216 protein-coding genes, 2 tRNA genes, 3 pseudogenes and 3 riboswitches are annotated in these 229287 nt (G+C 72.6%); of the genes and pseudogenes, 134 read left to right on the forward strand and 87 right to left on the reverse strand.

The window, feature by feature from the left end; all coding sequences use genetic code 11:
- Window positions 1-162: 162 nt before the first annotated feature.
- The 4 genes from QN157_09075 to QN157_09090 all read right to left on the reverse strand — a co-directional run bounded on the left by QN157_09075 (window position 163) and on the right by QN157_09090 (window position 3992).
- Entirely contained in the window at window positions 163-402 is a 240-nt protein-coding gene (locus tag QN157_09075) for a hypothetical protein (protein ID MDR7555747.1), read from the reverse strand.
- A 40-nt stretch (window positions 403-442) separates the two neighbouring features.
- On the reverse strand, window positions 443-1252 hold the full coding sequence (locus QN157_09080) for an ABC transporter permease (GenBank protein ID MDR7555748.1): 810 nt from the start codon (window positions 1250-1252) through the stop codon (window positions 443-445).
- 242 nt (window positions 1253-1494) lie between these two features.
- Window positions 1495-2415 carry an ABC transporter permease gene (locus QN157_09085; protein ID MDR7555749.1) on the reverse strand — a complete coding sequence of 307 codons (921 nt, stop codon included), beginning with the start codon at window positions 2413-2415 and terminating at the stop codon, window positions 1495-1497.
- A 59-nt stretch (window positions 2416-2474) separates the two neighbouring features.
- Complete coding sequence (locus QN157_09090; protein MDR7555750.1) at window positions 2475-3992, reverse strand: ABC transporter substrate-binding protein; 1518 nt, start codon at window positions 3990-3992, stop codon at window positions 2475-2477.
- Between the two features lie 142 nt (window positions 3993-4134).
- On the opposite strand from QN157_09090, the gene QN157_09095 reads away from it, so the two are divergent.
- Together QN157_09095 and QN157_09100 are read left to right on the forward strand one after the other, a co-directional pair.
- Window positions 4135-4377, forward strand: a complete 243-nt coding sequence (locus QN157_09095; protein MDR7555751.1) for a hypothetical protein — start codon at window positions 4135-4137, stop codon at window positions 4375-4377.
- A 16-nt stretch (window positions 4378-4393) separates the two neighbouring features.
- Window positions 4394-5371, forward strand: coding sequence for a GTPase (locus QN157_09100; protein ID MDR7555752.1), 978 nt, complete (start codon window positions 4394-4396; stop codon window positions 5369-5371).
- A gap of 168 nt (window positions 5372-5539) precedes the next feature.
- On the opposite strand, the gene QN157_09105 is transcribed toward QN157_09100, so the two are convergent.
- The 4 genes from QN157_09105 to QN157_09120 form a co-directional block, all read right to left on the reverse strand.
- Window positions 5540-6163 (reverse strand): exopolysaccharide biosynthesis protein, encoded by a 624-nt coding sequence (locus QN157_09105; GenBank protein MDR7555753.1) that lies wholly within the window; start codon window positions 6161-6163, stop codon window positions 5540-5542.
- 24 nt (window positions 6164-6187) lie between these two features.
- A complete protein-coding gene (locus QN157_09110; GenBank protein ID MDR7555754.1) occupies window positions 6188-7081 on the reverse strand; it encodes an ABC transporter permease in 894 nt (297 codons plus the stop codon).
- A complete protein-coding gene (locus QN157_09115) occupies window positions 7053-7973 on the reverse strand; it encodes an ABC transporter permease (GenBank protein ID MDR7555755.1) in 921 nt (306 codons plus the stop codon). The genes QN157_09110 and QN157_09115 overlap by 29 nt, the downstream gene beginning before the upstream one ends.
- A gap of 95 nt (window positions 7974-8068) precedes the next feature.
- Window positions 8069-9664 carry an ABC transporter substrate-binding protein gene (locus tag QN157_09120; protein MDR7555756.1) on the reverse strand — a complete coding sequence of 532 codons (1596 nt, stop codon included), beginning with the start codon at window positions 9662-9664 and terminating at the stop codon, window positions 8069-8071.
- Window positions 9665-9981: 317 nt separating this feature from the next.
- Here QN157_09120 and QN157_09125 point away from each other — a divergent pair, with 317 nt between their 5' ends.
- Window positions 9982-10398, forward strand: a complete 417-nt coding sequence (locus tag QN157_09125; protein ID MDR7555757.1) for a hypothetical protein — start codon at window positions 9982-9984, stop codon at window positions 10396-10398.
- Window positions 10399-10418: 20 nt separating this feature from the next.
- Here the strand turns inward: QN157_09125 and QN157_09130 are convergent, their stop codons facing one another.
- Both QN157_09130 and QN157_09135 read right to left on the reverse strand, forming a co-directional pair.
- Complete coding sequence (locus QN157_09130) at window positions 10419-10850, reverse strand: cupredoxin domain-containing protein (protein ID MDR7555758.1); 432 nt, start codon at window positions 10848-10850, stop codon at window positions 10419-10421.
- 346 nt (window positions 10851-11196) lie between these two features.
- Window positions 11197-12117 carry a fumarylacetoacetate hydrolase family protein gene (locus QN157_09135; protein MDR7555759.1) on the reverse strand — a complete coding sequence of 307 codons (921 nt, stop codon included), beginning with the start codon at window positions 12115-12117 and terminating at the stop codon, window positions 11197-11199.
- A 275-nt stretch (window positions 12118-12392) separates the two neighbouring features.
- On the opposite strand from QN157_09135, the gene QN157_09140 reads away from it, so the two are divergent.
- Window positions 12393-12716 carry a cupin domain-containing protein gene (locus tag QN157_09140; protein MDR7555760.1) on the forward strand — a complete coding sequence of 108 codons (324 nt, stop codon included), beginning with the start codon at window positions 12393-12395 and terminating at the stop codon, window positions 12714-12716.
- A 20-nt stretch (window positions 12717-12736) separates the two neighbouring features.
- Here QN157_09140 and QN157_09145 read toward each other — a convergent pair whose 3' ends face one another.
- A complete protein-coding gene (locus QN157_09145; protein MDR7555761.1) occupies window positions 12737-14251 on the reverse strand; it encodes an FAD-dependent thymidylate synthase in 1515 nt (504 codons plus the stop codon).
- Between the two features lie 164 nt (window positions 14252-14415).
- Between QN157_09145 and QN157_09150 the strand changes: the two genes are divergently transcribed.
- The 17 genes from QN157_09150 (at window position 14416) to QN157_09230 (ending at window position 31689) form a co-directional block, all read left to right on the forward strand.
- Window positions 14416-15021 carry a CoA pyrophosphatase gene (locus tag QN157_09150; GenBank protein MDR7555762.1) on the forward strand — a complete coding sequence of 202 codons (606 nt, stop codon included), beginning with the start codon at window positions 14416-14418 and terminating at the stop codon, window positions 15019-15021.
- A 50-nt stretch (window positions 15022-15071) separates the two neighbouring features.
- Window positions 15072-15587, forward strand: a complete 516-nt coding sequence (locus QN157_09155; GenBank protein MDR7555763.1) for a magnesium-dependent phosphatase-1 — start codon at window positions 15072-15074, stop codon at window positions 15585-15587.
- A 112-nt stretch (window positions 15588-15699) separates the two neighbouring features.
- On the forward strand, window positions 15700-16887 hold the full coding sequence (locus QN157_09160) for an aminotransferase class V-fold PLP-dependent enzyme (protein ID MDR7555764.1): 1188 nt from the start codon (window positions 15700-15702) through the stop codon (window positions 16885-16887).
- 151 nt (window positions 16888-17038) lie between these two features.
- A complete protein-coding gene (gene ndhC, locus QN157_09165; GenBank protein ID MDR7555765.1) occupies window positions 17039-17395 on the forward strand; it encodes an NADH-quinone oxidoreductase subunit A in 357 nt (118 codons plus the stop codon).
- A complete protein-coding gene (locus tag QN157_09170) occupies window positions 17386-17880 on the forward strand; it encodes an NADH-quinone oxidoreductase subunit B family protein (protein ID MDR7555766.1) in 495 nt (164 codons plus the stop codon). The genes ndhC and QN157_09170 overlap by 10 nt, the downstream gene beginning before the upstream one ends.
- A complete protein-coding gene (locus tag QN157_09175) occupies window positions 17880-18401 on the forward strand; it encodes an NADH-quinone oxidoreductase subunit C (protein MDR7555767.1) in 522 nt (173 codons plus the stop codon). Before QN157_09170 ends, QN157_09175 begins: the two co-directional genes overlap by 1 nt.
- A gap of 59 nt (window positions 18402-18460) precedes the next feature.
- Window positions 18461-19639 carry an NADH dehydrogenase (quinone) subunit D gene (gene nuoD, locus QN157_09180; GenBank protein MDR7555768.1) on the forward strand — a complete coding sequence of 393 codons (1179 nt, stop codon included), beginning with the start codon at window positions 18461-18463 and terminating at the stop codon, window positions 19637-19639.
- 67 nt (window positions 19640-19706) lie between these two features.
- A complete protein-coding gene (gene nuoE, locus QN157_09185; protein ID MDR7555769.1) occupies window positions 19707-20213 on the forward strand; it encodes an NADH-quinone oxidoreductase subunit NuoE in 507 nt (168 codons plus the stop codon).
- Window positions 20214-20222: 9 nt separating this feature from the next.
- Window positions 20223-21506, forward strand: coding sequence for an NADH-quinone oxidoreductase subunit NuoF (nuoF, locus tag QN157_09190; GenBank protein MDR7555770.1), 1284 nt, complete (start codon window positions 20223-20225; stop codon window positions 21504-21506).
- A complete protein-coding gene (gene nuoG / locus QN157_09195) occupies window positions 21496-23925 on the forward strand; it encodes an NADH-quinone oxidoreductase subunit NuoG (GenBank protein ID MDR7555771.1) in 2430 nt (809 codons plus the stop codon). The genes nuoF and nuoG overlap by 11 nt, the downstream gene beginning before the upstream one ends.
- Before the next feature lie 43 nt (window positions 23926-23968).
- On the forward strand, window positions 23969-24955 hold the full coding sequence (nuoH, locus tag QN157_09200; protein MDR7555772.1) for an NADH-quinone oxidoreductase subunit NuoH: 987 nt from the start codon (window positions 23969-23971) through the stop codon (window positions 24953-24955).
- 195 nt (window positions 24956-25150) lie between these two features.
- Window positions 25151-25624, forward strand: coding sequence for an NADH-quinone oxidoreductase subunit NuoI (gene nuoI, locus QN157_09205; GenBank protein ID MDR7555773.1), 474 nt, complete (start codon window positions 25151-25153; stop codon window positions 25622-25624).
- Between the two features lies 1 nt (window position 25625).
- Window positions 25626-26138 carry an NADH-quinone oxidoreductase subunit J gene (locus QN157_09210; GenBank protein MDR7555774.1) on the forward strand — a complete coding sequence of 171 codons (513 nt, stop codon included), beginning with the start codon at window positions 25626-25628 and terminating at the stop codon, window positions 26136-26138.
- Between the two features lie 228 nt (window positions 26139-26366).
- Window positions 26367-26669, forward strand: a complete 303-nt coding sequence (gene nuoK / locus QN157_09215; protein MDR7555775.1) for an NADH-quinone oxidoreductase subunit NuoK — start codon at window positions 26367-26369, stop codon at window positions 26667-26669.
- A 4-nt stretch (window positions 26670-26673) separates the two neighbouring features.
- Window positions 26674-28539, forward strand: a complete 1866-nt coding sequence (gene nuoL, locus QN157_09220; protein ID MDR7555776.1) for an NADH-quinone oxidoreductase subunit L — start codon at window positions 26674-26676, stop codon at window positions 28537-28539.
- Between the two features lies 1 nt (window position 28540).
- On the forward strand, window positions 28541-30241 hold the full coding sequence (locus QN157_09225) for an NADH-quinone oxidoreductase subunit M (GenBank protein MDR7555777.1): 1701 nt from the start codon (window positions 28541-28543) through the stop codon (window positions 30239-30241).
- Complete coding sequence (locus tag QN157_09230; GenBank protein ID MDR7555778.1) at window positions 30238-31689, forward strand: NADH-quinone oxidoreductase subunit N; 1452 nt, start codon at window positions 30238-30240, stop codon at window positions 31687-31689. The genes QN157_09225 and QN157_09230 overlap by 4 nt, the downstream gene beginning before the upstream one ends.
- A gap of 187 nt (window positions 31690-31876) precedes the next feature.
- On the opposite strand, the gene QN157_09235 is transcribed toward QN157_09230, so the two are convergent.
- Together QN157_09235 and lgt are read right to left on the reverse strand one after the other, a co-directional pair.
- Window positions 31877-32782, reverse strand: a complete 906-nt coding sequence (locus tag QN157_09235) for a sugar phosphate isomerase/epimerase (protein ID MDR7555779.1) — start codon at window positions 32780-32782, stop codon at window positions 31877-31879.
- Between the two features lie 7 nt (window positions 32783-32789).
- A complete protein-coding gene (gene lgt / locus QN157_09240) occupies window positions 32790-33542 on the reverse strand; it encodes a prolipoprotein diacylglyceryl transferase (protein MDR7555780.1) in 753 nt (250 codons plus the stop codon).
- A 125-nt stretch (window positions 33543-33667) separates the two neighbouring features.
- Between lgt and QN157_09245 the strand changes: the two genes are divergently transcribed.
- The 4 genes from QN157_09245 (at window position 33668) to QN157_09260 (ending at window position 37015) form a co-directional block, all read left to right on the forward strand.
- Window positions 33668-35131: an FAD-linked oxidase C-terminal domain-containing protein gene (locus tag QN157_09245; GenBank protein ID MDR7555781.1), complete on the forward strand. Its 1464-nt coding sequence runs from the start codon at window positions 33668-33670 to the stop codon at window positions 35129-35131.
- 13 nt (window positions 35132-35144) lie between these two features.
- A riboswitch (Fluoride riboswitch) is annotated at window positions 35145-35208 on the forward strand.
- 19 nt (window positions 35209-35227) lie between these two features.
- Complete coding sequence (locus QN157_09250; protein MDR7555782.1) at window positions 35228-35749, forward strand: hypothetical protein; 522 nt, start codon at window positions 35228-35230, stop codon at window positions 35747-35749.
- The gene (locus tag QN157_09255) at window positions 35746-36252 is read left to right on the forward strand and encodes a hypothetical protein (protein MDR7555783.1); all 507 of its coding nucleotides are present in this window, start codon (window positions 35746-35748) and stop codon (window positions 36250-36252) included. The genes QN157_09250 and QN157_09255 overlap by 4 nt, the downstream gene beginning before the upstream one ends.
- The gene (locus QN157_09260) at window positions 36230-37015 is read left to right on the forward strand and encodes a DUF6062 family protein (GenBank protein ID MDR7555784.1); all 786 of its coding nucleotides are present in this window, start codon (window positions 36230-36232) and stop codon (window positions 37013-37015) included. The genes QN157_09255 and QN157_09260 overlap by 23 nt, the downstream gene beginning before the upstream one ends.
- A gap of 167 nt (window positions 37016-37182) precedes the next feature.
- Here the strand turns inward: QN157_09260 and QN157_09265 are convergent, their stop codons facing one another.
- The gene (locus QN157_09265; GenBank protein ID MDR7555785.1) at window positions 37183-38361 is read right to left on the reverse strand and encodes an MFS transporter; all 1179 of its coding nucleotides are present in this window, start codon (window positions 38359-38361) and stop codon (window positions 37183-37185) included.
- A gap of 66 nt (window positions 38362-38427) precedes the next feature.
- Window positions 38428-39630 carry a cation:proton antiporter gene (locus QN157_09270; protein MDR7555786.1) on the reverse strand — a complete coding sequence of 401 codons (1203 nt, stop codon included), beginning with the start codon at window positions 39628-39630 and terminating at the stop codon, window positions 38428-38430.
- Between the two features lie 52 nt (window positions 39631-39682).
- Window positions 39683-39745: riboswitch (Fluoride riboswitch) on the reverse strand.
- A 429-nt stretch (window positions 39746-40174) separates the two neighbouring features.
- Between QN157_09270 and QN157_09275 the strand changes: the two genes are divergently transcribed.
- From QN157_09275 to QN157_09295, 5 genes are read left to right on the forward strand one after another with little or no spacing between them, the layout of a single operon-like run.
- Complete coding sequence (locus tag QN157_09275) at window positions 40175-41482, forward strand: sugar ABC transporter substrate-binding protein (GenBank protein ID MDR7555787.1); 1308 nt, start codon at window positions 40175-40177, stop codon at window positions 41480-41482.
- Entirely contained in the window at window positions 41479-42405 is a 927-nt protein-coding gene (locus QN157_09280) for a sugar ABC transporter permease (protein MDR7555788.1), read from the forward strand. Before QN157_09275 ends, QN157_09280 begins: the two co-directional genes overlap by 4 nt.
- Window positions 42406-42412: 7 nt before the next feature.
- The gene (locus tag QN157_09285; protein ID MDR7555789.1) at window positions 42413-43261 is read left to right on the forward strand and encodes a carbohydrate ABC transporter permease; all 849 of its coding nucleotides are present in this window, start codon (window positions 42413-42415) and stop codon (window positions 43259-43261) included.
- A gap of 10 nt (window positions 43262-43271) precedes the next feature.
- Entirely contained in the window at window positions 43272-44342 is a 1071-nt protein-coding gene (locus QN157_09290) for a zinc-binding dehydrogenase (protein ID MDR7555790.1), read from the forward strand.
- Window positions 44339-45247 carry an IclR family transcriptional regulator gene (locus QN157_09295; protein ID MDR7555791.1) on the forward strand — a complete coding sequence of 303 codons (909 nt, stop codon included), beginning with the start codon at window positions 44339-44341 and terminating at the stop codon, window positions 45245-45247. The genes QN157_09290 and QN157_09295 overlap by 4 nt, the downstream gene beginning before the upstream one ends.
- A gap of 49 nt (window positions 45248-45296) precedes the next feature.
- Here the strand turns inward: QN157_09295 and QN157_09300 are convergent, their stop codons facing one another.
- On the reverse strand, window positions 45297-45623 hold the full coding sequence (locus tag QN157_09300; GenBank protein ID MDR7555792.1) for a helix-turn-helix domain-containing protein: 327 nt from the start codon (window positions 45621-45623) through the stop codon (window positions 45297-45299).
- A 150-nt stretch (window positions 45624-45773) separates the two neighbouring features.
- Window positions 45774-45878, forward strand: a riboswitch (SAM riboswitch).
- Window positions 45879-45944: 66 nt separating this feature from the next.
- Between QN157_09300 and thrB the strand changes: the two genes are divergently transcribed.
- From thrB to QN157_09380, 16 genes are all read left to right on the forward strand, one after another.
- Entirely contained in the window at window positions 45945-46844 is a 900-nt protein-coding gene (gene thrB / locus QN157_09305) for a homoserine kinase (GenBank protein ID MDR7555793.1), read from the forward strand.
- A gap of 280 nt (window positions 46845-47124) precedes the next feature.
- Window positions 47125-48351: a threonine synthase gene (thrC, locus tag QN157_09310; GenBank protein ID MDR7555794.1), complete on the forward strand. Its 1227-nt coding sequence runs from the start codon at window positions 47125-47127 to the stop codon at window positions 48349-48351.
- Between the two features lie 11 nt (window positions 48352-48362).
- The gene (locus QN157_09315; GenBank protein MDR7555795.1) at window positions 48363-48647 is read left to right on the forward strand and encodes a MoaD/ThiS family protein; all 285 of its coding nucleotides are present in this window, start codon (window positions 48363-48365) and stop codon (window positions 48645-48647) included.
- A 66-nt stretch (window positions 48648-48713) separates the two neighbouring features.
- A complete protein-coding gene (ligA, locus tag QN157_09320; GenBank protein ID MDR7555796.1) occupies window positions 48714-50717 on the forward strand; it encodes an NAD-dependent DNA ligase LigA in 2004 nt (667 codons plus the stop codon).
- 50 nt (window positions 50718-50767) lie between these two features.
- Window positions 50768-51277: a GerMN domain-containing protein gene (locus QN157_09325; protein ID MDR7555797.1), complete on the forward strand. Its 510-nt coding sequence runs from the start codon at window positions 50768-50770 to the stop codon at window positions 51275-51277.
- 151 nt (window positions 51278-51428) lie between these two features.
- Window positions 51429-52649 (forward strand): hypothetical protein, encoded by a 1221-nt coding sequence (locus QN157_09330; protein ID MDR7555798.1) that lies wholly within the window; start codon window positions 51429-51431, stop codon window positions 52647-52649.
- Window positions 52650-52725: 76 nt separating this feature from the next.
- Window positions 52726-54219: an acyl-CoA carboxylase subunit beta gene (locus QN157_09335; protein ID MDR7555799.1), complete on the forward strand. Its 1494-nt coding sequence runs from the start codon at window positions 52726-52728 to the stop codon at window positions 54217-54219.
- Window positions 54220-54324: 105 nt separating this feature from the next.
- Window positions 54325-54825, forward strand: coding sequence for a GNAT family N-acetyltransferase (locus QN157_09340; GenBank protein ID MDR7555800.1), 501 nt, complete (start codon window positions 54325-54327; stop codon window positions 54823-54825).
- Between the two features lie 10 nt (window positions 54826-54835).
- Window positions 54836-56305 carry a biotin carboxylase N-terminal domain-containing protein gene (locus QN157_09345; GenBank protein ID MDR7555801.1) on the forward strand — a complete coding sequence of 490 codons (1470 nt, stop codon included), beginning with the start codon at window positions 54836-54838 and terminating at the stop codon, window positions 56303-56305.
- Window positions 56302-56829, forward strand: a complete 528-nt coding sequence (locus QN157_09350) for a biotin/lipoyl-containing protein (protein ID MDR7555802.1) — start codon at window positions 56302-56304, stop codon at window positions 56827-56829. Before QN157_09345 ends, QN157_09350 begins: the two co-directional genes overlap by 4 nt.
- Window positions 56826-58418, forward strand: a complete 1593-nt coding sequence (locus QN157_09355) for a methylmalonyl-CoA mutase family protein (protein ID MDR7555803.1) — start codon at window positions 56826-56828, stop codon at window positions 58416-58418. The genes QN157_09350 and QN157_09355 overlap by 4 nt, the downstream gene beginning before the upstream one ends.
- Window positions 58415-59365, forward strand: a complete 951-nt coding sequence (gene meaB / locus QN157_09360; protein MDR7555804.1) for a methylmalonyl Co-A mutase-associated GTPase MeaB — start codon at window positions 58415-58417, stop codon at window positions 59363-59365. Before QN157_09355 ends, meaB begins: the two co-directional genes overlap by 4 nt.
- 3 nt (window positions 59366-59368) lie before the next feature.
- Window positions 59369-59770: a methylmalonyl-CoA epimerase gene (gene mce, locus QN157_09365; GenBank protein ID MDR7555805.1), complete on the forward strand. Its 402-nt coding sequence runs from the start codon at window positions 59369-59371 to the stop codon at window positions 59768-59770.
- A gap of 253 nt (window positions 59771-60023) precedes the next feature.
- The gene (locus QN157_09370; GenBank protein ID MDR7555806.1) at window positions 60024-61028 is read left to right on the forward strand and encodes a 3D domain-containing protein; all 1005 of its coding nucleotides are present in this window, start codon (window positions 60024-60026) and stop codon (window positions 61026-61028) included.
- Window positions 61025-61900: a 16S rRNA (adenine(1518)-N(6)/adenine(1519)-N(6))-dimethyltransferase RsmA gene (gene rsmA, locus QN157_09375; GenBank protein MDR7555807.1), complete on the forward strand. Its 876-nt coding sequence runs from the start codon at window positions 61025-61027 to the stop codon at window positions 61898-61900. The genes QN157_09370 and rsmA overlap by 4 nt, the downstream gene beginning before the upstream one ends.
- Window positions 61901-62207: 307 nt before the next feature.
- Complete coding sequence (locus QN157_09380; protein MDR7555808.1) at window positions 62208-63455, forward strand: PLP-dependent aminotransferase family protein; 1248 nt, start codon at window positions 62208-62210, stop codon at window positions 63453-63455.
- A 212-nt stretch (window positions 63456-63667) separates the two neighbouring features.
- On the opposite strand, the gene QN157_09385 is transcribed toward QN157_09380, so the two are convergent.
- Window positions 63668-65002 carry an LCP family protein gene (locus tag QN157_09385; protein MDR7555809.1) on the reverse strand — a complete coding sequence of 445 codons (1335 nt, stop codon included), beginning with the start codon at window positions 65000-65002 and terminating at the stop codon, window positions 63668-63670.
- A 111-nt stretch (window positions 65003-65113) separates the two neighbouring features.
- On the opposite strand from QN157_09385, the gene ispE reads away from it, so the two are divergent.
- The 9 genes from ispE to QN157_09430 all read left to right on the forward strand — a co-directional run bounded on the left by ispE (window position 65114) and on the right by QN157_09430 (window position 74416).
- Complete coding sequence (ispE, locus tag QN157_09390; GenBank protein ID MDR7555810.1) at window positions 65114-65980, forward strand: 4-(cytidine 5'-diphospho)-2-C-methyl-D-erythritol kinase; 867 nt, start codon at window positions 65114-65116, stop codon at window positions 65978-65980.
- A gap of 44 nt (window positions 65981-66024) precedes the next feature.
- Window positions 66025-66789: a nucleotidyltransferase family protein gene (locus QN157_09395; protein ID MDR7555811.1), complete on the forward strand. Its 765-nt coding sequence runs from the start codon at window positions 66025-66027 to the stop codon at window positions 66787-66789.
- A gap of 1 nt (window position 66790) precedes the next feature.
- Entirely contained in the window at window positions 66791-67771 is a 981-nt protein-coding gene (gene purR / locus QN157_09400) for a pur operon repressor (GenBank protein MDR7555812.1), read from the forward strand.
- Window positions 67768-68370: an SMI1/KNR4 family protein gene (locus tag QN157_09405; GenBank protein MDR7555813.1), complete on the forward strand. Its 603-nt coding sequence runs from the start codon at window positions 67768-67770 to the stop codon at window positions 68368-68370. The genes purR and QN157_09405 overlap by 4 nt, the downstream gene beginning before the upstream one ends.
- 199 nt (window positions 68371-68569) lie before the next feature.
- A complete protein-coding gene (locus tag QN157_09410) occupies window positions 68570-69940 on the forward strand; it encodes a TolC family protein (protein ID MDR7555814.1) in 1371 nt (456 codons plus the stop codon).
- A gap of 10 nt (window positions 69941-69950) precedes the next feature.
- Window positions 69951-71270: an efflux RND transporter periplasmic adaptor subunit gene (locus QN157_09415; protein MDR7555815.1), complete on the forward strand. Its 1320-nt coding sequence runs from the start codon at window positions 69951-69953 to the stop codon at window positions 71268-71270.
- A gap of 47 nt (window positions 71271-71317) precedes the next feature.
- Complete coding sequence (locus tag QN157_09420) at window positions 71318-72262, forward strand: ABC transporter ATP-binding protein (GenBank protein MDR7555816.1); 945 nt, start codon at window positions 71318-71320, stop codon at window positions 72260-72262.
- Between the two features lie 19 nt (window positions 72263-72281).
- Complete coding sequence (locus tag QN157_09425; GenBank protein MDR7555817.1) at window positions 72282-73301, forward strand: ABC transporter ATP-binding protein; 1020 nt, start codon at window positions 72282-72284, stop codon at window positions 73299-73301.
- Window positions 73298-74416 (forward strand): ABC transporter permease, encoded by a 1119-nt coding sequence (locus tag QN157_09430; GenBank protein ID MDR7555818.1) that lies wholly within the window; start codon window positions 73298-73300, stop codon window positions 74414-74416. The genes QN157_09425 and QN157_09430 overlap by 4 nt, the downstream gene beginning before the upstream one ends.
- 164 nt (window positions 74417-74580) lie before the next feature.
- Here the strand turns inward: QN157_09430 and QN157_09435 are convergent, their stop codons facing one another.
- The 3 genes from QN157_09435 to allB form a co-directional block, all read right to left on the reverse strand.
- Entirely contained in the window at window positions 74581-75033 is a 453-nt protein-coding gene (locus tag QN157_09435) for a hypothetical protein (protein MDR7555819.1), read from the reverse strand.
- Window positions 75034-75057: 24 nt separating this feature from the next.
- Window positions 75058-75921 (reverse strand): DUF72 domain-containing protein, encoded by an 864-nt coding sequence (locus QN157_09440; protein ID MDR7555820.1) that lies wholly within the window; start codon window positions 75919-75921, stop codon window positions 75058-75060.
- Window positions 75922-76033: 112 nt separating this feature from the next.
- The gene (allB, locus tag QN157_09445) at window positions 76034-77416 is read right to left on the reverse strand and encodes an allantoinase AllB (GenBank protein ID MDR7555821.1); all 1383 of its coding nucleotides are present in this window, start codon (window positions 77414-77416) and stop codon (window positions 76034-76036) included.
- Between the two features lie 154 nt (window positions 77417-77570).
- On the opposite strand from allB, the gene QN157_09450 reads away from it, so the two are divergent.
- The 10 genes from QN157_09450 to QN157_09495 all read left to right on the forward strand — a co-directional run bounded on the left by QN157_09450 (window position 77571) and on the right by QN157_09495 (window position 88880).
- A tRNA-Met gene (locus QN157_09450) sits at window positions 77571-77647 on the forward strand.
- A 172-nt stretch (window positions 77648-77819) separates the two neighbouring features.
- Window positions 77820-81122, forward strand: a complete 3303-nt coding sequence (locus QN157_09455; protein ID MDR7555822.1) for a BTAD domain-containing putative transcriptional regulator — start codon at window positions 77820-77822, stop codon at window positions 81120-81122.
- A 32-nt stretch (window positions 81123-81154) separates the two neighbouring features.
- Entirely contained in the window at window positions 81155-81601 is a 447-nt protein-coding gene (locus QN157_09460; protein ID MDR7555823.1) for a cupin domain-containing protein, read from the forward strand.
- Window positions 81602-81631: 30 nt separating this feature from the next.
- Complete coding sequence (locus tag QN157_09465; GenBank protein MDR7555824.1) at window positions 81632-83050, forward strand: FAD-binding oxidoreductase; 1419 nt, start codon at window positions 81632-81634, stop codon at window positions 83048-83050.
- A 249-nt stretch (window positions 83051-83299) separates the two neighbouring features.
- A tRNA-Met gene (locus tag QN157_09470) sits at window positions 83300-83376 on the forward strand.
- Window positions 83377-83650: 274 nt separating this feature from the next.
- Entirely contained in the window at window positions 83651-85267 is a 1617-nt protein-coding gene (locus QN157_09475) for a thiamine pyrophosphate-binding protein (GenBank protein ID MDR7555825.1), read from the forward strand.
- Window positions 85268-85364: 97 nt separating this feature from the next.
- On the forward strand, window positions 85365-86315 hold the full coding sequence (locus QN157_09480; protein MDR7555826.1) for a tripartite tricarboxylate transporter substrate binding protein: 951 nt from the start codon (window positions 85365-85367) through the stop codon (window positions 86313-86315).
- Window positions 86312-86758, forward strand: coding sequence for a tripartite tricarboxylate transporter TctB family protein (locus QN157_09485; protein ID MDR7555827.1), 447 nt, complete (start codon window positions 86312-86314; stop codon window positions 86756-86758). Before QN157_09480 ends, QN157_09485 begins: the two co-directional genes overlap by 4 nt.
- A gap of 35 nt (window positions 86759-86793) precedes the next feature.
- On the forward strand, window positions 86794-88281 hold the full coding sequence (locus QN157_09490; protein ID MDR7555828.1) for a tripartite tricarboxylate transporter permease: 1488 nt from the start codon (window positions 86794-86796) through the stop codon (window positions 88279-88281).
- A gap of 8 nt (window positions 88282-88289) precedes the next feature.
- On the forward strand, window positions 88290-88880 hold the full coding sequence (locus tag QN157_09495) for an HAD hydrolase-like protein (protein MDR7555829.1): 591 nt from the start codon (window positions 88290-88292) through the stop codon (window positions 88878-88880).
- 60 nt (window positions 88881-88940) lie between these two features.
- Here the strand turns inward: QN157_09495 and folK are convergent, their stop codons facing one another.
- Both folK and folP read right to left on the reverse strand, forming a co-directional pair.
- Window positions 88941-89429: a 2-amino-4-hydroxy-6-hydroxymethyldihydropteridine diphosphokinase gene (gene folK, locus QN157_09500; protein MDR7555830.1), complete on the reverse strand. Its 489-nt coding sequence runs from the start codon at window positions 89427-89429 to the stop codon at window positions 88941-88943.
- Window positions 89430-89478: 49 nt separating this feature from the next.
- Window positions 89479-90300, reverse strand: coding sequence for a dihydropteroate synthase (gene folP / locus QN157_09505; GenBank protein MDR7555831.1), 822 nt, complete (start codon window positions 90298-90300; stop codon window positions 89479-89481).
- 373 nt (window positions 90301-90673) lie between these two features.
- On the opposite strand from folP, the gene QN157_09510 reads away from it, so the two are divergent.
- The 11 genes from QN157_09510 to QN157_09560 all read left to right on the forward strand — a co-directional run bounded on the left by QN157_09510 (window position 90674) and on the right by QN157_09560 (window position 102612).
- On the forward strand, window positions 90674-91690 hold the full coding sequence (locus tag QN157_09510) for a TIGR03619 family F420-dependent LLM class oxidoreductase (GenBank protein ID MDR7555832.1): 1017 nt from the start codon (window positions 90674-90676) through the stop codon (window positions 91688-91690).
- Window positions 91687-92889 (forward strand): Xaa-Pro peptidase family protein, encoded by a 1203-nt coding sequence (locus QN157_09515; protein ID MDR7555833.1) that lies wholly within the window; start codon window positions 91687-91689, stop codon window positions 92887-92889. Before QN157_09510 ends, QN157_09515 begins: the two co-directional genes overlap by 4 nt.
- A 2-nt stretch (window positions 92890-92891) precedes the next feature.
- Window positions 92892-94178 carry a pyridoxal-phosphate dependent enzyme gene (locus QN157_09520; protein ID MDR7555834.1) on the forward strand — a complete coding sequence of 429 codons (1287 nt, stop codon included), beginning with the start codon at window positions 92892-92894 and terminating at the stop codon, window positions 94176-94178.
- A 214-nt stretch (window positions 94179-94392) separates the two neighbouring features.
- Window positions 94393-95922, forward strand: coding sequence for an ABC transporter substrate-binding protein (locus tag QN157_09525; GenBank protein ID MDR7555835.1), 1530 nt, complete (start codon window positions 94393-94395; stop codon window positions 95920-95922).
- A gap of 12 nt (window positions 95923-95934) precedes the next feature.
- Window positions 95935-96852, forward strand: a complete 918-nt coding sequence (locus tag QN157_09530) for an ABC transporter permease (GenBank protein MDR7555836.1) — start codon at window positions 95935-95937, stop codon at window positions 96850-96852.
- Window positions 96845-97756 (forward strand): ABC transporter permease, encoded by a 912-nt coding sequence (locus QN157_09535; protein ID MDR7555837.1) that lies wholly within the window; start codon window positions 96845-96847, stop codon window positions 97754-97756. The genes QN157_09530 and QN157_09535 overlap by 8 nt, the downstream gene beginning before the upstream one ends.
- A gap of 61 nt (window positions 97757-97817) precedes the next feature.
- Window positions 97818-98531, forward strand: coding sequence for a GntR family transcriptional regulator (locus QN157_09540; GenBank protein MDR7555838.1), 714 nt, complete (start codon window positions 97818-97820; stop codon window positions 98529-98531).
- A 275-nt stretch (window positions 98532-98806) separates the two neighbouring features.
- The gene (locus QN157_09545) at window positions 98807-99016 is read left to right on the forward strand and encodes a hypothetical protein (GenBank protein ID MDR7555839.1); all 210 of its coding nucleotides are present in this window, start codon (window positions 98807-98809) and stop codon (window positions 99014-99016) included.
- A complete protein-coding gene (locus QN157_09550; GenBank protein MDR7555840.1) occupies window positions 99009-100511 on the forward strand; it encodes an amidase in 1503 nt (500 codons plus the stop codon). The genes QN157_09545 and QN157_09550 overlap by 8 nt, the downstream gene beginning before the upstream one ends.
- Before the next feature lie 5 nt (window positions 100512-100516).
- A complete protein-coding gene (gene rbsK, locus QN157_09555; GenBank protein ID MDR7555841.1) occupies window positions 100517-101464 on the forward strand; it encodes a ribokinase in 948 nt (315 codons plus the stop codon).
- Window positions 101461-102612: an FAD-binding oxidoreductase gene (locus QN157_09560; GenBank protein MDR7555842.1), complete on the forward strand. Its 1152-nt coding sequence runs from the start codon at window positions 101461-101463 to the stop codon at window positions 102610-102612. The genes rbsK and QN157_09560 overlap by 4 nt, the downstream gene beginning before the upstream one ends.
- Before the next feature lie 273 nt (window positions 102613-102885).
- Here QN157_09560 and modB read toward each other — a convergent pair whose 3' ends face one another.
- On the reverse strand, window positions 102886-103542 hold the full coding sequence (gene modB / locus QN157_09565) for a molybdate ABC transporter permease subunit (GenBank protein MDR7555843.1): 657 nt from the start codon (window positions 103540-103542) through the stop codon (window positions 102886-102888).
- Between the two features lies 1 nt (window position 103543).
- Window positions 103544-104350, reverse strand: a complete 807-nt coding sequence (gene modA / locus QN157_09570) for a molybdate ABC transporter substrate-binding protein (GenBank protein ID MDR7555844.1) — start codon at window positions 104348-104350, stop codon at window positions 103544-103546.
- A gap of 82 nt (window positions 104351-104432) precedes the next feature.
- Here modA and QN157_09575 point away from each other — a divergent pair, with 82 nt between their 5' ends.
- Complete coding sequence (locus tag QN157_09575; GenBank protein MDR7555845.1) at window positions 104433-104834, forward strand: DUF3054 domain-containing protein; 402 nt, start codon at window positions 104433-104435, stop codon at window positions 104832-104834.
- 134 nt (window positions 104835-104968) lie between these two features.
- Here QN157_09575 and QN157_09580 read toward each other — a convergent pair.
- Window positions 104969-105109 (reverse strand): annotated as a pseudogene (locus QN157_09580) (DUF4387 family protein).
- A 37-nt stretch (window positions 105110-105146) separates the two neighbouring features.
- Here QN157_09580 and QN157_09585 point away from each other — a divergent pair.
- From QN157_09585 to QN157_09600, 4 genes are all read left to right on the forward strand, one after another.
- Window positions 105147-105887 (forward strand): DUF1028 domain-containing protein, encoded by a 741-nt coding sequence (locus QN157_09585; GenBank protein MDR7555846.1) that lies wholly within the window; start codon window positions 105147-105149, stop codon window positions 105885-105887.
- A gap of 9 nt (window positions 105888-105896) precedes the next feature.
- A complete protein-coding gene (locus QN157_09590) occupies window positions 105897-107315 on the forward strand; it encodes a serine hydrolase (GenBank protein ID MDR7555847.1) in 1419 nt (472 codons plus the stop codon).
- Window positions 107316-107566: 251 nt separating this feature from the next.
- Window positions 107567-108706: a mechanosensitive ion channel family protein gene (locus QN157_09595; GenBank protein ID MDR7555848.1), complete on the forward strand. Its 1140-nt coding sequence runs from the start codon at window positions 107567-107569 to the stop codon at window positions 108704-108706.
- A 192-nt stretch (window positions 108707-108898) separates the two neighbouring features.
- The gene (locus QN157_09600; protein ID MDR7555849.1) at window positions 108899-110683 is read left to right on the forward strand and encodes an adenine deaminase C-terminal domain-containing protein; all 1785 of its coding nucleotides are present in this window, start codon (window positions 108899-108901) and stop codon (window positions 110681-110683) included.
- 16 nt (window positions 110684-110699) lie between these two features.
- Here QN157_09600 and QN157_09605 read toward each other — a convergent pair whose 3' ends face one another.
- Both QN157_09605 and QN157_09610 read right to left on the reverse strand, forming a co-directional pair.
- A complete protein-coding gene (locus QN157_09605; protein MDR7555850.1) occupies window positions 110700-110843 on the reverse strand; it encodes a hypothetical protein in 144 nt (47 codons plus the stop codon).
- Between the two features lie 158 nt (window positions 110844-111001).
- Window positions 111002-111145 carry a hypothetical protein gene (locus QN157_09610; protein MDR7555851.1) on the reverse strand — a complete coding sequence of 48 codons (144 nt, stop codon included), beginning with the start codon at window positions 111143-111145 and terminating at the stop codon, window positions 111002-111004.
- A gap of 602 nt (window positions 111146-111747) precedes the next feature.
- Here QN157_09610 and QN157_09615 point away from each other — a divergent pair.
- On the forward strand, window positions 111748-112914 hold the full coding sequence (locus tag QN157_09615) for a M28 family peptidase (GenBank protein ID MDR7555852.1): 1167 nt from the start codon (window positions 111748-111750) through the stop codon (window positions 112912-112914).
- A gap of 49 nt (window positions 112915-112963) precedes the next feature.
- Here the strand turns inward: QN157_09615 and QN157_09620 are convergent.
- Together QN157_09620 and QN157_09625 are read right to left on the reverse strand one after the other, a co-directional pair.
- Window positions 112964-113362 (reverse strand): annotated as a pseudogene (locus QN157_09620) (TIGR03668 family PPOX class F420-dependent oxidoreductase).
- A gap of 519 nt (window positions 113363-113881) precedes the next feature.
- The gene (locus QN157_09625) at window positions 113882-114088 is read right to left on the reverse strand and encodes a cold-shock protein (protein MDR7555853.1); all 207 of its coding nucleotides are present in this window, start codon (window positions 114086-114088) and stop codon (window positions 113882-113884) included.
- 270 nt (window positions 114089-114358) lie between these two features.
- Between QN157_09625 and QN157_09630 the strand changes: the two genes are divergently transcribed.
- Together QN157_09630 and QN157_09635 are read left to right on the forward strand one after the other, a co-directional pair.
- Entirely contained in the window at window positions 114359-115708 is a 1350-nt protein-coding gene (locus QN157_09630) for a pitrilysin family protein (protein ID MDR7555854.1), read from the forward strand.
- A gap of 266 nt (window positions 115709-115974) precedes the next feature.
- Window positions 115975-117192, forward strand: a complete 1218-nt coding sequence (locus tag QN157_09635) for a pitrilysin family protein (protein MDR7555855.1) — start codon at window positions 115975-115977, stop codon at window positions 117190-117192.
- Window positions 117193-117201: 9 nt separating this feature from the next.
- On the opposite strand, the gene QN157_09640 is transcribed toward QN157_09635, so the two are convergent.
- The 37 genes from QN157_09640 to QN157_09820 all read right to left on the reverse strand — a co-directional run bounded on the left by QN157_09640 (window position 117202) and on the right by QN157_09820 (window position 152684).
- A complete protein-coding gene (locus tag QN157_09640) occupies window positions 117202-118041 on the reverse strand; it encodes an HAD-IIA family hydrolase (GenBank protein MDR7555856.1) in 840 nt (279 codons plus the stop codon).
- Between the two features lie 10 nt (window positions 118042-118051).
- Window positions 118052-119509 (reverse strand): NAD-dependent succinate-semialdehyde dehydrogenase, encoded by a 1458-nt coding sequence (locus QN157_09645; protein ID MDR7555857.1) that lies wholly within the window; start codon window positions 119507-119509, stop codon window positions 118052-118054.
- A 152-nt stretch (window positions 119510-119661) separates the two neighbouring features.
- Entirely contained in the window at window positions 119662-120303 is a 642-nt protein-coding gene (locus tag QN157_09650; GenBank protein MDR7555858.1) for a TetR/AcrR family transcriptional regulator, read from the reverse strand.
- Window positions 120300-120845: a hemerythrin domain-containing protein gene (locus tag QN157_09655; GenBank protein MDR7555859.1), complete on the reverse strand. Its 546-nt coding sequence runs from the start codon at window positions 120843-120845 to the stop codon at window positions 120300-120302. Before QN157_09655 ends, QN157_09650 begins: the two co-directional genes overlap by 4 nt.
- A 112-nt stretch (window positions 120846-120957) precedes the next feature.
- The gene (locus tag QN157_09660; protein MDR7555860.1) at window positions 120958-121710 is read right to left on the reverse strand and encodes an SDR family NAD(P)-dependent oxidoreductase; all 753 of its coding nucleotides are present in this window, start codon (window positions 121708-121710) and stop codon (window positions 120958-120960) included.
- On the reverse strand, window positions 121707-122597 hold the full coding sequence (locus tag QN157_09665; GenBank protein ID MDR7555861.1) for an amidohydrolase family protein: 891 nt from the start codon (window positions 122595-122597) through the stop codon (window positions 121707-121709). The genes QN157_09660 and QN157_09665 overlap by 4 nt, the downstream gene beginning before the upstream one ends.
- Window positions 122598-122614: 17 nt before the next feature.
- Window positions 122615-123424: an acyl-CoA dehydratase activase gene (locus tag QN157_09670; protein ID MDR7555862.1), complete on the reverse strand. Its 810-nt coding sequence runs from the start codon at window positions 123422-123424 to the stop codon at window positions 122615-122617.
- Window positions 123421-124260: an acyl-CoA dehydratase activase gene (locus QN157_09675; GenBank protein MDR7555863.1), complete on the reverse strand. Its 840-nt coding sequence runs from the start codon at window positions 124258-124260 to the stop codon at window positions 123421-123423. The genes QN157_09670 and QN157_09675 overlap by 4 nt, the downstream gene beginning before the upstream one ends.
- 5 nt (window positions 124261-124265) lie before the next feature.
- A complete protein-coding gene (locus tag QN157_09680; protein MDR7555864.1) occupies window positions 124266-125555 on the reverse strand; it encodes a 2-hydroxyacyl-CoA dehydratase family protein in 1290 nt (429 codons plus the stop codon).
- A gap of 25 nt (window positions 125556-125580) precedes the next feature.
- A complete protein-coding gene (locus QN157_09685; protein ID MDR7555865.1) occupies window positions 125581-126741 on the reverse strand; it encodes a 2-hydroxyacyl-CoA dehydratase family protein in 1161 nt (386 codons plus the stop codon).
- 222 nt (window positions 126742-126963) lie between these two features.
- Entirely contained in the window at window positions 126964-128133 is a 1170-nt protein-coding gene (locus QN157_09690; protein MDR7555866.1) for a PrpF domain-containing protein, read from the reverse strand.
- A gap of 114 nt (window positions 128134-128247) precedes the next feature.
- Window positions 128248-129390 carry a thiolase family protein gene (locus QN157_09695; protein ID MDR7555867.1) on the reverse strand — a complete coding sequence of 381 codons (1143 nt, stop codon included), beginning with the start codon at window positions 129388-129390 and terminating at the stop codon, window positions 128248-128250.
- Window positions 129383-129832, reverse strand: a complete 450-nt coding sequence (locus tag QN157_09700; GenBank protein MDR7555868.1) for a Zn-ribbon domain-containing OB-fold protein — start codon at window positions 129830-129832, stop codon at window positions 129383-129385. Before QN157_09700 ends, QN157_09695 begins: the two co-directional genes overlap by 8 nt.
- Window positions 129833-130615, reverse strand: coding sequence for an ABC transporter permease subunit (locus tag QN157_09705; protein MDR7555869.1), 783 nt, complete (start codon window positions 130613-130615; stop codon window positions 129833-129835).
- Complete coding sequence (locus QN157_09710) at window positions 130602-131456, reverse strand: ABC transporter ATP-binding protein (protein MDR7555870.1); 855 nt, start codon at window positions 131454-131456, stop codon at window positions 130602-130604. The genes QN157_09705 and QN157_09710 overlap by 14 nt, the downstream gene beginning before the upstream one ends.
- Complete coding sequence (locus tag QN157_09715; GenBank protein MDR7555871.1) at window positions 131446-132231, reverse strand: ABC transporter permease subunit; 786 nt, start codon at window positions 132229-132231, stop codon at window positions 131446-131448. Before QN157_09715 ends, QN157_09710 begins: the two co-directional genes overlap by 11 nt.
- Window positions 132228-133289, reverse strand: a complete 1062-nt coding sequence (locus QN157_09720) for an ABC transporter substrate-binding protein (protein ID MDR7555872.1) — start codon at window positions 133287-133289, stop codon at window positions 132228-132230. The genes QN157_09715 and QN157_09720 overlap by 4 nt, the downstream gene beginning before the upstream one ends.
- Window positions 133290-133401: 112 nt before the next feature.
- On the reverse strand, window positions 133402-134154 hold the full coding sequence (locus QN157_09725) for a glucose 1-dehydrogenase (GenBank protein MDR7555873.1): 753 nt from the start codon (window positions 134152-134154) through the stop codon (window positions 133402-133404).
- 76 nt (window positions 134155-134230) lie between these two features.
- The gene (locus tag QN157_09730; protein MDR7555874.1) at window positions 134231-135019 is read right to left on the reverse strand and encodes an enoyl-CoA hydratase-related protein; all 789 of its coding nucleotides are present in this window, start codon (window positions 135017-135019) and stop codon (window positions 134231-134233) included.
- Window positions 135016-136266, reverse strand: coding sequence for a CoA transferase (locus QN157_09735; protein MDR7555875.1), 1251 nt, complete (start codon window positions 136264-136266; stop codon window positions 135016-135018). The genes QN157_09730 and QN157_09735 overlap by 4 nt, the downstream gene beginning before the upstream one ends.
- The gene (locus QN157_09740) at window positions 136263-136955 is read right to left on the reverse strand and encodes a TetR/AcrR family transcriptional regulator (protein ID MDR7555876.1); all 693 of its coding nucleotides are present in this window, start codon (window positions 136953-136955) and stop codon (window positions 136263-136265) included. The genes QN157_09735 and QN157_09740 overlap by 4 nt, the downstream gene beginning before the upstream one ends.
- A 5-nt stretch (window positions 136956-136960) precedes the next feature.
- The gene (locus QN157_09745) at window positions 136961-137551 is read right to left on the reverse strand and encodes a 2-oxoacid:acceptor oxidoreductase family protein (GenBank protein MDR7555877.1); all 591 of its coding nucleotides are present in this window, start codon (window positions 137549-137551) and stop codon (window positions 136961-136963) included.
- The gene (locus QN157_09750) at window positions 137548-138366 is read right to left on the reverse strand and encodes a 2-oxoacid:ferredoxin oxidoreductase subunit beta (protein MDR7555878.1); all 819 of its coding nucleotides are present in this window, start codon (window positions 138364-138366) and stop codon (window positions 137548-137550) included. Before QN157_09750 ends, QN157_09745 begins: the two co-directional genes overlap by 4 nt.
- A gap of 122 nt (window positions 138367-138488) precedes the next feature.
- Window positions 138489-139640, reverse strand: a complete 1152-nt coding sequence (locus QN157_09755) for a 2-oxoacid:acceptor oxidoreductase subunit alpha (protein MDR7555879.1) — start codon at window positions 139638-139640, stop codon at window positions 138489-138491.
- On the reverse strand, window positions 139637-140515 hold the full coding sequence (locus QN157_09760) for a 2-oxoacid:acceptor oxidoreductase family protein (GenBank protein ID MDR7555880.1): 879 nt from the start codon (window positions 140513-140515) through the stop codon (window positions 139637-139639). The genes QN157_09755 and QN157_09760 overlap by 4 nt, the downstream gene beginning before the upstream one ends.
- Window positions 140512-142374 (reverse strand): indolepyruvate ferredoxin oxidoreductase subunit alpha, encoded by a 1863-nt coding sequence (iorA, locus tag QN157_09765; protein ID MDR7555881.1) that lies wholly within the window; start codon window positions 142372-142374, stop codon window positions 140512-140514. The genes QN157_09760 and iorA overlap by 4 nt, the downstream gene beginning before the upstream one ends.
- 7 nt (window positions 142375-142381) lie before the next feature.
- Window positions 142382-143608, reverse strand: a complete 1227-nt coding sequence (locus tag QN157_09770; protein ID MDR7555882.1) for a LeuA family protein — start codon at window positions 143606-143608, stop codon at window positions 142382-142384.
- 13 nt (window positions 143609-143621) lie between these two features.
- Window positions 143622-144185: a 3-isopropylmalate dehydratase small subunit gene (locus QN157_09775; protein MDR7555883.1), complete on the reverse strand. Its 564-nt coding sequence runs from the start codon at window positions 144183-144185 to the stop codon at window positions 143622-143624.
- Window positions 144186-144240: 55 nt separating this feature from the next.
- The gene (locus QN157_09780) at window positions 144241-145518 is read right to left on the reverse strand and encodes a 3-isopropylmalate dehydratase large subunit (GenBank protein MDR7555884.1); all 1278 of its coding nucleotides are present in this window, start codon (window positions 145516-145518) and stop codon (window positions 144241-144243) included.
- A gap of 238 nt (window positions 145519-145756) precedes the next feature.
- Complete coding sequence (locus tag QN157_09785) at window positions 145757-146428, reverse strand: LuxR C-terminal-related transcriptional regulator (GenBank protein MDR7555885.1); 672 nt, start codon at window positions 146426-146428, stop codon at window positions 145757-145759.
- A complete protein-coding gene (locus QN157_09790; GenBank protein MDR7555886.1) occupies window positions 146425-147186 on the reverse strand; it encodes a winged helix-turn-helix domain-containing protein in 762 nt (253 codons plus the stop codon). Before QN157_09790 ends, QN157_09785 begins: the two co-directional genes overlap by 4 nt.
- A gap of 68 nt (window positions 147187-147254) precedes the next feature.
- Window positions 147255-148022, reverse strand: coding sequence for an enoyl-CoA hydratase-related protein (locus QN157_09795; protein MDR7555887.1), 768 nt, complete (start codon window positions 148020-148022; stop codon window positions 147255-147257).
- Between the two features lie 95 nt (window positions 148023-148117).
- Window positions 148118-149068: a branched-chain amino acid ABC transporter permease gene (locus QN157_09800; GenBank protein ID MDR7555888.1), complete on the reverse strand. Its 951-nt coding sequence runs from the start codon at window positions 149066-149068 to the stop codon at window positions 148118-148120.
- A gap of 2 nt (window positions 149069-149070) precedes the next feature.
- On the reverse strand, window positions 149071-149928 hold the full coding sequence (locus tag QN157_09805; protein MDR7555889.1) for a branched-chain amino acid ABC transporter permease: 858 nt from the start codon (window positions 149926-149928) through the stop codon (window positions 149071-149073).
- A gap of 101 nt (window positions 149929-150029) precedes the next feature.
- Window positions 150030-150731, reverse strand: a complete 702-nt coding sequence (locus tag QN157_09810; protein ID MDR7555890.1) for an ABC transporter ATP-binding protein — start codon at window positions 150729-150731, stop codon at window positions 150030-150032.
- Window positions 150732-150733: 2 nt separating this feature from the next.
- Complete coding sequence (locus QN157_09815; protein ID MDR7555891.1) at window positions 150734-151510, reverse strand: ABC transporter ATP-binding protein; 777 nt, start codon at window positions 151508-151510, stop codon at window positions 150734-150736.
- A complete protein-coding gene (locus tag QN157_09820) occupies window positions 151494-152684 on the reverse strand; it encodes an ABC transporter substrate-binding protein (protein ID MDR7555892.1) in 1191 nt (396 codons plus the stop codon). The genes QN157_09815 and QN157_09820 overlap by 17 nt, the downstream gene beginning before the upstream one ends.
- 304 nt (window positions 152685-152988) lie before the next feature.
- On the opposite strand from QN157_09820, the gene QN157_09825 reads away from it, so the two are divergent.
- The 3 genes from QN157_09825 to QN157_09835 all read left to right on the forward strand — a co-directional run bounded on the left by QN157_09825 (window position 152989) and on the right by QN157_09835 (window position 155282).
- Window positions 152989-153408 carry a hotdog fold thioesterase gene (locus QN157_09825; protein MDR7555893.1) on the forward strand — a complete coding sequence of 140 codons (420 nt, stop codon included), beginning with the start codon at window positions 152989-152991 and terminating at the stop codon, window positions 153406-153408.
- Complete coding sequence (locus tag QN157_09830) at window positions 153408-154733, forward strand: phenylacetate--CoA ligase (protein ID MDR7555894.1); 1326 nt, start codon at window positions 153408-153410, stop codon at window positions 154731-154733. Before QN157_09825 ends, QN157_09830 begins: the two co-directional genes overlap by 1 nt.
- A gap of 135 nt (window positions 154734-154868) precedes the next feature.
- A complete protein-coding gene (locus tag QN157_09835) occupies window positions 154869-155282 on the forward strand; it encodes a thioesterase family protein (GenBank protein MDR7555895.1) in 414 nt (137 codons plus the stop codon).
- On the opposite strand, the gene QN157_09840 is transcribed toward QN157_09835, so the two are convergent.
- The 5 genes from QN157_09840 to QN157_09860 all read right to left on the reverse strand — a co-directional run bounded on the left by QN157_09840 (window position 155274) and on the right by QN157_09860 (window position 160385).
- A complete protein-coding gene (locus tag QN157_09840; protein ID MDR7555896.1) occupies window positions 155274-156014 on the reverse strand; it encodes an ABC transporter ATP-binding protein in 741 nt (246 codons plus the stop codon). The genes QN157_09835 and QN157_09840 overlap by 9 nt on opposite strands.
- A complete protein-coding gene (locus tag QN157_09845; GenBank protein MDR7555897.1) occupies window positions 156004-156819 on the reverse strand; it encodes an ABC transporter ATP-binding protein in 816 nt (271 codons plus the stop codon). The genes QN157_09840 and QN157_09845 overlap by 11 nt, the downstream gene beginning before the upstream one ends.
- A 193-nt stretch (window positions 156820-157012) precedes the next feature.
- Window positions 157013-158107 carry a branched-chain amino acid ABC transporter permease gene (locus QN157_09850; GenBank protein ID MDR7555898.1) on the reverse strand — a complete coding sequence of 365 codons (1095 nt, stop codon included), beginning with the start codon at window positions 158105-158107 and terminating at the stop codon, window positions 157013-157015.
- Window positions 158104-159105, reverse strand: coding sequence for a branched-chain amino acid ABC transporter permease (locus QN157_09855; GenBank protein ID MDR7555899.1), 1002 nt, complete (start codon window positions 159103-159105; stop codon window positions 158104-158106). The genes QN157_09850 and QN157_09855 overlap by 4 nt, the downstream gene beginning before the upstream one ends.
- A 59-nt stretch (window positions 159106-159164) precedes the next feature.
- Window positions 159165-160385 carry an ABC transporter substrate-binding protein gene (locus QN157_09860; GenBank protein MDR7555900.1) on the reverse strand — a complete coding sequence of 407 codons (1221 nt, stop codon included), beginning with the start codon at window positions 160383-160385 and terminating at the stop codon, window positions 159165-159167.
- A gap of 208 nt (window positions 160386-160593) precedes the next feature.
- On the opposite strand from QN157_09860, the gene dapA reads away from it, so the two are divergent.
- Genes dapA through hpaD form a run of 5 tightly spaced genes read left to right on the forward strand, consistent with a single transcriptional unit; the run spans window position 160594 to window position 165466 of the window.
- Window positions 160594-161517: a 4-hydroxy-tetrahydrodipicolinate synthase gene (gene dapA / locus QN157_09865; GenBank protein MDR7555901.1), complete on the forward strand. Its 924-nt coding sequence runs from the start codon at window positions 160594-160596 to the stop codon at window positions 161515-161517.
- Window positions 161518-161527: 10 nt separating this feature from the next.
- Complete coding sequence (locus QN157_09870) at window positions 161528-162277, forward strand: fumarylacetoacetate hydrolase family protein (protein ID MDR7555902.1); 750 nt, start codon at window positions 161528-161530, stop codon at window positions 162275-162277.
- Between the two features lie 47 nt (window positions 162278-162324).
- Window positions 162325-163842: a 4-hydroxyphenylacetate 3-monooxygenase, oxygenase component gene (gene hpaB / locus QN157_09875; protein ID MDR7555903.1), complete on the forward strand. Its 1518-nt coding sequence runs from the start codon at window positions 162325-162327 to the stop codon at window positions 163840-163842.
- A complete protein-coding gene (locus QN157_09880) occupies window positions 163839-164480 on the forward strand; it encodes a flavin reductase family protein (GenBank protein MDR7555904.1) in 642 nt (213 codons plus the stop codon). Before hpaB ends, QN157_09880 begins: the two co-directional genes overlap by 4 nt.
- Complete coding sequence (gene hpaD, locus QN157_09885) at window positions 164477-165466, forward strand: 3,4-dihydroxyphenylacetate 2,3-dioxygenase (GenBank protein ID MDR7555905.1); 990 nt, start codon at window positions 164477-164479, stop codon at window positions 165464-165466. The genes QN157_09880 and hpaD overlap by 4 nt, the downstream gene beginning before the upstream one ends.
- Before the next feature lie 96 nt (window positions 165467-165562).
- Here hpaD and QN157_09890 read toward each other — a convergent pair whose 3' ends face one another.
- Complete coding sequence (locus QN157_09890; protein ID MDR7555906.1) at window positions 165563-166798, reverse strand: tetratricopeptide repeat protein; 1236 nt, start codon at window positions 166796-166798, stop codon at window positions 165563-165565.
- A 210-nt stretch (window positions 166799-167008) separates the two neighbouring features.
- On the opposite strand from QN157_09890, the gene QN157_09895 reads away from it, so the two are divergent.
- From QN157_09895 to QN157_09910, 4 genes are all read left to right on the forward strand, one after another.
- Complete coding sequence (locus QN157_09895) at window positions 167009-168274, forward strand: homoserine dehydrogenase (GenBank protein MDR7555907.1); 1266 nt, start codon at window positions 167009-167011, stop codon at window positions 168272-168274.
- A gap of 4 nt (window positions 168275-168278) precedes the next feature.
- Entirely contained in the window at window positions 168279-169310 is a 1032-nt protein-coding gene (gene thrC / locus QN157_09900) for a threonine synthase (protein MDR7555908.1), read from the forward strand.
- A 67-nt stretch (window positions 169311-169377) separates the two neighbouring features.
- The gene (locus QN157_09905) at window positions 169378-170598 is read left to right on the forward strand and encodes an aspartate kinase (GenBank protein ID MDR7555909.1); all 1221 of its coding nucleotides are present in this window, start codon (window positions 169378-169380) and stop codon (window positions 170596-170598) included.
- 104 nt (window positions 170599-170702) lie between these two features.
- The gene (locus QN157_09910; GenBank protein ID MDR7555910.1) at window positions 170703-171605 is read left to right on the forward strand and encodes a sigma-70 family RNA polymerase sigma factor; all 903 of its coding nucleotides are present in this window, start codon (window positions 170703-170705) and stop codon (window positions 171603-171605) included.
- On the opposite strand, the gene acs is transcribed toward QN157_09910, so the two are convergent.
- Complete coding sequence (gene acs, locus QN157_09915) at window positions 171578-173536, reverse strand: acetate--CoA ligase (GenBank protein MDR7555911.1); 1959 nt, start codon at window positions 173534-173536, stop codon at window positions 171578-171580. The genes QN157_09910 and acs overlap by 28 nt on opposite strands.
- A 262-nt stretch (window positions 173537-173798) precedes the next feature.
- On the opposite strand from acs, the gene QN157_09920 reads away from it, so the two are divergent.
- Both QN157_09920 and QN157_09925 read left to right on the forward strand, forming a co-directional pair.
- Window positions 173799-175211, forward strand: coding sequence for an amidase (locus QN157_09920; GenBank protein MDR7555912.1), 1413 nt, complete (start codon window positions 173799-173801; stop codon window positions 175209-175211).
- Window positions 175212-175373: 162 nt separating this feature from the next.
- Window positions 175374-177185 (forward strand): heme o synthase, encoded by a 1812-nt coding sequence (locus tag QN157_09925; protein MDR7555913.1) that lies wholly within the window; start codon window positions 175374-175376, stop codon window positions 177183-177185.
- Window positions 177186-177379: 194 nt separating this feature from the next.
- Here the strand turns inward: QN157_09925 and QN157_09930 are convergent, their stop codons facing one another.
- From QN157_09930 to coxB, 7 genes are all read right to left on the reverse strand, one after another.
- On the reverse strand, window positions 177380-177814 hold the full coding sequence (locus QN157_09930) for a type II toxin-antitoxin system VapC family toxin (protein MDR7555914.1): 435 nt from the start codon (window positions 177812-177814) through the stop codon (window positions 177380-177382).
- Window positions 177811-178101, reverse strand: coding sequence for a type II toxin-antitoxin system prevent-host-death family antitoxin (locus tag QN157_09935; protein ID MDR7555915.1), 291 nt, complete (start codon window positions 178099-178101; stop codon window positions 177811-177813). The genes QN157_09930 and QN157_09935 overlap by 4 nt, the downstream gene beginning before the upstream one ends.
- A 70-nt stretch (window positions 178102-178171) precedes the next feature.
- Window positions 178172-178468, reverse strand: a complete 297-nt coding sequence (locus tag QN157_09940; protein ID MDR7555916.1) for a cytochrome C oxidase subunit IV family protein — start codon at window positions 178466-178468, stop codon at window positions 178172-178174.
- Window positions 178469-178480: 12 nt separating this feature from the next.
- On the reverse strand, window positions 178481-179095 hold the full coding sequence (locus QN157_09945; protein MDR7555917.1) for a cytochrome c oxidase subunit 3: 615 nt from the start codon (window positions 179093-179095) through the stop codon (window positions 178481-178483).
- Window positions 179096-179195: 100 nt separating this feature from the next.
- Window positions 179196-179837, reverse strand: coding sequence for a cytochrome c oxidase subunit 3 (locus tag QN157_09950; GenBank protein MDR7555918.1), 642 nt, complete (start codon window positions 179835-179837; stop codon window positions 179196-179198).
- A gap of 144 nt (window positions 179838-179981) precedes the next feature.
- On the reverse strand, window positions 179982-181781 hold the full coding sequence (locus tag QN157_09955) for a cbb3-type cytochrome c oxidase subunit I (GenBank protein ID MDR7555919.1): 1800 nt from the start codon (window positions 181779-181781) through the stop codon (window positions 179982-179984).
- Between the two features lie 31 nt (window positions 181782-181812).
- On the reverse strand, window positions 181813-182652 hold the full coding sequence (gene coxB, locus QN157_09960) for a cytochrome c oxidase subunit II (protein MDR7555920.1): 840 nt from the start codon (window positions 182650-182652) through the stop codon (window positions 181813-181815).
- Window positions 182653-182945: 293 nt separating this feature from the next.
- Between coxB and QN157_09965 the strand changes: the two genes are divergently transcribed.
- The 3 genes from QN157_09965 (at window position 182946) to QN157_09975 (ending at window position 184803) form a co-directional block, all read left to right on the forward strand.
- Entirely contained in the window at window positions 182946-183842 is an 897-nt protein-coding gene (locus tag QN157_09965; protein ID MDR7555921.1) for a nucleotidyltransferase domain-containing protein, read from the forward strand.
- Between the two features lie 133 nt (window positions 183843-183975).
- Window positions 183976-184254 (forward strand): NifU N-terminal domain-containing protein, encoded by a 279-nt coding sequence (locus tag QN157_09970; protein ID MDR7555922.1) that lies wholly within the window; start codon window positions 183976-183978, stop codon window positions 184252-184254.
- A 45-nt stretch (window positions 184255-184299) separates the two neighbouring features.
- Window positions 184300-184803 carry a hypothetical protein gene (locus QN157_09975; GenBank protein ID MDR7555923.1) on the forward strand — a complete coding sequence of 168 codons (504 nt, stop codon included), beginning with the start codon at window positions 184300-184302 and terminating at the stop codon, window positions 184801-184803.
- Window positions 184804-184957: 154 nt separating this feature from the next.
- Here QN157_09975 and QN157_09980 read toward each other — a convergent pair whose 3' ends face one another.
- The 3 genes from QN157_09980 to pdhA all read right to left on the reverse strand — a co-directional run bounded on the left by QN157_09980 (window position 184958) and on the right by pdhA (window position 188333).
- Window positions 184958-186223, reverse strand: coding sequence for a dihydrolipoamide acetyltransferase family protein (locus tag QN157_09980; protein ID MDR7555924.1), 1266 nt, complete (start codon window positions 186221-186223; stop codon window positions 184958-184960).
- A 78-nt stretch (window positions 186224-186301) separates the two neighbouring features.
- Window positions 186302-187288 carry an alpha-ketoacid dehydrogenase subunit beta gene (locus tag QN157_09985; protein MDR7555925.1) on the reverse strand — a complete coding sequence of 329 codons (987 nt, stop codon included), beginning with the start codon at window positions 187286-187288 and terminating at the stop codon, window positions 186302-186304.
- Entirely contained in the window at window positions 187281-188333 is a 1053-nt protein-coding gene (gene pdhA / locus QN157_09990; GenBank protein MDR7555926.1) for a pyruvate dehydrogenase (acetyl-transferring) E1 component subunit alpha, read from the reverse strand. Before pdhA ends, QN157_09985 begins: the two co-directional genes overlap by 8 nt.
- A 269-nt stretch (window positions 188334-188602) precedes the next feature.
- On the opposite strand from pdhA, the gene add reads away from it, so the two are divergent.
- From add to QN157_10030, 8 genes are all read left to right on the forward strand, one after another.
- Complete coding sequence (gene add, locus QN157_09995; GenBank protein MDR7555927.1) at window positions 188603-189646, forward strand: adenosine deaminase; 1044 nt, start codon at window positions 188603-188605, stop codon at window positions 189644-189646.
- 80 nt (window positions 189647-189726) lie between these two features.
- On the forward strand, window positions 189727-190557 hold the full coding sequence (gene sufC / locus QN157_10000) for a Fe-S cluster assembly ATPase SufC (protein MDR7555928.1): 831 nt from the start codon (window positions 189727-189729) through the stop codon (window positions 190555-190557).
- Window positions 190558-190712: 155 nt separating this feature from the next.
- The gene (gene sufB, locus QN157_10005) at window positions 190713-192119 is read left to right on the forward strand and encodes a Fe-S cluster assembly protein SufB (protein ID MDR7555929.1); all 1407 of its coding nucleotides are present in this window, start codon (window positions 190713-190715) and stop codon (window positions 192117-192119) included.
- A gap of 169 nt (window positions 192120-192288) precedes the next feature.
- Window positions 192289-193611 (forward strand): Fe-S cluster assembly protein SufD, encoded by a 1323-nt coding sequence (gene sufD / locus QN157_10010; GenBank protein MDR7555930.1) that lies wholly within the window; start codon window positions 192289-192291, stop codon window positions 193609-193611.
- 2 nt (window positions 193612-193613) lie between these two features.
- The gene (locus QN157_10015; GenBank protein MDR7555931.1) at window positions 193614-193973 is read left to right on the forward strand and encodes a non-heme iron oxygenase ferredoxin subunit; all 360 of its coding nucleotides are present in this window, start codon (window positions 193614-193616) and stop codon (window positions 193971-193973) included.
- 13 nt (window positions 193974-193986) lie between these two features.
- On the forward strand, window positions 193987-195228 hold the full coding sequence (locus QN157_10020) for a cysteine desulfurase (protein ID MDR7555932.1): 1242 nt from the start codon (window positions 193987-193989) through the stop codon (window positions 195226-195228).
- Window positions 195229-195240: 12 nt separating this feature from the next.
- Window positions 195241-195705, forward strand: coding sequence for an SUF system NifU family Fe-S cluster assembly protein (locus QN157_10025; GenBank protein ID MDR7555933.1), 465 nt, complete (start codon window positions 195241-195243; stop codon window positions 195703-195705).
- A gap of 157 nt (window positions 195706-195862) precedes the next feature.
- On the forward strand, window positions 195863-197851 hold the full coding sequence (locus QN157_10030) for an ABC transporter permease subunit (protein ID MDR7555934.1): 1989 nt from the start codon (window positions 195863-195865) through the stop codon (window positions 197849-197851).
- Here the strand turns inward: QN157_10030 and QN157_10035 are convergent.
- Together QN157_10035 and QN157_10040 are read right to left on the reverse strand one after the other, a co-directional pair.
- The gene (locus tag QN157_10035) at window positions 197848-198813 is read right to left on the reverse strand and encodes a transketolase C-terminal domain-containing protein (GenBank protein ID MDR7555935.1); all 966 of its coding nucleotides are present in this window, start codon (window positions 198811-198813) and stop codon (window positions 197848-197850) included. The genes QN157_10030 and QN157_10035 overlap by 4 nt on opposite strands.
- 4 nt (window positions 198814-198817) lie before the next feature.
- Window positions 198818-199657, reverse strand: a complete 840-nt coding sequence (locus tag QN157_10040) for a transketolase (protein ID MDR7555936.1) — start codon at window positions 199655-199657, stop codon at window positions 198818-198820.
- 282 nt (window positions 199658-199939) lie between these two features.
- On the opposite strand from QN157_10040, the gene QN157_10045 reads away from it, so the two are divergent.
- The 15 genes and pseudogenes from QN157_10045 (at window position 199940) to QN157_10115 (ending at window position 214315) form a co-directional block, all read left to right on the forward strand.
- Window positions 199940-200923 (forward strand): quinone oxidoreductase, encoded by a 984-nt coding sequence (locus QN157_10045; GenBank protein ID MDR7555937.1) that lies wholly within the window; start codon window positions 199940-199942, stop codon window positions 200921-200923.
- Between the two features lie 197 nt (window positions 200924-201120).
- Complete coding sequence (locus QN157_10050; GenBank protein ID MDR7555938.1) at window positions 201121-201429, forward strand: non-heme iron oxygenase ferredoxin subunit; 309 nt, start codon at window positions 201121-201123, stop codon at window positions 201427-201429.
- A gap of 9 nt (window positions 201430-201438) precedes the next feature.
- Complete coding sequence (locus tag QN157_10055; GenBank protein MDR7555939.1) at window positions 201439-201993, forward strand: NADH-quinone oxidoreductase subunit B family protein; 555 nt, start codon at window positions 201439-201441, stop codon at window positions 201991-201993.
- A gap of 46 nt (window positions 201994-202039) precedes the next feature.
- Window positions 202040-203119 carry an NADH-quinone oxidoreductase subunit D gene (locus tag QN157_10060; GenBank protein MDR7555940.1) on the forward strand — a complete coding sequence of 360 codons (1080 nt, stop codon included), beginning with the start codon at window positions 202040-202042 and terminating at the stop codon, window positions 203117-203119.
- A gap of 14 nt (window positions 203120-203133) precedes the next feature.
- Window positions 203134-203640, forward strand: coding sequence for an NADH-quinone oxidoreductase subunit I (locus QN157_10065; protein ID MDR7555941.1), 507 nt, complete (start codon window positions 203134-203136; stop codon window positions 203638-203640).
- Window positions 203637-204254 carry an NADH-quinone oxidoreductase subunit C gene (locus tag QN157_10070; GenBank protein MDR7555942.1) on the forward strand — a complete coding sequence of 206 codons (618 nt, stop codon included), beginning with the start codon at window positions 203637-203639 and terminating at the stop codon, window positions 204252-204254. Before QN157_10065 ends, QN157_10070 begins: the two co-directional genes overlap by 4 nt.
- Window positions 204255-204372: 118 nt before the next feature.
- Entirely contained in the window at window positions 204373-205941 is a 1569-nt protein-coding gene (locus QN157_10075; protein MDR7555943.1) for a molybdopterin-dependent oxidoreductase, read from the forward strand.
- 166 nt (window positions 205942-206107) lie between these two features.
- A complete protein-coding gene (lpdA, locus tag QN157_10080) occupies window positions 206108-207505 on the forward strand; it encodes a dihydrolipoyl dehydrogenase (GenBank protein ID MDR7555944.1) in 1398 nt (465 codons plus the stop codon).
- 81 nt (window positions 207506-207586) lie between these two features.
- Complete coding sequence (locus QN157_10085; protein MDR7555945.1) at window positions 207587-208609, forward strand: thiamine pyrophosphate-dependent dehydrogenase E1 component subunit alpha; 1023 nt, start codon at window positions 207587-207589, stop codon at window positions 208607-208609.
- Window positions 208610-208709: 100 nt separating this feature from the next.
- Window positions 208710-209699 (forward strand): alpha-ketoacid dehydrogenase subunit beta, encoded by a 990-nt coding sequence (locus QN157_10090; protein MDR7555946.1) that lies wholly within the window; start codon window positions 208710-208712, stop codon window positions 209697-209699.
- Window positions 209700-209710: 11 nt separating this feature from the next.
- On the forward strand, window positions 209711-211150 hold the full coding sequence (locus QN157_10095; protein MDR7555947.1) for a dihydrolipoamide acetyltransferase family protein: 1440 nt from the start codon (window positions 209711-209713) through the stop codon (window positions 211148-211150).
- Window positions 211140-212045, forward strand: coding sequence for a lipoyl synthase (lipA, locus tag QN157_10100; protein MDR7555948.1), 906 nt, complete (start codon window positions 211140-211142; stop codon window positions 212043-212045). The genes QN157_10095 and lipA overlap by 11 nt, the downstream gene beginning before the upstream one ends.
- A 227-nt stretch (window positions 212046-212272) precedes the next feature.
- Window positions 212273-212398, forward strand: a pseudogene (locus tag QN157_10105) (dihydrofolate reductase).
- A 162-nt stretch (window positions 212399-212560) separates the two neighbouring features.
- On the forward strand, window positions 212561-213052 hold the full coding sequence (locus QN157_10110) for a VOC family protein (protein ID MDR7555949.1): 492 nt from the start codon (window positions 212561-212563) through the stop codon (window positions 213050-213052).
- A 615-nt stretch (window positions 213053-213667) separates the two neighbouring features.
- Window positions 213668-214315 (forward strand): hypothetical protein, encoded by a 648-nt coding sequence (locus QN157_10115; protein MDR7555950.1) that lies wholly within the window; start codon window positions 213668-213670, stop codon window positions 214313-214315.
- Window positions 214316-214366: 51 nt separating this feature from the next.
- Here QN157_10115 and QN157_10120 read toward each other — a convergent pair whose 3' ends face one another.
- Window positions 214367-215398: an NAD(P)/FAD-dependent oxidoreductase gene (locus tag QN157_10120; protein ID MDR7555951.1), complete on the reverse strand. Its 1032-nt coding sequence runs from the start codon at window positions 215396-215398 to the stop codon at window positions 214367-214369.
- Window positions 215399-215662: 264 nt separating this feature from the next.
- On the opposite strand from QN157_10120, the gene moeB reads away from it, so the two are divergent.
- The 10 genes from moeB (at window position 215663) to QN157_10170 (ending at window position 225575) form a co-directional block, all read left to right on the forward strand.
- Entirely contained in the window at window positions 215663-216844 is a 1182-nt protein-coding gene (gene moeB / locus QN157_10125) for a molybdopterin-synthase adenylyltransferase MoeB (protein ID MDR7555952.1), read from the forward strand.
- A gap of 61 nt (window positions 216845-216905) precedes the next feature.
- Window positions 216906-217937, forward strand: a complete 1032-nt coding sequence (locus QN157_10130; protein ID MDR7555953.1) for a zinc-binding dehydrogenase — start codon at window positions 216906-216908, stop codon at window positions 217935-217937.
- A complete protein-coding gene (locus QN157_10135) occupies window positions 217934-218968 on the forward strand; it encodes an alcohol dehydrogenase catalytic domain-containing protein (protein MDR7555954.1) in 1035 nt (344 codons plus the stop codon). The genes QN157_10130 and QN157_10135 overlap by 4 nt, the downstream gene beginning before the upstream one ends.
- Entirely contained in the window at window positions 218965-219492 is a 528-nt protein-coding gene (locus tag QN157_10140) for a cupin domain-containing protein (protein MDR7555955.1), read from the forward strand. Before QN157_10135 ends, QN157_10140 begins: the two co-directional genes overlap by 4 nt.
- Window positions 219489-219860, forward strand: a complete 372-nt coding sequence (gene erpA / locus QN157_10145) for an iron-sulfur cluster insertion protein ErpA (protein MDR7555956.1) — start codon at window positions 219489-219491, stop codon at window positions 219858-219860. Before QN157_10140 ends, erpA begins: the two co-directional genes overlap by 4 nt.
- Before the next feature lie 56 nt (window positions 219861-219916).
- Window positions 219917-220144 (forward strand): NifU family protein, encoded by a 228-nt coding sequence (locus QN157_10150; protein MDR7555957.1) that lies wholly within the window; start codon window positions 219917-219919, stop codon window positions 220142-220144.
- Window positions 220145-220229: 85 nt separating this feature from the next.
- Entirely contained in the window at window positions 220230-221723 is a 1494-nt protein-coding gene (locus QN157_10155) for an RtcB family protein (GenBank protein MDR7555958.1), read from the forward strand.
- Between the two features lie 26 nt (window positions 221724-221749).
- A complete protein-coding gene (locus tag QN157_10160; protein ID MDR7555959.1) occupies window positions 221750-222919 on the forward strand; it encodes an acyl-CoA dehydrogenase family protein in 1170 nt (389 codons plus the stop codon).
- Entirely contained in the window at window positions 222916-224760 is a 1845-nt protein-coding gene (locus QN157_10165) for a bifunctional homocysteine S-methyltransferase/methylenetetrahydrofolate reductase (protein ID MDR7555960.1), read from the forward strand. Before QN157_10160 ends, QN157_10165 begins: the two co-directional genes overlap by 4 nt.
- Before the next feature lie 77 nt (window positions 224761-224837).
- Entirely contained in the window at window positions 224838-225575 is a 738-nt protein-coding gene (locus QN157_10170) for an SRPBCC family protein (protein MDR7555961.1), read from the forward strand.
- 11 nt (window positions 225576-225586) lie between these two features.
- On the opposite strand, the gene QN157_10175 is transcribed toward QN157_10170, so the two are convergent.
- A complete protein-coding gene (locus QN157_10175) occupies window positions 225587-229150 on the reverse strand; it encodes an indolepyruvate ferredoxin oxidoreductase family protein (GenBank protein MDR7555962.1) in 3564 nt (1187 codons plus the stop codon).
- Window positions 229151-229287 lie beyond the last annotated feature (137 nt).

The raw sequence follows: 229287 nt of genomic DNA on the forward strand, positions 1-229287 counted from the left end.
CCCCGGTCCCTGAGGCACACCAATAATCATTAATTAGTTACCATGAATAGCACACCTGCGGCAAGGTGAGGGCAATGCCGGGGAAAGCACCCCAGCAGTCATTGGGCCACCATCACCTGGGAGAGATGAGTTCGCCCGACTGGAGGGTCACGGATGCGGCCGTTAGGCTGATGCGCCCGGCTCCCACGGGTGGTCGGGGTGGTGCGTGAACCGGGGCTGAAGTTGCCGACCCCGCACACCCAGGCGCTCTGCGTACTGCTGGGCGATGATCAGCTCCAGCAGCAGGCCCCACTTCGCGGCCTCGGTCTGCGGGGGCGGTTTGCTGGGCCCTAACTTGTCCAGCCAGGCGTCGTGGGAGTCTTCCAGGGGGAAAGCCCGCAACGCGCCGTGTGTCCAGGACACCCCCGCGCGGTGCCAGCCGGCATTGCGCAATAGACGCACCTCAGTATCCGAAGCGTGGGTCCAGGTAGTCACGCAGCGCGTCGCCGAACGCCCCCGCGGCCAGCACCGCCAGGGTCATCACGCCGCCGGGGATGGTGGCGATCCACCAGGCGTTCTGGAGGTAGTCACGCCCCTGGCTGATCGTCACGCCCCACGACGGCAGCGGGTGGGGGATGCCCAGGCCCAGGAACGAGAGGGCGGCTTCGGCCAGCATCTGCAGCGCGATCTGCAGGGTGGCCAGGATCACCAGCGGGGTCAGGATGTTCCGGAGGAGGTGGCGGCCCATGATGCGGGCGTGGCTGGCGCCCAGCGCCCGTGCCGCCTCCACGAACTCCTTCTCGCGCAGCGCGAGGGTCGAGCCGCGGGCCAGCCGGGCGAAGACCGCCCACCGGATGACCGACAGGGTGAGGATGACGTTGGGCACCGAGGGGCCCAGCATGGCCGCCATGAGGATGGCCAGCAGCAGCGGCGGGATGGCCAGCTGCACGTCGACCAGCGCCATCAGCACCGTGTCGGTCGTCCCCCCGGTGTAGCCCGCCACCAGGCCCAGGGCCGTGCCCACCACACCGGCGATGCCCACGGTGCTGGCGGCGACGAGCATCGAGACCCGCGCGCCGTGCACCACCTGCCCGAGCAGGTCGCGACCCAGCTGGTCGGTGCCAAACCACGCGATACTACCGTCGGGCAGCCGGGCGAGCGGCGGGTGCAGCCGCGCGTCCAGGCGCACGCTCAGCGGATTGTAGGGCACGGCCGCCGGGCCGACGAGCCCCGCCACCGCCGCAAGCAGCAGCAGCGCACCGGTGAGCACCACGCGCCGCCCCTTGCGGGTCGTCCACAGCCGGCGGCGGGGACGCGCGGCGTCGCGCGCCTCGGCGTCGGCAGCCGCGCGTCGGCGACCCGCGCGGGCGGACGCGCCACCCGGTGCAGGTCCTGGTGCGGCTGCGGTGGGAGCGGTCGGCGCGGCGGGGCCTGCCGCAGCGTCCGACGCAGGACGCTCCGCCGGACGTCCGGCAGCTGCCGTGGGGTCGGGGGGCGTGGTGCGGTGGAGCGAGGTCACGTGTAGCGGATGCGCGGGTCGAGGTAGGCGTAGACCAGGTCGACCAGGAGGTTGAGCGCCACCACCGCCAGCGCGGCGAACGTCACCGCGGCCTGCACCACCGGGTAGTCGCGGTTGTTGATGGCGGTCACGATCAGCCGGCCCAGGCCCGGCCAGGCGAAGACCGTCTCCAGCACGACCACGCCGCCCAGCAGCGCCCCCAGCTGCAGGCCCAGCATCGTGACCACCGGGATGAGCATGTTGCGGTAGACGTGCCGCACGAGCACCGCCGGCTCCGCCAGCCCTTTGGCCCGGGCGGTGCGCACGAACTCCTGGCCCAGCGTCTCCAGCAGCCCGGCCCGGACGAGCCGGGTCATGACGCCGATCAGCTGCACCGAGAGCGTGATGGTGGGCAGCACCAGGTGCCAGACGGTGCCGCGCCCAAACGACGGCAGCCAGTGCAGCATGCGGGCGAAGACGATGATGAGCACCAGCCCCAGCCAGAAGTTCGGCACGGCCTGGCCGACCAGCGAGAACACGCCGATGGCACGGTCCACGGGCGTCTGCACCCGGCGCGCGGCCGCAGACCCCAGCACGAAGCTGACCACGGTGGTGAGCGCGATCGCCGCGGCGGCCAGCTCGAGCGTGGCGGGCAGTCGCTCTACCACCATGGCAAAGGCCTGACGGCCCTCATGGTAGGACCGGCCCCAGTCGCCCGCGACCGCCTGGCGCAGGAAGAGGAGGTACTGGACCGCCAGCGGCCGATCCAGGCCCATCTTCGCCCGCTGCTCGGCCACCAGGTCGGGGGTCGCGAACGTCCCCAGCAGCACCGCTGCCGGATCGCCGGGAATCACGCGGACGACCAGGAAGATGGCGGTGAGCACGCCCCAGACGACCAGCGTGGCGGCGAGGAGCCGGCGCAGCAGGTAGGTGCCCATGGAGGCCGGGGACGGGGGCGGGCGCGGCGATGCCGCGCCCGCCCCCCAGGCGCGTGGCCCTACGGCGTCACCGAGACCTCCGAGAGCGTGAAGATCTCACTGGGCGGCAGCTTGAAGCCCTGGACGCGCGTGCGGTAGGCGTAGCTCTCCAGCGCCTCGAAGAGGAACACCGCCGGCCCGTCGGTCCAGAGGATCTCCTGCACCCGCCTGTACAGCTCGCACCGGCGGTCGAGGTCCACCGTGGCCGCGGCCTGTTCCAGCAGCCGGTCGACCTCCGGGTTGGCGTAGCCGGTGCGCCGCGCCCGCGAGTGGTACAGGCGCCCCAGCGTGTAGTCGGCGTCGCCGGTGACGGCACCGGTGCCCAGCAGGTTCAGGTCCCAGTTGAGCTTGAGCAGGTCGTCCAGCCAGATGGCCCGCGGCTGCAGCGTGTTCTTCACCCGGATCCCTACCAGGGCCAGCTGGCCCGTGATGGCATCGGCGACCTCGCGCTCCTTGGGCAGCGCGTCGTTCCACTTCAGTTCGGTCTCGAACCCCCCGGGGTAGCCCGCCTCGGCCAGCAGCTTGCGGGCCAGCGGCGTGTTGAAGCCATGGAGGGGGAACTCCACGGCGCACAGGACGTTGGCCGCGATCGGGCCCCGCGCCGGCTTGGCGATGCCCGCCAGCAACGAGCTGGTGATGGCGGGGATGTTCAGGGCGTGTCGGAGGGCCTGCCGGACCTTGGGGTGGTCGAAGGGCTTGCGGGTCGGATTGATCCACAGGAAGCGTGTGTAGTAGGTGGGGCCGATCTCGATCTTGATCTGCGCGTTGCCGCGCAGGCGCTTGATCTCCTCCGGGGTGAGCTGGACGGTCATGTCGATCTCGCCGGTCTCCAGCGCCGTGACCCGCGCCGACAGCTCGGGGATGTCCACGAAGACCAGCCGCTGCAGTTTCGGGATCCCGCGCTGCCAGTAGGCGGGGTTGGCCTCCAGCACCACGCGCGTGTCGCGCACGAACTCCACGAACCGGAACGGCCCGGTGCCCACCGGCCGTTCGGCGAACGCCGGCGTGGGCGGCGTGCCAGCCGGCACGATGTAGAGCATCGTCAGGTTGGACAGCAGCGTCCCCATGGGTCCTTGCGTCCGGATCACCACCCGGTAGGAGTCGGGGGTCTCCACCGCCGTCACCGGGGTGAACAGCGGGGTGAGGGGGCCGCGCAGGGCGACCACCCGCTCCAGCGACGTCTTCACCGCGGCGGCGGTGAACTCGCTGCCGTCGTGGAAGCGTACGCCGCGGCGCAGCTGGAACTCCCACGTGGTGGGATCGACGATCCGCCAGCGCTCGGCCAGCGCGGGCTGGAACTTCTTGGCCGCCGGGTCCCAGGTCACCAGGGTGTCGTAGAGGTGACGGCCGAGAATGATTGAGATGCGCTCAGCGGCGGCAGGGCCGTGGGCGTCGAGGGAGACCACCCGCTGGGGGTAGGCGATGCGCAGCGTCCCCGGCGGGGCCGCGGGACCAGCGGGCGCGCCGCCCGCAGCCGCCAGGATCACCACCACCACCAGGGCGACGGCACTGCGACCAGCGGTTACCAGGTTCACCATGCACCTCCGTGATCTGCGCTCGATGTCCGTAGTCCGCGCTCGATCGAGTCACCGCGTGACTCCACGTTCATCGTACCCGCCGGCACCCGCGAGCGTCTACCGGCAGGACGCGCGCAGCCGTCTTGGGAATCGCTGCCCCGCGATGCAGTTGGGGCTGACGGCGGCGTTGTGCGCCGCCCGTCCCGGTCCGGACCTGCGCACGCGGATCCTCCATGACACCTCAGCGGTCCTGTTCGGCGCGTGGTGCCCGGGGGACGTGCCGGTCGACGCGGTCCGGGCGCACGTCGCGGAGCTCACGCGGCTCGCCCGGCGCGAGTGGTCCGAGGCCGCCATCGAGGCGCCGGTGGTGCTGGAGGCGGCGCGGGCGGGGTCCCAGGATTGCTAGAATAGAGGCCGGTACCATGCCTGCGAACCTGACGCCAGAGTACCTGGCCGCCGACCGGAAGTTCAAAGAGGCCACCACGCTCCAGGCCAAGCTCGCGGCGCTGGAAGAGATGCTGGCGGTGATCCCCAAGCACAAGGGGACCGAGAAGATGCAGGCCGACCTCAAGCGCCGCATCGCCAAGCTGCGCCAGGAAGCCCAGCGCCGGCGCGGTGCCGCCCGGGCCCGACCCTTCTACCACGTCGACCGTGAGGGGGCCGGCCAGCTCGTCCTCGTGGGCGGGCCGAACGTCGGCAAGTCGTCGCTCCTGGCGGCGCTCACCAACGCCCAGCCCGAGATCGCCGACTACCCCTTCACGACACGGGTGCCGCTGGCCGGGATGACGGCGTTCGAGGACGTGCCGATCCAGCTGGTCGATCTGCCGCCCGTGAGTCCCGAGATGACCGAGGGCTGGCTGTACGCGCTGATCCGCGGCGCCGACGGCGCGCTGGTGGTGGTCGACCTGGCCGACCCCGACCTGCTGTCGTCCACCGAGCAGGTGCTGGCGCTGCTGGCGGCTGGCGGCGTCGAGATTACACCGCCGGGGACACCGCGCGGCCCGCGGCAGACGCCAGGGCTGTTCGTCGCGGCCAAGCTCGACGCGCCCGGTGCCCGGGACGCTCTGGAGATCTTCAAGGAGTTCTACGCTGCCCGCCTGCCGGTGCTCCCTGTCTCCGCCCAGCAGGACGTGAACCTCGGCGAGCTGCGCCGCGAGATGTTCCGGCTGCTGGGCAAGATCCGGGTCTACAGCAAGAAGCCCGGCAAGAAGCCAGACCTCGACGTGCCCTTCATCCTCCCGCAGGGGACCACCGTCCAGGAAGCGGCGGGCGCCGTCCACAAGGACTTCGCAGAACGCCTGCGCTACGCGCGCCTGTGGCGGGCCGGCGAGTACGACGGCCAGATGGTCGGCCGCGACCACGTGCTGCGCGACCGCGACATCCTCGAACTCCACATGTGAGCGGCAGGATGCGCCGGCTCCCGGGCCAGCCGGCGATCCGCGGGCAGCCACCGGGGCGTTCCGTGCAGGGATGGCCACGGCCCCATGGCGCAGCCGGTTCGGAGGTTCCGCCGGGACACACGGCCGGAGGCTGTCGCCGGTCACCGGCCGTTGAGCGTCGGGCCTGCTCTACCAGCGGAGCAGACCCCGCAGGAATGCCAGCAAGCTGACCAGCAGGCCGACCGTCACCAGCAAGATGGCCAGCGAGGCGGCGGCCACCGCGAGCCCGGCCAGCAGGAAGAGCACGTCCCGGTTCAGCAGCGCCAGGCCCAGCAGCATCACCGCCACGGCCGGGGGCGTGTTCAGGAAGGGGAACGGTCCCAGCAGGATCAGGCCCATGAGCAGCATCGCCGCCGCCACGATGCGCACGCCGACCCGCTCGCCCGGCCAGAACCCGCGCGGCCGTGACCAGCGCTCGAGCGCCCGGATCATCGGCAGGCCGCGGTCCCGGAGGAGCTGGACCGTCCGCGGCGAGAGCACACGGTCCCGCAGGGCTGCGGGCAGCCAGGGCCGCCCGCTCCCCCGCAGCATCTGGATCGCGAACACCGCGTAGATGGGGCCGACCACCGTTGATGACCCCGGGGGCAGCACCGGGATCAGCATGGGCAGGCCCAGCACGAGCATCAACAGCCCAAAGCCCCGGTCGGCGGCTTGGTCGAGCAGGTCGCCCAGCCGCAGGGGGCGGTCACCGGCGTCGCGCAGCGCCGTCTCGAGGATCGCGGAGAGGGAGGGGATCTCGGGGTCCGTGGTCACGCGTGCGGCGGCCACCGTGCAGGATCAGGGAAGCCGCATGCGGGGATCCAGGGCATCGCGCAGGCCGTCGCCCAGCAGGTTGAACGCCAGCACCGTCAGGAAGATGGCCAGGCCCGGGAACGTGGCCATGTACCAGGACGAGAACAAGTAGGTCTGGCCCTCGCCCAGCATCGTTCCCCACTCGGGCGTGGGCGGCTTCACGCCCAGGCCGAGGAACCCCAGCCCCGCGGCCGTCAGGATGGCCGTCCCCAGCTGGAGGGTGGACTGCACGATCACCGGGGCCAGGCAGTTGGGCAGCACGTGTCGTCGCAGCACGCGCGGTGCCGAGGCCCCCAGGGCCCGCGCGGCCTCCACGTACACCTGGGTGCGGATCGACAGCGCCACCCCGCGCACCAGCCGGACGTACACCGGCGCGGTGGCCAGCCCCACGGCCACCACCACGTTGGTGACGCCGACGCCCAGCACCGCGATCAGCGTCAGCGCCAGCAGGAAGCCCGGGAAGGCCAGCATCAGGTCCACCAGCCGCTGGATTACGATGTCCACGCTGCCACCATAGTACCCGGAGACCAGGCCCACCGGCACGCCCAGGGCGGCGCTCAGGCTGACCGCCAGCACCCCGATCAGGAACGAGACCCGGGCGCCGTAGACGATGCGCACCAGCAGGTCGCGGCCCAGGTTGTCGGTGCCCAGCAGGTGCACCCGCGAGGGCGGCTGCAACACGCGCTCGAAGTTGGCCTCCGTCGGGTCCTCGGTGAAGAGCACGGGGGCCAGCAGCGAGCCGGCCAGGAAGGCCGCGAGAATCGTCAGGCCCACCACGGCGGTGCGGTGCCGGCGCAATCGGCGCCAGACGCCGGGCCGCGCCCGCACCTCCGCGGGGGCGGGCAGCCACCTAACCGTAGTGGATGCGCGGGTCGACATAGGCGTAGAGGACGTCCACGACGAGGTTCACCAGCGTGAAGAGCCCGGCGAACACGAGCACCACGCCCTGGACCACCGCGTAGTCGCGGGCCGTGATGGCGCTGACCAGCAGCCGCCCCATGCCGGGCCAGGCGAACACGGTCTCGGTGAGGATCGCGCCGCCCAGCAGCGCGCCGAACTGCAGGCCGATGACGGTGATCACCGGGATCAGGGCGTTCTTGAGGGCGTGGCGGAGGATCACCACGCGGCCGTGCAGTCCCTTGGCGCGCGCCGTGCGGATGTAGTCCTGGGTGAACACCTCCAGCAGGCTGCTGCGGGTCATGCGGGCGATGATGGCGATGGAGAACGCCGCCAGCGCCACCGTAGGCAGGACCAGGTGCGCGGGCGTCCCGTAGCCGCCGGCCGGCAGCCAGTTGAGGTAGACGGAGAAGAGTAGCATCAGCATCAGGCCCAGCCAGAAGACCGGGAGCGAGACGCCAAACAGCGCCACGGTCATCACCACGTAGTCGACCGCGGAGTACTGACGGGTGGCCGAGAGCACGCCGGCGGCCATGCCCACCAGCGTCGCCACCACGATGCTGGAGACCGCCAGCTGCACCGTGGCGGGCAGCCGGCTGCCGATCTCGCCGATGACCGGCTCGCGGGTGACGGCCGAGTACCCGAGGTCGCCCCGCAGCAGCCGGGCGAAGAACCGCGCGTACTGGACGTACAGCGGGCGGTCCAGCCCCAACTCCACCCGCAGCCGCTGCACCTCCTCCTCGGAGGCCTGCAGCCCCAAAATCAACCGCGCCGGGTCGCCGGGGATCAGCCGGATGAGGGCAAAGACGACCACCGTGACGCCAAGCAGCGTCGGGACGGCGAGCCCAAGACGACGCAGCAGGTAGAGGCCCATGGGAGATGTCCGGGCAACGCACCGGCCCGGGGCGACGCCTGCGGCGCGCCCCGGGCCAGCGTCACGTCGTGGGGACGTCGATCGTCACGTCCACGTCACTTCCACGTCACGCAGTGGTGGCTGACCGCGGGCGCCTCCGGCTCGCACAGCGCCGTCCACTTCTCGATGGGGTGGATCAGGACCCCTTCGAGGTTCTTCACGGTCACGACGTACCACTTCTGGCTCCACAGCCAGATCCACGGGGCGTCCTGCCAGATGATCTCCTGGGCTTCCTTCATGAGGGCCTTGCGCCGCTCGACGTTGGCCTCCTGGCGCTCGCGCTCCAGCAGCTGGTCGACCTTCGGGTTGTTGTAGAAGGCCGGCCCCAGGCCCCGGGGCGGGTGGCTGGAGGAGTGGAACTGGCCGTAGAGCACGCCGTCGCAGTCCAGCACCGGCCACGCCCAGCCCAGCACGATCATCTGGACCCGGGTGCGCTCCGGCGGCGTCTGGATCATGGCGACGTAGGAGGGCCAGTCCATGGTGCTGACGTTGGCCCGCACGTTGACGTTGCGCAGCTGGGCGGCGATCGCCTGGGCGAACTGGAAGTCCTGGATGTAGCGGCCCGTGGGCGAGAAGAAGTTGACCTCGAACCCGTCCTTGTACCCCGCCTCGGCCAGCAGCTGCTTGGCCTTGATGGGGTTGAAGGGCCAGCCGCCGTCCTGCACCTTGGAGTAGCCGAACATCATGGACGGGCAGGGCGAGTCCACCACGGTGCCCAGGTCGAACAGCACGCTGGCCAGGATCGCCTTCTTGTTGACGGCGTAGTTCATGGCCTGGCGGACCCGGACGTCCTTGAACGGCCCCCACTGCGTGTTCATGAGCACGGAGATCACGCGGTCGCTGGGCGCCTCGACCACCGTCACCCGGGGGTTGCGGCGCAGCCCCTTGACGTCGGGGGCCGGCGGCAGCATCGCCTGGTGGACGTCGCCCGCCAGGACCTGTGTCAGGCGGGTGCCGGCGTCGGGCACGACGCGGAAGAGGATCTCGTCGAAGATCGGCTTCTTGCCCCAGTAGTTGGGGTTGCGCTCCAGCAAGATCGAGTCACCCCGCCGCCACTCCTTGAAGACGTAGGGGCCGGTGCCCCCGCCCACCGGCGCCGCCCGCCAGCGGTCGCCGGCGCGCTGGACGGCCGCGGGCGAGAGGATGGCGAACTGGGTCGTGCTCAGGTCGGACAGGAACGTCGGGGTAACCTTGCTGAGCGTGATCCGCACCGTGTCGTCGCCGACGGCCTCGATGCTCTTGATGGGCTGCACCAGGAAGCGCAGCGCCACCGCGACCCGGGGATCCTGGAGCCGCTCGAAGGTGAACTTCACTGCCTCGGCGTTGAACGGCGTGCCGTCGTGGAAGCGCACGCCGCGCCGCAGCGTGAAGGTGTAGGTCAGGCCGTCGCGCGAGATCTGCCAGCGGGTCGCCAGCCGCGGCACGATCTCGTTCTTGACGGGGTGGAGGTCCACCAACGTCTCAAACATGTAGTCGACGACGTTGGCGATGGTGGTGGTCGTCTGCTCGGCCGGATCGAGCCGGTCGGCGTCGATTCCGATCGCCACACGCAACTGCCGGGGCACCGCCTGGGCGGTGGCCTGCACCTGCTGCAGACCCAGCAGGCCTGCCACCAGCACCAGCGCCAGCGCGACGCGCATCCCTGTCCTCACCGCGCTCCCTCCTTCCGTCGTGCCGACACGTGAAGTCTGCTCGTGCAGGATTCAGCCTGAAGACTACCACAGACGCCCACAGACTACCACGCCGGGCCCGCATTCCCTCTGAGTCCCACGAGGCGCCCGCGGTGCTCGGCGCAGGCGCTTCCCGGGCGCGGCCTGGTCTTGGACCGTCGCCCCCGGCCCGGAGATCCCGGCGATCGCAGGGCCATCACGTACCCCACCGCGAACACCGGGGGCATACGGGCGTTCGCTCCGGCCCCCGCGGCCCCGACGCCAGCAGGACCCCCGGGTGGGATGCCGAACGCCTGGTCATGGCTCCCCTGTGGTTGCGTCCGGCGGTCTGGGCGGCTGCGGTGCTGGTCGCGGTGGCGGCCGCCGTCTCCCCCTCAGGCACCGCCCGGGCGGAGGACCGGGCGACCATCGCCCGCAACCTCGCCGAGAACATCCTGGGCAAGGGGATGGTGCGCAGCAGCCGCCTGATCGAGGACGGCCGCGCCGTGGCCCTGGTGTGGGAGTCGGCGACGTTCAAGGCGACCAACAGCGTGGCCGTAACCCGAGAGCTGCTGCAGGCCGAGGTGCAGCTGGCTGTCGGCGCCATCTTCCACGTGCTGCGCGACGTCGAGGGCGTGCAGTTCGTGATCGTCCACGGGCACCGTCGCCTGTGTGCCGGCCGGGCCAGCCGCGTGCGGCCGTTGCTGATCCGCTACGCCAGGGACCTGGACGGGTAGCCCGGTCGTCCCCGGCGGGGTCAGGGTGCCGGCGCCCCGACGATCAGCATCCCCGTCTGCCCCCGCGCGGCGTGGTCGAAGAGCGTGCACAGGAACGCGTACGACCCCCGTCCGCGGACGGTGAACTCCACCTCAGCGGTCTTGCCGGCTTCCACCGACACGAACTTGCGCCCCTCGGCGATCCCTTCCAGACCGTCGCCCCGCACGACCAGCGGGATGTTGAGCAGGAAGGCCGAGGCGAAGTTGTGCGTCCGCCCGAACTGGTCGGCGTTGCGCAGCCGCAGGATCACCGTGTCGCCCTCGGTGACCCGGATCTGGTTCGGTTCGAACTTGAACGACGTCATCGTGATCTCGTAGACCTTGGGCGCGCGCGTCTGCGCCGGGGTGCGCGCCGGCGTCGCCAGCGTCACCAGCCCGGCCAGGAGCACGACGCCTGCAAGTCGGATCCCCATGGCGTCCTCCACTCCGTCAGGTAGTCTGCCCGCGCCGCGCGGCGCAGGCCAGCCGGCCCCTTTCGTAGCGTCGGCATGTATCGAACGTGTCACGCCGCCCCAACCGGTGCGGTCCGGGACCCAACACGCCCCCGCGGCCCCGGGCCGCCCGCGTTGTTGGGGTGGAGGCCGTCGCCCTGCGGCGCGGCGGGCCGCCGATGCCGGCGCCGCGCCGGGCTGCCTGGGCACGGGGGATCACCCCCTCTGCATCGGATGTGCGGGGCCGCCGCCGACCGGGTCCGGCACCTCGTCCCACCGGCACGGCGGTCTGACGGTGCGATCCCCGCGTGGTAGCCGCGTGTGCGCGCTACGGCGCCACGATGCGGTTGCGCAGCACCCCGATGCCCTCGATCTCGGCTTCCACCACGTCGCCCGGCTGCAACCACGGCGGCGGCGTGCGGCCCATGGCGACGCCCTCGGGCGTGCCGGTGGCCAGCAGGTCGCCGGGCTCGAGCGTCATGCCCGCAGAGAGCACCGAGATCAGCTGCGCCACCGAGAAGACCATGCTGCCCGTGGAGGCGTTCTGGCGTTCCTCGCCGTTGACCCGCAGCCGCAGGCGCAGGTTCTGGGGGTCGGGGATCAGCGACCGGTGGACGACGGCCGGCCCCAGCGGCGCGAACGTGTCCAGGGACTTCCCCTTGAACCACTGCAGGTGGCGGCGCTGGAGGTCGCGCGCCGTGATGTCGTTCATGATGGTGTACCCGAAGACGTAGTCCAGCGCGCGCTCGACGGGGATGTCGCGGCCCCGCCGGCCGATGACCACGGTGAGCTCGACCTCGTAGTCGAGCTGCTCGGTCACCCGGTGGTGGACGACCGGCGCGTCGGGACCCACCACGGCGGTGGGCGGCTTGGTGAAGAACACCGGCACCGTGGGCACCTCGTGCCCGCCCTCGCGGGCGTGCTCGGCGTAGTTGCGCCCCATGCAGAAGATGTTCTTGCGCGGCCGCGGGATCGGCGCGAGCAGCCGCGTGCGGGCCAGAGGCACCACGAGGCCGCGTGCGCGGCCCTCCCGCAGGAGCCGGCGGCCCAGCGCGAGGGCAGCCCGGGCCTGCGCCAGGGAGCCTCGCTCGATGAAGCTCACCAGATCGTCGGGGATCTGGTCCCCGGGGCCGCGTCCGCGTCCGGCGCGGGCGGCCTGGCGGGCCAGGGGGGCGAAGGCGAAGACGTGCTCACCGTCCAGCACCCCCAGGTGCGCCTGGCCCCGGAACTCGTACGTGACGAACCGCATGGATCACCTCGCTGACTTCCGTGGAATGACGCCTACGGGAGTTTTCGAACGGGCGGGGAAATTCCCTGGTGCGCGATGTGGGACGCGGGGCACCGCCGGTGCTCTGCCGTGTACGCGGGTGCGCCAGGTGGGATCGCGGCCGCCGCGCACCGCAGGTCCACGGTAGTCAGGTCGCGGAGGGTCGTGGACCACCGATGGAGCGCCGGCGGATGACCGACAGAGGACCTGACGAAGGGTCGGTGGAGAACACACGGAGGACCGACGGAGGACCAACGATGGACGCACAGGTGTGGGACGCCTTTCGGGTCGCCGACGCCATGGACGGCCCCGCCCAGCAGTTTCAGCGGCTGCTGGGCCGGCCCGACCTCACGGTGGGCGTGCTCCGCGTGCTACCCGGCGGCCTCGACCTGCAGGGGACGCACCAGCAGGACGAGGTGTACGCCTGCGTGGGCGGCCGCGGCCTCGTACGGCTTGGCGACCGCGACGTCCCGGTCGGACCCGGGGCGGTGATCTTCGTGCCCGCGGGCGTCCCGCATCGCTTCCACGGCAACAAGGAGCCGCTGGTGCTGGCGTACGTGCTGGTGCCGCCGGCCGGGTGAGGCGGCCCGACCGGACCGGATCAGCCCGAGGCCGATGCCGGGACCGCATGCGGCCGTGCAGCGACCTCGGCGAAGTGACGGGCCTCGAGGGCGGCCGCCGCGGGTGGAGGGTCGCCAAAGCGCAGGTGAGCGACCAGCCCCGGGTGCACCGCCCGGACGGCCTCGTAGAGCTGGAGGGCGATGCGCCGGTAGGAGAAGTGCCCGCTCTCCCGTGCCCGCAGCGGCACCACGCTGTAGAGCTCGCGCAGGTTCATGGTGGCCAGGAACCGGCGGTTGTGGGCGTTGGTGACCAGGTAGGCGGCCTCGTGCGGCAGGTCGGCGGCGAGGCGGTGGTAGGCCTCCGTGGCCTGCTCGACCGCGGCGCGGAATGCGCCCTCCAGGCCGGCCTCGACGATGGCGCGGGGCACCGCGTAGCCCAGGTCCACCGTGGGGGCCTGGGGGCTCTGGGTCATCATGCGGTGACGCTTGAGGTCGAAGTAGGCGCCCTGGTCGCAGACGATGTCGAAGGTGTAGGTGACGTGCTCGAGCTCGCGTAGCGGCGCATCGTGGCGCCGGAGCCGCCCCAGCGCCTCACAGACGATGGCTGCGCGCCCATGCGGGTCAAGCGCGGCCGCCCGCGCCCAGGCCCGGCGGTACGACGTCCGGCCGTAGCGATACAAGCATGCGGCCACGATGCGCAGTTCCGCATCCCGGTCGTAGTGCACCAGGCGAACCCCGGGCGACGCCTCGCCGTCCAGGAGGTCGGCCTCCGCCGGCTCGTCCTCGCCCCTGGCCAGGGCGGTCAGGGCCGCGGCCGTCTCGATCAGGTAGGGGCTGGGCTCGGCGTACTTGACGAGGGTGGGCACCTCGGTGCGGGCCACGGCCTTGACCTCGGCGCCGATGGCCCGGACCTCTTCGAGGGGGTGCGACAGCATCTTGGTGATGGCATGCTCGAGGGCGCGGGCGTTGGCCGTCATGCCCACGTTGGCGAGCGTGGCGCAGGGCAGGAGGAAGCGGCAGACGTCGATGTACCTGGAGCGGATCCGCGCGGCATACGCCCGGTCGGCCTCCCCCTCGTGGCGCGGGTACCACGTCTCGATGACGCGCCGCACGGGCTCGAGGCTGGCCCGGTACGTCTCGAACAGGCGCCGGCAGGTCTGCACGTAGAGCTCGGCGTGCGGGGAGGCGGCGACCGTCGGCGGGACGTAGAAGGCGTCGAAGATCTGGTAGCGGGTGGACTTCTCGGTGTACGAGCAGAGACGGTTGCTCTCCAGGCACTCGATGGCCAGGCGCGACACGTTCTCCAGCGCCAGGTGGAGGACGGCGTGCTCGGCCACCGAGCCGTGCCCGTACCCCAGCACCCACTTCTCGTGGAACTCGCTGGACGACTCCTCCGTCAGTTCCGCCGCGATCTCCCGAAAGGGCTTGGGGCTACGGGAGGTCTTGGCGAAGGCGACGGCGATGACCTCGGGGGGAAGGAGCCTGGGGCTAAGGAGGTAGATGTCGCGGCGGCGCAGCGATGGAGTACCGTCGATCGAGGCGAACTGTGGTAGCATGGCCTTCCCCCCGGGGTCGCCGCCTCATATTCCACGTCCGATCGGGTTTTCCTTCTAGATCTAGTGCGAAGAGCCAAAATTCCCTCAAGATTTTGTAGGCGGCCCCTGGCCGGGAGTCTTCTGCCCTGGCAGGAGTCCCGAGGCCAGACGGCCAACACGCAGACGTGAGCCTGCTGGCCCGACTGCGGGAGCAGCTGCGGGAGTACCGTCCGCGTGACCTGCCGCCCCATTCGTGGCGCCGGGCGGCGGTGCTCGTCCCGGTGTTCGAGCAGGACGGGGTGGCACACCTGCTCCTCACCAAGCGGACGGAGACCGTCGAGCACCACAAGGGGCAGATCTCCTTCCCCGGGGGCGGCGAGGAGCCGGGAGACGCCTCGCTCCAGGAGACCGCGCTCCGGGAGACGTACGAGGAGCTCGGGTTGGAGCCGTCGGCCGTGGAGGTGCTCGGGCGCCTGGACGAGGTCGAGACGATCGTGTCGGGGTTCGCGGTCACCCCCTTCGTGGGTGCCGTGCCGCCGCCGGATCGCCTGCGGCCCAATCCGAACGAGATCGACGAGGTCGTGACCCTGCCCCTGGCGATCTTCCAGGACCCGGGGCGGGTGCGCGCAGAGCGCGTGGTGCGTGGGGGCCGGGTGGTGGAGCTGCTCTACTACGACTGCGGCCGCTGGACCGTGTGGGGGCTCACGGCGCGGATCATCCGGAACCTGCTGGACGTGGTGGAGGGAAAGGTCCCGGAGGCGCCCGAGCCGCCCGCGGCCAACGAGCCGTGAGGGCCGCGGCCCAGCCGGGCCAGGATGACACGGGAAGGGACGGGTTCGACGTGGCAGTACGGTTGGTGATCCTCGACTGCGACCTGACGCTATGGAACCATGCCAACGTCACGGCGCTGCGGCGGCCGTTCGAGCGGGACGGCGAGGACGCGGTGCGCGATCAGGATGGCGTCCGCGTCGCGCTGTACCCGGGCGTCCGGCGGCTGCTGGACGGCCTGCGGGCGCGGCGGGTGCTGGTGGCAGCCGCGTCCTGGAACCGGCCCGAGCCGGTCGACGAGATCTTCGCGCTGCTGGGGCTGGAGTCGTACTTCGACCTCAAGAAGGTCGAGCCGCACCCCCACAAGGAGCGGCTCGTCGCCGCCCTCGTCGCCGACCTGGCCGCCCGCGGGTGCGTCCTGCGGCCGGACGAGATCCTCTACGTCGACGACCGGCGCATCCACCTCGACGCGATCCACGCCACGGTGGGGCCGGTGCGGTTCCTCCAGATGGGCCACGACATCCAGCGCCCCGACGAGGTGCTCGCGCACCTCGACGCCCTGGGCGTGGGGGCCGCACCGCAGGCCTGAAGGCGCCGCGGCCGTTCGCGCCTCTACCACGATCGCCGCACGGGGCACAGAGCACCGCCGACGCGGCGCGCCATGCGCACCTCCGTGCCCCCCGCGGTATACTGGGACCGGTATGAGGGTGACATCGTCGATCCCCCCGCGGCCCTACGTGGGGCGCTACCTCGACTACGCGGCTACGACGCCAGTCGACCCGCGCGTGGTGGACGCCATGCAGCCCTACTTCAGCCAGCACTTTGGCAACGCCGGCAGCGTCCACCAGTTCGGTCAGGCCGCGCGCGCGGCGGTCGACGAGGCCCGGGCGGCGGTCGCCCGGCTGATCGGTGCCGAGCCAGCGGAGATCGTCTTCACCTCGGGCGCGACCGAGGCGAACACCACCGCCCTCCTGGGCGCGGTCTGGGCCAGCCCGCACGCGACGCCGCACGTCATTACCGCCGCCACCGAGCACCACGCGGTGCTGGAACCGTGCCGCTGGCTGGCCGAGCGGGGTATCGCAGTTACGATCCTGCCCGTGGACGGGCAGGGCCTGGTGGACCCGGACGACGTGCGGCGAGCCCTGCGGCCCCACACGGTGCTGATCAGCATCATGCACGGCAACAACGAGATCGGCACCCTGGGGCCGGTGGCCGAGGTGGCGGCCATCGCCCGCGACGCCGGGGTGCTGTTCCACACCGACGCCACCCAGAGCGCGGGCATCGTACCGATCGACGTCCGGGCCCTCGGGGTCGACCTGCTCTCGCTATCGGCCCACAAGCGCTACGGCCCCAAGGGCATCGGCGCCCTGTACGTCCGCCGCGGCGTGACCCTGGCGCCGCTGCTCCGCGGGGGCAGCCAGGAGCGCGGCCGCCGGGCTGGCACCGAGAACACGCCCGCCATCGTGGGGTTCGGCGTGGCGGCCGCCCTCGCGCAGGCCGCCATGGCGGAGGAGGCGGCGCGCATCGCGGCGTTGCGCGACCGGCTGGCCGCGGGGCTCGCCGCCCTGCCGGGCGCGCGGCTCAATGGCCATCCCACCCGACGGCTGCCGGGCATCGTCAACGTCTCGTTCGCCGATGCCGACAGCGAGTCGCTGTTGCTGGCGCTCGATCTGGAGGGGATCGCCGCCTCGTCGGGCTCGGCGTGCACCTCGGGCAGGCTGGAGCCCTCCCACGTGATCGCGGCCCTGGGCGTGCCCCCAGCCCATGCGGCCGGCACGGTGCGGTTCTCGCTGGGCCGCTGGAGCACCGAGGACGACGTCGACGCCGTGCTGGACGTGCTCCCGCGGATTCTGGCATCGGTGCGGGCCGTGACCGCGCGCCCCCGGTGAGCCGCCGCGCCCCGCGGTGCGGCGTGCGACGCCCGTGGGCAGCGGGTGCGCGGGCCTGCTGCGGCGTCCGCGTGTTGACGCTCTTCTGCAACTCTGCGATGATGGGGACTGGCCTGCCGCGCGGGCGGGACGGGGCGTTCTGCCGATGACGGTGCTGGTCGACTACCTCCCCATTCTCGTGCACCTCGTGCTGGCCGTCGGGCTGACGGCGGCCCTGCTTGGGGCCCACGCGCTGCTGGGCGGCCGCCGCCCGACGCCGGCGAAGGTCGAGCCCTACGAGTCGGGGATGTGGGCGATCGGGACCGCGCGGGAGCGCGTGCCCATCCGGTACTACCTGATCGCGATGCTGTTCATCCTGTTCGACCTGGAGATCGTCTTCCTGTTCCCCTGGGCCGTGGTTTTCCGCCGGCTGGGCGTCTTCGGCTTGGTGGAGATGCTGGTGTTCGTCGGCGTGCTGGGCCTGGGGCTCCTCTACGCCTGGAAGCGGCAGGCGCTGGAATGGCAGTGACCACCGTCGAGCCCGCCGAGGTCCGCGAGGTCGAGCGGCGCGTGTTGACCACCACCGTGGAGAAGATGGTGGCGTGGGCGCGCTCGGGCAGCATCTGGCCAGCGCAGTTCGGCCTGGCGTGCTGCGCCATCGAGATGATGGCCAGCGCCGGGGCGCGCTTCGACATCGCGCGCTTCGGCAGCGAGCTGTTCCGCGCCTCGCCCCGCCAGGCCGACCTGCTGATCGTCTCGGGCCGCGTCTCCCAGAAGATGGCGCCTGTGCTGCGTCACATCTACGACCAGATGCTGGAACCCAAGTGGGTCATCGCCATGGGCGACTGCGCCTCGTGCGGCGGGGTGTTCAACAACTACGCGCTGGTCCAGGGGGTCGACAAGATCGTGCCGGTCGACGTCTACGTGGCCGGGTGCCCGCCGCGACCCGAGGCGCTGCTCTACGGCGTGTTGAAGCTCCGGGAGAAGATCGCCGCCGGCGGAGGCCGTCGCTGATGGACGCCGGGGCGCTGGCGGCCCGGGTGCAGGCGCACCTGGGAGGCGAGCTGGAGCGCGTCGAGTTCCGCGGGGAGGTCACGGTGGTCGTGCCGGCCGACCGCGTGCTGGACGCGCTCGAGGCGGTGCGAACCGCACCCGGCGGTCCGTGGATGCTCACGGATCTCACGGCGGTGGACCGCCATCCGGCCGAGCCGCGGTTCGAGGTGGTCTACCTGCTGGCCGGGCTGCAGCCGCCGGTGCGGTTGCGCCTCAAGGCGCGGCTGCCGGGCGCCCGGCCGGTGATCGCCAGCGCCACCGGGCTGTGGCCCGGCGCCAACTGGCTGGAACGCGAGGTCTACGACCTGTTCGGGATCCGCTTCGAGGGCCACCCGCACCTGACGCGGATCCTGTTGCCGGACGACTGGGAGGGACACCCGCTGCGCAAGGACTACCCGCTGACCGAGGAGCCGGTGCAGTTCATCGGGCACGTCCCCAAGGTCCCCAGCGCGATCATTCCCACGTCGCCGCCGCGGCCCTAGCCGCGGACGCGTCCCGGCACCCGCAGGACGGGCGCGGGCGCGCGGGCGGGTGAGCGAGCATGACAACGCGCCAGACCGAGACGCTGACCATCAACGTGGGACCGCAGCACCCCGCCACCCACGGGGTGTTGCGGGTGGTGCTGGACCTCGAGGGCGAGGTGATCGTCGGCTGCCGGCCGGTGATCGGCTACCTCCACACCGGCTTCGAGAAGACCATGGAGCACCGCACCTACCATCAGAACATCGTCTTCCCGGCGCGCATCGAGTACCTCGCCACCTTCATCGAGGAGTGCGCCTACGTGCTGGCCGTGGAGAAGCTGATGGGGATCACGCCGCCGGAGCGGGCGCAGGTGGCCCGGGTGATCCTCATGGAGCTCTCGCGCATCGCCAGCCACCTGGTCTGGCTGGGCACCAGCGTGCTGGAACTCAACGTCACCAGCGGGTTCTTCTACTGCTTCCAGGCCCGTGAGCCGATCCTCGACCTGTTCGAGATGGTCTCCGGCCAGCGCATGATGCACGGCTACATCCGCATCGGCGGGCTGGCCTGGGACCTGCCCGAGGGCTTCGTCCCGCGGGTCCGGCAGGTGATGGAGCACCTGCCCCGCCAGCTGGACGACCTGGAGGCCATGCTCACCGACAACCTGATCTGGCGGCGGCGCACCGAGGGCGTGGGGGTGCTGTCGGCGGCCGACGCGCTCCGCTTGGGGTGCACGGGCCCGCTGCTGCGCGGCTCGGGCGTCGCCTACGACGTGCGCAAAGCGTTTCCGTACAGCGGCTACGAGCAGTACGCGTTCGACGTCCCGGTGGGCACCGCCGGCGACTCGTTCGAGCGGTACCGGCTGCGCATGGAGGAGATGCGTCAGGCGCGCCGCATCGTCCTCCAGGCCCTCGAGCGGCTGCCCGGGGGCCCGTGGATCGTCGACGACCGCAAGGTGGCCCTGCCCCCGCGGTCGGAGCTCGTCCGCAGCATGGAGGCGGTGATCCACCAGTTCAAACTGGTGAGCGAGGGCCTGCACCCGCCGGCGGGCGAGGTGTACCACGCGGTGGAGTCCCCGCGCGGCGAGAAAGGGTACTATCTGGTGAGCGACGGTAGCAACCGGCCGGTGCGGGTCCGGGTGCGCTCGGCGTCGTTCAACAACCTCCAGGCGCTGCCCGTCATGCTCCAGGGACACACCATGGCCGACGTCGTGGTGGTGATCGCCACCATCGATCCCGTCCTGGGGGACGTGGACCGATGAGCGGCGCCCCGCAGGCCCAGGCGGCATGCGGCCGCGCGGCAGGGACGTCGGCGAGGATGCGATGCCGGTGAGCGTCCCACCTGCGGCTGCCGCCCGCGCCGACCGGCGACCGCTCAGCGAAGCCGCCCGCCAGGAGATCCGGCAGCTGGCGGCCCGGTACGAGCACCGGCAGTCGGCGCTGCTGCCGGCGCTCTTCGTGGCCCAGGCGGAGTACGGGTGGCTGCCGCCCGAGGCACTGGAGGGCGTGGCGCAGACGCTGGACCTGCCGCTGGCCGAGGTCGTGTCGGTGGCGTCGTTCTACCACCTCTTCTACCTCGCGCCCGTCGGCCGGCACGTCGTCCAGGTGTGCACCAACGTCTCGTGCATGCTGGCAGGGTGCGGGGCGGTGGTGGCGCGCCTGCGCGAGCGGCTGGGCGTGGGCCCCGGGAGCACCACGCCCGACGGGCGGTTCACGTGGCGGACGGCGGAGTGCCTCGCCGCCTGCGACGAGGCGCCGGTGGTGCTCGTGGACGAGGACCGCTGGCCGCGTGTGCAGCCCGAGGCCGTGGACGACCTGCTGGCGCGCTACCCGTGAGGCGTCCCGATGCCTGAGTCCATCCTGTTGAAGTGGACGCGCGACGGCGGGGTGCACGACCTGACGGCCTACTGCCGGGCCGGCGGGTACGCGGCGGCCCGGCGCGTGGCCACGGGCGAGCTGCCGCCGGAGTCGGTGATCGACCTGCTGGTGCAGTCGGGGCTGCGGGGCAAGGGCGGGGCAGGCTTCCCCACGGGCCAGAAGTGGAAGTTCATCCCCCGCAGCGCCCCGATCAAGTACGTGGTGGTGAACGCCGACGAGGGCGAGCCCGGCACCTTCAAGGACCGGACGCTCCTGGAAGGCTGCCCGCACCTGCTGATCGAGGGCATCATCATCGCTGCGGTGACCGTGGGGGCCCGCAAGGCGTACGTCTACCTGCGCCGGGAGTTCCACCGGGCGCGCCGGCTGCTGGAGCAGGCGGTGGCCCAGGCCCGGGCCGCGGGCTTCGTCGGCGAGCGCATCTTCGGGGGCGAGCACACCGTGGAGATCGTGGTGCACACCGGCGCCGGTGCCTACATCGCCGGGGAGGAGTCGGCGCTGCTCGAGTCGCTGGAGGGCCGCCGCGCGCTGCCGCGGCTGCGCCCGCCGTTCCCGGCGCAGGCCGGGCTCTACCAGCAGCCGACGCTGGTGAACAACGTGGAGACCCTCTGTCACGTGCCCGCGATCCTCACGCTGGGCCCCGAGCGCTACCGCGAGCTGGGCCCGCCCGCGCTGTTCTCCATCAGCGGCCACGTGACCCGCCCCGGGGTCTACGAGCTGCCGCTGGGTACGCCGCTGCGCGCGATGATCTTCGAGCACGCCGGCGGCCTGCGGCCCGGCCGTCGCGTCCAGGCGGTGTTTCCGGGCGGCTCGTCGTCGATGCTGCTGACCGCCGACCAGCTGGACGTGCCCATGGACTACGACAGCCTGCGCGCGGTGGGCTCGATGCTGGGGTCGGCGGCGGTGATCGTCATCGACGACTCCGCCGACATCGTCGAGGTCATCGCCCGCGTCGTCGAGTTCTACCGCGACGAGTCCTGCGGCAAGTGCACGCCCTGCCGCGAGGGCACCGTGTGGATCACCCAGGTGTTCGACCGCCTGCTGGGCGGCCGGGGCCGCCCCGCAGACCTGGACCTCCTGGAGGGGATCGCCCGGGGCATGACCGGCACGTGTTTCTGCCCCCTGGGCGAGAGCGTGCCGCCGAGCCTGGTGGCGTCGCTACGCCACTTCCGCCATGCCTACGAGCGCCACATCGCGCGGGCCGGCGCCGGGGTCGCGGCACCGCCCGCTGCAGGAGCTGCCCATGGCCACTAGCCCGCCCGAGACCGTGACCCTCACCATCGACGGGCGGACCGTCACCGTGCCCAAGGGCACCACCGTCTACCAGGCGGCGCGCGCCGCGGGGATCGAGATCCCCATCTTCTGCTATCACGACCGGATGCCCCCGCTGGGGGCCTGCCGCATGTGCCTGGTGAAGGTCGAGAAGATGCCCAAGTTGCAGACCTCGTGCACGCTGCCCGCGGCCGAGGGCATGGTGGTGGACACCCGCGCGCCGGAGGTGCGGGCCGGGCAGGAGGCCATCCTGGAGTTCCTCCTGATCAACCACCCGCTGGACTGCCCCGTCTGCGACAAGGGCGGCGAGTGCCCGCTGCAGGATCAGACGCTGCGGTGGGGGCCCGGCCGCAGCCGCTTCGTGGAGGCCAAGCGCGACTTCGCCAAGCCGGTGGCGCTGGGGCCCGTGCTCGTGCTGGACCGCGAGCGGTGCATCCTGTGCTGGCGGTGCGTCCGGTTCGGCGAACTGGTCGCCGGCGACCACGCCCTGAAGGGCTTCGCCCGCGGGTTCTCCAGCGAGATCAACACCCCGTTCGCGCTCCCGGTCGAGTCCAAGTTCATCGGGAACACCATCGCCATCTGTCCCGTCGGCGCCCTGACCAGCCGGACCTACCGCTTTCGGGCCCGGCCATGGGACAACCGGCCGGTGGCGTCCACCTGCACGCACTGCGGGCTGGGCTGCGCGATCTGGCTGGACGTGCGGGGCGACGAGGTGGTGCGCACCCGCGCCCGCGAGCTGGCAGCGATCAACGACATCTGGCTGTGCGACCTGGGCTTCTTCGGCCACGACTACGTGGGCGCTCCCGACCGGCTGCGCGCGCCGCTCGTGCGGCGCCACGGGCGGCTCGAGGAGGCCACCTGGGATGAGGCCCTGGACCTGGTGAGCGCTCGCCTGGCCGACGCCCGCGCCCGCGCGCCCGGGCGCGTGGCGTTCCTGGGCGGCCGGCGCCTGGCCAACGAGGACGTCGTGCTGGCCGCGGCGCTCTTCCGCGAGGTCGTGGGGACCCCGCACCTCGACCACCGCACCGACGTGCCCGCGGGCAGCCCCAGCCTGGAGGTCGCCTGGGGCCTGCGGGCGCCGATCGACGAGATCGCGCGCGGCGACGTGTTCGTGCTGGTCGGCTGCGACCTCACCGAGGAGTACCCGGTGCTGTGGCTGCGCCTGAAGCCGGCGATCGACCGCGGCGCGCGGCTCGTCGTGGTGCACGCCCGGCGGCCCGAGATCGCCCGCTGGGCCCAGTGGACGATCGTGCGTCCCTACGACCGCCTCGCCCAGGCGGTCATGGAGCTGCGCGCGGCCACGTCCGCTGCCCGGGACGGCCGCGCGACCGCGCTGGCCGCGACGCTCGACCGCGACGCCACGGCGATCGCCGCCGCCGGCAGCGCGGTGGCCGCCGGTGGGCGCGTGCACGTCTTCCTGGGCCGCCTTGCCCTCGACGGACCGTCGGGCCGGCCGATCCTGCGCGCTGCGGCCGATCTGGCGGCGCGGGTCGGCGGCGTGGTGCACGTGCTGCGCGGCCGCGGCAACGACATCGGCGCGCAGCGCCTGGGGCTGCTGCCCGGTGACGGCGGCTGGACCGCCCCGGAGATCCTGCAGCGCGCGGGAGCGGGCGAGGTGGACGTGCTGTACGTCGCCGGCGCCGATCCCGCCACCGATGCCGCCGATGCCACCGCCTGGACGTCGGCCCGTGCCGGCGCGCGCTTCGTGGTGGTGCACGACGCGTTCCTCTCGCCGACCGCCGAGACCGCCGACGTGGTGCTGCCGGCGCTGGTGCTCCCAGAACGCGACGGCACGGTGATGAACCTGGAAGGACGGGTGCTGTCGCTGCGGGCCGCCGTGGTCGGACCCGGGCAGGCGCGGGCGGACGCCGAGATCTTCGCCCGGCTGGCCGAGCGCCTGGGCGCCGTGCTGGCGCCCGCCGTGCCCGACGAGTTGCTGGCGCGGATGCGCCGGCTGGTGCCCGGGCTTGCACTGGACGCCGTGGCCCCGATCGAGCCGGTGCGGATGCCTCCGCCCCTGCCCGCTGGCGAGCCCACCGGCACCGGTCCCGGCGGCGACGGGTGGCTCGTGCTTCCCGTCGACGCGCTGTTCACCCGGGGCACGATGACCGGCCGCTGCCCGGGTATCGCCGGGCTGGCCGGGCCCCCGCGGTGTGTCGTCCATCCCGACGACGCGGTCCGCCTGGGGCTGGTCGACGGCGCGCTGGTGGAAGTGGCCACGGACGCGGGTGCGGTGGTGTTGCAGGCGCGGATCAGCGACGAGACGCCGTCCGGGCAGGTCCTGGTGCCACGGCGGGCCGAAGGCACGCCCGTGGGTCGGCTCGTGCGCTGGCCCCAGATCGCCGCCCGGGGCACGGTGCGGGTGCTGCTGCCGGCCGCCGCCGCAGGAGGCGGCACATGACCCCGCCTGCCCTGCGGTCCGCGTCGGGACGCGGGAGGCGGCCGTGACGGGCGCGGTCGCAGCCGCGGCAGCCAAGAGCGTGGTGCTGCTGGCGTTGCTGCTCACCGCCTGCGCCTACATGACGCTGCTCGAGCGCCGCCTGCTGGCGAAGTTCCAGCTGCGCTACGGGCCCAACCGGGTCGGTCCCTTCGGCCTGCTCCAGCCCCTGGCCGACGGGATCAAGCTGCTCTTCAAGGAGAGCTTCGTCCCGGCCCGGGCCGACGTGCTGGTGTACTGGGCGGCGCCGGCGATCTCGATGACCGCCGCGCTGTTCGTGTACGCGGTGCTGCCGCTGGGGCCCGAGATCACGGTGGCCGGGCAGCGGATTCCCCTCTACCTGGCCGACGTGAACGTGGGCATCCTGCTGGTGCTGGCCGCGTCCTCGATCGGCGTCTACGGCATCATCCTGGGCGGCTGGGCGGCCGACAACAAGTACGCGCTGCTGGGCAGCCTGCGCTCCAGCGCGCAGCTCATCAGCTACGAGCTGGCCATCGGGCTCGCGGTGGTGTCGGTGGTCCTGACCGCCGGCACGCTCAGCCTGGTGGAGATCGTGGAGGCCCAGGCACGGACGTGGTTCGTGGTGCTGCAACCGGTGGGGTTCCTGCTCTTCCTCGTCGGCGCCGTGGCCGAGACCAACCGCGCGCCGTTCGACCTCCCCGAGGCCGAGCAGGAGCTCATCGCCGGGTTCCAGACCGAGTACGGTGGCTTCAAGTTCGCGATGTTCTACATCGGCGAGTACGTCGGCATCGTCACCATGAGCCTGCTGGCCACGACCCTCTTCTTCGGCGGGTGGCACGGGCCGCTGCTGCCCGGGCCGGTGTGGGTCGCCCTGAAGACCTTGCTGTTCGCGGCGTTCTTCATCTGGCTGCGGGCGGCGGTGCCGCGCGTGCGGCACGACCAGCTGATGGCGCTGGGGTGGAAGGTCCTGGTGCCCGTGGGGCTGATCAACGTGGTGGTCACGGCGACGCTCGTGGCGCTGCGCGGAGGCTAGGCCGCTGGCGGGGCAGTGGTCGGTGCGCAGCGGGGAAGAGGCCGCAGGCATCGCCTCCACGGTCGGGGGGATCTGGTCCGTGGCCTGGGGGATCCTGCCCGGGGCCGGGGGAATCCTGCGCCCGGCCGGGCAGGGCCTGGCGCGCGGCGGAGGATCCCGACCCTGGATGGCGCAGTGCGCGGTGGGGTGAGTGCGATGGGGCGGCTGTGGCAGCAGACGGCGGCGCTGGTGCGTGGCTTGCTGGTGGTGGGCCGCTACGCGCTGCGACGCCCCGTCACGACGCAGTACCCCGACGAGAAGACGCGGGTGGAGGCGCGCTTCAAGGGCCGCCACTGGCTGACCCGCTACGCCGATGGGCTGGAGCGCTGCGTGGGGTGCGAGCTGTGCGTGATCGTCTGCCCTTCGCAGGCGATCTACGTGAAGGCCGCGGAGAACACCCCGGAGCACCAGGTGAGCAAGGGCGAGCGCTACGCCGAGGAGTTCCAGATCAACATGCTGCGCTGCATCTTCTGCGGGTTCTGCGAGGAAGCCTGTCCGACGGGGGCCATCGTCCTGGGCCACGAGTACGAGCTGGCCGCCTACAGTCGGGAGGCGATGATCTACACCAAGCCCATGCTCACCGAGCCCTACCCCGGGGCGTCGGGACGCGACCCGCGGAGGGAGGTCTAGCGTGGAGTGGGCGGTCTTCCTGGTGGCCGCGGCCCTGGCGCTGGCCGGCGCGGTCGGGGTCGTCGCCGCCCGGGCGCCGGTGCACAGCGCCCTGGCCCTGCTGGTGGTGCTGGCCGCGCTGGCCGTGACGTACCTGCTGCTGGCCGCCCAGTTCATCGCCGTGCTCCAGGTCATCGTCTACGCCGGCGCCATCGTCGTGCTGTTCCTGTTCGTGATCATGCTGCTGCACGCGCACTCGGGCGAGGGACCCACCGAGAAGTTGCCGCGCCAGCGCCGCGCGGCTGCGCTGCTCGCCGCGCTCTACCTGGTGGTGCTCCTGGGGGGGGTGCTGGCGGCGGCCGGTCCGTTCGGACCGCTGCCCGCGGGGTTCGGCACGGCCCAGCAGGTCGGCGAGGCGCTGTTCCTCACCTACCTGCTGCCCTTCGAACTGGCCTCGGTGCTCCTGCTGGTGGGCATCGTGGCCGCGGTGGTCCTCGGCCGGCGTCCCGAGGGCCCGTCGGGCGGGACAGGGTGAGCCGGGTGCACGCGGACATGGGCATCGGGAACGGCGAGACGGCGAGCACGGGCGGGCCAGGCGCGCCCGCGGCGTGCGGTGCGGGCGTGCGAGGGCCGGGGAGGGCCGTGGCCCGTGCCCAAGCGGTGCGGATGCGGAGGCACCCGCGTGACGCTCGGGGACCCGGGCGAGAGGCGGTCGGTGTCGATGCCCGCACCGGGCGGCGCGCCGGCGGGGTAGGGGACTGAGATGGTGCCGGCTGGCGCCTACCTGACGCTGAGTGCCGCGCTCTTCGTGCTGGGGGCCGCGGGCGTCCTCGTGCGCCGCAACGCCCTCATCGTCTTCATGAGCGTCGAGGTCATGCTGAACGCCGTCAACCTGGCGTTCGTGACCTTCGCGCGCCAGCACGGCGCGCCCGATGGGCAGGTGGTCGTCTTCTTCGTGCTGGTGGTGGCCGCCGTCGAGGTGGTCGTGGGGCTGGCGTTGATCGTGAACATCTTCCGTGCCCGCGCCACCGTCGACATCGATGACGTGGACCTGTTGCGCGGGTAGGCCCGTGGACGTCGCGCTGCTGATTCCCCTGTTCCCGCTGGCCGGGTGGGTGGTCAACGGCCTGGTCGGCGCCCGGCTGCCGAAGGCGGCGAGCGGCGGCCTGGCGTGCGCGGCGGTGGCCGCGGCGTTTGTCGCCGCCGTGCAGGCGTGGGGCGCGCTGCCGGCGGCCGGCGAGGGCGCAGCGGTGGCCGTGGCGCTGCCGCTGTACCGGTGGGTGGGGGCCGGCGAGCTGTGGGTGGACGCCAGCCTGCTGGTCGATCGGCTCTCGCTGGTAATGGCGCTGGTGGTGAGCGGGGTCGGCTTCCTGATCCACGTCTACTCGCTGGGCTACATGGCCGCCGACCCGCACCTGGCGCGCTACTTCGCCTACCTGAACCTGTTCACCGGCGCCATGCTCCTGCTGGTGCTGGCCGGCAACCTCCTGGTGCTGTTCGTGGGGTGGGAGCTGGTCGGCGTGTGCTCGTACCTGCTGATCGGCTTCTGGTTCACCCGGCCGGCCGCGGCGGCTGCCGGGCGCAAGGCGTTCGTGGTGAACCGCATCGGCGACGCGGCGTTCCTGCTGGGCCTGTTCCTGGTGTTCGCCACCTTGGGCACGCTGGACATGCTGGCGATCCGCGAGCGGGCCCTCGAGCTGCCCGCAGGGGTGCGGACCGCGGCGGCGCTGCTGCTGTTCGCGGGCGCCACCGGCAAGTCGGCCCAGCTCCCCCTGCACGTGTGGCTCCCTGATGCCATGGAAGGCCCCACGCCGGTCTCGGCGCTGATCCATGCCGCCACCATGGTCACCGCCGGCGTGTTCCTCGTCGCCCGGCTCGACCGGCTGTTCCTGACCGCGCCCGGGGTGCTGCCGATCGTGGGCATGGTCGGCGCCCTCACCGCGTTCTACGCCGCGACCGTGGCCCTGCGCGAGCACGACCTCAAGCGGGTGCTGGCCTACTCCACCATCAGCCAGCTGGGCTACATGTTCCTGGCCATGGGCGCGCTGGCGCCTGCTGCCGGCATCTTCCACCTGGTGACCCACGCCTTCTTCAAGGCGCTGCTCTTCCTGGCCGCCGGCAGCGTCATGCACGCGATGCACGACGTCGTCGACATGCGCCGGCTGGGCGGGCTGGCGCGCCCCCTGCGCTTCACCGCCGCGGGCTTCGCCACCGGCGCGCTGGCGCTGGCGGGCGTGCCGCCGTTCGCGGGCTTCTTCAGCAAGGACCTGATCCTGGAGCACGCGTTCACCGTGGGGCAGACCACCGGGAACTACGCGCCCTACCTGCTGGGGCTGGTGACCGCGTTCGTGACCGCCGTGTACGTGACCCGCGCGTGGATGCTGGTGTTCACCGGCGCACCGGCCGACCCGGACGCGCACCCGCACGAGGCCCCGCCGGTGATGCGGTGGCCGATGGGCGTGTTGGCCGTGCTGTCGGTGGTCGGCGGCGTGCTGGGCGCGCGGGTCGCTGGCGCGCCGCTGCTGCGGGCCCTGGAGCCGGTGCTGCAGGTGCCTGCTGTGGAGGCCCACCCGCCCGCCGGGGTGCTGGCGGCGGTCTCGGTGGCCGTGGCGGCAGCCGGGCTGCTCGTGGGAAGCCGCACCTACCGGGGCCGGCGCGACCCGTCGCTGGGGACGCTGGGGGCGGCGCTGGAGGCCCGGTGGTACGTCGATGCGCTCTACGACCGGATGGTGGTGCGCCCCGGGCATGCCCTGGCGCGGTTCCTGGCCGGCCCGGTGGACCTGGGCGTGATCGACGCCGCGGTCAACGCCGTCGGCCGGACGTGCGCGCGCCTGGGTGGGGCGGCGCGCGCGCTGCAGACGGGCTACGCGCGCCAGTACGCGCTGGCGGTGTTGGTCGGCACCCTCGTGCTCCTGGGCGCCTGGATGCTGCGGTAGCATGCTGTCCTGGTTGATCTTCCTGCCTCTTGCCGGTGCCCTGGTGGTGGCGCTGCTGCCCCGCGACCGCCAGGACCTCGTGCGGTGGGTCGGGCTCGCGGCCAGCCTGGCCACGCTGGCGGTGTTCGCGGCGGTCTGGGTCGCGTTCGACCCCGCATCGAGCGCGCTGCAGTTCGTGGAGCGCGTCCCGTGGGTGCCGCAGCTGGGCATCGGCTACGCCGTGGGGGTCGACGGGATCTCCCTGCTGCTGGCGGGCCTGACGGTGGTGACCTTCCCGGTGGCGTTGCTGGGCGCCTGGAGCGACGTCACCGAGCGCGTGAAGGCGTTCACGGTGGCCATGCTGGGGCTGGAGACCGCGGTGCTCGGCACGTTCCTCAGCCTGGACCTGATCCTCTTCTACGTCTTCTGGGAAGCCGTGCTGATCCCCATGGCGTTCCTCATCGGGCTGTGGGGGAGCGAGCACCGCCGCTACGCGGCGCTGAAGTTCTTCCTCTACACGATGGCGGCCAGCGTGCTGATGCTGGTGGCGATCCTGGCGCTCCACGTGCTGGCCGCCGGCCCGCTGGGCGCCCGGAGCTTCGACCTGGAGCGCCTGGCGACGGTGCGGCTCGCCCCCGCGGTGCAGGGGTGGCTCTTCGCCGCGTTCGCGCTGGCGTTTGCCGTGAAGGTGCCGGTCTGGCCGTTCCACACCTGGCTGCCCGATGCGCACACCGAGGCACCCACGCCGGGCAGCGTCATCCTGGCCGCCCTGCTCCTGAAGATGGGCACCTACGGCTTCCTCCGGTTCGGCCCCACGCTGTTCCCCGCGGCCCTGGCGCAGGCCGCGCCGGTGCTGGCAGCGCTGGCCATCGTCGGCATCCTCTACGGCGCGGCGGTCTCGTGGGCACAGGCCGACCTCAAGCGGCTGGTGGCGTTCTCCAGCGTCAGCCACCTGGGCTTCGTGATGCTGGGCCTGGCTGCCCTCAACGTGCAGGGCCTGCAGGGCAGCCTGCTCCAGATGGTCAACCACGGCATCAGCACCGGCGCGCTGTTCCTCATCGTGGGGGTGCTGTACGAGCGCACCCACACGCGCCGGCTCGCCGACTACGGCGGGGTCGCGGCGCTGATGCCGCGGTTTGCCGCGGTGTTCACCATCGTCATGCTGTCGTCGGCGGCGCTGCCCGGGACCAACGGCTTCGCCGGCGAGTTCCTGATCCTGCTCGGCGCGTTCCGCACCTCGCGCTGGTGGGCAGCGCTGGCCGCCGGCGGGGTGATCCTCTCGGTGGTGTACCTGCTGTGGGCCTACCAGCAGGTGATGCACGGCCCGGTGCGGGCAGCCCAGCGCGAGCGGCTGGTCGACCTGCGGCCCCGCGAGCTGGTGGTGTTCGCGCCGCTGCTGGTCCTGATCGTCGTCATCGGCCTGTACCCGCGCCTGCTGCTCGACCGCTCGGAGGCCACCGTCGCCGCGGTCGTGCAGCGGGTGGCGGCGGGAGCGCCACCAGCCGCTGTGGCGGGCGCGCCGGTGCCCGTCGGGCGTGAGGTGCATCCTGCACCTCGTGCCCATGGCGCGGGCGTGGCGCCGGTCCCCCGGCGGCCTGCAGACCGGGGATTCCCCACGCCTGCATCCACGTGGCAGCAGCCGCAGTCGGGTACGTCCCAGGATACGCTACGACCGATGCGATCCGCGCCCCAGACGGCGAGCAGCCGGGAGCCCGTGCGATGAGCGCGCCGCCGCCCGTCGAGCTGGCGTTACTGCGCCCCGAGCTGATCGTGCTCGGGACGGCACTGGTCCTGCTGGTGGCCGACCTGTGGCTGCCGCCGTCTGGCCGTGGGTGGCTGGTCGCCGCCGGCGTCGCTGGGGCAGCCTGGGCGGGGTGGGCGGCCGTCGTCGCACCGGAGGGCGTGGGGTTTGCCGGCATGTACGTGCGCGACGATCTGACGCGCACGATCCAGGCCATCGCCGCGGCGGTGGGCGCGCTGGGCCTGCTGGTGGCGCCCGACTACCTGCGCCGTGTGGGGCTGGAGCGCGGGGAGTACTACGTGCTGGTGCTGGTGGCTACAGCAGGCGCGATGCTGATGGCCGCCAGCCGCGACCTGTTGCTGCTGTTCCTCGCGCTGGAGACGCTGTCGATCCCCCTCTACGTGCTGGCGGCGTGGGCGCGCAGCCTGCCGCGTTCGCAGGAGGCCGGTATGAAGTACTTCCTGCTGGGCGCCTTCGCCAGCGCGTTCCTGCTCTTTGGCGTGGCCTTGCTCTACGGGGTTGGCGGGACGACGCGCCTGCCCGAGCTGGCCGCGGCGCTGGCCCGGCGGCCGCTCGATCCCGCGGCAGCGGCGGGCATGGGGCTGGTGGTCATCGGGCTGGGCTTCAAGGCCGCGGCCGTGCCCTTCCATACGTGGGCGCCCGACGCGTACGAGGGCGCGCCGCTGCCCGCCGCGGCGTTCATGTCGGTGATCGCCAAGGCAGGCGCGTTCGCGGCGCTGCTGCGGGTCTTCCCGCTGGCGCTGGATCCGCTCGCCGACCAGTGGCGCCCGGTGGCGGGGACGCTGGCGGTCGTCACCATGGTGGTGGCGAACCTGGCCGCGCTGGCCCAGACCAACTACAAGCGCCTGCTGGCCTACTCCAGCATCGCGCACACCGGCTACCTGCTCATCGGCGTCGCCACGGGCACCGCCGCGGCCGCCGCGGCCGTCGTCACCTACCTGGCCATCTACGCCGCCATGACGCTGGGTGCGTTCGCCGTCGCCGTCGGGCTCGAGCGGGCGGGCAGCGAGGCCGACCGCATCGACGACTACGCCGGGCTGGCGTCGCGCGCGCCGCTGCTGGCGTTTGCGACCGCCGTGTGCATGGTCTCACTGGCAGGGCTCCCGCCGTCGGGTGGGTTCGTCGCCAAGCTCGGGGTCTTCGCGGCGGCCATCGAGGGCGGCGGCCGACTCGGCCTGGGCCTGGCGCTGGTGGGCGTGCTGACCAGTGTGGTCTCGGTCTACTACTACCTGCGAGTGGCCTACGTGATGTACGCGGGCGAGCCGTCGGCGGGCGTGCGCGTGCACCGCAGTCCGCTGGCGGCTGCCGCCCTGGCCCTGGCAGTGCTGGCGATCGTGCAGGTGGGCGTGCTGCCCGCTGCGGTCACCGGCTTCGCGCAACAGGTGGGCTCGCTGGTGGGCGGACGCTAGCCCGGGGGCCCGACCGCGCCGGCCGCGGCCCGGACGTCCGTGCCGCACTGGGCACGCCGACGTGTGAACCGGGCACGCCGACGTCCCCGCCAGGCCGACGCCGACCGGCAGGGTGCAGCCACACCGCAGGCCACACCAGCACGCTGTGCCAGGGCGATGGGGCGACGGGCCGTTGCCTTCCGTGGTCCTACCGGTCGTCCAGCAGCGCCCGCAACATGGCCAGACTGCGCCGCGCGCTGTGCAGCGTGTCGGTCTGTGGCTGCACCACCCGGTCCTGCTCGACGACGATCCACCCGGTGTAGGCGGCATCCCGCAGCGCTGCCAGCAGCGCCCGCAGGTCCAGCGTGCCGCGGCCGAGTTCCACGAACACGTCCTGCCGGGCGGCGTCGACGTAGGACGCGCCGCCGGCCAGCAGCGCCCGCAGCCGCGGGAGGTCGACGTCCTTGAGGTGCACGTAGCCCAGCCGCGCCGCATGCGCGCGGGCCAGCGCCACGGGGTCGCCGCCACCGAAGGCCACGTGCCCGCTATCGAGGCACAGCTTCACCAGGTGGGGATCGCAGCGCTCCAGCAGCGTGCGGATCTCGTCGGGGTGCTCGATGTAGGTGCCGCCGTGCGGGTGGAACGAGGGCACGAGCCCGTAGTCGAACCGGCAGAGCTGGGCCAGGCGTTCCAGCCGGGTCGCGTACCCTGGCCACTCGTGCGGCCGCAGCCCGTGCGCGCGGGTCTCGTCGGGCCGGCCGGCGATGCGCGTGCGCAGCTCGTCGCCGGCGTCGGCCAGCAGGATGTCGCGCGCGCCCAGACGCTGCAGGAGTTCGGCCGTCGCGCGGACGCGGCGTTCGCACTCGGGGTAGGCGGCCGGATCCTTGAGGGGGAGCGGCACGAAGGCCGCAGCCAGGGCCAGGCTCCGACGCGCCAGCGCCTCGGCCAGCACCGCGGGGTCAGTCGGCAGGAACCCCCAAGGCCCCAGCTCCGTGCCCGCGTAGCCCGCAGCCTGCATCTCGTCCAGCACGCGCTCGTACGGCAGCTGCGGGCCCCAGCCCGGGATCTCGCAGACACCCCAGCTGATCGGCGCTGCGCCGATGCGGACGTTCATGGCGCACCTAGTGCGCTCGTTGCCGGCATTTACTGCGGCGCCCGCGCCACAGCGCCCACGTCCCCCAGCCCGCGAGCGCCAGCGCCGGCAGCTGCCCCAGCGTCAGCGGCCCCAGCGCCCGCATCTCGCTGCGCAGCGCGTCGAAGGCCAGCCGTCCCACCGAGGTGGGCACCACGATGTGCCAGAAGACCTCCCCGGGGAAGCGCCGGCGGGCGGCGACGCGCCGCGCCCACAGCAGGACGACGACCGCCAGGAGCATCTCGTAGATCTGCAGCGGATGGCGCGGCGCGTCGGGCATCGTCGGGAAGACCACACCCCACGGCAGCCCCGTCGGGTCACCGTACAGCTCCCCGTTCATGAAGTTGCCGAACCGCACGAAGACGTTGCCGATCGGCAGTGCCCACCCGAACGTGTCGGCGAACTGCCAGACCGAGACCCCCGTGCGGCGCGCCGCCCACAGGGCATAGAGCAGCCCGGCCGCGAGCGCACCGTGCGACGACAGCCCGCCCCGGTCGACCCGGACGATCTCCCAGAGCGCCGGGACGAACTCGCCCGGGTGGGAGACGACGTAGCCCAGCCGCGCGCCCACGAACATCACGAGCACCGCGGGAGTGGCGGTGCGGTCGAGCACGGCGGTCGGCACGCCCAGCCGCGGTCCCATGCGGTACGCGACCCACAGGCTCACGCCGATGGTCACAGCGAGCATCACGCCGTACCAGCGGATCGCCAGGGGACCGAGCTGGACGATCACGGGGTCCATGCCGGAGCCAGTCTAGCACCGCATGCTGGCCTGCGACAAACGTGCCTGTCCTTCGGCCACCGCTCGGTCCATGGCGCGGGGCCCTCACAGGAGGACGGGCGTCGCGGGGCAAAAGTGATACCGGCATGAGCGCACGCACCCGTTCCGACGCCCTCGAGCACGTCCTCGCCGAACTCCGGGGGCTGCTGGGCGACCGCCTCTCGACCGCCGCCGCCGTGCGCGCCCACCACAGCCGGGGCGAGACGTACCTGCCGCCGCAGCCGCCGGACGCGGTGGCGTTCCCGCAGTCCCTCGACGAGGTGCGCGCCATCGTCGAGGCCTGCGCGCGCTGGCACCTGCCCGTGATCCCCTACGGGGCGGGCACGTCGCTGGAAGGGCACGTGGCCGCCCCGCACGGCGGGCTCTGCATCGACCTCTCACAGATGACCCGCATCCTGCGCGTCAGCCCTGAGGACATGGACGCCACCGTCGAGGCGGGGGTCACGCACCGGCAGCTGAACCGCCACCTGCGCCGCTTCGGGCTCTTCTTCTCCGTCGACCCGGGCGCCGACGCCACGCTGGGCGGCATGGCCGCCACGCGGGCCTCGGGCACTACCGCGGTGCGCTACGGCACCATGCGCGAGAACGTCCTGGGCCTCACCGTGGTGCTCGCCGACGGCCGCGTGATCCGCACCGGCACCCGCGCGCGCAAGTCGGCCGCGGGCTACGACCTGACGCGGCTGTTCGTGGGCTCGGAGGGTACGCTCGGGGTGATCACCGAGGTCACGGTGCGGCTACACGGGGTGCCCGCGGCGGTGGCAGCCGCCACCTGCGCGTTCGCGACGATCGCGGGGGCCGTGGACACCGTCATCACCACGGTCCAGCTGGGCATCCCGGTGGCCCGCATCGAGCTCCTCGACGAGGTGCAGATGGACGCCTGCAACCGCTACGCGGGCCTCGACTGCCCGGTGGCGCCGACGCTCTTCCTGGAGTTCCACGGGCCCAGCGAGCGCAGCGTCGCCGAGCAGGCGGAGATGGTGCGGGAGGTGGCCGCCCAGCACGGCGGACACGAGTTCCGCTGGGCCACCGACGCCGGGGCGCGCGAGCGGTTGTGGAAGGCGCGGCACGACGCCTACTGGGCGGCGCTCGCCCTGCGGCCCGGCGCCAGCGGGCTGACCACCGACGTGTGCGTGCCCATCTCACGCCTGACCGAATGCATCGTGGAGACCAAACGCGACCTGGCGACGTCGCCGGTGCCCGTGGCGCTGGTGGGCCACGTCGGCGACGGCAACTTCCACCTGGTGTTCGTGGTCAATCCCGACGACCCCGCCGAGATGGCCGCGGTCAAGCAGCTCAACGAGCGCATGGTCCTGCGGGCGCTGGCCCTGGGCGGCACCTGCACCGGCGAGCACGGCGTGGGCCTCGGCAAGCTGCCCTACATGGCCCGGGAACACGGCGAGGCGCTGGAGGTCATGCGGGCCCTCAAGCGGGCCCTCGATCCGCACGACATCATGAACCCCGGCAAGCTGGTGGCCGGTGGGGGCACGACCGATGTGGCGCACGACCTGGCCCCGCCGGTTGACACCGGGTGCGGCCCGCGCGTAGACTGAGCGGTGACAGCCGCATAGTGGTGGCGATGGAGCTCGCCAAGCGCCCGGGCGTGCGGGCTGATAGCTCCTACTGACCGGCAGGTCGGTAGGAGCTTTTTGATTCTGGGGCGGACCATGGCGCAGACCTCGACGATCGCGATCGAGTTGCTCGAGGACGACGCCCGCGCCGTCGTGCAGGCGGCAGGCGGCGATGGCCCCGACCTGCCCCACCGGCTGGCCGCGCTGGTGGCCGAGGGCCTGGACCAGTACCTCCGCGACGAGGCTGCCTGGGAGGTCGCGGCGGGCACGGGTGCTGGAGTCGGAGCCCAGACGCCCTCAGTGGTCCTCCAGCACCGGGAGGCCGAGGCGCTGGTGGTCGTCATGCGGGCGCGCACCATCACCAGCGAACGGCACGTCGAGGCCCTGCAAGCACGTGTCCGCGAGCTGGCCCGCGAGCACGCAGCGTACAGGGAGCACATGGCGCGCCTGCGCACGGCAGCCGGGCACCTGCGGCAACGGCGCGCTCAGCTGCGTGCCGTGCTACATGGCGGGGCGTCGGCCGACGCGGCGACACGCCCGCTCGCGGTGCGGATCGCTGCCCGCCTGCGCGGGATGCTGCGGCGTGGAACGCCGCCATGACGACGCTGATCTTCCCCAAGGTGGCGCAGGTGACCGTGGCACTGCCCGATGGGCTGCGGCAGCGGTTGGAGACGTTCGCCGCTGCGCGCGGGTGGGGTGTGGACGAGGCCGCGAGGCTGCTGCTGGCCTACGCGGTCGTCACCCGCGCGGGCCGTGCCCTGACGCCCGAGGAAACGGTCAACAGCTGGAGCGCGGCCCGTGCCGAGCTGGCCCTGTTGCGGCACCGGGCCTACCTGGCCGACGACGCCGCGCGGACCCTGCGCATGAACGTCACAGGACTGGAGGCGTCCAACACCCAGTACCGGCGCTCGCTGCCTGCCGTCGAAGCGGAGGTTGCGCGGCTGGAGGCGGAGATCCGGGACCTGGAAGCCCAGTGCATCCGGCGTGGCCTGCCGGTCCCGGCGCCGGAGCCGGTGGAGCCGCCACCCGCTGCCGCACCGCTGGACTTCTTCCGGCGCACCCGCGCCGCCGACGGTCGAGGTGATCCGGGTGGCGGCCGGTGAGTCCGCCCTCGCACGGGACTTCGTGTACCACGCGCTGGTGGCGGGGCTCCATCCCGATCACTGCGTCGTCTGCCGCCTCAGTCTGGACAGTGTCGAGCGCCACTTTCAGGCGTTCTTCTACGAGCAGGTGAACGACCCATGGGTGCGGCACGCGCTGGTCGCCGCGCGCGGGTTCTGCCCGACGCACGCCTGGCGGCGTCCCGGGCTGCACGACGCCTCCGGGATCTCCATTGTCTACCATCACCTGCTCTCGGAGCTCGTCACGGTGTTTCGGGCTGCCGCCGACAGTGCCGCGCACGCGCGCGCAGGCAGCGCGCCGGTGCGGCGGCGGTGGCGCCTGCGCCCTGGCCGCCGGGTCGCCGGCGCCCTCGCCGCATGGATGACCCCCCGGGGACCGTGCCCGATGTGCGTGACCCAGTGGGAGGCCGAGGACCGGTATGCCGCGGTGCTGGTCCGCGCAGCGGCTGCCGACGAGTTCCGGGATCGCTACCGGGACAGCTTCGGCGTGTGCATGCCGCACCTGGTCTTGGCCCTCGGACAGGGTGCGGCTCCAGCGGCCTGCGACTGGTTGGTGGCCACGGAAGGCGCAAAGCTCGCCCGCCTGCTCTGGGAGCTGTCGGAGTACATTCGCAAGCTGGACTACCGGTTCCGGCACGAGACCGTGCTGCGAGAAGCCACGGCGTGGCAGCGCGCCATCGAGAAGCTGGTCGGGGCGCCGGGCATGGTGTGGCGGCGGTCGCCGACGTCGGCGGATACCCGCTGAGGACGATGGCCACCGATGCCCGCCCGCGGCCGCGGGGTTGTCGTGCCCACGTCACTACGGTTCACCGTGGAGCCACCTGATGGAAAGGTGTCCCCGCCGGCGGCCGCGCGGCCGGCAGGCGTGCATGGCGGCCGACGGCGTCGGCACCCTCCCCGCGGCCACGGCCCTCACCCGCGTCTGCGCACCACCACGAAGAGGGGCACAGCCGCCAGCTGCGCCGCCAGCGAGAACACCACGACGGCCGCGACCGCACGATCGTAGAGCGCGCCCATCAACGCGCTCCCGAGGAACCACGCGATCCCGTACGCGGCGTTGAGCGCGCCGTAGGCGGCACCCCGCCGGTCGGCTGGCGCCATCTCCGCCACCGCGGCCCGCATGATCGACTCCTGCGCGCCCAGCCCCACGCCCCACAGCAGCACGCCCGCAAGCGCCAGGGTCGGGCTCCCCAGGAAGGCCAGGGGCACAAACCCCGCCCCAAGCAGCGTCGCGGGCACCAGCACGGTGACTCCTGCCCGGTCGAACCACCGGCCGAGCCCGAGGGCCGCGACGGCGTCGGCGCCCATGGCGAGGGCGTAGAAGAGGGGTATCCAGGTCGCTGGGACCACGGCGCGCGCCTCGAAGTGGAAGGCGATGAGGGCGAAGTCCGCATAGCCCGCGCCCACCAGCGCCACGGCCGCCACGTACAGCCAGAACCGGCGTCCCAGGCCGGCTGGCGCGAGCGGCGGCGTCGCCACGTCCAGGTCGCGCGGACGCGGGTACAGGCGGCGGGCCACCACGAGCACGCCCAGGGCTAGCGCCGCCGGGACGATCAGGAGGACGAACCCGTCCCGGTACGTGCCCCGGGTGCCCACGGCCGCCGCCACGACGAGCGGGCCCAGCACGGCCCCGACCTGGTCCAGCGCCTCGTGGAGGCCGAATCCGTAGCCGCGCCCGACCTGCTGGGTGGCATGTGACAGCATGGCGTCGCGGGCCGGCGTCCGGATCGCCTTGCCGACGCGCTCGGCGACCACCAGCGCGGCGGCCGTGGTCCAGTGCCCTGCCAGCGCCAGCGCCGGGACCGCCGCGAGGTTCACCACGTAGCCGGTGATCGTGATCGCCCAGTAGCGACGGGTGCGGTCGGCCAGGCGGCCGGAGACCAGGCGCAGCGCGTAGCCGACCAACTCGCCCAGGCCCGCGACGACGCCCACCGCAGTGGCGCTGGCTCCCAGCACCGCCAGATAGGGGCCGGTCACGCTGCGCGAGCCCTCGTAGGTGGCGTCGGCGAGCAGGCTCACCACGCCCAGCAGGACCACGAACCGGAGGGCTGTCCGGCGGCTGTCCTCGGCGGTGGGTGGCGCGGCGACCATCACCGTACGCTCCGGGTATCAGTGCACCAGCAGGACCATCGTAGCCGACCAGGATGCGCCGGAACATCAGTCCGCGCCCGTCGTCGCCAGGGCCGTGCTCGACTCCGCCTTGCCCGTCGCCTCGGCGAGGTGGCGGACCGGGAGGAAGAACCGGTTGGCGATCCAGGTGGGTACCACGGCGCTGGCGATCACCGTCGCCACCAGGAAGGAGTACTGGGCCGGAGTGATGATGCCGTGCGACAGGCCGTACAGCGCCGAGATGGTGCCGAACGTGAGGCCGGTGGACATGAGCAGGGTAGTGTACATGCCCTCGGCGTGGGGGTAGCGGTAGAGGCGGGTCAGGGGGAAGATGCCCACGAACTTACTGACGGCCTTGGCCAGGAAGAGCACCGCGAAGATCCCCGGCGCACCGGCCACCACCGGGACGTTCACGAGCGCGCCCGCCCGGAGGAAGTAGAACGGGGTCAGCAGCCCGAAGGTCAGGGTGCGCAGCCGCCGCACCAGCGCATGCTCCCGGCCGACAGTCCCCGCCAGGACCATGCCGAGGAGGTAGGCCGGGAGGACGGCTTCCGAGCCCGACCACACCGCCAGCCCGCCCAGCACGAACAGCGAGAAGAGCAGGAACCTGGCCTCGAGTTCCGAGGTACGCCCGCCGTACCGCGCGAAGAACGGACCGGTGGCCCTGAAGAGCACGACCAGCGCGGCCAGTAGCGCGCCAGTGAAGACGAGCGTGCGCGGCCCAAACGGCGCGAAGATGATGCCCAACGCTACGACCGTGCCGAGGTCGTTGATGAAGCACGCGGCCAGGATGACCTTGCCAAACGGCGACCGGTTGAGCCCCAGCTCCACCATCACCGCGTAGACGACCGCCACGGACGTCGTCGAGAGGGCCACCCCGGCCAGGAGGCTGGCCTGGAGGTCCCATCCCAAGAGGGTCCGTGCGGCCCACGCGGCTCCCAGGAACGGAGCCAGGAACCCGACCAGCCCCACGGCCGTCGCTTCCCGCCAGCTGCGGCGAAATGCGTCGGGGTCGAGTTCCACCCCGGCCAGGAACGTGAGCACGATCGACCCCAGTCCGGCGAGGAAGGCGATCCAGTCGCGGCGCACGCCCAGCGCGTCCACCCCGAGCAGGGTGCTGAAGACCACCTGCGCGACGGTGCCGACGACGATCTCCGCAAGCGCCACCGAGACCTTGAGCCAGGTGGACAGCAGCGTGGCGATGAGCGCGAGGCCCAGCCAGACGGCCGCACTGAACCACACGTGGTCCATGGGTACGCTCCTGTGGGGTAGCGGCACGCGACGGGCGGCCCCTACCCGCGGAATGTGGGTAGGAGCCATCAGCCCGAAGAGGGCGGTTCAGGCGGGCCCCATCGCCTGGGCTGGATTATAGGTGCTCCCGGGAGAGTGCGTCCAGTCCTCCTGGCCGCAGAGGCCATCCTCGTCGCAGGGGTCACCGGCATCCGGCCGTACCAGGCCCCGCGGCGACCGTAGCGGCGCATCACCCGCGCCACACCAGGTTGTTACCCAGGGCTGCAGAGCCGCTGGCAGTAGACTCTGCGCACCTCTCGCGTCCGTATTCGGGATGCTGCGGCGCGCGCATGACGCGGAAAGCGCTCTGGGGGAGAGGCGGTGTGCATCTTCTGGCCCGGGGGAGATGGCCCTGACCTTACGCCATCAAGTTAGATGGCGGATGGCGCGATTCGCGCGGTAGCCAGGGCTGTCCGTTGCCACGTATAATTCACTATAGGAACATGGAGTCCGCATTGTGGACAGATGCAGAGGTTGCCGAGCCCGATACCGGGAGGTGAGCAGGATGCGTAGGCAGGGACTGAGTGATTTCGCCCGGATCCTAACGGTCCTCGTAGTCGGCATCGTAGTTGGCTCCTCCCCCGCCTGGTCCGCAGAAGTCGTCACGTTGCGATTCTCCAACTGGCACCTGGTGGAGACCGTCTGGGGGCGCTCTCTGCGCGAGGCGATTGCGATCTTCGAGAGTCAGAACCCTGGCATCCGGATCGTTCCCGAGCCGATTTCCTACGCGGAGAAAGAACCGCGTTACCAGGCCGAGTGCGCCGCCCGACGTATGCCCGACGTGGTGAAGTTGCACAACTTCTCGCTGACCATGTTCTTCGAACTGGGCTGCGCCGCCGACCTCACGCCCTTCGTGCAGCGCGAGGGGCCGGACTTCCTCAGGACCTGGTACGAAACGCCGATCAAGACCCTGACCTACAAGGGCAGACTCCTGGCGATGCCAGGGGACTTCATGTCGATGGTCCTGATCTACAACCGGGAACTGTTCCGGGCCGCGGGGCTGGATCCCAACAGGCCTCCGCGGAACTGGACTGAGTTCCTCGACTACGCGAAGCGGCTTACCCGCGACACCGACGGTGACGGCCGGACCGACCAGTGGGGCTTCAGCATGCCGGCGTCCAAGAACCCCGGTTTGCCGCTACGCATTGCACCAATCGTTTGGAGCTTTGGCGCCGACTTCCTGACGCCTGACGGCCGGCGCTCGGCCATGGACACACGCGAGTTTCGAGAAGCTTTCTCCTACATTGTCGACTTGGCGACGGCACACCGTGTGGTCCCGCCAGGGGTCACCACCTTTGGCCCCGGCGACGTGCGCACGCAGATGGCGCATCGGCGGGTGGCGATGAAGATCGGGTCGGGCTGGTCGTACCCCATCATCAACGACATCAACCCGGCCCTGAAGGCCTACGAGACGCTGGAGGCTGCGCCCGTACCCGTCGGGCGCAAGCAGGTCACCATGGCGTGGCTTTCGGGGTGGATCATGAGTCCGCACACCCGGTACCCCGAGGCCGCGTGGAAGTTCATCAAGTTCCTCACCAGCAAGGAGACCGAGAAGAAGTTTTTCTTCGACAACCGGGTGATTTCGTCGCGCAAGGACGTCAACACGTTGCCCATGGTCCAAACCGACAAGTTCTCGAAGGTGATTGTGTCACAGCTCCAGTACGCGAGACTCGAGCCGCTCATCCCGGAGTGGCCCGAGATCTTCGACACCTTCGCCACCGCGCTGCAGGAGGCGATCACCGGGGCGAAAGCTCCTGATCGGGCCCTTGCCGAGGCCCACGCGAGGGTCAATACGATCCTGGGGGTGCGGTGAACATCGTGAGAGGCCGGCCCGCGCCGGCCTCTCACGGCTTCAGAGCTCGCGGGCGCGCCGCGTGCCTGCCGCGGCTGCGCGACGCGCACCTCGGGTACGTCTTCATCGCCCCGACGCTCCTGCTACTGGGTGTGGTCCTGGCGTACCCCGCCTACGAGAGCGTGCGCCTGAGCCTCAGCCCGCGTGGAGGCGGGGGAGTCACCCTCGTCCAGTACGTGGGGCTGGTGCAGTCCGACCTCTTCCGGCAGGTGGTCTGGCAAACGGCGGTCTTCGTGACGGCCAGCGTGACGGCGCACGTTGTGCTGGGGCTTGCCGTGGCCCTGGTGCTCAACCGGCCGCTGTGGGGACGGACGGGCTTCAGGATCCTGGCCTTGTTACCGTGGGTGGTCCCTGATGTCGTAGCCGGGATCATCTGGAAGTGGATTCTAAACCCCCTGTACGGGGTGCTCAACGACGCCCTGGCCCGGTTGGGACTGATTGCGCACCCGGTGGAGTGGCTGACCAATCCGTCGCTGGTCTTGTTCAGCGTGATCCTGGCCAACGTCTGGCGAGGCTTCCCCTTCGTCATGATCATTTTCCTGGCGGGCCTGCAGAGCATCCCGACCGAACTGTACGAAGCCGCGGCCATCGACGGGGCGGGGACCCTCCAGCGCTTTCGGCACGTAACCTTGCCCGGACTGCGCCGGGTCTTCATCGTGGCCCTGGCCCTCGACACCATCTGGGAGACGCGCCGGTTCGGTCTCGTCCAGGCAATGACCGGTGGCGGCCCGGGCACCCTCAGTGAGGTCCTCTCGACCCAGGTGTTCAAGCAGTACTTCCAGTTCTTCAAGTTCGAGTTCGCGTCGGCGATGGCCATCGCGATGACGGGACTGCTGCTGTTCGTGTCAATTCCGTACGTGCGGATGATCGTTCGAGAGGAGTAGCCTGCCCGTGGACCTGCCAGCCATCTACAGCCGCTCGCGTCTCGTCTTGGCCTTGGTGTACGTCTTCGCGGGACTCGTGGGCATCTTAGTCTTCTTCCCTTTCGTGTGGATGGTGCTGACCTCGCTCAAGACGGAGACCGAGGCCTTGCGGATTCCGGTGGTGTGGCTGCCGGACCGCCCCACCCTGGCTGCCTACGTCACCATGTGGTTGCGAAAGAACTACGCGACGTACTTCTTCAACAGCGCAGTAGTGTCGTTGACCACAGCGGTGATCTCGACACTGTTGGGCGCCATGGCCGGCTACGGGTTCTCGCGCTTCGCGCTGCGCGGGCGCGGGGTCCTCATGGGGCTGGTGCTCATCAGCCAGATGCTCCCCGGGGTCCTGGTGGTGGGGCCCTACTTCAAGATCCTCTCGGCCGTTGGTCTCTACGACACCCGCACCGGCCTCATCATCGCATTCCTGACCATCTGCCTGCCCTTTGCCACCTGGATGCTCAAGGGCTTCATCGACGGTGTGCCGCGGGAACTGGACGAGGCGGCGATGGTCGACGGCTGCAGTCGGTGGCGTATCTTCGTGGGAATCGTCCTCCCGCTGATCCGTCCGGGCATGGTGGCCACCATGCTCTTTGCGTTTCTGCTGGCATGGGGTGACCTGTTGTGGGTGTCGACTCTCACGCACAGCGAGGGCATGGTGACCGTCACGCTGGCCATTGCCCGGACGGTCCTCGAGTTCTACGTAAACTGGCCCGAACTGATGGCGGGTGCCCTCATGGGTGGGTTCCCCGGAATCGTGTTGTACTTGTTAATGCAGCGGTGGCTGGTCGCCGGACTGACGGCGGGCGCCATCAAACAGTAGGAGGCGGTCGATGCGCGGCGTTATGAAGGTGGGACGCGGCCCCGGCCTCGTAGAACTCCACGAGGTCCCCGACCCGCAGCCGGGGCCGGGCGAAGTGCTGATCGCGGTGGCGGCGGCGGCCATTTGCGGGAGCGACCTGCACATCTTCCACGATCGTCATCCGTACTGGCCGCCGGTCATCCTCGGCCACGAGTTCGCGGGAACTGTCGCGGCAGTGGGGGAAGGCGTCAGTGGTTATGCCATCGGGGATCGGGTCGTTTCCGAGACCAGCACAGGGAGCTGCGGCGTGTGTTTCCTGTGCCGCAGCGGCAACAGGCAGATTTGCGAGCACAAGCGCGCGCTGGGGATCGGGACGAATGGGGCGTTTGCGCACTACGTGGTTGCGCCTGCCTCGTTGCTCCATCGAGTCCCTGACGGGGTGCCGCTGGAAGAAGCCGCCCTTACCGAGCCGACGGCCATTGCCGTCCACGCTATCGTTGAGCGCATGAAGGTGGCGCCGGGCGAAACCGTCGTCATCAGCGGCCCCGGGCCCATTGGCCTGCTGTGCCTGCAGGTGGCCCGGGCGGCAGGCGCCGGTCTGATCGTCGTCAGCGGGACACCCACCAGCGCGCGCCTGCGGTTGCAAGTGGCCCGGACGGTCGGTGCAGACGTGATCGTCAACATTGGGGAGGAAGACTTGGTCCACCGGGTCCTAGCCCTGACCGACGGTCGCGGGGCCGACGTGGCGGTGGAAACCTCCGGGGCACCGCAGGCCGTGGAGGCCCTGCCACGCCTGACCAGGCGGCTGGGGCGCATCGGCCTGCTGGGCGTGACCGGACACCCGACGGTACCGTTCCCTGCCGATGTCGCGCTCTTCAAGGGCCTGGAGGTGCAGTGCTCGTTCAGCAGCAAGCACACCAGCTGGGTGACGGCACTCCGTCTGCTGGCATCCGGTCAGGTGCGGGTGCGACCGCTTCTGACGACGGCGGTCCCACTGGAACGATGGCAAGAGGCCTTCGAGGCGCAAGAGCAGGGCAGGGCGATCAAGACGTTGCTGATGCCCTCCCGGTGGCCGCAGAACCTGGCGGAGGGACGAGGATGAGCAGGAGCAGCCGCCGGGACGTGCAGTCTGTCGACCGCGCCATGGTACTCCTGGCCGCGCTGGGCGAGGCTGGATGTCCACTGGGCGTCCGCGAGCTCAGCGCCCGGGTCATGCTTCCTCGGCCTACCGTCTACCGCCTCCTGCAAACGCTGGAACACCACGGTGCCGTCACTGCCGCCGACGGACGTTTCATGATCGGGCCTCGCATCCTGTGGCTGGCGGCCCAACGTCTCGAACACATCGAACTGCGCACCGTCGGACGGCCGTTTCTCCTGGACCTGCGGGACCGGACCGGCGAGACGGTTCACCTGGCCGTCCTGGAGCAGGGTCAGGTCGTCTACGTGGACAAGGTCGAGCCACCGGGCCCGATGCGCATGGCCTCGGCGGTCGGAAAGATCATGCCGGCACATTGTACGGCGCTGGGCAAGGCCATGCTGGCCCATCTGCCTCGGGAGCAGGTCCGCGAGGTCCTCGCCCGCCATGGGATGCCGCAGCGCACGCGGCAGACGATCACCAATGCCGACGTGCTGTTGGCGGAACTGGACGCTGTCCGCGCACGCGGGTATGCCGTTGACAACGTGGAGAACGAAGAGGGTATCCGCTGCGTGGGGGCTGCCATCTTCGACCACCGAGGCGAGGTGGTGGGCGCTGTCAGCGTGTCTGGAGCCGTCCGCGCCCTGACGCTGGAGCGGATTCGCCGTGACCTCGGCCCATGTGTCCGGGACACGGCAGAGTGGATATCGCGGGCCATGGGCTGGCAGACGCCTCGACGATCGGCGACCGCCGAGGGGCGACCGGGGGATCGCCGGACGCAGACCCGCCTGCCGGGACGCATGATCCCGCGGCGTGGCCAGGCGGCCGTGGTCTCGGGTCGCACGCGTGGGCCGGCGCGCGCCGGAGGCTGACTGCGTTCACCGCACCGGACTCTTCCAAGCCCACGGCCGTCGCTTGCCGCTAGCTGCGGCGAAATGTCTGGCGGGGAAACCGGAGGCCCTCGCGCTCCCAGAGCAACTCGGTGAGGTGATGATCGTTCACGCCCGCATAGGTGGTGCGGGCCAGGGTGAGGACGCTGACCCGGACAGCCTCGGGGAGGCGCCGCGAGGAGGGGCGGCCGCGGTTGCCATGGACGAGGGCTGCGAGGCCCTGCTGGCGCAGGCGGGCCAGCAGCCCGCGGAGGTGGCGAAGCGACAGCCCCAACAGCACGGCGGCCTCTGTCGCCCGGAGCACCCCGTGCTGCACCCGGACCAAGACCTGGACACGGTGTTGCTCTTTGCGGGTCAAGGCAATCGTCTCCCTAGTCATGCCCTCAGGGTGACAGATTCACTGAGCCGTTAGGGGGTGACAAAATCAATGAGCTATTACACACCCGCGCACAGGGGTTGACGCCCACGTCAGGCTGTGCTAGTTTGACACTCAAACTGCATAGGCGTGCTCTTATCAAGAGTGGGTGAGGGACGGGCCCGATGACCCCCGGCAACCTGCCGCCGCCGCGGTAAGGTGCCAAGCCCCGCGGAACCCAGTTCCGGCGGATAAGAGGGTGGAACCCCTCCAAGCGCAGGAAGTGGAGGGGTTTCTTGTTACGTGTGGCAGCGGGAGATGGGCGTGGCGGTTGCGCTGGAACGGGTCACGGTGCACGTGCCGGCGACGGTGGCGAACCTCGGGCCGGGCTTCGATTGCCTGGGCGCGGCGGTGAACCTGTTCGCCGAGGTCACCCTGGCGCCGGCGTCGACGCCGCGCGTCGAGGTGGCCGGCGTCGACGTGCCGCAGGACGCCACGAACCTGATCTACCGTAGCGCCCAGGCGGCAGCGGCGGCGGCGGGCTGGCAGGGGGCGTTCGCGCTGCGCGCGCGCTGGCCGATCCCGCTGCGCAGCGGCTTGGGCAGCAGCGCGGCAGCCATCGTCGGCGGGCTCGTGGCGGCGCACCGGCTGCTGGGCGACGCCCTGGACGCCCAGACGCTGCTGCGGCTGGCCACCGACCTCGAAGGCCACCCGGACAACGTGGCGGCAGCGCTGTTCGGCGGCGTGGTGGTCGTGGCACGTGACGGATCGGAGGTGCGGTGGGCGCGCATCGCGCCGGTGCTGCCGCTGGCCGTGGTGCTGGCGGTGCCCGCCCTCGAGATCGAGACCGCCGCAGCGCGGCGGGTGCTGCCAGCACAGGTCGCGCACGCCGACGCGGTGTTCAACGTGGCGCGCACGGCGCTGGTGGTGACGGCGCTGGCCACCGGGCAGGCGCAGGCCCTGCGGGGCGCCCTGCGCGACCGGCTGCACCAGCCGTACCGCGCGCCGCTGGTGCCGGGGTTCGCCGCAGTGGTCGCCGCGGCGGAAGACGCAGGCGCCTACGGTGCGGTGCTCAGCGGCTCGGGGCCTACGGTGGCGGCCCTGACGCCCCCCGCAGCGGCGGGCGCGGTGGGCGCGGCCATGGTGGCGGCGTTCGCGGCAGCCGGCGTGCAGAGCCGCGCGCTCGAGACGCAGATCGAGTTGCGGGGGGCGCTGGGGGGCTAGGCCGACGGCCGGGCACCTGCCGGTGGAGGGGCCCGTGGGTGACCGTGCAGTGCGCGATGGACTCTGACTGCGCGATCCAGGCGGCCTGGCGGGTCTAGTGAGTGCGACCGGCAGCCGGTGCTGATGCAGTGTGCCGCACGTTCACCGCGCGCGATCGCGTCGCAGCCCGCGGCGCCTGGACGCACGGGCAAGCCCTGTGGGGCGCGCGGGAAGCCGACGCGTGCGGTGGGAGCCGGCGGGTCGGCTGAATGGCACGACGACGGCGTGGGGGAGGCGGGAGATGGCGGTAGAGCGGTTGCGATGTCGTGAGTGCGAGGCGGAGGTGCCGGCAGGGCCGGTGTACGTCTGCGAGCGGTGTCTGGGCCCGCTCGAACCGGCCTACGACCTGGAGGCGCTGCGCCGCCTGCCGCTGCGGCAGCGTATCGAAGCCGGCCCGCGGTCGATCTGGCGGTACGTCGACCTGCTGCCGGTGCCCTACGATCCCGTGGTCGACCTCTCGCCGGGGTACACGCCCCTGATCCCGGCGCCACGCCTGGGTCAGCGCCTGGGGCTGCGGCGCCTGTACATCAAGAACGACGCCACCAACCCCACCTGGTCGTTCAAGGACCGGTCGGTCTCAATCGGCACGGCGGCGGCGCGGCAGTTTGGCTACCAGGTGCTGGCCTGCGCGTCCACAGGCAACCTGGCCAACTCCGTGGCCGCGCACGCCGCGCGTGCCGGCATGCGCGCCTACGTCTTCATCCCCGCAGGTCTCGAGCGCGGTAAGGTGCTGGCCTCGGCCGTCTACGGGCCGACCGTCGTGGAGGTGGACGGCAGCTACGACGACGTCAACCGGCTGTGCGCCGAGATCGGCGAGGAGCACGCCTGGGCGTTCCTCAACGTGAACCTGCGGCCGTACTACAGCGAGGGTGGCAAGACCCTGGCCTTCGAGGTGGCCGAACAGCTCGGCTGGCAGGTGCCCGCCGACGTGGTGGTGCCCATCGCGTCGGGCAACCTGCTGGTGAAGATCCACCGCGGGTTTCAGGAGCTGGCGGCGGTCGGTCTGGTGGACGCGGCGACGGTCCGCGTGCACGGCGCCCAGCCGGCCGGGTGCGCGCCGGTCAGCGCGGCGTTCAAGGAGGGCGGGGCGATCCGGCCCGTCGTGCCCCGCACCATCGCGCAGTCGCTGGCGATCGGGACGCCGGCCGACGGCCGCTACGCGATCGCCGCGGTGCGGGCCAGCGGCGGCCGCATCGACGACGCCACCGACGAGGAGATCGTCGAGGGCATCCGCCTCCTGGCCGAGTGCGAGGGCATCTTCACCGAGACCGCCGGCGGCGTGACCATCGCCGTGCTGCGGAAACTGGCGGCGGCGGGGGCGCTGGATCCCGACGGCGTCACCGTGGCGTGCATCACCGGCATGGGGCTGAAGACCGCCGATCACCTCGCCGGCGCACTGGCCGCGCCGGTGCGCGTGCGGCCGTCGCTGCGCGCCTTCGAGGCGGCGGTCCTGGCCCGGGTGTCGTGAGGAGGACGACAGTGGCAACGATCCGCATTCCCACGCCCATGCGGCGGTACACCAATGGCGAGCGTCTGGTGACGGTCGAGGCGTCGACGCTGGCGGCGGCGATCGACGAGCTGGGCCGGCGCTTCCCCGGGCTGCGCGAGCGCCTGGTGAACGGCGACGGACAGCTGCACCACTTCGTGAACGTCTTCGTCAACGAGCAGGACGTGCGCACGCTGCAGGGCCTCGACACCCCGCTGGACGAGCGCGCCGAGGTGTCCATCATTCCCGCCATGGCCGGAGGTGCGCCGGCGTGGTAGGGTAGGAACCGGGCCCGCGCCGCGCTCGCGGCCGCGGGTTACGCCTGGAACTGGCCGGTTCGTCCCATGAGCGTTCCTGCCCGCGTGCGGGCGCGCGCAGCCTGGCTGCGCGCCGAGCTCCACGAGCACGCCTACCGGTACTACGTCCTCGACGCGCCGACCATCAGCGACGCGGAGTACGACCGCTTGCTGCGTGAACTGCGCGACCTGGAGGCGCAGTACCCGGAGCTGGTGACCCCGGACTCGCCCACCCAGCGGGTCGGTGCGCCGCCTGCTGCGGCCTTCGCCCCGGTGCGCCACCGGGCGCCGATGCTTTCCCTGGCCAACGCCTTCGACGACGCTGAGCTGGAGGCGTGGGCGCGGCGGGTGCGGACGGCGCTGGGCGAGGCGCCGGTGGCGTTCGTCTGCGAGTTGAAGATCGACGGCGCTGCGGTCTCGCTGACCTACGTCGATGGGGTGTTCGTGCGGGGGGCCACGCGCGGCGACGGCGAGCAGGGCGAGGACGTGACCGCCAACCTGAGAACGATTCGCAGTATTCCGCTGCGCCTGCGTGGGGCGGCCCCCCCGCTGGTGGAGGTGCGCGGCGAGGTCTACCTGCCCCGCAGCGCCTTCGAGGCCACCAACGCCGACCGCGAAGCGCGTGGCGAGCCGCGCTTCGCCAATCCCCGGAACGCTGCGGCGGGGTCGCTGCGCCAGCTCGACCCGCAGGTGACGGCCGCCCGCCCGCTGGACATCTTCGTCTACGGCCTCGGCGCCGCCGAGGGGCTGGCCCTGGCCTCGCACTGGGAGACGCTGGCGTGGCTGCGCGCGGCGGGGTTCCGCACGAGCCCCCACGCCCGCCGGTGCACGTCGCTGGAGGAGGTCAAGGCGTTCGTCCGCCACTGGACCGCGGCGCGCGCGACGCTCGACTACGACACCGACGGCGTGGTCGTCAAGGTGGACGCCACCGCCCAGCAGGCCGAGCTGGGCACGACCGCGCAGGCGCCCCGGTGGGCCATCGCGTACAAGTTCCCCGCCGAGCAGGCGGTCACGCGGCTAGTGGACATCACCGTGAGCGTGGGCCGGACCGGCGCGTTGACGCCCACCGCCGTGCTGGAGCCCGTGCGCGTCTCGGGCGTGACGGTGACCAGCGCCACGTTGCACAACGAGGACGAGGTGCGCCGCAAGGACGTCCGGATCGGCGATTGGGTCGTGGTGCAACGCGCCGGTGAGGTCATCCCCGAGGTGGTGCGGCCGCTGCCCGAGCGGCGCACCGGCGCCGAGCGCGTCTTCGTCATGCCCGACCGCTGCCCGGTCTGCCAGACGCCCGTCGAGCGGCCAGAGGACGAGGCGGTGACCCGCTGTCCCAACCTGGCGTGTCCCGCGCAGCTCCACCTGCGGCTGGTGCACTTCGCCTCCCGCGACGCGATGAACATCGAGGGCCTGGGCGAGAAGCTCATCGCCCAGCTGCTGGACCGCGGCCTGGTGCGCGACCCCGCCGACCTCTACCAGCTGACGGCTGCCGACCTGCTGACGTTGGATCGCATGGGCGAGAAGCTGGCGGCGAACCTGCTGGAGGCCATTGCGGCCAGCAAGCGCACCACCCTGGCGCGCCTGCTCTACGCCCTGGGCATCCGGCACGTCGGCGCCCACGTGGCCGAGCGGCTGGCGGAGCAGTTCGGCACGCTCCAGGCCCTGGCGGATGCGCCCTTCGAGGCCATCCGCGACACCCCCGGGATCGGTCCCACCATCGCCGGCAGCGTGCACAGCTTCTTCCGGCAGGAGGTGAACCGACGCCTGCTCGACCGCTTGCTGGCTGCGGGCGTCGCGCCCGAGGCGCCGCAGGCGGCGCCCGCACCCGGCCCGCTGGCCGGCACACAGGTGGTCTTCACGGGCACGCTGGCGCGCTGGACGCGCAGCCAGGCCGAGGCCCTGGCGCGTGCGGCCGGCGCCACCACGACCGACAGCGTGACGAAGAAGACGACCTACGTGGTGGCCGGGGCCTCGCCCGGGAGCAAGCTCGAGAAAGCCCGACGGTTGGGGGTGCGGGTGCTCACGGAAGACGAGTTCGCGCGGCTGGTCGGCGCGTGAGGCGGGAGGCAGGCGTGCAGCGGGGAGCGGGCGAGCGACGGAGAGGGGGCGTGCGGCGGGTCCTCCTCTGGGCCCTGGTACTCGTCGTCGCGGCGGTCGTGCTGTGGTGGACGCAGCTGCGGCCGCGCGAGGCGCGCGTCGAGGTGTTCTTCGTAGGGCCGGCCGACGGCGGCACCACACTGGTGCCGGTCGCGCGCAGGGTGTCCGGGCGGCGAGCGGACGAGCTCCTGACGGCAGCGCTCGAGGCCCTGCTGGCCGGGCCCACACCGGAGGAACGCGCCCGGGGCCTGGGCACCGAGATCCCCGCGGGCACGCGGCTGCGCGCGCTGCAGCTGCGCGAAGGAGTGGTGGTGGTCGACCTGAGCGGCGAGGTGGAACGCGGCGGCGGCGCGACCAGCATGCAGGCGCGGCTGTGGCAGCTGGTCTACACCGCCACCCAGCTACCGGATGCCCGGCAGGTCCGGCTCCTCATCGACGGGGAGGCGCGACCGGCTCTGGGCGGTGAGGGGCTGGTGATCGATCGGCCCCTCGGGCGTCCGCCCGTGTTCCCCCGGTTCTGAACCTTCACGCGTCCCCAAGGCGCGATCCCGGGGCCTTGAGCCTAAGGGTGTGCCCCGGGCCCTGCGGCGTCTGACATCAATCCGGGCAGGAGACGCGCGGGCTCCGCAGAACGTAGCGGAGGTCGTCGAGTGTACTACTGGGGAGTCGCCGGTGCCCCGCGAGGTCTTCGCCGAAGAGATCGAGACGTTCCTGGAGCGGCTGGACGCCGTCGCGGCCGCCCGCGTGGTGGCCAACGACGACGGCGAGATCGAGCGCATCTACGTCACCACGGAGTCGACGCGTGACGACGGCGTCATCCGGCGCGCCATCACCTCGGCGTTGATCAGCCAGTACGGGTTGCCGGTGGACAGCTGGCGGATCCAGGTGGCTCACCTCGAGCCGCAGCCGTCTCTCGAGCCGATTCCGCCCTGCCACCTCGTCCGGCTGGAGGAGACCCTCACCGAAACCCTCGCCCGCGCCGTGGTCGAGTTGCGCTACGAGCGCGAGGGCGGACAGAAGACCGTCACCGGCGCGGCCCAGGCCCCGCCCGGGCAGGTGCACCGGCTGCGGACGGTGGCGCTGGCCACGCTGGAGGCGCTGCGGCCGCTGGCGGAGCGCGCGGGCTTGCGGCCGACGCTGGAGGCGCTGACGCTGACGCCGTTTGGCGGCGCGACCGTGGCGCTGGCGGCGGTGTCGCTGGCCGCCGAGCGCGGCACGGTGCTCACGGTGGGCGCGGAGACCGTCGAGGCCAGCGAGGCCGAGGCCGTGGTGGCGGCCGTCGTGGACGCCGTCCGCAAGGCGCGGCGGGCGCGTCCGGGCCAGCGCCCGCGGCCCGACCGGCGCCAGCAGGTCGAGGGGCTGCGACGGCACTACGAGCGGCTGCTCCGTCCCGAGGGTGCTACCGCTTCTCCCGCGCCCGCGGGCGAGGTGGCGGCCCAGGCCGGTGGCACGTGGGCGACTGCCGTCACCCTGGAGACGCCGCCAGCCGACCGTCCCGCCAGCCCGCACCCGGAAGAAGAGGAGTCCGCGCGGCCCTTCCCTGCCCCCGACGACGTCGTCAGTGACCTGCGCGAGATCCGTCCCGAACGTGAGGGAGGTGCAGCCACCGTGATGCGCGAGGAAGCACGGCCCGACGCCGCACCGGGCAGCCGGGCCACTGTGGGGCGGCTGTCCGTCGAGGACGCGTTCTACCGGCGTCTGGTGCTCTCGGGCGCGCCGGTCCACATTCGCTGCCGGGACGGCTACGAGATCCCGTCGGCGGTCGTGCGCGAGTACGGCACCTACAGCCTGATCGTCGAGGTCAACGGCGTGCAGGAGCTGCTCTTCAAGCACGGGATCATCGCGATCCGGCCCCACGGCCCGCTGCCCTCCGATCCCGACGTCACCGCCTGACCGGCGCGGGCACGGACGCGTCGTGCCGGGCGACCGCCTGGAGGACCTGCGCCGCCGCCGGGAGCGCATTCTCGCCATGGGCGGGCCCGACCGGGTCCGCCGCCAGCACGAGAGCGGCAAGCTCACGGCGCGTGAGCGCCTGGACGTGCTGCTGGACCCCGGGTCGTTCGTCGAGCTCGACCCCTTCGTCACCCCGCGCGCCCGCGACTTCGGCCTGGACCGCGTGGAGGCCCCGGCCGACGGCGTCGTCACCGGGTGGGGCACGATCGACGGCAGGCCGGTGCACGTGTTCTCGCAGGACTTCACGGTGCTGGGCGGCTCGCTGGGCGAGGCGCACGCCGAGAAGATCTGCAAGGTCATGGACCTGGCCCTGCGCACCGGCACGCCCCTCATCGGGCTGAACGACTCGGGGGGCGCGCGCATCCAGGAAGGCGTGATGAGCCTGGGTGGGTACGCCGAGATCTTCTGGCGGAACACCCAGGCCAGTGGCGTCATCCCGCAGATCTCGGCCATCATGGGGCCCTGCGCGGGGGGCGCCGTCTACTCGCCGGCCATCACCGACTTCGTCGTCATGGTGCGGGGCACGTCGTACATGTTCGTCACCGGGCCGCAGGTCGTGAAGGCCGTGACCCGCGAGGACGTCTCCTTCGAGGCGCTGGGCGGCGCCGACGTGCACGCCGCCCGCAGCGGCGTGGCGCACTTCGTCGCCGACGACGACGAGGCGGCGCTGGCGGTGATTCGTCGCCTGCTCGGCTTCCTGCCCTCCAACAACCTCGACGAGCCGCCGCGCCGGCCGTCCGGCGACGACCCGGCGCGGGCCGACCCCGCCCTCGACGATCTGGTGCCCGAGGACCCTGCCAAGCCCTACGACATGCACGAGGTGATCCGGCGCGTCGTCGACGATGGCGACTTCCTCGAGGTCCACGCGCAGTTCGCGCGCAACCTGCTGTGCGGCTTCGCGCGGCTGGCGGGGCGGCCCGTGGGCGTGGTGGCGCAGCAGCCGGCGGTGCTGGCCGGGGTGCTCGACATCGACGCCTCGGTGAAGGGCGCACGGTTCGTCCGGTTCTGCGACGCGTTCAACCTGCCGCTGGTCACGTTCGTGGACGTCCCCGGCTTCCTGCCGGGCGTGGCGCAGGAGCACGGCGGCATCATCCGGCACGGGGCCAAGCTGCTCTACGCCTACTGCGAGGCCACGGTGCCCAAGCTGACGGTGATCACCCGCAAGGCCTACGGCGGCGCCTACGACGTCATGGCCAGCAAGCACATTCGGGGTGACCTGAACCTCGCCTGGCCCACGGCCGAGATCGCCGTGATGGGGCCCGAGGGCGCCATCGACATCATCTTCCGCAAAGAGCTGGCCGAAGCCGACGATCCCGACGCGCGGCGGCGCGAGCTGGTCGCCGAGTACCGCGCGCAGTTCGCCACGCCCTACGTGGCGGCCGCCCGGGGGTACGTCGACGACGTCATCCCGCCGCGCGAGACGCGCCGCCGCCTGATCGCGGCCCTCGAGGTGCTGCACCGCAAGCGGGTCCAGGTGCCCCGCCGCAAGCACGGCAACATCCCCCTGTGAGCCGCACCGGCCGGTGCGCCCTGCCGGCTCACCGGCCCGCGGGCGAGGAGTCCCCCCGGCGCAGGTGGAATTCCTCACCTGACGCCCGTGCGAGCGCTTGCGCCCATGACGCTGGAACCCGTCGCTGCTGGCGACCCCCGCTTCCGCGACTGGCTGCGCCGGTACCGCGAGGAAATCACCGGCGAGCCCCCGCCCGAAGGGTGGCTGGACCGCTACCTGCAGGTGCTCTTCGCCGACCAGGGCACGCGGCGGTTCATCTGGTGGGGCGTGGACAACGGGCGCAAGGTGGGCTTCGCGGTGGCGGTCCTCACCCGGCACTGGGCCGACCAGTCGCGCACCGTGGGGCAGATCGGCGAGTTCTTCATCTACCCCGAGTTTCGCCGCGAGGGCCGGGGACGCAAGCTGGCGCAGGCAGTCATCGACTGGCTGCAGCAGCACGGCGCCGACGAGATCCAGTCGGGCGTCGTGGCCGGCAACCTGCGCGGCCTGCGCTTCTGGGAAGCCTGCGGGTTCCAGATCGCCCGCTACTCGCTGGTGTACCGGCCGGATCGCCCGCGCGCCCCCGACGAGGACGACGAAGACGACGAGGAGCGGGACGACGCGTGAGCGGGGCGCGATGCGGCCCATCCGTCGCCTGCTGATCGCCAACCGGGGAGAGATCGCGGTGCGCGTGGTTCGCGCGTGCCGCGAGCTGGGGATCGCGCCGCTCGCCGTGTACGCGCCGGTGGATGCCGACGCGCCGCACGTGCGGATGGCCGATGCGGCCCTGCCGTTGCCCGGCGACGCCCCCGCCGACAGCTACCTGAACCTGTCTCTGCTCGTCGAGCTCGCCCGCCGTGCCGGCGCCGACGCGGTGCACCCGGGCTACGGGTTCCTGGCCGAGAACCCGGCCTTCGCGGCCGCGTGCGAGGCCGCCGGGCTGGTGTTCGTGGGACCGCCGTCGGCCGTGCTGGCCCGCTGCGGCGACAAGGCCGCCGCGCGCGCCGCCGCCGCGGCGGCTGGGGTTCCGGTACTGCCGGGGACCGGGCCGGTGACCGACGACGAGGCTGTGCGCGCGGCCGCCGCGCTGGGGTTCCCGCTGCTCATCAAGGCGGTGGGCGGGGGCGGGGGGAAGGGCATCCACCACGTGGCGGCGCCCGAGGCGCTGCCGGCCGCCCTGCGGCTGGCCCGCGGCGAGGCGCAGGCAGCCTTCGGCGATCCCCGGGTCTACCTCGAGCGATGGCTGACCGCCCCGCGCCACGTGGAGGTCCAGGTGCTGGCCGATGCTGCGGGCCACGTCGTGCACCTGGGTGAGCGTGCGTGCTCGGTGCAGCGACGGCACCAGAAGCTGATCGAGGAGGCGCCGGCGCCCGGCGTGGATCCGGCGCTGCGGGCGGCCCTGGGCGAGGCCGCGGTGGCGGTGGCGCGCGCGCTGGAGTACCGGGGTGCCGGGACCATGGAGTTCCTGCTGGAGGGCGACCGCTTCTACTTCATCGAGGTGAACGCCCGCATCCAGGTCGAGCACCCGGTGACCGAGGCGGTGACCGGGTGCGATCTGGTGGCCTGGCAGCTCCGCCTGGCCGGCGGGGAGCCCCTCGACTTCCAGCAGGCCGACGTGACCTGGCGGGGGGCGGCGCTCGAGTGCCGTATCAGCGCCGAAGACCCCCACGCGCAGTTCCTGCCATCGCTGGGCGCCATCGACGGGCTGGCCGAGCCCGCGGGGCCCGGCATCCGGGTGGACAGTGGCCTGTGGGTCGGCCAGCGGGTCTCGCGCCACTACGACCCGCTGCTCGCGAAGGTCGTCGCGTGGGGGCCGAGCCGCGAGGTGGCGCTGGCCCGCATGCGATGTGCCCTGCGCGAGTACTACATCTCGGGAGTCGACACGACGATTCCCTTTCACCTGTGGGCGTTGGACCAGCCGGCGTTTTGCGCCGGCGTCTACGACGTGCGGTTCGCCGAGCACTGGGACGGCGGTGGCGCGCTCGACGAGACCGCCGTGCTCGCCGCGGCCGCGTGGTACTCCCGGCGCCTGCGGACGCCGCGGTTGCCCGCCGACGGTGCGGGCGAGCGCTGGGCCGCAACGGCCCGCCTGGAGGCCCTGCGATGATCCTCGAGGTCGCCCTGGGCGGGCGCCGCCACACGGTGGCCGTGACGGAGGACGCCGATGGCATGGTCGTCGCCTGGGACGGGACCCGTCGACACGTGCGGCTGGCACCCCTCGTGGGCTCCGAATGGTGGCGGCTGGAGGTCGACGGGCGGCGCTATGATGTGCGCCTTCAGCCTTACGACGATGGCGTGCGGGTGACGGTGGGCGCGTCGCGGGCCGAGGTGCTCGTGCGGCGGGCGCTGCCGGTACCGTCGCGGCGGGCACGCGACCCCGCGGTGGCCACGGCGGTCGAGGTGCGTGCGCCGATGCCGGGGCTGGTCGTCGCCACGCCGCTGGCCGCGGGGCAGCCGGTGGCGGCGGGCCAGGCGGTCGTCGTCGTCGAAGCCATGAAGATGCAGATGGAGGTACCGGCGCCCGTCTCGGGGCAGGTCGCCGAGGTGCGGGTGCGGCCCGGCCAGGAAGTGACCGGCTCCCAGGTGCTGGTGGTGCTGCACACGGGGCCGGGCGCCGGGGAGAGCCGATGAGCGACCAGGTCCGGCAGGTGACAACGACCGACGGCATGCCGCTGGCCGTCGTGTACGGCCCCGACGACGCGCGCATCGACTACGCCCGCGACCTGGGCGCGCCCGGCCAGTTCCCCTTCACGCGGGGCATCTACCCCACCATGTACCGCGGTCGGCTGTGGACGATGCGTCAGTACGCCGGCTACGGCACGGCGGAGGAATCCAACCGCCGCTTCCACTACCTGTTGGACCAGGGTCAGACCGGCCTCTCGATCGCGTTCGACCTCCCCACCCAGATGGGCTACGACTCCGACCACCCCCTGGCCGAGCCCGAGGTCGGCAAGGTCGGCGTCGCCATCGACTCCCTGGCCGACATGGAGGTCCTGCTGGAAGGCATTCCCCTCGACCGGGTGTCGACCTCCATGACCATCAACGCCACGGCGGCGATCCTGCTGGCGATGTACGTGGCCGTGGCGCGCAAACAGGGCGTGCCACCCGACCGCATCGCCGGGACCACGCAGAACGACATCCTCAAGGAGTACGTCGCCCGCGGCACTTACATCTACCCCCCGGGCCCGTCCCTGCGCCTGGTCACCGACCTGTGTGCCTACTGCGTGCGCTTCCTGCCCCGCTGGAATCCCATCAGCATCAGCGGCTACCACATCCGGGAGGCTGGCGCCACGGCCGCGCAGGAGGTGGCTTTCACGCTGGCCAACGGGCTGACCTACTTCCAGGCCGCGGTGGACGCTGGGCTGGACCCCGACGAGATCGGCCCGCGGCTGTCGTTCTTCTTCGCAGCCCAGATGCCGCTGCTCGAGGAAGTGGCGAAGTTCCGCGCGGCGCGTCGGCTGTGGGCGCGCCTGGTGCGCGAGCGGTTCGCCCCGGCCGATCTCCGGGCGGCGATGTTGCGGTTCCACACCCAGACCGCCGGTGCAGCCCTGACGGCCCAGCAGCCCGAGAACAACGTGGTCCGGGTGACCGTGCAGGCGCTGGCCGCGGTGCTGGGCGGGACACAGTCGTTGCACACCAATGCCCGCGACGAGGCGCTGGGCCTTCCCACCGAGGAGGCGGCGCTGCTGGCCCTGCGCACACAGCAGATCCTGGCCTACGAGACCGACGTGGCGGCCACGGTCGATCCCCTGGCCGGGGCCTACGTGATCGAGCACCTCACCGACGCCATCGAACGCCAGGCCCGCGAGCGGATCCGGCAGGTGGAAGCCGCGGGCGGGGTGCTGCGGGCGATCGAGGCGGGGGTGATCCAGCGCGAGATCGCCGAGAGCGCTTTCCGCGAGGCCCAGGCCATAGAACGGGGGGACAAGGTGGTAGTCGGCGTCAATCGGTTCCAGAGCGCGTCGCCGGTGCGCGTCGCGACGTTGCGCGTCGACCCCGCGGTGGTGGCGCGCCAGCAGGCGCGGCTGCGGCAGGTGCGCGCCGGCCGCGACGCCGCCGCGGTCCGGGGGGCCCTGCGCCGCCTGGAGGAGGCGGCGCGGGGCACTGACAACCTCATGCCCCCCATCCTCGAGGCCGTGGAGGCCTACGCCACCATCGGCGAGCTGTGCGACGTGCTGCGGCGCGTGTTCTCCACCTACCGGCCGCCCGTGGTGGTGTGAGCGCGCCGCTGGCCCGCCAGCTCGTGGCCGCCGTGCTGGCCGGGTCGGCCCAGGCGGTCGCCCGGCTCATCTCGCTGGTCGAGAACGACGGCGCGGCGGCGCAAGACGCGAGGGCGGCCCTGCATCGGCACACGGGCCGGGCCCACGTGGTGGGCATCACCGGACCGCCGGGGTCGGGCAAGAGCACCCTGGTCAACGCCGCGATCCGGGCGTTGCGCCAGGCCGGACAGCGGGTGGGTGTGGTCGCCATCGACCCCACCAGCCCGTTCACCGGCGGCGCGCTGCTCGGCGACCGCATCCGCATGATGGATCACAGCACCGACCCCGAGGTGTTTGTGCGCTCGATGGCGACCCGCGGCAGCCTCGGGGGGCTGGCACCGGCGACCAGCGATGCCGTGGCGATCCTCGACGCATGGGGCGCGGCCACGGTGCTGGTGGAGACGGTCGGCACCGGCCAGGCCGAGGTGGACGTCGTCTCCGCGAGTGATTCGGTCGTCGTGGTGGCGGTGCCGGGAACGGGCGACGCCATCCAGACCCTGAAAGCGGGCGTGATGGAGATCGCCGACCTGTTCGTCGTGAACAAGGCCGACCGCCCCGATGCCAGCCGGCTCGTGGCCGATCTGGAGATGGCGGTGCGCCTGCTGCCCGCGGGCGGCTGGCGCCCGCCGGTGCTCACCACCGTGGCCACGACAGGGGAGGGGGTCGATGCCGTGCTGGCCGCCCTGGCTGAGCACCGCCGCCACCTGGAACAGACCGGTGCGCTGCAGGCCCGGCGGCGCGCCCGCTGGCGGCGCGAGATCCTGCGCATCGCCGAGGGGCGGATGCGCGCGCGCCTGCTGGAGGACGCTGGCCCGCTGCTGGAGGAGCTGGCGGCCCGCGTGGCCGCGGGCGACCTCGATCCCTATGCGGCGGCCGAGCGGCTGCTGCAGGCCGGCACGCCACACTAGGCCGTGCGGCTGCACCACGTGGGCATCGCCGTCCGAGACCTCGAGGCGGCTGCGCGGGTCTATCGCGAGGCGTTTGGCCTCCAGCCCGGGGTCCCCGAGCGCGTCGAGCGCGACGCCGTCGCGGTGCTGTTCGTCCCGGCAGGTGGGGTCCTGCTGGAGCTGCTGCAGCCGCTGGACGAGGACGGACCGGTCGCGCGATTCCTCGCACGGCGTGGGGAAGGCGTGCACCACGTGGCCTTTGCGGTGCCCGACGTGGCCGCAGCCCTGGACCGGGCGCGCGCTGCCGGGATGCGCCCGGTAGACGCTGCGCCCCGCCCCGGCGCCCATGGCTGGTGGGTCGCCTTCCTCCACCCACGCGACCTGCACGGCGTGCTCGTGGAGCTGGTGGAGGACCCGGGCGCGTAGCGCGTCACCGAAAAGCGAGCGCCCGCCGCGGAGCGACCACGGCGGAGGACCCGGCCGCGTAGCGCGTCACCGCCGCCGCCCTTGCGCGACCCCCAAGAGTTCTCTACACTATTGATCAGTTTCCGCACCCCGACGACGCACGCACGTACCCGGACCTGCGGCGCACAACGCACCGCGGCGCAGTCCTACGGCCTGCCGGCGCCATGGCGGCGCGGGGCCATCCTGATCGACAGCCCGAAGGGAGGTGAGAGGCGTGAGCGCTTCTCTGCGACGCATCGGGCTGGCATGGCTGCTCTGCACCGCCGTCACCACCGTGGCCACGGCGGCCGTTGCCGACGCCTGGAGGGCCGTCGTCGTTGCCACCCCCGATCCGCGCCTCGTGCTGACCTGGCGCGGTACGGTGGGGGAAGTGCTCGCCGATCTCGGGGTCCGGGTGGGAGCCCAGGACCGCGTCAGCCCGGCTCTGGGCGCTCCGGTGGCCTCGGGCGCGGCGATCCGCGTGCGTCGGGCGGTGCCCGTGACGATCGCGGTGGGGCAGGCGCGGTACCGCGTGTGGAGCGCGGCAGAGACCGTGGGCGACCTCCTCGCCGAGCGCCCGGGGGGACTGGTCGTACGGCCCCGCGATCGGGTCTTTCCCGCCCGCGAGGCCGCCCTGGCCGCGCACACGGTCGTCCGGGTGATCCGCGTCGAAACACGAATCGTCGAGGAGACCGAACGGGTGGCCCCGGGACGGGTGGTGCGCGCAGACAGCGACCTGCCGCGGGGGCTGGCGCGCGTCGTGCAGGTCGGCCGTCCAGGGATACGTCTGCGTCGCGTGGCCGTCACCCTCGCGGACGGCGTCGTCATCGAGCGGCGCGAGGTGGGCAGGGTGCTCGTGCAGCCCCCGCAGGACCGGATCGTGCACGTCGGGACCCGGCGCATGATCGCCTCGCGCGGCGAGTTCGTCGGCAGGGAGATCCTCCACATGGAAGCCACCGGGTACGCGCCGTGGACCGGCCCCGGGGTGGACGATGTCACCGCCACGGGCATGCGCGCCGGCTACGGGGTCGTGGCCGTCGATCCAGCGGTGATCCCGTTGGGGTCGCGGCTCTACATCGAGGGCTACGGCGTCGCCATCGCGGGCGACACCGGGGGCGCCATCAAGGGCTACCGCATCGACCTGGGCTTCGACACGGCCCGGGCAGCGATCCGGTTCGGCCGACGCACGGTGCGCGTCTACATCCTGTCCACCCCGACGGCGTCCCGTCCATCACGTTGAGCGCCGGCGCCCCGGCGCTGCCACCGGACGTCGACCTGGCCACCCGAGCCGGTGCCGTCGCGGTGCTGCGGGCCTTCGGCCTGCGCCTGCGGCCCGCCCGCGGGCAGCACCTCCTGGTCAGCCGGCGCATCCTCGACCGCATCGTGGCGGCAGCGGCCCTGGACGCGCGTGACGTCGTCCTGGAGATCGGCGGCGGAATTGGCACGCTGACCCTGGCCCTGGCCCGCACGGGTGCGCGGGTGATCACCATCGAAGTGGATCCGCGCCTGGTGCCCGTGCTGCGCGCGGTCTGCGCACGGGAGCCGCGGGTGCACGTCGTGCACGGCGACGCCATGGCCCTGCCGTGGACCGCCCTCCCGTGGACGCCGACCGCGGTCGTCGCCAACCTGCCATATGCCATCGCGTCGCCGCTGCTGGTGCGGCTGTTGGAAACCGGCACAGGACGTCGCCTGGTGGTGATGGTCCAGGAGGAGGTGGCCGACCGCCTGCTGGCCGCGCCCGGCACGCCCGCCTACGGGTTGCTGACGGTGCTGGTGCACCTCTACGCGCGCCCCACGCTGGTCGTGCGGGTGCCGCGTACGGCCTTCTACCCCATGCCCCAGGTGCGCTCGGCCGTCGTCCGCCTCGACCTCCACGTCAGGCCGGTGCGGCCGCCCGAGCGCCTGCCCGCGGTAGTGGCCGTGGCACGCGCCGCCTTCGCCAAGCGGCGCAAGATGCTGCGGGCCGCGCTGCGGCAGGTCGGCGGGCGGCGCCTGGATGCGGCGGCGGTGACGGCGTGGTGTGCCCGGGCCGGCATCGACCCGCGGCGGCGGGGCGAGACCCTCTCCGTCGAGGAGTTCGCGCGCCTGGCCGACGTCTGGGAGACGGCGTGAGGCCCCGCGGCATCACGGGCCAGAGTGTACGCGCATGGCCCGTGGGGTGGGGGGTCGATTGGGGGTCATCGAGGTTGCCGGCCGGACCGTCAGGGCATGGCCCCCGGGTTCGCGGGCCGATCGGCTGGGGTCGATCGCGAACCCCGCGATGTCGCGCAGGGGCCCCCGGGTTCGTGGGCCGATCGGTCGACATCGGGTTGCCTGTCAGACGAACAACGCATGGCGGGGGATCGACGGGCCGACGTCCGGGAGAGGAGAGGAGTCCTGCGGTGAGGAAGACCACGGGGGAGTATCCCGGGAGGGCATCGTGATCGACTACCAGGCACGCTTCGCCCGCTTGACCCGCGTCGCCGAGCGGTCGCTCATCCGCGAGCTGCTCAAGGTCTCCCGCCAGCGCGACGTGATCTCGTTCGCCGGCGGGTTCCCCGACCCGTCCACGTTCCCCGTGGCCGAGATCGCCGAGGTCACCCAGGAGGTGCTGCGCACGAGCGCGGCTCTGGCCCTCCAGTACGGCCCCACCGAGGGCGATCCGGCGCTGCGCGACCAGCTGGTGGCCTGGATGGCCAAGGACGGGCTCCGGGTCAGCCGCGAGCAGGTGCTGGTGACCACGTCGTCCCAGCAGGCGCTCGATCTCGTCGGCAAGGTGTTCCTCGATCCCGGCGATGTGGTGGTGGTGGAACTGCCGTCGTACCTGGGCGGACTGCAGGCGTTCCGCGCCTACGGCGCCGACCTGGTGGGGGTGCCCCAGGACGACGAGGGCATCGACGCCGACCGCCTGGCACAGACCCTTCATCACCTGCAGCGCGCGGGGCGCCGGATCAAACTGCTGTACGCCGTACCCGACTTCCAGAACCCCTCGGGGGTGACCTGGAGCCGGGCCCGGCGCGAGCGTCTCCTGGCCCTGGCCCGCGAGGTCGACGCCCTCGTGGTGGAGGACAACCCGTACCGCGAGATGCGGTTTGCCGGTACCGCGCCGCCGCCCATCGCCGCGCTGGACGACGAGGGCCGTACCCTCTACCTCTCGACGTTCAGCAAGACGCTCGCGCCGGGCCTGCGCATCGGGTGGATCGCCGGCCCCGAACCCGTGGTGGCCCAGTGCGTCACGGTCAAGCAGGCGATGGACCTGTGCAGTCCATCCCTGACGCAGGCCATCGCGGCGGGGTTGCTCCGCCGGGGCGACCTGCTGCGGCGCCTGCCCGCGACGGTGGCGCTCTATGGGCGCAAGCGGGACGTCATGCTCGAGGCGCTGGCGCGGGAGATGCCGCCGGGTGTGACCTGGACGCGCCCGGAGGGCGGCCTGTTCCTGTGGGTGCGGCTGCCCGAGGAGCTCGATGCCGGTGCGCTGCTGCCAGCGGCCGTGGAGGCGGGGGTGATGTACGTCCCGGGTCAGGCGTTCTTCGCCGACGGCACGGGGCGCAACACGCTGCGGCTGAACTTCTCCTACCCGTCCGAGGACGAGATCCGCACGGGGATCGCGCGGCTGGCGGCGCTGGTGCGTGGGGCGGTGGCGCCTGTCCACACGATCCACAGCAGGGGAACGACCGTTTCGGATTGACGCCTGGCACTGCCCGTGGTAGCGTCAGGTCCGTCAGCGGCTCGCCGCTGGCTGAGGTGGGAGGAGGTACTCCTTCGGGAGCAACCCGGCCTAACTCGCCGCGGGAGCCGCTGACGTTTTGGGCGCCGCGGGATTCCACGGCATCGGGAAGGACGTGCAGCGGCCTGATGACGGCGCGGGCGCGCCCCCGCGGGTCGTCGCAGTCGGTGGCGTTAGTCGGCGCGGCGCAGCGGCGTGGCGGACAGGACGCGGGACGCGTCCCTGGCGAGGACGATGGTGATCGAGGGAGGGTGGTCGGCGGGCTCGCGGCGGATCGCCGCGCGGGGCAACGCGGTGGCGATCATATGGGCGAACCCCCGACGTCCGGTCCGGTCGATGACCGTGGTGACGTCGGCGGCGCGGGCGTCGCTGCCAACACGGATCTGGGCGAAGCCCAGCGCCGCCAGGCGCTCGGCCACCTGTCGGGCCAGCCCCGAAGTCCCGCTGGCGTTGACGACCTCCACCTGGACCGCTGCCATCTCCTCCACCGTGACCCCGTAGAACAGGTCGGCGACGAGCGCGCGCACCCGCGCCCGGTCGGGCTCCCAGTACAGGGGCGCGAACGTGCCGGGCAGGGTGTGCAGCTGCAACGGGTGGTCGCGCACGCGCAGGGCGAACACGCCCAGGGTCAGCAACTCGGCGGGGCCCAGGTTGGTATCGGTGTGCGCGCTGATGGCGCGCAGCAGGCGGGGCGCCGCCAGCAGGGTGGACGGCTGGCGCAGGTGCGCCACCAGCGCGCGCAGCAGCCGCTGCTGGCGCTCGACGCGCCCGATGTCGCCCAGGGCGTCGTGCCGGAAGCGGATGTAGCCGGTGGCCTGCCGGCCGTCCAGGCGCTGGCGGCCCTTGCGCAGGTCGATGGTGTAGCCGGCCCACGAGTCGGTGTACCGCATGTCCTTCTCGACGTCGACCTCGACGCCGCCCAGAGCGTCGACGATCTTGGCGAACGACTCCGGCCCCAGCTTGACGTAGTAGGGCACGCGCACGCCCAGCAACTGCTCCACCGTCCGGATCGTCAGCCCGACCGCGCCGTACGCGTAGGCGGCGTTGATCTTGGTCTCCCCGTGCCCGGGGATCACGGCGCGGGTGTCGCGTGGGATGGAGAGGACACCGATGCGGCCGCGCTCCGGGTCGAACGTCACCAGCGCCAGCGTGTCGGCGCGCGCGACGTTCAGCACGCGACGCCGGTGGTCGAGGGTGACGTCGGTGCCGATGACGAGGACGTTCACGCGGTCGACCAGGCGCAGCGGCCACGCGAAGGCGGGCACGCGGGGCCGCCGCGGCATCACCTCGCGTACGGCGATCTGGCTCGCCAGGTAGAGGTAGGCGCCCGCCAGGAGGCCGCCGACGATGACGACGACCGCGGGCACGCCCCAGAGCAGCCAGCGGAGCCACCGGCGCGGGACGCGCCCGGTCGCCTGCGGCGCCAGGCCGCCCGCCGGGACGAGCGCGCCCTCGTCGCGCACGGGGTCGGGCAACGGAGCGGGAGGCAGCTGCGGGTCCTGCGTCACGGCCCCTATCTTACGGGAACCCCCTGCCAGGCGCAACGAACCGCGAGAGGACTTGCGGGCCGCGACACCTAAGGAGTTAGGGCCGCCGGATCCCGCGGGGAGGCAGTCCGCGTGAAGGAGCTCCGTCTCAACGCCTACGCCAAGGTCAACCTGGGGCTGAACGTCTTGCACAAGCGGGACGACGGGTACCACGAAGTAGAGGCCGTGCTCCACACCGTGGCGCTCTACGACGTGGTCGTCCTGCGCGAGGCCGGCGATGCGATCCGCGTCGTCGCCGAGGGCGAGCCGGTGCCCGAGGGCACCGCGAACCTGGTCTTCCGCGCGGCGCAGCTGCTGCGGGAGCAGTACGGCATCACCCGGCCCGTGGAGATCCACCTGCGCAAGCAGATCCCCGTCGCCGCCGGCCTGGGCGGCGGCAGCGCGGATGCCGCCGTGACGCTGTTGGGCCTTGCGCAGCTGTGGAAGCTGCGCCTGGATGGGCGCGAGTTGCGGGCGGCGGCGGCCAAGCTCGGCTCGGACGTCCCCTTCTTCCTGGAGGGAGGGTCGGCCCTGGCCCGGGGGCGTGGGGAACGCGTCCATCCGCTGCCGGCGCTGCCGACCACGTGGGTCGTGCTGGCCCGGCCCCGCATCCCGATCCTGACGGAATGGGCCTACGCCCACTTCCAGCCCGCCGAGGTCACGCGGCGCCCCGACATCCCGGCGCTCGTCGACGCCGTGCGCCGCGGCGACGTGCCGGCGGTGGGGCGGCTGATGGGCAACGTGTTCGAGGAGTTCATCGCCGCGCGCCATCCCGTCGTCGCCGAGCTGAAGCAACGGATCCTGCGGGGCGAGGCGTACGGTGCCTGCATGACCGGGACCGGTCCCACCGTGGTGGGCCTGATGGCCAACGAGGCCGCGGCCCGCCGCGTGGCGGACGACTGCGGGAGCGTCCCCGACGTGGACGTTTTCGTGACCAAGACGTTCGCGGAGGAACGATAGGCGTGCCGTCGTCGCCGGGCCCCGCCGACAGCCGGGGGGGATAGGTGCCGCCCGCGGTCGTCCTCGCCGGCGGAGCGCCGGAGCCCCGGCTCGCTCCTGGCGTGCCCAACAAGGCGTTCCTGCGCCTGGGTGGGATGACGCTGGTGGAGCGGGTGGTGGCCGCAGCGCGCGGCTGCAGCGCCATCGAGCGCGTCGTGGTCGTCGGCCCCGCGCCGGCGCTGCGCGCCCTGCTGGGCACCGGTGTCGAGGTCGTGGCCGGGGATGGGGGCATGATGGACAACGTCGCCGCGGCGCTGCGGGCGCTGCCCGATGCCCCGGCTGTGCTGGCCATCGCCGCCGACCTGCCCCTGCTCACCGCCGAGGCGCTCGCTGGGTTTCTCGCGCGCTGCGAGGGTGACTACAGCCTGTTCTACCCCATCGTGCCCCAGGCGGCGGTCGCGCGCCGCTACCCCGGGGCGCGCAAGACCTACGTGCGCGTCGCCGACGGCGTCTTCACGGGGGGGAGCGTGCTGCTGTTCGACCCATCGGCCCTGGAGCGGATCCGCGGCTTCGTCGAGCGGGTGATGGCCGCGCGCAAGAAGCCATGGCTGCTCGCCCAGCTATTCGGATGGGGGACGGTCTTGCGGTTCGCCTCGGGCGCGTTGTCCATTGCCGAGATGGAGGCTCGCGCCCGGGAGGTCACCGGCCTGCGCGCGCGGGCCGTGATCGTCGACGACCCGTCGCTCGCCCTCGACGTGGACGCCGAGCGCCCCGAGAACCTAGCCGTGGTGCGGGCCGTCCTGGAAGGCGGTCGACCGGTGGAGCCCTGACGTGACGACCGGGCGCCAGCACCGCGGACCGGGCCGTCGCAGGGCGCCCGGTGCCCCGGCAGCCGGGGAGCCGTGGGGCGCTCCCGCCTCGACGCCGCAGGCCAGCCAGGCGCAGCGGCCCGGCGGCCGGCTGCGCCGCGGCGAGCGCATGGTCGTCATCGCGCACACGCTGCTGCGCGCACCCCACCGGCTGATCCCGCTGTCCACCTTCGCGGACCTGCTGGGCGCCGCCCGCTCGACCATCAGCGAGGACCTGGGGTTCCTGCGGGGCGTCTGCGAGCGCTTCGGGTTGGGGCGGGTGGAGACCCTGCCCGGGGCAGCGGGCGGCGTGCGCTACAGCCCGACCCGAACGCCCGCGCAGATCGGCGCGCTGGTGGACGAGCTGTGCGCGCGCCTGCGGGAACCCGGCCGCGTGCTGCCCGGTGGGTTCCTCCTCACCAGCGACCTGCTGGCGCTGCCGTGGCTCGTGGCCGACCTGGGCGAGGTGTTCGCCACCCTGTTCGAGGCGACCAGGCCCGACGTGGTCCTGACCATGGAGGTCAAGGGCATTCCGCTGGCGCTGATGACCGCGCGTGCGTTCAACGTGCCCCTGGTCACCGCGCGGCGCGACGGCCGGGTGACCGAGGGACCGTCCGTCAGCGTGAACTACGTCTCCGGCTCCTCGCGCCTCGTGCAGTCCATGACGCTGCCGCTGCGCGCCGTGCCGCCCGGCGCCCGGGTGCTCTTCATCGACGACTTCCTCCGGGGCGGCGGCACCGCTCGAGGCGTGTACGACCTCATGCGCGAGTGCCGGGCTGAAGTCGCCGGCATCGGGGTATTAGTAGAAGCGGAGCAGCCCGCGGAGAAGCTGGTGGAGCGCTACGTCGCGCTCGTCACCTATGCCGGAGCGGGAGCCACGGGCGAGGCGATCGTGCGGCCAAGCCGGTGGATCCGTGCCTACCTCGAGACCGCGGGCACCCATGGCGCAGAGGAGCGGCAGTGACCCTCGACGACATCTGGGCGGCGTTGGGCTACTTTGGCCCCGGCGTCGTGCGCCTGAACCCGCCGGCCGCGGAGCGCGACATCCGCCGGGCCGAGCGCGAGTTGAGCGTGCGACTGCCGCGCTCGATGCGGATGGTGCTGCTCGCCTTCAACGGCGGCTTTCTGATCACCGACCCCCTCCACGGCGTGCCACCGGTGCAGTCGGCGCTGGACCTGGTGTTCGCCACCCGGCAGGCGCGGGCCTACTGGGGCCCGTTGGGGTGGGCGCAGGAGTTCGTGGAGGTGGGCAACGACGGCGCGGGCAACCCCTACGTGCTGCTGCTGGACCGCACCGATCCCTACGGCGAGTCGCCGGTGGGCGTGTTCGATGCAGGGGTGATGGACGTGTGCGAGGTGGTGGCGTCGTCCTACCTGCACTTCGTCTGGTTCCTCATCGAGGATCTCAAATGGCGCCACCTGCCCGACGGCAGGCCGCACCCGCGGGAAGAGGTCGTCTGGACCAGCACCCGGGTCGTGGTGCGGCCGGAGGCGCTGTCACCCTGGCGGTTCAACGAGGCCTGGATGCTCGCCCACGATCCGGGGCTGGCGCGCTGGCGCTGAGACCGGAGCCGCGCAGGCGTGGCGGGGCGCGGGAGCCGTCAGGCCCCGCGGCGCGCTGCACACGATCCTGTGGGCTTCGTCCGCCGTCCCCAGACGGCGTCGTGAGCGCGTCTGCCCCGCTGCGCCGTCGCCGGGTGTTCGCCGATCCTGCGCGACCGGCGCCAGCCGGCCGCGCGCTGTCTGGGAGGAGGTCGTCGCGATGAACGTCCGTGTGGCCGCGCAGCGCCCCGTGCTGCTCGGCCTCGCTGTGGGTGTGGCTGCCGCGCTGGTCCCCGCGCCGCCGGCGTCCGCCCAGGCCGCCCGGCCGATCACGCTGGCCGAGGTGCTGACGCTGGCCGCGCAGCACAGCCCGGCGCTGCGCGTCGCTGCGTTCGAGGTCGCAGTCGCCCGGGCGCAGCTGGCGCAGGCCGAAGCCGCCCGCAACGGCACCCTGGTGCTGACCGGGTCGTACACGCGGCTCAACGAGCGGGAAGGCGGTGCCATCGTCATCCCGGGCGGCACCATTCCCGGCGTGCCCACGCCCATCACCATCCCGTTGCCGCCACCCACCGCCGACCTCTACACCACGGCGCTCACCGTGCAGTACCCGCTCCACACCGGCGGGCGCATCGAGGCGGCCGTAACACTGGCCCGCGCCAACGTCCAGGGCGCCGAGGCGGCGCTGGAACGCGCCAAGCAGCAGCTGATCCTGGAGGCCAAGCAGGCCTACTACCAGATGCTCCTGGCCCAGGCCGGGGTCGAGGTGGCGCAGCGCGCGCTGGCCGCAGCCGAGGAGAACCTCCGGGTGGCGCGGGCGCGCGTCGCGGCCGGGACCTCGCCGCGCTTCGACGAGGTGTCCGCCGAGGTGAACGCCGCCAACGCCCGACAGGGCGTCATCCGCGCGCGCAACGCCCTGGCCCTGGCGCAGCACGCTCTGGCCGCGCTCGTGGGCCAGCCGCTGGACACCCTGCTGCAGCCGCGTGAGACCATGACCGTCGTGCCGGTGCGTACCGCGGCGGAGGCGCTGGTGCGCCGCGCCCTGGACGCGCGCCCCGAACTGGCCGAGCACCGGGCGCGGATCGCGGCGGCTGCCGCCGCGATCGAGGTGGCCCGGGCCGGGGCGCGCCCGGCCCTGGTGCTGACCGGCGGGCCCACCTGGGGCAACACGACCGCCGCGGGCCTGGGGACGTCGGCGGCGTTCGGGTGGAGCCTGACGCTGGCCGCCACCGTGCCCCTGTTCGACGGCGGCCTGACTGCACACCGCATCCGCGAGGCCGAGGCGCGCGTGGCGCAGCTGCGGGCCGCCGAGGTCCAGCTGCGCCAGACCATCGAGCTGGACGTACGCCGTGCGCTCCTGACTCTGGCGTCGGCCGCGGAGGAGGTGGCGGCCGCGGAAGCTACCGTGCAGCAAGCCATGGAAGGGCTGCGCATCGCGAACGTGCGCTTCGCAGCCGGCGTGTCCACCAACCTGGAGGTCATCACCGCGCAGGCGGCGCTCGCGCAGGCCGAGGCCAACCGCGTGCAGGCGCTGTTCAACGTCAACGTGGCGCGGGCGCAGCTCGAACGCGCCGTCGGCGGCCCGGTCGAGTAGGAGGGACGGCGTGGCCGGGGCCCGGCGAGGGCACCTGCCGATCGTGCTCGTGGCGCTGGCGGCGGCGCTGGCCGTCTACGCCGCGAGCCGCGCAGTGGCGGACCGGCGCGCGGCGAACGCGCCGTACGTCGAGGGCTCGGGCACGATCGAGGCCACGCAGGTGCAGATCGCGGCCAGGATCGCCGGCCGCGTACGCGACGTCACCGTCGACGCCGGGGACGCCGTCCGCGCCGGGCAGGTGCTGGTCCGCCTCGATGCGGCCGAGCTGGACGCCCAGGTAGCGCAAGCGGATGCCGGCGTGGCCGCGGCGCGCACGCGGCTCGCGCAGGCGCAGGCGGCGCTGCGCGCCCAGCGTACGCAGACCGCGGCCGCGCTGGCCCAGGCCGAGGCTGCCGTGCAGGCCGCAGCCGCCCGGGTGGGCCAGGCCCGCGAGGCATTGCGGCTCCAGGAAGACCAGGCGCGTCAGCAGGTCGCACAGGCACAGGCTGCCGTGGCGGCGGCCGAGGCCGCGCGCCAGGCGGCCCGTGCCGCGCGCGACGCCGTGCGCGCGAACCTCGAGAAGGCCCGACGAGACCTGGTTCGGGCGCAGGCGCTCTTCCGCGAGGGCGCAGTCGCCGCCCAGGCCGTGGACGCGGCCCGGGCGGCGGTCGACGCCCTTGCGGCGCAGGAGGCCGCCGCAGCCGCGCAGGAAGCGGCGGCGGCGCAGCAGGTCGAGCAGGCCCGCGCGGCGCTGGCGCTGGCCGAGGCCGCCCGGCGCCAGGTGGCCATCCGTCGCCAGGACCTGGCAGCGGCGCTGGCCCAGCGGGAGCAGGCCGATGCTGCAGCGGCGAGCGCCCGCGCCGGCCGTGACCTCGTGGCCCAGCGCCAGGAGGAGGTGGCGGCCGCGGCGGCGGCGGTCGCCAGCGCCGAGGCCGCGCTGCGGCACGCGCTGGCCCTGCGGGCCAACACCGTGCTGCGCTCGCCCATCGACGGCGTGGTGCTGGCGCGGACGGTAGAGCCAGGCGAGGTGGTCGGCGCGGGCATCCCCCTGCTCACCGTGGCCGACCTGCGCCGCGTGTGGCTGCGCGTCTTCGTGCCGGAAGCGCAACTCGGCCGGTTGCGGCCCGGTGCCCCGGCGCAGGTCTTCGTGGACGCGTTCCCCGGACGGCCGTTCCCGGGCACCGTCACCGAGATCGCCAGCCAGGCGGAGTTCACGCCCCGCAACGTGCAGACCCGTGAGGAGCGGGTGAAGCTGGTCTTCAGCGTGCGCATCACGCTGGAGAACCCCGCCGGGCTGCTCAAGCCCGGCATGCCCGCCGATGCCCGGATCACACTGGCCGGGCCGCCATAGTGGGGCACCTGACCGCAGCTCGTGTTCCGGCGTCTGGCGGCGGCCCGGTGCCACCGGCCGTCGAGGCGCAAGGGCTGACGCGGGTCTTCGGTACCGTGACGGCCGTGGCGGGGCTCGACCTGCAGGTGTCCGCGGGCGAGGTGTTCGGGCTGGTGGGTCCCGACGGCGCGGGCAAGACGACCTTCTTCCGGATGCTGGCCGGCGTGCTCGACCCCACCGCAGGGCGCATCCGGATTGCGGGGTGTGACCTCGCCACAGCGCCCGAGGTCGCGCGGTCCCAGCTGGGGTACATGCCCCAGGCGTTCGCGCTCTACCGCGACCTCAGCGTCGTCGAGAACCTCCGCTTCTTCGCCGAGGCCTACCAGGTGCCCCCACGCGCCATGGCCGCCCGCTTCCAGCGACTCCTGGCCTTCGCACGGCTGGAACCGTTCGCGGACACGCTGGTCGAACACCTCTCCGGCGGCATGAAGCAGAAGCTGGCGCTGGCCTGCGCGCTCCTCCACGAGCCCCAGGTGCTCGTGCTGGACGAGCCGACGACCGGCGTCGACCCCGTGTCGCGCCGCGAGTTCTGGGACCTGCTCTACGACCTGAACCGGCGCGGCGCCACCGTACTGGTCGCGACGCCCTACATGGACGAGGCCGAGCGGTGCACGCGCATCGGCCTCCTCTACGGCGGACGGCTGCTCGCCGTCGATACCCCCGACGCCCTGAAGGCGCAGGTCGCTGGCGAGCTCCTCGAGGTGCGGGCCGAACCGCGGCGGCGGGCGCTGGCCGTGGCCCGCGCGCTGCCGGAGGTCCGCACCGGCAGCATCTTCGGCGACGCGCTGCACCTGACGGTTCCCGACGCCGCCAGGGCGGCACCGCGCGTCCGGGCGGCGCTCGAGGCCCAGGGCATCGCCGTGGCAGCGGTGGCGCCAGCAGCCCCGTCGTTGGAGGACGCCTTCATCGCGCTCCTGGCCGCTGCGCCCGCCGGGCCGGACGGCCACTCGTGAGACCGTGCGTTCCCGGCCTATGAGCGAGCCGGCCGTCGTCGCCCGGGGGTTGACCAAACAATTCGGGGCCTTCGTCGCCGTGGACCACATCGACCTGGAGATCCGACGGGGCGAGGTGTTCGGCTTCCTGGGTCCCAACGGCGCGGGCAAGTCCACCACGATCCGCATGCTGTGCGGGCTCCTCGATCGCTCCGCGGGGGAGGTGCAGGTGCTGGGGTACGATCCGGCCCGCGAGCCCGAGCGACTGCGGCCCCGCATCGGCTACATGAGCCAGCGGGCGAGCCTCTACGGCGACCTGACCGTCGTCGAGCAGCTGGAGTTCTACGCGCGCGTCTACGGGCTGGACTCCGCGACGCGACGCCGCAAGGTGCGCGACTGGATCGCCATGGCGGGACTGGCCGGCCGCGAGCGCGACCTGGTGGCCACCCTCTCGGGCGGCTGGCGGCAGCGGCTGGCCATGGGCTGCGCCATCCTCCACCGGCCCGAGCTGCTGCTGTTGGACGAGCCCACCGCGGGCGTGGACCCGCTGTCCCGCCGGCAGTTCTGGGACCTGATCTACCGGTTCGCGGAGGACGGGACGACGGTCATGGTCACCACGCACTACATGGACGAGGCCGAGCACTGCGACCGGCTGGCCTTCATCCACGGCGGCCGCATCGTGGCCCAGGGCGCGCCGGCCGAGCTGAAGCGACGGCACCTACCCGGCGCGCTGCTGCGGGTCGAGGCCGACCCCTGGGCGCGCGCCCTCGACGTCGTGCGCACCTCCCCGCTCGTCACGGATGCCGCGCTCTACGGCACCGCGATCCACGCGCTGGTGGCCGACCCCCACCGGGCCGCGCCGGCCCTGGCCGACGCCCTGGCCGCGGCCGGGGTGCGCGTGCGCGCGGTCGCACCACGCGCGCCCGCCCTGGAGGATGTCTTCGTGGCCCTGGTAGCGGGCCGGCACACCGAGGCAGCGGCCGGGCCGCAGGCCGCGGGGCAGGACCACAGGACGGCCCCGCCCCGTCCCGCCGGGCAGCGATCGGAGGGCGCGCGGTGACCCGGCGGTTGGGGGCCATCGTCATGAAGGAGTTCATCCAGCTCGTGCGCGACCGGCGCACGCTGGCCATGGCGCTGCTGCTGCCCGTGATCCAGCTGCTGCTGTTCGGGTACGCCATCACCACCGACGTCCAGCACCTGCCCGCGGCGGTCGTGGACCACTCGCGGACCCCCGAGAGCCGGGCGCTGCTGCAGCGGTTCGCGAACACCCGGTACTACGCGCTGCGCTACCACCTCGACCGGCTCGCCGACGCCGAGGTGCTGGTGCAGCGGGGGCGGGCCCGGGTGATCATCGTCGTGCCGCCCGACTTCGCGGTGCGCCTGCGGCGCGGGCTGGGCGCCTCCGTGCAGGTCATCGTAGACGCGTCCGATCCGCTGGTGGCCAGCAGCGCGCTGGGCGCCGCCGAAGCCCTGGGTCGGGTGGCGTCGCTGGAGATCGTCGGCCGCCAGCTGGGCGGGCGCGGGCTCCAGGCGCCCATCGAGGTGCGGACCCGCGCCTGGTACAACCCCGACCTGCGCAGCACGTACTTCATGGTACCCGGCCTGCTGGCGGTGGTGCTGCAGAACATCACCCTGAGCCTCACGGCCATCGCCATCGTGCGCGAGCGGGAGCTCGGCACCATCGAGCAGCTGGTGGTGACGCCCATCCGCCGCGGCGAGCTGATGCTGGGGAAGATCCTGCCCTACGTGGTCGTCGGGTACGCCGACATCACGCTGGCGCTGCTGATCGCCGCCTTCTGGTTCCAGGTGCCGATCCGTGGCAGCCTGGCCCTGCTCTACCTGGTGACGTTCTTCTTCTACTTCTCGAGCCTGGGCCTCGGGATCTTCGTCTCCACGGTCTCGCGCACCCAGCGCCAGGCGATGCAGGCGTCGTTCTTCGTCCTGCTGCCCACGCTCATCATCTCGGGGTTCATGTTCCCGCGGGAGGGCATGCCCCCGTTCCTGCAGTGGCTCTCCTTCGGGTTGCCCATCACGTACTTCCTGGTGATCGTGCGCGGGGTGATCCTCAAGGGCGCGGGGCTGGCGGACCTGTGGGACCAGATCCTCCCCATGGCCGCCCTGGGCGTGCTCTTCTTCATGGTGAGCGTGGCTCGCTTCCAGAAGAAACTCGACTGAGCCGCTCCGGACCCTTGCGCCCGCGGCGCGGCCCCGGGCCCCAGGCCCGGGGCCAGGGGCCCAACCGGGATCGCCATGCGACGCCCTGGGTCGATGATGAAGGTCCCCGCGCCGTCATCATGGGGGACGCGAAGGCCCGGCCGGATCGCCGTGCGACGCCCCGGTCAGATGCGGATGTCCACGATGGCCGAGACGCCCACGCCGGGCACGCGCCGGAACGCCTCCCACGGTTTCAGGTTGTCGACGGGCACGTAGGCCTTGATGCGAAACGCCGTCTGGAAGTCGGCTTCGAGCAGGGCCACGGCCTGGACGCGATTGACCGCCGCGGCCGGCCCCGAGACCTGTGCCGCCCCGATGTAGGCGCCGCCCGGGTTGCCCACGCCGATGGCGAGGCTCAGGATGGGCACCACCTTCGTCTGCTGGCGCACGGCGACGCCGCGGTTCTGCAGCAGGTCGTTGATGAAGTTGTTGATCTGCGGCGCGAACTGCCGTACGGCGTACCCGATGCCCAGGGTCTTGATGATGCCAAAGAGGTCCTGGGCGTAGGCGCCGGCGGTGACGCCGGTCGCAACCAGGACGACGGCCACACAGACTGCGACGAACCGGGTGCTGCGCATCTCTCCCTCCCGTATCATCAGGACCTACCGGAGCGGCGTACCCTTCCGGGCTCCTCTACGCACCCTGCCGCCTTTCGGTTCCCTTGTATGGTGCCCGGGCGCGCCCGCCGGTGCCGGGCGTGGCGGCCCGCCGCCACCGCCGGTGCTGTCGGTGCCGGCAGACCCGCCGGCGGTACCCCGCATCTGTGCGACACGGCGGGCCAGCGCCTGCGCGTAGGCCGGCGCCGGTGCCCCGTCCTCGTGGGTGAAGTAGGCGTAGACGTCCCTGCCCTGGGCGAGCAGGTCGACCACCCGCGCTGCCCAGGCGGCCATCGCGTCGTCACCATAGCCGGACCGGTGGAGGCGCAGGTACGCGAACGGTCCGACGAAGCGCAGCACCGGCGGGTCGTCGTCGGCCTCCATGACGACCAGCGCGGCCTGCGCGTCGTCGAGCGCCGTGTAGACCTCGTCCGTGTGCCACGACGCGTGGCGGAACTCCACGGCCAGCGCCATGGGCGGGAAGAGCGCCAGGAACGCGCGCAACAGCGGCAGGTCGCGCCGCAGCGACGGCGGGAGCTGCACCAGCAGCGGGCCCAGCCGATCGTCGAGCCATCGGGCGCGCTCCAGCTGCACGCTCACCAGCTCGTCCACGTCGCGCAGCCGCTTGAGGTGCGTGATGGTGCGGTGGACCTTGACGGCGAAGCGGAAGCCGGGGGGCGTGGCGAGGCGCCAGGCGTCCACCTGCGCGCGGCGCGGGAACCGGTAGAAGGTGGTGTTGAGTTCGACCGTGGGGAAGGCGCGGCTGTAGAACGCCAGCATCTGGTCGGCGGGGAGGTCGGCCGGGTAGAACGTCCCGCGCCACTCGGGGTAGCTGAACCCCGACGTGCCGGCGTAGAGAGCGCGGCTCATGAAAACGCCCGTACCCGCACCTCACGGTCTCCGGCATGCGGGGTGTCCGGGCCTCCGCGGCGCACGCCCCTGGGTGCGCGCCATGCGGGGCACGGTCTGTACGGGCGACGCGTCATGTCTGCGGCCGCACCCACTGGCCCCAGCCTGGCTCGCCGACCACCTGGCCGTCGCGCATCACCACGCGCCCGCGCACGAGCGTAGCCACCGGCCGGCCGCGCAGGCGGAGTCCGTCGTAGAGCAGGGCCACGTCGCGGGCCTTCGTGTAGAGGGTGCGGTGGTCGTGCACCCACTCCGCCTGCAGGTCGACCAGCACGACGTCGGCGTCGGCGCCTGGGACCAGGGCGCCCTTGCGCGGCCACAGGCGGAACAGCCGGGCGGGGTTCTCGCTGGTGAGGCGCACCAGGCGCGGCAGGTCCAGCTGGCCGCGCGCGACGGCGGTCAGCAGCAGCGGCGCGAACTCCTCCAGCCCCGGCAGGCCGGCCGCGGCGCCCCAGATGTCGTCGACGTAGGGCGCCTTCTCCTCGGGCAGGTAGGGCGCGTGATCGGTGCCCAGCACGTCGATCACCCCGCTGCGGACGGCCTCCCACAGGCGCTGCTGCGTCTCCAGCGGCCGCAGCGGCGGGTTGCACTTCGCAAACGGGCCCCACTGGGCCAGGGCGTCGTCGGTGAACATGAGGTAGTGCGCGCACGTCTCGGCGGTCACCGGCAGGCCTGCCTCCTTGGCCCGCGCCACCCACGCCGCGGCGGTGGCCGTGCTGAGGTGCACGACCTGCAGGCGCGCGCCGGTGGCCTGCGCCAGGGCGATGCACTGGGCGACGGACGCCACCTCCGCCGCCTCGGGCCGGGCCAGGGCGTGCGCACGGCCGTCGTGGCGCCCCGCGGCACGCACGGCCGCCTCGGCCACATCGAGGATCTGCTGGTCCTCGGCGTGCACGGCGTGCAGCAGCCCCGTGCGCGCGGTCCGCTCCATGACCCGCAGCATCTGCCCGGCGTCGGGGCAGCAGATGCCGGTGAACTCGTGCTCGCGGCCGGCCGGCGCGCGGGTGCGGAAGGTCTTGAAGGCCACGGCGCCCGCGGCGGCCATGGCCTCGAGCTCGTCGAGGTTGTCGCCGCTGGCAGCGCCGTAGAGGGCGAAGTCCACGATCGAGCGGGGTTGCACGTGCGCCGCCCGCGCCTGCAGGAGCGCCGCGCTGTGCACGGGCGGGATCGCCAGGGGCATCTCCAGGATGGTCGTGATGCCCCCCGCCGCCGCGGCACGGGTGCCCGACAGCCAGTCCTCGCGCTCGGTCCGCCCCGGGTCGCGCAGGTGCACGTGCGTGTCGATGATGCCCGGCAGCACGTGCAGGCCCGTGGCGTCCAGGACCTCGCGGGCTTCGGGCATGGCGTCGTCGCGATCGACGGCGACGATGCGCCCGTCGGCGATGGCGACCGCGCCGCGGCGCGCACCCGCCGCGGTGACCAGCGTGCCCCCGCGAATGACCAGGTCGGCGATCATGGCAGGGATCGCCTTCGTCGCGCGGTCGTCCGCGTCCTACCGCCGACCTCCCGGGGGCGGTGCCCGGTGTCCGAGGCGTCGAGGACGGGCGCAGGTGCACCGCCATGCGCGCGTTGACACCGCTGCGGCGGGTTGGCTATCATAGGTGGTGCGACGCGGGGTGGAGCAGTCTGGTAGCTCGTCGGGCTCATAACCCGAAGGTCGGAGGTTCAAATCCTCCCCCCGCTACCAAGCGCGACGCCCGAAGCTCTTCCCCCCTGCGCTTCGGGCGTCGATCTCTTCGGTGGCCGGCTAGTCCGTCAGGCCAGGGAGCGCCAGTGCGACCCGTGTGGGAGGAGGAGTCCTCTCCTCCAGCGCGAAGGCTCACCCACTTTTGCTACCTGCGGTGCAGGCGGGTGCGCCAATGGCAGAGCGGGCTCTCCGGATCGAACTGCTCGGCGGCTTTCGCCTGACCAGCGACGGGCGGCCGGTCACAGACGTGCGGACCGTCCGGCAGCAGTCTCTGTTGGCCTACCTGCTTCTCACCCGGCATCAACCCCAGTCACGGCAGCGGATCGCGTTCGTCGTCTGGCCCGACTCGACCGAGGCGCAGGCGCTCACAAACCTGCGCCGCGAACTGCACCATTTGCGCCGTGCCCTGCCAAATGCCGAGCGCTTCCTCGACGTGGAAGGAAAAGTGCTGCGGTGGCGAACCGATGCGCCGTTTACGTTCGACGTGGCAGAGTTCGAAGACACCCTGGCGTGCGCCTACGCCACCCAACCACCGGCGCGAGGGAAACTGGAGGAAGCCGTCGCGCTGTGTCATGGCGATCTGCTCCCTGAGTGCTACGACGAATGGATCCTGCCCGAGCGCGAACGATTGCGGCAGCGCTATCACAAAGCGTTGGAGGATCTCGCCGAGGCCCTCGAGTACCGCAGGGAGTTCGCGGCCGCGATCCGTCACGCGCGCGGCCTCCTGCAACTGGACCCGCTGCGTGAAGCGACCTATCGCCGCTTGATGCGGCTCTATGCCCTGAGCGGTGAACGCGCCGCGGCACTCCACGTGTACCACACGTGCGTAACAGTCCTGCGGCACGAACTGGGCGCGGAGCCCGATCCCGCCACGCAGGACATGTACAGGCGCCTGCTCGAGGTGGAGGCAGGAGAGGTCAGGCCCCCCGGGCTGGCAGCCAGTTTTCCACTCGTCGGTCGGGAGCAGGAGTGGCAGCGGCTACTCTCGATCTGGCACGGCGCCGCGAACGGCCATGCGCAGTTGGCGATCATCTCCGGTGAGGCTGGGATCGGCAAGACGCGGCTGGGGGAGGAGTTGCTGGCCTGGTGCGCCGGACAGGGCATTGCCGCCGCACGGACGCGCGCGTACGCGACCGAAGGCCGCCTTGCGTACGCGCCCATCACCGACTGGCTGCGCTCCGAGGCGCTGCGGCCTGCGCTGCCACGGCTGGAGCCCATCTGGCTCGCCGAAATTGCGCGGCTTCTCCCTGAACTTCTGACCGAGCGCCCGGACCTGCCACATCCAGAGCCGCTCACCGAAGGCTGGCAGCGCCGGCGATTCTTCGAGGCGCTGGCCCGGACCGTCCTGGCGGCCGGACCGCTCCTGCTGCTGATCGATGACCTGCAGTGGTGCGACCGCGACACGCTGGAGTGGCTGCACTACCTGCTGCGATTCGACCCTCGGGCCCGCCTCCTGATGGTGGGCACCCTGCGCACCGAGGAGCAGGTGGACAACCCGGCTCTCGCGCCACTGCTCCTCGAGCTGCGTAACCTGGAACAACTCGAAGAGATCGAACTGGGCCCCCTGGGCGAAGACGGGACCGTCGCGCTCGCCCAACACGTCGCCGAGCGCACCCTGGACGCGCAGGCCCGCGCGGACCTGTTCCGGCAGACCGAGGGCCATCCGCTCTTCGTCATCGAGATCGCCCGGGCCGGCCTGCCGCTCGGCGACGATGCCCTCCGCAGACCCGGTGCGACGGCGTTGCCTCCGAAAGTCCAGGCCGTCATTGCGGCGCGGCTCACCCAGCTGACGCTGTCAACCCGTGAACTCGCGCATCTCGCGGCCGCGATCGGGCGCGATTTCGGATTCGAACTGCTCCGTGAAGCCAGCGACCTCGATGAGGCAGAGCTGGTCCGCGCGCTCGACGAACTGTGGCAACGCCGTATCGTCCGGGAGCATTCAGGCGACGCCTACGACTTCAGCCACGACCGCATCCGCGAGGTCGCCTACGCGGAAGTGAGCCCCCCCAGGCGCCGCTTGCTGCACCGGCGGATCGCGCAGGCGCTGGAGATCCTGCACGCGTCCGACCTGGATCGCGTCAGCGCGCATCTCGCCGCGCATTGGGAACACGCGGGGCAGCCGACGAGGGCGATCGAGTTCTACGAGCGCGCGGCCAGGATGGCGAACAACGTGTGCGCCAGCGAGGAGGCGATCCGCGACTACGGGAAGGCGCTTGCGCTCCTCCAGCAACTCCCCCAGAGCCTGGAGCGCGATCGGCGAGAACTCGACCTGCACCTCGCCCTCACCTCGCCGCTCAATGCTGCCCGCGGGTACGCCGCGCCCGAACTGGAGTCGGTCCTGGAGCGCGTCCGCGTGCTCGGCGAGCGCTTCGGAGACGCTCAGGCCGTCGTGCGATGCTTGTGGGGCCTGTGGGCAGTCAATTTCGTGCGGGGAAACATCCGTAGATCTCTCGAGATCGCCGGAACGTTGCACGAGCTGACCGAGAGGAAGGCGACCCGGCTTTCCGAAGGCCGCCACGCCTTCGGGGGAAGCCTGACGAGCATAGGCGCCCTGGAACGCGGGCTGCACATGTTCGAGCAGGCCGTCGCGCACCACGACTTCGAGCACCATCATCCGTCGCTCTACGGATCGGACCTCGGCGTATTCACCCTCGCCTGGCAGGCGCACACCCTGTGGCTATCGGGCTATCCCGATCGGGCCCGCGAGCGCAGCCTGCGGGCCATCGCTCTGGCCGAGCGGTTCGGGCATCCCTACAGCCAGGCGCTCGCCTATGCGCACGCCGTCGTGCAGTTCCAGCTGCGGCGCGATCTGGAAGCGATCTGGCGATACGCGGACGCACTCCTGGAGATCTGCGGGAAGTACGGCTTCGCCTACTACGGCGAGTGGGGGCGGATCATCCGCGGCTGGGCCGTGGCGGAAACCAGTCCGGGCGAAGGGGCCGTCGCGGAAATCCGGCGGGGCATGGACAACCTGCGGGCTATCGGCGCGGAGACGCGGCGGCCCTACTATCTCTCGCTGCTGGCCTGGGCCCATGCGCGGGCCGCACAGATGGATCAGGCAGGAGCAGTGCTCGACGCCGCGCTGGCTACGGCCGCGGGAAACCACGACCTCTGGTGGAGCGCGGAACTCCACCGGCTCAAGGGCGAGTTCGGCCAGCCCGATGCCGCGGAGGCCTGGTTCGGCAGGGCGCTGGAGATCGCCCGGTCGCAGTCCAGCCGTTCCCTTGAACTGCGGGCCGCTGCGAGCCTGGCCCGTCTCTGGGCGGCGCGGGGCCAGGCCCGCGCCGCGCGGGACCTGCTGGCGCCCATCTACGCGCGCTTTACGGAAGGCCTGGATACCCCCGATCTGCTGGACGCCCGGGCCATCCTGGACGGCCTGGACCGGCCGACGCCGAACGCCGGCGCGAACGGTTTGCGAACGCCCCTCCCGATACGCTTCCCTCACAACACTCGAGGGGGGGAACGTTCATCATGAGGAACCGGAGCTGGAGAGGCGTTGCGTTGGTCGTGGCCAGCGTGGTAATCGGCGTAGTCGGCTGGTCAACCGTTGTCGCGCAGAGTCGCCATGTCATGCTTACGCCGGATGAGATGACGTGGGCGGCCGGCCCGCCGTCGCTCCCACGCGGCGCACAGATCAGCGTCCTGGAGGGGGATCCTGCAAAGGCCGAGCCGATCACAATGCGGCTAAAGTTTCCCGCGGGCTATGAGATCGCTCCACACACGCATCCCGCCATCGAACATGTCACGGTGCTTTCCGGCACGTTCCACATCGCCGCGGGTGAAAAGATGGACAAGACGCTCGGGAAGCGACTTCCCGCCGGCAGTTTTGTCGTGATCCCGACGGGCAGCCCGCATTTCGCGTGGACCTCTGAGGACACTGTCTTGCAGCTCCACAGCGTCGGCCCGTGGGGTATCACGTACCTCAATCCGGCGGACGACCCGAGGCGGCGCTAGAGCCAGAACGTAACGTATGGAAGAGATGCCATGAGCTACACACCCGGCCCCGGCGGACGGGCCACCCGGCCAGATCCATCCGCCGTCAGCGCCTTCAAGGCTGGGCTGCGCGGCCAGCTCGTCCAGCCGGCCGACGACGGCTATGACCAGGCGCGCAAGGTCTACAACGCCATGATCGACAGGTTCCCCGCGCTGATTGTCCGCTGCGCCAACGTGGCCGATGTCGTCCGGGCCGTGCACTTCGCCCGCGACCAGGGGCTACCGGTCGCAATCCGTGGCGGCGGGCACAACGGCGCCGGCCTGGGGACCTGCGACGACGGGCTGGTCATCGATCTCTCGCGCATGAAGGGCATCCGCGTTGATCCCCGGGCCCGCACAGTTCTGGTCGAAGGCGGCTGCACCTGGGGCGACGTCGACCACGCGACGCATGCGTTCGGTCTGGCGGTGCCCTGCGGGATCATTTCCACCACCGGGGTTGGAGGGCTCACGCTTGGCGGCGGGCTCGGCCATCTGACGCGTAAGTACGGCCTCACCATCGACAACCTGCTCGCGACCGACATGGTGCTGGCCGATGGGAACCTGGTGACCGCCAGCGCCGATGAGCATGCGGATCTGTTCTGGGCGATACGCGGCGGCGGCGGCAACTACGGCGTGGTGACCGCCTTTCTCTTCCGGGCGCACCCGGTCAGCACTGCTGTTGTCGGTCCGACGCTGTGGGAGTTGGACAAGGCCGTCGACGTGCTCCGCTGGTATCGCGAGTTCATTCCCCAGGCCCCGAACGACCTCAACGGCTTCTTTGCGTTCGTCACCGTACCACCGGTACCGCCGTTCCCGGAGCACCTGCATCTCAAGAAGATGTGCGGCGTGGTGTGGTGCTACACGGGGCCCGAGTCGCAGGCCGACGAGGTGTTCAGGCCCGTTCGCGAGTTCGGGCCGCCGGCCCTGTACGGTATCCACCCCGCGCCGTTTCCGGCCCTACAGACCGCGTTCGACGGGCTCTACCCGCCCGGACTGCAGTGGTACTGGCGCGCCGACTTCTTCACGGAGCTCCCCGATCGGGCCGTCGAGGTGCACGCCGAGCATGGCTCGCAGCTGCCCACGCTGCAATCCACCATGCATCTCTACCCTGTTGACGGCGCCGCGCACCGGGTCGGGAAGCATGACACGGCCTTCAGTTACCGGGATGCCCGGTTTGCAGGGGTCATCGTTGGCGTCGATCCCGATCCCGCCAATGCCGGGCGGATCAAGGACTGGACCGTTCGCTATTGGGAAGCACTGCACCCGTACTCGGCGGGCGGCGCGTACGTGAACTTCATGATGGATGAGGGACAGGAGCGCATCAGGGCGACCTATCGCGATAACTACGAACGGCTCGGGAGGATCAAAGCGAAGTACGACCCGAAGAATCTCTTTCGCGTGAACCAGAACATCAAGCCTCAGGGACAGTAGGTCTCCGACGAGTCTCGAGTCCTGACGCTCTGGAACGGACAGTAGACGGGCGCCTCCGAGCCACCGTGGAGGCGCCCGTGTGCTCCAGCCAGGCGGGGATGGCGATGTGATGCCGCCGGCGGAACGCCTCCATCCTGCTAGCTCCGAAGATGGGTCAGGGGGTGGGAAGTTTTCGACCCAAGGAGGATGCTCCCGCACCGCCATGCACGTTGCCACCGCTGCGACGGGTTGGCTATCAGAGGTGCGCGATGCGGGGTGGAGCGGTCTGGTAGCTCCTCGGGCTCATAACCCGAAGGTCGGAGGTTCAAATCCTCCCTCCGCTACCACGTGAAGACCCGGGAACCCGTCTGGAAAGCGCATTCCAGGCGGGTTTCCGCCTATCTGACCCGGCGAACAGGACAGTTCCCGGTGGGCGGCACTCTCCGGTTTTTGGTGTAACGTCGGTGTCAGCAGGAACCACGCGATGGCAGTGGAAAGCCACCGGCCGGGAGCACGCCAATGGAGGCGATCGAAACGCTCGATGTGAGGCCGAGCAGGGCGTGCAGGGGCGGGTCGCCTGCCGGCCTGCGGTGACCGGCGTGATGCACGTCCACGGTTGAGATGCCACTAACAAACGCAGAGGTCGTGGCCAGGACCCTGGCGGACGAGGGTGTGCAATACGCCTTCGGCCTTCCCGGCGGTGAGGTGGTGGTGCTCGTCGACGCCCTGCGCCGCGCCGGGATCAGGTTCCTCCTCGTTGGCCACGAGGCCAGCGCAGCATTCATGGCGGACGTCACGGGCCAGATCACGGGGCGGCCGGGCGTATGCGTCTCGACGCTTGGACCGGGCGCGGCCAACCTCACCACCGGGATCGCCAGCGCGTACCTCGAGCGCTCGCCGCTGCTGGCCCTCACCGCGCAGATCCCCCAGGACCTCTATTCCAGCTTCACGCACCAGCGGCTGCCCCTCGACCGGGTGTTCGCAGGCATTACGAAGCAGAGCCTCGTCCTCGACGGCGTCGACACGCGGGCGAAAGTTGAAGCCGCTCTGCGCCTGGCCACCAGTGGGCGGCCCGGCCCCGTCCACTTGGCGCTGCCGGGTGACGTGGCCGCCGCTGCCCCCCGTGTCTCCGACACGTCCTCGTCCACCGCTGGCCTGGCTTCCGCGGCACCGCGCGTGCCGGCGTCGGGCGATCGCGCAGCCGACGAGGCAAGGCAGGCGCTCCAGGAGGCGCGCCGTCCTCTCCTGCTGGTAGGCCTGGGCGCCCGACCCGAAGATGCCCCGGCCGTTCGCCACCTGCTCGATGTGACCCACTGGCCCTGGATGACGACCCCGAAGGCCAAGGGAATCGTCTCCGAGCTGCACCCGCGCTTCCTGGGCGTGGCTGGCGGTATGGCACTCGACCGTGTCGTGCTGGAGACCCTTGAGCTGAGCGACCTGATCGTCGGGATCGGATTCGATCCGGTCGAGTGCGACAAGCCGTGGTTCGTGGATCGCCGCATCGTGAACGTCTCGCGCTGGCCCACCGCGGAAGGCGCCTACCGGCCTATCGAGATCGTGGGAGCGATCGGTGCCGAAGTCAGCGCGCTGGCTGCCCACCTGGCTCCGCAGCCGTGGCCGCAGCCTCTGGTGGACGAACGACGCAGGGCGATCCTGCGCTCCCCAGCCCCCGCGGGTCCCTCTCCTGCCGAAGCGCTCTCGCCGCTGGCGGCCCTGCACGCCCTTCGCAGCGTCCTGCCCGAGGAGACCGTGGTCGCGGTCGACGTCGGTTCTCACAAACTGCTGGCCGGTCAGTGCTGGCCGACCACTGTGCCCCACACGTTCTTCGTCTCCAACGGGCTCTCGTCGATGGGATACGGGCTGCCCGCCGCCATTGCCGCCTCCCTGCACTTCCCCGGCCGGCCCATCGCCGCCCTGATAGGCGACGGCGGGATGCTCATGATGGCGCACAACCTTCCTCTGATCGCCTCGCTCCGGCTCCCGATCGTGACCGTCGTCTTCGTCGATGGCAGCCTCAGCCTGATCCGGCTTGCCCAGGCCCGCCGGGGTCTGCTGCCGTACGGGGTGGACTTCCCCCCACCGGACTTCACCCGGTTTGCGTCGGCGTGCGGGATCGAGGCCGCGCGGGCGGAGAGCCTGGATGCGCTCAAGATGCATGCGGCACGCGCGGTCTCGATGCGGGTCCCGTGTCTGCTCGAGATCCCGGTGAACCTCCATGACTACGAGGACCTGATCTGAACGAAGCCGCCGGGGCACGCCAGGGCCTCGAGCTGAAGAACGTCACCAAACGCTAGAATTTTACCGAAAGAGGTTTCAGCGCTCCGGAGGTGAGATCGTGCGCAGCGTGCTGGCCATCGTCGTGCTCGTCTCGCTCGTCGTGCCCGCCGCGGCGGGTGCGGCAGCGTGGCCGGAGGGGCGTCCCGTCACCATCGTCGTCCCCTTTGCCGCGGGAGGCGGTACCGACATCATCGCCCGCCAGTTGCAGCGGGCGATGCAGCGCTTTCTGGAAGTCCCCGTCGTCATCCGGAACATCCCTGGCGCGGGCAGCGGCATCGGGACCAACGAGGTGCTGCGCGCCCGGCCGGACGGCCACACGCTGCTGCTCTCGGGGACGCACACGGTGACGGCGTCCCTGCAGGGGCTGACCGCTGGATCTGTCGCCCAGCTGGATCACATCGCCAGCCTCAACTGGGACGCTTTCGTCATTGGCGTCCTGGACGGCACGCCGTACACCACCCTCAAGGACCTCGTGGAGGCAGGGAAGCAGAGTCCGGGCAAGGTCACCATCGGCCATGCAGGTGTGGGAGCGCTCACCCACCTGACGGCCGAAGCCCTCAACCGCGCCGCCGGGACTCCCTGGACCGTGGTCCCCTTCGAAGGTGGAGCGCGCCTCATCGCGGGCGTACTGGGGAACGTCGTCACCGCTGGGGTCTTCTCGCAGTCCGAGGTCGTGGGGCAGGCTGGCCGGCTGCGCCCCCTGGCGGTCACCAGCCAGCGCCGCTCGCCGCTCTTCCCGCAGACGCCGACGCTGGAGGAGCTGGGGTTCAAAGGGATCCCCCAGGGGAGCTTCAGGGCCATTAGCGGCCCCAAGGGCATCCCCATAGAGACGCGCCGGGCCATCGCCGCCGCCGTGGCCCGGGCGATGAACGATCCCGAGTGGATCGCCTTCAGCCGGCAGAACGGGCTGGTGAAGACCTATCTGGCCAACGAGGACCTGGAGCGCTACTTCGGGGTCTTGACCATTGAGCTGTCCCGGCTGCTGCGCCAGGTCGGACTGATCAGGTGAGCCGCGCTGCACGTCTGGCCGTCGCTACCGCCATCGCCGGCCTGGGAGTGCTGGCTCTGCTCCTGGCAGGGCGCATCCCCGTCCTGCACGTTCGTGGCGATCCCGGCCCGCGCGCCGTGCCCGTAGCCGCTGCGGTGGTGGTCGTTGCCGGCGCCGCCGGGGCCGCGGCGGCGGACCTGCGCCTCCCTCAACGCGAACGGATCGCTCGCGCATCGCTCGTGGTAGCCCTGGCGACCGTGGTCTGCGTGCTCCTCCTGCCACGCCTGGGGTTTGTGGTGGCTACCGTCCTGTTCCTGTTCGTGGTCTCGCTGTACCTCGACCGGCCGCGGCGCCATCCGCCGGCTGCACACCTGGCAGTGGCGACGGGCGCAGCGGTGGGGTTGTGGGTGATCTTTGGCCGTCTGCTCGGGGTGGTGCTGCCTGCCGGCCCCCTGGGCTTCTAAAGGGCTACCCCTCCTGAGGCGGACACGCTGCTGAGATGGATGCCGTCCTGAAAGGGCTGGCCTTCGTCCTCCAGCCCACCACGCTGCTGTGGATCGTGGTGGGCGACATCGTGGGCATCTTCATTGGCGCCCTGCCGGGCCTGACCGCGACCATGGGGCTGGCCCTCCTCCTCCCCATCACCATCCAGCTGGACAGCCTGACGGGCATTGCCCTGATGCTGGGGCTCTACTTCGGTGCGGTGACGGGCGCGTCTATCCCGGCGATCCTCTTTGGCATTCCCGGAAACCCCAACGCCATCGCCACCGTGCTGGACGGCCTGCCCCTGGCGCGGAAGGGGCAGGCCGGGGTGGCTCTGGGCGGGGCGGTGATCGCGTCCCTGATCGGCGGGCTGATCAGCACGGTCGCCCTCCTGGTCGCCTCCCCGGCGCTGGCCCGCTTCTCCCTGCTCTTCGGGCCGGCCGAGTACTTTGCCCTGGCCGTCGCCAGCCTGACCATCATCGCCAGCGTCTCGGGGACCTCGCTGCTGAAGGGGCTGGTGATGGGGGCGGTGGGAGTCCTGCTCTCCACGGTGGGCATCGATACCATGACCGGCGCCAAGCGTTTCATGTTCGGCAACCCTTACCTTGCCAACGGGATCGGCCTGGTGCCGGTGCTCATCGGGATGTTCGGGATCACCCAGGCGCTGGAGGACGCGGCCCGCCCCGGCGGGGTGGGCGAGATGGTCACCCAGCGGCTGGGCCGCCTCTTTCCTCCGCTGGCACAGCTACGCCGCATGTGGCGCATCATCCTGGAGTCGAGCTGGATCGGCACGCTGGTGGGCATCCTCCCGGGGGCGGGGGCGAGCGTGGCCGTCATGCTCGCCTACGAGCGCGCCAAGCAGCTCTCGGAGCGGCCGGACGAGTTCGGCAGCGGCAGGCTGGAAGGAGTCATCGCGCCCGAGGTCGCCAACAACGCCTGCATCGGTGGAGGGCTCATCCCCACGCTGACCCTGGCCCTGCCCGCTGAGTCCGCCGCCGTCCCCATCCTGGCCGCGCTGGTCATCCACGGAATCACGCCAGGGCCGCTGCTCTTCTCGTTCCAGCCGCACTTCATCTACGCCGTGGTCTTCACCATGATCGTGGCCAACGTCACCACCTGCATCTTTCAGCTGGGTGGCATCCGCCTGTTCGTCAAGGCGCTAAGCGTGCCTCCGGCCACGCTGACTCCGCTGATCATCGTCCTCTCGGTGCTGGGCGCGTATGCGCTGAACGGATGGCTCTTCGACGTAGGAGTGGCAGTGGCCGCCGGCGTGGGCGGGTTCTTCCTGAAGCGCGCCGGGTACCCCCTGATCCCGCTGATCCTGGGCCTGGTGCTGGGCGGGATGCTGGAATCCGAGTTCCGCCGGATGATGATCATCACCGGAGGCGACCTCACGGTCTTCGTCAGCCGGCCGCTGGCTGCGCTGCTGCTGGCCGTTGGCGCGATTTCGCTGGTCCGCCAGCTCGCGGCGCAGCGTCGTAGGGCTGCGGGGCATGGGCAGTGAGCCGGGCAGTGACGCGGTCTGTCGTCGTCTTCGACTACGATGGGACGCTGGTGGACACCTTCGCCGCCAAACAGGCAGCGTACACGCGGGCGGTGCTGGAAACGCTGGCCCTGGACGAGTCTGCCCGGGCGCTGGTCGAGGCGTCCTACGCCCGCACCAGCGGCGCGCACCGTTTCACCCAGCTGGCGGAGACGGCCCGGGAGCTCGGGGTGCCTGTGACGGACGCGCAGCGAGAGGAGTTCTCCCGCCGCTTCTCCGCCTACAATGCCGCGCTGGCCGACGCCATGCCGGAGTTCCCCTCCGCCCGCCGCGTCCTTCAGGGGCTGGCCGCGCGGTACGACCTGGTGCTCACCAGCGGCATGCCCCAGGACGTGCTGGTGGCGGACGTCAGGCGGCGCGGTCTGCTCGCATACTTCACGCGGGTGGAGGGTGGGGACAAAGCCGCCACGTTGGACCGCCTGCGCGCGGAGGGCCGGCGCGTGGTGCTGATGGTCGGTGACACCGCCCATGATGCATCGGTGGCCGGCTCGCGGGGAGTGCCGTTCTACCGCGTGGGTAGCGACGCCGACCTGGCCCGCCTCCTGGAGATCCTTGCATGAGCCGCCTGGCCAGTAGTGCCAGGCGCGGCCGGGACGCCGCGCAGGGTTATCGGCGCGCCGTCACGTTGTCTCAATCCGGCGTACGCGCTGCCTGTTCCCCAGGGCATGCAGCAGCTCGGTGACGCTGCGCCCGTCGGGCAGCCGCAGGGTGGGATCGAGGTCGGCCAGGGGCAGTAGCACGAAACGTCGGCGCGCGAGCTCGGGGTGCGGCAGCGACAGGCGCGGCGAGGCCACGACCTCACGGTCGTACAGCAGGATGTCGATGTCGATGGTGCGCGGGCCCCAGCGGGCCTCCCGCGTGCGCCCCAAGGCCGCCTCGACCTGCTGGACCGCGTCCAGGAGGGCGTGGGGGTCGAGGGTGGTCTCGACGAGCAGGACCTGGTTGAGGAACCAGGGCTGGTCGACCGGGCCGACGGGCTCGGTCTCGTAGACCGCGGAGCGCGCCAGCACCCGAATCCCCGGCGTCGCACGCAGGCGCGCCTCGGCCTCGCGCAGCAGCGCCAGACGGTCGCCCAGGTTGGAGCCGAGGCCGAGGTAGGCCCGCGCCATGCTCACCTCGTCGGCGCGCGCCGCACACCGTGCACGTCCATGCCCGCGGTCACGCCTCGCGCACGATGGCATCGGTCATCCGTGCCACCCGGACCATGGCCCGTACGTCGTGCACCCGGACGATGTCGGCCCCAGCGGCGATGGCGAGCGCGACGGTCGCTGCCGTCCCTTCGAGGCGGTCCTCGACGGGCAGACCACCCAGCACCTTGCCGATCGTACCTTTGCGCGACGTCCCCACGAGGATGGGACAGCCCAGGGCCCGCAGCTCGCCGAGGCGGCGCAGCAGCTGCAGGTTCTCCGCGAGGGTCTTTGCGAAGCCGAATCCGGGGTCCACGATGATACGGTCCCGGGCGATGCCGGCGGCGGCCGCCGCCGCGATCCGCTCGCGGAGGAACGCCACCACCTCGGCGACGACGTCCCGGGCCGGGGCGCCATCCGCCGGCGGGGGGGCCCAGTGCATGAGCACCACCGGCACCTGGGCCTCGGCGAGGACGCCGGCCATCGCGGGGTCGGCCCGCAGCGCGCTCACGTCGTTGACCATGGCTGCGCCGGCTCGGAGCGCTCGCCGGGCGACCTCCGCCTTGCGGGTGTCGATGGAGACCGGCGCGCCCAGGTCGGCGGCCAGCCGTTCGACCACCGGCAGGACCCGCCGCAGCTCTTCTTCGAGAGGGACGGGGCTGGCGCCGGGCCGCGTGGACTCGCCGCCGACGTCGATGAGGTCGGCACCCTCGGCCAGCATGGCCTGCGCCCGGGCCACGGCCGCGTTGACGTCCGTCACGCCGTCCCCCGCGAACGAGTCGGGCGTCACGTTAAGGATGCCCATGACGTAGGTCCGCCGCCCACGCTCGAGGAGGAGCGTTCCGATGCGCATTGCCGCCACCGGTCGCGATCGTCCGGAAGGTGTTTCGAGCATAGCGATCAGCGCCCCGGACGTCAAATTGGCACACGGCCCACGCGGCGGCGCTGGCGCAGCGCGAGGCGCGCGAGGGCAGGGCCCCCGAGGGCAGGGCGTGCGAGGGCCAGGCGCGCGCGAGGCTGAGGTGTCTGGCGCACCCGTCCGGGCCGTAGGCTGCATGACGCCATCCTGCGCGACCCCCGGGGACCACACCCGTTGCCGCAAAGGAATATCTGATCTAGACGTCTAATCACTTCTCGACACACACACACACACACGCTCTCGAGGAGGCGTCGGTCCTCGCGCGCCGGCCGCTGGAGTCTACCCGCGGCGGGCGCAGGACCCACCCATGAAGTTCGGCGTCGGCCTGCCCACCTGCACCGAGGGCATGATGTACCCCGTGCCGTTCGCGGCCCCGGCGGACGTCGTGCGCATCGCCGTCGAGGCCGAGGCGCTGGGCTACTACGCGGTGATGGGCAACGACCACATGACCACGCAGCGGTACGTGCGCGCCGAGTTCGACGTGCCGCCCAACTTCTACGAGCCGCTGGTCACCTACGCGGTGCTGGCGCCGCAGACGTCGCGCATCCGCCTGATGACGGGCGTGATCGTGCTGCCGATGCGCACACCCGTGGTGCTGGCCAAGCAGGTGGCGACCCTCGACCAGTTCTCCGGCGGCCGGGTGCTGCTGGGCGTCGGCGTGGGGGCCTACCGGGAGGAGTTCGAGGCGCTGGCCCCGGGAGCCCAGGCGCAGCGGGGCGAGATGCTGGAAGAGGGGATTGCGGCCCTGCGGCTGCTGTTCACCGAACGGCGTGCCACGTTCCGCGGCCGCTACTACGCGTTCGCCGACGTGGAGATGTACCCGAAGCCCCTGCAGCGGCCGCTGCCGATCTACGTCGGGGGCAACTCGCCGCGCCACCACCGCCGGGTGGTGCAGTACGCCGACGGCTGGCTCCCCGCGGCGCTGACCCCCGCCGAAGTGGCGGCCGGCCTGGCCCGGATCAGGGCGTACGCGGCCGCAGCCGGCCGCGAGCTCACCCGTCTCGACGTGGCCCTGCAGGTGGGCGTGAGCATCGCGCCCACGCGCGAGGCGGCGGTCGAGCGCTTCCTGCGCTCGCAGCTGTACAAGCACCTGGTCTCGCTGCGGGGCTCGACGATGCGGGGCCTGGCCGTGGAGTCGTTCGCCGAGCGCAACCTCCTGGGCACGCCCGAGGACATCCGCCGGCAGGTCGAGGCCTACCGGGACGCTGGGGTGACGCACCTGGCCGGGCTGCTGTTCGTGGCCAACACCGTCGCCGAGTTCCTGGAGAGCATGCGGCTGTTCGCCCGCGAGGTCATCGCAGCGTTCCCGGAGGCAGCGCCGTGACCGGCCCGCTGCTGCACGCCGCCCGGGCCGAGGCGCTGATGGCCGCGCAGGATCTGGACGCGCTGGTGGCCACCACCTACCAGAACGTCTACTACGCCAGCGGGTTCTGGAGCTTCACCCAGCCACTCCTGCGCACGGCCCAGGTGTACGCGGTGTTGCCCCGCGGCGCGCCAGACCGGGTCGCCGTGGCCTTCCCCGTGGGCGAGGCGGACATGGTGGCCGAGTGCCCGCCCCATGCGGCGCAGCTGATCCCCTTTGGGGTGTTCTACGTGGAGCGCGGCGACGGGCCGCTTGGGGGCGCTGGCGACGCGCGCCTGCTGCAGCTGGGCGTCGAGGCGGTGCCGGAGCCCACGGCCGCCGACGCGCTGGTGGCGGCGCTGGCCGCCGCCGGGGTGACCGCGGGGCGCGTGGGCATCGACGAGATCGGGATCGCTCCCGACGTGCTGGAGCGCGTGCGCGCGCGGCTGGATCGGCTGACGTTCCTCCCGGCCGCACGCACCTGGCGCGCCGTCCGCGCGGTCAAGACGCCGGAGGAGGTCGTGCGCCTGCACCGTGCCGCCCGCATCGTGGAGGGCGCGATCGACGCGGCGCTGCAGGCCGCCCACGCCGGGATGACCGAGCGCGCCATGGCCCGGGTGTTCGACGAGGCGGTCCTGGCTGCTGGCGCGCAGCCGCTGTTCGCGGTGATCGCGTTCGGCGCGCACGCCGCGTACCCCAACGCGCGCCCGGGCGACCGACGGCTGGAGGCTGGCGATCTGATCCGGTTCGACGTGGGCTGTCTCTTCCAGGGGTACTGCGCCGACATCGCCCGCACGGCTGTGTTCGGTGCCCCGTCGCTGCGCCAGGCCGCCGTCTACCGGGCCTTGCTGGCCGGGTTGGACGCTGCGCTGGACGCGGTGCGCCCGGGGGCGAGCGCGCAGGACGTGTTCGAGGCGGCCATGGCGGCGGCCCAGCGCGCCGGGCTGCGGCACTACCGGCGGCACCACGTCGGCCACGGCGTCGGGCTGGAGATCTACGACGAGCCGCTGCTCGGGCCGGGGCAGGCCATCCCGTTGGAGGCCGGCATGGTGCTGGAAGTCGAGACACCGTACTACGAGCTGGGGTTCGGCGGACTGCAGGTGGAGGAGACGGTCCTGGTCACCGACGGCGGTTGCCGGCTGCTGACCGAGAGCGACCGCAGCCTGCGGCAGGTGGGGTGACCATGGGACGGGTCGTCGGCCTGCGCTGCCTGCGTTGCGACGCCGCCTTCCCGCCGCAGGAGATGCCCCGCGGCTGCCCGCTCTGCGCCGACGACCGCGGCGCCAGCAACGTGACGCCCGTGTACGCGGTGGACCTGCGGGGTGACGCGCTGCGCGCGGCGTTCGCCGCGGGCCCCCGGTCGATGTGGCGCTATGCGCCGCTGTTGCCCGCCGACGGCCCGCCGGTCACCCTCGAGGAAGGGTGGACGCCGCTCGTGCGACTGGAGCGGCTGGGCGACGCGTGGGATCTGCCCGGGTTGTGGGTGAAGGACGAGACGCGCAACCCGACGGGGTCGTTCAAGGACCGCATGGCCGCCGTGGCGATCACGCGGGCGCGTGCCGCCGCTGTCGACGTGGTCACCCTGGCGTCGTCGGGGAACGCCGGCGCGTCCGCCGCAGCCTACGCCGCCCGGGCCGGCCTGCGGTGCGTCGTCTTCACCACCCCGCAGGCCCCGGAGGCGGTACGGCAGCAGATGCAGGCGCTGGGCGCGCTGCTGGTGGCGACGCCCACCGCTGCCGAGCGATGGACGCTGCTGCGGGCGTGCGTGGAGGAGCTCGGCTGGTATCCGTTGACGAACTTCCTCACACCGCCCGTGGGGAGCAACCCCTTCGGCGTGGAGGGCTACAAGACCATCGCGTTCGAGATCTGCGAGGCGTGCGACTGGGAGCCGCCCGCGTGGGTGATCGTGCCCACCTGTTACGGGGACGGGTTGTGGGGGATCGTCAAGGGGTTCCTGGAGCTGCGCGAGCGGGGGCTGATCGCGCGCACGCCGCGGGTCGCGGCCGCCGAGGTGTTCGGGCCGTTGCACGCGGCGCTGGCCGCTGGCGCCGATGCCGTGGGGGCTGTCCCCGCGGGTCCCTCGGTGGCCTGGTCGATCGCAGCGGGCGTCAGCACTTACCAGGCGCTGCACGCGCTGCGCGCCGCCGGGGGCTGCGCCGCCGTCGTCGACGACGCCGCCATCCTGGAGGCTCAGGCGCAGCTGGCTGCCGCAGAAGGGCTGTTCGTCGAGCCGTCGTCCGCCGCCGCGCTGGCGGCGGCTCGCGCGCTGCGGCGCCAGGGCGCGCTGGCCCGCACGGATCGGGTGGTGGCGGTCCTGACGGCGACCGGCCTGAAGGATCCGGGGCCTGCCGCGCGCCCGCGTCCGTCGGTGCCCGTGGTGGCGCCCCGCGTGGACGCGCTGGTGCAGGCGCTGGCGGAGCACTATGGGGTCGTTGTGGAGCCGCCACGCGCACGGCCCGCCACGGAGTAGCCCGACGCGGATGCACCACGTGTGCTGGTGGGCGAGGCCGGTTCGCCGTCCGGCCGTGTGAGGGTGGTCCGGGGACGCGGATGCGTTGCGTACGTGGGCGGGCGAGGAGGAGGGGGCACATCGTCCGGCGCTCGCGTGTCCAGTGAGGAGAGCGCAGTGTCCCGCGTGTCCAGTCAGGAGAGCGCAGTACCCATGGCGTGGAGGTGGTGATGCGATGCGACGTCTGCACCGGCTCGTGGTGTTGACGGTAGGCGCGGTCCTGCTCGCGGGCGGGCTGGCGCCCGGTCCGCAGGTGGCAGCCCAGGCACCACGCCGCCTCGTGATCGGGATCGGCTCGATTCCCAACACGCCCGACCCCCACCTGGACAGCACGGCCAATGCGCTGCCGGCCTACGCCACCATGTTCGAGAAGCTGGTAGCGAGCGACGGGAAGGGCGGGTTCCGCGGCGTGCTGGCCCGGTCGTGGCGGCTGGTGGATCCCACCACGTGGGAGTTCACGCTCCAGTCGGGCGTGCGCTTCCACAACGGCATGACGCTGACGCCCGAGGACGTCAAGTTCACCATCGAGCGGATCCTCGACCCTGCGACGCGCTCGCCCTGGCTGGGGCGCATCTCCGCCATCGAGCGCGTCGACGTCACCGGGCCCCAGACCCTCCGCATCGTCACCCGGGGCCCCTTCGCGCCGCTGCTGCAGGGCCTGACGGTGGTGGACATCCTGCCCGCGGCGTACTTCCAGGAGCGCGGGGCCGCCGGGTTCGCCGCGGCGCCGGTGGGGACCGGGCCCTTCGTCTTCGGCGAGTGGCACCGGCAGGATCGCATGGTCGTGCGCGCCAACGCGGGCTACTGGCGCGGCCGCCCGCGCCTGGACGAGATCGTCTTTCGCGCCATCCCCGAGGACTCGACCCGCGTGGCGGGGCTGGAGACCGGCGAGCTGGACGTGGGCGTGCTGGTGCCCCCCGAGCAGGTCGACCGGCTGAAGGCGCGCGGCCTGCAGGTGGGGACGGTGGACCTGGCGCAGGGCATGGTGGTGAACCTGCGCTCCAACGTGCCCGGGCCCCTGCAGCACCGCAAGGTGCGTCAGGCCCTCAACTATGCCGTGGACAAGGAGGCGATCCTGCGGTCGATCCTGCGCGGCCACGGCCGGATCCTCAACGGACAGGTGGTGGGGCCCGATGCGTTCGGCCACAACCCGAACCTGGCGCCCTACGCCTACGACGTGGCGCGAGCGAAGCGGCTGCTGGCCGAGGCGGGCTACGGCGGTGGGTTCGAGGTGACGTTCCACGGCACCATCGGGCGCTACACCAAGGACAAGGAGATCGAGGAGCTGATCATCGGGCAGCTGGCCGAGGTGGGCGTGCGCGCCCGCCTGGAGATCGTCGAGGGCGGTGTGTACATCCAGCGACACATCGCGCGCCAGCTGGGACCGCTGTGGATCTGGGCCTGGCAGTACTTCCCCGCCATGGACGCCGACCTGCCGCTCAACTTCTTCACGTGCGCAGGGGTCGGGAACTTCTTCTGCAGCCGTGACTTCGACGACCTGTTCGCGCAGACACGGCGCGAGATGGACCCAGGCCGGCGCCGGGCGCTGTTGCAGCGGCTCGCGCTGCTCGTGCGGGAGGAAGCGCCGGTCATCTTCCTGGTGCAGACGCCGGGCATCTACGCGGCGCAGCCGCGGGTCACGGGCTTCACCTGGCGGTCCGACTACCTGATGGACCTGCACCGCGTGGACCTGCAGCGGCGGTAGGCCGCCCAGGGCATGGTGTCGTACGTCGCCCGCCGCCTGCTCGACGCCGTGCTGGGCGTGCTGGGCGTCACCACCATCGCCTTCCTGGCCATCCGGCTCTCGGGCGATCCGGTGGCGCTCCTGGTCACCGAGTACGCGACCCCCGAGGACATCGCGCGGGTCCGGCGCGTCCTGGGGCTCGACCAGCCGCTGTGGGTGCAGTACGGGCGGTTCCTCGGCGACGTCCTGCGGGGCGACTTCGGGGAGTCGCTGCGCTTCATCAAGCCGGCCGCGCCCCTGGTCTACGGAGCGCTCCCGGCGACGCTGACGCTGGCGGTCGCGGCACTGTTCATCGCGCTGGCGCTGGCCCTGCCGCTTGGCCTGCTGGCCGGCATGCGGCGCGGCTCGGTGCTCGACGGGGCCGCGATCGTGCTGGCCACCCTGGGCCAGTCGGTCCCCTACTTCTGGCTGGGCATCCTGCTGATCATGGCCTTCGCGGTGCGCCTGCAGTGGCTGCCGGCGTTCGGCAGCGAGAGCTGGCGCCACCTGATCCTCCCCGCCCTGACCTTGGCCATGACGCCCATGGCCCGTATCGCGCGCATCGTGCGGGCGGGCATGGTCGAGGTCCTGACGCAGGACTACATCAGGACCGCGCGCGCCAAAGGTCTGCCCGGCGGCGCCATCGTGCTCCGCCACGCCTTGCCCAACCTGGCCATCCCGCTGGTGACGATCCTGGCGCTGGACTTCGGCACGCTGCTGGGCGGTGCCGTGGTCACCGAGACGATCTTCGCGTGGCCGGGGGTGGGTCGGCTGGTGGTACAGGCGATCCAGAGCCGCGACTACCCGGTGGTGCAGGCCGCGGTGTTCTACCTGGCTACGAGCGTCGTGCTCCTCAACCTGGCGCTGGACGTGCTGTACGCGCGGCTCGACCCGCGCATTCGCTATGCCTAGGGCCGTCGCCGAGGTCCGCGTGCGGCCGGCGCGCCTCGTGCTGGCGCCGGTCGGGGCCCCGGGCCGCCGGCGCGGGTGGCGCCGCCACCACCACGTGGCAGCACTCGCGGCAGCGTTCCTCGCGGTGGTCGCCATGGTCGCGCTGCTGGCGCCCTGGGTCGCACCCCACCCGCCGACGCGCCAGCGGATCGCGCAGCGGCTGCTCCCACCGTCCTGGGCCGGCGGGCGCCCCGAGCACGTGCTCGGCACCGACCAGCTCGGCCGGGACATCGCCAGCCGGATCGTCTACGGCGCCCGGGTGTCGCTCGCCGTGGCGGTGGTGGCCGTGGGGCTGGCGGCGGGCACCGGCGTGACGCTGGGCGTGACCGCCGGCTACTACGGGGGGCGCCTGGAGCGGGTGCTGACGCGCCTGGCCGACGTCCAGCTGGCGTTCCCGCTCACGCTGCTGGTGATCACGCTCATCGCCATCCTCGGCCCGGGGCTTGGCAACGTGGTGCTCGCCATGGCCCTCGGCGGCTGGGCGACGTACTTTCGGATGGCGCGGGCGCAGGTGCTGGCGTTGCGCGAGGCCGAGTACGTGATGGCTGCCCGGTGTCTGGGCGTGCCCGATCGCCGCATCGCCTTCCGGCACATCCTTCCCAACGCGCTCTCGCCGCTGGTGGTGCTGGCCTCGTTCTCGGTCGCCCAGGTCATCATCCTCGAATCGGCCCTCAGCTTCCTCGGCCTGGGGGTGCAGCCCCCGACGCCGACGTGGGGGGGCATGCTCGCCGACAGCCGCGACTACCTGGCCGTGGCGTGGTGGCTGGCGGCCTTTCCCGGCCTCGCCCTGACGCTGACGGTGCTGGCGATCAACGTGCTGGGGGACTGGCTGCGGGACCTGCTCGATCCGCGGCTCGTGATGTGAGCGGTGTAGGTGGTGCGAGCTGGATGGGAATGCCCATAGGAAGGAGACGAGCCGGGCCGTCATGATGCGCCTGTCGCTGTCGAAGCAACTCTACCGACGGCTGCGTCACGAGATCCTGGCCGGCCGGTTCGCTGACGCCGACCGTCTGCCCTCGGAAGCCGCCCTGGCCCGGAGCTTTGCGGTGAGTCGCATGACGCTGCGCGAGGCGCTGCGCGCGCTCGAGGAGGATGGCCTGCTCGTCCGGCGGCACGGGGTCGGTTCGTTCATCACCCGGGAGGTCACGGCCGGCCTCGAGCGGTTGGAAAGCTTCACCGAGACGATCCGCCGCGCCGGACGCCAGGCCCGCGACCGCGTCCTGGCCATCCGCCCGGTACCGCTCACCGCCCCCGATGCCCGGGCCCTGGGCCGTACGCCAGGCAGCCCCGGCGTGCTGGTGGAGAGCCTGCGCTACGCCGATGGCGTGCCCGTCATCTACTGTGCAGACCTGCTGCCCCTCGACGTCGTCGGCACCGCCGAGGCGGTGCAACAGCGCCGGGAGCGGGAGTCGCTCCAGGAGTTCCTGGAGCGCGACGTCGGCGTGGTGCTGCGGCGCGCGGTGCTGGCGCTGCGCGCGGTCGGCGCGCCCGCCCGGGTGGCGCGGCACCTGGGCGTGGCGCGCGGGCGTCCGGTCCTGCTCCTGCACGGCACGGCGGTGGACGTGACGGGCCGCCCGGTCTACCTGTCCACCAACTACGTGCGCACCGACCGGTACGTCTTCACCGTGGTGCGGCGGTGACGAGACGTCGCCCGCCGTGACGTCCGGGAGGGTCCAGGGCTGCCGTGCAGGGGTGCCGGATCCAGCCGGGCAACGCCCGAGCCTCGCGGGCTCCACGGGCGCAGCAGGATCGTCCGCGGCGAACGTCGATGTCCCTGCGGACGGGGCGGATGCGACCACGGGGGCAGCAGGACCGCCCGCGGGCGTCCGCGAACGCGGGGCACGGGTGTGGTGGAGACGTGGACGCGTCCCATCCACCGACCGTGTCGCACACCCGCACGACGAGGAGGCGCCGCATGTACGTATCCGATGAGCAGGCGCTGGCGACCGCGCTGGTCACCCTCGCGCACTGGGCTGGCCAGCCGCTCGACGACGACCTCGCCAGCCAGGTGGTGCCGATCGTTGCCGGCGCGCTGCGCGACTGGATTCCCCTGGCGCGCGCCGTCGCCCCCGAGGCCGAGCCGCTGTGGTACGGGCGGTGGCCGGAGGAGGCCGGCGATGACTGACGGCGACCTGGACGGCTTCACGCTGGCCACCCTGGCCAGGGCGCTGCGCCGGCGGGTGGTATCGCCGGTCGAGGTGGCGCAGGCAGCTCTTGCGCGCATCGAGCGGCTCGATCCCGTCCTCAACGCCTTCATCACCCGCACGCCCGAGCGCGCCCTCGCCGATGCGCGCCGGGCAGAGCAGGAGATCGCGCAGGGCGGCTGGCGTGGCCCGCTCCACGGCGTGCCGATCGCCCTGAAGGACATCTTCGCGACCGCCGGCATCCGGACGACGTGCGGCTCTCCGGTGCTGCGCGACTGGGTGCCCGCGCACGACGCGACCGTGGTGCAGCGCCTCAGGGCCGCGGGCGCCGTGCTGCTCGGCAAGCTCAACATGAGCGAGTTCGCCTACGGCGAAGTCCACCCCGCCTTCGGGGCACCGCGCAACCCCTGGCACCTGGAGCGGTTCACGGGCGGGTCGAGCAGCGGGTCGGCCGCGGCGGTCGCCGCCGGGCTGTGCTTCGGATCGCTGGGCACCGACACCGGCGGCTCGATCCGGGGGCCTGCCGCGCACTGCGCGATCGTCGGCCTCAAACCCACCTACGGGCTGGTGAGCCGGGCGGGCGTGGTACCGCTGTCGTGGTCGCTGGACCACGTGGGGCCCATGGCGCGCACGGCCGAGGACGCAGCGCTCCTCCTGGACGCCATCGCAGGGGTCGACCCGGCCGACCCCACGTCCACCGCCCCGCCGGCGCCAGTGCGACGACAGACCCTGCGCGGGCTGGCGCGGACCCTGCGCAGGCTGCGCGTCGGCGTGCTCACCCAGTTCCTCGACGGCGGCACCGCCCCTGAGGTCGCGGCCCGCGTCCGCGAGGCCATCAGGGTGCTGGAGCCCCTGGTGGGGGCGGTGGAGGAGGTCGTCCTGCCGCATGCTGACGAGATCGTCCCCACGTGGTGGACGATCTGCCTGGCGGAAGCCGCCGCCTACCACCAGCCGACGCTGGCGCGGCAGCCCCAGGACTACAGCGACCGGGTCCGCGCGCGGCTGCTGGCGGGCCTGGCGATCCCCGCCGCGCAGTACCTGCAGGCGCAGCGCCTGCGGCGGGCCGTCGTGGTCGCGTGCGCCGGGCTGTTCCGGCGCGTCGACCTGCTGGTGGCGCCGGCGGCGCCCGCCGAGGCGCCGTCCCTCTCCGCCGTGTACAGCGGCGGCCCGTGGGATGCGATGCGGGAGCGGATCCGCCTGACCGCGCCGTTCAACCTGACCGGACTGCCGGCGGTATCGGTCCCGTGCGGGTTCACGGCGTCGGGGTTGCCGGTGGGGCTCCAGCTCGTGGGGCCACGGTTCGCTGACCGCACGGTGCTGGCCGCAGCCCACGCCTACGAGCGTGCCGCGGGCTGGCGGACGCGCCGGCCGCCGGTGGTGGCGGCGAGCGTCGCTGCCGCGGGGCGACCGCGGCCGGGCGACGCCGCGGACGTCACCGCGCCGTCCGCGGCCGGCGGCGTGCCGACGCGCCCCTAGAGGCCATGCGCACCCAGCCCCTGGACGTCTGCGTCGTGGGCAGCCTCAACATGGACCTGGTCGTCAAGGCCCCGCGGCTGCCCGAGGTGGGCGAGACCGTAACCGGCGGCACCTTCGCCACGTTTCCAGGCGGCAAGGGCGCCAACCAGGCGGTGGCCGCCGCGCGGTTGGGCGCGCAGGTGGCCATGGTGGGGCGCGTGGGGGCCGACGCCTTCGGCGCGCAGCTGGTGGACGGGCTGCGCCGCGAGGGGATCGACGTCACCCACGTGCGCATCGATGCCGACGCCGCCACCGGGGTGGCGTTCATCACCGTCGACGGCGCGGGGAAAAATACGATCGTCGTCGCGTCGGGCGCGAACATGCGACTGACCCCCGCCGACGTCGACGCTGCCGCTGCCGTGCTGATCCGCGCCCGCGTGCTGCTGGTGCAGCTCGAGGTGCCGGTCGACACCGTGCTGCACGCGGCCCGGCTGGCCCGCGCCCATGGTGCGCTCGTCTGCCTCGACCCGGCGCCGGCGGCGCCGCTGCCCGACGAGCTCTGGGGGCTGATCGACGTCGTCAACCCCAACGAGACCGAGGCGCGGGCACTCACCGGCATCCCGGTGACCACCGTGGACGACGCCCGCCGCGCCGCCGAGGCACTGCTGGCCCGGGGCGCACGCGCAGCGGTCGTCAAGTTGGGCGAGCGCGGGGCGTACTACCTGGCGAACGGTGGCGGCGGGCACATGCCCGCACGCCCGGTGGCGGCCGTGGACACCACCGCCGCCGGCGACGCGTTCGCCGCCGCGCTGGGGGTCGGGCTGGGCGAGGGCCGACCGCTCCCCGAGGCGGTGGCGTTCGCCACGTGGACGGCGGCGCTGAAGGTGACGCGCCTGGGCGCGCAGTCGCTGCCCACGCGCGCCGAGGTCGACGCCGCCATGGCACGCGACCGCGCACCCGCAGGCCCCCCGTGACCGCTGCTTTCGCCGTGGTCGTGGGTGCCGGGGCCACCGGCCTGAGTGTCGCCTACCACCTCGCCCGGCGCCGTGCGGGCCGCGTCGTCGTGCTCGAGCGCGATGCGATCGCCAGTGGCGCCACGGGGAAGAGCGTCGGGGGGATCCGCCAGCAGTTCTCCGACGAGCTCAACATTCGGCTGGCGCAGCGCAGCGTGGCGGTCTTCGAGCGGTTCCGCGACGAGTTCGGGGTCGACTGCGACTTCCGCCAGTACGGCTACCTGATGCTGGCCACGACGCCCGAGGAGCAGGCGCTGTTCGAACGGAACGTGCGCCTGCAGCGGTCGCTGGGTGTACCCGTCGCCCTGGTGGAGCCCGACGAGGCCGCGCGGATCGTGCCCGGCCTGCGCACCGACGACGTCCACGTCGCCACCTTCTGCCCCCGCGACGGCTACGCCGACCCCTACAGCGTGGCCATGGGTTACGCCGCCGCAGCACGGCGCCTTGGCGTGCAGATCCTGGAAGGCACCGCGGTGGTCGGGTTCGAGGTCCACGCCGGCCGGGTGCGTGGCGTCGTCACGCCGGCCGGGACGATCGCCGCCGAGGTCGTGGTCAACGCCGCGGGGGCCTGGGCCGCGCAGGTGGCAGCCCTGGCCGGGGTGATCCTGCCCATCCAGGCCTACCGCCGGCAGGTGTTCGTCACCGGCCCCACCGATGCGGTGCCCCTGCGCTGCCCCCTGGTCATCGACTTCCGCACGCACTTCTACTTTCGGCGGGAAGGCGCCGGCGTGCTCGTGGGGATGAGCGACCCCGAGGAGCCGCCGGGCTTCCAGACGCACGTGGACTGGAGTTTCGCCGAGCGCGTGCTGGCCCACGCGGTGTACCGCATGCCACCCTTGGCCGACGCGCAGCTCCTGCGCGGGTGGGCGGGGCTGTACGACACGACGCCGGATGGCAACCCGATCCTGGGTCCCGTTCCGGAGGTCGAGAACTTCGTCGTGGCCGCAGGGTTCTCGGGCCATGGGTTCATGCAGTCGCCGGCGGTAGGGGAGGCGATCGCCGACCTGATCGTGGCCGGGCGGCCCAGCGCGCCGGACCTCGACGTCGCGCCCTTCGGCCCCGCACGGTTCGCCGCGGGAACGCTGCGCCGGGAAGCCAACGTGATCTGAAAGCTTCAGCGCGCCGCCCGGCCGCGCCGTCCCCCCATGTGCCTGGATGGGCCGCCCAGACGAAAGAGGCCCGACGCACCGCCCGGTCCCGGGGGCTCGGATGCCGGCTTCGCGCGGGGCAGGCGCGGCCCACGACGTGTCAGGACCGACCGTGGCCGCTGCCGGTGAGCCCGCGGCGCCGTGTCGAGAGGCACACGGCACCGACGTCTTCGGCGCCAGGTTCCACACCTCACCCTGCGCCGTATTGGAGGGCGCATGGTCCCGACATCGCGGCTAGAGCACTCGTTCCCCCAGGCGCCCGATGCCAACCAGCAGCCCGATCGAGACCAGGCTCAGCACGACCGCCAGGGTCGTGGCGACGTCCCAGCGCCCCGCCTGCACCGCATCGTAGATCGCGATCGGCATCGTCTGGGTCTTGCCGGGGATGTTGCCTGCCACCATCAGGGTCGTGCCGAAGTCGCCCAGCGCGCGGGCGAACGCCAGAGCCAAGCCGGCGGTGATGCCGCGACGCCCCAGCGGCAGGAGGATGAAGAGCAGCTGGTGGAGCCGGCTACCGCCGTCGATGCGGGCGGCTTCCAGCACGGCGGGATCGACGTCCTCGAACGCCGCCCGGGCCGGGCGCACCACGAGCGGCAGCGACGGGATGGTGGCCGCCACGACCGCACCCTGCCAGGTGAAGACCAGCGGCGACCCCGTGACCGCTTCGATCCACCCGCCCAGCGTGCTGCCACGCCCCAGGACCACCAGCAGGTAGTACCCCAGGACCGTGGGCGGCAGCGTCAGGGGCAGCGACGCGATGGCCTCGAGCAGCCGTCGGCCGGGAAAGCGGCCCATGGCCAGCGCGTACGCCAGGGCGACGCCAAGGCTCCCGGCTGCCAGGGTGGCCACGGTGGCCACGCGCAGCGACAGCAGCAGCGGGAACCAGTCGATGTTAGGGTCCCTCCCCGGGCAGGACGAAGCCGTACCGCCGCATCACGGGCCGCCCGACGGGGCCGGTGACGAAGGCGAGGAAGGCCCGGGCCTCCGCCTGCCGAGCGCTGCGCGCGGTGACCGCGGCGGCCTGGCGGATCGGTGCGTGAAGGGCCTGGGGGATCAGCCAGTACCGGCCCTGGGGCGCGACCGGTGGCGCCAGGGCGAGCGAGAGGGCGACCAAGCCGACGTCGGCGTTGCCGGTCTGCACCAGCTGGAGCGCATGCCCCACGTTCTCGCCGTAGACGAGCTTCGCCCGCACGTGTAGCCAGCGCCTGTCTGCTATCAGGGCCTCGCGGGCCGCGGCGCCATAGGGCGCATGGTCGGGATGGGCGATGGCGACGAAGCGGACCCGTGGATCGTCCAGCAAGCGGAGCCCCCGCGCGGGGTCGAGGGGCGCATCGCGCCGTACCCACAGCACCAGGCGGCCTACCGCGTACAGGCGCACCGACGCCGCCACCACGGCACCACGACGAGCCAGGCGCTCGACGAACTCCTCGTTGGCCGAGAAGAAGACGTCAAAGGGCGCGCCGTAGGCGATCTGCGCCGCCAGCTGCCCCGACGAGCCGAAGGAGAACCGCAGCCGGACGCCCTCCTGACGTTCGAAGGCCGGCGCCAGCTCCTCGAACGCGTACCGCAGGTCGGCTGCCGCCGCCACGTCGAGCAGGCGCGCCGGGGGCGCACCGCCGTACGCTGCAGACGGCTGCACGACCACCAGCCACGCCGCGAGCCAGAGCCAGCGGATGCACACATCGTCTATTCTACTCACCCGTCCGTCCAGCGCGATGAGGCGCTCGCACGCACCCCATAGCCTGCACGTGCGCGCGTCGTCTATGCTACGGGGGGTTGCCATGAACGCGCGGACCCGGACCTACGTCGTTGCCGACATCGCCGCGTTGCTGGCGTTCGTGGGCGTGGGCCTCGTCACCCACGGGGTGCCGGTGTCCGCCGGAGCGGTCCTGCGCACGGCGCTGCCGCTGGGGGTCGCCTGGTTCGCGCTGGCACCGGCCTGCGGGACCTACCGGCGCCCGGGCTGGCGCACCCTGCTGGTAACCTGGGCCGTGGCCGTGCCCGCGGGGGTGCTCTTGCGGCAGTGGTGGCTGGCACGCCCGCTCGGTGTGGCCACGCTGGTCTTCCTGCTGACGGCGTGGCTGCTCACCCTCGTGTTCCTCGCGGCGGGACGGCTGGTCGCGGGGCGCGCCGCGGCCCACCGCCAGGGTGGTACCGAGAGGTTGCCGTGGTCTCGGCGGTAGCCGCAACAGCAGCAGGGAGCCGCGGTCCCGCAGGGAGGCGCAACCCCCGCAGCGCGCCGTGGCCGGCGGCCGCGCCCGGCGGCGGAACATCGGCAGGGGCAAACAAACCACCCGGGCGGCCCACCGGGGCCCCACGGGACCTCGAGGTCGAACAGCGGCGGGTACTGCTGCGACCCGAAGACGTCGGTCTCGCCTGGCGACCCGCTCGGCCGCGGCCGTCGCAGGGTGAACTTGATGGCGCAGGCCGCGTCCGCCGTCACGAAGTGCGTGACCCTAGTGGCTATCTGTGAGGCCGGAAGGAGGGAAGAGTGCATGCTGCACCTCACCACGTTCTCCATCGCCGCACGATGCGAGCGCACGGGCATGCTGGGTGTTGCGGTCTCCACGGCCGTCCCGGGGGTCGGCAGCCTCTGCCCGTTCGTCCAGGCCGGGGTCGGTGCCATCGCGACGCAGTCCTGGGTGAATCCCTACCTGGGCATCGATGGGCTCAAGTTGCTGGCGCAGGGGGTGAGCGCGCAAGAAGCACTCGCCCAGCTGATGGAGGGCGACCCGGGCCGCAACGTTCGGCAGGTGGGCATCGTGGATCGCGAAGGCCGCAGCGCGGCGTGGTCCGGTCCCGAGTGCGTGCCGTGGTTCGGGCACGTGACGGGTCCGAACTTCGCGGTGCAGGGAAACATGCTGGTGGGTGAGGAGACCGTACGGGCCATGGCGGCCGCCTTCCAGCAGGCCGCGGCCCTGGAGCTGCCCGAGCGCCTTCTGGTGGCGCTGGAAGCAGGCCAGGCTGCCGGCGGGGACAAGCGCGGGCGGCAGTCGGCCGCGCTCGTGGTCATGGACACCGAGGAGTACCCGTATTGCGCCCTCCGGGTGGACGAACACCGGTATCCCGTGGCCGAACTCCGGCGCGTGTTCGAAGTGGCCCGGCACCAGCTCCTGCCGTTCGTCCGCGGGCTGCCATCGCGGCGCAACCCGCTGGGCGGCATCGGGCAGGACGTGGCCGCGATGCTCCTCACGCCCCCGCCGTACCGTCCCGGCGGCGGGGGCAGCGCTCCCTGAGGCACCGTGATGACCGACGTGCCGTTGGACCAGCTCGATCGCTTCATCCAGCAGCGTCTGGCCGAGACGCACCTGCCCGGCCTCAGCCTGGCCCTGGTGGCCGGCGGCCGGCTGGTCTACGCGCGGGGCTACGGGTTTCGCGACCTCGAACGGGGCCGGCCGATGACCCCGGACACGCTGGTGGGGGTCGGCAGCCTCACCAAGTCGTTCACCTGCCTGGCCCTGCTCCAGCTGCAGGAGCGCGGAGCGCTGTCGGTCGACGACCCGGTGGAGCGCTACCTCCCGCTGCCCCTGCGGCCGCATGGCGAGCCGGTACGGATCTGGCACCTGATGACCCACACGAGCGGCCTGCCGGCGCTGGCCTACGCCGAGGCGCTCATCCGCCACGGTGTCGGCGCGGCCGACGCGTGGGTGCCGGTGGCCACCGCGCAGGACATGGTGACCTTCCTGCAGGGGGCGGAGGCGTGGGTGCACTGCCGGCCCGGGGAGCGGTGGTTCTACTTGAACGAGGGCTACGTGCTGCTGGGGGCGATCATCGAGCAGGTCAGCGGCCTTCCCTACCCGGCCTACGTGCGTCAGCACATCCTCGAGCCTCTGGGGATGCGCCGGTCGCTGTTCGAGGCCGACCGGTTCGCGGCGGATGACGACACGGCGGTGCCCTACGCCGTGGATCGCACGGGGCGGGCCTATCCGTCGCGGTACCTGTTCGGACAGATCTCCAGCGACGGGGGGTTGATCAGCAGCGCAGCGGAGATGGCCCGCTACGTGCTCATGTACCTGCTCGAGGGCACGCTGGACGGCGTCCGGGTGGCTACGGCCGCCTCGGTGGCCGCGATGCACGAGCCGCGGGTCGCGCTCCCGGTCCGCCAGCGGGCCGCCCGCGGTCACGGCGCTGCCGCTGCGCCCGACGGCCAGCCGGCGGGCTTCTACGGTTACGGGCTCCACATCTTCCCCGGCCTGCTGGGTGGACGTGTGGTCGGCCACGGCGGCAGCGTACGCATCGCCACGGCACACATGGCCTGGGTGCCCGAGGCCGGCGCAGGCGCGGTGGTGCTCGCCAACGGCACGGGCTATCCCCTCAACCAGATCGCCCTGTACGCCCTGGCGGTCCTCCTGGGTCAGGACCCCCGGCGTCTGCCGTTTTTTGAGGTCGAGGCGGTCCTGCGGTCGCTGGAAGGAGTGTACGAGACGTATCGTGGCACGATGCGGGCGACGGTGCGCCGGGACGGCGACTACCTGCGGTTGGAGATGGGAGACCGCCTCAACGATCTGACGGTGGTGTTGGTCCCACGCGACCTGGACCCGGCCCGCCCGCGCTTCACCGCCTTCGCAGGCGGCTACGAACTGGACGCGACCTGCCGCATTGACGGCGACGACGCCGAGATCGTCTACGAGCGGTACACGTTCCGGCGGGTGGGGCGCCTGTGAGCCCGGCCCAGCCTGCGCGCGAGCCCCGCGCCTAGGTGACGGGCCGATCGCGCGGCGTCCGTTCTCGGCGACTCCAAGCCTGCGCATCCTGCTTGTGCGCAAGGGAATTCCGTCGTGGCCGTGAAACGTGCTTTGGAAGGCCACACCGGTCGCGCGAGTCGGCAGGTCATGCGTGAGGGCCTGCAGCGCGTCGGTGCGCCAGGAGCATCCCCGGGGGTGTGGGCGCAGGTCGGGAGGATGTCGGTGCGGGCATGACGCTGCTGGAGCGGTCGGTCTACGGGAACCCGGTGGGCACGTGGCTGCTGGCGGTCGCAGTCGGGGCCGGGCTCTTGGCGGTCCTGTGGGCGCTGCGTCGCTACGGCCTGGCCGCGCTGGGCCGGCGGGCGGCGGCGACCCCCAGCGACCTGGACGACCTCCTGGTGGCCTTGCTGGCCCGCACCCGGGGTTTCTTCCTGCTGGCGCTGGGCGTCCACGCGGCGGCCACGGTGCTCACGCTGCCGCCGCGCGTGGGCCGCGCGCTCGGGGTGGCCGTGGGGCTGCTGGTGCTGCTCCAGATCGGGCTGTGGGGCAGCGCCGTCATCGGATTCTACATCGGCCGTGCCGTGCGGCGCACGGTGGAGCAGGACGCCGCGGTCGCCACCACGCTCAGTGCCTTCGGCTTCCTCGCCCGCCTGGTGCTGTGGACGCTCGTGGCGTTCGTGGCGCTGGACAACCTGGGCGTCAACATCACGGCGCTGGTGGCCGGGCTGGGCGTGGGCGGGATCGCGGTGGCGCTGGCCCTCCAGAACGTGCTGGGCGACCTGTTCGCATCGTTCTCGATCGTGCTGGACAAGCCGTTCGTGATCGGCGACTTCATCGTCATCGACGGGTTCGCCGGCACGGTGGAGCGCATCGGGCTGAAGACGACGCGCGTGCGCAGCCTCTCGGGCGAGGAGATCGTCTTCAGCAACGCCGACCTGCTCAAGAGCCGCGTGCGCAACTACAAGCGCATGCAGGAGCGCCGGGTGGTGTTCTCGTTTGGCGTCGTCTACGAGACCCCGCCCGAGACCCTGGCCCGCATTCCGGCCATGGTCCGGGCGATCGTCGAGGCGCAGCCGCTGGCCCGCTTCGACCGGGCGCACTTCGCCGCCTACGGCGAGTTCGCGCTGACCTTCGAGGTCGCCTACTACGTGCGCACACCCGACTACGCGGCGTACATGGACACCCAGCAGGCGATCAACCTCGAGCTGTACCGGCGCTTCCAGGCCGAGGGCATCGAGTTCGCGTACCCGACACGGGTCGTCTACGTGCGGGTGGCGCCTGAGGCTGCGCTGAGCCGGCGCCACATGCCTGTGGTGCAGGATCCGGCACCCGGCGAGGCACCCGACAGCGAGACCGCCACGCCGCGTTGACGCTGGCATCGGCCTGACGCCTGGCGAGCAGGTGGAGCGCGCCACGGGCTAGCCCCGGCGAGGGCCGGGAAGCCGCCAGGGCCGCGCCGTCGGGGTCACGCGTCAGAGGGTGGGCCGTAGCGTCGCGGGACCGGAGGCAGGGCCGCCGACCGGCCGCAGGCGCCGCCCGCCGGCGCGGAGTACCTCTTCCTCATGGGACCTGGACCATCGCTGGAAGAACGCCGCGCGCAGGTGGCCGTCGCCCTGGGCCGCCGGCCTGCGGATCTGGTCGTCCGCAACGCCCGCTTGGTCAACGTCTACACCGCCGAGGTCCTCCACGATAACGAGGTCGCCACGAGCGGCCGGTGGATCGCCTACGTCGGGCCCGATGCGAGGTTTGCGATCGGAGCGGACACCCAGGTCGTCGACGCCGGAGGGCGGTGGCTGGTGCCGGGGTTGATCGACGGCCACACGCACGTGGCCACCCGCTATGCGCCCGCCGAGTTCGTGCGCTACGCGGCGCCAGGCGGCACGACGACGGTCGTCACCGAGCTCGTCGAGCTGGCCTCGATCCTGGGCACCGACGGCATCCAGCTCATGCTCGACGCGCTGGCCGACCAGCCGATCGCCTTCTTCGGCACGGTGCCACCGCTGGCGGCGCTGGCGCCGTTCATGGAGGAGGTGGCACCGCCCGTTGCGGTGTACCGGGCACTGCTGGCGCGCGACGACGTCGTCGGCCTGGGCGAGGTCTACTGGAACACCCTGCTGCTACGCCCAGACGGCGAGGACCGGCTGCTTGGGCTCATGGTCGACGCGCAACGGGCGGGCAAGGTGGTGGAGGGGCACGCCGCCGGCGCCCGCGGTCAACGGCTGGCCGCCTACGCGGCAGCGGGCGTGACCTCGTGCCACGAGCCGATTACCGCAGCGGAGGGGCTGGAGCGCCTGCGGCTGGGCTTCCACTGGATGGCCCGGGACGGCGAGACCCGGCAGGACCTCGAGGCGTTCGCGCCGCTGTGGCGGGACGGGACGATCGACCTGCGCCGGCTGATCCTGGTGACCGACTCGGTCGGCCCACGCCGGTTGCTGCGCGCCGGGTACCTCGACGAGACCCTGCGCCGCGCCATGGCCCTGGGCCTGGACCCGATCGCGGCGATCCGCGCAGCGACCCTCAACGTCGCCGAGCACTTTCGGCTCGACCACCTGATTGGCGGCATCGCTCCCGGGCGGTGGGCCGACCTGGTGCTGGTGGACGACCTCCGCGCGTTTCGCCCCTGGCGGGTCTACAGCCGTGGACGGTTGATCGCCGAGGAGGGACGGCTGGTGGTGGCGCCCCGATCACCGACCTTTCCGGCGACGGCCATGACGTCGGTGCGCTGGCCGGCCGCGCTTGGGCCCGACGTCTTCGTCGTGCCGGCACCCGTGGGATCGATGTCCAGCGAGAGGGTCCGCGTGCGCGTCATCGAGATGGTCACGCACCTGGTCACGCGGGAGGGCGACGCGCTCCTGCCGGTGCGTGACGGTGCGGTGCAGGCGGACCCCGCAGGCGACGTCGTGAAGGCCGCAGCGCTCGACCGGTCGGGGCGCTCGGCCGACCGGTTCGTGGGCTTCGTGCGCGGCTTTGGGCTGCGCCGCGGGGCGGTGGCCACCACGATGGCGTGGGACTCGCAGTGCATGGTGGTCGTGGGCGCCGACGAGCGCGACATGGCCGTCGCCGCCCGCCGGCTGCTCGACCTGCAGGGCGGTGCCGCGGTCGCCGTCGACGGGCGCGTCGTGGCCGAGTTCGCCGCGCCCATCGGCGGGATCATGAGCGCCGCGCCCCTGCCCGAGATCGCCGCGGCGCTGGAGCGGATCGACGGCGTCCTGCGCGACCTAGGCAGCCGGCTCGACGATCCGCTGCTGGCGGCCGACGTGCTGACCACCGCGGCGATCCCGCACGTGCGGCTGACGCCCCGCGGCTACGTGCGGCTGCGGGACGGGCAGCTCCTGGGGCTGGTGTAGGAAGTGGCGGGGCCCGCTACTGCACGACCACCCGCCGGCCCGCCAGGATCAGGATCAGGATGAAGATCGCCAGCGCGACGACGAAGGCGTCGGCCTGGCCATCTTCGCTACCCGCGCGCCGTACAAGCCCGCGGATCGCGTCGAGCATCCAGATGGGCATCGGGCTCACCTCCGGACCACCGCGGGCCGGACCTCCGTGGGCGGGACCTCCATCGGCCGTCCACCGGTCGGCCCACGAGCACACGTGTGCTCTCGGGCACACGTGGACTCTCGGTCAGTCTGTTGTGCGTGGCACAGGGCGGCTACAGCGGTTCCCGTTCACTGCACGACCACCCGCCGGCCCGCCAGGATCAGCCAGAGGACGAAGAGCACCAGCAGCCAGGTGAGGACTTCCTGCCCGCGCTCGTCGCGATGGAAGCGCACCAGCCCTGCACGCACGACCTGCTGCAGCCAGAGGATCAACGGCCTCACCTCCTTCGACCTTCGACGCTTCGACACTACTCTACCCGGTTCGGGCGTTCGCGCAAACATGCACCGCGCTGGCGGACACCGCACCACCAGACGCACGGTCATGGGAGCGCAGGCGACCGTAGCCCCGCCAGGCTGCAAGGGGGCGTCGGCCTCCAGCCACGGGCCGGGAACAGACGACACGACGCCGCGGTGTCCTGGCCGCCTGCGTGCCCGGCCCGCTCCTCATACGGGCAGGCGGCCGCGGGGGTTCCCGGGAGCAAGGCGCAGGAGGACGTGATCGTGTGGGATCCGTCGCCGAATTGCAGCTCGTGGGCGATGAGCCTGCCGTCCAGCGGGAGCCCGCACAGCGCGCATGGCCGTGTAGGATCGGCCATCGCTCGGGTTGCGGAGACCGGTGGGTCCGCGTCCGCGCCCGGTCAGGTGTGGGTTTCCCTGCGGTACCGTGCCCCGTTGCAGGGATCGGCAGGCTGTGCGCAGGAGATATGGCGCACTGACAGTGTGCCCGGCTGCGACGGCGAGGCGGGCGCCGTGCGTCGGTTGGGGATCCTTGCGTCGGTAAGGGATCCTTGCGACAGCAGTGGAACGCACCGGAGGTGGGAGCGCTGCTCGAGAGCCCCGAGCTGGTTAGGCATCTCGCCGCCCTGGAGGCGCACGTCGCCGACGTCGTCGAGGACGCCATCAAGATCTGCGAGGTCCCGGCCCCGCCGTTTGGGGAGGAGGCGCGCGCCGCGTACGTGGCCGCGCGGATGGGGGCCCTGGGGCTCCCGGCGCCGCACCGCGACGCGGTGGGCAACGTGATCTGCGAGCTGCCGGGGGTGCCCGATGCGCCCGTCGTGGTGCTGTCGGCGCACCTCGATACGGTGTTTGGCCCCGAGGTGCAGATCCGGGTGCGCCGGGAAGGCCCGCGGCTCGCGGCGCCGGGGATCGGCGACAACAGCCTCGCGGTGGCCGCGCTCCTGTGGCTGGGTCGTGTCCTTGCGGACGTGCCCGGGCGGGGCACGCTGGTCCTGGCCGCCAACGTCGGGGAAGAGGGGCTGGGCAATCTCCGCGGCATGCGGGCGCTGTGGGACCGGTACGGCGCGCAGGCCGCGGCCTGGATCGTGCTCGAGGGCGCCATGTTCAACCAGCCATCGTGCACGGGCATCTGCGTGCGGCGGCTGGAGGTGACTTACCGGGCGGCGGGCGGCCACTCGTGGAGCGACTTCGGGCATCCCAGCGCGGTCCACGCGCTCGGCCGGCTGATCGATCAGATCGCGCAGGTGCGCGTGCCGTCGTCGCCGCGGACGACCTACAACGTCGGCGTCGTGCGCGGGGGACGCACGGTCAACACCATCGCCCCTGAGGCGTCGCTGCTGTTGGACATGCGCTCGGAGGCCCCCGAGGCGCTGGACGATCTGGACCGTGTCGTGCGCGGGCTCGTCGCCAGCATCGCTGCGGCCGCAGGGGTCACCCACGAGGTGACCGTGGTCAGCGACCGGCCGGGCGGGCGGCTGCCATCAGACCATCCGCTCGTGCGGCTGGTGGAGGAGGCCGCGGCGGCGGTGGGGGTGCCTCCCGAGTGGAAGTCGGCCAGCACCGACGCCAACGTGCCGCTCAGCCACGGCGCGCCCGCGGTCTGCCTCGGGCTCGCGCGCGGCGAGCACTTGCACTCCGAGCACGAGACCCTGGACGTGACGCCGCTGCCCCGCGGGCTGCGGCAGGCCTTCCTCGTGGCCGCCGCGCTGCTGCGCGGCGCGCTGACGACCGCTGCGGGGGGCTAGGCGGGGCGCCCCGGCGCGGCGTCGCGCCCACGGCGCCCCACGCGCCGGCGCGCGCGACGTCGACGGCGATCACCGGCCGTCCGCGCAGGTCCATGCGGCGGTACTGCGGGTACTTGCGGCGCAGCCGCTCGAGCGCCCGCCGGTACTCGGCGCCCGCCTCCAGCAGCCGCGCGGTGCCCTGGACCCAGACGAATCCCAGGCGGCGCCAGTCCTCCCGGTAGATGTCGGCGGTGACGGCGACGCGGGGGTTGGCCAGCAGGTTGCGCACGCGGCGGAGACGGCGCGGGCCGACGCGCTTCGGTTTGCGGTCGATGGCGATGTAGAGCACGTCGCCCGCCAGCGCGAAGCAGACGGGCACGACGTGCGGCTGCCCCTGCGCGTCGGCGGTGGCCAGGTGCGCGACGCGCCGGGCCGCCAGGAACCGTCGCATCGCGGCCGTCAGCACCATGCGACACGCAGCGCGCGGCAGGGGCCCGGACCCAAGAGCAACGCCGTGGTCGCGCGCGCACGCCGCCAGCAGCAGACCGCCGACGGGGCTTCCGCGCGATGACGAGCATTCGCGCGACGGCGGGCACCGGCGGTCCGAAGACGGAGGGGGACCAGCCCCGCCCGCCGAACCGATCGGCGCCTCATCCCGGGTAGGGGTTCACCGGGATTTTGGCGTGCCGGTGCGGGAGCTCGACTGGGATGCGTGCCATGCGCGGTGCACATGGGACCTGCCTGCCAGGCTGAGGATGACATCCGAGCGCCCGCCCGCCTCCGGCGCCGTCCGATCGCGCGCGGGCTGTGGGCCGGACGAGCCGGTCGTGGCCGCGCAAGGGGACCGCATCGTTCGATCCCGCGCGGCCTGTGGGTGCGGGCTCGCGCTGTCCTTCCACCTGAAGGCGTCAAGGCTGAAAGCATCAGGGAGGCCGCAGGACCGGCCTCCCTGAGCCAGGCGGCACGTTCTGGACCGGTTTGCGACCTGCTAGCTCAACGGCCTGACGTTTGCGGCCTGCGGGCCCTTCTGGCCCTGCACGACCTCGTACTCGACCTTCTGGCCCTCGTTGAGGGTTCGGTAGCCTTCCTGCTGGATGGCAGAGTAGTGGACGAAGACGTCCTTGCCGCCCTCGTCCGGCGTGATGAACCCGTACCCCTTCTCCGCGCTGAACCACTTCACAGTTCCCATCGGCATGCCCAGCCCACCTCTTTCATGTCACGCCCGTCCGTCGATGCCGCCTGACGGCCGTTCCAGATTGCCTACTGTCATTGGCCGCCCGGGGGCCGATTCCTTCTGGCCGGCTGGGGCCCCCAGGGGCGCCTGCAAGCCCCTCCCGCCGCCGGCTCTGGCGGCCACCCCGGCCACGCCGTGCGGCGCGGCTCGTCCGGTGATGGGTGTCCCAGGCATGGAGAGTAGGGCGGTGGCGTGTCCACCCAGAGCCCGGACACACGGGACGGGGAGAGGATGAGCGGCAGGGCATCGGGTAGGTGGACCCTGGCGGCCGCGGCATGCGTGCTGGTCCTCGCGGCCGCCTCTGCCCGTGCCGCCCAGCCTCCGGCAGTCTCCGGTCAGCGCATCGCGGGCCCGCTGGTGGCGCGTCTGCCCAACGGGCTCCAGGTCGTCGTCGAGGAGCAGCCGCATACCGATCTGGCAGCCCTCTACACCTGGGTGCGGGTCGGGTCCAAGGACGAGGACGACGAGAGCAACGGCGCAGCTCACTTCCTGGAGCACATGCTGTTCAAGGGCACGGCGCGGCGGGCTCCCGGTGCGGCGTGGCGGGAGGTCGACGCCATGGGTGGGGTGATGAACGCCGCGACGTCGGTCGACTGGACCGCCTACTACATCGTGGCGCGTGCCGTGGACCTGCCGCGGATGGTCGACCTGCAGGCCGACGCGCTGTTCCACTCGACGCTGGACGCCGACGAGGTGGAGCGCGAGCGACGCGTCGTCATCGAGGAGATCAACCGCCGCGACAACTTCCCGGCGACCCGCGCCTTCGAGGCGCTGCGCGCGACGGCGTACGCGGTGCACCCGTACCGCCGCTCGGTGCTGGGCACCCGGGCCGGCATCGAGCGCATGAGCCGCGACGTGCTGGTGCGGTTCTACCGCACGCACTACGTGCCCGAGCGGATGACGGTGGTGGTGGTCGGCGGCGTGCGGGCGCAGGAGGCCCTGGCGCTGATCCGGCAGGCCTACGGCAGCGGGGGGCGCGCGGCGCCGCCGCGCGCCCCCCGCCCGGCCGAACCCCCGCTGGAGGGGATCCGCCGCGCCACGCTCGCCCAGGAGGTGCGCGCAGCCTACCTGGTCATGGGGTTTCCCGCGCTGGCGGCGGCCGATCCCGACTTCCCCGCCGCCAGCGTGCTCGCGGCGGCGCTCGGGATGGGGCTGGGCAGTCGCCTGCGCCAGGCCCTCGTGGACCGGGCCCGCCTGGCGCAGAGCGTCGGCGCCTTCCTGCCCGCGTGGGAGGACCCGGCGCTCTTCGTGGTGTCGGCGGTCACCGCCCCCGATCAGGCGGAGCGCGCCGAGGCGGCCATCCTCGCCGAACTCGACGCCGTGCGCGAGCGCGGGCTGGGCGATGCCGAGCTGCACCGGGCCCGCAGCGCGGTGGAGGGGGCACAGCTGTACGAGGCCCACACGGTGCGCGGCCGCGCCTTCGAACTGGGCTTCGCCGCCACGGTCACCGGCCTCGAGGTCGGACTGGCCTACGTCGAGCGCGTGCGCCGGGTCACGGCGGACGACGTGCAGCGCGTGGCCCGACGCATCCTCGATACGCGTCGCTACGCCGTCGCCGTACTCCGCCCGGCATCTCCGTGAGCCAGCTGGTCGCCGTGTCCCGGCGCCCTGCGGCCTGGCGCGCGCCGCGCTTCCCGCGGCATCAGCGCAGGGGCGGGGCAGTCGCCGTCTTCCTTGGGCTCCTGACAGCGCTCGCGGTTGGTGTGGCGGCCGCGCCGGGCACGCCGCTCACCGGTGGGGCAAGACCGCGGGACGTCGTGGCCGCGCCAGCTCCGCCGTCTCCTGGCGGGACCGGACCGCGGAACGGTGCGGCCCCGCCGACGCGCGCGGTCCTCGAGAACGGCCTGGTGGTGATCGTCAGGGAGCGGCCGGCCCGCGGGCTGGTGGTCGTGGAAGCACTGGTGCGCGCGGGTCCCCGCACCGAACCGCCCGATGACGCGGGAGTCGCCGCGCTGGTGCGCAGCCTGCTGCCGCGCGGTACGCACCGGCGCACCGCCCAGGAGATCGCCGCAACCATCGAAGCGGCCGGGGGCTTCCTGGGCGGGAGCACGTTCCCGGACGTAACCTCGCTGTACGCGGTGGTCCCGGCGGTGCGCGCCCAGGTGGCCTTCGATCTCGTCGCAGACCTGTTGGCCAACGCCCGGTTCGATCCCGAGGAGGTGGAGAGTCAGCGCCGCCTGGCCCTGGCGCGCATGCAGCAGGTTGCGGATCAGCCCCTGCAGCGCGCGGTGGAGCTGTCCAACGCGGCGCTCTACCCCTACCATCCCTATGGCCGGCCACTGGCGGGCACGCCGGCGACCGTGAGTGCGCTTGCGCGCGACCAGCTCCTGGCGTTCTACCGCACCCACTACACCGCGGCCAACGCCGTGGTGACGGTCGCCGGCGAGCTGCCGGCAGCCGACGCGCTCGCCCACGCGCGGCGCGCCTTCGGGACGCTGCCGCCAGGGACGTTGCCACCCCGCCTGCGGTGGCTGCGCGCCGTCGAGCGCGCGCTCGCACCGCCGCCAGTCCCCCAGCAGGTGCGCGAGGTCCAGGCCACCGCGGCCGCGTGGATCGTCGCCGCCTACCTGACGGTGCCGGTAGGCCACCCGGACTTCGCTGCGCTGCGCGTGCTCAACGCGATCCTGGGCGAGGGCGCGGCCTCCCGGCTGTGGGTCGAGGTGCGTGAGCGGCGGGGTCTGGCCTACCAGGTGGGATCGGTGCTCGCAGCGCGGGCCGGTCCGGGGTTCCTGCGCCTGATCGCCGGAACGGACCCGCCGAACCTCTCGACCGTGCTCGCCATCCTCGAGGCCGAAGTGGCGCGGCTGCGCGACGCGGCGCCGGCACCGGGCGAGGTCGACCTGGCCAAACGCAGCATCGCCGGTCGGACCGCGCTGGCGCGCCAGGACCTGGAAGCCGAGGCGTACGCCCTGGGGTGGCAGGAACTCCTGGGCCTGGGCGTGGACTACGAGGCACGCTTCCTGGCCCAGGTCGCCCGTATCACGCCCGACGACGTGCACCGGGTGGCACGCCGGTACCTGGCCGGCGGGGTGGTCGCGATCGTCGCCCCGGCGTCGGCGCGCTGAGGCCCGTACTCACACGCGCCTGCCCACAGCGCGTTCGGTGCGCCGGGACGCCTGGGGCCGGAGTCCTGCGGCCACCAGGCGGCGGTGCAGCTCCCGAAGGTCGCGCACCACGAGGTCGGGGCGCGGTCCCCGCGGGCGCCGGCCGGTGGCCCCGACGCCCGTGCGGACGAGGATGGTGTAGAGGCCCGCGGCACGGCCGGCCGCCACGTCGGTCGCGACCTGGTCGCCCACGATGGCGCTCTCGGCCGGCGCGACGCCCAGGCGGGCCAGCGCTTCGCGCAGCAACCGCGGGTGGGGCTTGCCGATGACCGTGGGCCGCCGGCCGGTGGCCGCCTGCAGGGCCGCGGCCAGCGACCCGGCACCGGGGATCACGCCGGCGTCGGTGGGCAGCAGCAGGTCGGGGTTGGTGAGCACGAAGCGCGCGCCGTCCAGCAGGGCCTGCGTCGCCGCCGCCAGCTTCCGGTACGAGACGCGCCGGTCGAGGCCGACCACCACCGCCGCCGGGCGTTCGCCCGCCGGCGCGAATCCCGCATCGACCAGGGCGCGGCGCAGGGCCGCTTCGCCCACCACCAGCACGCGCGCGCCGGGCCGGAGCACCCGGCGCAGGTACGCCGCGGTGCTGGTCGCCGACGTGACGATCCGCGCCGCCGGCACCCGCATGCCCATCTGCGCCAGCAGACGGGCATACTGCCGCGGCGTGCGCGTGCTGTTGTTGGTGACCAGGGCGTACGGCACGCGCGCTCCGTCGAGGTACGACAGCAGCGCGGCGGCCCCGGGTAGCGGCGTCCGCCCCCGGTACAGCACGCCGTCCATGTCGAACAACAGCGCCCGCAGGCGCGACAGCCGCATCGCGCGCCCGCTACATCCCGATGGAGATCGACTTGACCTCCATGTACTCCTCGATGCCCTGATGCCCGCCTTCCCGGCCCAGCCCGCTCTCCTTGAAGCCCCCGAACGGGATCTCGTGGGTGTAGCCGCTGGCGTCGTTGACGCCGACCATGCCGTACTCCAGCGCCTCGGCCACGCGGATGGCACGGCGCAGATCGCTGGTGTAGAAGTAGGCGGCCAGCCCGTAGGTGGTGGCGTTGGCCCGGGCGACCGCCTCGGCCTCGTCACGGAACGTCATCACCGGCGCCACCGGGCCAAAGATCTCCTCCCGCGCCACGGCCATCTCCTCGCGCACGTCGAGCAGCACCGTGGGCGCGTAGAACAGCCCCCGGCCCAGTACGCCCTCGGTGAGCCGCCGCCCGCCGGCCACGATGCGCGCGCCGTCGGCCACCGCCGCCTGCACCAGGCCGTCGACCTTCTCGAGGATCTCGGTGTTGATGAGCGGTCCGATCTGGGCCCCGGGGTCGAACCCGGGCGCCACCTTCAGCCCTTTGACCTTCTCGATGAACAGGGGCAGGAAGCGGTCTGCGACCCTCTCCTGCACGTAGACGCGGTTGGCGCAGATACACGACTGGCCCGCCACCCGCAGGAACTTGATGGCCACCGCGCCCTCGGCCGCGGCGGCCAGGTCGGCGTCGTCGAAGACGATGAACGGGGCGTTCCCGCCCAGCTCGAACGAGACGCGCTTGAGCTGGGCGCTGGCCGCGGCCATCAGGCGCTTGCCCACCTCGGTCGAACCGGTGAAGGCGATCTTGCGGACGGCCGGGTGGTCGAGGAAGACCTGACCGATCAGGCCCGCCCGCGCGCCGGTCACGACGTTGAAGACCCCGGCCGGCAGCCCCGCGTCCGCGCACAGGCGCGCCAGCGCCAGGGCGGTGAGCGGCGTGGCGCTGGCGGGCTTGAGCACCACGGTGCAGCCCGCGGCCAGGGCTGGCGCGATCTTGCGGGTGACCATCGTGGCCGGGAAGTTCCACGGGGTGATGGCCGCCACGACGCCCACCGGCTGGCGCAGCACCCACAGCCGCTTGCCGGGCACCGGCGGCGGCACGATCGCGCCGTAGACCCGTCGCGCCTCCTCGGCGAACCACGAGAAGTACCCGGCGGCGAACGCCACCTCGCGCCGCGCTTCCTCGAAGGGCTTCCCGTTCTCCTGGGTCACCAGGCGCGCCAGGGCATCCCGGTGCTCGGTCATCAGGTCGAAGACGCGGCGCAGGATGCGCCCGCGCTCCACGGCCGGCGTGGCCGCCCAGGCGGGTTGTGCAGCGGCCGCAGCGTCCACCGCGCGCCAGACGTCCTCGCGGCCGGCGTCGGGCACCTCGGCGAGGGTCTCGCCGGTGGCGGGGTCGACCACCGTCGTGGTCGCGCCGTCCTGGGCACCGACCCAGGCGCCTCCCACGAACATCCGTGATCGCTCTGCGACCAGACTCATGCGGGTCACCTGCCTTCGGCGTGGGGTCCTGCCCGTCGTTCGCGGCCCCCGACGCGCACCCCTGCTGCGACGGTGCGGGGGACGCTCTGCGGGACGACGCCGGCGGGCGGTGCGCAGTGCGCCCGATGCCGCCTGGGGCTGGACCCTGCCGGCTACCGGGGCGCGCCCCGCAGGTAGCCCAGCACCGCCTGCAGGCAGCGCTCACGGGTCGAGGCGTGCCGGGCCTCCCAGTCGGGTTCCTGCAGCCACTGGAGGAAGAGGCCGTCGACGATGGCGCGCACCACCGAGGCGGCCGCCGCCACGTCGGGCACCTGGAAGACGCCTTCGCGCAGGCCCTCCTCGATGATGTGGGCGTACGCGGCGTCCACGATCCCGCGGAACGTGGCGCTGAGCTCGTCGAACCGATCGTGGCGCGCTGCGGCGCCCAGCAGGTCGAGGAAGACCAGGTAGAAGTCACGGTTGGCCCGCGGGTCGACGAAGATGGCGTCGACCATGGCCGCCACCTTCGCTTCGGCGGTCGGGGCCCGGTGGACCGCGGTGTGGATCCGACGCGCCACACGCGCCAGGACCCACCGCATCGTGGCCAGGACGAGGTTCTCCTTGGTGCCGAAGTAGTACAACAGGATCCCCTTGCTGACGCCCGCCCGGTCCGCGACCCGCTGCAGCGAGAGCCGCCGCAGACCCTGCTCCACCAGCACCCGGTACGTGTGGCGGAGCAGGTGGGCGTGCCGCGCGGACCTGGGCTCGTCGAGCCCGGTGGCGTCCGCCGGGGGCGCGGTGCGCAGCGTGCTCACGACGGTCCTCCTGCAAGACGCTCGGCCAGGGTGGTCGCCGCCTGGTGCACCCCGTGGCCGAGCTGGTGCTCCACCCCATCGTAGCACGCGCCGGTCGCAGTGTCGTCGGCGGGCTGCAGCACGACCTCGCCCATGGGGAACAGGACCTCGTTCTCCTTGGCGATGTGCGCCCGCAGCAGGTCCAGGTACTGGCGACAGGGCTCCAGCACGGCGCGGGCCGGGACGGCGCCCTGTGCGTAGCGGTCCAGCTGCGCGGCGATCTCCCGCACCAGCCGGCGGCCCGCCTCATGCTCCTCCAGCATGACGCCGATCGGTCCGCCCTGGCGGGGAATGCCGCGGCGCTCCAGGCACGGGAAGAGACACGCTTCTTCCTTGCCGTGGTGGCACCGGTCGACGAACGTCTGGCTGAACGTCACCAGGTCGCGCAGGAACGCCACCGGCACGTCGCCGCCGGCGTCGGCGGCCGCCAGCGCGCGCTCGAGCCCATCGAGCACGCCCAGGATGACGCGGTGCTCCTCGATCAGGTCGTGCGTGGACCGCATCGCCGTCGCGTCCCTCCGTTCCTTCCGGGGGTGCCGGCCTGCCGCCCCGAACGGATGCCCGCGCGCCCACGCTCCAGCGCCTGCGCGGGCCCGGGACGCACCGGCCGGGATCCTACACCATGGTCAGCCCGCCGCCCACGCTGAGGGTCTGGCCCGTGATGAACGAGGCGCGCTCCGACGCCAGGAAGAGGACGGCGTCGGCGATCTCCTCGGGCCGGGCCAGCCGCTGCAACGGCGTGGCGCGCACGATGGCCTGGACGAGCTTCTCGTGGCCGTCGTCGATCAGCTGGCGCAGGAGCGGGGTGTCGGTGAGCCCGGGGGCCACGACGTTGACGCGGATGCCGTATCGGGCCACCTCGCGCGCCAGCGCCTTGCTGAAGGCGATGACCGCGCCCTTGGCGCCCGAGTAGACCGCCTCGCCCGACGAGCCGGCACGCCCCGCCTCGGACGCGATGTTCACGACGACGCCCGTGCCGCGGGCGATCATGTGCGGGAGCACCACGTGGCAGGTCGCCAGCACGCCGCGGTAGTTGAGGGCGATGACACGGTCCCAGAACTCCTCGGTCGTCTCCACGAAGGGCATGATGCGGTCCCAGCCCGCGGCGTTTACCAGCAGGTCGATCTGCCCCCACGCCGCCAGCACCTGCTCGATCCCGGCGGCCACGCTGGCCCGGGACGTCACGTCCATGGCCACGGCCAGCTCCTCGCCACCCGCCGCCCGGATCTCGTCGGCGACGGTGGCGGCCCCGGGGGCGTTGATGTCGGCCACGGCCACCCGGGTGCCTTCCCGGGCAAGCGCCAGGCAGACGGCGCGCCCGATGCCGCTGGCGCCGCCCGTCACCACCGCCACGCGTTCGCTGCTCATCGGCTGGCCCCCTGACCGGCTGGCGCGCCCACGTCCAGCCGGAACAGCTCCATGGCGTTGTCACGTACCAGCCGGCGGTACGCCTCGGGCCGCAGGCCCAGGGCCCGCAGCTGCGCCAGGCTCTCCTTCCAGGGCAGGCCGTTGGTGCCCCACAGGCAGCGGTCCTGCCCCAGCCGGCTGTTCATGAACTGCACCAGCTCGGGCTTGAGGTACTTGGGCATCCAGGCGTCGACGCCCAGCCACACGGTGTCCCATTTGTAGCACACCGAGATCAACTCCTCCACCCAGGGCCAGCCGGTGTGCGCGCCGATCACCTTCAGGGTGGGGAAGTCGCACAGGATGCGGTCGAGGTAGATGGGGCGCCCGTGCTCGGAGGGCATCCCCTCCAGCACGTGCCCGACCTGCATCGAGACCGGCACGTCGAGCTCCACGCACTTGGCGTACAGCGGGTACATCCGGCGGTCGTGCAGCGGGATGTCGAAGCCGTAGACGTGGACGTAGACGCCGCGGAAGCCGAAGTCGCGCACGGCCCGCTCGATCTCCTGCAGGCTCTCGGGAATGCGGAAGGGGTTGTAGCCGGCCAGGCCCACGAACCGGTCGGGGTAGCGCGTGGTGTACTGCGCCACCTCTTCCAGCGCGGTGTCCATGTACATCCAGTGGTTGCGGTACGACCACATCTTGCACTGGGTGATGCACACCCGCTCCACGCCCGCGTCGTCCATGGCCGCCACCATCGCCTCCAGGCTGGGGAAGCTGGGCAGGCTGCCGCCCAGCGCCCGCTCCATGCGGCAGACCAGCTCCCCGCGCTTGGCGGCGTTCCAGCGCTCGATGAACTCGGGGGTGGCCACGTAGTACATGATGTCGATGGCGCCGATCTGTTCCTCCATGGGTGCCCTCCCGCGGGTCAGACGGACGCGCGCTCGCGCACCCGGCGCAGCCGCTCCGCGGCCAGCCGCGCCGCGCCCAGCGCGCCGGCGTAGACGCCCAGCTCGTCGGGCGGCACCCGGAACGGCACCCGCAGCGTCTGCTCCAGGGCGCGCTGCATCAGGGGCACGCGGGTGAGCCCGCCGGTGAGGGCGTAGGCCGGCTCGGCCCGCAGCCGCTTGACGAGCTGCGCCGCGCGCTCGGCCAGCGCCACCAGGGCGCCGGCGCAGACGTCCTCGGGGCTGCGGCCCGAGACCAGGTGGTTGATGACCTCGCTCTCGGCGAAGACGGCGCAGATGCTGGAGACCACAGCGGGCTCCCGTGCGGCCTCGGCCAGGGCGGCGATGGCGCCGGGCTCGTAGCCCATGTACCGCACGGTCTTCTCCAGGAAGGCCCCGCTCCCGGCCGCGCACTTGTCGTTGAGCCGGAAGGTCTTGACGCGGCCCCGCTCGTCGAGGCGGATGGCCTTGACGTTCTGCCCGCCGATGTCCAGCACGGTCCGAACGTCGGGGTAGAGCCCGTGGATCGCCCAGGCGTGGGCCGTGAGGTCGGTGACCGCCACGTCGCGTAGCGGCACCATGTGCCGGCCGTACCCGGTGGCCGCGACGTAGGCCACGTCCTCGCGCCGGCATCCCGCCGCCGCGACAGCGGCATCCAGCGCCCGCTCGGCGGCCCGGGCGAAGTTGAAGCCGCTGGGGACGATGGCGCGGCCGGCGATGGCCCCCGCGCCGTTGGCCAGGACGACCTTGGTGTACGACGCGCCGGCGTCGATGCCCGCGACCAGCGTCATGGCGTCTCCCCTCCTGCGACCGCGGCGGCGACACCCGGGGGCGCCTGCGCGCCGCCACCCAGCACGTGGTCCAGCGCGAACAGCGCGGCGCCGATCGCCCCGCAGAAGTGCGACTCCTCGCTCACGTTCACCGGACCGCCCACCAGCTCGCCGATGAGCTTCACCATGGCCACGTTGCGCGCGACCCCGCCGGTGAAGGTCAGCTCGGGCTCGATGCCCACGCGGCGCACCAGCGAGATGCTGCGGGAGGCGATGGCGGCATGGACGCCCATCAGCACGTCCTCGACCCGCCGGCCGCGCGCCAGCCACCCCAGGATCTCGGACTCGGCGAACACGGTGCAGGTGTTGGTGATCGCCACCGGGTGGCGCGCGGTGAGGGCCAGGGGCCCCAGCTCACCCAGGGGCAGCTCCAGAGCGGCCGAGGCGGCGCCCAGGAACCGGCCCGTCCCGGCCGAGCACTTGTCGTTCATGCAGAAGTCCAGCACCTGCCCGTCAGGGCCCACGCGGATCGCCTTGGTGTCCTGGCCCCCGATGTCGAGGACCGTGCGCGTGTTGGGGAAGAGGAAGACCGCGCCCCGAGCATGGCAGGAGATCTCGGTGACCTGCGTGTGCCCGAACTCGACCCGGAAGCGGCCGTAGCCGGTGCCGACGATGTAGGCCACGGTGCGCTCGCTCACGTCGGCGTCCTCCAGGGCCAGCTGGAACGCCTGCCGGGCGGCGTCAGTCAGGCGGGCGCCCGTGTCCACGATGGCCCGGCCCAGGATGCGTCGCTCCGGATGCAGGATGACCGCCTTGGTCTGCGTGGACCCCACGTCGACCCCGGCGACCACGGTCACGCTCCTCACCTCCCCGCGCCGGCCTTGCGGGCGGCCAGCGCCTCGAAGAATGCGTCGACGCGGTTCTTGATCTGCGCGTCCGACCACAGCCGGGCGTCGACCAGGTCGGACTGGATGAACAGCCCCGGCACGTCGCGCTGAGTGCGCAGCCACTCGCGCACGTCGGGCAGGCCCGTGGAGGTGGTCCGGCACGACTTCACCCCGTGGAGGCAGATGCCGTCCACGCCCCAGTCCCGCACCGCGTTCGCCAGCCACTCCTGGGGGTAGAACATCGAGCCGGTGAAGCCCCACCAGGCCGCCTGCAGCATCTGCTCGGCCAGGCTCTCCAGCGGCCGGGTCAGGTCGTAGCCGAAGCCCGGCACGAACCCGCCGCCGGCGAAGATCATGTAGGTGCTGAGCACGAACACGCCGCCCCACGACTCGAACAGCTCGACGAACCGCTTGAAGTGGGTGTAGCAGGCGGTGCCCGCCAGCAGGAGCCGGAACTTCTCGTCGGGCACCGTGCCCAGGCCCAACCGGATCCGCTCCCGCAGCTCGTCCCGGGCCAGGGCGAAGAACTGGGTGCCCTCCGGCGCACCCCGGTAGAGGTTGGCGATGCCCTGGTAGGTGATGCCCTCCCGGGCGGCGTTGAACGGCGCCGGCCGGTGGCGGTTGAGGGCCAGCACCTCGTGGTAGACGGCGGCCATGCGGTTGGTCTCCGCCATGCTCTCCCGCAGCCGATCGATGTCGAAGGGCCGGCCGGTGATGCGCTCGCACAGCGCGATCAGCTCGCGCAGCTGCCCTTCCACGTAGCGACGGTCGCGCTCGAAGGCCGGGTCGGCGGGATCGGGGGCCGCGCCGGCCCCACGCCAGGCGGGCAGGTCCAGCACGAACACCGGGCACCCGTAGTGGTGCTCCCAGAACTCCGCCCACTTGACGTAGGTGTTGCACATGTTGGTGGCCAGGGCCAGGGCCGGCCGCGGCACGCGGCCGTGGGGATGCTCGCCGCCTTTGAGCTGCAGGCCGACGTCGACCTTGACGTAGCCGCAGATGTCCGGCGAGAAGCCATAGTCCTCGGCGGCCTGCAGGTAGGCCATCGACTGCCCGCGCACGGCGGTCTGCAACGCGGTGATCTCCGGGAAGTTGATCACGAAGTCGAAGACCCGCAGGAGCTCGTTGAACGAGCCCATGACGAAGACGTAGGCGGTGGGCCGGCCGTCGCCGGCGGCCGCCGTCATCTCCTGCCACCAGCTGTCGAACAACCGTCGGCTCTCCTTGCGGGTGGCGCCGACCAGGTCCTGCGCCTGCGCGGTCATCGTCGGGCCTCCTGCGGCGTGCGCGTCATGCGAACTCGAAGAGCAGCGACTCGGCGAACGTCTCGACCTGGATGCCGACCTGCTCGAAGGTCGTCATCGTCTCCTCGAACTCCAACACCAGGTAGGGGATCCCCGCCGCCTCCAGCGTCCGGGTGTAGTGGACCTGCTCTTCCAGCCCGGGCTCGCACATCTTGGGCGCGGCCACGATGGCGGCGTCGGCACCGGCCGCGCGCAGGCGGCGCAGCAGCATCTCGGCCCTGGGCTTGCGGGGGTCGTGCTGCACGGGGCTGTAGCTGGAGGCGTTGAGGTAGGCCCAGGCCAGGTTGGCCAGCGGGTCCCCGTCGGTGGCGACGTCGTCGACCAGCCACCGCAGCCCGATCAGCAGGTCGTCGTCGACGATGTAGCAGGCGTCCTGGATCACCGCCAGCATGTCCAGCGGCGGCTGCTCGCAGTACCCACCCTCGAAGACTACGCGAATCCGGTCCTGCCGCTTCGCCGGCCGCTGCCCGACCAGCTCCAGGACACGGCGCAGCAGCGCGTTGTGCTCCTCCCGCGGCATGACCCCGCCGGCGCGCGTCAGGACGTAGGCTTCCAGCGCTGAGAGCAGCCAGGGCGTCTCGCGCTTGATGCGGTACAGCTCGCGCAGCAGCCGCCGGTTCTCGTTGAACACCGCGATGCTGGCCGCCAGGCGCTCTGCGGTCACGGGCTGTCCGGTCGTCTCCTCGATCAGCCGCACCAGCCGCGCGTACTCGCCGGCCAGGTAGTCGACGGCGTGGGCCGAGGCGGCGTTCTGCGGGAAGTAGAGCACCCGGGTCGGGAACTGTGGGAAGTTGCGCACCCACACCCCGCAGGCGTTGCGGACCGCGTCGCAGATCGAGGGGATCACGAACAGCGACAGGAAGTCCAGCCGGCCCGAGAGGGCCAGTTCGAGGGAGGACCGGACGATGGAGCAGACGAACGCCGCGATGCGCGCGTCGGCCTGCCGGATCTGGACCGTGCTGCCGGCCCCCATGATCTTGACGGGCAGCATCCCGGCGGCGTGGGCCAGCTCCTCCGGGAAGTAGACCTGGAAGTGGCCCAGGACCTTGCCCCCGGGGTGGTCGGCCAGCCACCGGCGGACTGCGGGGTAGCTCGGATCCTCGACCAGTGCCCGGCAGTCATCGACGATGCGCTCGAGCTCTCCCATCAGGCCCCATCCCCTTGTAGCTGCTGCCTGTGCCTGCCGCCCCCACCTGTCGTCCTTACCTGCCGCCCTTACCTGCCGCCTGCGCTTGGCGCTTTATCTGCCGCTCCCGTCTGCCGCCCCGGCACCTGCCCCCGCACCTGCTACCCTTTGTTAACTGACCGGTCAGTCAAAAACCATCGGGTGAGGAACCGATTTTTGCCACTTTGCCCACGCTCTCTACGCTCAGAGCCGGTCGCGCCGTACGAAGGCGTACCCCTCCATGAGTCGACGGGCGGTCCTGGCGTAGGTGGCCCTCACCACCCGCCACCCCCCGTCAGGGTCGTGGTGCAGTTCCGCCGCCACACGCATGAGACCGCTGGGGTGACCAAGCGCCACCCGGCCGCCCTCCCGTACCCGGGCGAGCGCCCCGGGCACACTGCCGGGCAGCACCGCGGCGACGGCCGCGCAGGCGGCCGCGGTGCCCGGGAACGCCTTGTGCAGCATCGGGGGCCTGCCCCCGGCCAGGCGGACCAGGAGATCGGCCGCGCCGGCGTCGATGGGCGCACCTTGGAAGGTGGTGAACGCCGCCGGCGGGGCGACGGCGACGGGCAGGGGTACCAGCCCGTCGCGGCTCAGGCCCAGCCGCTCGGCGGCCGCCTCCTTGACCGCCACCATCGCCTGCAGCATGCCGGCCGTGAAGTCGCCGGGCCCCTCGGTGCCGCGCATGCCGACCGCGGCCGCCGGGAAGAAGACGCAGAGGTTGGCCACGTCGACGATGGTGACCTCGAGCCGACCCACGCCGGCCACCTCCAGGGCGTCGCGCACCTGCCCTGTGGGCAGGAGTCGGCCGGTCGTGGCGCCAGCCGCCGTCGCGAAGTCGAGCAGGATCTCGGCCCCGCTGCCGGGCACGCCGTCGATGGCGCAGTCGCCCTCCACCGCCGGGCGGTGGCCGCGCACCGGGACCAGCGCCGTGTACACCTTGTCGGTGTTGGTGTTGTACACGCGCACGGAGGTCAGGGGCTCGACCGGCCGCACGAAGCCTTCCTCGATGGCGTAGACCCCCACGGCCGCCGAGATGTTGCCGCAGTTGATGTCGTAGTCGATCACCGGCTCGGTGATGCTGACCTGGCCGAACGTGTAGGTGACGTCGGCATCGGGGCGCGCCGGCGGGCCGATGATCGCCACCTTGCTGGTCAGGATGTCGGCGCCGCCCAGCCCGTCGATCTGGCGCGGATCGGGGCTCCCGAACAGGGCCAGGATCAGGCGATCGCGCAGTACAGGGTCAGCCGGCAGATCTGAGGCCCGCAGGAACACGGCCTTGCTGGTGCCTCCGCGCATCAGCACGCAGCGCACGGGGATCTGCTCGCCCACCAGTGACGCGACCGGGGGCCGCCGCTCCAGTGCCTGGGTCATCCGGTTCCCTCCTCCACGCCGAACTGCCGGAGGCCCTGCGCGCCGGCACCGAACCTCCAGCACCCCGGACCTCCGCGTCCGCCTCCGCGCTGCGCCGTGCGGCGACCGCGGACGTTACGCTGCCGCGATCAACACGGTGCAGGCCGCGCCTTCCACTCCGGCCGCCTTGCCGCCCCGGCAGTGGGCCAGGCCCACGCGCGCGCCCGCGATCTGGCGTGCGCCAGCCTCGCCGCGCAGCTGGCGGGTGAGCTCGACCACCTGGGCCACGCCGGTGGCGCCCAGCGGGTGCCCCTTGCCCAGCAGGCCGCCGCTGGGGTTGATCGGCCGCCGTCCGCCCAGGGAGGCTTCCCCGCGTTCCAGCGCCGCGGGGTACGCGCCGGGCGGCCACAGCCCGAGGCCCTCGACCCGCAGGATCTCGGCGATCGAGAAGCAGTCGTGCACCTCGGCGAAGTCGATCTCCTCAGGACCGAGGCCCGCCTGCTCGTAGGCGGCGCGGGCGGTGCGGGCCGTGAGTTCCTCGAAGGCCATCGAGCCGGGGGATGCCTCGACCTCGCCGCTGCGCAGCGCGGCGGCGCGCAGGCGCACCGCACGAGCCCGTCCGAGCTGGGCGACTACCCGACCGCTGCAGAGGATCGCCGCGGCCGCCCCGTCGCTGACGGGGGAGCAGTCCAGCAGGCCCAGGGGATCGGCGATGGGTCGTGCGGCCAGCACCTCGGCCAGGGTGACCGCAGCCTGGAACTGCGCGGCGGGGTTCAGGCTGGCGTGGTGCTTGTTCTTGACCGAGACCAGCGCGATCTGCCGGCGCGTCGTGCCGTACTCCGCCATGTGCCGGCGGGCCCGCATGGCGTAGACCGCGGGCATGGTGAGCCCTACGGCCGCCTCGACGTCGTCCTCGCCGGGGGTGAGCGCGCCGCGGAACCGGCTGGTCAGGTGCTCGACGCCCATCGCCAGCACGACGTCGTGCGCGCCTGCCAGGATGCTCAACGCCGCCTCCCGGATGGCCACGGCGCCGCTGCTGCAGGCGTCTTCGACGTTGGTGAGCGGGATGCCGGCGAGCCCGACCTGCGCCAGCACGCGCTGGCCCGTGACCATGCCCTGGAACACGTGGCCGCAGTAGGCCGCCTCGACGCGCCGCGGGTCGATGGCCGCGTCGCGCAGCGCTTCCAGCACGGCCTCCGCCCCGAGGTCGACGGCCGTGCGGTCCGGATGCTTGCCGAACTTCGTCATGCCCACGCCGACGATCCACACCTCAGGCATGGCGCACCTCCGCGTCCCGTCGCGGGTGGCCCTGCCAGCCCAGGATCGGGCGGCCGTCTGCGCCGACCCGCACCGGCTCGACGCGCAGCTCCACCGGCAGGCCGATGGCGACCTCGTCGGGCCCGATACCCGCCAGCGGCGCCAGCACCCGCACCCCGTCGGGCAGGTCGACGTAGGCCAGCACGTAGGGCGTCGCAAACTCCGGCGTGGACTGGTGGACCACGGTGTACGTGTACACGGTCCCCTGCCGCGACAGCGCCACGGTCTCGAGCGCCCCATGGAGGCAGCGGGCGCAGACCAGCCGCGGCGGGAAGTAGCATGCCCCACACCGGGGGCAGCGGCTGCCCGCCAGGTGGAGCGCCCCGTCCGCGCCGGCCACGAACAGGCCGGGACGGAGCGGGACCGCCTCGGCGGGCGGGGCGACTGCGTGGGGCTCACCCATCTAGATCACCTCCGTCGGGCGCCAGCGGGCCGCCAGGCCCTCGAGGGCGCGCAGCGCCGCGTCCAGCGCCCAGATGATCGCCAGGAGGATGCACAGGCCAGCGAAGACGTCGCGGGCGTTGAACATCGACTGGGCGAACGCCACCACCATCCCGACGCCGCGGGTGGCCCCGATGTACTCGCCGACGATGGCGCCCGCCAGCGCGAAGCCCATGGTGATGCGGATCGTCCCGAGCAGCCACACGCCCACGGCGGGCAGGTAGACGTGCCAGAGCAGCTGTCCCCGGCGGGCGCCCAGCAGGCGGGCCGTCCAGACGACGTCGCGGTCCAGGGCGCGCACGGCCGCATGCGTGTTGAAGGCGGCGGTGAAGAAGACCAGCGTCACCACCAGCACGATGCGGGCCAGCGGGCCGAACCCCAACCAGACCACGAGCAGCGGGTAGAGGATCAGGCGTGGCACGGCGTTGCCCGCTGCCAGCACCGGCAGCACGGCGCGTTGCGCCCAGGGCCAGGCCGCCACGGCGCCACCGACCGCCGCGCCCAACACCACGCCCAGCACGAGCCCGGCCAGCGCCACCGCCAGGGTAGCGGCCACGTGTGGGAGGATGTAGCCCGACGCGCTCCACGCGACGGCCCGGGCCACGATCGCCGACGGGGCGGAGACGTAGAACGGGTCGATGGTTCCGGCGCGCACACCCGCTTCCCACGCTGCCAGCAGGCCGGCCAGCGCTACAAGGCGGGCGGCACCCAGGAGCGCCCGGCGATGGCGCCTAGCCGCGCGCATGGGCTGCGGTCACCTCGTCACGCAGGTCGGCCCAGATCCGGCGATAGATGGCCACGAACGCCTCGCTGCCGCGCACCTCGGTCACATCGCGTGGCCGCGCCAGCTCCACCGGGTACGTGGCCTTCACGCGGCCGGGCCGCCGCGTCAGGACGATCACCCGATCGCTGAGCGCGATGGCTTCCTCCAGGTCGTGCGTGACGAACAGGATCGTGCTGCGCGTCTGTGCCCACAGGGCCAGCAGCTCGTTCTCCATGAGGTTGCGTGTCTGCACGTCCAGCGCGCCGAACGGCTCGTCCATGAGGATGATCGCCGGACGGTAGACCATGGTCATGGCCAGCGCCACTCGCTTGCGCATGCCGCCCGACAGCTGTGACGGGTAGTGGTGCTCGAACCCCGCCAGGCCCACACGGTGCATCCAGTCCCGGGCGTCCTGCCGGGCGCGGGCTGGGGGCACGCCCCGCAGCACCAGCGGCAGGGCCACGTTGTCGAGCGCCGTCTTCCAGGGCAGCAGGGCGTCGCCCTGGAACACGTAGCCGATACGGCCCGGCTGGAGGCCGGTGCTGGGCGTTCCGAAGATGCGGATCTCGCCGGACGAGGGCCGCAGCAGGCCAGCGATCATGTGGAGCAACGTCGACTTCCCGCACCCCGAGGGGCCCACCAGCGCGACGAACTCGCCGGGGGCCACGCGGAACGACACGTCGGCGACGGCCACCACGGTGCCGCCCGTGCCCTCGAAGGTCCGCCCGAGCCGCTCGACGTCCACGGCCGCGGGCCCGGGCGGCGGGCCGGCGGGCACCTGCGCCGCATGGGCCGTGCGGGGGGCGGGCGCGTCAACCTTCATAGTGCGGCTCCTGCCGCCAGACCGACCAGCGCGCGTCGAGGCGCGCCAGCGCCGCGTCCAGCAGGCCGGCCAGCGTCACGGCCACCACCAGCCCGGCCATGACGCGCGAGGTCTGGAACAGGTTCTGGGCGCCGATGATGACGTTGCCCAGGCCCCGCATCGACGCCATGTACTCGCCCAGGATCGCCCCGACGAAGGCAAACCCCAGGCTGGTGCGCAGGCCCGCGGCGATCCAGACCAGCGCAGCGGGCAGGTAGAGGTGGCGCAGCATGGCAGCAGGCGAGGCGCCCAGCACCCTGACCTGGGCGACCAGCGTGCGGTCGACCTCGCGCACGGCCCCCAGCGTGTTGAACACGCCGACGAAGAACACCAGGGTGACTACCAGCGCCACCTTCGAGGCCACGCCCAGGCCCAGCCAGAGGGCGAGCAGCGGGTAGAACACGATCCGCGGCGCGGCGTTGAGCGTGGCGAGCGCCGGCTCGACCAGCTCTCCCAGCACCGGCACGAGGGCCAGGGCCAGGCCGACCACCACGCCCGCCCCCAGGCCCAGCGCGAGCCCTACCAGGGCCGCCGCGAGGGTCGCGCCCAGATGCGGCCACAGAAAGCCAGAGGTCACCCACCGCCACAGCTCGGCGCCCACCAGCACGGGCCGGCTCACGAACTCCTCGGACAGCCAGCCGGCGCGGACCCCGCCTTCCCAGGCGATCAGAACCAGCGCGAGCGCGCCCGCCTGCCCGGCCGCCGTGGCCAGTCGCCCGCGCACGCGCGACGTCACGGACCGCCCCCGCCAGCGATGGCCTTGCGCACGAACCGGTCGTCGACCAGCCGGTCCACCGGGACCGCGAAGGCCGGATCCAGCAGCCGGTCCTGCTTGAGGAACCGGATCACGGTCCCGACCGCCTCAGGCAACACGCGTCCGTCGGGCGAGAGGCCGGCCAGGTTGGCGCGGAGCATGGCGGGCGTCCAGTTGAGCCCGGCCGGCAGCACGCGGGCGATCTCCTCGGGCTTCGTGCGGTGCGCCCGCAGCCAGCGCAGGGTGCGCACGAACACGTCGACCAGCGCCTGCACGGCGTCGGGGTCGCGGGCGATCACCTCCGGCCGCGTGAGGAGCCCGCTGGAGATGTGCGCGGCACCGTAGAGGCGGACGGTGCCGTCCAGCGTGCGCACGTCGTAGAGCAACCGCGCCGAGCCCTCTTCCACGAGGGTGGTGATCAGCGGGTCGAGGTAGACCAGGGCGTCGACCGTCTTGCGCCGCCACGCGGCCAGCGCCGTCTGCGGCCCACCCACGGGCACGAACTGCACCGCCTCGGGCTCGACCCCGTAGGCCGCCAGGATGTGGCGGGCCTGCATGTGGGTGGCCGAGCCGAGGCTCGTCACGCCCACCCGGCGTCCGCGCAGCTGGGAGGGCGCCGTGACCTCGCGCAGCTCGGCCTGCACGATCATGGCCATGGTCTGGGCGTTGAAGAAGGTCAACAGGAACTTCAGGTCCTTGCCCTGCTCGTGCGCCTTGATGACCTGGGTGATCGTCACCGTGGCGAACTGGACGTCGCCGCCGATGAGCGCCGTGGTCGCGTCGGGGCCGCCGCGAAAGTCGATGAACACGGTGCGCAGGCCGCTGGTGCGCGCCAGCTCGTCGAAGGCCCCCAGGCCCATCGCCACGTAGACGGGGAGGTACCCGACCACAGCCGGCGGCCCGATGGCGACGCGGACCTCGCGCAGTGGCCCCGGCGCCGCCGGCTGGCCGGCGGCCACCAGCAGGATCAGCGCCAGGCTCGCGGCGAGGACCGCGGCGGCGCGCCCGCCGGTACGGTTGCAAGACGCGCTGGTGCACATCACGCTCACCTCCTGGAGCGATTCCCGGTGCCACGGCCCGTGCAACGGCCGTCGTCGCCCATCGCGGACCGCCGGGTGCAGGCGGGCACCGGACACTCCCCGTGCCGCACGGTCATACGCTGGGGCCGCCCAGACTGCGGCCGCCGCACACGTAGAGCAGCTGGCCCGTCACGTACGACGTCTCGTCGTCGGCGAAGAAGCGCACGGCGTGCGCGATGTCGGCCGGCGTGCCGATGCGGCCCATGGGCACCGTCTTCAGCAGGCGCTCCTGCACGTCGTCCTTCAGGCTGCGGAACAAGGGTGTGTCGACCAGCGCCGGCGCCACGGCGTTGACGGTGATGCCGAACCTGGCGAGTTCCAGCGCCAGGGTGCGCGTCAGGCTCACGACGCCGCCCTTGGACGCGGCGTAGTTCACCTGCCCCGGGTTGCCCAGCCAGGCGCGCGAGGCGATGCTGACGATCCGGCCATACTGCTGCTCCATCATGAGGGGCACGGCCGCCCGGCAGCACAACCAGTACGATTTGAGGTTGACGCGCAGGACCTCGTCCCAGTCCTCCTCGGACATCTTGGTGAGGTAGCGGTCGCGCGCGATGCCGACGTTGTTGACCAGGATGTCGACGCGGCCGAACGCCTCCCGCGCGCGCTCCACCACGGCGGCGGCTCCCTCGGCACGGCTCACGTCGGCCGGCACCCCGACGGCCTGCGCGCCCGCGGCGGTGAGCGCCTCGACCACCCGCGCGACCCGATCGGCCACGATGTCGTTGACGACGACGCGAGCGCCGTCGGCGGCCAGACGGGTGGCGATGCCCTCGCCGATGCCCTGGCCCGCTCCGGTGACGATGGCGACGCGTCCGGCGATGCCCATCGGTGGTCCCTCCCGCTCCCGGCCTCAGCGTGGAGGCCCGAGTCTCCCTCCCTGCAACGGTGTCGTGAGCATGCCCCTAGCGGCCCGTGAACTGCGGCTCGCGCTTTTCCAGGAAGGCCTGGATGCCTTCGCGGCGGTCACGGGTCGTGCGCAGCACCGCGTGAGCCGTGCGTTCGAACGCCAGCCCGGCATCCAGGCTCACGTCCCAGGCCAGGTTCACGGCGGTCTTGATGGCGCGCAGCGCGAGCGGCGCCCGCGCAGCGATGGTGGCCGCCAGCGCGCGGGCGGCGTCCTGCAGCTGGGCCGCCGGTACCACCCGGTTGACCAGCCCGATGCGGTGCGCCTCGGCGGCGTCGATGTGGTCGCCGGTGAACATCAGTTCCTTGGCGCGCGAGGGGCCGACGAGGCGCGCGAGCCGCTGGGTGCCGCCCGCTCCGGGCATGCTGCCCACCCGGGCCTCGGGGAAGCCAAAACGCGCGTGCTCGGCCGCCACCCGCAGGTCGCACGCCAGCGCCAGCTCCAGGCCCCCTCCGAGCGCGTAGCCGTTCACCGCGGCGATGGTGGGAATGGGAAGGGCCTCCAGCTGCCCAAAGACGCGGCGCACCCGGTCGGCGAAGGGGTCGGGTCCCGCGCCGTCGTCGCCGTACTCCTGGGCCCGCGCCTTCAGGTCGGCGCCCACGCAGAACGCCTTCTCGCCGGCGGCGGTGAGGACGAGCGCCCGCACGGCGTCCCCGCCCTCGAGCGCCGTCAGCACCTCGCCAAGGCGATCCAGCATCTGCGGGGTCAGCGCGTTCAGCGCCTCGGGCCGGTTGAGGGTCACGATCCCCACCGCCTGCGCCTGCTCGAAGAGCACCACGTCGCTCATGCCTGTTCACCTCCATGCCGCAGCGCCGGTGCCGGGGCCTCGCCCGCCTCCTGGGGCTCGGCCAGCCGGACCACGCCGGCGGCTGCCAGCTGGTCGATCTCGTCGGCCGTGAAGCCGGCCTCGCGCAACACCGCGGCGGTGTGTTCGCCCGGCAGGGGCGCGGGCGCGCGGAACTCGGGCGGCGTCGCCTCCAGGCGCAGCGGTGAGCCCACCACGCGCACGGGCCCCAGCCGCGGGTGGTGCAGAGTGACCAGCATGCCGTTGTGCGCGACCTGCGGGTGGGCCTCGAGCTCGGGATAGGTGAGGATGGGGCCGCACACGATGTCGGCCGCCTCCAGACGCGCCAGCCAGTGGTGCGACGGCTGCGCGCGGAAGATGGGCGCCAACGTCTCCCGCAGGGCGGCGCGATGGCGCACGCGCGCTTCGTTGGTGGCGAACCGGGGGTCGTGGGCGAGCTCGGGGTGCCCGAGCACCTGGCAGAGGGCCTGCCAGCGCTCGGGCGTGTAGGCGGCGACCATGATGTAGCCGTCGGCGGTGGGAAAGGCCTCGTTGGGCGCGGCGTAGGGCGCGGCACTCCCCGTACGGCCCGGCGGGGTGCCCGAGGCCAGGTACATCGCCAGCGGCACCGCCTGGAACGCCAGCAGCGCGTCCAGGAGCGAGACGTCCACCCGCTGGCCACGTCCGGTGCGTTCGCGCGCCAGCAGCGCCGCCAGGATCCCGCATGCGGCGAGGAAGCCTGCCGTGGTGTCGGCTGCGGGCGTCCCCACCTTGACGGGCTCGCCCTCGGGCGTCCCCGTCACGCTCATCAGGCCGGCCGCCGCCTGGACGATGCCGTCGACCCCGGGCCGGTCGCGCCATGGGCCCGACTGCCCGAAGGCGGAGATCGCGCAGTAGATCAGGCGCGGGTGCTGCGGGCGCAGGGTGGCGTCGTCGAGCCCAAGGCGCGCCATCACTCCGGGCCGGAAGCTCTCCACCAGGACGTCGCTGCGCGCCACCAGCCGCAGGATCACCGCGCGGGCCGCCGGCTGCTTGAGGTCCACGACGATGCTGCGCTTGTTGCGGTTCATGCCGATGAACGCCGCGGCCACGCCGCCGACGAACGGCGGGCCGAGCTGCCGCCCCCACTCGCCGCCGGGCGGCTCGACCTTGATCACCTCGGCACCGAGATCGCCCAGGTGCATGGTGCAGATGGGCCCGGCCGCGCCCTGGGAGAAGTCGAGCACCCGCACGCCCTCCAGGGCCCTCACGGCCCGTCGCCCCCAGCAGGAGGCGCCACCGGGGCCGCGTCGCGGGGTCCCCGCTGCAGGGCGCCGGTGGCGTAGGCGGCAAAGTGCGCGGCGATCTCGTCGGCGGTGTGCTGGCCGTCGGGCCGGTACCAGCGCACCACCCAGTTGACCATGCCCAGCACCGCGAACCCCGCCAGGCGCACGTCGGTGGGCGCGAACTCGCCGGTGGCGATCCCGTCGGCGATGATGCGGCGGAACAACGCCTCGTAGCGGTCCCGCCACGCCATCAGGGCCTGGCGGTACTCGGGAGCCAGTGCGCGGCCCTCCTCGAGGAAACACGCGACGTTGTCGCGGTCGTGCACCAGCGTCAGGATGTGGAGCCGCACGGCCGCCCGCAGGCGCTCGGCCGCCGGCGCCGGCGTCGCCGCGATCCGCTCCAGGTCGGGCAGCGCGCGGTCCAGCGTGTGCTGCAGGATCTCGTAGAGGAGCGCCTGCTTCCCGCGGACGTGGTGGTAGAGCGACGCCTTGGTCAGGCCCACGGCGCGGGCGATCGCCTGCATCGTGGTGCGCTCGAAGCCCCGCGCCCGGAAGAGCGCGGCGGCAGCCCGCAGCACCTGCTCGCGGGTCACGGGGACCCGGTGGGCCCGGCGGGGGTGCGCCCCACGGCGCTGGGGTCTTGGCGCCGGGGGATGCCGCAGCGGGGCGACCATCTCCGTCACGAGGCGACCACGCTCCCTGCGGGCGCCACCGCCCGCGGCGCCCAGCCCTCCGCCCGCAGCGCCGTCCCCACGCGCCACCCGGCGTCCAGCGCGCGGAGGTTGACGGCGGCTGCGGCGGTCGACCACCGCGCCCGCACCGCCTCGTCCAGCGCCTGCCGGGAGGGCAGGGCGCACAGGGCGGCGGCGACCCCGACGGCCACGACGTTGGCCGGTCGCGGCGAGCCGGTCACCGCGCGGGCGGTGGCCACGATGGGCACGGCGCGGGCGCGCACTGCGGGCGCCGCCGGCAGGTTCGCGCGGTCGGCGTCCGGCAGGGCGATGCCGCCCGGGGTGATCTCGGGCCACCAGCGCGCCCAGGCGTCCGGGGTGAGCGCGATCAGCAGGTCCACCTGGCGCGCCACCGGATACGCGATGGCCGCATCGCTGACGATCACCTCCGAGCGGCTGGCTCCGCCACGGGATTCGGGGCCGTAGGCCTGGGTGCACACGACGTGGTGACCGTCGCGGACCGCGGCCTCGGCCAGGAGTAGCCCGGCCAGGACGATCCCCTGACCGCCCGCACCGGTGAGGCGGATCGCCAGCCTCATGGCGCGTGGTCCTCCCGCGCATCCGCCCATCGGGCCGCTGCTGCCCGCAGGCGGTCGCCGAACTCGGGACGCGTCGTCTCCACCAGCACCCCGGTCTCCACGGGCGGGCGCACGGGCGGGAGGCCCGGATGCACCACCGTGGACGCCAGCGGGGCCAGGTGCGCCTCGACGGCCGCGGTGGCGCGGATCTGGCCCAGCAACATGGCCGCGCCGCTGCCGAGCCGGTTGTACCGGCCGTGGAACTCCGGGCAGTCGGTGAGCACCTCGACGAACGCGAAGCCGCGGTGCGCCAGCGCGCGGGCGATCAACTCCTCCAGGACCAGCGGCTGCGCGGCCAGACCGCGCGCCACGAACGTCGCACCGGCGGCGGCCAGCAGACGGCAGGCGTCGAACGGCGGCTCGACGTTGCCGTAAGGCGCGGTGGTGGCCACGCCGCCCTCGCGGGTGGTAGGGGCCAGCTGGCCGCCGGTCATGCCGTAGATCTCGTTGTTGAACAGCAGGCAGGTGAGGTCGACGTTACGACGGGCGGCGTGGATCAGGTGGTTGCCGCCGATCGCCAGGCCGTCGCCGTCGCCGGTGATGACGATGACGTGCAGGTCCGGCCGCGCCAGCTTCAGTCCGGTGGCGAACGCCGGGGCGCGGCCGTGGGTGGCGTGCAGCGTGCAGAAGTCCAGGTAGCCGGCGAGCCGGCTGCTGCATCCGATTCCCGCCACCACCGCGACCGTGTCCTGGTCGAGGCCCAGCCGGCAGATCGCACGCAGCAGCGCGCCGGCCACGATGCCGTGCCCGCACCCGGGACACAGGATGTGGGGCATCTGGGGCAGGCGCAGGTAGCGGCGCACGTCCGGGGCCGCTCCTGCCGGGGCGGCGGGGGGCCGCGTCTGCGCGCGCAGCGACGCGTCCGCACCCGACGTCGCACGCAGGGCGAGGCCGTCGCTCATGCCAGCCTCCCGACGGGCACCGCGACGTCTGCCGCAGCGAGGAGCTCCTCGGGCGCCAGCGGCTGGCCGTCGACGCGGCAGCACGGCACGACGGGCACGCGGCCGGCTGCCGCGCGCTCGACCTCGTAGACGACCTGCCCGAGGTTGAGCTCGGCGACCACCACCAGGTCACAGGTGGCCATGGCGGCGCGGACGGCCTGGACGGGGAAGGGCCACAGCAGGCGCAACCGCAGGGCGCCCGCGGGGAGCCCCGCTGCGCGGGCCAGGTCCGCGGCCTCGCACGCGGCCCGCCCGGTGATGCCGTAGCCGACGAACAGCACGCGGGCGTCGTCGGTGCGGTAGACCTCCACTGGCGCGAGGGCATCCGTGACAGCCGCCAGCTTGCGGATGCGGCGACGCTGGTGCGCGTCGATCACCGCGGGGTCCTGCGTGGGAAAGCCCCGGTCGTCGTGGGCCAGGCCGGTCACGTGGAACCGGTAGCCGCTGCCGAAGTCGGCGAGCGGCGGCACGCCGTCGGGATCGGGCGCGTAGGGCCGGTAGGCGGCCGGCGGGCCCTGGGGCCGTCGCCGCTGCGGCGTCCGTTCGGGCGGCAGCGGCCGCAGGATCGCCTCCTCGCGCAGGTGCCCGATCACCTCGTCGTACAGCACGACGACCGGCGTGCGGAACCGCTCGGCCAGCGCAAACGCATCCGCCGTCAGCTCGTAGACCTCGGTCACCGATCCCGGCGCCACCACCACGCTGGCGGCGTCGCCGTGCGTCCCCCAGCGGGCCTGCATCACGTCGCCCTGGGCGGGAGAGGTCGGGAGCCCGGTGCTCGGGCCGCCGCGCATCACGTCGACGACGACGCACGGGATCTCGGCCATGGCGGCGAAGCCCAGGTGTTCCTGCATGAGCGAGAAGCCCGGCCCGCTGGTGGCGGTCATGGCGCGCAGCCCGCCCAGCGAGGCGCCGAGCACCGCCGCCAGGGAGGCGATCTCGTCTTCCATCTGCACGAAGACGCCTCCGACGCCCGGCAGCCGGCGCGCCATCTCTTCGGCGATCTCGGACGACGGCGTGATCGGGTAGCCCGCGTAGAAGCGGCACCCCGCCGCGATGGCCCCGGCCGCGCAGGCCGCGTTCCCCTGGACCAGCCGCGGGCGGGCGCTCATCGTGCAACGCCGGCCGGTGCTGCGGGCCGGGAGTGGACCGTGATGGCGAAGTCGGGGCACAACCACTCGCACAGCCGGCAGCCGGTGCACCGCTCGGGCACCGTGACCTCGACCGCGCCGCGGCCGTCGGGGCGCAGGATGCCCTCGGGGCAGACGCGCACGCAGATGTCGCATCCCTTGCACCACGCCGTGGCGACGGCCACGCGCCAGCCCGGCACGCCCTGGGGCGGCGTCCACCGCTGCGCCCACGTCAACGCGCAGGGCTCGAGCGTGCGGCCTTCGTGGAACGCCCGCCGGTTGACGGCCGCCGTGCCCGGCGGCACGCACCGCTCGATCACCTCTTCCCACAGCGCCGTCGGGAACTCCAGCCGCGCGGCGAGCACGCCGAGCAGGATCGTGTTGGCCACGTGGGGCGACCCCAGCTGCATGGCCCTGCCCCGCGCGTCCACGGCCACGACCGGGCCATGGTGCCCGGTCAGCGCCGCCGGGTCGAGGTCGGGGTAGCGCACCGTCCACGTCCGATGGTCGCGCTGGGCCGCAGGCGGCACGATGCGCGCGAGGTCGAGCACCAGCAGCCCGTCGCGCTTCAGGTACGGAAGCCACCGCAGGCCTTCCGCCCACTCGAACGCCACCAGCGCGTCGGCCTCCGCGAGTCCGATCAGGGGGCTGAAGACCTCGGTGCCGAAGCGGACATGGCTGAAGACGACGCCGCCCCGTTTGGCCATGCCGTGGACCTCGCTCTTCTTGACGTCGAGGCCGGCGGCCATGGCCACCTCGCCCAGGATCGTGCTGGCCAGCAGCACGCCCTGGCCCCCGACGCCGACGAAGAGCACGCCGCGGGTCGGGACCGTCTGCCGGTGCACGGCCAGGCTCACGGGTCACCTCCCGCCGGCCCCGTGGCGCCGTACGGATGCGCGCCGTCGGCTCGTACCACCGCGCGCGCGCCTGCCGGTGCCGGCACGATCGCGCCGGGCGGGCACAGCTGCGCGCAGACGGCACAGCCCATGCACAGGGCCGGATCGATGGCGACCTTGGGACGGCCCTCGTACCACTGGGGCACCCAGACGATCGCCGGACACCCCAACGCCATGCACGCCTGACAGGCGGTGCAGGCGTCGGCGTGTACCGCCAGGGGCAGGGTCCGCACCTTCGCGGGCGACTCCACGCAGGGCCGGTTGGTGATGACCACCGCGGGGCCGGGGTGGGCCAGCGCCGCCTCCAGCGCGCGGTACGTGGCGCCCACGTCGTAGGGGTCGACCACCTGCACCGACTCGACGCCCACCGCCCGGCACACCGCCGCCAGGTCGACGCGAGGGGCCGGTGTGCCGCGGATCGTCTGCCCGGTGCCCGGGTGCGGCTGGCCACCGGTCATCGCGGTCGTGCCGTTGTCGAGGACGAGGACGGTGATCGGCGCTTGGGTGTACACGGCGTCGATCAGGGCCGGCAGCCCTGCGTGCAGGAACGTGGAGTCGCCGATCGCGGCCACCACCGGTCCGGGTGCTCCGCCGGATCTGGCGAGGCCCAGTGCCACGCCGATGCTCGAGCCCATCGCCAGGCACGTGTCCATGGCCGCCAGCGGTTCCAGGGCGGCCAGGGTGTAGCAGCCGATGTCGCCAGCCACCACCGCACCCAGCCGCCGCAGGGCCAGAAACGGGACGGTGTGTGGACAGCCGGGGCACAGCACCGGCGGTCGGGGCGCCTCCAGGGCCCGTGGGCGGTCGGGCAGCGGCGCGTCCAGCACCCCCGCCCGCACGAACCCCTCGCGCACCACGTCGGGCGTCAGCTCGCCGGTGCGCGGGAAGAACGCTTTGCCCTCGACCGAAAGCCCCGCGGCCCGCAGGGCGTCCTCGACCAGCGGTTCCAGTTCCTCGACGACGATCAGGCGGTCGACCGCCGCTGCGAACGCCCGCAGCCGCGCCATGGGCAGCGGGTACGAGAAGCCCAGTTTCAGGACGCTGGCTGCGGGGAGCACCTCGCGCACGTAGTGGTACGCCGCGCCGCAGGTCACCACGCCGACCCGTCGGTCGCGCAGCTCGACGACGTTGAGCGGCGACGTCTCGGCCGCCGCGGCCAGGCGCTCGAGGCGCTCCAGCAGCACGGGATGACGGGCCCGGGCATGGGCGGGGAGCATGACCAGGCGCTGCGGGTCGCGGCGGAATCCACCCGCCGGCCGGGCGCGGCGCTCGCCCAGGGGGACCAGGCTGCACCCGTGGTTCACACGGGTCGTGGTGCGCAGCAGGACCGGCACCTCGAACGTCTCGCTGAGCTCGAAGGCGGCGATGGTGAAAGCCCGGGCCTCGGCAGGGTCGGCGGGCTCCAGCATGGGCAGGCCCGCGAAGCGCGCGTAGACCCGGTTGTCCTGTTCGTTCTGCGAGCTGTGCATGCCGGGGTCGTCGGCGGTGACGATCACGCATCCCGCGGGGACGCCGGTGTACCCCAGGACCATCAGGGTGTCGGCGGCCACGTTGAGGCCGACGTGCTTGGTGGTGACCAGGGCGCGGGCGCCGCCGAACGCCGCCCCCACCGCCACGTCCAGGGCCACCTTCTCGTTGGTGGACCACTCCACGTACACGTCGTCGTAGCGGGCCAGCGCTTCGAGGATCTCGGTGCTCGGGGTGCCCGGGTACCCGGCGGCCACGGCCACGCCGGCTTCCCACGCGCCGCGGGCGATGGCGTGGTTGCCCAGCAGGAGCGCCCGTCGGGGCGTCGTGGTCGGGGAGTGCGCGAGGCCCATAGGCCGGCTACGAGGCCCGCGCCACCAGCAGGCGCAGGATCTCCTCGTCCCGCAGCACGCGGTTGCTGGCCTTGGCCAGGTCCAGGATGCGCGTCACGAGTCCGGGCTCCGGCGCGATCCCGTGCCGCTCGCACCACCACAGCACGTTGGCCTGGCCGCTCATCGGCCCGATGCTGATGACCTGTTCGCGGCCCACGGCCTCGGCGGGTACGCCGCTGTAGACCCGGTTGGCCAGCCAGTGGTCGCCCTTCGCCATGGCCTTGCGCACCGCCGCCGCGTGCACGCCGGTGCTGGTCTCGAAGGCGTCCTTGCCGATCACCGGCGTGTTGGGCAACACGGGCAGGCCCACGGCCTCGGCCACGGTCTGGCAGTACTCGGGCAGGGCGCGCAGGTCGGGGTCGGACCAGCCCAGCAGCTTCAGGTTGACGAGCAACTGCTCCATGCTGGTGTTGCCCACCCGCTCGCCGATGCCCAGCGCGCACGCGTGCAGCCGGTCGGCGCCCGCGGCAGCCGCCACCAGGCTGTTGATGACGTCGAGGCCGCGGTCGCGGTGTCCGTGCCAGTCGATGCGCACGTCGGTGCCCAGCACGCGGCGCATGTAGCGCACCAGGCGCGCCACCCCCCACGGCGTGGCGTGGCCCACGGTGTCGGCGAGACAGATGCGGCCGGCGCCGGCGGCGATCGCGGTCCGGTAGATACGGCGCAGGTGGTCGGGGCGCGCCCTGGTGGTGTCTTCCGTGACGAACATCACCTCGAGCCCCAGCCGGCGCGCCAGGCTCACCGCCGCCTCGGTCGTGCGGAGCAGGAAGTCCAGGTCCCAGCCCTCGACGTACTGCCGGATCGGGCTGGACCCCAGGAACAGCGCGGCGTCGATGCCCACCCCGGCGCGCTGCTGGGCCTCGGCGATGGGCACGATGTCGGCCTCGCACGTCCGCCCGGCACAGTTGGGCCGGATGCGCAGGCGCGCGTCCCGGATCTCCCGCGCCAGCAGCACCACGTCGTCCAGCGCCTGGGGGCTCGCCCCCGGATACCCGATGTTGGCGCTGTGGATGCCCAGCCGATCCATCAGGTGCAGGATGGCCAGCTTGCGGTCTACAGGCGGGTGGAGGACCGACGGACTCTGCAGCCCGTCGCGCAGCGTCTCGTCGTTCACCTCGACCGGCCGCGCCGGGGCCATCCGCCGCGTGCCCGCCGCGTTCCAGTCGTAGATCAGCGCGGTCTCTGGCACTCGCATCGGCCTCAGCAACTCATCCCGTCGTCCAGCCCGCGCCCGCCTGCGGGGCCCGCTGGCGCAGCAGGGCCACGATGCCGCCGGCCTCGAGAATGGCCAGCATCTGAGGCGGCAGCGGGACGCCGTGTACCACGGCGCCCGTGCGCAGGTTGCGGACGACCCCGGTGGCCAGGTCCACCTGCACCGGGTCGCCGTCGTCGACCGCCGCGGTCACGCCGGGGCAGGGGAGGACCGGCAGCCCGATGGCCACCGCGTTGCGCAGGAAGATGCGGGCGAACCCTTCGGCCACCACGCAACCCACGCCCAGCGCCTTCAGCCCCTCGGGGGCGTGCTCGCGGCTGCTGCCACACCCGAAGTTGCGCCCGGCGACCACCACGTCGCCCGGCTGGACCTCGGCAGCGAAGCGTGGGTTTACGGCCTCCAGCACGTGGCGCGCGCGCTCCTGGAGCGGTGCCACCGCGTAGGCGCCGGGAGCCAGCAGGTCGGTGCTGATGTCGTCACCGAAGCACCACGCCCGGCCCCGGATCGCCCGCGGCGTCGCAGGGTCTGTGGGCGCGGAGTGGGTGCCCGATGGGATCATGTCCGTGCCCCCGCGGTCGCGACGCCGAGAGGGAGGTGGGGGGCTGCCCGGGGCGTCATGTCCGTGCCCCCGCGGTGGCAACGACGCGTCGGGGATCGGTGACGCGGCCGTACAGCGCGCTGGCGGCCACCGTCGCGGGCGACGCGAGGTAAATCTCTGCCTGGGGACTCCCCATGCGGCCGGCGAAGTTGCGGTTGTGGGCGCCCAGGCACCGCTCGCCGGGCGCCAGCACCCCCAGGTGGCCGCCGAAACACGGGCCGCACCCCGGCGGGAGCAGCACCGCGCCGGCGTCCAGCAGGGTCGCCAGCAGGCCTTCCCGCTCGGCCTGCTGTTCGACCTGCTGGGAGGCCGGCCCGATCAGCAGGCGCGTGTGCGGGTGCACCCGCCGGCCCGCAAGGATCTGCGCCGCCACCCGCAGGTCCTCGATGCGGCCGTTGGTGCACGACCCGATGAACGCCTGGTCGATGGGAAGATCTTCGACCTCGTGCACGGGCCGCACGCGATCCACGGCATGGGGCCCGGCCACCTGCGGCACCAGGTCATCCAGCTCCAGCACCACGGTGCGCGCGTACTGCGCGTCGGAGTCGGCGGCGAACGGCTCCGCCGCGACGCCGCAGCGCCGCAGGTGGGCCAGTGTGACGGCGTCGGCGGGGAACAGGCCGAACTTCGCGCCCAGTTCCACCGCCATGTTGGCGATGGTCAGCCGACCCGCGAGGTCGACCTGCGCAGCCGCCGGCCCCCCGAACTCGAGCGCCTGGTACTGCGCGCCGTCGGCGCCCAGCAGTCCGGCCAGCGCCAGGACGGCGTCCTTCCACATCACCGCGGGTGCGAGGCGCCCGCGCAGGTCCACGCGGATCGACGGCGGCACCTGCAGCCACAGCTCGCCCGTGGCCAGCACGTAGGCCATCTCCGAGGTGCCGATCCCGGTGCCGCCCACGCCCAACGCGCCGGCGGTGGTGGTGTGGGAGTCGGTGCCCAGCAACAGCTGCCCCGGGGCCACCAGGCCGCGCTCCGCCACCAGCTGGTGGCAGATCCCCTGGCCGGCGTCGAAGAAGTGGGCGATGCCGTAGTCGCGCACGTGGCTGCGGATGCGGCGGTGCACCTCGGCCGCCGCCACGGACGGCGCGGGCACCAGGTGGTCCAGGACCACCGCGACCCGTGTCCGGTCCCACACCGCCAGCACGCCGCACTCGCGCAACAGATCGAAGACGGGGGCCGCGAAGATGTCGTGGAGGAGGGCGAAGTCGGGCCGACCGACGACGAACTCGCCCGGGCGGACCGCCGTGCGCCCGGAGGCCCTGGCGAGGATCTTCTCGGCCATCGTCATGCCCATGACGCGCCCTCCAGGCGGACCCGTCCGACCGGTCGGTCAATTCCACGATGGGGGGTGGGCAGGAGAGAGACAATCGGGCAAGTGCAGCAGATCGCTACTGCATTCGTTGATTCCGCCGGGCCGCCGCCCGCGCCAGCCGCGTTCCGTGGCGGCAGCCACGTGTCCGGCCGGGCCCGCCGGTCTGGCGCTGCCCCGCAGGCAGCGGGTGCGCCCGCAGCGGCGGATGCGGGCAGCGGGACTACCGCCCGCCGGCAGAGGGCACCGCGCCCCAGCGCGCGGCCAGCGCCACGGCCTCGGCGCGCGTGTGTGCCCCAAGTTTGCGCAGGAGGTTCTGCACGTGGGTGCGCACGGTGATCGGCGAGACGTACAGCGCGCGGGCGATCGCCCGGGTGGTCATCCCGGCCGCCAGCATCTCCAGGACTTCGCGCTCGCGGCGGGTGAGGGCGCGCAGCGGTGACGGCCCTGCGCGCGCCAGGCCGTCCCGGGCTGCGAGCGCCTCCAGGACGTCCTCCGCCCGCCGTTGCGGCGTGACGTCGCGAAACAGGTGGACGGTGATGCGCTGCCCGCTGTGGGGTACGGTGACGGCCAGGGTGCTGACGTTCACCCAGGCCTCGCGACCGTCGGCGGTCCGGTAGCAGACGTCGCGGGATGGCACCGGCTCCCCGCGGGCGATCATGACCATCTCGGGGCAGTGGGCGCAGCAGACCAGGTGTCCGGAGCGGTCTCGCCCGGCCAACACCTCGAAACACCGGCGGCCCACGACCTGTTCGCGACGCCATCCCAACAGGCGTTCGGCCCCGGTGTTCCACAGCACGATGCGCTGGCGGCCATCCAGCGCCACGGCCGCGTCGCCCGCGCGCTCCAGCGCGTCGAACAACCACCCCAGGGCGTCGCGCGCCTGGCCGCTCATCGTGCGACCCTCCTGCGCGCTGTGGGATCGTGCGGACGATACACGGCCAGCACGAACCCGGGCCCCCCGGCCGGCGCGGGCAACGGTACGTAGGTGGCGTCGACGGCGCGCGCGCCGTCGCGACCGCGCCGGGCGAGGTAGGTGCAGCGGACCGCGATCCCACGGGCCAGGGACCGGGCGGCGGGGCACCGCGCAGCCAGCGTCGGGTGCGCCCGGGTGTGGCAGCCGACGATGTCCGCGCAGGGGAGGCCGGCGGCGTCCCCATCGCGCAGGCCCCACCACCGGCGCGCCGCGGCGTTGACGAGCACGACGGCCCGGTCGGCGTCGAGCACGAGGGCCGGGACGGGGAGGGCGTCGAAGGCAGTCGCGCCCAGCTGCGCGTGCAGCGTTGCAGGCGACCGGGCGCGGTCGATCAGGCGGTAGCCGACACCCCAGACCGCTTCGATGAAGACCGGAGCGCGCGGCGGGTCGCCCAGCTTGCGCCGCAGTCGCACCACGATGTTGTCGATGGCCCGGGAGCCCGGCGCCGCCGGCGTCCCCAGGCGCGCCGCGAGGTCCTCGCGAGTGTGCACCCGACCCGGCGCGCTGGCCAGGATGCAGAGCAGGCCCATCTCCAGCGGTGTGAGCCGTACCCGGCGGTCCTGGACCGCCACCTCACAGCGCCGGACGTCGACCACCAGGTCGTCGCGAGGCCACAGGACGCCCGGACTGTACGTCGACCCCGGTGCTCCTGCCGATCCTCCGGTCCGCTGTGGCACCCCTCGCCTGCCGCGCCCCATACCCTCGCGTGATTCGCCTCCTACACGGCGCGCATGTTCGGGTCTCGCTAGCGGTGTTGCCAGGCCGGCGCCCGCCGCTCCAGGAACGCCCGCAGCCCCTCGCGGGCGTCCGCCGTGGCCATGAGGTCGCTCACGTAGATCCGTTCGGCCACCACGAGGGCGTCCTCGAACCAGCGCCGGAACCCGGCCAGGGCGGCACGCTTGGTGAGCCGCAGGACGGGAGCGCTCAAGCCCGCGAGGTGCGCGATCACGCGCGCGGCCGTCGCGTCCAGGTCGCTGGCGGGCACGACGGTGGTCACCAGCCCCAGCTCCTGCGCCCGGCTCGCCGACAGGGTCTCGCCCAGCAACAGCGGGGCGATGCCGGCCTTGCCCAGCAGGAACGCGAACGCCGCGGCCGCCACCGGTGGGAACACGCCGACCCGAATCTCGGGCTGACCGAAGGTGGCCCGGTCCGAGGCCACCACGACGTCGCACAGCGCGACCAGCTCGCACCCGCCGCCCAGCGCGGGGCCGTCCACCACGGCCACCGTCGGCACGTCGGTGGCGGCCAGCGTGCGGCACAGGCCGTGGAACGCCGCGAGCATCGCCTCCACCAGCTCGGGCGTGTGCTCGGCGACGTCCACCCCGGCGGAGAACGCGCGGCCCCGCGCGCCGAGCGCGATCACCCGCGTGGTGGGGTCGGCCGCGGCCTGGCGGATCGCGGCCTCGAGCTCGCCCATCATGGCGATGGTGAGGATGTTGAGCGGGGGTCGGTCCAGGACGATGCGCGCGACGCCGCCCTCGGCCTGCAGCTCCACGGTCCGGGGTCCGGACACGGGTCCACCCCCTCGCGGCGGTGACGTGTGCGACAACTGTAAGACGCTGGTTCGGCGCCTGGGTATCGGGCGGCCGCCCGATTTTTCCGGCGGTCTCAGGGCAGGGGTACGCGGACCTTCCGCCGCAACGTCGGCACCAGGCCCTGACGAAAGGCCAGGAACAGCACGATGAGCAGCACGCCGTAGGCCAGGACCGTGGCCTGCCCGAAGGGCCGCACCAGCTCGTCGATCAGCGCAAAGGCCGCGCCGCCGACCACCGGTCCCAGCAGGGTCCGCACCCCGCCCAGGAGCAGCGCGATCAGCACCACGATGTCGACGTGGGCGAGGCTGAACACCGAGGGGCTGATGAAGCCGTTGAAGTCGGCGAACAGCGCCCCGGTCAGGCCGATCAGGCCCGCGCCGATCGCCGCGGCCAGCACCTTGTAGCGCGTGACGTCGATGCCCGCCAGCTCGGCGGTCAGCTCGTCCTCGCTCAGCGCCCCGAACGCCAGGCCCGGCCGGCCCGCGATGAGCCAGCGGTAGAGGCACAGCGCCGCCAGCAGGACCGCCAGGAAGACGTAGTAGCCGGCGGTGGCCGCCCCGGCCAGTCCGACGCCCAGGCCCTGGGTCACGATGCCCGTCTCGCCGTTGGTGTAGCGGCGCAGGCCCAGGAGGAGGTTCTGGAAGATGAGCGAGACCACCAGGGTCACGATGCCCACGAAGATCACGCCCAGCCCGCGGCGCGCGGCGACGTAACTGAGCAATGCGCCCAACGCGCCCGCGGCCAGGGTGCCCAGGCCGATGGCCACCGCCGGCGCCAGCCGCAGGTCGCGCACCAAAATGACCGACAGGTAGGCCGAGGAGCCGGCGAGGGCGCCCACGCACAAGAACAGCTGTTTCGTGTGGCCGAAGACGATGTTGAACGCCACGGCGTAGGTGATCTGGATGAGCATGAGGGTGGTGATGCGCAGCGAGTAGATCCCCGTGCCGACCACCCACGGCAGGGCCGCCAGCACCGCGCCCGTGGCTGCCAGGGGCACGAGCCCGCCTGCGGACCACCGCGCCACCGTCATGTCCAGGAGGCCAGGAGGCCCTCGGGTCGCACGAGCAGCGTGAGCAGCGCCGCCAGCAGCAGCAGGATCCAGGTGAGGTAGGTGCCCACGTAGTAGCTGGAGACGGCGTTGACCAGGCCCAGCAGCAGGCCGGCCGCCACCGTTCCACTCAGGCTCCGGACGCCGCCCACCACCGCCACGATCAGGGCCAGCACGGTGAACTCGGGTCCCATCTCGGGTCCCACGTTCGAGAAGAAGGCCTGGGCCACCGCCGCCAGGCCCGCCAGCAGCCCGCTCAGCCCGACGATCAGGGTGCGCGTGCGGGCCACGTCGATGCCGCACAGGGACGCGCCGGTCTCGTTCTGGATGATCGAGCGCACCGCCTTGCCCACCAGCGTGTAGCGCAGGAACAGGGCCAGCGCGCCGAAGGCTCCGAGCGCCATGGCCGACGCCGCCAGGCTGGCGGTGCGCACCGGGATGCCCGCGATCACGACGGCGCCGGTTGCGAGACGCAGGGTCAGCGCGACGCTGGGGTAGCGGTAGGCCAGGAACCCGTCCACCGCGAACGCCAGCCCCAGGGTGAGGATCAGCGCCAGCAAGAGGCGCTCCTCGCCGCGCCGGCGGTAGGCCGGGAGCAGCAGGGTGCGGTCGGCCAGCACACCGGCTGCCCCGGCGCCGAGCGCGCCGAGCGCGGCGGCGGCAGCGGGCGCGAGCCCCGCCTCGAGCAGCAGCGCAGCGGCCACCGCGGCGATGACAGCCAGCTGGCCGTGGGCCAGGTTGAGGACGCCGCCCAGGCCGTAGACCATCGTGATGCCCACCCCGAGCAGCGCCAGCTGCATGCCCTGCACCAGCCCGTCCAACACGACGGCGATCATCGCTCGTCGGGCCCTCCGGTGTCCGGCCCGCCGGCGCGCGTCAGGCGCGTCTGGTTCGGCATCAGCGACGCCTCCACGATCGTCCAGCCCGCCGGCGCGCGTCAGGCGATGCCGAGGTACGCGCGCTTCAGCGCGGGGTCGCCCAGCAGGTCCTCCGGGGATCCCGTCAGCACCACCCGTCCGTTCTCCAACACGTACACCCGCCGGCAGAACGCCAGCGCCATCGGGACCTGCTGTTCGGCCAGCAGGATCGTGAGCCCCGCATCCCGCAGGCGGTCGAGCTGGCGGTACAGCTCCGCCACCAGCCGCGGCGCGAGCCCTGTCGATGGCTCGTCCAGGAGCAGCACCTTCGGGCGCATCATCGCGCCGCGCGCGATGGCCAGCATCTGTTGCTCGCCGCCCGACAGCGTCCCGGCGCGCTGGTGGCGGCGTTCGGCCAGCCGGGGGAACAGCCCGTAGACGAACTCGAGCCGGGATCGCAGGTCGCCCGGATGCGGGTAGGCCCCCAGTTCCAGGTTCTCGACCACCGTCATGTGGGGGAACAACTCGCGCTCCGCGGGCACGTACACGACGCCGCACCGCGCGACGCGGTGCGCGGGCAGGCCGTCGAGGCGCCGGCCGTCCCACGTCACCGTGCCGGCCCGCGGCCGGTGCAGCCCGGCGATGACCCTGAACAGGGTGGTCTTGCCCGCGCCGTTGGGGCCGATCACCCCCACGGCCTCGCCGTGCGCCACTTGGAGGCTCACCGCCCGCAGAACCGGCACGTCGTCGTAGGCCGCGGCGACCTCGTCGACGACCAGCATCGTCACGCGCGGGCGGTCAGCACCTGCACGGGGTCCGGCACGCCCAGGTAGGCTTCCACCACGACGGGGTCGCGCGCCACGGCCTCGGGCGCCCCCGCCGCGATCAGGCGCCCGTGGTCGAGCACGAGGACCTGCTCGGCCGCCCGCATGATGGCGTGCATGACGTGCTCCACCCACACGATGGCCACGCGCCGCTCGTCGCGCACGCGGCGCAGCACCTGCAGGGAGGTCTCGACCTCGCCCGGGTTGAGACCGCTCATCACCTCGTCGACCAGCACCAGGTCCGGGTGCGCGGCCAGGGCGCGGGCGAAGTCTACCAGCTTCTTCTCCTGCAGGGTGAGGGTGGCCACCGGCTGGTCGCGCCGATCGTCCAGCCCCACCAGCTCCAGCGTGGCCTCGGCCCGCCGCCGGGCAGCTGCCAGCGTCAGCTGCGCCGTCCCGTCGCCGAACGCAGCTCCGACGGTGACGTTGTCCAGCACGGTCATCCCGGGAAAGAGACGGGGAATCTGCAGCACGCGCCCGACGCCCAGGCGGGCCACCACGTGGGGGGCCAGGCCCGTGATGCTGCGGCCCCGCAGGCGGACCGTCCCCGCGTCGGGCCGCAGCACGCCGCTGATCAGGTTGAGCACCGTCGTCTTGCCCGCGCCGTTGGGACCAATCAGCCCCACGATGCTCTGCGGCGCCACCGCGAAGCTGACCTCGTGCACGGCCACCATGCCCCCGAACGCCTTGGTGAGCCGCCGGCACTCCAGCAGCGGGCCGTCACTGGGGCGGGACATACACCTCCACCGCGGAGGCGCGGAACAGCCACTTCTGGTACCAGCCCGCGCCGGGGTTGGCGCCGCCCGGCGCTTCCCCGGGCTCGATCGAGAAGATGATGGGCCGGGCTTCCTTCATCTCGCCCCACTCCGTGTACGACAGCGGCCAGCCGTAGCCCGGCTGGGTGAAGCGTCCGGTGCGAATCGCCTGGGCCACCGCCGACGGGTCGGTGCTGTTGGCCCGCCTGGCGGCATCGGCCACCATCTTGACGATCACATAGCCGGAGAACGCGCTGTTGTCGAAGTAGCGCTTGTAGTCGGCGAAGTAGCGCGCCGCCAGTCGCCGGTACGTCGGGCTCTGGAAGTCCACGCACGAGTAGTCCAGGAACCGACCGTGGACGGCGTCGCCGGCCCGCTGCACCATCAGCTCGGGGGGCAGCACCGACCCGATCACCGGCGCCGCAAGCCCGAGCTCGCGCGCCTGGCGCACGATGGTGGGGTTGCCGGGCGGATGGCCGGCGGCCACCAGCAGCTGGGGATCCAACCGCTGGAGCCGGCGCAGGTAGGGCGTGAAGTCGGGCGTCACCACGGGCGCCACCTCGACCTGGGTGCGCACGCCCTGCAGGGGCGTCACGTAGCGCTCGAAGGCTTCCCGGATCGAGTGGCCCCAGGCGTAGTCGGCCACGATGGCGCCGACGCGGGCGTAGTTGCCCTGGCGTACCATGGCGGCGATCGCCTGCACGTACATGGGCGCCGCCACCAGGCAGGTGCGGAACGTGTAGCGGGTGCTGCGCCGGAGGATCTCGTGGGAGCCGGCCATGGTCAGGAACAGCGGCACGCGCAGCGTCTCGGCCTCACGGGAGGCCGCCAGCGCCACGTCGCTGGAGATCACGCCCCCGGCCGCGACGATGCCCTCGCGCTCCACCAGGAAACGGAACGCGGTGATGGCCTCCGCCGGGCTGTTGCGGTCGTCGCGCTCGACCAGTTCCAGCGGGCGTCCGAGCACCCCGCCCGCCGCGTTCACCTCCGCGACGGCCATCTTCATCCCGTCGCGCGCGTTGACGCCCCAGAAGGCAAAGGGGCCGCTCAACGAACTGAGGAAGGCGATCTTGACCGGTCGCGGCTGGGCCGCCGCCGGTCCGAAGGCCACGGCCAGCAGGACCACGATGGCTGCCGCAACGATCCCCGTGCGCATGGCTGTCGCACCTCGCTTTCTGCGAGAGATCGGCTGCCCCGAGCACCCTGCACCGTCTGCTCTGTACTCCTGGTGTATCAGGCTTTGACCGGGCGGTCAATCCGGGGACGCTGCCACGCAGGCGGCGTCCACTGGCGAGGGGGCCTGCGACAATCCTGCGACAGATTCGAAGCTGGCCCGACTGAGACTGTGGGTTACAATTCTGCGACAGCCGGTGGCGGTCAGGTGCTGCGGACGGGGGGCGGGGCGGGGGCGCGCACGGCGGGCCGAGGAGGATGCCGCCCCGTGGGAGAAACCCCGTCCCGTGCCGAGGTCGCAGCTCCCGCCGGCGGTGCGCCGCTGGGTCGCCCGCGATGCGTTCGCCAGGCGCCTGGGCATCGAGATCGTGGCGTTGGGCGCGGGGCGCAGTCGCCTGCGCCTGCGCGTGGCACCGTGGATGACCAACGTCCACGGCATCACCCACGGCGGGGTGGTCTTCGCGCTGGCCGATGCGGCCTTCGCCGCGGCCGCCAACAGCCACGGGGTGCCCGCCGTGGCCCTGGCGATGTCGGTGCAGTTCCTGGCGCCGTCGCACGCCGGCGACGTGCTGGTGGCCGACGCACGGGAAGCGCGGCTGGGCCGCCGGGCCGCGTTCTACGCCATGACCGTCAAGACGACGACCGGCACCACGATCGCCACCTGTCAGGGGGTCGTGCACCGCCGGGCCGGGGAGGGATGCCCGTGATCTGGAACCGCACCATGGAGACCCTGGCGCGCGCCGACCTGGAGCGGCTGCAGCTGGAACGCCTGCGCCAGGTGGCCACCCGCGCCTACGAACGGGTGCCGCTGTACCGGCGCCGCTTCGATGAGGCGGGGGTGCGCCCCGACCAGATCCGCACGCTGGCCGACCTGCGCCGGCTCCCGTTCACCCGCAAGGCCGACTTCCGCGACCACTACCCCTTCGGGTTGCTGGCGGTGCCGCTGCGGGAGTGCGTGCGCATCCACGCCTCCTCGGGCACCACCGGCAAGCCCACGGTGGTGGCCTACACCCGCGGCGATCTGGCCGTGTGGGCCGAGGTCTGCGCCCGGGCGCTGGCTGCCGCGGGCGCGCAGCCGGGCGACGTCTTCCAGAACGCCTACGGCTACGGGCTGTTCACCGGCGGCCTGGGGATGCACTACGGTGCGGAGCTGTTGGGCTTGACGGTGATCCCGGCCTCGGGCGGCAACACCGAACGGCAGGTGCTGCTGCTGCAAGACTTCGGTGCCAAGATCCTGGCCTGCACGCCGACCTACGCCCTGGTGCTCGCCGAGGCGTTCCGGCAGCGCGGGATCGCGCCCGGCAGCCTCCCGCTGCGCTTTGGGATCCTGGGCGCGGAGCCGTGGAGCGAGGCGATGCGCGACGAGATCGAGCGGGGGCTGGGCATCAAGGCGGTGAACATCTACGGGCTCAGCGAGATCATCGGGCCCGGCGTCTCGGTGGAGTGCGTGGAGGCCCAGGCGGGTGCCCACATCTTCGAGGACCACTTCCTCCCCGAGGTGGTGGATCCCGAAAGCGGCGAGCCGCTGCCGCCGGGCCAGCCGGGCGAGCTGGTCTTCACCACGCTCACCAAGGAAGCCATGCCGATGATCCGCTACCGCACCGGCGACATCGCCGCGCTGCTGCCCGACGCGTGCCCCTGCGGGCGCACTCACGTCCGCATGAGCCGCGTGATCGGGCGCACCGACGACATGCTGATCATCCGCGGCATCAACGTCTACCCGTCGCAGGTGGAGGCCGCGCTGGGCAGCCTGCCCGAACTGACCCCGCACATCCAGCTGGTGGTGACGCGCGAGCGGGCGCTGGACGACCTGGAGGTGCGGGTCGAGGTGCGGGAGGCGTTCGCCGCGCAGGTCGGCGGTCACCTGACCGACGGCCACCCGGCGGTCGAGGCGCTGCGGGCGCGCTGCGAGCAAAAACTGCACGGCGTGCTCGGCATCCACGCGAAGGTCACGCTGGCCGCGCCCGGCACCCTGCCGCGCAGCGAGGGCGGGAAGCTGCGCCGGGTGGACGACCGGCGCCCGCGCGGGTAGGCGTGCTCGTGGCGGTGGCTGTCGGCGGCGGGTTCAGGACGACCGGCGCCTGCGTGGGTAGGCGGATGCTGGCCGTGGGCCGTGCGGTGGCCGTGCGGGTCCGCGCGCGCGCAGACACGCCACGGGGGCGGTCCCATGCGTGAGGGGTTGCGTCCGGGGACGGAAGCCGAGGTGACCGTCACCGTCACCGAGACGATGCTGGCGTGGTTCGAGGAGATGGGCCTGGTGCACCCGGTCTACTCCACGTGGACCATGGTGCGGCACATGGAGCTCGCGTCACGGAAGGTGATCCTGCCCTACCTCGAGCCGCACGAGGAGGCGGTGGGCTACAGCGTGAGCGCCACGCACCTGGCCCCGACGCCGCTGGGTGCCCGGGTGACCGTGCGTGCCCGCCTGGTGCGGCTGGACGGCAACCAGGTGGTCTGCGCCGTTGTGGCCCGGCGCGACGACGTGACGATCGGCGAGGGCACGACGGTCCAGGTCGTGCTGCCCCGTCAGGCGCTGCGCGCGCGGTTCGAAGCGATCGGGGCGCGGCTGCCCTCACCCTGAGCGGCCGACGGGGGCCCGGGCGCCCAGGTAGGCGGCCTGCACGGCCGGGTCGGCCAGGAGCGCCTGCCCCGGGCCGGACCGCGTGATGTGCCCGGCCTCCAGCACGAACGCCTCGTCGGCCGCGCGCAGCGCCTGCCGGGCGTTCTGCTCGGCCACCAGCAGGGTATGCCCGGCCGCCCGCAGGTCGGCCAGCCCCGCGAACAGCTCCCGGACCAAGAGTGGGGCCAGGCCCAGCGAGGGCTCGTCCAGCAGCAGCAGCCGGGGGCGCGCCATGAGGCCGCGGGCGATGGCCAGCATCTGCTGCTCGCCGCCCGACAGCGTGCCGGCGAGCTGCCGGCGACGCTCGCGCAGGCGCGGGAAGATGGCGAAGACGCGCTCGAAGTCGGCGGCCACCGCGCGGGCGCCCTCGTTGCGCGCGCGCACGTAGGCCCCCAGCCGCAGGTTGTCCTCCACGGACATCGACGAGAAGAGCTGCCGGCGCTCGGGCACGTGCACCAGGCCCATCCCGACCAGGCGCTCGGGCGGCCAGCCGGTGATGTCCAGGCCGTCGAAGACAACGCGGCCCGCCGCGGGGGCCAGCAAGCCCGAGAGCACCCGCAACAGTGTGGTCTTGCCGGCGCCGTTGGCGCCGATGAGGGCGACGATCGAGCCGGCCCGCACCGCGAGCGCGATCTCGCGCAGCACCACGAGCCGGCCGTATCCAGCGGTGAGGCCGCGCACCTCAAGGAGCATGCGCAGTCTCCTCCGCGGTCGGGGCCGCCTCCGGGCCCTCGACTTCGCCCAGGTAGGCGGCGATCACCCGCGGGTCGGCCTGCACGGCGGCCGGAGGGCCGTCGGCGATGAGCATGCCCTGGTCCAGCACCGCCACCTCGTCCGCGAGGCCCATGACCAGGTCCATGTCGTGCTCCACGAGGAAGACGGTGACGCCGTCGTCGCGGATGCTGCGGATCAGCGCGCCGAGCTGGCCCTTCTCCGTCGGCGTCAGGCCGGCGGCCGGCTCGTCCAGAAGCAGCAGGCGGGGCGACGTGGCCAGCGCCCGGGCGACCTCCACGACCCGCTGCAGGCCAAACGGCAGGCTGTCGGCCTGGGCATCGGCCCAGCGGGCCAGGCCGACGCGGTCCAGCAGCCGGTGGGCGCGTTCGCCGATCGCCGCTTCCTCCCGGCGAATGCGCCGCGACCGGACCAGGGCATCGACCAGGCCGCTGTGCAGGTGGAGGTGGCAGCCGACCAGCACGTGCTCGAAGACCGTCATGCCCGGGAACAGCCGGACGTTCTGGAACGTGCGGGCGATGCCCAGGGCGGCGATGCGATACGGGGGCAGCCCCAGCACCGGCTGGCCCAGGAACGTCACCTGGCCCGCCTGCGGCGCCAGCACGCCGGTGATCAGGTTGAACAGGGTGGTCTTCCCGGCGCCGTTGGGACCGATCAACGCCTTGATCTGTCCCGCGCGCACACCGAGCGTCACGTCGCGCAGGGCGTGCAGGCCGCCGAAGGTGTGGCTGACCCCGTCCACTGCCAGCAACGGCGGCTGCGCCATGGGCACGGGATTTCCTACGGGCACGAAGTTCCCCATGTGCACGGGTTCCCGATACACGTGGAAGTCGCGCGGTTGCGATCGCCGCGGACGTGCTCCCGCGGATTCCCCACGCATGGGAGAGGGAGAGTCCCCTCCGTGCGCCGGGCTCCAACCGCATGGCGCCGCACTGGCGCCCGACGGCCCGGACCCACGCTCACGGTGCGGCGCCCTCGGCAGCGCGCCTGCCGGCCGGTGGGAGCGCCGTGGCGTTCCCGGCGCGCCGCCCGACCAATCCCGACGGCCAGAACAGGAGCACGCCCACCAGCAGCAGGCCGAAGACGACCGCCTCGATCTCGCCCGCCACCCCGGGGATCACGTGCCGGATGCGCGTGCGCAGCACCTCGCTCATCAGCAGCACCGCCATCGCGCCGGCGGGCGCGCCCCAGATGCTGGTCATCCCGCCCACCGCCGACATCACCACGAGTTCCAGGGAGGGCACGAACCCGAACGTCGCGGGCACGACAGCGGCCTGGAAGTGCGCGTAGAGGCTACCCGCCAGCGACGCCAGCCCCGCGCTCAGCGCAAAGACCTGCGCCTTGTACCGGTGGGCGGCGATCCCCAGGCACTCGGCCGCGCCTTCGGCGCCGTGGATCGCCCGCAGCGCGCGGCCGACGCGCGAGTCGATCAGGTTGAGGCCCAGCGCCACCGCGCCCAGCGCCACGGCCCAGACCAGGAAGTAGTAGCGCGCGGCCGGCCACACCATCCACGGGCCCACCCGCAGCCGTGGGATCCCGAAGACCCCGTCGAACCCGCCCGTCAGGTTCAGGTGCGGCAGGCCCAGGTTCTCGCGCAGCACGATGTAGACCACGATCCCCAGGCCCAGCGTGGCCATGGCCAGGTAGTGGCCGCGCAGCCGCAGGATCACCAGGCCGATGGCGTAGGCGAACCCGCCCACCAGCACGGTGCCGACGGCCATCAGCAGCCAGGGCCACCACCAGGTGCTGGCGACGGTCGGCGGGATGCCCAGCACCGGTGCGCGCACCGTCAGGATCGCCGAGAAGAAGGCGCCCATGCCGTAGAAGGCCGCCTGGCCCAGGGAGACCTGCCCCGCATACCCCATGAGCAGGTTCAGGCCGACCAACACGATGGTGAAGATGCCGGCGCGGATCAGCAGGTCGAGGTGCACCAGGCCGCCCGTCAGGCGGGGCAGCGACAGCCCCCACGGGCGTGCCGCCTCGAGCCAGCCGAGTGCCACCACGACGGCCGCCGCAGCCACCAGCCCCCGGCTGCGCCCGCGGGTGTCCCTCACGGCCGCTCGGCCTCCGCCTCGGCGCCGGCGAAGCCGTGGGGCCGGGCCAGCAGCAGCACCACCAGCACGACGAACGCGAACAGGTCCTTGAAGCCCGCCAGGGTCACGCCCGCCCACAGCGTCTCCAGCACGCCCAGGATCAGCGCGCCGGCAATGGCGCCCTGGAACCTCACCAGGCCGCCCATGATGGCGGCCACGAACCCCTTCAGCCCCACTTCCAGGCCCATGTCGAAAGTGGGCCGCGTGACCGGGCCCACCACGATCCCCGCCACCGCGCCCAGCACCGCGGCCAGCCCGAAGGCCAGCGTCGCCATCGTGTCGACGCGAATCCCTGCCAGCTGCGCGGCCAGCCGGTTGACCGCGCAGGCGCGCATCGCCTTGCCGGTGAGCGTGCGCTCGAAGAACAGGGCCAGCAACGCCAGGCAGGCGGCCGTCGTCCCCCAGATCCACAGGCTCTGGGCGCGGATCAGCACGTCGCCGACGAGCACCGACCGGTCGCGCATCTCCAGCGTCGCGAACGCCGGCAGCACGTAGGGGCGCGGCCCCCACGCCAGCAGGGCCGTCCCCTGCAGCACCAGGTAGACGCCGACCGTGATCATGATCTTGGTCAGCAGGAGCGCGCCGCGGGCGGGGTGCAGCGCCAGCCGGTAGACGACCACGCCGAGCGCGCCCGTGGCCGCGACGGCCGCCAGGGCGCTGGCTGCCAGCCGCGGCGCGCTGACCGTGGTGGAGGCGCCCAGGAACGTGATGGTCAGCATCGGCCCCAGCATGACGAACGCGCCCTGGGCGAAGTTGATGACGCCGGTGACCCGATAGACCACGACGAACCCCAGGGCGACCAGCGCGTAGATCGCCCCGGCCTGCAGGCCGTCGACCACGAACTGCGCGTAGTCGGGCACCCCGAAGCCGTGGCGGCGGCCCGCCAGCACCAGGGCCGCCGCCAGCAGCACCGCCGCACCGCCCAGCCCCCACCCGGGCCGCGCGCGCCACGGGGCCACGGGGCGACCGGCAGGCGAGAGCACGGGGGAGACCGCTTTCGCCACCGCGCGACGTCAGCTCACTTCCACTGGTCCTTGGGCAGCACGAGGAACTTCCCGCCCTTCACCGTCACGAAGACGAAGTCGCGGTAGTCGAACCCCAGGTGGTCGTCGGGGCTCAGCTTGAAGACGCCGTGCGTGCCCCGGATGCTGCCCAGCTTGGTCTCCAGGGCCTCGCGCACCAGCTCCCGCTGCCGCTCCAACGGCTGGCGGTCGGGCAGGGTGCGCAGCGCCGCCAGGGCCCACTGCAGGGCATCGTAGGCGTGGCCGGCAAAGGTGCTGATGGGCGCCCCACCGGTGTAGCGCTGGTAGTCGCTGACGAAGCGCAGGTTCAGCGCCCGGGTGGGGTCGTCCGCCGGCAGCTGGTCCGCCACCAGGATCTTGCCGCAGGGCATCACCGTCCCCTCGGCGGCCTGGCCTGCGGTCTTGATCAGGTCGGGGCTGCAGGCGCCGTGGCCGTGCACGATACGCACCGCCGGGAGGCGCTCGCGCACCGCCACGTTGATCAGCGACGCCGCCGGCGGGATGCTCCCGATGACCACGGCCTGGCAGCCGCTGGCGCGCACCCGCGCCACCTGCGGGAACTCGGTCGCGGTGCGCTCGAACGCGTCGCCGTAGGCGATGGCGATGCCGGCCTTCCCGTAGACCGCCTCGGCGCTCTGGAACGTGTCCTTGCCGTAGGCCGTGTTCTCGTAGAGATGGCAGACCCGCCGCGCGCCCACCGCCTGCAGGTAGTCGGCCTGCGCCTGGGCGCTGTGCAGGTTCTCGGGCACCGGCTTGAAGATCCAGGGCCGCATCCGCTTGGTGGCCGGGTCCTCGATGATGCTGCGCGCCGACGCCATGGAGATCATGGGCGTGCGCCCTTCGGTGGCGATGGGCACCATGGCCAGGCTGGGTCCGCTCAAGGTGCCGGCCACGAGCACCGTGACCCGCTCGTCGTGGATCAACCGCCGCGCCAGGCCGGCCGCCACGTCGGCGCTGGACTGGTCGTCGAAGATCAGGATCTCCACGTCGTGGCGGGCGCGGTCCGGCCCCACCACACCCCGCTGCACCGTCAGCCGTTCCTGGAGCATGCGCGCCACGTCCCGTTCGGGCACGCCCAGGCTGGCCCCGGGGCCGGTCACGGACGCGATGAACCCGATCCGGTAGGGCATCGACGCCCAGGCCCAGGGGCCGGCGGGCACCAGCGCGGCGCCCGCGGCGATGGCGACGAGCACGAGCACGAACCGATACCGTTTCATGCTGCGCCTCCTTTCCCGCCCGTGCCGGTGCAGAGGACAACGTCCGGCGACGTCGAAACCCGGTTCTTACAGAATTCCGACACCGGACACGTGCGACGTGTCTTGATATTCGGGACCATGACCTGCCGGAACCTTCTGTGCGGGGCATCCCGGGGGCAGGGCCGCTGCGGCACCCCGGGCAGCGCTCCGGAGACACAGGCCTGACGCCATGCTTCGCGGCTCGATCGTGCCGCTGGTCACGCCCTTTCGCGACGGCCGCGTCGACGAGGCCGCCCTGGCCGCGCTGATCGAGTGGCAGATCGCCTCGGGCAGCCACGGCATCAGCGTGACCGGCAGCACGGGCGAGCCGGCCGCCCTGTCGCTGGCCGAGCGGGAGCGCGTGATCGCCCTTGCGGTCGAGACCGCCCGCGGGCGCGTGCCGGTCGTGGCCGGCACCGGTTCGGCGAACTTCGAGGAGACCCTGCACCTCACGCGCTTTGCGCGGCGCGTGGGCGCCGACGCCGCCCTGGTGGTGACGCCCTACTACACGCGGCCGGGGCAGGAGGGACTGTACCGGTACTTCCGGAGCCTGGCCGAGGCGACCGACATCCCCATCATCCTGTACAACATCCCCGGGCGGACGGCCACCACCCTCGAGCCCGAGACCACTGCGCGCCTGGCCCGCGACTGTCCGACCATCGTGGGGATCAAGGAGTCCCACAAGGACCTGGAGCACATCTGTCGGGTCATGCACCGGTGCGGGCCGACGTTTGCGGTCTACTCCGGCATCGAGCTGCTGTGCTTCCCCATCCTCGCGCTGGGCGGCGCCGGGTACGTCAGCGCCACGGGCAACGTGCTGCCCCGCGAGGTGGCCCGCCTCTACGACCTGGTCGCCGCCGGGCAGTGGGAGGAGGCGCGGCAGCTCCACTACCACCTGCTGCCCATGAACGATGTCCTGTTCATCGAGACGAACCCGGTGCCGGCGAAGACGGCGCTGGGGCTGATGGGCCGCATCCGCCCCGAGGTGCGACCGCCGCTTGCGCCGCTCGCGCCCGCGCACGAGGCCAGGCTGCGCCAGGTGATGGCCAGCTACGGGCTGCTGCCGGAGGACGTGGGGATGCCTGCGGACTCCCCGGCGGCGGGCAGGGCCTGAGGGGCCGGCCGTGCGCTGGTGTCGCTTCATCGCCGCAGGGCGCGTGTACCGCGGGCGCGTCGAGGACGGGGTGCTGGTGGACGAGCAGGGCGGCGTGCACGCGCCCGACGCGGTCGCCTGGCTGCCGCCGGTGGCGCCGTCGAAGATCGTGGGGTTTGCGCTCACCTACCGCGACCACGCCGCGGAGCTCGCGATGGCGGTGCCGGACGAGCCAGCGGTGTTCTTCAAGCCGCCCTCCAGCCTGGTCGGCCACGGCGCGCCGGTCGTCTCCCCCGCAGGCGTCACCCACCTGCACTACGAGGCCGAGCTCGCCGTGGTGATCGGCCGGCGCTGCCGCCGGATCCGCCCGGAGGCCACCCCCGAGGTCGTGCGCGGCTACACCATCGCCAACGACGTCACCGCCCGCGACTTCATCCGCAACGTCTTCCGGCCGCCCGTGCGCGCCAAGGGGTGGGACACGTTCTGCCCGCTGGGCCCCACGCTGGTGGAAGGAGAGATCGCCGATCCCCACCGGCTGGGGCTGCGGACCTACGTCAACGGCGAGCTGCGCCAGCAGGGGAGCACGGCCGACCTGGCGCTCTCGATCTGGGAGCAGATCGCCTTCCTCTCGTCGTTCATGACCCTGGAGCCCGACGACGTGATCCTGACCGGCACGCCCAGGGGCATCGCCCCGGTGCGGCCCGGCGACCGGATGCGCATCGAGATCGACGGCCTGGGCGCACTGGAGAACCCGGTGGTGGCCGACAGCGCCCCGACGTGAGCGGCGGGGCGGTGAGCGGAGCGCAGGCGGAAGGACGGGAGAGACCGATGGGCGCGCGCACGGGACAGCAGTACCTGGACGCGCTCCGGGCGCAACCCCCGGAGCTGTGGATCGGCGGGGAGCGGGTGGCCGACCCCACGGCGCATCCGGCGTTTCGGCACGTCACCCGCAGCATCGCCGCGCTCTACGACATGCAGCACGACCCGACGCTGCGGGACGAGATGACCTACGTCTCGCCGACGTCGGGCGAGCGCGTGGGGCTGTCGTTCCTCACCCCGCGCACGCACGACGACCTGCTGCGCGTCCGGCGCATGATGAAGCGGTGGGCCGACTACTCGGGCGGCATGCTGGGCCGCTCGCCCGACTACCTGAACCGTGCGCTCATGGCCTTCGCCGCCGCCGCCGACTACTGCGCGGCCAACGACCCGCGGTTTGGCGCCAACATCCGTCGCTACTACGAGGAGGTGCGCGAGCGCGACCTGTGTCTGACCCACACCCTGATCAACCCCCAGGCCAACCGCGCGGTGGGCCCGGCCCGGCAGGCCGATCCCTACCTGGCCGCCGGCATCGTCCGCGAGACCGCCGACGGCGTCGTGATCCGCGGCGCGCGCATGCTGGCCACGCTGCCGGTGGCCGACGAGATCATGGTCTTCCCCTCGACCCTGCTCCGGGGTGGCCAGGAGGACGCCCCGTACGCGTTCGCGTTCGCGATCCCCTGCGCCACGCCCGGCCTGCGCTTCCTCTGCCGCGAGTCGTTCGACTACGGGCGCAGCCCGACCGACCACCCGTTGGGCAGCCGCTTCGAGGAGATGGACGCCGTCGTAATCTTCGACGACGTGCTGGTGCCCTGGGAGCGCGTCTTCCTCCTGCGCGACGTCGAGCGGTGCAACCGGGCCTTCGCCGAGACCCGGGCCGTGGTGCACATGGCCCATCAGGTGGTCACGAAGAACGTCGCCAAGACCGAGTTCGTGCTGGGGGTCGTCTGCCTGCTGGTGGAGACGATCGCCATCGAGCAGTTCCAGCACGTGCAGGAGAAGGTGGCCGAGGTGATCCACGTCCTCGAGGCGATGCGGGCCTTCCTGCGGGCCGCCGAGGCCGACGCCGCCATCGATCGGTGGGGCGTGATGACGCCGGCCTGGCCGCCCCTGGACGCGGCGCGGCAGCTCTACACGCGCATGTACCCCCGCATGATCGAGATCGTGCAGCTGCTGGGGGCCAGTGGCCTCATGGCCATTCCCACCCGTGAGGACGTGGAGGGCCCGCAGGCCCAGACCATCGCGCGCTACTACCAGGCGGCCCGGGCCGACGCACGCGAGCGCATCCGCCTGTTCCGGCTGGCCTGGGACCTGGCGGTCTCGACGTTCGGGAGCCGCCAGGTGCTCTACGAGCGCTTCTTCTTCGGCGACCCCGTGCGCATGGCCGGCGCGACGTTCGCCAGCTACGACAAGACCCCCTACATCGAGCGGGTGCGCCAGTTCCTGGCGCGAGCCGACGTCGAGCTGGAGCCGCCGACGCCTGCGCCCGCGGCCGGCGCGCCCGCCCCGGCGGGTGAGCGCGACCGGTGAGCGCCGACCCCTCGCGCGCGCCCGCGCCCCCGGCCGACGGCGAGCTGCCGCTGGAGGCCCGCGCCTTCCGCCGCACCATGGGGTTGTTCGCCACCGGGGTCACCGTCGTGGCGGTGGACACCGGCGCGGGGCCGCTGGGCATGACCGCCAACAGCGTCACGGCCGTCTCGCTCGACCCGCTCCTGGTGCTCTTCTGCGTGGACCACCGCGCGCGCCTGCACCCCCACCTGGTCGAAGGACGCCCTGTCGCCATCAGCATCCTGCGCGACGACCAGGAGGTGCTGTCGCGGTACTTCGCCGGTGGCTGGCGGGATCGCCCGGCGCCGGAGTACCGCTTCGAGGCGTGGGACGGCGCCCCGCGGCTCGTCGGCGCGCTGGCCGCGATCCGCGGCGAGGTGGCGCGCCTGTACGACGGTGGCGACCACACTATCGTGCTCTGCCGGGTGACCGGTCTGTACGAGGGGCGCGACCCCTACCACCCGTTGATCTTCTTCGCCGGACGCTACCGGCGGCTGGCGCCGCTGGCGGCACCGGCGGAACCGCCCGAGCAGTGGGGCCCGGACGGCGTGTCGATCTACTACGAGGAGTGGGGCACGCCCCCGCCGGCATCGTCGTCCGACCCGGAGCCGGCGCCGTGAGCGCGCCGGACATCCTCCGCGCGGGCCATGCGGTGTTCCGCACGACCGACCTGGGGCGTGCGCGCGCCTTCTACGTGGACCTGCTGGGGTTCGTGGAGACGGCGCGGGAGCGCGACGCGCTCTACCTGCGCGGCTACGAGGAGACCGAGCACCACAGCCTGGTGCTGCAGCGCGCTCCGACGCCGGGCGCCGCGCACCTGGCCTTCAGGGTGGCCTCCCCCGACGACCTCGATCGCCTCGCGGCCATCTGCCGCGACGCGGGCCTGCCCCACCGGTGGGTGGCGGAGGGGGAGGAACCCGGGCAGGGACGGGCGCTGCGGGTGCAGGATCCCGGCGGCCTGCCCCTGGAGTTCTACGCGTCCATGGCCCGCGCCGAGCGCCTGCTGCAACGCTTCGACCTTTATCGCGGCGCGCGCGTGATGCGCCTGGACCACTTCAACTGCCAGGTGCCCGACGTGGCGATGGTGTCGCGCTGGTACACGGACACCCTGGGCTTCCGCTGCTCGGAGTACACGGAGACCGACGAGCAGCCGCCGCGGCTGTGGGCCGTCTGGCTGCACCGCAAGCCCAACGTCCACGACATCGCGCTCATGACCGGGATCGGCCCGCGGGTCCACCACGCCGGCTTCTGGATGGCCGAGACCCTGGACGTGATTCGCGCGTGCGACCTGCTGGCGGCGGCCGGATGGGTGGGGGCCATCGAGCGCGGGCCTGGCCGGCACGGGATCTCCAACGCCTTCTTCCTGTACCTGCGCGATCCGGACGGCAACCGGATCGAGCTCTACACGGGCGACTACCTGACCACCGACCCGGACCGCCCGCCGCTGCGGTGGAGCCTGAACGACCCCCGGCGCGCGACGTTCTGGGGCCACGCGCCGCCGCGCTCGTGGTTCGACGACGCCTCGCCCGTCGAGTCGATCGTCACGGGCGCGCTCCTGCCCGTCCAGGCGCCCGCGATGCAGGACCGCCCGGAGTTCGTGACCTGACGCATGGGCGCGCCCGCGGGGAATCCCCCGCGGGCGCGCGCGGCCTCGGGGAGTCTCCCCGCACCAGCGCGTCGCCAGCTCGCCGCCCGCGGGCGTTCAGGCGATCGAGAGCAAGGCCCGTCCGGCGTGCAGGCGCCCGACGCGCGATGCGCCCAGCGCGATCTCGAAGTAGTGGGTGGCGCGCTCCTGCTCGTTGCGGGCCTGATGGTACCGGCCGAGCGCGTCGGCTGCCTCAGCCAGTTCCTGCGCGCTGTCCTCCGTCCCCAGCCGCTGCAGGGCACCTTCGAGCACCGGCAGGGCGTCGTCGGCGCGCCCCAGCGCCAGCAGCGCCCGGCCCAGCACCGCGGCGGCGCGCGCCGTCGCGCTGTCGTCCCCGGTGCCCTGCGCCAGCGTGGTGGCCTCCTGGGCCGCCTCCAGCGCCACCGACGCCTCCCCCATCGCGAGGTGCACCCGGCCGAGGTGGATCAGGCTCTCCAGTTCGGTACGGCGGTCGCCGGCGCTTCGCGCGGTCTGCCGTGCCCGCTCCAGCGTCTCCCGCGCCTCGGCCATCGCGTCCTGGCCGTAGGCGAGCAGCCCCAGCCCGAGCCACGCGCGGGCCAGCAGCGCCCCCAACTTGTAGCGCGCCGCCAGGCGGGCCGCGACGTCCAACCGGCGGCGCGCCTGGCGGACGTCACCGCGCTGCACCAGCGCCGTCGCGTACGCCAGCAGCAGGCGCACGGTCAGGTCCGGCTGGCGCGCGGGACTGCGCAGGCGCCCCAGCGCCTCGCGAAACATCGCCGCCGCGGTGGCCGCGTCGCCCCGGCGCATCGCCAGCGAGCCGACCACCAGATCGCGGCGCGCCAGGGTACGCGCGCCCAGTCCCGCAACGAACGCGTCCAGCTCTTGCAGGACGACCGCGGCCCGCTCGAGCCGGCCGCTCTCGAGCTCCAGCTCGGCCAGGGCCAGCATCGCGTCGGCCCGCTGGAGCGTCCAGCCGCCGGTCGCGGCGAGGTCGGCGGCGAGTTCCAGCGCGCGCCGGGCCAGTGGCGCGTGGCGACTGGCCGCCAGGTCGCGCGCCCACGCCACCAGCCCCTCCAGCGCGGCGAGGCGCTGGTCCTGCATGTCGCCGGCGATGCCCGAAAGCGAGGTCTGGAGCCGGCGGGCGAGGTACCGCAGCGTGTCCAGGGACGGATCGGCGAACCCGCCCTCGAGCTGGCTGATGAAGCTCTTGGTGTAGTCGGGGCCCGCCAGCGCGGACTGCGTCATGCCCAGCTCGCGCCGCCGCTGCCGGATGCGGCGGCCGATGGGCGCCTCCTCGGGCGTGGCATGTCGACGCGACGGATGTCGTCCCATGGCATGCACCAACCTGTACACCGATTACACCATAACTGCGCCGCTGGCGGAACCCGGCACGGCGCGGCCGCGCGGCTGCGGCCTGCCGGGGTCCGGTGTGCGACACCGCTACCCCTGCGCGTCGCTTGACACGTCCGCGGCGCGCTTGGTATACGGAGGGCATCATGCGCGCCATCGTCGACGTCTGTGACCGTGGCTGACGCCTGCCGTGTGGGCCTGCTCGGCCTGGGAACCGTCGGCAGCGCCGTGGCGCGGCTCTTGCTGGAGCGGTCCGAGGAACTCGCCCGGCAGGCCGGGGTGCCCATCGTGCTCCACCGCGTGGCGGTGGCGCACCCTGCGCGCCCGCGCGCCGTCGCGTTTCCGCCCGGCGTGTTGGTCGGCGACGCGCGGGCGGTGGTCGCCGATCCCGCGGTCGACGTGGTGGTGGAGGCCATGGGCGGTCTCGAGCCCGCCCGCTCGTACCTGCTGGAGGCCCTGACGCGCCGCAAGGCCGTGGTCACCGCCAACAAGCAGCTGATGTCCACCCGCGGCGACGAGCTGCGCGCGGCGGCCAACGCGGCCGGCGTGGACCTCTGCTTCGAGGCCAGCGTGGCCGGTGGCATCCCCATCATCAAGACGATCCGCGAGGCGCTGGCCGGCAACCGGATCCGGCAGCTGCTGGGTATCATCAACGGCACCACGAACTTCATCCTCACGCGGATGACCCGCGAGGGCATCTCGTTCGGCGAGGCGCTGGCCGACGCGCAGCAGCGGGGGTTCGCCGAGGCCGATCCGACCGACGACGTCGACGGCCACGACGCGGCGGCGAAGCTCGCGATCCTGGCCTCCGTGGCCTTCGGCTGCCGGCTCACGAGCGCCGACGTCTACCGCGAGGGCATCGGCGCCATCACGCCCCGGGTGATCGCCTATGGGCGGGAACTCGGCTACGTGGTGAAACTGCTGGCGATCGCGCGCGACGACGACGGCGCCGTCGAGGCGCGCGTGCACCCGGCGCTGGTGCCCGTCGACCACCCCCTGGCGGGCGTCGGCGACGAGGTCAACGCGGTGCTGATCGAGGCGGACCCCGTGGGCCGCCTCATGCTCGAGGGGCGCGGCGCCGGCGGCGGCCCCACGGCCAGCGCGGTGCTGGGGGACGTGATCGACGTGGCGCGCAACCTGCGGGCCGGCGCCACCGGGCGCCTGGGCGGTCTGCCCCCACGGACGGTGCCCGTGCGCGAAATGGCCGAGGTCGTCGGACCCTACTGCGTGGCCCTGGAGGTGGCCGACCGGCCTGGCGTGTTCGCGCGGGTGGCCGCGGCCTTTGGCGACGAGCAGGTCAGCATCGCGTCCATCGTGCAGAAGAGCCGCGGGGTCACCGCCGACGTCGTGCTGGTGACCCACGAGGCGGTGGAGGCCGCGATGCAGCGCGTGCTGGACCGCCTGCGGGCGCTGGACGTCGTCCGGTCGGTCCACGCGGCGCTGCGGATCGCTGCGTAGCGCCATGGCGACCGTCGCCTGGCCGGGCGTCGTGGAAGCCTACCGGACGTGGTTGCCCCCGGTGCGCGTCGTGGTCACGCTGCAGGAGGGCCACACGCCCCTGGTGCCCTCGACGCGCCTGTCGCGCCAGCTCGGCCGCCCCGTGTGGCTCAAGCTCGAGGGCTGCAACCCCACGGGGTCGTTCAAGGACCGGGGCATGACCCTGGCCGTGAGCGCGGCGGCCACCGAAGGGGCGCGCGGCGTCATCTGCGCGTCCACCGGCAACACCGCGGCCGCAGCGGCCGCCTACGCCGCCCGCGCGGGGCTGCGGTGCGCGATCCTGCTCCCTGTTGGCGCCGTCGCCCGGGGCAAGCTCGTGCAGGCCATCGCCCACGGCGCGCAGGTGCTGGCCATCGAGGCGGGCTTCGACCGGGCGTTGGACCTGGCGCAGGCGGCGAGTCGGGCCTTTGGCGACGTGCTGGTGAACTCGTTGAACCCGCTGCGGCTGGACGGCCAGATGACCGCGGCCTTCGAGATCTGCGACGCGCTGGGGCATGCGCCCGCCGCCGTGGTGCTGCCGGTGGGCAACGGCGGCAACATCACGGCGTACTGGCGCGGGTTCGTCCGCTACGCCGAGGCCGGCCGCGTGACGACCCGGCCCCGCCTGTTCGGCGTGCAGGCTGCTGGCGCCAACCCGCTGGTGCGCGGCGCGCCCGTCGCGGAGCCCAAGACCCTAGCCTCGGCCATCCGCATCGGCCGCCCCGCCAACTGGCAGGGCGCGGTGGAGGCGGCACGGGCCTCGGGCGGCGCGTTCCTCCAGGTGACCGACGACGAGATCGCCGCCGCGCAGCGCGCGCTGGCCCGGGAAGGCATTTTCGTGGAACCCGCCTCGGCGGCGGCCGCTGCGGGCCTGGCGTACCTGCCGCCGGGCGAGGGCGAGGTGGTGTGCGTGCTGACCGGACACGGCCTGAAGGATCCCGACGCCGTCCCCGGCGTAGAGCCCGTGCGGGTGACGCCGACGCTGGAAGCGCTGGGCAAGGCGTTGACCAGCCCGTGAGCCCCGCGGGCGGTGGGCGAACGGGAGGCGGACGGACGAGCGGCAAGCAGACGAGCGGAGGCGCACCGTGGCACTGATCGTCCAGAAGTACGGTGGCACGTCGGTCGCGACCGCAGAACGGGTACGCCACGTCGCCGGGCGCGTGGTGGCCACGCGCCGGGCCGGCCACGAGGTGGTGGTGGTGGTGTCGGCGCCCGGCGACATGACCGACGAGCTCATCGCGCGGGCCCGGGAGATCAGCCCGCGCCCTCCGGCCCGTGAGCTCGACATGCTGCTGGCGGTCGGCGAGCAGATCTCGATCGCCTTGCTCTCCATGGCCATTCAGGAGCTGGGGCAGGAGGCGATCTCCCTCACCGGCAGCCAGGTGCGCATCCTCACCGACGGGGTGCACACCAAGGCCCGGATCCTCGAGGTCGACCGCCGGCGCATCGACGCCGAACTGGCCCGGGGGCGCGTGGTGGTGGTGGCCGGATTCCAGGGGGTGACGCCCGACCACGAGATCACCACCCTGGGACGCGGCGGCAGCGACGTCACGGCGGTGGCCCTGGCCTCGGCGCTGGGCGCCGCCGCGTGTGAGATCTACACCGACGTGGCGGGCGTGTTCTCCGCCGACCCGCGAGTTGTGCCCGAGGCGCGCAAACTGGACGTCATCTCGTACGACGAGATGCTCGAGATGGCCAGCAGCGGCGCGGTAGTGCTGCAGACGCGGTCGGTGGAGTACGCCAAGCACTACCGGGTGCGGCTCCATGTGCGGTCCACCTGGAGCGAGGAACCCGGAACGATCGTGGAGGAGGTCCCCACCATGGAACGCGTCCGGCTGGTCACCGGGGTCACCCACGACCTGGACGTGGCCCGCATCACGATCCGCGACGTGCCCGACGTGCCGGGCATCGCCCACCGCATCTTCTCGGCGCTGGCCGCACGGCACATCAACGTGGACATGATCGTGCAGACGGCCAGCCGCGATGGGCGGGCCGACATCTCGTTCACCGTGACCAAGGCCGATGCCGCGCTGGCCGAGGAGGTGACCCGGGAGGTGGCCCGGGAGATCGGCGCAGCGGAGGTGGCGGCGGCCCAGGACGTGGCCAAGGTGTCGATCGTCGGCGCCGGCATGGCCAGCAACCCCGGGGTGGCGGCCACGATGTTCGGGGCGCTGGCCGGCGAGGGCATCAACATCCAGATGATCAGCACGTCGGAGATCAAGATCTCGTGCGTGGTGGCCGCCGCCGACGTCCACCGGGCGGTACGCGCCGTGCACCGGGCGTTCAGCCTCGACGCGGTTCGATGACGGTGCAGGAGGAGTTCTCGCGCCCGCGTCGAATTCGCCAACAACCCTAACATCGGTACGTCGAGACTGCGTCGCGGCCGGGCGACGCGGGGAGTTGTGCGCCCATGCGTCACCGTGCCGCGACGTCTTCCGAAAAACCCACGGTTCCAGTCAGGGGTCCCGACGTCCTCGCCGCGGCGTACGTCCAGACGCGCGATCCCGCCACCCGGGACGCGCTAGTCCGCTTGTGCGCGCCGCTCGTCCGGGGGGTGGCATCCGAGTACGCGGGGGCGGGGGCGTACGACGACCTCGTGCAGGTCGGCTACCTTGGGCTCCTGCACGCCATCGAGCACTACGATCCGGCCCGGGGTACGCCGTTCGTGCTCTTCGCCCGGCACTTCATCCGGGGCGAGATCCGGCACTACCTGCGGGACCATCACACCACCATGCGCCGGCCCCGGTGGCTCGAGCGCGTGAACGAGCAGATCGAGCAGGCCACCTATCGCCATCTCGAGGACCATGGTCGTTACCCGGGGCTGGCCGACCTGGCCGCCGCGCTCGGCGTGGACGAGGAGGTGCTGGCGCAGGTATTGCGCACGCGCCAGGCGGTGCGCATCCTGTCCCTGGACGTCGAGACCGAAGACGGCGATCCTGGCATCGACCCGGCGCAGGTCGCGGGGTTGCGGGTACAATGGGACGCCGCCGTCGAGGATCGCCTGGTTCTCCTCGACGCCCTGATGCGCCTGAGCCCCCTCCAGCGCGCGGTGGTCTTTTACATCTTCTTTACGGATTTGACGCAGGTAGAGACGGCTCGCCGCCTGGGCATCTCGCAGAAGCACGTCTCGCGGGTGCTGGCCGGAGCGCTGGTGCGTCTGCGGGCGATGCTCCACGCCGGCACTGGCCTGCCGGCGCAGCACCCCCGCGTCCTGGATCTTGGCGGGCCCGCCGACGATCAACCGCCCCTGCGGGCCACCCGGCTTGGCTCTGACCGGGGGCACCCTCAGGCCGAGCCCGTGTCCTCCTCGTAGCGCGCCTTCAGCGCCTGCACCACCGACGGATCGGCGAGCGTGGTGGTGTCGCCCAGCACACGCCCCTCGCCGATGTCGCGCAGCAGGCGGCGCATGATCTTGCCGCTGCGCGTCTTGGGCAGCTCGGCCGTGAACAGGATCCGGTCCGGTCGGGCGATGGCCCCGATCTTCTCCGCCACGTGCGCCCGCAGCTCGTCCGCGGTCTGGGGGCTGTTGGGGATGCCCTCCTTGAGCGTCACGAACGCGGCCAGGGCCTGCCCCTTGATCTCGTGGGCGATGCCCACCACGGCCGCCTCGGCCACCTTGGGGTGGGCCACCAGGGCCGATTCGACCTCCATGGTGCCGATGCGGTGGCCGGCGACGTTGATGACGTCGTCCACGCGTCCCAGCAACCAGAAGTAGCCGTCGGCGTCCCGGCGGGCGCCGTCGCCGGTGAAGTACAGGCCGGGGAAGCGCGACCAGTACTGCTGGCGGTAGCGCTCGGGGTCGCCGTAGATGCCCCGCAGCATCGCCGGCCAGGGCTGGCGCAGCACCAGGTAGCCGCCGACGTCGGGCGGAGTAGATCGTCCCTGCTCGTCGACCACGTCGGCATCGATGCCGGGGAAGGGGACCGTCGCGGAGCCCGGCTTGAGCGTGGTGAGCCCCGGCAGGGGCGTGATGAGGATCATGCCCGTCTCGGTCTGCCACCAGGTGTCCACCACCGGGCAGCGGTCGCCGCCGATGTGGGTGCGGTACCACATCCAGGCCTCGGGGTTGATGGGTTCGCCCACCGTGCCCAGCAGCCGCAGCGTCGAGAGGTCGTGGCGCGCCGGCCACTCGGGTCCCCACTTGACGAACGTGCGGATCGCCGTGGGCGCGGTGTAGAGGATCGTCACGCCGTACTTCTCCACGATGGCCCAGAACCGGTCCCGCTCGGGCCAGTCGGGCGTGCCCTCGTACATCACGACGGTGGCGCCGTTGAGCAGGGGACCGTAGACGATGTACGAGTGCCCCGTCACCCAGCCGATGTCGGCCGTGCACCAGTAGACGTCGTCTTCCTTGAGGTCGAACACCCAGCGGGTGGTGAGGTACACTCCGACCATGTAGCCGCCCGTGGTGTGCACGATGCCCTTGGGCCTGCCCGTGGTGCCGCTGGTATAGAGGATGTAGAGCAGGTCCTCGCTGTCCATCTCCTCGGCCGGGCAGTCCAGCCGCATGCCGTCCAGGGCGCGGTGCCACCAGCGGTCCCGGCCCTCGACCATCTGGATCTGCGCGGCGTCGCCGATGCGGCGGACGACCAGCACCTTCTGCACCGTGGGGCAGTCGTCCAGCGCCTGGTCCACGTTGCGCTTGAGGGGCACGATCTGGCCGCGGCGGTAGCCGCCGTCGGCCGTGATGACGACCTTGGCCTGCGCGTCGTTGATGCGGTCGCGCAGCGCCTCGGCGGAGAACCCGCCGAAGACCACGGTGTGGGCGGCACCGATGCGGGCGCAGGCCAGCATGGCGATGGGCAGTTCCGGGATCATGGGGAGGTAGATCGCCACGCGATCGCCGCGCTGCACGCCCATGGCCAGCAGCGCGTTGGCGCAGCGGTTCACCTCGCGGGCCAGGTCCCAGTAGGTGAGCACCCGGCTCTCGCCCGGCTCGCCTTCCCAGATGATCGCCGCCTTGTTGCGCCGCGGTGTGCGCAGGTGCCGGTCCAGGCAGTTATAGGCGATGTTGGTGCGGCCGCCCACGAACCACCTGGCGTCGGGCGGCGCCCATTCCAGCACCCGGTCCCACTTGCGGAACCAGTGGAGCTCTTCAGCTGCCGCTGCCCAGAACCCCTCAGGGTCGCGGCGGGCCGCCTCGTAGACGCCAGGGTCCTGCACGTTGGCGCGCGCCCGGAACGCCTCGGGCGGCGCGAAGCTCCGGTGCTCGACGAGCAGGGACGTGATCGGCGCGTCGCTCATGGCAAGCCTCCGTGCCTGTTGGAACGTTGGCGAAGGAGTTCCAGGCGGGGGCCCGGGACTCCTACAGGCCCCACCACCAGACCCCACGACGGTCCCCGCTGTGAACGTAGAATCGCCCCGTGCGGAACCGGTGCGGGAGGCCCCACCACCACACCCCACGACGCCCCGCTGTCAAGACGGGAGGCAGGTGCCGCGGGCACCCCGACGCCGCCTGTAGCGGCCGCTGCAGGAAGCCCGGGCCTGGAGCCGAAGTGCGCCTCCCATGACCGATCCCACGCAACTTGGCGCCGCGGAGCTGGCCGCCGCCATCGCGCGCGGGGCGCTCTCGTGCGTCGACGCGGTGGACGCGTACCTGCGCCGGATCGCGGCTGTCGACGACCGGGTCGGGGCGTACGTGCGCGTCTTCGCCGATGCTGCCCGCGCGCGCGCCCGGGATCTGGACGCGCGCCTGCGCGCTGGCGGCCCCCAGGGCCCGCTGCACGGCGTCCCGGTCGCCGTCAAGGACCTGCTGGCGATCGCCGGCGTGCCCCTGGGCGCGGGGTCGCCGCTGCTGGGCCGCGAGCCCTCGCGCGAGACGGCGACCGCGGTCCGGCGGCTGGAGGCGGCGGGCGCGGTCGTGCTCGGCCTCACCACCCTGCACGAGGTGGCATTGGGGGTGACCGGCGTCAACCCGCACGGGCGCTTCGCGCGCAACCCATGGAACCTCGAGCGCATCACCGGCGGCTCCAGCAGCGGGTCCGCCGCCGCGGTCGCCGCCGGGCTGGCTGTAGCCGCCCTGGGCACCGACACCGGCGGTTCCATCCGTCTGCCCGCGGCGTGTTGCGGGATCGTCGGGCTCAAGCCCACGTTCGGGCGCGTCAGCCGCCACGGCGTCTTTCCCCTGGCAGCGTCGTTCGACACCGTGGGGCCCATGACGCGCACGGTGGGCGATGCGGCGCTGCTGCTGGAGGTGCTGGCCGGTCCTGACCCGGCCGACGAGCACACGAGCCGGGTGCCGTCCGAACCGTACACGCGGAGCATGCTGGCGATCCCGGACGGGCTACCGGTGGGCCGCTTGGTGGGGCCGTTCTTCGAGACCGGGCTCGACCCGGCCGTCGCCCGTGCCCTCGACGACGCGGCACGACTCCTCGAGGACGCCGGGCACCCGGTCAGGCCGGTGCGGCTGGAGCACGCGGAGGCCGCCCACGAGGCCCAGCTGGTGGTGCTGCGGTGGGAGGCCGCGCGGGTGCACCGGGCCCGCTTTCCGGGACGCGAGGCCGAGTACGGCCCCGACGTGCGCGCGATCCTCGCGCAGGGCGCCGCGACGCCGCCCGAGGCCGTGGCCCAGGCCCGCCAGGTGCTCGCGCAGCTGCAGGCCGAGATCAGCGCCCGCCTGCGCGAGACCCCGGTGCTACTCGCGCCCATGCTCGCCGTCGCCGCGCCCCGCATTGCCGACGCAGACCCGACCGGTCCGGCCTGGCAGGAGGTGCGGCGGGTGCTCGCGCGGTTCTCCCGCCTCTTCAACGCGACGGGGCTGCCGGCGATCTCGCTGCCGGTCGGGCTCAGCACCGAGGGGCTGCCGGTGGCAGTGCAGCTGGCAGCGGGGCCGTTCGCCGAGAGCCTGCTGCTGGGCATCGCGCGCCGTCTCGAAGCGGCAGTGGGGTGGACGCTCCCGGTGTTGCCCCGCGACGCGTGAGCGCTGCGGCGTGGCAGCACGTGGGCGGCCCCGCGTGGTGCTGTCGTCCCCGCGAAGCGCAGGAGTCGCTGCGGCCGGCCGCGAACACGACGCAGGATTCCATGGGCACCATCCGCACGCCCGATCCCTGACCCGCCGCCTGCGTTCATGAGGACACTCCGTGTGTTGTCGCTGGTCGCGCTGGCCGCCACCTGGGTGCTGCTGGTGGTGGGGGCGATCGTCAGCGCCACCGGTGCGGGACTGGCGTGCCCCGACTGGCCGCTGTGCCACGGACGCCTGATCCCGCCGCTGGACCGTCTGGTGCTGATCGAGTACGGCCACCGGCTGCTGGCCTCCGCAGTGGGACTGCTCGTGCTGTGGCTCGCGGTGCTGGCGTGGATGCACAGCCGCGGCCCAGGCGGGCTCGCGCGGCGCGCGGTGGGGCTCCTGGCCCTGCTGGGCCTGCAGGTGGGCCTGGGCGGTGCCACGGTCCTCTCGTCGCTGACTCCGGTGGTCGTGGGCGTCCACCTGGGCACGGCGATGGCGTTCACTGGTCTCCTGGCGGCGTTCGCCACGCACGCCCACCGTGCCGGCCACCCGCGTGCGGCGTCCGCCGGCGGCCCGGGCCTGTCGCGGCTGGCAGCAGTGGCCGTCGCCCTGACGTACGTGCAGATCCTGACCGGAGGGTTCACCAGCGCCTTCGGCGCCGGCCTGGCCTGCGGCGGCCTGCCGTTGTGCCATGGCGCCGTCGTGCCCGCTGGGCCGCCGCCAGCGGTGCTGCACGCCGTGCACCGCCTGCTGGGGCTCGCCGTCGTCGCCGTGGTGCTGGTGCTGGCCGCGCGGGGGCGGGCAAGCCCTGAGGCACCGGTGCGCCGTGGTGTCCTGGCGGCCGCAGTCCTCGCGCTGGTGCAGGTGGGGCTCGGGGTGCTTAACGTCACCACGCGTCTTGCCCTGGAGGTGCGCGTGGCCCACCTGGGCGGTGCCGCGGCGTTGCTGGCGGTGCTGGTGGCGCTGGCCACCTGGCTGCGGGCTCCGGGCGATGCGCGCGTGTCGGCGGCGCAGCCGTCGGATGGGCGCGCTCTGGCACCGGCGTCGGGCAGCCGCAGTGCGGCCCCTGTGTCCGGGCACGGTGTGGCGCGCCTGGTGGCCGACTACCTGGCCCTGACGAAGCCGCGCATCGTCGTGCTGCTCCTGCTCACCACGCTCACCACCATGGTGGTGGCGGACGGGGGACGTCCCGGCGCGGCGCTCGTGGCGCTCACGCTGCTCGGCGGCGCCCTGGCCGCCGGCAGCGCCAACGCCATCAACTGCTACTGCGACCGTGACATCGACGCCCTGATGCGCCGCACGCGCGGCCGCCCCTTGCCCGCGGGCCGCGTCGCCCCGCGCAGCGCCCTGGCCTTCGGGATGGCGCTGGCCGTGGCAGCGGTGCTGGTGCTGGGGCTTGGGGTGAACTGGCTGTCGGCGATCCTGGCGGCGGGCGGCATCGTGTTCTACGTGGGCGTCTACACCCTGTGGCTCAAACGGAGCACCCCGCAGAACATCGTCATCGGCGGCGCTGCCGGTGCGATTCCACCCCTGGTGGGCTGGGCCGCCGTCACCAACCAGGTGGCCCTGCCGGCCGTCGTGCTGTTCGCCATCGTCTTCCTATGGACGCCACCGCATTTCTGGGCGCTGGCGCTCCACCGACAGGACGAGTACCGTGCCGCGGGGGTGCCGATGCTGCCCGTAGTGGCGGGCCCGCAGGAGACCCTGCGCCAGATGGTGCGGTACACCCTGGCCCTGGTGGCGGCGACGCTGGTCCTGGCGGGCCTGGGCGTGTTGGGCCGACTCTACCTCGTCGCCGCGGTGGTCCTGGCGGTACCGTTCGTCGTGCTGGTGGCGCGGCTGGCGCGGCGTCCCACGCCGCAGCAGGCGTGGGTGGTCTTCGAGTACTCCGTGGTCTACCTGGGGCTGCTCTTCGCGGCGATGGCGGTCGACCGGCTGGTGGGCTGAGCCCCCGGGCGGTCCGGGGCGTGGCGGGTACAGGCGCCGGCTGCCGACCTGATGCCGGTCCTTGTGGCTACGGTTGTCGGCTGTGGTGCAGCGTGCAGGGTACAGGCGCCCGCTGCATACTGCCCTGGGCGCCGCTGCGGGCCAGCTTCACGCCAACGGAATGGGCCGGGGCGGTGCCGGCCGTCCGCGTGCCGTCAGCCATGTGCCCCTGGAAGCACATCGAACCCCAACTCGACGCAGGCATTTCTGATGCGCTGGTCCAGGCTGAGGACGGTCAGCTCCGGGATCGCGGCGCGCACGGCAAGCGCGCTCGCCAGGTGCAGAGCGTCCAGCGTACGGATCGGTTCGCCCGGGAACGGACGCCGCGCGCGGTCCAGGATCTCCTCCACCACGTTGACCAGGTGCCAGCGCCGGCTGGCACGGGCCAGGACGCGGCGCCGATCGGCGACCGCCACCGGCGTCAGGTTGTCGACGACCTGGGCCCTGATGAGCGTGCGGTCGGTTTCGACCAGGGTGAGCACGGAGGTGAACACGTCCTCAGCGCCGATGAGCAGCTGCCTGACATCTTCCCCCGCGTCTTCGCCGAGCAGCCAGGCCAGCACCGCGCTCGATTCGGCGTAGCATCTCACCGCGTGCCCCGCTCGGCCTCCAGGAGTTCCCGCGACGTCGTGGAGCGGAGCAGGGGAGGCTGCGGTGGATAGACCCCGGGGATGTTGGGAGCGCCAGGTGCCAGCAGGCCACGCCGCGCCAGGTGCGCGATGGCGGCCGGCACCCGCGTGCCCGGCGTCAACCCCGGAGGATGGAGTTCTGCCACCACCTGCCCGCGATCGGTCACCGCGATCGACCGGCCGGCGCGCACCTCTCGCACGTAGGCGCTGAGGCGGTTCTTCAACTCCCGCAGCCCAACGGTCTTCACGGCAACAATGTAGCCTCAAGAAGCCACATTGTCCAGGTCCAGCTCGCGTGAGCGCTGCGCCGGTGCGCGCCTAGCGCATGCGGTGCACGCTCAGGGCGTCGGGGCCGATGAACGCAAACATCACCACCGCCAGCAGCGCCATCGGCACCACCACGGCGTAGACCAGGGTCAGCCGCTCGTAGGCCAGGTGCATGAAGTAGGCCATGATCAGGGCGGCCTTCATCAGGGCCAGCACGACCAGCGCCGTCACCAGCACGGCCCGGGGCACGCCCACCAGGACGATGGCGACCTCCAGCAGCGTGATGACCAACAGCCAGAACCAGGTGATGGCGTAGATCCGGTACCCGCGGTGATGCTCGTCGGCCACGGCGTCCCTCCGTCAGATCAGGTACAGCAGCGTGAAGATGAAGACCCAGACCAGGTCCACGAAGTGCCAGTACAGCCCGGCGATCTCCACGCTCTCGGGCTGGATCGTCCCGCGCCGCCAGCGCAGGGCGGTGAGCAGCAGGTAGATCACTCCTGCCGTCACGTGCCCGCCGTGGAACCCGGTGATGACGAAGAACGTCGCCGAGAACTGCGGGATGCCCCAGGGGTTGGTGAACAGGCGGGCCCCCTCGCCGATGAAGTGCGTCCATTCGTAGGCCTGGGCGCCCAGGAAGAACAGGCCGCCCAGGACCGTCAACAGCAGGTACCGCAGCACCCGGGGCCGGTCGCCGGCCCGGGCGGCGCCCACGGCGACCGCCATGGTGGCGCTGCTGCAGATGAGGATGAACGTCATGAGGCTGACGAGCCCGATGTTGAAGATCTCGAACTGGTGCACCCACCGGCCGAGCGCCAGGCGCACGGCGCCATACCCGGTCAGCAGGCCCGCGAACGTCAGGGTGTCGGAGATCAGGAACAGCCACATCATGAACTTCGGCCAGCCCACCGCGAAGGGCGACTGCCCGCCGCCCCACTCGGCCGCCAGCGTGGTGCGATGCTCTCCTGCGCTCACGGTCTCCTCCTCGTCCGACGGCACTGGTCGTCTGCCCGGACGCTGCCGCCACGATGGCGCCCGCTCCCACGCCACCTGCCGCGGGCTGCGCCCCGCCGGTCTACGTCCAGAACAGGATCACCAGCAGGTACAGCCACAGGACGTCCACGAAGTGCCAGTACACTGCAACCGTCGTCAGGGTCGCCGCCTGCGCCGTCGTCGGCACCGCGACCCTGCCTGCGCGCCACCACGCGTAGCCCAGGGCCACGAGCCCGCCCGCCAGGTGCAGGCCGTGGGCGCCCGTCAAGAGATAGAAGAAATCGCTGTGCGGGCTGGTCGCCAGGTAGACGCCGGCAGCCACCAGCGCCCGCCACGCCATCACCTGCCCGACCAGGAACCCCGCCCCCAGCAATGCGGCCACCGCCGTCGCCCGCCGCGCCGCCGCTTTGCGGCCCCGGGGCGCCGCCCGGCGCGCGACCTCCAGCGCGGCGCTGCTGGCCAACAGCATCGCCGTGTTGACCCAGAGGATCGGCGGCATCGCCACCGGCCGCCAGTCGGCCAGGGTCCGACGGGCGAGGTACGTGCTGCTGAACGACGCGAACAGGATGGTCACGACGCCCACCAGCAGCCAGGTCGCCACGCGTGCCGGCTGCAGCGCGGGTGCGCCGTCGCCCGGACCGCGCCCGGGTCCCTCGCCGGCCGCTGGCCCGTGCGGGGGCGGACGGTCGGCGCGCGGTTTCTCCAGGGTCTGGAGGGCGCTCACGGCCTATCCACCCGCTGCTGCGCGCCGACCGCGGCGCGCGGGGCTGCCGTCACGGATCCGCTGGCCCGCCGCGACGCGAGCCGACATCCCGCTGACGCTCGTGCCGACGAGAGAGGCCGTCACGGGTGATCCTCCGGTGCGCCACTACGCGTGCCCGCCATGCCCGTGGGCCGGCGCGGCGACCGCCGCGGCCGGCGTGGTCTGGGGGATGAAGTCCTCGGGGGCGCCGGGCACGCTGTAGTCGTACGCCCACCGGTGCACCTCGGGCTCGACGGCGCCCCAGTTGCCGTGGGGTGGGGGCGACGGTGCCTGCCACTCCAGGGTCGTGGCCCGCCACGGGTTGCGCTCGGCCCGCGGACCCCAGAACAGGCTGTAGACGAAGTTGGCGATGAACAGCAGCTGTGCCAGGCCCAGCCCGAACGCGGCGATGGAGATGGCGGTGTTCAGGGGCTGGACGTCCCGCAGGCGCTCGAACAGCTGGTACGCGTAGTAGCGGCGGGTGACGCCCGCGAAGCCCAGGAAGTGCATGGGGAAGAACGTGGCGTAGATGCCGATGAACGTCAGCCAGAAGTGCAGGCGGCCCAACCGCTCGTTCAGCATCCGGCCGAACATCTTGGGGAACCAGTGGTAGACGCCTGCGAAGACGCCGAACATGGCGGCGCTGGCCATCACGAAGTGGAAGTGCGCCACCACGAAGTAGGTGTCGTGCATCTGGATGTCCACCGGCGGCTGGGCCAGGAAGACCCCGGTGAGCCCGCCCGTGACGAACAGCGAGACGAAGCCGATGGCGAAGAGCATGGCCGGGGTGAACCGGATGCGGGCCCGCCACAGCGTCGCCAGCCAGTTGAACGTCTTCACGGCCGAGGGCACGGCGATGGCCAGGGTGGTGGTCATGAAGGCCATGCCGACCAGCGGGTGCATGCCGCTGGTGTACATGTGGTGGCCCCAGACCAGGAACGAGAGGATGCCGATCGCCGCCATGGACCCCACCATGAAGGGGTAGCCGAAGATGGGCTTGCGGCTGTTGGCTGCCAGGATGTCCGAGACCATGCCCATCGGCGGCAGGATGAGCACGTAGACCTCGGGATGCCCCAGGAACCAGAACAGGTGCTGCCAGAGGATGGGGTTCCCGCCGGTGTGCGACAGCAGCTGCCCGCCCACCACCACCTCGGGCACGAAGAAGCTGGTCCCGGCCAGCCGGTCGAACAGCAGCATGATCACCGCCGCGGTCAGCACCGGGAACGACAGCAGCATGAGCAGCGCCGTGATGAACATGGCCCAGATCGTCAGCGGCAGGCGCAGCATGGACATGCCCCGCGCCCGCAGCTGGAGCACCGTGGTGATGTAGTTCAAGCCGCCGAACAGGAACGCCAGGATCAACACCACCAGGCTCAGCAGCCACAGCGTCTGCCCCAGGCCCGACCCCGGCGCGGCCTGCGCGACGGCCGACAGCGGCGGGTAGGCGGTCCAGCCGCTGCTCGGCGCGCCACCGGTCACGACGAACGCCGCCAGCAGCAGGACCACGGCCGGCGGGTACAGCCAGTACGAGAGGGCGTTCATGAAGGGGAACGCCATGTCCCGGGCGCCGATCTGCAGCGGGATCAGGAAGTTGCCAAATCCCCCCGACAGCGCCGTGGTCAGCACGAAGAAGATCATGATGGTGCCGTGCATGGTGACCAGCGCCAGGTAGAAGTCGGGCTTCAGCACCCCGTTCTGGAAGCCCCCGGGCATGAGGGCCTGCAGCTCCGGCCAGCGCCACCCGGGGAACCCCAGCTGCAGCCGGATCAGCATGGCCAGCACCCCGCCGATCAGCGCCATCACCATCGACGTCAGCAGGTACTGGATGCCGATGATCTTGTGGTCGAGGCTGAAGATGTACTTGCGGAAGAAGCCCAGCTCGTGCTCGACGTGCTCGGTGGTGGCCGCGGCGTGCGAAGTACTCATCGGTTCCGACTCCTCACGCGAGGGATGGGCGCTACCGCGCCGGGGGCAGGGCCGGTTTCTGCTGGCCCAGCCACGCCTGGAACGCGTCAGGGCCCTCGACGATCACCCTGCCGCGCATCACGTAGTGGCCGACGCCGCACAGCTCGGCGCAGGCGATCTCGTAGACGCCGGTCTTCGTGGGGACGAACCAGGTCTCCACGGTCATGCCGGGCACCGCGTCCTGTTTGACCCGGAACTCGGCGACGAAGAAGCTGTGGATCACGTCGCGGGCCCGTACCCGCACCCGCACCGGGCGGTCCACCACCAGGTGGAGGTCGCGGGTGACGAGGTCGTCGGCCGCGGCCGGGTCGGCGGGGTCGAGCCCCCAGGGGTTCCGCCGCGGGTCGATGAGCTTCGGGTCCGTCCGCCCGAACCGCCCGTCGGGGCCCGGGTAGCGGAACTGCCAGGCGAACTGCTCGCCGCGGACTTCGACCACCATGGCGTCGGAGGGGGGCGCGCGGTGGATCTTCGACCAGACCACGCCGCTCATCGAGACCATCACGGCCAGCCCCACGGCCGGCACGAGGGTGTAGGTGAGCTCCAGCCGCCGGTGCTCGTGCCAGTGCGCGGCCCGCTCGTCACCCCGGGCGCCGTGCCGCCACACCAGGTACCCCAGGAACGCGTGGACCAGGACGAAGATGGCGCCGGTGATCCACAGCGTGCTGTAGAAGAGGCGGTCGATCAGCACGCCGTGCGCCGACGCAACCGGCGGCAGCCACCAGCGACCACGGGCGTAGAGCGTGAACGCCACGCCGAGGGCCACGGTGGCGAAGATCAGCGCCGCGACCTTGGCCGCCGTGCGGCGCTCGTCCGCGTGGGTGGGGATGGGCATGCGTGCCAACCTCGGTCAGCGGTCTGGGGTCGTGCGACAAGTGTACCAATTGGCGCCGCGGATGCCAAACTCCTGCGGTCAGGCGCCGCCGCGCGTGCCGGTGGGCCGCCGCGGGCCGGGATCGGCTCGACGCTCCCAGGCCAGCCCGGTGTCGCCACGGCGCGGTGGCGGGCGGAGCCTGGCGGGGTCGGGCCGTCCGGGCACCGGCAGCAGGGCGCCGTCCGCCGCGCACGAAAAGAGTCCCCCAGAAGGCGCTGGTCGCTTCGGGCGCACCGCGGCGCCGGAGAGTACCGGTGGATGCACTCCATCACCTGAAGACGTTCTTCGAGGGCGAGGACGAGGTGGCTGCGGTCTACGTCTACGGCCGCTATCCACCCGGGCCCAGTTTTCCCGACACCGACATCGAGCTGGCGCTGCTCTTCCCCGACGACGCCGACGAGGACGACGTGCGCGGGTACCTGGAGCGGCTCTCGGAGCAGAACCCGCTGGGCCCGCTCCCGGGCATCCTGATGCCGGCTGCCCTCAACACCCACATCCTGCCCGTGATCTACGAGGTGTTGACCGCCGGCGAGCTGCTGGTGGACAACGATCCCGCCACGCGCGAGGCGTTCGCGGCGCGCACCCGGGCCCGCCTGGAGGCGGAACGGCCGCAGCTGTTGCAGGACGCCCGCATCGCCATCCTGCAGGCCCGGTCGCTGGGGCTCGCCCAGCCCGCCCGGGCCGAGGCCCTGCTGCCCCAGCCGCCGAAGTCCCTCGACCCGATGCGCATCGGCTGGCGGTTGGGCCGCCTGCTGGCGTCGTCCAGCATGCTCGAGACGCTGACGCGCGACGCCGAGGCCGCCGGCCGCGACGCCGACCGGCTGGCGCAGGTGCTCGGGTGGTTCAGCAACGGGGCGGGCGCGGCCACCGGCATCGCCAAGGCGATGCTCAGCATCTTCGACCTGGAACGGCCGCCGCGGCGCTGGCAGGTCTTCCTGCCGCTGGCCGACCAGGCGCTGGTGCCCATGGACCTGGCCCTGGAACTGGCGTCGATGGTGGAAGTGCGCTGGCAGGTGCTGACGTCCACCGGCCTGCTCTCGGCCGAGCGGCTGACCGCGCGCGTCCGCGGCTTCCTGCCCGCCATGGTGGCGTTCGCCCGGCAGGCTGCGTGGTTCTGCGAGGTCCCCGGGGGCGACGCGCACGTCCACTGAGGCGGGCCGGCACCCCGTGGGCCGGCGCCCAAGGAACCGGCCGGGGGCAACGCGAACACCACCTGCGGCGCGCGCAGCGCGCAGCACGCGCCGGCGCGCGGGGCGCGCCGGCGTCCGGGCGCAGGAGGTCTGTGTGACGGACCCGGTACGGATCGAGATCCAGCCCACGCCGAACGTCAACGCCATGAAGTTCGTGCTGAACCGGCGGCTGACGGAAGGCCGCAGCCAGACCTTCCGCTCGCCCCAGGAGGCCGCGGGTCACCCGCTGGCAGCGCGGCTGCTGGCGATTCCCGGCGTGGTGCAGGTGTTCCTGCTGAACGACTTCCTGACGGTGACGCGCGACCCTTCGGCCGCGTGGGAGGAGATCGTCGACGCGGCGCAGGCCGCGATTCGCGACCACTTCGCCGGCTGAAGGCCGCGCGCCGGCCACCACGCCCACGGAGACGGAGGGATCGGTGTGACGGACAGGCCATTCGAGGTCATCGCCGAGATCGCCCTGCAGGGCCTGCCGACCAGCGGCGACATCGCCCGCGTCGGCGAGGAGGTCGAGCGCGCGCGGCAGGCCACGCCTGCCGTCGTGCGCGCTACGGTCGTGCCGCCGGCGCGGTTTCGCGACGGCACCTACTGCCTCGAGACGCGGTGCGCGGTGTGGGCGGCCGATGGCGCCGCCGCGGTGGCCGCGGTGGAGCGGCTGCTGCGCGGCGCCGGCCTGACGACCCGGACCGTGCACCTCTCCGGCCGCGCGCTCACCGCGGCCGACGTGCCCCCGCCGCCTGCACAGCCCCAGACCACAACGGGCGGGTCGGGGAGCAGCCGCCCTGCGCCGGCGCGCCGGCGGGGCGCGCGCGCGGCGAACGCGGCGGGCAAAGCGGCGCCGGCAGCGCGCCGGCGCGGTGGGGCAGGAGCGTCGCGCGGGGCAGCGTCCAAGGGCAAAGCTTCCAGCAGCCGTCGGGGGCGGTAGAGCACCTGGAACACGCTGGCGCGACGGTCAGCGTGGCCGCCGGAGGACGAGGCGGGCGATAGGAGACCTCGGGCATCGCCGGCAGACCACGGGACCACGGTGGGGCGACACCGCAGGGCGGCGTGTGAGTCTGTAGGCCCTGCCCAGCCACGCGTTAGCCGGTGCGCTCGCCCTCGGGGATCTCCGTAACGAGCCAGACCGGCGCCTCCAGCAGCCGTCGGATCTCCCCCAGGAACTGGGCGGCCTCGGCGCCGTCGGTGACCCGGTGGTCGGCGGAGAGCGTCGCGTGCATCACCGTGGCCACCTGCACGGTGCCGTCGCGCACCACCGGCGTCGGTGTCGCTGCGCCCACGGCCAGGATGGCGGCCTGCGGGGGATTGACGATGGCGGCGAACGCCTCCACGCCGTAGGGTCCCAGGTTGCTCACCGTGAAGGTGCCGCCGACGAGATCGTCGGGCCGGAGGTGGCCGGCCCGCGCCCGCTCGATGAGGGCCTTGCTCTCGTGGGCGATGACCCACAGCGGCTTGCGGTCGACGTCGTGCAGGACCGGGGAGACGAGCCCCTCGGCGACCGGCACCGCGATGCTGATGTTGACGGCAGCCGGGTGGCGGATCACGTCGCCCGCAAACGACGCGTTGAGGTTGGGGTAGCGCCGCAGCGCCAGCGCCGCAGCCCGGACCACCAGGTCGTTGACGGTGACCTTCGCGGCCTCGGGCAGCCGGTCGTTGAGTTGCCGGCGCAGGTCCAGGGCGGCGTCCATGGCGATGGCCATGGTCACGTAGAAGTGCGGCACCTGCTGTTTGCTCTCGGTCATGCGGCGCGCGATGGTGGCACGCATGCGCGAGAGCGGCACCTCGCGCCCTGCAGCCGCCGGGGGCATCGCGGGCGCTGGTGTCGGTGCGGGGCGGGCGGCACGTGCCGCGATGGCGGCCTCGACGTCTTCTTTGGTGATGCGCCCTTCGGGGCCGCTGCCGCGGATCGTCTCGAGCGGGATGCCGTGCTCGGCCGCCAGCCGGCGCGCCAGGGGCGAGGCCCGTACCGCGCCGGCCGGCGGCGCGGCGGGGGGTGCGCTCGCCGGTGGGGGAGCGGCTGCCTGCGCAGTCGCCGCAGCGGCCGGCGCGCCGGTGCCCGCGGGGGTCTCTGGCGCCCGGGACGGCGGTGCCTCGGCAGCCGGCGCCGCCTCGCCGGGCCGCGTCAGGATGGCGATGGGCGCGCCGACCGGTACCGCGCTCCCCGGCGCCACCAGCACACGGCTGAGGACGCCGTCCCACTCGGCCTCCAGCTCGACGTTGACCTTGTCGGTCTCGATCTCGGCGATGGGCTCGCCCTTGCGCACCGGGTCGCCCGGCTGCTTCAGCCACCGGAGCACCTTGCCCTCGGTCATGGCGTCGCCCATCTTGGGCATGATGACCTCGGCCATCAACCGACCCCCTGACGCGCAGCGCTGTCGTCGGGAGCCCAGAGCCACACGCGGCAGCCCGTCGGTCGGTCTCCCATGCTACCGCCCCTCACGGTAGAGCACGCGGCGGGCCGCGGCCACGATGTCGGCCTCGTGGGGGATCGCCAGCAGCTCCAGCTCGCGGGCGTAGGGCATCGGCACGTCCGCGCCGGTGACGCGTTCCACCGGCGCGTCCAGCAGGTCGAACGCGCCCTCGTAGATCGTCGCCGCGATCTCGGCGGCGGCGCCAAAGGGCTTCCACTGTTCCTGCACCACCACCGCGCGGTGCGTCTTCGCCACGGAGCGCACCAGCGTCTCGCCGTCCAGCGGCCGCAGCGAGCGCAGGTTGATCACCTCGGCGTCGATGCCCTCGTCGGCGAGCTGCCGCGCGGCCTCCAGCGCCACCAGGAGCATCCGGCTGTAGGCCACGATGGTGACGTCGCGCCCCGGCCGCGCCACCTCGGCCCGGCCGAACGGCAGCGCGCCGTCGCCGTCGGGGACGGGGCCCTTGGTGCCGTACAGCGCGGCGTTCTCCAGGAAGATCACCGGATCGCGGCCCCGCAGCGCCGTGCGCAGCAGGCCCCACGCGTCGGCCGGGGTCGCCGGCGCCACCACCCGCAGCCCGGGGACGTGGGCGTAGAACACCTCGACACTCTGGGAGTGCTGTGCCGACAGCTGGACCCCCGCGCCGTTGGGTCCGCGGATCACCAGCGGCACGTCGACCTGCCCGCCCGAGAAGTAGCGCACCTTGGCCGCGTTGTTGACGATCTGGTCGAAGGCCAGCAGCGAGAAGTTCCAGGTCATCACCTCGACCACCGGCCGCAGGCCCAGCAGGGCCATGCCGATGGCGGCGCCCACGAACCCTTCCTCGGAGATCGGGGTGTCGATGACGCGCCGCGGCCCGAACCGTGCCAGCAGGTCCGCGGTGACCCGGAACGTCCCCTGGTAGAGCCCGATGTCCTCGCCGAGCAACAGCACCGTCGGATCGCGCTCCATCGCGTCGATGAGCGCGGCGCGGATGGCGTCGCGGTAGGTGAGCTCAGGCATCGGCGGGCGCGCCGTAGACGTGCGCCGTCAGCTCCTCGGGGCCGGGCGGCGGGCTCTCCTCGGCAAAGCGCACGGCCTCGGCCACGACCTGTTCGGCCTCCTCCTGGATGCGCGCGACGGTGGCGTCGTCCAGCACGCCGGCCTCGCGCAACCGGCGCTCCAGCAGCAGGATGGGATCACGACGGCGCTGCGCGTCGACCTCCTCCTTGGTGCGGTACGGCTGGAACAGGTCGGCGGCGCCGTGGCCGGCGAAGCGGTAGGTGAGGGCCTCCACCGCGTACGGGCGCCCGGTGGCCCGCACGTCGGCGATGACCCGGGCTGCGGTCTGTCGCACCACGAAGAAGTCCATGCCGTCGATGCGCTCGCCGGGGATGGCGTACTGCGCGAAGCGCGCCGCCAGGTCGGTCACGGCCGACGAGCGCACGACCGACGTGCCCATGGCGTACTCGTTGTTCTCGACCACGAGGACCAGCGGGCACAGCCCCTCCTTCCCCCACAGCCCGGCCATGTTCAGGGCCTCGTGGAGGGCGCCGCTGTTCATGGCCCCATCGCCCAGGAAGCAGACGCACACACGGTCCTCCTGACGGTACCGCAGCGCGTAGGCGGCTCCCACGGCGAGCGGGACGTGGGCGCCCACGATGCCGTAGCCGCCGTAGAACCCCCGCGCCACGTCGAACAGGTGCATCGAGCCGCCCTTGCCGCGGGCGAGCCCCGTGACCTTCCCGAACAACTCCGCCATGACCGCCCCCGGGGACGCACCGCGGAACAGGGCGTGGGCGTGGTCGCGGTAGGCGGTGAAGAAGATGTCGGTCTCGCGCAGTTCGGCGAGGAAGCCGGCGGCCACCGCCTCCTGGCCGCTGTAGACGTGCAGGTAGCCACCGATCTTGCCGCGGCGGAACGCCCGTTCGGTCTCCTCCTCGAAGCGGCGAGCGATGACCATCTGCCGGTACCAGGCGACCGCCGACGTCAGGTGCTCGGGCGACCGCCGGTCCGTCGCGAGCGCGGAGGTGGCGCTGTCGTCGGGCCGGCCCGTCCGGTTGGGCATGCCGTCCTGCTCCCTCCCCATGGCCTCGTGGGCGGAAGGATGAGCCGCGCGCACGCGCGGAGGTGCCGGCGCTGCGCGCGCACTTCATTACTATACCAGATCCGCGCAACCCGCCCTCCGAGGTCGGTCCGCACTGTCTGCGGACGGGGCGGCACGGCGCCGTGCGCGGCAGGCGCGGACGTGTCGCGCCGCGGTCGTCGGCGCACGAGGTGATTTGCGTGCGGGCGGCGCTGCGGGTAGGCTAGAGGCAGCGCCAGAAAGGAGCCGGCATGTCCACCGACGCCCTGGACGCGTTCGTCGCCACGTTGCCCAAGATCGAGCTCCACGTCCACCTGGAGACGTCGCTGCGCCTGCGGCGCCTGGTCGAGCGCACCGGCGCGGGGCCGGCGCTGGGCGCGCCGCACCTGGTGGCCGACCCCGCGGTGTTCGTCGGCTACGACCGCCTGCGCCGGCTGCGGTACGCCGGGCGCGCCGGGCGGGTACCCGACGCCTGGTACACCCGGGAGCGCATCGCCGCCATCACGGCCGAGCTGGTGCGGGAGGCGGCGGCGCAGCACGTCCGGTACGTGGAGGTGCGGGTGGGCGGCCGCCGCGGCTTCGCGCTGCTGGGTGTCCGCGGCATGCTGGAGGCGATGGCCGAGGGCGCAGCCAGCGTGCGGGAGCTGGGGGTCGGCTACGGGGCGATCGTCACGGTGGTGCGCGAGCGCGGGCCCGAGGACGCGGCACGCCTGGTGGCCGAGGCCGTCGCGTGCCGCGACTGCGGCGTGGTCGGCATCGACCTGGCCGGCGACGAGCAGAACTTCCCGCCGGCGCTGTTCGCCGCCGCGCTGCGGCCAGCACGCGACGCCGGGCTGGGCCTGACGGTGCACGCCGGCGAGTTCGCCGGACCGGCGGGCATCTGGACGGCCCTGTACCACCTGGGCGCCGATCGCATCGGCCACGGCATCCGCGCCGTGGAGGACCCGGCACTGCTCGACCACCTGCGCCACCGCGGGGTGACGCTGGAGCTGTGCCCGACCAGCAACGTGCGGTTGGGGCTGGTGCCGTCGCTGGCCCGGCACCCGCTGGGCGCACTGCGCCGCGCCGGCGTGTCGGTCACCGTCAACAGCGACGATCCGCTGCTGCTCCAGACCTCGCTCTCCCGGGAGCTGACGGCCGTCGCGCGGGCGCAGGGCCTGACGCCGGCCGACCTGGTGGAGCTGCAGGCGGCGGCCGCCCGTGCCGCGTTCGCCCCCGAGGCCGTGCGGCAGGCGCTGGAAGCCGCGGTCCGCGCGGTGCCGCTGGCGGCCGCGGGCGGCAGCCCCGTGCCGTGACGAGCCTTGATTTGTTGAGTGAATTAGTCTAGAATTGGCGCGTGCGGCGGTGCGATTCATGCCGCCGCCAGGAGGAGCGCATGGCCGATCTCGTCATCCGGGACCTCCACGTGCAGGTGGAGGACAAGGTGATCCTCAAGGGCGTTACCCTAGACGTCAGCCGGGGAGAGATCCACGCCCTCATGGGGCCCAACGGCTCGGGCAAGAGCACCCTCGCCAACGTCCTGATGGGCAACCCGTTCTACCAGGTGGTGCGCGGCGAGGTGCTCTACAAGGGCGAGGACCTGCTGGCCATGTCGCCCGACGAACGGGCCCGCAAGGGGTTGTTCATCGCCTTCCAGTACCCGGTGAGCATTCCGGGTGTGACCATGGCCAGCTTCCTGCGCACGGCGGTCTCGGCCCGTCGGGGCATGGAGCAGGAGCTGGTGCCCGTGGCGGAGTTCCAGCGGCTGGTGCGGGCCAAGCTCGAGGCCCTGAAGATGGATCCGGCCATCCTGGGCCGCTACGTCAACGAGGGCTTCTCGGGTGGCGAGAAGAAGCGCGCCGAGATCCTGCAGATGGCGCTGCTGGAGCCCGAGATCGCCATCATGGACGAGACCGACTCGGGGCTGGACATCGACTCGGTCAAGATCGTGGCCGACGGCATCATGCGCATGTACGAGGAGCAGCGGGGCGGCATGGGCGTGCTGGTGATCACCCACTACTCGCGGATCCTCCAGTACATCCGCCCGCACCACGTGCACATCATGTACGACGGGCGGGTGGTGGTCTCGGGCGGACCCGAGCTGGCCCAGGAGCTGGAGGAGCGCGGGTACGAGGAGATCCGCCGCCAGTTCGAGGTGATCGCGGCCGAGGTTCAGGAGGCCGGCGCCGTCCGCCGCGCCGGGAAGGTGTTCTGGGTGGTACACTGAGGGCGCGGCGTGCGCAGGTGACGCGCCGCCGCGCCGGGGTGTGATGTCCGACCGCCGGGACGTCGTCGCCAGCCACCGGCGGGGGCGCAGGGCCCGACGGTCGAGGACAGGACCTGACGGTCGAGGAGAGGACCTGACGGTCGAGGAGAGGATCGATGGCGACCACGAGTCCGCTGGGGATCGAGCTCGACCACTACAAGTACGGCTTCCGCGAGCCCGAGAGGTACGTCTTCAAGTCGCGCCGCGGGCTCGATCGGGAGGTCGTCGAGCAGATCTCCTACATGAAGCAGGAGCCGGACTGGATGCGGGCGTTCCGGCTCCACGCCTACGAGCACTTCGTGCGGCGGCCCATGCCCACGTGGGGCGCCGACCTGTCGGGCATCAACTTCGACGAGATCTACTACTACATCAAGCCCACCGAGAAGCAGGGGCGGTCGTGGGACGAGCTGCCCGAGGAGATCAAGCGCACCTACGATCGGCTGGGCATCCCCGAAGCCGAGAAGAAGTTCCTGGCGGGGGTGGGGGCCCAGTACGAGAGCGAGGTCGTCTACCACAACCTCAAGGAGGAGTGGGAGCGCCTCGGCGTCATCTTCGTCGACACCGACACGGCGGTACGGCTCTACCCCGACCTGGTGCGCGAGTACTTCGGTACCGTGGTCCCGCCCGAAGACAACAAGTTCGCCGCGCTCAACTCGGCGGTATGGTCGGGCGGCTCGTTCATCTACGTGCCGGCCAACGTCAAGGTGGACATCCCGCTCCAGGCCTACTTCCGCATCAACGCCGAGGCCATGGGGCAGTTCGAGCGGACCCTCATCATCTGCGAGCCCGGCTCCTACGTGCACTACGTCGAAGGGTGCACGGCGCCGATCTACACCACCGACTCGCTGCACTCCGCCGTGGTGGAGATCATCGTCAAGGAAGGCGCCCGGTGCCGCTACACGACCATCCAGAACTGGTCCAAGAACGTCTACAACCTGGTGACCAAGCGCGCGGTGGCGTACCGGGACGCCACCATGGAGTGGGTGGACGGGAATTTGGGCTCCAAGATCACGATGAAGTACCCCTCGGTCTACATGGTCGAGCCCGGCGCCAAGGCCGAGATCCTGTCGGTGGCCTTCGCGGGCGCCGGTCAGCATCAGGACCCCGGGGGCAAGGTCGTCCACGCCGCGCCCCACACCCAGTCGAGCATCGTGAGCAAGTCGATCGCCAAGGACGGCGGGCGGGCCGGGTACCGCGGGCTGGTCAAGGTCTACCCCGGCGCCAAGGGCAGCCGGTGCGCGGTGCGCTGCGACGCGCTGATCCTCGACCCGCGCAGCCGGTCCGATACGTATCCGTACATGGAGATCGACGAGGAGGACGTTTCCATCACCCACGAGGCGACGGTCTCCAAGGTCTCCGACGAGCAGCTGTTCTACCTGATGAGCCGCGGCATCAAGGAGGACGAGGCGATGAACATGATCGTCCGCGGCTTCATCGAGCCCATCGTGAAGGAGCTGCCCCTGGAGTACGCCGTGGAGCTGAACCGCCTGATCGCCCTGGAGATGGAGGGCTCGGTGGGCTGAGCCGGGACGCCGCGGCGGGGGCCGACGGGCACCCGCCGCTGGCGCGCGGCCGGGCGCGGCCTGGTCGGGCGGCGCAGGTTCCGTTCCGGGCGACAGCGGGCAGCGTGCCCGCCTCCGCACGGCCGCCCCGAGCCGCGTACGGACGCATCGACGCGTACGGAGGAGCACCGTGAGCGATCGCACGTCGTCCCTCGTCGCGCGGGCCGGGCTGCTGGACCCGGCCGCCCTCGAGGCTGCCAGCCGACAGGCCAACGATCCCGCCTGGATGCGGGAGCGCCGTGACGCTGCCTGGGCCGCCGCCATGCGCCTGCCCCACCCGGCCGAGGTCTGGCCCGAGGAGTGGCGGCGTACCGACACCAGCGGCCTGGACCTGGCTGCGGTCGGCCTGGCCACGGAACCGGGGGCCCTGCCACCCGAATCCGCAGCGGTCGGCGGCCCCGACGAGCGGGCCGGCCTGCTGGTTGCCGCCGACGGGCGTGCCGTGGTGGAGGTCGAGGCCGCGCTGCGTGACCGCGGCGTGATCTTCTCCGACCTGGCAGGCGCCGTCGCGGCCCATCCTGAGCTCGTCCGCGAGTACTTCCTGCGCACCGTACCCGAGGTCGACCGGCACCGCTTCCGGGCGCTCCACGCCGCGCTGTGGACCGGGGGCGTGTTCCTGTACGTGCCGCCAGGCGTGGAGGTGGCGCTGCCGCTGGTGGCCCACACCTGGCTGAGTGCTGCGGGTGCCGCGATCTTCCCCCACACGGTGGTGGTGGCGGCGCCGGGGAGCCGGGTCACGGTGGTCGAGCTGTTCGGATCCGCCGACGGCGCCGCCCGGCAGGTGGCCACCGCCGTGGCCGAGCTCGTCGTGCAGGACGGCGCCCAGGTGCGCTACGTCGCCGTCCGCGACTGGGCGGCGCCCATGTGGGAGGTCGGCAGCCTGGTGCGGGCCCGCGTGGGGCGCGATGCCGCCGTGCACAGCCTGGTGGTCGGGCTGGGCGGCGGGTTGCTGAAGGTCGACGTCGAAGCGTACCTCGACGGGCCCGGCGCGTCCGCGGAGATGCTGGGCCTGTACTTCGCCGCCGACGGTCAGCACATGGACTTCCACACGCTCCAGGAGCACGCCGCGCCGCACACCACCAGCGACCTGTTGTACAAGGGGGCCGTGCGTGATACGGCCAAGACCGTCTTCGCCGGGCTGATCCGCGTCCAGTGGGGCGCCCAGAAGACCAACGCGTTCCAGTCCAACCGCAACCTGATCCTCTCGGCAGGCGCGCGGGCCGACTCGATCCCCAAGCTGGAGATCATGGCCAACGACTTGCGCTGTACCCACGGCTCGGCCACCAGCCGTCTGCACGAGGACCACATCTTCTACCTGATGAGCCGCGGCCTGACCCGGGCGCAGGCCGTGCGCATGATCGTCGAAGGGTTCTTCGCCGACGTCTTCGACCGGATCCCCGTCGAGCGGCTGCGCGCGTACCTGCAGGCGCGCATCGCCGACAAGATGGCCTGACCATGGACGAGGTCGCTGCCGACACCTTCGTGCGGGTCGCCACCCTGGCCGAGGTGCCGCCGGGTACGGCCAGAGCGGTGGACGTGGCCGGCCGGCGGATCGCCCTGGTGAACGTCGGGGGCACCGTGTACGCCATCGACGACACCTGTACCCACGAGCGCGTGTCGCTGGCCGGTGGGCAGGTCACCGGCGAGATCATCGTCTGCCCCAAGCACGGCTCGCGGTTCCACGTCCCGACCGGCCGGGTGCTGTCCCTGCCCGCGGTCCGGCCGGTCAGCACCTACGCGGTGAAGGTGGAGGGCGACGCCATCTGGGTGTCGCCGCAGCCCCGGCCCGGCCAGGGGATGCCGCATCGGCGGTAGGGGGAGGGCGGCCGTGGATCTGGGCGCGCGCGTGCGGGGCGACTTCCCCCTGCTGGCCCGGACGGTGCACGGCAAGCCCCTGGTCTACCTGGACAGCGCCGCCACGTCCCAGAAGCCGCGCGTCGTCCTGGACGCCCTGCAGGAGTACTACCGCCGCTACAACGCCAACGTGCACCGCGGCATCTACGCCATCGCCGAAGAAGCCACGGCGCGCTACGAGGCCGCGCGCGCGACCCTGGCCCGCCTCCTGCACGCCGCGCGGCCCGAGGAGATCGTCTTCACCCGCGGCACCACCGAGGCGATCAACCTGGTGGCCGGGAGCTGGGGCCGCGCCACCGTGCGCGCCGGCGACGAGATCGTCCTCACCGAGATGGAGCACCACAGCAACATCGTGCCGTGGCAGCTCCTGGCGGCCGAGAAGGGCGCCCGCCTGAAGTACGTGCCCGTCACCGAGGCGGGCCGCCTCGACATGGACGCGCTGGACCGCCTGCTCACCGAGCGCACGCGGTTGGTGGCGGTGGTGCACCAGTCCAACGTCCTGGGCACCATCAACCCGATCCGGGAGATCGCCGACCGGGCGCATGCTGTTGGCGCCCTGGTGCTGGTGGACGCCGCCCAGAGCGTGCCCAATCAGGCCATCGACGTCCAGCAGCTGGGGGCCGACTTCCTGGCCTTCTCCGGCCACAAGATGCTGGGGCCCACCGGCAGCGGGGGTCTGTGGGCCCGCTACGACCTCCTGGAGGCGATGCCGCCCTACCACGGCGGCGGCGAGATGATCGTGCGCGTCGACTACGAACGCTCGACGTTCAAGGCCCCGCCCCACCGCTTCGAGGCGGGCACGCCCCACATCGCCGGCGCCATCGTGCTGGCCGTCGCCGCCGACTACCTGCAGGGGGTGGGGTTCGACGCGATCGCCGCCTGGGAGCACACCCTGGTGGCCTATGCGCTGGAGCGGCTGCAGGACGTGCCGGGCCTGCGGATCCTGGGCCCGACGACCCCTGAGCAGCGCGGGGGCGCCATCAGCTTCGTGATGGACGTCGCGCACCCCCATGACATCGCCCAGGTGCTGGACCAGGAGGGCATCGCCATCCGCGCCGGCCACCACTGCGCCCAGCTCCTGCACCGGCGCTTCGGCGTGGAGGCCAGCGCCCGGGCCAGCGTCCACATCTACAACACCCGCGAGGACATCGACGCGCTGGTGGCGGGCCTGCACACGGTGCGCCGCCTGTTCACGCGCGCCTCCCGTCCGGTGTAGGATCAGGGTACGATGGCCCTCGACGACCTCTACCGTGAGGTCATCCTCGACCATTACGCCCACCCTCGCAACCGGGGCCGCCTCGACCCGGCGGACCTCACCGTCGAGGGCGCGAACCCGTTGTGCGGCGACGAGCTGGTGCTTTCGGTGCGGCTGGAGGGTGACCGCGTGGCGGCCGCGCGGTTCGAGGGCCGCGGCTGCTCCATCAGCCAGGCGTCGGCCTCGATGCTCACCGAGGCGATCACCGGCAAGTCGGTGGAGGAGGTGCGGGGGCTCATCGGTGCGTTCAAGGCCATGATGCGCGGCGCCGACCCCGCCGACGCCCTGGGCGACCTGGCCGCGCTCCAGGGCGTGCGCAAGTTCCCGGTGCGCATCAAGTGCGCGACGCTGGCGTGGGTGGCGCTCGAGCAGGGGCTGGACGAGCGCGCGGCGGGGCGCCCACCTGCGCGCGCCACCACCGAGACCGAGCCGGCCTGAGTTCCCCGCGGACTGCGGCAGGCGGATCGCGCCGCCAGCCGGTGGCCACCCTGACTTCCCCGCGGGCGCCGGCAGGCACCCTTCGGGCCGCCGCCGAATCTCGAAGGCATCCTGCGAGCCCGGGGGGCTGGCTACGCACCGTCCGCTCGCATCCCATCTGACCACCGCGACGCTGACCCTCCTGGGAGCGTCGGTGCTGGTCTTTGGGCTGGTCCACCTTGCCCCGTTCGATCCGGCGCGGTACTTCGTGCAGTTCCGCCAGGGCTACCGGGAAGAGCAGATCCGACAGGTGCGACAGTGGTACGGGCTCGACGATCCCGTGCCCGTGCAGTACGTGCGGTGGCTGCGGCGCGTGGCCACCGGTGACTTCGGCCGCTCGGTGTCCAACGGGCGCGAACTCGGCCCTGAACTGTGGCGTCGTCTGCCCTGGACGCTGTTGCTCCTGGGCGCGGCATGGGGGCTCGCCGCCCCGGCGGCGATCGGGATCGCCATGGCGGGCGCCGGGGACGGCACGGGGGGCGCGGTGGTCCGCCCGGTGGCCACCGCGGCGCTGCTGGTGCCGGTGTTCCTGCTGGCCAGCGTGCTGGTGTACGTCTTCGCGGTCCGGCTCGCCTGGGTGCCGATCCTCCCGCCGTTCGAGCTGCGCCTGCTCGACCCCACCCTCTGGCGGGCTCTGCTACTGCCCGCGGTGAGCCTTGCCGTCCCGGTGACCGCGCTGGTGGGACGGCGGCTGGCGGTAGCGCTGCGCGGGGCGCTGGAGGCGCCCTACGTGGTGGCAGCGCGCGCCCGCGGCCTGCCAGCCGCCGCGGTACGCCGTGTGGCGCTGCGCGCGGCCATCGCAACGGTGCTCGCTCACCCCCTGCCCCTGGTGGTGGCGTCGCTGGGCGCGCTGCTGGTCGTGGAAGAGGTGGTGGGCTGGCCGGGTCTGGGCCGGGTCTTCATGCGTGCCGTCGCCCAGCGCGACATCACGGCCGTGCAGGCCGCGCTCTTCCTCCTGGTGGCCGTCGGACTGGCTGGCGAGGTCGCAGCGCGCCAGCTGGCGGTGCGGCTCGCAGGACACGATCTGGCCGCCGCCGGTGGCGCTGCGGGGACGTTGCGGGGCCCCACCGGGCGCGCGGTGCCAGATGTCGCCCGCCCTGCGCCGGTGCCCGCCCTGCACCGGACCGAGCGCGCGGCGGCGGCCGTGCTGGCCGCGCTGGTCGCTGGCGCGGTGGCGGCGCCGGTGCTCGCGCGCTTTCCACCGGACCTGGTGCTGCTGGAGGAGATACAGCTGCCGCCCTCGCTGCGCCACTGGATGGGCACCGACGCCTCGGGCCGCGACCTGTTCAGCCGGCTGCTGTATGCCGGCCGCGTGACCCTGGCGCTGGCGGCGGTGCCGGCGGTGGCCGCGGTGGCGGGTGCGGTGGTCCTCGCCGCCGTGGCGCGCTGGCGGGGGCCGACGTGGATCGCCGCGCTGGCGGGCGCCTCGCGCACGCTGGGCGCGTTTCCGCCCCTGGCGCTGGCGATGGCGGTTGCTGTCGTCGTCGGCCGCGTCCCCACAGCCCTGGGAGGCGTGATGGTGGCCTGGGGCCTGGCAGAGTGCGCGGAACGCGTCGCGGCGCTCACGGCGCGGGCGCGCGCGTGGCCGTTTGCCGACGCTGCGGTGGCGTTGGGCGCGACGCCCGGGCGCGTGCTGGAGCGGCACCTGGCGCCGCACCTCGCGCGGCCCCTGGCCGCAGAAGTGCTGGCCCTGGTGCCCGGCTTCGTGTTGCTGGAGGCCACCCTGGGGTTCTTCGGCTTCAGCCTGAGCCCCACGATCCCGACGTGGGGCACGCTGCTGTGGCGCGGCCGCGAGGCGCTGCACCGCGGCGACTGGTGGTTGCTCGTCTTCCCGGTGGCGTTTGCGCTGGCGGCGGCCTGGGCGTGCCTGCGGCTCGCCGAGGCGCTGCGGGCACCCGAGGGGCCCACCTACGCGCGCATCGTCCGCCCTGGCCAGGGACCCGAGTGGGCACCGGCAGCGGCGCGTGCAGCGACCCCGCCGGCCGCGCGCGCCCCGGCCAGGCCTGGCGTGACGTCCATCGCTGCAGCCGACGACCCGGCAGTGGCCGCGCCGCTCTCCCGCCGCATCCCCGCGCCCCGGCGGTGGCGGCGCGGGAAGCCGTCCTAACGGCGCTTGCGCGCCAGCGCCCGGCGGGCAGCGGCCACGATGTCGGCGGCCGTCAGCCCGTACTTCTCCATCAGGGCCCGCGGCGAGCCCGACTCCCCGAAGACGTCGCGGATACCCACCCGCTCCACGGGCACCGGCTCGTGGGCGCTGGTCACCTCCGCCACCGCGCCGCCCAACCCGCCGTAGACGGTGTGCTCTTCGGCCGTCACGATGGCGCCGGTCTCCCGGGCGGCCGCCAGGACCGCGGCCTCGTCCAGCGGCTTGAGCGTGGCCATGTTCAGCACGCGGGCCTCGATGCCCTCGGCGGCCAGCGTCTCGGCCGCGGCCAGGGCCTCGGCGACCATGATGCCGCAGGCGATGAGGGTCACGTCGTCCCCCTGTCGGAGCTGCGCGGCGCGCCCGATGGTGAAGGTGTAGGTGTCGTCGAAGAGCACGGGCACCGGCGCGCGGCCCAGGCGCACGTAGGCCGGCCCGTGGTGCTCGACCAGCGCCGCGATGACCTGGTGCGTCTCCGTGGCGTCGGCGGGCACGATGACGGTCATGTTGGCCAGGGCCCGCATCATCGCCAGCTCCTCGATGGCCTGGGCGCTCATGCCGTCCTCGCCCACGGTGAGCCCGCCGTGGGTGCTGACCAGCTTCACGTTGAGGCCGGGCTGCGCCACCAGCACCCGGATCTGGTCGTAGGCCCGGCCCGGCACGAAGACGGCGAAGGAGCTCACGAAGGGAATCTTCCCGCACGTGGCGAGCCCCGCGGCCACGCCCACCATGTTCTGCTCGGCGATGCCGCATTCGACGAACCGGTCGGGGAACGCGGCCGCGAACGCCTCGAGTCGGGTCGAGTCGCGCAGGTCGCCGGTCAGCGCCACCACCCGCGCGTCGCGCCGGCCGACGGCGACCAGCGCCTCGCCGTACGCGTCCCGCGTCGCCTTCCCGCCGGCGGTCTGCACTACGGGCCCTGCCATCGCCTCACCTCCCCGTCGTGGCGCCGTCGAGCTCGGCCAGGGCCCGGCTGAGCTCGTCGCGCGTCAACGCCTTGCCGTGGAAGCCCACCACACCCTCCAGGAACGAGACGCCCTTGCCCTTGACCGTCCGCGCTACGATCACCTGCGGGCGGCCCCTCGTGGCCCGCGCCCGGTCCAGCGCGGCGACGATGGCGCCCAGATCGTGCCCGTCGATCTCCTGGACGTCCCAGGTGCACGCGCGCCACTTGTCGGCCAGCGGGTCGAGGCGGATGCGGTCCTCGGTCGGGCCCGTCTGCTGGAGGCCATTGCGGTCGACGATGGCGGTGAGGTTGTCCAGCGCGTAGTGGGCCGCGAACATCGCGCCCTCCCAGACGGCGCCCTCCTGGCACTCGCCGTCGCCCAGCAGGGCGTAGACTCGGTAGGGGCGGCCGTCGCGCTTGCCGGCGAGCGCCATGCCGATGGCGGCGGAGAAGCCCATGCCCAGCGACCCCGTCGAGATCTCCACCCCCGGGGTCCGGGTCATGTCGGGATGGCCCTGCAGGATGCTGCCGACCTCGCGCAGCGTCCACAGGTGCTCGGCCGGGAAGTACCCGCAGGCGGCGAGCACCACGTAGAGCGCCGGGCACGCGTGGCCCTTGCTCAACACGAACCGATCCCGGTCGGGCCAGGCCGGATTGCGCGGGTCGTGGCGCATCGTGTGATAGTACAGCACGGTGATGAGATCGATCGCCGACAGCGAGCCCCCGGGGTGCCCGGAGCCCGCCCTGGTGATCATCTGCAAGATGGTCTTCCGAAACTCGCGCGCGCGGGCCTCCAGCGCGCGCAGGTCCACACCGTCGGTCATGGCTCGCTCTCCCGGCGCGCAACGGTCCTCGGGGTGGGCGTGTGCGTCCACCGACATCGCCGTACCCGACGAGGCTTCGCGCACGGTCATGCCCGCCCCTGCCGTGCAGACGCACCGCGCCGCCAGCACCGCATCGCGGAGTCCACGGTCCCACCCCGGCAGGGAGGCCGCATCCCGCGGTGGTATAGGTGTGAGCGGTCACGGGGCCGTGCGGAGGGGCGATGCGCGCGCGGTACGCTGCGCGCGCACCAGCACGTGCCACCCTGTCATGCGAGGGAGGCCATGAAGGCGATACGCGTGCACACCACCGGCGGGCCGGACGTCCTGCGCTACGAGGAGGTACCCGATCCCCAGCCGGGCCCGGGCCAGGTGCTGGTCCGCCTGGACGCCGCGGGCGTCAACTACCTCGACATCTACCTGCGCGCCGGCCTGTACCCGGCGCCGCTGCCGTTCATCCCCGGCAGCGAGGGGGCCGGTGTCGTGGTCGCCGTGGGGCCAGACGTCGCCTCTGTAACCCCCGGCGATCGTGTGGGGTTCCTCGCCGGGCCGTGCGCCTACGCCGAGTTGGCTGCAGTCCCGGCCGCGCGCGTGGTGCGCCTGCCCGAGGGCATCGACACGGCCACCGCCGCCGCCGTCCTGCTGCAGGGGATCACCGCCCACTACCTGGTGCACGCCACGTACCCGCTCCGCGCGGGAGAGTGGGCGCTCGTCCATGCTGCCGCCGGCGGCGTGGGCCTGCTGCTGGTGCAGATGGCGAAGCGAGCGGGCGCCACGGTGATCGGCACCGTCGGGACCCAGGCCAAGGCCGCGCTGGCGCGCGAGGCCGGTGCCGACCACGTGATCGTCTACACCGAGGAGGACTTCGAGGAGGCCACCAGGCGCCTGACCGGTGGACGCGGCGTGGACGTGGTGTACGATTCGGTGGGGAAGACGACCTTCGAGAAGGGGCTGAACGTCCTGCGGCCGCGCGGCTACATGGTGCTGTTCGGCCAGGCCAGCGGGCCCGTGCCGCCCGTCGACCCGCAGGTCCTCAACGCCAAGGGCTCGCTGTTCCTGACGCGGCCGACGCTGGCCCACTACACGGCCACCCGCCAGGAGCTCGACGAGCGCGCCACCGCCGTCTTCGAGATGATCCAGCGCGGTGAGTTACGGGTGCGCATCGAGCGCCGCGTCCCGCTGGCCGCGGCTGCCGAGGCGCACCGCGCGCTGGAGAGCCGACAGACCGCAGGCAAGCTGCTGCTGGTGCCCGACGGCGGGGCGCGGTAGCCTCAAGGGCGTTGGCGTGGCGACAGGGACGGTCCGGCGGTCGCGCGGCGGCATGTCGACGTGGCAGGGATGTCGTCGCGTGAACGTGGGGGATGCGTGCGGCGCGTGCAGCGCACGCCAGCGCAGGGTCTTTGACGTCCCGTGGAGGCAATGGTACGATAGTCGCGAAACGTGCACCAACGCGCACCGGGGTGGGGATGCCGCGCCTGCGAGTCGCTGCGACAGCGGCCGTGCCGGAGGGTCACGCGACGATCGTGGACGCAGCCGGGACGCGCGTGGCGCTTTTCCATCGGCCCGACGGGTGGTTTGCCGTCGAGAACGCGTGTACCCACCGCGGGGAGCCACTGGGGGAGGGCGACGTCGAGGGGCACGTGGTCACCTGTCCCTGGCACGGCGGGCAGTTCGATCTGCGCACCGGCGCGGTGGTCGCCCCGCCACCCGGGCGACCGGTACGAACGTTTCCCGTCGTGGTGGAGGGAGAGGACGTCTGGCTTGAGGTCCCGTAGGAGGTGGGCATGAGCACCCAGCCGGCGACCCCGCGACCCTCGCAGCTCGTCCCGCTGGACGTGGCGGTGGACGTGCTGGAGAGCCTGCCCGGTGGCCGCGTGATCCTCACCAAGGTGGAGTCCCTCCTCAACTGGGGGCGGGCCGCCAGCCTGTGGCCGCTGACGTTCGGCCTCGCGTGCTGCGCCATCGAGATGATGGCCGCCTTCGCGGGCCGGTTCGACCTCGACCGCATCGGCGTCATCCCCCGCGCCACGCCGCGCCAGGCCGACCTGATGATCGTGGCCGGCCGCTGCACCATCAAGATGGCGCCCATCGTCCGGCGGCTGTGGGAGCAGATGCCGGAACCCAAGTACGTGATCTCCATGGGGTCGTGCGCCACCTGCGGCGGCCCGTTCTACTACGACAACTACTCGATCCTCAAGGGCATCGATCAGGTGGTGCCCGTCGACGTCTACGTGCCCGGCTGCCCGCCGCGGCCGGAGGCGCTGATCGAGGGCATCCTCAAGCTGCAGGAGAAGATCAAAGCCGAGCCGTTCCTGCGCCGCGCGGCGGCGCAGGCCTAACGGCGCCGGACCGGGAGTCGCCGTGGCGCTGCGCACCGAGGAACTCATGCTCAACATGGGGCCGCAGCACCCCAGCACCCACGGGGTGCTGCGCCTGGTGGTGACCCTCGACGGCGAGAACATCGTGGAGGTACAGCCCGACATCGGCTACCTCCACTCGTCGGTCGAGAAGATGATGGAGTACCGCACCTACCTCCAGAACGTGGCCCTCACCGACCGGGGGATGGACTACCTGAGCGCGCTGGCCAACGAGGAGGCGTTCCTGCTGGCCACAGAGCGCCTGGGCGGCATCGAGGTCCCCCCGCGGGCGCGCTGGATCCGCACGATCATGCTGGAGTTCCAGCGCCTCGCCAGCCACCTGGTCTGGCTGGGCACGTGGGCCATCGACCTCGGTGCCACCACCGTCTTCCTCTACTGTTTCCGCGAGCGCGAGCGGATCCTCGACCTGTTCGAACAGGCCACCGGAGGACGGCTCCACCACGTCTACTTCCGTCCGGGCGGCGTCTACGAGGACCTGCCGGTGGGGTGGACCGACCGGGCGCTGGCGTTCTGCGCCGAGTTCCCTCGCCACCTCCAGGAGTACCACGACCTGCTCACCGGCAACCCGATCTTCCAGGTCCGCACCCAGGGCGTGGGCGTGCTGCCCACGGAGGCGGCCATCGCCATGGGCGCGTGTGGGCCCGTGGCCCGGGCGTCCGGGGTGGCCTTCGACGTGCGCAAGGCCTTGCCGTACGAGGCCTACGGCGAGGTCGACTTCGACGTGCCGGTCTTCCCCCAGGGCGACTGCTGGGCGCGCTACCTGGTGCGCATGGAGGAGATGCGCCAGTCGGTGCGCATCATCGAGCAGGCCATCGCAAAGCTGCCGCCAGGCGAGATCCGCAGCAAGGTGCAGGTGACCGTCAAGCTCCCGCGGGGCGAGGTTTACGCCCGGACCGAGTCGCCCCGGGGCGACCTGGGCGTCTACCTGGTGAGCAACGGCGACGACACGCCCTACCGTGTGAAGATCCGGGCCCCGTCGTTCTCGAACCTGTTCGCCCTGACGGAGATGATGCGGGGCTGGAAGGTGGCCGACGTGATCGCGATTCTCGGCAGCGTGGACATCGTGCTGTCCGACGTGGACCGGTGACCGGAGGCGCCGCGATGCAGGACGTCCCCCACCGGAACGGCGCATCGTCGCTGGCGGCGCGGGCCTGGCAGGCGATCGACGGGCTGCTGACCGGGCTCCGGGTGACGTGGCGGGCGCTGCTGGGGCCCAAGAACACGGTCATGTACCCGGTGCAGAAGGTCAACGTCGCGCCCCGCTGGCACGGGCTGCTGGCCCTGCCGGTCGATCCCGAGACGGGCAGCGACAAGTGCATCATCTGCTTCCAGTGCGAGCGGGTCTGCCCCGACCGCTGCATCCACATCGAGGCCACCGGGCGGGGCAAGGACCGGGTGCTCACGCGCTTCGACATCGAGATGGACAAGTGCTGCTACTGCGGGCTGTGCGTGGAGGTCTGCCCCACCGAGGCCATCGTCTTCGTGCCCCACTACGAGACCAGCACCTACAACCGCGCCAACCTGCTCTACACCCTCGACGACCTGCGGCGCGCCGCGCCCAAGGAGCCGATTGCGCGCGGCGTGGTGCGTCTGGGAGGCCGCCCGTGAGCTGGGCGCTGGTCGACGAGCTGCAGCGCCGCTTCCCGGAGGTCGAGCCCTTCCCCCGGCCGCATCCCCCAGAAGCCGATGCGCACCCCGGGGAGGAGTCCGGGGGAACGGCGGCGCGCCCCGCACCCGCCCGCGGGCACGGCGCAGGGCAGGTGTTCACGCACCACGTCCCGGGGGCCTGGGTGCCGGCGGGGCGGCTGGTGGAGGTCGCGCGCACCCTGCGCGACGAGGCGCCGTTCCACCTGGACTACTGCTCCTTCGTCTCGGCGGTGGACTGGCCGGCAGAGGGCGTCTTCGAGGTGACGTACCACCTGTTCTCCATGGCCCGGCGCCACGAGCTGCTGCTGAAGGTGAAGGTGCCGCGGGAGCACCCCGTGGTGCCCAGCGTGACCGGCGTCTGGCGTGGCGCCGACTGGCACGAGCGCGAGACCTACGACCTGTTCGGCATCGTCTTCGAGGGGCACCCCGACCTGCGCCGCATCATGATGACCGACGACTGGGTCGGTCATCCCCTGCGCAAGGACTACGTGTACGAGGATCCCCGGTGGCTGGTGGAGCTGGCCACCCAGCGCCAGCGCGAGATCGACGGGCTGGGCCTTGGGGAACGGGCCTGACCGACCTCGTGCGCGGTGGTCGCGGCGCCCCGGCGGTCGGCCGGGGCGTCCGCGTCTGCGGACGGGTGGGTGGTCGTTGCGCCGGACCGCCGGGAGGACCCGCGTGGAGGTGGCGCGGATGCGACAGCCAGGCCGGACGTGGGGGGCGCTGGCCGGAGCAGGAGCTGGTGTGGTCCTGGTCTGGGCGCTGGTCGCGGGCTGGGGGACCGGCGGGGTGCCGGTGCTCGCGGGCGCGTTGTGGGAGCGTGCCCTGCGGCTGGTGCCCATGGAGGTCTTCGGGTTCCTCGTCGTCCGGTTCAAGTTCGCCGCGAAACCGGCGGGGTTTTGGGCCCTGATGCTGGGCGTGGTGGCGGCGGCCGCCGTAGCGGGCAGCGTGTGGGCCCGCAGACCCCGACCGGCGCTGGTCACGCTGGCGACCGCGTTCGCGGTGGTAGGCGCCGCGCTCGGCGTGGTGGTCTGGCGACCGGCGACGAGCCTGCTCGCGGCGCGGCTGGCCGCCGAAGGCGTGGCGGCGCCCGAGACCGCCGCGGTGCGCACCGTTGCCACGGCGCTGGTGGCGCTGGCCGTGCTGACGGCGGCGGTGTTTGGGGGGCTGCTGGCCGCGCTGTGGCGTCGGCCGGGCGCAGCCGTGCTGCACCTGCCGGCTGGCAGCGCGGTGAGCCGGCGGCGGTTCCTGACCCGCTCCCTCACGCTGGTCGCCGCGCTAGGCGGGGCCGCTGCGGCGGCCCACTGGCTGGCTGCGCGGGCCGCGCATGCCGCCGCCGTGGCCGCAACGCTCTTTCAGCGCATCAGGGGCCTGCCGCCCGAGGTGACACCCACGGAGAAGTTCTACGTGGTCAGCAAGAACCCGCCGGGACTCGACCCGAAGCTCGACGCCTCGCGCTGGCGCCTGGAGATCACCGGGCTGGTGGCCAAGCCCGTCGTGCTCACCTACGAGCAGCTGCGCGCGCTCCCTGCGGTCGAGCGGTACCACACGCTGGAGTGCATCAGCAACGAGGTGGGTGGCGACCTGATCGGCAACGCCCGGTGGAAGGGCGTGCGCTTCCGCGACCTCATCGCGCTGGCGGGTGGGGTGAGCCCCACGGCGGTGCGCTTCGCGCTCCGGTGCGCTGACGGGTACACCGAAGGCCTCGGGACTGCCGAGGCGCTGCACCCCGACACGATGCTGGCCTACGAGATGAACGGCGCGCCGCTGCCCCCTGCCCACGGCTTTCCGGCGCGGCTGCTGGTGCCGGGGCTGTTCGGGATGAAGAACCCCAAGTGGCTGACGAAGATCGAGGCCGTCGCCACCCACTTCACCGGGTACTGGCAGGCGTCGGGGTGGAGCGACGAGGCCGTGGTCAAGACCACGTCGATGTTCCGCGTGCCCTCAGGGCGCAGCGTGGGCCGGGCGCCCGACGGCGCCGTCGAGCTCGGGGGCATCGCCTACGCGGGCGATCGCGGCATCGCCGAGGTGGAGGTCAGCACCGACGACGGCAAGACCTGGACGAAGGCCGCGGTCAAGCCGCCGCTGGGCAAGTACACCTGGGTGCTGTGGGCCGCGCTGTGGACGCCGACCGGCCCCGGCACCTACGTCCTCAAGGTCCGGGCGCGCGACGGCACCGGCGTGCTGCAGACGGCCCAGGAGGCTCCCACGCTGCCCGACGGGGCCAGCGGCTACCACACGATCCGAATCCGGCTGCGCTGACGGGTGCTGCTCCTGGCCAGCGACCTGCCGTCGCGATGAGCAGGAGCGCCGCACGCACCGCGCGAACCTCTTCGGGGCTGGATGCCCCCGCGCGGGTCTCCTGTCCCGCACCGGATCCATCCTCGGGTGCCCCAAGACCGCACCTGCGCGTCCCTGGGAGGGCGGCGTGGCGAACTCCTACGACCTGGTGATCATCGGCGGCGGCCCCGCGGGCTACGTGGGGGCCGTGCGCGCGGCGCAGCTTGGGCTGCGCACCGCCCTGGTCGAGCGCGACAAGCTCGGCGGCATCTGCACGCACTGGGGCTGTATCCCCACCAAGGTCCTGCTGCACACCGCCGAGCTCGTCGAGCGCCTGCGCGCCGCGCAGGCGCTGGGGCTGGAGGGTGGCCCGCTGACCGTGAACTACGCGCGGCTGCAGCAGCGCAAGGCCGAGGTGGTCGAGCGGCTCCACCGCGGCGTGCAGTACCTGATGCGCAAACACCAGATCGACGTCTTCTACGGCACCGGGCGCTTCGAGCGGGCCGACCGGGTGGCAGTAGCCCTCAACGACGGCTCGGAGACCGTACTCGAGGCCGCCCATGTCCTGGTGGCCACGGGCTCGACGGCCCGCAGCGTGCCCGGCATCGCCATCGACAACAAACGCATCCTGGACAGCAGCGGCGCGCTGATGCTGGAGGCCCCGCCGCGGGCCATCGTGATCCTGGGTGCCGGTGCCGTGGGCGTGGAGTTCGCCAGCCTGTTCGCGGCCCTGGGCAGTGCGGTCACCCTGGTGGAGCTGCTGCCGACGCTGCTGCCGCTGGAGGACGAGGAGATCGGCAAGGGGCTGGAGCGCGTCTTCACCCGCAAGGGGATCACGGTGCACACGGGCACCACGGCCACGCGGGCCACGCTGCGGGACGACCGCGTGGTCGTCACCCTGGCCCGCGGGGACCAGACGGAGGAGGTCGAGGCGGACTACCTGCTGGTGGCGGTGGGACGTGCGCCGCTGCTGGACGGCCTGCAGCTGGAGGCCGTCGGCGTGGCGGTCGAGCGCGGCGCGATCGCCGTGGACGACGAGTTCCGCACCTCGGTGCCGACGATCTACGCCGTGGGCGACTGTATCGGCCGGCCCTACCGCCTGGCCCACGTCGCCTCCGACGAGGCCATCCACGCCGTCGAGGCAATCGCGGGGGTCGCGCACGCCCCCGTCAACTACCAGGCGGTGCCGCGGCCCACGTTCTCCATCCCCCAGGTGGCGACCGTTGGGCTCTCGGAGCGGCAGGCCCGCGAGGCCGGCTACGACGTCAGGGTGGGGCGCTTCGCCTTCCAGGCCAACAGCAAGGCGGTCATCGAGGGCGAGCGCGACGGGTTCGTCAAGGTCGTGACCGACGGCCGGACCGGCGAGATCCTGGGCATCCACATGCTGGGGCCGGCGGTGACAGAACTGCTGGCGGAAGGCGTCGCCGTCAAGTATCTTGAAGGTACAGCCGTGGAGCTGGCCGGGGCGGTGCACGCGCACCCCACGCTGGCGGAGGCGCTCCGGGAGGCCGCGCTGGACGCGCTGGGCCGGGTGCTGCACGCCTGACCCCGGTCACCCCCGCCGGGCGCACAACGCCCGGCCGGGTGCAGGGAACCGACTCTGCACACACCTCGAGGGGGCGAGGAGATGGTCGACCGAGACCGTCAGACCGCGACCGTGCAGGCCCGGCACGTGACGCTGGGCCTCTCCGACGACGACGTGCTCCGCATGTACCACACCCTGGCGCTGGCCCGCGCCCTCGACGAACGGATGTGGGTGCTGCAGCGCGCCGGCCTGGTGCCGTTCGTGATCTCCGGCCAGGGGCACGAGGGCGCCCAGGTGGGCGTGATGTGGGCCACCGATCGCGCCCGCGACTGGCTGGTGCCGTTCTACCGCTCGCTGGCCGCGTGCCTGGCCAAGGGGATGTCGGCGCGGGACCTGATGCTGGGGCTCTTCGCGCGGGCGGAGGACCCCAGCAGCGGCGGCCGGCAGATGCCCGCGCACTGGGCCCACCCGCGCCTCAAGATCCTCTCGACCAGCAGCCCGGTGGGCACGCAGTACCTGCACGCGGTGGGCATCGCCTACGCGGCCAAGCTGCGCAAGACCGGCGAGGTCTGCGTCACGTCCGTGGGCGAGGGCGGCACCAGCCAGGGCGACTGGCACGAGGCGATGAACTTCGCGGGCATCCACAAGCTCCCCGTGGTCTTCATGGTCGAGAACAACCGGTACGCCATCTCGGTCCCCCAGCGGCTGCAGATGGCGGTCGACGACGTGGCGGTGCGGGCCGCGGGCTACGGGTTCCCTGGCGTCGTCGTCGACGGGTCCGACGTGCTGGCGTGCTACGAGGCGGGCCGCGAGGCGGTGCGCCGGGCCCGGGCCGGCGAGGGCCCCACCTTGATCGAGGCCAAGGTCGAGCGGCTGACCGCGCACTCCTCCGAGGACCGGCAGGAGAAGTACCGGCCGACCGCTGACGTCGAGGCTGCTCGCAGCCGAGATCCCCTGGTGGTGTTCAAGCACTACCTGGAGCAGGTGGGCCTGCTGGACGAGCGCCGCTACACGGAGATCCACGCGCAGATCCGCGCCGAGGTCGATGATGCCACCGCGTACGCGGAACGGGCGCCGTGGCCCGATCCCGCGACCGTGACCCGGCACGTGTACTACGAGGGGTAGGCGCGTGACCGTGCTGCGGTCGGTGGCTGGGACGAGGCGGGGGCCTCATCGCGCGGGGGCTCCCGCCGGGGCGCCGTAGGCCGTAGGGGGAGGGCGCACGATGCCGGAACTGCGGCTGCTGGATGCGATCCGCCAGGCCATGTACGAGGAGATGAAGCGCGACGAGCGCGTCGTCGTGCTGGGCGAGGACGTGGGGCCCAAGGGCGGGGTGTTTGGCGCCACTGACGGCTTCTGGGCCGAATTCGGGGAGGCGCGGGTCCTGGACACGCCGCTGGCCGAGTCGACCATCGTGGGCGCGGCGATCGGCATGGCCGCCAACGGGCTGATTCCCATCGCCGAGATCCAGTTCTCCGACTTCATCTTCCCTGCAACCAACCAGATCGTGAGCGAGGCGGCGCGGATGCGTTACCGCAGCAACGGGGCGTTCGGGTGCCCCATCGTCATCCGCGCGCCCTACGGCGGCGGGGTCGAGGTGCACGGCGGACTGTACCACTCCCAGAGCATCGAGGCGTTCTTCGCCCACGTCCCCGGGCTCAAGGTGGTGGCGCCGTCGGTGCCCTACGACGCCAAGGGCCTGCTGAAGGCCGCGATCCGCGATCCCGACCCCGTGCTCTACCTGGAGCACAAGCGGCTCTACCGGGCGGTCCGCGGCGAGGTGCCCGAGGACGACTACGTGGTGCCCATCGGGCCGGCCGTGGTACGCCGTCCGGGCACGACGCTGTCGCTGTTCGCCTACGGTCAGATGCTGCACGAGGCCCTGGCCGTGGCCGCAGAGATGGCCGGGGAGGGGATCGACGTCGAGGTGGTCGACCTGCAGACGCTGCGACCGCTGGACGTGGAGACGATCCTGGCCTCGGTCCGCAAGACCAACAAGGCCCTGATCGTTTACGAGGACAACCGGTTCCTGGGGTTTGGGGCCGAGGTGGCGGCGATCATCGCCGAGGAGGCGTTCGACGCGCTCGACGGACCGGTGATGCGCGTGGCCGGGCTCGACGTGCCGGCGGTGCCCTACGCCGATCCGTTGGCCGCGGCGTTCATGCCGTCGCGGGCCAAGATCGCCGACGCCGTGCGGCGCCTGGCCACGTACTGAGGGGCGTGCCGATGCCGGTCGAGATCAAGCTGCCGCAGCTGGGCGAGAGCATCCACGAGGGCACCATCGCGCGGTGGCTCAAGCAGCCCGGCGACCGCGTCGAGAAGTACGAGCCGTTGGTGGAGATCACCACCGACAAGGTCAACGTGGAGATGCCCTCGCCCGTGGCGGGGGTGCTGGTGGCGCTGCTGGTCCCGGAGGGCGAGACGCGGCCGGTGGGCGCGCCGATCGCGCTGGTGGAGCTGGAGGGGGCCGCAGCCGAGGGCGCGCCGCGCGGCCCACAGCAGCCCGGCGAGGCCGCGGACGTCACGGTGGCCGCCACCATCGCCGCTGCGGCGCCAGCTGCAGCCCCGACGGCGCCGGCGCTGTCGGCCGAGATGCCGCGCGAGCGCGGCGCCGCCCGTCTGTCCCCGCTGGTCCAGCGCCTGGCCCGCGAGCATGGCATTCCCCTGAGCGTGCTGGAAACCCTGCCCGGCTCCGGCGCCGGCGGTCGGGTCACCAAGGACGACGTCCTGCGCTACGTAGCGCAGCGGGCCGCAAGCGGCGCGGCACCACCCGGAGTCGGTCCTGCGCCTGCAGCGCCGCCGGGTCCGGTAGCCCCGGAGGTCCTTGCAGCGCCGCCGGCCTTCATACCATCGCCACCCTCGCCGGCCGCTGCGGCGCCGCCAGGTCCTGCCGGAGCGCCTGCCCCTGCAGCCCCGACGTCCCCACCAGCGCCGTCGGCGCCCGCGCCAGGTGCTGCGGCCGGCGTCGGGCCCGCCGCTCCCCAGGACCGCTTGCTCAAGCTCACGCCGATCCGCCGGACCATCGCCCAGCGCATGGCCCAGAGCAAGCGCGAGATCCCGCACGCCTACGGCGTGATCGAGGTGGACATGAGCGCCGTGGTGGCGTGGCGCGAGGCCCACAAGGACGCCTGGCGGCGCGAGGGGATCCCGCTGACCTACACGGCCTTCTTCATCAAGGCCGCCACCGACGCCCTGCGCGCCCATCCGGTGGTGAACGCCACCTGGACCGAGGACGGCATCCTGCTGCGCGGGGCGATCAACATCGGGGTGGGCATCGCCGTGGAGGACGGGCTCGTGGTGCCGGTGCTGCATGGGGCCGACCGCCTCAGCCTGCGGGGCATCGCCGCCGCCCTCGACGACCTGACCCGGCGGGCGCGCGCGGGCCAGCTCACGCTGGACGACATCCAGGGCGGCACGTTCACCATCACCAACCCCGGGGTCTTCGGCTCGATCTGGTCGATGCCGATCATCGTCCCGGGCCAGGCGGCGATCCTGGCCACCGATGCCATCGTCAAACGGCCGGTGGTGCGGGACGACGCCATCGCCATCCGCCCCATCATGCACCTGGGGCTCGCGTTCGACCACCGCGTCTTCGACGGCGCGGTGTGCATGCAGTTCCTCCAGTACCTGAAGACCTGGCTGGAGGGGTTCCGCGATGCCGGTTGACGCCGCCCCCCGTCCCGCATGGCTGAAGGTGCGCCTGCCGGGCGGCCCCGACTACGCCGACCTGGTGAGCATCATGCGCGCGCAGCAGATGCACACCGTCTGCGAGGAGGCCCGCTGTCCCAACATCGGCGAGTGCTGGGGCCGGCGCACCGCCACCTTCCTGATCCTGGGGAACGTCTGCACGCGCCGCTGTGGCTACTGCGCCGTGGCCCACGGGCTGCCCACCGAGCTCGACCGCGCGGAACCGGCCCGCCTGGCCGCAGCGGTGGCGGCCATGGGCCTGCGCCACGCCGTCGTCACCTCGGTCACCCGCGACGACCTGGCCGACGGCGGCGCGGCGATCTACGCCGAGACGATCCGGCAGATCCACCGGCGCGTGCCGGCCTGCACCGTCGAGGTGCTCGTGCCCGACTTCAAGGGTAATCCCGAGGCGCTGCGGGTGGTGCTGGACGCCAACCCCGAGATCCTGGGGCACAACATCGAGGCCCCGCGGCGCATCTTCGCGATCGTGCGCCCGGGCGGCGACTACGACCGGTCGCTGGAGCTGTTGCGCCGCGTCAAGGAGTGGGGCTACACCTCGTTCACCAAGAGCAGCATCATCCTGGGCATGGGCGAGACGGTCGACGAGGTCCTCGCGACGATGGACGACCTGCGGGCCGTCGACGTCGACGTGCTCACGCTGGGCCAGTACCTGCGCCCGGGCCCGGAGTTTCATCCCATCGACCGGTACTACACGCCCGAGGAGTTCGCCTGGCTGCGCGAGGAGGGCCTGCGCCGCGGGTTCCGCTACGTCGAGGCCGGCCCACTGGTGCGCTCCTCGTACCGCGCCGACGTCCAGGCGCAGGCTGTGCGTGCCTACCGGGCGCGCCTGGGGGCTGTGCCGGCAGCCGACTAGACCCGGGCCTTTCTCCTGGCACCGCGGGGTGAACCGGGCCGGGTCCCGGTGGTGTAGTTCCGATGGTGCAGCAGTGAGGGGGCATTCCCGGCCGAGGACGCAGGACGCAGACGGTCAGGTTCCCGCCGGGAGTCCGGTCCGATGACCATCGGGTGCGGAGTGGGGCATGGAGCGCTGAAAAAGCGGTGAACGCGGTCTGCCAGAGGCTGCACAAGGAGGTATGCGACATGGTTAAGCTCGTGTTCGGCATGAACGTGTCCTTGGACGGGTACGTCGACCACACGGCCTGTTCGCCAAGTCTCACGCTCTTCCGCCACTTCGTCGAGGAGGCACAGAGACAGGCGGGTAGTGTTTCAGTTTGACCTATGTCCCCGCGTAGCCTCTCGAGGCGCGGGGGCGGAGTCTTCAGGCATGTGGCATGCGGGCAGCAGCTCCGCACGGCCTCACGACGGCATGCACTTGATGGGCTTCGCCTGCAGGTGATGTTGCAGCCGTGAGCTGAAGGAGGTCACCTCATGGCGTCCCGGGTGCAATCGAGGATATTTCCGCATCTTTGGTACTCAGGAGGAGCCGAAGAGGCAGCGAGATTTTACGTGTCCATCTTTCCCGACTCACGCGTCGATCACATAACAGTGCTTCCCAGCGAAACGCCGAGCGGCCCGCCGGGATCGGTCAAGGTGGTCGATTTCACCCTGCTCGGCCAGCGATTTCAGGCAATCAGTGCGGGCCCACATCATGACTTTAATGACGCCGTGTCGATCGTTGTCCTGTGCGAGGATCAGGAGGAGATTGACCGCTATTGGCGTGCGCTCCTCGAGGGCGGTGGGCAAGCACAGGCATGTGGATGGCTCATCGATCGCTTCGGCCTACGATGGCAAATCGTGCCCGCCGTTCTGGATGAGATGATGCGCGACCCAGACCCGGCTCGCTTAAAGCGAGTCATCGATGCGATGTTGAAGATGGTGAAACTGGACATAGCCGCGCTTCAGCATGCGTACGCCGCGTGAAGATCGGCTCCCCCATCGAATCCAGTGAGTCCTAATTTTCTGCAGGACTGCCATCGGAACAGTCTTAGCCTCGACGGCTACATGGCGCCGGATGGCATGGACATGGCGCACTGCAGCGAACCGGCCTACAGCAACTGGGGCGTCAAGTGGGAGGTACTGATGGCATGGGCGCTCAATCAACAGTACGGGCGCGAGAAGCTGACGCTAGGTCCTGGTGGCTTCTTGATAGCCCCTTGGCCACAGATGTGCGGTATGTGCGTGAATGAGTGAGGGTCGCCCATCGGTCATGTCTCGCTCCGCGAAGCTCATCGGGTGCTCGCACGAGGACGAACCGTTGGTCGCTCCCGTTGCGGGTGTGCCGGCACAGGGACGGGCGGTACCGGATGCGCTCCGATAGGTCGTGGGTCCGTCCCGGCGGCAGCGTCATCGACAAGGTCGCCCCGACACAAGCGTAACCTGCATGCCTTCCCTTGTTCGACGGCAAGGCCAACGTGAGGGCCGGTATCGTCAAGCGGAAGGTTTCGGCCCCGGTGATCGTCGGCATCTCGACGTGGGGGATGCTCGGGCGGGGCGATACGGTCGGGATTCCTCATCACTTCTAGGGAGAGAAGCCCTATGACACAGTCTGCTCATGCGGCTCGAGTCCGGCTGAGTGCTGCCGCTCTCGCTGTCGCCGGCATCTTGTTTGTGCTGTATCCGGCGATCAGGCCCTTTTCCGATGAGGCATCCTTGCACGGTGCTGCGGCCTTCGCATCAACCGAGTGGTTGGTGGCTCACGTGCTCGCCATCGTGGCGTTCACACTGCTCCCGCTGGGCTTGCTTGGTCTTCATGGCACCGTGCGACAGGCAGTCGCGGAGCGCCACGCATATGGAGCGGTCGTGTTGAGCCTGATCGGGACGGGTCTCACCGTGCCCTTTTACGGGGCTGAGGCGTACGGCCTGTACGCGATCGGGCAAGCGGCTGTTCGTCAACAGAACGCCGCCCTGCTGACGCAGGTGGCTGTGGTACGGTCCGGTGCAGGTCTCGTCATTTTTCTTGTGGGGCTCTTGCTCCTGGCCATGGCCGCAGTCATGGCTGCCATCGCCGTCTGGAACTCCGGGCGGTATCCAAAGGGGAGCGGCATTCCCATGGCAGTCGGCGTGGGGCTATACGTTCCGCAGTTTTTCTGGACGCAGCCCTTCCGAGTGGCCCACGGCGTGTTGGTCGCCGTTGGCTGTCTTTGGATCGCCGTAGGCGTGTGGTCGCAGGGCAAGGCACCATGAGACGCTCTGGGTGCCCGCGCCACGCCCGCAGGCCGACCGTCGCCCGGCGCATCAGCGGGGCTGGCGGGCCAGTTCCTTCTCCTTCTTCTCCATGATGGCCGAGGAGTGGCCGGGGAACACCGAGGCGTGCGGGTCGAGGTAGGTCGCGGCGTTGTTCACCGCGGTGGCCGCCTCGCCAAACCCCGTCGCGATCAACTTCAGCTTGCCCGGGAACGTGGCGATGTCGCCGGCCGCGTAGACGCCCGGCAGGTTGGTCTCCATCTTGGTGTTGACGACGATGGCGTCACCCTCCAGCTGCAGCCCCCACTGGGCGATGGGGCCCAGGTTGGAGACCAGCCCGAGGAACGCCAGCACGGCGTCCACCCGCAGCACTTCTTCCTGCCCGGTGCGGTTGTTGACGATCACGGCCTCCTCGACGTGCGGGTCGCCCCGCAGCGCCCGCAGCTCGTAGAACAGCTTGACGGTGATCGGCGACTCGAACAGCTTCCTGACGCTGTCGGCGTGGGCGCGAAAGCCATCGCGGCGGTGGATGAGCGTGATGCTCCTGGCGTAGGGGAGCAGGTTCAGCGCCCAGTCCAGGGCGGAGTCGCCGCCCCCGACCACCAGCAGGGTCTTGTCGCGGAACTCCTCCTTGCGCCGCACAGCGAAGTAGAGCCCGCGGCCCTCGTAGCGGTCGAGTTCGGGACGCCGGTAGGTCTTGGGGGTGAAGGCGCCGATGCCCGCCGTGATGATCACCACCCGACTCCGGTGCCGCCCCAGGGTGGTCCCGAGCTCGATGATCCCATCGGGCCCCCGCTGCAGCGTGCGGACCTCCTCGTTCAGGCAGACGGTGGGTTCATACTGCATGGCCTGCTCCACGAGGTTCGCCACCAGGTCCTTCCCCAGGATCTTGGGGAAACCGGCCACGTCGTAGATGTACTTGTCCGGGTAGAGCGCGGTGATCTGGCCTCCCAGATCGGGCTGGCTGTCGATCAGCTTGGTCCGGAAGCCGCGGAACCCGGCGTAGTAGGCGGCGAAGAGGCCGGTGGGCCCGGCGCCGATGATGGTGACGTCGTAGAGTTCGTGGGCCTGCGTCTCGTCCATGAACGCCTCCGCCCCTTCGGGTTCCGTGCCAACCGCTACCCGAGGTGATCGTGCCCCATTGTACCCGTTTCTTGACACGAATTCCCACCCGTGCCAGTGTTAGGACGAGTCCGGTGTGGTCGTGCGCCACCGGTGCGCCGGCAGCGAGCTGCCGGCGCGGGACGAAGCGGACGTCGCCCGGTCCGAGCGCGCCCCTGTACGCCGGGGCGTCGCCGCCGGGAATAGGGGTGGCCGGGCGGTCGTCGGGAACGACGGGGGAGGAGCATGGCGGTTCAGACGCAGCGCGGCGCCACGCCGCTGTTGACGAAGGAGCAGCTGACCCGCTACTCGCGGCAGATCATCCTCGAGGAGCTGGGGGTGGCGGGGCAGCGCAAGCTGCTGGACAGCAAGGTGCTGATCGTGGGCGCCGGCGGGCTGGGGTCGCCGTCGGCGCTCTACCTGGCGGCGGCCGGGGTGGGGACGCTGGGCATCGTCGACGGCGATCGCGTGGACCTGTCGAACCTGCACCGCCAGATCCTGCACTTCACGCACGACATCGGTCGGCCCAAGACGCAGTCGGCGCAGCGGACCCTGGAGGACGTCAACCCCGACGTCACGGTCGTGCCGTACCAGACCACCCTCACCTCGGAGAACGCCCTGGAGATCGTCCGTGACTACGACGTGGTCGTCAACGGCAGCGACAACTTCCCCACGCGCTACCTGGTCAACGACGCGTGCGTCCTGCTGCGCAAGCCCCTGGTGGACGCCAGCATCCTGAAGTGGGAAGGCCAGGCCACGGTCTTCCTGCCCGGGCGGGGCTGCTACCGGTGCCTGTTTCCGACGCCCCCACCGCCGGGGTCGGTGCCGTCGTGCGCCGAGGGCGGCATCGTGGGCGCCGTGGCCGGCTACATGGGCACGCTGCAGGCCATCGAGGCCATCAAGATCCTGCTGGGGGTCGGCGAGACCCTGGCCAACCGGCTGCTGCTCTTCGATGCGCTGCAGGGCGAGGTGCGCACGCTGCGGTGGACGCGCAACCCCGCCTGCCCGGCGTGCGGCGACCACCCCACGATCACGGCGCTGATCGACTACGAGCAGTTCTGCGGCCTGCCAGGGCGCCAGCACGCGCCCGCGGCGACCGAGGAGGGAGTTCCAGCCGTCGATCCCGAGGAGGCCTACCGCCTGGTGGCGGAGGGCGCGCAGCTGATCGACGTGCGCGAGCCGTGGGAGTGGGCGATGGTGCGGATCCCGGGCGCCGTGCTGATCCCCATGGGCGAGGTGCTGCAGCGCACCTCCGAGATCGACCCCAACCGCCCGGTGGTGGTGCAGTGCGCCACCGGCGCGCGCAGCGCGAAGGTGACGGAACTGCTGCGCCAGGCCGGGTACGCCCGCGCGTACAACCTGGCCGGCGGCATCGTGGAGTGGCAGAACCGCCAGTTGCCGGTCGAGACGGGCGACGGACGGCGGTAAGCGGTCCGGCGGCCAGGCGGCCGGGCGGTCGGTAGGGCCCGGGCGTCACGGGCCGGGCGCCATGCGACAGGCGATCTTGCGCGGGCCGCGCGCCCTGGACCTCGCCGAGGTCCCGATGCCCGAGCCGGGCCCGGGCGAGGTCGTCGTCCGCGTGCGCGCGGCGCTGACCTGCGGGACCGACCTCAAGACCTTTCGCCGCGGGCATCCCCGTCTGCCGTTTGGCCCCTTCGGCCATGAGGCCGCCGGCGACGTCGCGGCGGTGGGCGAGGGGGTGCGCCACGTCGTGCCCGGCCAGGCCGTGGTCTTCGTGCCCACGGCGCCCTGTGGCGCGTGCGCTCCCTGCCAGCGCGGCCGCGAGAACCTCTGCGTCCGTCTCTTCGACGCTGTCGCCCTCGGCGCGTACGCCGACGCGATTCGCCTGCCCGCGCGTGTGGTCGCGCGGCACCTCTTCCCCAAACCCGGCGGGCTTGGCTACGCCGAGGCCGCATGCCTGGAGCCGCTGGCGTGTGTCGTCCACGGCTGGCGCCGCCTGGGCGCGGTCACCGGCCCGGTGGCGGTGGTTGGGGTCGGGCCGATCGGCCTGCTGTTCGTGCAGGTGGCGGCGGGCTGTGGGCTCGCGGTGGTGGCCGTCGGGCGCCGACCGGAGGGGCTTGCGCGAGCCCGGGCCTGCGGGGCCACCGGTGTGCTCGACGCATCGGGGCTCGACGACGTGGGCGAGGCGTTGCGCGCGCTGTGCGGGCCCGACGGTCCGGAGGTGCTGGTTGAAGCCACCGGGGCACAGGCCGTGTGGGAGGCTGCTCCCGGGTGGGTGGCGCCCGGTGGTCGCGTGCTGCTCTTCGGCGGGCTGGCCGGTGGCAGCCGTCCGGCGTTCGACGCCGCGCGGCTGCACTACAGCGAAGTGGACCTGATCGGCGCCTTCCACTACACGACGGCCGAGGTCCGGCAGGCCCTGGATCTGCTGGCGGCGGGGAAGATCCGCCCGGAGCCGCTGATCGCGTCCTGGCGGCCACTGAGCGCGATCCGCGAGGTCTTCGACGAACTCGACCGTGGGGCCGGGCCCAAGGTCGCGGTACTGCCCGACGGCGCGCCGTGAGCGTGGTGCAGCCCACGACGACCCGGGCCGTGGTCTGGCGAGCGCCCGACGACCTGCGCCTGGAGGAGCTCCCGCTTCCGACGCTGGGTCCAGGCGACGTCCTGCTGCGCATCACGGCGTGCGGACTGTGCCCCGGCGAGACGATGGACTGGTACATGGCGCGCAAGGCGCCGGTCGTCCTGGGCCACGAGGCCGTGGGGGTCGTCGTCGAGGCAGGCCCTGACGCGGCGTTCGCCCCGGGCACGCGCCTGTTCGTCCACCACCACGCACCGTGTCTTGCCTGCGCCGCCTGCCGGCGCGGCGACCACGTGCACTGCGCGGCATGGCGGCCGCGTCGGCTGCTGCCGGGCGGTCTGGCCACCTATGCGGTGGCCCAGGCGGCGGCGCTCGTCACCGATGCGCACGTGGTACCCGCCGGCCTCGACGACGTCACGGCGACGTTCATCGAACCGCTGGCGTGTGTGGTCAAGTCGTTGCGGCGGGCGCGGGTGCGGCCGGGCGCCCGCGTGCTGGTGCTCGGCCTGGGCGTGATGGGGCTGCTGCACCTGCTGGCAGCCCGCCGGCTAGAGCCGGAGGTGCTGATCGGCGCCGATCGCTTGGCTGGCCGCGTCGCCATCGCCCGGCCCTTCGCCGACGTCGTGCTCGACGTGACCCAGGACGTCCTCCCCGAGGCCGTACGTGCAGCGACCGGCGGGGAGGGCGCCGACGCGGTGATCGTCGGGCCCGGCGCCATCGACGCGCTGGACGCCGGCGTGGCGTGCGCGGCGCCGGGCGGCACCGTGCTGCTGTTTGCGCCCACGCCACCGGAGGTCCGCTGGGCGGTGGCACCCCATGACCTCTTCTTCCGGGAGGTGAGCCTCGTGGCCAGTTACTCGGCAGGACCACCGGACACCCGGGAGGCTCTGGCGCTGTTGACGACCGGGCTGCCGGTACAGGCGCTCGTGACGCACCGGTTGCCGCTGGCCGAGGCGGCGGCCGGCTACGCGTTGCTGCGCAGGGCAGCGGCGCTCAAGGTGGTGGTGCAGCCGTGACGCCCGGGCCCGGGACGGGGAGCGCGTGCGAGGTGCCGTTCGTCGTCGCCGCCCGGCCCGGGGTGGCGCGTTTCGACCCGCGCACGTTCCGCTGGCAGGGAGTGCCCGCCGCCCCCTACAAGGAGCAGACCGGCGGGCCGCTGGCGTGGCGGGACGTGGAGCGGTTCGTGCTGCTGGGCGGCCCGCGTGCGGGGACGGCCTTCGAGCTGCGCTACTTCGAGATCGCCCCCGGCGGGTACTCGTCGTGGGAGCGACACGCCCACGCGCACGCCATCGTGGTGCTGCGGGGCCGCGGCCGCGTGCGCATGGGCCGCCGCGTCGTGCGGGTGCGACCCTTCGACTTCGTCTTCATTCCCGCCGGGACGCCCCACCAGTTCCGCGCCGACGGTGCCCCGTTCGGGTTCCTCTGTCCGGTCGACGCCGTGCGCGACGCGCCGCGTCCGGCCTCGCGCTTGCACCCGCCGCACCGGCGGGCTACAATGCCAGGGAGAGCACGGGGCCCGACGGGCAGGAGGCGCACATGATCACCATCACGGCGCAGGCGGCCGAGAAGCTGCAGGAGCTCCTGCGACAGCAGGACGATCCCCAGCTGCGGTTGCGCCTCTTCATCACCCGCGGCGGCTGCCACGGGTTCAGCTACGGGATGGCGTTCGACCGCGAGCGCCGGCCCGACGATCAGGTGGTGGCCCAGCACGGGGTCGAAGTCCTGGTGGACCCGGAGAGCCGCCGGCTCCTCGACGGCGCCCGGATCGACTACGTGCGGTCGATCGCGGGCGAGGGCTTCACGGTGCACAATCCCAATGCCGTCGAGACCTGCGGCTGCGGCCACTCGTTCCGCCACCGCGACGAGGCCGGTGAGCCCGATCCCTGCGACGACGCGCCGCAGGGCTGAGCGCAAGGAGGACGTCCATGAGCGCTGGGGTGCAGACCTCCGACCACGACCAGAGCCTGCGCACTCGGGTGGAGCGCGTACTCGACGCGATCCGCCCCTACGTGCAGGGTGACGGTGGCGACATCGAACTGGTCGACATCACCGACGACGGGATCGTGCAGATCCGGCTGGCGGGCGCCTGCGTGGGGTGCATGTACTCCATGATGACCCTGCAGGCCGGGATCGAGCGGATGCTCAAGCAGGAGATCCCGGAGCTGCGCGCCGTGGAGGCGGTGCCCTTCTAGCCCGCAGGCACCGGCTGTCCGCTCGGGGCCCCGGGGCGTTGCCCGCGCGGGGCCTTTTTGTCGGAGGCGACACGGAGGGCGGCAGATGAGCGCACAGGAGACCTCGAGCCAGGTATCGACGGCCACGGCGTGGACCCGCATCCTGCGGAAGATCGACGACTACCGCTGGGAGATCCCTACCAGCTACAAGCCGGGCATGCGGGTGCCGGGCCTGATCTTCGCCAGCGAGCGCATGCTCCGGCAGATGGGCGAGGAGCAGGCGTTCGAGCAGGTGGCGAACGTGGCCACGCTGCCGGGGATCGTGTGGCGGTCCCTGGCGATGCCCGACGTGCACTGGGGCTACGGTTTCCCCGTGGGCGGCGTCGCGGCCTTCGACGAGGAGGACGGCGTGATCTCGCCGGGCGGGGTGGGCTACGACATCAACTGCGGGGTCCGGCTGATCCGCACCGACCTCACCGAGGACGACGTGCGCCCGCGCCTGGAGGAGCTGGTGGACACGCTGTTCCGCACGGTGCCGTCGGGTGTCGGCGTGGGCGGCAAGGTGAAGGTGAGCATGCAGGAGATCGACGACGTGCTGGCGCGCGGCGCCCGGTGGGCCGTGGCCAAGGGCTACGGCACGCCCGACGACCTCGAGGTCATCGAGGCCGGTGGCGCGCTGCCCCAGGCCGACCCCGCCCAGGTCAGCGTCGAGGCCAAACAGCGGGGGCGCGGGCAGATCGGCACGCTGGGGTCGGGCAACCACTTCCTTGAGGTGCAGGTGGTCGACCAGATCTTCGACCCCGTCGCAGCGCGGGTGATGGGGTTGGAGGAGCCCGGGCAGGTGGTGATCTTCATCCACTCGGGCTCGCGGGGGCTGGGTCACCAGGTGTGCACCGACTACCTGCGGGTCGCCGAGCGGGCCAACCGGCAGTACAACATCCGGCTGGTGGACCGGCAGCTGGCCTGCGTACCGCTGCGCTCGCCCGAAGGCCAGCGGTACTTCGGGGCGATGTGCGCCGCGGCCAACTTCGCGTGGGCCAACCGTCAGCTCATGACGCACTGGGCCCGGGAGAGCTTCCAGCAGGTCTTCGGGAAGCCGTGGGAGGCCCTGGGCATGCGGCTGGTCTACGACGTGGCGCACAACATCGCCAAGCTCGAGGAGTACGAGGTCGAGGGCCAGCGCCGGCGCGTGTGTGTGCACCGCAAGGGCGCCACGCGGGCCTTCCCGCCAGGCCACCCTGAGGTGCCAGCCCGCTACCGTGCCATTGGCCAGCCGGTGCTCATCCCCGGCGACATGGGCCGGTACTCGTTCGTGCTGGTGGGCGCGCCGGGCGCGATGCAGGAGGCGTTCGGATCCACCTGCCACGGGGCCGGGCGCGTGCTGGGCCGCAAGGCGGCGGTGCGCCAGCTGGCAGGCCGCAACATCGCCGACGAACTGCGCCGGCAGGGGATCATCGTGCGCGCTCAGGACCCGCACCTGCTGGCCGAGGAGGCCTCGCCGGCCTACAAGGACGTGGCCGACGTCGTGGCGGTCTGCCACGCTGCCGGGCTGAGCCGGCGGGTGGCGCGCCTGCGGCCTGTCGGGGTCATCAAGGGGTAGAGCACGCGCCAGACAGGAGTGCGAGCGTGGGTGTGCCCGGACCCGGCCTTGCCACCGACGAGCAGCGGCTGATCGCGCAGACCGTGCGGGCGTTCGCCCGCGACGTGCTGCGGCCGCAGGCCGCCGCCTGGGACCGCGAGGGCCGGTTCCCCACCGAGGTGCTCCCGCAGCTGGCGGACCTGGGGCTGCTGGGGATGATGGTGCCGGCCGCCTACGGCGGGGCAGGCCTTCCCCTCGGCGCGGTCATCGCCGCCATCGAGGCCCTGGCCTGGGGCGACGCCGGCGTGGCGCTGTCGGTGGCCGCCCACAACTCGCTGTGCTGCGGCCACCTGGTGTTGCACGCCAGCGAGGCGCAGAAGCGGCGCTACCTGCCGGGCCTTGCCAGCGGCGCGATGCTGGGCTCGTGGTGCCTGACCGAGCCCGGGGCCGGGAGCGACGCGGCGGCCATCCAGACCCGCGCCCGCCGGGTGGGCGACCGGTGGGTGCTCAACGGCACCAAGGTGTTCGTCACCAACGGGAGCCTGGCCGGGGTCTACGTCGTCATGGCCGTGACCGACCCCGACCGCGGCCGCCGGGGCATCAGCGCCTTCGTCGTGGAGCGCGGGACGCCCGGCCTCGAGGTCGGGCGCAAGGAGGACAAGCTGGGCGTGCGCAGCAGCGACACCGCCGAAGTGCGCTTCGTCGACTGCGCGCTGCCCGACGAGGCGCTCATCGGGGCCGAGGGCGACGGCTACCGGCAGGCGATGGAGGTGCTCGACCGGGGGCGCATCGGCATCGCGGCCATGGCGGTGGGGCTGGGCCGCGCCGCGCTGGACGCCAGCCTGGAGTACGCGAAGCAGCGCACGGCCTATGGGAAGCCCATCGCGGACTTGCAGGCCATCCAGTTCATGCTGGCCGACATGGCCACCGAGCTCGACGCGGCCTGGCTGCTGACCGAACACGCGGCGGCCCTGGCCGACCGCGGCGCGCCACATCGCGCTGAGGCGTCCATGGCCAAACTGTTCGCGTCCGAGGCCGCGGCGCGCGCTGCCGCCAGGGCCGTGCAGATCCACGGCGGGTACGGGTTGATCAAGGACTACCCGGTCGAACGGTTCTACCGCGACGTCAAGCTCACCGAGATCGGCGAGGGGACCAGCGAGGTGCAGCGCGCCATCATCGCCCGGGAGGTCCTGCGGCGCCTGGGAGGCGGTGCGTGACGGCGTCGACGTTTCGGGCGCGCCTGGCGCAGGGTCCCTTGCTGGCCGACGGCGCCATGGGCACGATGCTCTACGCCCGCGGGGTGCCCTTCGACCAGTGTTTCGACGCCGTCAACCTCACCGATCCCGCGCTCGTGGGCGCGATCCACCGGGCCTACGTCGATGCGGGCGCCGAGCTGCTGGAGACCAACACGTTCGGCGCCAACCGGTTGAAACTGGCAGCCCACGGGCTGGCCGACCGCGCCGCCGAGATCAACGCCACGGGGGTGGCCCTCGCCCGGGCTGCCGCCGGGGCAGCCGGCCGCCGGGTGTGGGTGGCGGGGTCGATGGGGCCCCTGGGCCGGCCGCTGGCGCCTCTGGGGACGGTGACCCTCGAGGAGGCGGCCGAGATCTTCAGCGCTCAGGCGCAGGCGCTGGCCCAGGCCGGGGCCGACGTGCTGGTGCTCGAGACGTTCGCCGACCTGCGGGAGCTGGAGACCGCGGTGCGGGCCGCACAGGCCGTCACCGACCTGCCCATCGTCGCCGAGATGACCTTCGGGCCCGATGGTCGGACGCTGCTGGGGCACACGCCCGAGGAGATCGTCGCCCGGCTCGAGGCGCTGGGCGTGACGGCCCTGGGTGCCAACTGCAGCGTGGGGCCGTACGGCATCGTCGAGGTCCTCGAGCGCATGGCCGCTGTGGCCCGCACGCCGCTGGTCGCGATGCCCAACGCGGGTCTGCCTGCGGTCGTCGGCGGACGCCTGGCGTACGTGGCCTCGCCGGCGTACATGGCCGAGCACGCGCGGGCGCTGGTCGAGCTGGGCGTGGCGATCGTGGGGGGCTGCTGCGGGACCACGCCGGAGCACATCGCGGCCATGGGCGAGGCCATCCGCGGCCGCGCGGCAGGCCCGCGTCCGCGGGCGGCCGTGCGCCCCGCGCCGCCCCCGCCTCCTGCGCCCCCACCGGAGCCCCGCAGCTCGCTCGCGCAGCGGCTGGGCAAGCGGTTCGTCGTGACGGTGGAGGTGACGCCGCCCCGCGGCGCGTACGACGCCGAGGCCCTGGAGCACTGCCGGCGGCTGCGCGCGGCCGGCGTCGACGCCATCGACGTGGCTGACAACCCCATGGCCCGGTTGCGCATGAGCCCCTGGGCCATGGCCGCCCGCATCGAGCGCGAGGTCGGCGTCGAGACCATCCTGCACTTCACCACCCGCGACCGCAACCTGGTCCGCCTGCAGTCCGACCTGCTGGCTGTCCACGCGCTGGGCATTCGCACGCTGCTGGTCCTGCGGGGCGATCTCCCGCAGACCGGCGACTATCCCCGCGCCACGGCCGTCGCCGACGTGCAGCCCTCGGGCCTGGTGCGCCTGATCAAGGGGTTCAACAGCGGCCAGGACGTCGCCGGCAACTCGATCGGCACGCCCACCAGCTTCCTGGTCGGGGTCGCGCTCAACATGGCCGCACGGGACCTCGACCGCGAGCTGCGGGCGCTGGACCGCAAGCTCGCCGCGGGCGCCGACTTCGTCTGCACCATGCCCATCTTCGAGCCCGAGACCCTGGACCGGTTCCTGGCCCGCGTGGGCGCCCTGCCGGTGCCGATGCTGGTGGGCGTGCTGCCGCTGCACAGCGCCCGCCACGCCGAGTTCCTCCACAACGAGCTGCCGGGCATGGTCGTTCCCGAGGCGATCCGCACGCACATGCGGCAGGCGAAGGACGGGCGCGAGGCCGGCATGCGCCTGGCGCGCGAGCTGCTGGCCGCGCTGCGTCCGCGCGTGGCGGGCGTCTACTTCGTGCCGTCGTTTGGCCGCTACGACCGCGTGATCGAGCTGATCGCCGAGGTGCGGGCGGCGTCCCCGGCGCGGTAGGGAGACGGCACCGTGCGCGGACCCAGGCTGGACGCTGTCGGCCGGCGGGCCGTGGCCGCCAGGGTCGGGTAGCCGCCGTGTCGCGCGAGGTCGGCGTCGAGGGACACCGCCGGATCCGGGCGCCGGTGCACCGCGTCTGGCAGCTACTCGCCCGGATCGAGTCCCTCCCGCGGTACTCGTCGCTGTGGATGGCCGCCGACGTGCTGGAGCGCTCGGGGAGCACGGCGCTGGTGGAGTTCCGCGGGTTCCTGGGCGGGCTGCCCGTGACCTCGGTGCAGCGGGTGACGCTGCGGGCGCCTACCCGGCTCGAGTTCCGACAGGTGCGGGGCGAACTGCTCCGGCTGTCGGGGAGCCTGACGCTGCAGGAGGTCGACGGCGAGACCGAGGTCACCTACCAGATCGCCACCGAGCCGGGCATCCCATTGTTCACCGAGACCTCGGTGCTGCAGATCCTGGCCGCGCACGTCGACGTGTTCCTGGCGCGCCTGAAGGCCACCGCCGAGCGCGACCTGGTGCGCGTCGTCGTGCGCCGGCGCGCGGCAGCGCAGGGCGTCGGTCCGGTGACCAGCCTGCCGCTGGAGGCCGAGGCCGACGAGGAGGAGGAAGGGCGGGGAGAGGACGGTGCGCAGCCCCCTGCAGCGGTCGGCGAGCGTGCGGGTGATGAGGAGGAAACGCCCGGCCCGCCCCAAACCGCGGGCGCCGTGCCCGCGGCCTCCGCTGGCGCGAGACCGCGCGGCCCGCAGGACCGACGCGGGCGGCGGCGCCGGCGGCGCCGCCGCCCGCACGCGCCACCCCACGCACCAGCCGGCGCGTAGTCGCCGGCGAGCTATGCGGGCATGCGCCGGCGCGCCAGGCGTTCCAGCAGCTGCGCCGCCTGGCGCGTTGCCGCGGCCACGTTCTCCAGTTTGATGGCCTCGTAGCCGCGGATGCGGTCGGGCAGCTGGGCGATCTCCACGGCCACCGGGTAGGTCTCCGGGGTCAACTGGGCGAGCGCCTGCTCGAGCAGCTCGCGGTACCACGCGATCAACCGGCGCTCCTCGCGGCGCACCCGGGCGTACCCGAAGGGATCGAAGGGCGTGCCCCGCAGCCGTCGCATCGCCCGCAACAACCGCAGGAGGGGCAGCACCCAGGGTCCCAGCGCCAGCTTGCGCCGAAGCCCCAGGGCGCGCAGCAGCGGCGGGTGGAAGTGGAACACCACCCGCCGGGGGTGGGCGACGAGGCGGGCGATCTGCGCGCGGAACGCCGGCGTCAGGTACAGCCGGGCGACCTCGTACTCGTCCTTGTAGGCCATCAGCTTGAAGAGGTGGAAGATGACGGCCCGGGTGAGGGCGGTCCCGCCTGGCCGCACCGCCTGCTCGCGGGCGGCCACGCGCAGGACGACGTCGACGTACTGCTCAGCGTACCGCGGGTGCTGGTAGTCGATCAACTCGGCGATGCGGATCGCAAGCATCCGGCGCGACTCCGGATCGAGGTGCGCGCAGCGGTCCAGCAGCGCAATGTAGGCGGCAGCGGCGGGTGTCGTCCGGCCGTTCCGGGCGCCCAGCCGCGCCAGCGCCGCGGCCCGCTCCTCCTCGTAGGTCCGCGCCGGTGGCTCGACCAGGCGCCGCACGCGTGCTGGCTCCGCGACGAACAGCCGGCCGTAGCGGAACGCCTGCAGGTTCTGCTCGACCTGCACGCCGTTCAGGCGAATCGCCGCCTCGATGCTCCGGGCAGAGAGCGGCACGAGGCCGGCCTGGTAGGCCACCCCGACGACGAAGAAGTTCGTCATCATGTAGTCCCCGAAGAGCGCCTCCGCGTAGCGGCGGCCTTCGACCAACACGTTGTCTGTGGCGCGCGTCACCTGCGCGACGGACTGCACCATGGCCTCGGCGTCGACCGCAAACCAGACGTTGCGGACCATCTCGCCGCTGGGCAGGAGCGTCGTGTTGAGGACGGCCACGGTTCGCGCGGGATCGCAGCGGTCCAGGTTGCCGGGCGTGGCGGCGCCCATCAGGTCCAGGCCGAGGTAGAGGTCTGCCTTGCCGGCTCCGACCTTGCTGGCGGCGACGCGCTGCCCCGGGCGCGCGAGCACCAGACTGGACAGCACCGGTCCCCACTTCTGGGCCGCGCCGGTCTGGTCGTACCCGATGACGTGCACGCCGTCCATCAACCCCGCGAACGAGAGGACGTTGTTGACGGTGATCACCCCGGTGCCCCCCACGCCGGGAATGTAGATGTGGTATGGGCGCTCCAGGCCGACCTTGTGCACCGGCTCGGGGATCGCCTCGGCCTCCAGCACCGGTGGCGTGGGCCTGCGCAACCCCTCGCCCGGCCGCGTCTCCACCGTCACGAACGACGGGCAGTCGCCCCCCAGACAGCGGTAGTCCTGGTTGCACGACGACTGGTGGACCTGGGTCTTGGGCCCGAACTCGGTGTCAACCTTCTGGAGCGACATGCAGTTGGTCAGGGCCCCGCAGTGCCCGCAGTTCTCGCACACGGCCTCGTTGATCACGACGAACCGGTGCGGGGCCGGCAGGAGGCCGCGCTTCTGCTGGCGGCGCCGCTCGTTGGCGCACATCTCGTCGTAGATCAGGACCGTGGTGCCCTTCGTCTCCGAGAGTGTCCGCAGCGCGTGGTCGAAGGCGTCCACGGGGTAGACCCGCGTGATCGGTGAGAGGCCTGCCCGGCGGTAGGCGCGCGGGCGCTTGGTGACCAGGGCGATGGCGCGGACGCCTTCCCGGGCCAGGAGCTGGGTGAGCGCGGGGATCGACCGCTGGCCCACGGGCGCTTGGGCGCCCGTGTTGGCCACGGCGCCGTTGTAGAGGATCTTGTAGGTGATGTTGGCCCCCACCGCCGCCGCGAACCGGATGGCCAGGTAGCCGGAGTGGAAGAGGGAGCCGTCGCCCATGTTCTGGACCATGTGGGGCCGGTCGGTGAAGGGCTGCAGGCCGATCCAGGGCGCGCCCTCGCCGCCGTACTGCGTCATGGCCTCGATGCGGCGGTGCGGTTGCTCGATGACCGACGCGAACGCATGACACCCGGGGCTCCCCCACGCGACCTGCCCGTCTAGCAGCTGCGTTGTGACGTTGTGGGGACAGCCCGAGCAGTAGTTGGGCGTGCGCGCCGGATGCGCGGCGTACCGACGTGTCCGGATCGCAGCAAGCGCGTCCAGCCGGCGGCGAATCCCGGCATGGGCGGGCGCGTACCGGAGCAGCCGCGGGCCCAGGCGTTCGGCGATGATGTCGCTGTCCATCCCGCCGTGGATGGGGAACAGCGGTGCCCCGGTCTCGTCGAACTTGCCGACGATGGTTACCGGGCCGGGGAGCCCGGCGAGCGCCTCCTTCACCTGCGCCTCGAGGAATCCGCGTTTCTCCTCGATGACGATGATCTCGCGCAGGCCGGCGGCGAACGCCCGGATGCGCTCACCGTCGACCGGGTAGATCAGGCCCATCCGGAGGAGGCGAATACCCCACCGCCGCAGCTCCTCGTCGTCCAGGCCCATGTCCAGCAGCGCCTGCCAGGTGTCGGCGTGGCTCTTGCCGGCCGTGATGATCCCCACGCGGTCCTCGGGGCCCGTGACCTCGACCACGTCCAGCCGGTTGGCACGCGCGTAGGCGCGGACGGCCAGGTGCCGCTCGTAGTAGAGGTGGCGCTCGATCTCGATGTTGCGTGTGCCAAAGAACGAGAAGTCCGCCACCTTCTGGTAGGGACGTCCGTCGATCTCCAGCGTCGGGGTCACGATCGTCGGCCGTCCGGGGGCGAGCTCCACCGTCTCGCCCCCGTCGCACAGGGCCCCCACGAGCTTGAGCGCCACCCAGCACCCGCTGTAGCGGGACATGGCAATGGCGTGCAGCCCCAACTCCAGGAACTCCCGGACCGAGGCCGGGTAGAGGATGGGGATGCCGGCACTGACCAGCGCGTAGTCGTCCTGGAACGGGAACGATGAGCTCTTGGCCTCGTGGTCCTCGCCCACGAGCAGGACCACGGCACCGTGCCGGCTGGTCCCGGCGAAGTTGCCGTGCTTGATGGCGTCGCCGCTGCGGTCCAGACCAGGGCCCTTCCCGTACCAGAGCGCGACGACGCCGTCGTACCGGGACGAGGGGTAGCGGTCCAGCATCTGGGTGCCCATGATCGCCGTGGCGGCGAGGTCCTCGTTGGCGGCCGGTACGTGGACGATGTCGTGCTCTGCCAGCAGGTGACGGATGCGCTGCAGGGCGAGGTCGTAGCCAGCCAGAGGGGCGCCGGGGTAGCCGCTGATGAAGGTGCCGATGCGCAGGCCGGCGGCGCGATCGCGCCGGTGCTGGTCGAGGGGGAGGCGCACGAGCGCCTGAATGCCCCGCAGGTAGACCCGGCCTTCCTCGAGCAGGTACCGGTCGTCCAGGGAGATCTCGCGCGTGGTCTGCGCCGGCATGGTCCGTCCCCCCACCACCGTTGACGCGCCCGGCTGAGCGCTGCTGGCTCCTCTCGGCTTACGTCACGGCTCGCAGCTTTCCTTCCATACCCTCGCGTGCGCCGACGGGGACGGGGCGCCGCGCGCCGGCGCAGGCG

The organism is Armatimonadota bacterium, from assembly GCA_031459855.1.
GTDB classification, from domain to species: Bacteria; Sysuimicrobiota; Sysuimicrobiia; order Sysuimicrobiales; family Humicultoraceae; genus Fervidifonticultor; species Fervidifonticultor primus.

Coding starts and splice junctions, on each gene's coding strand:
- QN157_09085 (MDR7555749.1), bottom strand. CDS start 2,415: ATGGGCACCTACCTGCTGCGCCGGCTCCTCGCCGCCACGCTGGTCGTC.
- QN157_09090 (MDR7555750.1), bottom strand. CDS start 3,992: ATGGTGAACCTGGTAACCGCTGGTCGCAGTGCCGTCGCCCTGGTGGTG.
- QN157_09095 (MDR7555751.1), top strand. CDS start 4,135: ATGCAGTTGGGGCTGACGGCGGCGTTGTGCGCCGCCCGTCCCGGTCCG.
- QN157_09100 (MDR7555752.1), top strand. CDS start 4,394: ATGCCTGCGAACCTGACGCCAGAGTACCTGGCCGCCGACCGGAAGTTC.
- QN157_09110 (MDR7555754.1), bottom strand. CDS start 7,081: ATGTCGACCCGCGCATCCACTACGGTTAGGTGGCTGCCCGCCCCCGCG.
- QN157_09115 (MDR7555755.1), bottom strand. CDS start 7,973: ATGGGCCTCTACCTGCTGCGTCGTCTTGGGCTCGCCGTCCCGACGCTG.
- QN157_09125 (MDR7555757.1), top strand. CDS start 9,982: ATGGCTCCCCTGTGGTTGCGTCCGGCGGTCTGGGCGGCTGCGGTGCTG.
- QN157_09130 (MDR7555758.1), bottom strand. CDS start 10,850: ATGGGGATCCGACTTGCAGGCGTCGTGCTCCTGGCCGGGCTGGTGACG.
- QN157_09135 (MDR7555759.1), bottom strand. CDS start 12,117: ATGCGGTTCGTCACGTACGAGTTCCGGGGCCAGGCGCACCTGGGGGTG.
- QN157_09140 (MDR7555760.1), top strand. CDS start 12,393: ATGGACGCACAGGTGTGGGACGCCTTTCGGGTCGCCGACGCCATGGAC.
- QN157_09145 (MDR7555761.1), bottom strand. CDS start 14,251: ATGCTACCACAGTTCGCCTCGATCGACGGTACTCCATCGCTGCGCCGC.
- QN157_09160 (MDR7555764.1), top strand. CDS start 15,700: ATGAGGGTGACATCGTCGATCCCCCCGCGGCCCTACGTGGGGCGCTAC.
- QN157_09170 (MDR7555766.1), top strand. CDS start 17,386: ATGGCAGTGACCACCGTCGAGCCCGCCGAGGTCCGCGAGGTCGAGCGG.
- QN157_09175 (MDR7555767.1), top strand. CDS start 17,880: ATGGACGCCGGGGCGCTGGCGGCCCGGGTGCAGGCGCACCTGGGAGGC.
- nuoD (MDR7555768.1), top strand. CDS start 18,461: ATGACAACGCGCCAGACCGAGACGCTGACCATCAACGTGGGACCGCAG.
- nuoF (MDR7555770.1), top strand. CDS start 20,223: ATGCCTGAGTCCATCCTGTTGAAGTGGACGCGCGACGGCGGGGTGCAC.
- nuoG (MDR7555771.1), top strand. CDS start 21,496: ATGGCCACTAGCCCGCCCGAGACCGTGACCCTCACCATCGACGGGCGG.
- nuoI (MDR7555773.1), top strand. CDS start 25,151: ATGGGGCGGCTGTGGCAGCAGACGGCGGCGCTGGTGCGTGGCTTGCTG.
- nuoK (MDR7555775.1), top strand. CDS start 26,367: ATGGTGCCGGCTGGCGCCTACCTGACGCTGAGTGCCGCGCTCTTCGTG.
- QN157_09225 (MDR7555777.1), top strand. CDS start 28,541: ATGCTGTCCTGGTTGATCTTCCTGCCTCTTGCCGGTGCCCTGGTGGTG.
- QN157_09230 (MDR7555778.1), top strand. CDS start 30,238: ATGAGCGCGCCGCCGCCCGTCGAGCTGGCGTTACTGCGCCCCGAGCTG.
- QN157_09235 (MDR7555779.1), bottom strand. CDS start 32,782: ATGAACGTCCGCATCGGCGCAGCGCCGATCAGCTGGGGTGTCTGCGAG.
- lgt (MDR7555780.1), bottom strand. CDS start 33,542: ATGGACCCCGTGATCGTCCAGCTCGGTCCCCTGGCGATCCGCTGGTAC.
- QN157_09245 (MDR7555781.1), top strand. CDS start 33,668: ATGAGCGCACGCACCCGTTCCGACGCCCTCGAGCACGTCCTCGCCGAA.
- QN157_09255 (MDR7555783.1), top strand. CDS start 35,746: ATGACGACGCTGATCTTCCCCAAGGTGGCGCAGGTGACCGTGGCACTG.
- QN157_09265 (MDR7555785.1), bottom strand. CDS start 38,361: ATGGTCGCCGCGCCACCCACCGCCGAGGACAGCCGCCGGACAGCCCTC.
- QN157_09270 (MDR7555786.1), bottom strand. CDS start 39,630: ATGGACCACGTGTGGTTCAGTGCGGCCGTCTGGCTGGGCCTCGCGCTC.
- QN157_09275 (MDR7555787.1), top strand. CDS start 40,175: ATGCGTAGGCAGGGACTGAGTGATTTCGCCCGGATCCTAACGGTCCTC.
- QN157_09290 (MDR7555790.1), top strand. CDS start 43,272: ATGCGCGGCGTTATGAAGGTGGGACGCGGCCCCGGCCTCGTAGAACTC.
- QN157_09295 (MDR7555791.1), top strand. CDS start 44,339: ATGAGCAGGAGCAGCCGCCGGGACGTGCAGTCTGTCGACCGCGCCATG.
- thrC (MDR7555794.1), top strand. CDS start 47,125: ATGGCGGTAGAGCGGTTGCGATGTCGTGAGTGCGAGGCGGAGGTGCCG.
- ligA (MDR7555796.1), top strand. CDS start 48,714: ATGAGCGTTCCTGCCCGCGTGCGGGCGCGCGCAGCCTGGCTGCGCGCC.
- QN157_09335 (MDR7555799.1), top strand. CDS start 52,726: ATGGGCGGGCCCGACCGGGTCCGCCGCCAGCACGAGAGCGGCAAGCTC.
- QN157_09340 (MDR7555800.1), top strand. CDS start 54,325: ATGACGCTGGAACCCGTCGCTGCTGGCGACCCCCGCTTCCGCGACTGG.
- QN157_09345 (MDR7555801.1), top strand. CDS start 54,836: ATGCGGCCCATCCGTCGCCTGCTGATCGCCAACCGGGGAGAGATCGCG.
- QN157_09350 (MDR7555802.1), top strand. CDS start 56,302: ATGATCCTCGAGGTCGCCCTGGGCGGGCGCCGCCACACGGTGGCCGTG.
- QN157_09355 (MDR7555803.1), top strand. CDS start 56,826: ATGAGCGACCAGGTCCGGCAGGTGACAACGACCGACGGCATGCCGCTG.
- QN157_09410 (MDR7555814.1), top strand. CDS start 68,570: ATGAACGTCCGTGTGGCCGCGCAGCGCCCCGTGCTGCTCGGCCTCGCT.
- QN157_09425 (MDR7555817.1), top strand. CDS start 72,282: ATGAGCGAGCCGGCCGTCGTCGCCCGGGGGTTGACCAAACAATTCGGG.
- QN157_09435 (MDR7555819.1), bottom strand. CDS start 75,033: ATGCGCAGCACCCGGTTCGTCGCAGTCTGTGTGGCCGTCGTCCTGGTT.
- QN157_09440 (MDR7555820.1), bottom strand. CDS start 75,921: ATGAGCCGCGCTCTCTACGCCGGCACGTCGGGGTTCAGCTACCCCGAG.
- allB (MDR7555821.1), bottom strand. CDS start 77,416: ATGATCGCCGACCTGGTCATTCGCGGGGGCACGCTGGTCACCGCGGCG.
- QN157_09455 (MDR7555822.1), top strand. CDS start 77,820: ATGGCAGAGCGGGCTCTCCGGATCGAACTGCTCGGCGGCTTTCGCCTG.
- QN157_09465 (MDR7555824.1), top strand. CDS start 81,632: ATGAGCTACACACCCGGCCCCGGCGGACGGGCCACCCGGCCAGATCCA.
- QN157_09475 (MDR7555825.1), top strand. CDS start 83,651: ATGCCACTAACAAACGCAGAGGTCGTGGCCAGGACCCTGGCGGACGAG.
- QN157_09490 (MDR7555828.1), top strand. CDS start 86,794: ATGGATGCCGTCCTGAAAGGGCTGGCCTTCGTCCTCCAGCCCACCACG.
- folK (MDR7555830.1), bottom strand. CDS start 89,429: ATGGCGCGGGCCTACCTCGGCCTCGGCTCCAACCTGGGCGACCGTCTG.
- folP (MDR7555831.1), bottom strand. CDS start 90,300: ATGCGCATCGGAACGCTCCTCCTCGAGCGTGGGCGGCGGACCTACGTC.
- QN157_09510 (MDR7555832.1), top strand. CDS start 90,674: ATGAAGTTCGGCGTCGGCCTGCCCACCTGCACCGAGGGCATGATGTAC.
- QN157_09520 (MDR7555834.1), top strand. CDS start 92,892: ATGGGACGGGTCGTCGGCCTGCGCTGCCTGCGTTGCGACGCCGCCTTC.
- QN157_09525 (MDR7555835.1), top strand. CDS start 94,393: ATGCGACGTCTGCACCGGCTCGTGGTGTTGACGGTAGGCGCGGTCCTG.
- QN157_09530 (MDR7555836.1), top strand. CDS start 95,935: ATGGTGTCGTACGTCGCCCGCCGCCTGCTCGACGCCGTGCTGGGCGTG.
- QN157_09535 (MDR7555837.1), top strand. CDS start 96,845: ATGCCTAGGGCCGTCGCCGAGGTCCGCGTGCGGCCGGCGCGCCTCGTG.
- QN157_09540 (MDR7555838.1), top strand. CDS start 97,818: ATGATGCGCCTGTCGCTGTCGAAGCAACTCTACCGACGGCTGCGTCAC.
- QN157_09545 (MDR7555839.1), top strand. CDS start 98,807: ATGTACGTATCCGATGAGCAGGCGCTGGCGACCGCGCTGGTCACCCTC.
- QN157_09550 (MDR7555840.1), top strand. CDS start 99,009: ATGACTGACGGCGACCTGGACGGCTTCACGCTGGCCACCCTGGCCAGG.
- rbsK (MDR7555841.1), top strand. CDS start 100,517: ATGCGCACCCAGCCCCTGGACGTCTGCGTCGTGGGCAGCCTCAACATG.
- QN157_09575 (MDR7555845.1), top strand. CDS start 104,433: ATGAACGCGCGGACCCGGACCTACGTCGTTGCCGACATCGCCGCGTTG.
- QN157_09585 (MDR7555846.1), top strand. CDS start 105,147: ATGCTGCACCTCACCACGTTCTCCATCGCCGCACGATGCGAGCGCACG.
- QN157_09590 (MDR7555847.1), top strand. CDS start 105,897: ATGACCGACGTGCCGTTGGACCAGCTCGATCGCTTCATCCAGCAGCGT.
- QN157_09595 (MDR7555848.1), top strand. CDS start 107,567: ATGACGCTGCTGGAGCGGTCGGTCTACGGGAACCCGGTGGGCACGTGG.
- QN157_09600 (MDR7555849.1), top strand. CDS start 108,899: ATGGGACCTGGACCATCGCTGGAAGAACGCCGCGCGCAGGTGGCCGTC.
- QN157_09605 (MDR7555850.1), bottom strand. CDS start 110,843: ATGCCCATCTGGATGCTCGACGCGATCCGCGGGCTTGTACGGCGCGCG.
- QN157_09625 (MDR7555853.1), bottom strand. CDS start 114,088: ATGCCGATGGGAACTGTGAAGTGGTTCAGCGCGGAGAAGGGGTACGGG.
- QN157_09630 (MDR7555854.1), top strand. CDS start 114,359: ATGAGCGGCAGGGCATCGGGTAGGTGGACCCTGGCGGCCGCGGCATGC.
- QN157_09640 (MDR7555856.1), bottom strand. CDS start 118,041: ATGCGGCTGTCGCGCCTGCGGGCGCTGTTGTTCGACATGGACGGCGTG.
- QN157_09645 (MDR7555857.1), bottom strand. CDS start 119,509: ATGAGTCTGGTCGCAGAGCGATCACGGATGTTCGTGGGAGGCGCCTGG.
- QN157_09655 (MDR7555859.1), bottom strand. CDS start 120,845: ATGCGGTCCACGCACGACCTGATCGAGGAGCACCGCGTCATCCTGGGC.
- QN157_09660 (MDR7555860.1), bottom strand. CDS start 121,710: ATGAGCAGCGAACGCGTGGCGGTGGTGACGGGCGGCGCCAGCGGCATC.
- QN157_09665 (MDR7555861.1), bottom strand. CDS start 122,597: ATGGAGGAACAGATCGGCGCCATCGACATCATGTACTACGTGGCCACC.
- QN157_09670 (MDR7555862.1), bottom strand. CDS start 123,424: ATGACGCTGGTCGCGGGCATCGACGCCGGCGCGTCGTACACCAAGGTC.
- QN157_09680 (MDR7555864.1), bottom strand. CDS start 125,555: ATGACCGCGCAGGCGCAGGACCTGGTCGGCGCCACCCGCAAGGAGAGC.
- QN157_09685 (MDR7555865.1), bottom strand. CDS start 126,741: ATGGGAGAGCTCGAGCGCATCGTCGATGACTGCCGGGCACTGGTCGAG.
- QN157_09690 (MDR7555866.1), bottom strand. CDS start 128,133: ATGACCCAGGCACTGGAGCGGCGGCCCCCGGTCGCGTCACTGGTGGGC.
- QN157_09695 (MDR7555867.1), bottom strand. CDS start 129,390: ATGCCTGAGGTGTGGATCGTCGGCGTGGGCATGACGAAGTTCGGCAAG.
- QN157_09700 (MDR7555868.1), bottom strand. CDS start 129,832: ATGGGTGAGCCCCACGCAGTCGCCCCGCCCGCCGAGGCGGTCCCGCTC.
- QN157_09705 (MDR7555869.1), bottom strand. CDS start 130,615: ATGCGCGCGGCTAGGCGCCATCGCCGGGCGCTCCTGGGTGCCGCCCGC.
- QN157_09710 (MDR7555870.1), bottom strand. CDS start 131,456: ATGAAGGTTGACGCGCCCGCCCCCCGCACGGCCCATGCGGCGCAGGTG.
- QN157_09720 (MDR7555872.1), bottom strand. CDS start 133,289: ATGTGCACCAGCGCGTCTTGCAACCGTACCGGCGGGCGCGCCGCCGCG.
- QN157_09725 (MDR7555873.1), bottom strand. CDS start 134,154: ATGGGCATCGCCGGACGCGTCGCCATCGTCACCGGAGCGGGCCAGGGC.
- QN157_09730 (MDR7555874.1), bottom strand. CDS start 135,019: ATGAGCGACGTGGTGCTCTTCGAGCAGGCGCAGGCGGTGGGGATCGTG.
- QN157_09740 (MDR7555876.1), bottom strand. CDS start 136,955: ATGGTCGCCCCGCTGCGGCATCCCCCGGCGCCAAGACCCCAGCGCCGT.
- QN157_09745 (MDR7555877.1), bottom strand. CDS start 137,551: ATGAGGCTGGCGATCCGCCTCACCGGTGCGGGCGGTCAGGGGATCGTC.
- QN157_09750 (MDR7555878.1), bottom strand. CDS start 138,366: ATGCCCCACATCCTGTGTCCCGGGTGCGGGCACGGCATCGTGGCCGGC.
- QN157_09755 (MDR7555879.1), bottom strand. CDS start 139,640: ATGAGCGCCCGCCCGCGGCTGGTCCAGGGGAACGCGGCCTGCGCGGCC.
- iorA (MDR7555881.1), bottom strand. CDS start 142,374: ATGGGCCTCGCGCACTCCCCGACCACGACGCCCCGACGGGCGCTCCTG.
- QN157_09770 (MDR7555882.1), bottom strand. CDS start 143,608: ATGCGAGTGCCAGAGACCGCGCTGATCTACGACTGGAACGCGGCGGGC.
- QN157_09775 (MDR7555883.1), bottom strand. CDS start 144,185: ATGATCCCATCGGGCACCCACTCCGCGCCCACAGACCCTGCGACGCCG.
- QN157_09780 (MDR7555884.1), bottom strand. CDS start 145,518: ATGGGCATGACGATGGCCGAGAAGATCCTCGCCAGGGCCTCCGGGCGC.
- QN157_09785 (MDR7555885.1), bottom strand. CDS start 146,428: ATGAGCGGCCAGGCGCGCGACGCCCTGGGGTGGTTGTTCGACGCGCTG.
- QN157_09805 (MDR7555889.1), bottom strand. CDS start 149,928: ATGATCGCCGTCGTGTTGGACGGGCTGGTGCAGGGCATGCAGCTGGCG.
- QN157_09810 (MDR7555890.1), bottom strand. CDS start 150,731: ATGCTGGTCGTCGACGAGGTCGCCGCGGCCTACGACGACGTGCCGGTT.
- QN157_09815 (MDR7555891.1), bottom strand. CDS start 151,510: ATGTCCCGCCCCAGTGACGGCCCGCTGCTGGAGTGCCGGCGGCTCACC.
- QN157_09820 (MDR7555892.1), bottom strand. CDS start 152,684: ATGCGCACGGGGATCGTTGCGGCAGCCATCGTGGTCCTGCTGGCCGTG.
- QN157_09835 (MDR7555895.1), top strand. CDS start 154,869: ATGCGTGAGGGGTTGCGTCCGGGGACGGAAGCCGAGGTGACCGTCACC.
- QN157_09840 (MDR7555896.1), bottom strand. CDS start 156,014: ATGCTCCTTGAGGTGCGCGGCCTCACCGCTGGATACGGCCGGCTCGTG.
- QN157_09845 (MDR7555897.1), bottom strand. CDS start 156,819: ATGGCGCAGCCGCCGTTGCTGGCAGTGGACGGGGTCAGCCACACCTTC.
- QN157_09860 (MDR7555900.1), bottom strand. CDS start 160,385: ATGAAACGGTATCGGTTCGTGCTCGTGCTCGTCGCCATCGCCGCGGGC.
- dapA (MDR7555901.1), top strand. CDS start 160,594: ATGCTTCGCGGCTCGATCGTGCCGCTGGTCACGCCCTTTCGCGACGGC.
- hpaB (MDR7555903.1), top strand. CDS start 162,325: ATGGGCGCGCGCACGGGACAGCAGTACCTGGACGCGCTCCGGGCGCAA.
- QN157_09890 (MDR7555906.1), bottom strand. CDS start 166,798: ATGGGACGACATCCGTCGCGTCGACATGCCACGCCCGAGGAGGCGCCC.
- thrC (MDR7555908.1), top strand. CDS start 168,279: ATGGCGACCGTCGCCTGGCCGGGCGTCGTGGAAGCCTACCGGACGTGG.
- QN157_09910 (MDR7555910.1), top strand. CDS start 170,703: ATGCGTCACCGTGCCGCGACGTCTTCCGAAAAACCCACGGTTCCAGTC.
- acs (MDR7555911.1), bottom strand. CDS start 173,536: ATGAGCGACGCGCCGATCACGTCCCTGCTCGTCGAGCACCGGAGCTTC.
- QN157_09920 (MDR7555912.1), top strand. CDS start 173,799: ATGACCGATCCCACGCAACTTGGCGCCGCGGAGCTGGCCGCCGCCATC.
- QN157_09955 (MDR7555919.1), bottom strand. CDS start 181,781: ATGAGTACTTCGCACGCCGCGGCCACCACCGAGCACGTCGAGCACGAG.
- coxB (MDR7555920.1), bottom strand. CDS start 182,652: ATGCCCATCCCCACCCACGCGGACGAGCGCCGCACGGCGGCCAAGGTC.
- QN157_09980 (MDR7555924.1), bottom strand. CDS start 186,223: ATGGCCGAGGTCATCATGCCCAAGATGGGCGACGCCATGACCGAGGGC.
- QN157_09985 (MDR7555925.1), bottom strand. CDS start 187,288: ATGCCTGAGCTCACCTACCGCGACGCCATCCGCGCCGCGCTCATCGAC.
- pdhA (MDR7555926.1), bottom strand. CDS start 188,333: ATGCCCAACCGGACGGGCCGGCCCGACGACAGCGCCACCTCCGCGCTC.
- add (MDR7555927.1), top strand. CDS start 188,603: ATGTCCACCGACGCCCTGGACGCGTTCGTCGCCACGTTGCCCAAGATC.
- sufC (MDR7555928.1), top strand. CDS start 189,727: ATGGCCGATCTCGTCATCCGGGACCTCCACGTGCAGGTGGAGGACAAG.
- sufB (MDR7555929.1), top strand. CDS start 190,713: ATGGCGACCACGAGTCCGCTGGGGATCGAGCTCGACCACTACAAGTAC.
- QN157_10015 (MDR7555931.1), top strand. CDS start 193,614: ATGGACGAGGTCGCTGCCGACACCTTCGTGCGGGTCGCCACCCTGGCC.
- QN157_10025 (MDR7555933.1), top strand. CDS start 195,241: ATGGCCCTCGACGACCTCTACCGTGAGGTCATCCTCGACCATTACGCC.
- QN157_10035 (MDR7555935.1), bottom strand. CDS start 198,813: ATGGCAGGGCCCGTAGTGCAGACCGCCGGCGGGAAGGCGACGCGGGAC.
- QN157_10040 (MDR7555936.1), bottom strand. CDS start 199,657: ATGACCGACGGTGTGGACCTGCGCGCGCTGGAGGCCCGCGCGCGCGAG.
- QN157_10045 (MDR7555937.1), top strand. CDS start 199,940: ATGAAGGCGATACGCGTGCACACCACCGGCGGGCCGGACGTCCTGCGC.
- QN157_10050 (MDR7555938.1), top strand. CDS start 201,121: ATGCCGCGCCTGCGAGTCGCTGCGACAGCGGCCGTGCCGGAGGGTCAC.
- QN157_10055 (MDR7555939.1), top strand. CDS start 201,439: ATGAGCACCCAGCCGGCGACCCCGCGACCCTCGCAGCTCGTCCCGCTG.
- QN157_10060 (MDR7555940.1), top strand. CDS start 202,040: ATGCTCAACATGGGGCCGCAGCACCCCAGCACCCACGGGGTGCTGCGC.
- QN157_10065 (MDR7555941.1), top strand. CDS start 203,134: ATGCAGGACGTCCCCCACCGGAACGGCGCATCGTCGCTGGCGGCGCGG.
- QN157_10075 (MDR7555943.1), top strand. CDS start 204,373: ATGCGACAGCCAGGCCGGACGTGGGGGGCGCTGGCCGGAGCAGGAGCT.
- QN157_10085 (MDR7555945.1), top strand. CDS start 207,587: ATGGTCGACCGAGACCGTCAGACCGCGACCGTGCAGGCCCGGCACGTG.
- QN157_10090 (MDR7555946.1), top strand. CDS start 208,710: ATGCCGGAACTGCGGCTGCTGGATGCGATCCGCCAGGCCATGTACGAG.
- QN157_10095 (MDR7555947.1), top strand. CDS start 209,711: ATGCCGGTCGAGATCAAGCTGCCGCAGCTGGGCGAGAGCATCCACGAG.
- lipA (MDR7555948.1), top strand. CDS start 211,140: ATGCCGGTTGACGCCGCCCCCCGTCCCGCATGGCTGAAGGTGCGCCTG.
- QN157_10110 (MDR7555949.1), top strand. CDS start 212,561: ATGGCGTCCCGGGTGCAATCGAGGATATTTCCGCATCTTTGGTACTCA.
- QN157_10115 (MDR7555950.1), top strand. CDS start 213,668: ATGACACAGTCTGCTCATGCGGCTCGAGTCCGGCTGAGTGCTGCCGCT.
- QN157_10120 (MDR7555951.1), bottom strand. CDS start 215,398: ATGGACGAGACGCAGGCCCACGAACTCTACGACGTCACCATCATCGGC.
- moeB (MDR7555952.1), top strand. CDS start 215,663: ATGGCGGTTCAGACGCAGCGCGGCGCCACGCCGCTGTTGACGAAGGAG.
- QN157_10130 (MDR7555953.1), top strand. CDS start 216,906: ATGCGACAGGCGATCTTGCGCGGGCCGCGCGCCCTGGACCTCGCCGAG.
- erpA (MDR7555956.1), top strand. CDS start 219,489: ATGATCACCATCACGGCGCAGGCGGCCGAGAAGCTGCAGGAGCTCCTG.
- QN157_10155 (MDR7555958.1), top strand. CDS start 220,230: ATGAGCGCACAGGAGACCTCGAGCCAGGTATCGACGGCCACGGCGTGG.
- QN157_10175 (MDR7555962.1), bottom strand. CDS start 229,150: ATGCCGGCGCAGACCACGCGCGAGATCTCCCTGGACGACCGGTACCTG.